Annotated in this window: 197 protein-coding genes and 3 tRNA genes (1 of these 200 cut by a window edge); 88 read left to right on the top strand and 112 right to left on the bottom strand. The window is 49.0% G+C overall.

The features are described from left to right. The 5 genes in view from xerC to lptM are tightly spaced (at most 36 nt apart) and all read right to left on the bottom strand, a layout consistent with a single transcriptional unit that may run on beyond the window. A protein-coding gene (gene xerC, locus K0504_RS02840; RefSeq protein ID WP_220102637.1) for a tyrosine recombinase XerC crosses the window boundary here: on the bottom strand, positions 1-347 show its start. 577 nt of this gene lie to the left of the window's left edge; 347 of the gene's 924 nt are visible here — the first part of the coding sequence; its start codon is at positions 345-347; the stop codon falls past the left edge of the window. Next, positions 340-1,044, bottom strand: a complete 705-nt coding sequence (locus tag K0504_RS02835) for a DUF484 family protein (protein WP_220102636.1) — start codon at positions 1,042-1,044, stop codon at positions 340-342. Before K0504_RS02835 ends, xerC begins: the two co-directional genes overlap by 8 nt. Beyond that, the gene (dapF, locus tag K0504_RS02830) at positions 1,041-1,871 is read right to left on the bottom strand and encodes a diaminopimelate epimerase (protein ID WP_225917922.1); all 831 of its coding nucleotides are present in this window, start codon (positions 1,869-1,871) and stop codon (positions 1,041-1,043) included. The genes K0504_RS02835 and dapF overlap by 4 nt, the downstream gene beginning before the upstream one ends. Positions 1,872-1,907: 36 nt before the next feature. Next, positions 1,908-3,161 (bottom strand): diaminopimelate decarboxylase, encoded by a 1,254-nt coding sequence (lysA, locus tag K0504_RS02825; protein ID WP_220102635.1) that lies wholly within the window; start codon positions 3,159-3,161, stop codon positions 1,908-1,910. Positions 3,162-3,181: 20 nt separating this feature from the next. After that, positions 3,182-3,367 (bottom strand): LPS translocon maturation chaperone LptM, encoded by a 186-nt coding sequence (gene lptM, locus K0504_RS02820; RefSeq protein ID WP_220102634.1) that lies wholly within the window; start codon positions 3,365-3,367, stop codon positions 3,182-3,184. Between the two features lie 86 nt (positions 3,368-3,453). Between lptM and cyaY the strand changes: the two genes are divergently transcribed. After that, positions 3,454-3,768, top strand: a complete 315-nt coding sequence (cyaY, locus tag K0504_RS02815) for an iron donor protein CyaY (protein WP_220102633.1) — start codon at positions 3,454-3,456, stop codon at positions 3,766-3,768. Positions 3,769-3,784: 16 nt separating this feature from the next. On the opposite strand, the gene K0504_RS02810 is transcribed toward cyaY, so the two are convergent. Next, positions 3,785-6,289: a class I adenylate cyclase gene (locus tag K0504_RS02810; protein ID WP_220102632.1), complete on the bottom strand. Its 2,505-nt coding sequence runs from the start codon at positions 6,287-6,289 to the stop codon at positions 3,785-3,787. A 191-nt stretch (positions 6,290-6,480) separates the two neighbouring features. Here K0504_RS02810 and hemC point away from each other — a divergent pair, with 191 nt between their 5' ends. Genes hemC through K0504_RS02790 form a run of 4 tightly spaced genes read left to right on the top strand, consistent with a single transcriptional unit; the run spans position 6,481 to position 10,745 of the window. Beyond that, entirely contained in the window at positions 6,481-7,401 is a 921-nt protein-coding gene (gene hemC / locus K0504_RS02805; protein WP_220102631.1) for a hydroxymethylbilane synthase, read from the top strand. A 7-nt stretch (positions 7,402-7,408) separates the two neighbouring features. Continuing rightward, on the top strand, positions 7,409-8,167 hold the full coding sequence (locus K0504_RS02800) for a uroporphyrinogen-III synthase (RefSeq protein WP_220102630.1): 759 nt from the start codon (positions 7,409-7,411) through the stop codon (positions 8,165-8,167). Further along, on the top strand, positions 8,164-9,579 hold the full coding sequence (locus K0504_RS02795) for a uroporphyrinogen-III C-methyltransferase (RefSeq protein WP_220102629.1): 1,416 nt from the start codon (positions 8,164-8,166) through the stop codon (positions 9,577-9,579). The genes K0504_RS02800 and K0504_RS02795 overlap by 4 nt, the downstream gene beginning before the upstream one ends. Then, positions 9,576-10,745 (top strand): heme biosynthesis HemY N-terminal domain-containing protein, encoded by a 1,170-nt coding sequence (locus K0504_RS02790; protein WP_220102628.1) that lies wholly within the window; start codon positions 9,576-9,578, stop codon positions 10,743-10,745. The genes K0504_RS02795 and K0504_RS02790 overlap by 4 nt, the downstream gene beginning before the upstream one ends. Before the next feature lie 7 nt (positions 10,746-10,752). Here K0504_RS02790 and fre read toward each other — a convergent pair whose 3' ends face one another. The 5 genes from fre to trxA form a co-directional block, all read right to left on the bottom strand. Next, positions 10,753-11,451, bottom strand: coding sequence for an NAD(P)H-flavin reductase (gene fre / locus K0504_RS02785; RefSeq protein ID WP_220102627.1), 699 nt, complete (start codon positions 11,449-11,451; stop codon positions 10,753-10,755). 21 nt (positions 11,452-11,472) lie between these two features. After that, positions 11,473-12,951: a 4-hydroxy-3-polyprenylbenzoate decarboxylase gene (ubiD, locus tag K0504_RS02780; protein ID WP_220102626.1), complete on the bottom strand. Its 1,479-nt coding sequence runs from the start codon at positions 12,949-12,951 to the stop codon at positions 11,473-11,475. Between the two features lie 64 nt (positions 12,952-13,015). Further along, positions 13,016-13,873 (bottom strand): hypothetical protein, encoded by an 858-nt coding sequence (locus tag K0504_RS02775; protein WP_220102625.1) that lies wholly within the window; start codon positions 13,871-13,873, stop codon positions 13,016-13,018. A 178-nt stretch (positions 13,874-14,051) separates the two neighbouring features. After that, on the bottom strand, positions 14,052-15,311 hold the full coding sequence (rho, locus tag K0504_RS02770; protein ID WP_220102624.1) for a transcription termination factor Rho: 1,260 nt from the start codon (positions 15,309-15,311) through the stop codon (positions 14,052-14,054). A 234-nt stretch (positions 15,312-15,545) separates the two neighbouring features. Beyond that, positions 15,546-15,872 (bottom strand): thioredoxin TrxA, encoded by a 327-nt coding sequence (trxA, locus tag K0504_RS02765; protein WP_220102623.1) that lies wholly within the window; start codon positions 15,870-15,872, stop codon positions 15,546-15,548. Positions 15,873-15,991: 119 nt separating this feature from the next. Between trxA and rhlB the strand changes: the two genes are divergently transcribed. Both rhlB and K0504_RS02755 read left to right on the top strand, forming a co-directional pair. Continuing rightward, positions 15,992-17,278 carry an ATP-dependent RNA helicase RhlB gene (rhlB, locus tag K0504_RS02760; protein WP_220102622.1) on the top strand — a complete coding sequence of 429 codons (1,287 nt, stop codon included), beginning with the start codon at positions 15,992-15,994 and terminating at the stop codon, positions 17,276-17,278. Further along, a complete protein-coding gene (locus tag K0504_RS02755) occupies positions 17,238-18,776 on the top strand; it encodes a Ppx/GppA phosphatase family protein (protein ID WP_220102621.1) in 1,539 nt (512 codons plus the stop codon). Before rhlB ends, K0504_RS02755 begins: the two co-directional genes overlap by 41 nt. On the opposite strand, the gene hemB is transcribed toward K0504_RS02755, so the two are convergent. The 9 genes from hemB to ubiE are packed head-to-tail and all read right to left on the bottom strand — an operon-like array spanning position 18,773 to position 26,325. Continuing rightward, complete coding sequence (gene hemB, locus K0504_RS02750; protein WP_220102620.1) at positions 18,773-19,771, bottom strand: porphobilinogen synthase; 999 nt, start codon at positions 19,769-19,771, stop codon at positions 18,773-18,775. The genes K0504_RS02755 and hemB overlap by 4 nt on opposite strands. Beyond that, positions 19,768-21,279 (bottom strand): sensor domain-containing diguanylate cyclase, encoded by a 1,512-nt coding sequence (locus K0504_RS02745; RefSeq protein WP_220102619.1) that lies wholly within the window; start codon positions 21,277-21,279, stop codon positions 19,768-19,770. Before K0504_RS02745 ends, hemB begins: the two co-directional genes overlap by 4 nt. 14 nt (positions 21,280-21,293) lie before the next feature. After that, positions 21,294-21,839: a hypothetical protein gene (locus K0504_RS02740; protein WP_220102618.1), complete on the bottom strand. Its 546-nt coding sequence runs from the start codon at positions 21,837-21,839 to the stop codon at positions 21,294-21,296. After that, positions 21,829-22,599 carry a twin-arginine translocase subunit TatC gene (gene tatC, locus K0504_RS02735; RefSeq protein ID WP_220102617.1) on the bottom strand — a complete coding sequence of 257 codons (771 nt, stop codon included), beginning with the start codon at positions 22,597-22,599 and terminating at the stop codon, positions 21,829-21,831. The genes K0504_RS02740 and tatC overlap by 11 nt, the downstream gene beginning before the upstream one ends. Further along, a complete protein-coding gene (gene tatB, locus K0504_RS02730) occupies positions 22,589-22,963 on the bottom strand; it encodes a Sec-independent protein translocase protein TatB (protein ID WP_220102616.1) in 375 nt (124 codons plus the stop codon). The genes tatC and tatB overlap by 11 nt, the downstream gene beginning before the upstream one ends. 5 nt (positions 22,964-22,968) lie before the next feature. Next, positions 22,969-23,223, bottom strand: a complete 255-nt coding sequence (gene tatA / locus K0504_RS02725; RefSeq protein ID WP_220102615.1) for a twin-arginine translocase TatA/TatE family subunit — start codon at positions 23,221-23,223, stop codon at positions 22,969-22,971. A 55-nt stretch (positions 23,224-23,278) separates the two neighbouring features. Then, positions 23,279-24,922 (bottom strand): ubiquinone biosynthesis regulatory protein kinase UbiB, encoded by a 1,644-nt coding sequence (ubiB, locus tag K0504_RS02720; RefSeq protein WP_220102614.1) that lies wholly within the window; start codon positions 24,920-24,922, stop codon positions 23,279-23,281. Positions 24,923-24,968: 46 nt separating this feature from the next. Continuing rightward, positions 24,969-25,562: a ubiquinone biosynthesis accessory factor UbiJ gene (locus tag K0504_RS02715; protein ID WP_220102613.1), complete on the bottom strand. Its 594-nt coding sequence runs from the start codon at positions 25,560-25,562 to the stop codon at positions 24,969-24,971. A gap of 7 nt (positions 25,563-25,569) precedes the next feature. Beyond that, positions 25,570-26,325 (bottom strand): bifunctional demethylmenaquinone methyltransferase/2-methoxy-6-polyprenyl-1,4-benzoquinol methylase UbiE, encoded by a 756-nt coding sequence (gene ubiE, locus K0504_RS02710; protein ID WP_220102612.1) that lies wholly within the window; start codon positions 26,323-26,325, stop codon positions 25,570-25,572. Between the two features lie 246 nt (positions 26,326-26,571). On the opposite strand from ubiE, the gene bshA reads away from it, so the two are divergent. Beyond that, on the top strand, positions 26,572-27,792 hold the full coding sequence (gene bshA / locus K0504_RS02705) for an N-acetyl-alpha-D-glucosaminyl L-malate synthase BshA (RefSeq protein WP_220102611.1): 1,221 nt from the start codon (positions 26,572-26,574) through the stop codon (positions 27,790-27,792). Between the two features lie 34 nt (positions 27,793-27,826). Then, positions 27,827-30,010, top strand: coding sequence for a cation:dicarboxylate symporter family transporter (locus K0504_RS02700; protein WP_220102610.1), 2,184 nt, complete (start codon positions 27,827-27,829; stop codon positions 30,008-30,010). Positions 30,011-30,092: 82 nt separating this feature from the next. On the opposite strand, the gene K0504_RS02695 is transcribed toward K0504_RS02700, so the two are convergent. Next, positions 30,093-30,377 carry a hypothetical protein gene (locus K0504_RS02695; RefSeq protein ID WP_220102609.1) on the bottom strand — a complete coding sequence of 95 codons (285 nt, stop codon included), beginning with the start codon at positions 30,375-30,377 and terminating at the stop codon, positions 30,093-30,095. A gap of 278 nt (positions 30,378-30,655) precedes the next feature. On the opposite strand from K0504_RS02695, the gene K0504_RS02690 reads away from it, so the two are divergent. After that, positions 30,656-31,432, top strand: a complete 777-nt coding sequence (locus tag K0504_RS02690; RefSeq protein WP_220102608.1) for a MipA/OmpV family protein — start codon at positions 30,656-30,658, stop codon at positions 31,430-31,432. Between the two features lie 72 nt (positions 31,433-31,504). On the opposite strand, the gene K0504_RS02685 is transcribed toward K0504_RS02690, so the two are convergent. Continuing rightward, a complete protein-coding gene (locus tag K0504_RS02685) occupies positions 31,505-32,098 on the bottom strand; it encodes a beta-phosphoglucomutase family hydrolase (RefSeq protein WP_220102607.1) in 594 nt (197 codons plus the stop codon). 183 nt (positions 32,099-32,281) lie between these two features. Between K0504_RS02685 and K0504_RS02680 the strand changes: the two genes are divergently transcribed. Next, the gene (locus K0504_RS02680) at positions 32,282-33,196 is read left to right on the top strand and encodes a DUF3369 domain-containing protein (RefSeq protein ID WP_220102606.1); all 915 of its coding nucleotides are present in this window, start codon (positions 32,282-32,284) and stop codon (positions 33,194-33,196) included. A 7-nt stretch (positions 33,197-33,203) separates the two neighbouring features. Next, the gene (locus K0504_RS02675; protein ID WP_220102605.1) at positions 33,204-34,541 is read left to right on the top strand and encodes a sensor histidine kinase; all 1,338 of its coding nucleotides are present in this window, start codon (positions 33,204-33,206) and stop codon (positions 34,539-34,541) included. Between the two features lie 83 nt (positions 34,542-34,624). Here the strand turns inward: K0504_RS02675 and K0504_RS02670 are convergent. The 3 genes from K0504_RS02670 to K0504_RS02660 form a co-directional block, all read right to left on the bottom strand. Further along, a tRNA-Pro gene (locus K0504_RS02670) sits at positions 34,625-34,701 on the bottom strand. Positions 34,702-34,739: 38 nt separating this feature from the next. Beyond that, positions 34,740-34,815: transfer RNA gene (locus tag K0504_RS02665), tRNA-His, on the bottom strand. Between the two features lie 41 nt (positions 34,816-34,856). After that, positions 34,857-34,933, bottom strand: a tRNA-Arg gene (locus K0504_RS02660). Positions 34,934-35,139: 206 nt separating this feature from the next. On the opposite strand from K0504_RS02660, the gene K0504_RS02655 reads away from it, so the two are divergent. Beyond that, a complete protein-coding gene (locus K0504_RS02655) occupies positions 35,140-35,523 on the top strand; it encodes a c-type cytochrome (RefSeq protein ID WP_220102604.1) in 384 nt (127 codons plus the stop codon). A 69-nt stretch (positions 35,524-35,592) separates the two neighbouring features. Here K0504_RS02655 and rep read toward each other — a convergent pair whose 3' ends face one another. Further along, positions 35,593-37,608: a DNA helicase Rep gene (gene rep, locus K0504_RS02650; RefSeq protein ID WP_220102603.1), complete on the bottom strand. Its 2,016-nt coding sequence runs from the start codon at positions 37,606-37,608 to the stop codon at positions 35,593-35,595. A 187-nt stretch (positions 37,609-37,795) separates the two neighbouring features. Between rep and K0504_RS02645 the strand changes: the two genes are divergently transcribed. After that, positions 37,796-38,914, top strand: a complete 1,119-nt coding sequence (locus K0504_RS02645; protein WP_220102602.1) for an efflux RND transporter periplasmic adaptor subunit — start codon at positions 37,796-37,798, stop codon at positions 38,912-38,914. Between the two features lie 12 nt (positions 38,915-38,926). Then, positions 38,927-41,983, top strand: coding sequence for a multidrug efflux RND transporter permease subunit (locus K0504_RS02640; protein ID WP_220102601.1), 3,057 nt, complete (start codon positions 38,927-38,929; stop codon positions 41,981-41,983). A gap of 68 nt (positions 41,984-42,051) precedes the next feature. Here the strand turns inward: K0504_RS02640 and K0504_RS02635 are convergent, their stop codons facing one another. Beyond that, positions 42,052-42,729, bottom strand: coding sequence for a PEP-CTERM sorting domain-containing protein (locus tag K0504_RS02635; protein WP_220102600.1), 678 nt, complete (start codon positions 42,727-42,729; stop codon positions 42,052-42,054). Positions 42,730-42,929: 200 nt separating this feature from the next. On the opposite strand from K0504_RS02635, the gene ubiK reads away from it, so the two are divergent. Next, positions 42,930-43,184, top strand: a complete 255-nt coding sequence (gene ubiK, locus K0504_RS02630; protein ID WP_220102599.1) for a ubiquinone biosynthesis accessory factor UbiK — start codon at positions 42,930-42,932, stop codon at positions 43,182-43,184. A gap of 27 nt (positions 43,185-43,211) precedes the next feature. Then, a complete protein-coding gene (locus K0504_RS02625; protein WP_220102598.1) occupies positions 43,212-44,072 on the top strand; it encodes a hypothetical protein in 861 nt (286 codons plus the stop codon). An 87-nt stretch (positions 44,073-44,159) separates the two neighbouring features. Here K0504_RS02625 and ilvA read toward each other — a convergent pair whose 3' ends face one another. The 5 genes from ilvA to ilvG form a co-directional block, all read right to left on the bottom strand. Continuing rightward, complete coding sequence (gene ilvA, locus K0504_RS02620) at positions 44,160-45,713, bottom strand: threonine ammonia-lyase, biosynthetic (protein ID WP_220102597.1); 1,554 nt, start codon at positions 45,711-45,713, stop codon at positions 44,160-44,162. Between the two features lie 170 nt (positions 45,714-45,883). Beyond that, the gene (gene ilvD, locus K0504_RS02615; protein ID WP_220102596.1) at positions 45,884-47,728 is read right to left on the bottom strand and encodes a dihydroxy-acid dehydratase; all 1,845 of its coding nucleotides are present in this window, start codon (positions 47,726-47,728) and stop codon (positions 45,884-45,886) included. Between the two features lie 75 nt (positions 47,729-47,803). Further along, positions 47,804-48,730 (bottom strand): branched-chain amino acid transaminase, encoded by a 927-nt coding sequence (locus tag K0504_RS02610; protein WP_220102595.1) that lies wholly within the window; start codon positions 48,728-48,730, stop codon positions 47,804-47,806. A 14-nt stretch (positions 48,731-48,744) separates the two neighbouring features. Continuing rightward, entirely contained in the window at positions 48,745-49,020 is a 276-nt protein-coding gene (gene ilvM, locus K0504_RS02605; RefSeq protein ID WP_220102594.1) for an acetolactate synthase 2 small subunit, read from the bottom strand. Then, a complete protein-coding gene (gene ilvG, locus K0504_RS02600) occupies positions 49,017-50,687 on the bottom strand; it encodes an acetolactate synthase 2 catalytic subunit (protein ID WP_220102593.1) in 1,671 nt (556 codons plus the stop codon). The genes ilvM and ilvG overlap by 4 nt, the downstream gene beginning before the upstream one ends. Positions 50,688-51,268: 581 nt before the next feature. Here ilvG and K0504_RS02595 point away from each other — a divergent pair. Continuing rightward, positions 51,269-51,793: a hypothetical protein gene (locus K0504_RS02595; RefSeq protein ID WP_220102592.1), complete on the top strand. Its 525-nt coding sequence runs from the start codon at positions 51,269-51,271 to the stop codon at positions 51,791-51,793. A 26-nt stretch (positions 51,794-51,819) separates the two neighbouring features. Here K0504_RS02595 and K0504_RS02590 read toward each other — a convergent pair whose 3' ends face one another. Both K0504_RS02590 and K0504_RS02585 read right to left on the bottom strand, forming a co-directional pair. Beyond that, on the bottom strand, positions 51,820-52,929 hold the full coding sequence (locus tag K0504_RS02590) for a C15 family peptidase (RefSeq protein ID WP_220102591.1): 1,110 nt from the start codon (positions 52,927-52,929) through the stop codon (positions 51,820-51,822). An 86-nt stretch (positions 52,930-53,015) separates the two neighbouring features. Further along, positions 53,016-55,175 carry a S46 family peptidase gene (locus K0504_RS02585; protein ID WP_220102590.1) on the bottom strand — a complete coding sequence of 720 codons (2,160 nt, stop codon included), beginning with the start codon at positions 55,173-55,175 and terminating at the stop codon, positions 53,016-53,018. A 312-nt stretch (positions 55,176-55,487) separates the two neighbouring features. Between K0504_RS02585 and K0504_RS02580 the strand changes: the two genes are divergently transcribed. Then, on the top strand, positions 55,488-57,008 hold the full coding sequence (locus tag K0504_RS02580; protein WP_220102589.1) for a YifB family Mg chelatase-like AAA ATPase: 1,521 nt from the start codon (positions 55,488-55,490) through the stop codon (positions 57,006-57,008). Positions 57,009-57,190: 182 nt separating this feature from the next. Further along, positions 57,191-57,568, top strand: coding sequence for a DUF3192 domain-containing protein (locus tag K0504_RS02575; RefSeq protein WP_220102588.1), 378 nt, complete (start codon positions 57,191-57,193; stop codon positions 57,566-57,568). Positions 57,569-57,594: 26 nt separating this feature from the next. Here K0504_RS02575 and K0504_RS02570 read toward each other — a convergent pair whose 3' ends face one another. Next, positions 57,595-58,269: a PilZ domain-containing protein gene (locus K0504_RS02570; protein ID WP_220102587.1), complete on the bottom strand. Its 675-nt coding sequence runs from the start codon at positions 58,267-58,269 to the stop codon at positions 57,595-57,597. A 196-nt stretch (positions 58,270-58,465) separates the two neighbouring features. Here K0504_RS02570 and K0504_RS02565 point away from each other — a divergent pair, with 196 nt between their 5' ends. The 3 genes from K0504_RS02565 (at position 58,466) to K0504_RS02555 (ending at position 60,795) form a co-directional block, all read left to right on the top strand. After that, a complete protein-coding gene (locus K0504_RS02565) occupies positions 58,466-58,900 on the top strand; it encodes a CBS domain-containing protein (RefSeq protein ID WP_220102586.1) in 435 nt (144 codons plus the stop codon). A gap of 89 nt (positions 58,901-58,989) precedes the next feature. After that, positions 58,990-59,889 (top strand): acyltransferase, encoded by a 900-nt coding sequence (locus tag K0504_RS02560; protein WP_404822987.1) that lies wholly within the window; start codon positions 58,990-58,992, stop codon positions 59,887-59,889. 6 nt (positions 59,890-59,895) lie between these two features. Further along, positions 59,896-60,795 carry an acyltransferase gene (locus K0504_RS02555; protein ID WP_220102584.1) on the top strand — a complete coding sequence of 300 codons (900 nt, stop codon included), beginning with the start codon at positions 59,896-59,898 and terminating at the stop codon, positions 60,793-60,795. 1 nt (position 60,796) lies between these two features. On the opposite strand, the gene K0504_RS02550 is transcribed toward K0504_RS02555, so the two are convergent. The 4 genes from K0504_RS02550 to ccoG form a co-directional block, all read right to left on the bottom strand. Further along, positions 60,797-61,267, bottom strand: coding sequence for a DUF523 domain-containing protein (locus tag K0504_RS02550; RefSeq protein WP_220102773.1), 471 nt, complete (start codon positions 61,265-61,267; stop codon positions 60,797-60,799). A 50-nt stretch (positions 61,268-61,317) separates the two neighbouring features. Next, the gene (locus K0504_RS02545) at positions 61,318-61,965 is read right to left on the bottom strand and encodes a thiol:disulfide interchange protein DsbA/DsbL (protein ID WP_220102583.1); all 648 of its coding nucleotides are present in this window, start codon (positions 61,963-61,965) and stop codon (positions 61,318-61,320) included. A 157-nt stretch (positions 61,966-62,122) separates the two neighbouring features. Then, a complete protein-coding gene (locus tag K0504_RS02540; RefSeq protein WP_220102582.1) occupies positions 62,123-63,118 on the bottom strand; it encodes a serine/threonine protein kinase in 996 nt (331 codons plus the stop codon). A gap of 1 nt (position 63,119) precedes the next feature. Next, positions 63,120-64,559, bottom strand: a complete 1,440-nt coding sequence (gene ccoG / locus K0504_RS02535; RefSeq protein ID WP_220102581.1) for a cytochrome c oxidase accessory protein CcoG — start codon at positions 64,557-64,559, stop codon at positions 63,120-63,122. A gap of 137 nt (positions 64,560-64,696) precedes the next feature. On the opposite strand from ccoG, the gene K0504_RS02530 reads away from it, so the two are divergent. Both K0504_RS02530 and K0504_RS02525 read left to right on the top strand, forming a co-directional pair. Beyond that, positions 64,697-65,056, top strand: coding sequence for a hypothetical protein (locus K0504_RS02530; protein WP_220102580.1), 360 nt, complete (start codon positions 64,697-64,699; stop codon positions 65,054-65,056). A gap of 7 nt (positions 65,057-65,063) precedes the next feature. Continuing rightward, positions 65,064-65,330, top strand: coding sequence for a YihD family protein (locus K0504_RS02525; RefSeq protein ID WP_220102579.1), 267 nt, complete (start codon positions 65,064-65,066; stop codon positions 65,328-65,330). A 228-nt stretch (positions 65,331-65,558) separates the two neighbouring features. Here the strand turns inward: K0504_RS02525 and K0504_RS02520 are convergent, their stop codons facing one another. Next, positions 65,559-66,587, bottom strand: coding sequence for a 2-hydroxyacid dehydrogenase (locus K0504_RS02520; RefSeq protein WP_220102578.1), 1,029 nt, complete (start codon positions 66,585-66,587; stop codon positions 65,559-65,561). Positions 66,588-66,705: 118 nt separating this feature from the next. Between K0504_RS02520 and K0504_RS02515 the strand changes: the two genes are divergently transcribed. Continuing rightward, positions 66,706-67,071: a CidA/LrgA family protein gene (locus K0504_RS02515; protein ID WP_220102577.1), complete on the top strand. Its 366-nt coding sequence runs from the start codon at positions 66,706-66,708 to the stop codon at positions 67,069-67,071. Next, positions 67,068-67,754 carry an LrgB family protein gene (locus K0504_RS02510; protein ID WP_220102576.1) on the top strand — a complete coding sequence of 229 codons (687 nt, stop codon included), beginning with the start codon at positions 67,068-67,070 and terminating at the stop codon, positions 67,752-67,754. The genes K0504_RS02515 and K0504_RS02510 overlap by 4 nt, the downstream gene beginning before the upstream one ends. A 14-nt stretch (positions 67,755-67,768) precedes the next feature. Here K0504_RS02510 and K0504_RS02505 read toward each other — a convergent pair whose 3' ends face one another. From K0504_RS02505 to K0504_RS02485, 5 genes are all read right to left on the bottom strand, one after another. Beyond that, a complete protein-coding gene (locus K0504_RS02505) occupies positions 67,769-68,842 on the bottom strand; it encodes an OprO/OprP family phosphate-selective porin (protein ID WP_220102575.1) in 1,074 nt (357 codons plus the stop codon). Next, positions 68,839-69,462 (bottom strand): DUF4956 domain-containing protein, encoded by a 624-nt coding sequence (locus K0504_RS02500; protein WP_220102574.1) that lies wholly within the window; start codon positions 69,460-69,462, stop codon positions 68,839-68,841. Before K0504_RS02500 ends, K0504_RS02505 begins: the two co-directional genes overlap by 4 nt. 2 nt (positions 69,463-69,464) lie before the next feature. Next, on the bottom strand, positions 69,465-70,346 hold the full coding sequence (locus K0504_RS02495; RefSeq protein ID WP_220102573.1) for a polyphosphate polymerase domain-containing protein: 882 nt from the start codon (positions 70,344-70,346) through the stop codon (positions 69,465-69,467). Beyond that, on the bottom strand, positions 70,330-72,891 hold the full coding sequence (locus K0504_RS02490; RefSeq protein WP_220102572.1) for a CotH kinase family protein: 2,562 nt from the start codon (positions 72,889-72,891) through the stop codon (positions 70,330-70,332). The genes K0504_RS02495 and K0504_RS02490 overlap by 17 nt, the downstream gene beginning before the upstream one ends. Positions 72,892-73,182: 291 nt before the next feature. After that, positions 73,183-73,479, bottom strand: a complete 297-nt coding sequence (locus tag K0504_RS02485) for an EF-hand domain-containing protein (protein WP_220102571.1) — start codon at positions 73,477-73,479, stop codon at positions 73,183-73,185. A gap of 317 nt (positions 73,480-73,796) precedes the next feature. On the opposite strand from K0504_RS02485, the gene K0504_RS02480 reads away from it, so the two are divergent. Then, the gene (locus K0504_RS02480) at positions 73,797-74,081 is read left to right on the top strand and encodes a hypothetical protein (RefSeq protein ID WP_220102570.1); all 285 of its coding nucleotides are present in this window, start codon (positions 73,797-73,799) and stop codon (positions 74,079-74,081) included. A gap of 216 nt (positions 74,082-74,297) precedes the next feature. Here the strand turns inward: K0504_RS02480 and K0504_RS02475 are convergent, their stop codons facing one another. Continuing rightward, complete coding sequence (locus K0504_RS02475) at positions 74,298-76,160, bottom strand: acyltransferase family protein (RefSeq protein WP_220102569.1); 1,863 nt, start codon at positions 76,158-76,160, stop codon at positions 74,298-74,300. A gap of 920 nt (positions 76,161-77,080) precedes the next feature. After that, entirely contained in the window at positions 77,081-78,568 is a 1,488-nt protein-coding gene (gene ilvC, locus K0504_RS02470) for a ketol-acid reductoisomerase (RefSeq protein WP_220102568.1), read from the bottom strand. 118 nt (positions 78,569-78,686) lie between these two features. On the opposite strand from ilvC, the gene ilvY reads away from it, so the two are divergent. The 5 genes from ilvY (at position 78,687) to K0504_RS02445 (ending at position 83,483) form a co-directional block, all read left to right on the top strand. Further along, the gene (gene ilvY / locus K0504_RS02465; RefSeq protein ID WP_220102567.1) at positions 78,687-79,571 is read left to right on the top strand and encodes an HTH-type transcriptional activator IlvY; all 885 of its coding nucleotides are present in this window, start codon (positions 78,687-78,689) and stop codon (positions 79,569-79,571) included. Between the two features lie 211 nt (positions 79,572-79,782). Beyond that, the gene (locus tag K0504_RS02460; protein WP_220102566.1) at positions 79,783-81,033 is read left to right on the top strand and encodes a porin family protein; all 1,251 of its coding nucleotides are present in this window, start codon (positions 79,783-79,785) and stop codon (positions 81,031-81,033) included. A 79-nt stretch (positions 81,034-81,112) separates the two neighbouring features. Next, the gene (locus K0504_RS02455; RefSeq protein WP_220102565.1) at positions 81,113-81,577 is read left to right on the top strand and encodes an FMN-binding protein; all 465 of its coding nucleotides are present in this window, start codon (positions 81,113-81,115) and stop codon (positions 81,575-81,577) included. Then, positions 81,555-82,274 (top strand): PepSY-associated TM helix domain-containing protein, encoded by a 720-nt coding sequence (locus tag K0504_RS02450; RefSeq protein WP_220102564.1) that lies wholly within the window; start codon positions 81,555-81,557, stop codon positions 82,272-82,274. The genes K0504_RS02455 and K0504_RS02450 overlap by 23 nt, the downstream gene beginning before the upstream one ends. A 138-nt stretch (positions 82,275-82,412) precedes the next feature. Beyond that, complete coding sequence (locus tag K0504_RS02445; protein ID WP_220102563.1) at positions 82,413-83,483, top strand: sensor domain-containing diguanylate cyclase; 1,071 nt, start codon at positions 82,413-82,415, stop codon at positions 83,481-83,483. 345 nt (positions 83,484-83,828) lie between these two features. On the opposite strand, the gene K0504_RS02440 is transcribed toward K0504_RS02445, so the two are convergent. Continuing rightward, a complete protein-coding gene (locus tag K0504_RS02440; RefSeq protein WP_220102562.1) occupies positions 83,829-84,506 on the bottom strand; it encodes a DUF3313 domain-containing protein in 678 nt (225 codons plus the stop codon). A 295-nt stretch (positions 84,507-84,801) separates the two neighbouring features. Between K0504_RS02440 and K0504_RS02435 the strand changes: the two genes are divergently transcribed. Continuing rightward, positions 84,802-85,713: a glycoside hydrolase family 16 protein gene (locus K0504_RS02435; protein ID WP_220102561.1), complete on the top strand. Its 912-nt coding sequence runs from the start codon at positions 84,802-84,804 to the stop codon at positions 85,711-85,713. Positions 85,714-85,765: 52 nt separating this feature from the next. Here K0504_RS02435 and ggt read toward each other — a convergent pair whose 3' ends face one another. Then, positions 85,766-87,451: a gamma-glutamyltransferase gene (gene ggt, locus K0504_RS02430; protein ID WP_220102560.1), complete on the bottom strand. Its 1,686-nt coding sequence runs from the start codon at positions 87,449-87,451 to the stop codon at positions 85,766-85,768. A 186-nt stretch (positions 87,452-87,637) separates the two neighbouring features. Between ggt and K0504_RS02425 the strand changes: the two genes are divergently transcribed. Next, on the top strand, positions 87,638-89,593 hold the full coding sequence (locus K0504_RS02425) for a PhnD/SsuA/transferrin family substrate-binding protein (protein ID WP_220102559.1): 1,956 nt from the start codon (positions 87,638-87,640) through the stop codon (positions 89,591-89,593). Positions 89,594-89,669: 76 nt separating this feature from the next. Here K0504_RS02425 and pntB read toward each other — a convergent pair whose 3' ends face one another. Both pntB and K0504_RS02415 read right to left on the bottom strand, forming a co-directional pair. After that, positions 89,670-91,121: a Re/Si-specific NAD(P)(+) transhydrogenase subunit beta gene (gene pntB / locus K0504_RS02420; protein WP_220102558.1), complete on the bottom strand. Its 1,452-nt coding sequence runs from the start codon at positions 91,119-91,121 to the stop codon at positions 89,670-89,672. Positions 91,122-91,126: 5 nt separating this feature from the next. After that, the gene (locus tag K0504_RS02415) at positions 91,127-92,671 is read right to left on the bottom strand and encodes a Re/Si-specific NAD(P)(+) transhydrogenase subunit alpha (protein ID WP_220102557.1); all 1,545 of its coding nucleotides are present in this window, start codon (positions 92,669-92,671) and stop codon (positions 91,127-91,129) included. A gap of 608 nt (positions 92,672-93,279) precedes the next feature. On the opposite strand from K0504_RS02415, the gene epd reads away from it, so the two are divergent. The 4 genes from epd to K0504_RS02395 all read left to right on the top strand — a co-directional run bounded on the left by epd (position 93,280) and on the right by K0504_RS02395 (position 97,039). After that, a complete protein-coding gene (epd, locus tag K0504_RS02410) occupies positions 93,280-94,359 on the top strand; it encodes an erythrose-4-phosphate dehydrogenase (protein ID WP_220102556.1) in 1,080 nt (359 codons plus the stop codon). A 163-nt stretch (positions 94,360-94,522) separates the two neighbouring features. After that, positions 94,523-95,584, top strand: a complete 1,062-nt coding sequence (locus tag K0504_RS02405) for an RDD family protein (protein WP_220102555.1) — start codon at positions 94,523-94,525, stop codon at positions 95,582-95,584. A gap of 114 nt (positions 95,585-95,698) precedes the next feature. Then, the gene (locus K0504_RS02400; RefSeq protein WP_220102554.1) at positions 95,699-96,172 is read left to right on the top strand and encodes a hotdog fold domain-containing protein; all 474 of its coding nucleotides are present in this window, start codon (positions 95,699-95,701) and stop codon (positions 96,170-96,172) included. Positions 96,173-96,430: 258 nt separating this feature from the next. After that, positions 96,431-97,039: an acetate uptake transporter gene (locus tag K0504_RS02395; protein ID WP_220102553.1), complete on the top strand. Its 609-nt coding sequence runs from the start codon at positions 96,431-96,433 to the stop codon at positions 97,037-97,039. Positions 97,040-97,136: 97 nt separating this feature from the next. On the opposite strand, the gene K0504_RS02390 is transcribed toward K0504_RS02395, so the two are convergent. Beyond that, the gene (locus K0504_RS02390; protein ID WP_220102552.1) at positions 97,137-98,036 is read right to left on the bottom strand and encodes an aspartoacylase; all 900 of its coding nucleotides are present in this window, start codon (positions 98,034-98,036) and stop codon (positions 97,137-97,139) included. A gap of 72 nt (positions 98,037-98,108) precedes the next feature. Then, positions 98,109-98,924 carry a glucosaminidase domain-containing protein gene (locus tag K0504_RS02385; RefSeq protein WP_220102551.1) on the bottom strand — a complete coding sequence of 272 codons (816 nt, stop codon included), beginning with the start codon at positions 98,922-98,924 and terminating at the stop codon, positions 98,109-98,111. Between the two features lie 238 nt (positions 98,925-99,162). On the opposite strand from K0504_RS02385, the gene K0504_RS02380 reads away from it, so the two are divergent. Next, a complete protein-coding gene (locus K0504_RS02380; RefSeq protein WP_220102550.1) occupies positions 99,163-101,229 on the top strand; it encodes a TonB-dependent receptor in 2,067 nt (688 codons plus the stop codon). Between the two features lie 71 nt (positions 101,230-101,300). On the opposite strand, the gene K0504_RS02375 is transcribed toward K0504_RS02380, so the two are convergent. The 5 genes from K0504_RS02375 to K0504_RS02355 all read right to left on the bottom strand — a co-directional run bounded on the left by K0504_RS02375 (position 101,301) and on the right by K0504_RS02355 (position 107,741). Further along, complete coding sequence (locus K0504_RS02375) at positions 101,301-101,825, bottom strand: response regulator transcription factor (protein ID WP_220102549.1); 525 nt, start codon at positions 101,823-101,825, stop codon at positions 101,301-101,303. After that, on the bottom strand, positions 101,818-103,086 hold the full coding sequence (locus K0504_RS02370; RefSeq protein ID WP_220102548.1) for a histidine kinase: 1,269 nt from the start codon (positions 103,084-103,086) through the stop codon (positions 101,818-101,820). Before K0504_RS02370 ends, K0504_RS02375 begins: the two co-directional genes overlap by 8 nt. 57 nt (positions 103,087-103,143) lie before the next feature. Further along, positions 103,144-103,791: an acyltransferase gene (locus K0504_RS02365; RefSeq protein ID WP_220102772.1), complete on the bottom strand. Its 648-nt coding sequence runs from the start codon at positions 103,789-103,791 to the stop codon at positions 103,144-103,146. Between the two features lie 106 nt (positions 103,792-103,897). After that, complete coding sequence (locus tag K0504_RS02360) at positions 103,898-104,143, bottom strand: hypothetical protein (protein WP_220102547.1); 246 nt, start codon at positions 104,141-104,143, stop codon at positions 103,898-103,900. A gap of 151 nt (positions 104,144-104,294) precedes the next feature. Next, positions 104,295-107,741: a hypothetical protein gene (locus K0504_RS02355; protein WP_220102546.1), complete on the bottom strand. Its 3,447-nt coding sequence runs from the start codon at positions 107,739-107,741 to the stop codon at positions 104,295-104,297. A 443-nt stretch (positions 107,742-108,184) separates the two neighbouring features. Here K0504_RS02355 and K0504_RS02350 point away from each other — a divergent pair, with 443 nt between their 5' ends. The 9 genes from K0504_RS02350 to K0504_RS02310 all read left to right on the top strand — a co-directional run bounded on the left by K0504_RS02350 (position 108,185) and on the right by K0504_RS02310 (position 122,185). Next, a complete protein-coding gene (locus K0504_RS02350) occupies positions 108,185-109,072 on the top strand; it encodes a diguanylate cyclase (protein ID WP_220102545.1) in 888 nt (295 codons plus the stop codon). 411 nt (positions 109,073-109,483) lie between these two features. Further along, a complete protein-coding gene (locus tag K0504_RS02345) occupies positions 109,484-110,350 on the top strand; it encodes a diguanylate cyclase (protein WP_220102544.1) in 867 nt (288 codons plus the stop codon). Between the two features lie 291 nt (positions 110,351-110,641). Then, positions 110,642-112,072, top strand: coding sequence for a glycoside-pentoside-hexuronide (GPH):cation symporter (locus K0504_RS02340; protein ID WP_220102543.1), 1,431 nt, complete (start codon positions 110,642-110,644; stop codon positions 112,070-112,072). Between the two features lie 66 nt (positions 112,073-112,138). Next, positions 112,139-113,143: a LacI family DNA-binding transcriptional regulator gene (locus K0504_RS02335; RefSeq protein ID WP_220102542.1), complete on the top strand. Its 1,005-nt coding sequence runs from the start codon at positions 112,139-112,141 to the stop codon at positions 113,141-113,143. A 524-nt stretch (positions 113,144-113,667) separates the two neighbouring features. Continuing rightward, on the top strand, positions 113,668-116,319 hold the full coding sequence (locus K0504_RS02330) for a glycoside hydrolase family 16 protein (protein WP_220102541.1): 2,652 nt from the start codon (positions 113,668-113,670) through the stop codon (positions 116,317-116,319). Positions 116,320-116,518: 199 nt separating this feature from the next. Continuing rightward, complete coding sequence (locus K0504_RS02325) at positions 116,519-118,519, top strand: ADP-ribosylglycohydrolase family protein (protein WP_220102540.1); 2,001 nt, start codon at positions 116,519-116,521, stop codon at positions 118,517-118,519. A 127-nt stretch (positions 118,520-118,646) separates the two neighbouring features. Next, positions 118,647-119,780 carry a transporter substrate-binding domain-containing protein gene (locus tag K0504_RS02320; RefSeq protein WP_220102539.1) on the top strand — a complete coding sequence of 378 codons (1,134 nt, stop codon included), beginning with the start codon at positions 118,647-118,649 and terminating at the stop codon, positions 119,778-119,780. 140 nt (positions 119,781-119,920) lie between these two features. Then, positions 119,921-120,844, top strand: a complete 924-nt coding sequence (locus K0504_RS02315; protein ID WP_220102538.1) for a transporter — start codon at positions 119,921-119,923, stop codon at positions 120,842-120,844. 84 nt (positions 120,845-120,928) lie between these two features. Beyond that, entirely contained in the window at positions 120,929-122,185 is a 1,257-nt protein-coding gene (locus K0504_RS02310; protein WP_220102537.1) for an alginate lyase family protein, read from the top strand. A gap of 66 nt (positions 122,186-122,251) precedes the next feature. Here K0504_RS02310 and K0504_RS02305 read toward each other — a convergent pair whose 3' ends face one another. Next, entirely contained in the window at positions 122,252-123,955 is a 1,704-nt protein-coding gene (locus tag K0504_RS02305) for a glycoside hydrolase family 30 protein (protein WP_318837915.1), read from the bottom strand. Positions 123,956-124,283: 328 nt separating this feature from the next. Next, the gene (locus K0504_RS02300) at positions 124,284-125,594 is read right to left on the bottom strand and encodes an MFS transporter (RefSeq protein ID WP_225917921.1); all 1,311 of its coding nucleotides are present in this window, start codon (positions 125,592-125,594) and stop codon (positions 124,284-124,286) included. A gap of 381 nt (positions 125,595-125,975) precedes the next feature. Between K0504_RS02300 and K0504_RS02295 the strand changes: the two genes are divergently transcribed. Then, positions 125,976-127,130, top strand: a complete 1,155-nt coding sequence (locus tag K0504_RS02295) for an AraC family transcriptional regulator (RefSeq protein ID WP_220102536.1) — start codon at positions 125,976-125,978, stop codon at positions 127,128-127,130. A 35-nt stretch (positions 127,131-127,165) separates the two neighbouring features. Here K0504_RS02295 and K0504_RS02290 read toward each other — a convergent pair whose 3' ends face one another. The 4 genes from K0504_RS02290 to K0504_RS02275 all read right to left on the bottom strand — a co-directional run bounded on the left by K0504_RS02290 (position 127,166) and on the right by K0504_RS02275 (position 133,076). Further along, positions 127,166-128,260 carry a hypothetical protein gene (locus tag K0504_RS02290; protein ID WP_220102535.1) on the bottom strand — a complete coding sequence of 365 codons (1,095 nt, stop codon included), beginning with the start codon at positions 128,258-128,260 and terminating at the stop codon, positions 127,166-127,168. 121 nt (positions 128,261-128,381) lie between these two features. Next, on the bottom strand, positions 128,382-129,518 hold the full coding sequence (locus K0504_RS02285; RefSeq protein ID WP_220102534.1) for a DUF917 domain-containing protein: 1,137 nt from the start codon (positions 129,516-129,518) through the stop codon (positions 128,382-128,384). Positions 129,519-129,565: 47 nt separating this feature from the next. Next, on the bottom strand, positions 129,566-130,873 hold the full coding sequence (locus tag K0504_RS02280; protein WP_225917920.1) for a cytosine permease: 1,308 nt from the start codon (positions 130,871-130,873) through the stop codon (positions 129,566-129,568). A 49-nt stretch (positions 130,874-130,922) separates the two neighbouring features. Next, on the bottom strand, positions 130,923-133,076 hold the full coding sequence (locus tag K0504_RS02275; RefSeq protein ID WP_318837914.1) for a TonB-dependent receptor: 2,154 nt from the start codon (positions 133,074-133,076) through the stop codon (positions 130,923-130,925). Positions 133,077-133,256: 180 nt separating this feature from the next. Between K0504_RS02275 and K0504_RS02270 the strand changes: the two genes are divergently transcribed. Then, positions 133,257-133,772: an Lrp/AsnC family transcriptional regulator gene (locus K0504_RS02270; RefSeq protein WP_220102533.1), complete on the top strand. Its 516-nt coding sequence runs from the start codon at positions 133,257-133,259 to the stop codon at positions 133,770-133,772. Positions 133,773-133,809: 37 nt separating this feature from the next. Here the strand turns inward: K0504_RS02270 and K0504_RS02265 are convergent, their stop codons facing one another. The 11 genes from K0504_RS02265 to K0504_RS02215 all read right to left on the bottom strand — a co-directional run bounded on the left by K0504_RS02265 (position 133,810) and on the right by K0504_RS02215 (position 146,414). Next, entirely contained in the window at positions 133,810-134,265 is a 456-nt protein-coding gene (locus K0504_RS02265; protein ID WP_220102532.1) for a hypothetical protein, read from the bottom strand. A 287-nt stretch (positions 134,266-134,552) separates the two neighbouring features. Beyond that, the gene (locus K0504_RS02260; RefSeq protein WP_404822985.1) at positions 134,553-136,838 is read right to left on the bottom strand and encodes an alginate lyase family protein; all 2,286 of its coding nucleotides are present in this window, start codon (positions 136,836-136,838) and stop codon (positions 134,553-134,555) included. Between the two features lie 25 nt (positions 136,839-136,863). Then, positions 136,864-137,007, bottom strand: a complete 144-nt coding sequence (locus tag K0504_RS02255) for a hypothetical protein (RefSeq protein WP_220102531.1) — start codon at positions 137,005-137,007, stop codon at positions 136,864-136,866. A 199-nt stretch (positions 137,008-137,206) separates the two neighbouring features. Beyond that, the gene (locus K0504_RS02250) at positions 137,207-137,428 is read right to left on the bottom strand and encodes a hypothetical protein (protein ID WP_220102530.1); all 222 of its coding nucleotides are present in this window, start codon (positions 137,426-137,428) and stop codon (positions 137,207-137,209) included. A 149-nt stretch (positions 137,429-137,577) separates the two neighbouring features. Beyond that, entirely contained in the window at positions 137,578-139,893 is a 2,316-nt protein-coding gene (locus tag K0504_RS02245; RefSeq protein ID WP_220102529.1) for a carbohydrate binding family 9 domain-containing protein, read from the bottom strand. A gap of 321 nt (positions 139,894-140,214) precedes the next feature. After that, positions 140,215-141,639, bottom strand: coding sequence for an ATP-binding protein (locus K0504_RS02240; protein ID WP_220102528.1), 1,425 nt, complete (start codon positions 141,637-141,639; stop codon positions 140,215-140,217). Then, positions 141,633-142,361 (bottom strand): response regulator, encoded by a 729-nt coding sequence (locus tag K0504_RS18535; protein WP_220102527.1) that lies wholly within the window; start codon positions 142,359-142,361, stop codon positions 141,633-141,635. Before K0504_RS18535 ends, K0504_RS02240 begins: the two co-directional genes overlap by 7 nt. A 264-nt stretch (positions 142,362-142,625) precedes the next feature. Continuing rightward, complete coding sequence (locus K0504_RS02230; RefSeq protein WP_220102526.1) at positions 142,626-143,015, bottom strand: hypothetical protein; 390 nt, start codon at positions 143,013-143,015, stop codon at positions 142,626-142,628. A gap of 283 nt (positions 143,016-143,298) precedes the next feature. Further along, entirely contained in the window at positions 143,299-145,134 is a 1,836-nt protein-coding gene (gene glmS / locus K0504_RS02225; protein WP_220102525.1) for a glutamine--fructose-6-phosphate transaminase (isomerizing), read from the bottom strand. A gap of 31 nt (positions 145,135-145,165) precedes the next feature. Then, positions 145,166-145,933 carry a DeoR/GlpR family DNA-binding transcription regulator gene (locus K0504_RS02220; RefSeq protein WP_225917919.1) on the bottom strand — a complete coding sequence of 256 codons (768 nt, stop codon included), beginning with the start codon at positions 145,931-145,933 and terminating at the stop codon, positions 145,166-145,168. Between the two features lie 76 nt (positions 145,934-146,009). Then, positions 146,010-146,414: a hypothetical protein gene (locus tag K0504_RS02215; RefSeq protein WP_220102523.1), complete on the bottom strand. Its 405-nt coding sequence runs from the start codon at positions 146,412-146,414 to the stop codon at positions 146,010-146,012. Between the two features lie 211 nt (positions 146,415-146,625). Between K0504_RS02215 and K0504_RS02210 the strand changes: the two genes are divergently transcribed. Then, complete coding sequence (locus tag K0504_RS02210; protein WP_220102522.1) at positions 146,626-148,452, top strand: ABC transporter ATP-binding protein; 1,827 nt, start codon at positions 146,626-146,628, stop codon at positions 148,450-148,452. Positions 148,453-148,640: 188 nt separating this feature from the next. Here the strand turns inward: K0504_RS02210 and glmU are convergent, their stop codons facing one another. After that, positions 148,641-150,002: a bifunctional UDP-N-acetylglucosamine diphosphorylase/glucosamine-1-phosphate N-acetyltransferase GlmU gene (glmU, locus tag K0504_RS02205; RefSeq protein WP_220102521.1), complete on the bottom strand. Its 1,362-nt coding sequence runs from the start codon at positions 150,000-150,002 to the stop codon at positions 148,641-148,643. 169 nt (positions 150,003-150,171) lie between these two features. Continuing rightward, complete coding sequence (locus K0504_RS02200; RefSeq protein WP_220102520.1) at positions 150,172-151,515, bottom strand: sensor domain-containing diguanylate cyclase; 1,344 nt, start codon at positions 151,513-151,515, stop codon at positions 150,172-150,174. 261 nt (positions 151,516-151,776) lie between these two features. Here K0504_RS02200 and K0504_RS02195 point away from each other — a divergent pair, with 261 nt between their 5' ends. The 3 genes from K0504_RS02195 (at position 151,777) to kduD (ending at position 155,598) form a co-directional block, all read left to right on the top strand. Beyond that, a complete protein-coding gene (locus K0504_RS02195) occupies positions 151,777-154,140 on the top strand; it encodes a M1 family metallopeptidase (RefSeq protein WP_220102766.1) in 2,364 nt (787 codons plus the stop codon). 6 nt (positions 154,141-154,146) lie between these two features. Further along, the gene (locus tag K0504_RS02190) at positions 154,147-154,683 is read left to right on the top strand and encodes a DUF6702 family protein (protein ID WP_220102519.1); all 537 of its coding nucleotides are present in this window, start codon (positions 154,147-154,149) and stop codon (positions 154,681-154,683) included. Positions 154,684-154,836: 153 nt separating this feature from the next. Beyond that, complete coding sequence (gene kduD, locus K0504_RS02185; RefSeq protein WP_220102518.1) at positions 154,837-155,598, top strand: 2-dehydro-3-deoxy-D-gluconate 5-dehydrogenase KduD; 762 nt, start codon at positions 154,837-154,839, stop codon at positions 155,596-155,598. Between the two features lie 161 nt (positions 155,599-155,759). On the opposite strand, the gene K0504_RS02180 is transcribed toward kduD, so the two are convergent. The 20 genes from K0504_RS02180 to mioC form a co-directional block, all read right to left on the bottom strand. Continuing rightward, positions 155,760-157,529: a sensor domain-containing diguanylate cyclase gene (locus K0504_RS02180; RefSeq protein ID WP_220102517.1), complete on the bottom strand. Its 1,770-nt coding sequence runs from the start codon at positions 157,527-157,529 to the stop codon at positions 155,760-155,762. Between the two features lie 308 nt (positions 157,530-157,837). Then, entirely contained in the window at positions 157,838-159,586 is a 1,749-nt protein-coding gene (locus K0504_RS02175) for a sensor domain-containing diguanylate cyclase (RefSeq protein WP_220102516.1), read from the bottom strand. Beyond that, complete coding sequence (locus K0504_RS02170; protein WP_220102515.1) at positions 159,587-159,826, bottom strand: hypothetical protein; 240 nt, start codon at positions 159,824-159,826, stop codon at positions 159,587-159,589. 61 nt (positions 159,827-159,887) lie between these two features. After that, positions 159,888-160,691 (bottom strand): SAM-dependent methyltransferase, encoded by an 804-nt coding sequence (locus K0504_RS02165; protein WP_220102514.1) that lies wholly within the window; start codon positions 160,689-160,691, stop codon positions 159,888-159,890. 91 nt (positions 160,692-160,782) lie between these two features. Further along, positions 160,783-161,298 (bottom strand): GNAT family N-acetyltransferase, encoded by a 516-nt coding sequence (locus K0504_RS02160; RefSeq protein ID WP_220102513.1) that lies wholly within the window; start codon positions 161,296-161,298, stop codon positions 160,783-160,785. 12 nt (positions 161,299-161,310) lie between these two features. Next, positions 161,311-162,597, bottom strand: coding sequence for a pepsin-like aspartic protease (locus tag K0504_RS02155; RefSeq protein WP_220102512.1), 1,287 nt, complete (start codon positions 162,595-162,597; stop codon positions 161,311-161,313). Between the two features lie 233 nt (positions 162,598-162,830). Continuing rightward, on the bottom strand, positions 162,831-163,253 hold the full coding sequence (locus K0504_RS02150; RefSeq protein WP_220102511.1) for a F0F1 ATP synthase subunit epsilon: 423 nt from the start codon (positions 163,251-163,253) through the stop codon (positions 162,831-162,833). Positions 163,254-163,277: 24 nt separating this feature from the next. Beyond that, entirely contained in the window at positions 163,278-164,675 is a 1,398-nt protein-coding gene (atpD, locus tag K0504_RS02145; RefSeq protein ID WP_220102510.1) for a F0F1 ATP synthase subunit beta, read from the bottom strand. A gap of 33 nt (positions 164,676-164,708) precedes the next feature. Further along, entirely contained in the window at positions 164,709-165,569 is an 861-nt protein-coding gene (gene atpG, locus K0504_RS02140) for a F0F1 ATP synthase subunit gamma (protein ID WP_220102509.1), read from the bottom strand. A gap of 41 nt (positions 165,570-165,610) precedes the next feature. Then, a complete protein-coding gene (gene atpA / locus K0504_RS02135) occupies positions 165,611-167,152 on the bottom strand; it encodes a F0F1 ATP synthase subunit alpha (protein ID WP_220102508.1) in 1,542 nt (513 codons plus the stop codon). Positions 167,153-167,167: 15 nt separating this feature from the next. Beyond that, positions 167,168-167,701, bottom strand: a complete 534-nt coding sequence (gene atpH / locus K0504_RS02130; protein ID WP_220102507.1) for a F0F1 ATP synthase subunit delta — start codon at positions 167,699-167,701, stop codon at positions 167,168-167,170. A gap of 14 nt (positions 167,702-167,715) precedes the next feature. Continuing rightward, positions 167,716-168,186, bottom strand: coding sequence for a F0F1 ATP synthase subunit B (atpF, locus tag K0504_RS02125; RefSeq protein ID WP_220102506.1), 471 nt, complete (start codon positions 168,184-168,186; stop codon positions 167,716-167,718). A 69-nt stretch (positions 168,187-168,255) separates the two neighbouring features. After that, positions 168,256-168,489: a F0F1 ATP synthase subunit C gene (atpE, locus tag K0504_RS02120; RefSeq protein WP_220102505.1), complete on the bottom strand. Its 234-nt coding sequence runs from the start codon at positions 168,487-168,489 to the stop codon at positions 168,256-168,258. Between the two features lie 53 nt (positions 168,490-168,542). Continuing rightward, a complete protein-coding gene (gene atpB, locus K0504_RS02115; RefSeq protein WP_220102504.1) occupies positions 168,543-169,385 on the bottom strand; it encodes a F0F1 ATP synthase subunit A in 843 nt (280 codons plus the stop codon). 15 nt (positions 169,386-169,400) lie between these two features. Next, complete coding sequence (locus tag K0504_RS02110; protein ID WP_220102503.1) at positions 169,401-169,769, bottom strand: ATP synthase subunit I; 369 nt, start codon at positions 169,767-169,769, stop codon at positions 169,401-169,403. Between the two features lie 208 nt (positions 169,770-169,977). Continuing rightward, positions 169,978-170,868 carry a ParB/RepB/Spo0J family partition protein gene (locus K0504_RS02105; protein ID WP_220102502.1) on the bottom strand — a complete coding sequence of 297 codons (891 nt, stop codon included), beginning with the start codon at positions 170,866-170,868 and terminating at the stop codon, positions 169,978-169,980. A gap of 20 nt (positions 170,869-170,888) precedes the next feature. Continuing rightward, on the bottom strand, positions 170,889-171,695 hold the full coding sequence (locus tag K0504_RS02100; RefSeq protein WP_220102501.1) for a ParA family protein: 807 nt from the start codon (positions 171,693-171,695) through the stop codon (positions 170,889-170,891). A gap of 18 nt (positions 171,696-171,713) precedes the next feature. Further along, a complete protein-coding gene (gene rsmG, locus K0504_RS02095) occupies positions 171,714-172,340 on the bottom strand; it encodes a 16S rRNA (guanine(527)-N(7))-methyltransferase RsmG (protein ID WP_220102500.1) in 627 nt (208 codons plus the stop codon). Further along, positions 172,341-174,230, bottom strand: coding sequence for a tRNA uridine-5-carboxymethylaminomethyl(34) synthesis enzyme MnmG (gene mnmG, locus K0504_RS02090; protein ID WP_220102499.1), 1,890 nt, complete (start codon positions 174,228-174,230; stop codon positions 172,341-172,343). 335 nt (positions 174,231-174,565) lie between these two features. Beyond that, positions 174,566-175,027 (bottom strand): FMN-binding protein MioC, encoded by a 462-nt coding sequence (gene mioC / locus K0504_RS02085; RefSeq protein WP_220102498.1) that lies wholly within the window; start codon positions 175,025-175,027, stop codon positions 174,566-174,568. Between the two features lie 244 nt (positions 175,028-175,271). Between mioC and K0504_RS02080 the strand changes: the two genes are divergently transcribed. The 3 genes from K0504_RS02080 (at position 175,272) to K0504_RS02070 (ending at position 178,403) form a co-directional block, all read left to right on the top strand. Beyond that, a complete protein-coding gene (locus K0504_RS02080; RefSeq protein ID WP_220102497.1) occupies positions 175,272-176,042 on the top strand; it encodes a DUF481 domain-containing protein in 771 nt (256 codons plus the stop codon). Positions 176,043-176,268: 226 nt separating this feature from the next. Continuing rightward, the gene (locus K0504_RS02075) at positions 176,269-177,318 is read left to right on the top strand and encodes a purine-nucleoside phosphorylase (RefSeq protein ID WP_225917918.1); all 1,050 of its coding nucleotides are present in this window, start codon (positions 176,269-176,271) and stop codon (positions 177,316-177,318) included. Further along, the gene (locus tag K0504_RS02070; protein WP_318837912.1) at positions 177,315-178,403 is read left to right on the top strand and encodes a nucleoside hydrolase; all 1,089 of its coding nucleotides are present in this window, start codon (positions 177,315-177,317) and stop codon (positions 178,401-178,403) included. The genes K0504_RS02075 and K0504_RS02070 overlap by 4 nt, the downstream gene beginning before the upstream one ends. A gap of 68 nt (positions 178,404-178,471) precedes the next feature. On the opposite strand, the gene K0504_RS02065 is transcribed toward K0504_RS02070, so the two are convergent. The 7 genes from K0504_RS02065 to K0504_RS02035 all read right to left on the bottom strand — a co-directional run bounded on the left by K0504_RS02065 (position 178,472) and on the right by K0504_RS02035 (position 186,197). Then, positions 178,472-179,191 carry a hypothetical protein gene (locus K0504_RS02065; RefSeq protein WP_220102495.1) on the bottom strand — a complete coding sequence of 240 codons (720 nt, stop codon included), beginning with the start codon at positions 179,189-179,191 and terminating at the stop codon, positions 178,472-178,474. 268 nt (positions 179,192-179,459) lie between these two features. Beyond that, positions 179,460-180,827 (bottom strand): 8-oxoguanine deaminase, encoded by a 1,368-nt coding sequence (locus tag K0504_RS02060; protein WP_318837911.1) that lies wholly within the window; start codon positions 180,825-180,827, stop codon positions 179,460-179,462. Positions 180,828-180,838: 11 nt separating this feature from the next. Further along, positions 180,839-181,534, bottom strand: coding sequence for a TetR/AcrR family transcriptional regulator (locus K0504_RS02055; protein ID WP_220102494.1), 696 nt, complete (start codon positions 181,532-181,534; stop codon positions 180,839-180,841). Positions 181,535-181,555: 21 nt separating this feature from the next. Further along, positions 181,556-182,626 (bottom strand): BMP family ABC transporter substrate-binding protein, encoded by a 1,071-nt coding sequence (locus K0504_RS02050; protein ID WP_220102493.1) that lies wholly within the window; start codon positions 182,624-182,626, stop codon positions 181,556-181,558. A 37-nt stretch (positions 182,627-182,663) separates the two neighbouring features. Further along, positions 182,664-183,587 (bottom strand): ABC transporter permease, encoded by a 924-nt coding sequence (locus K0504_RS02045; protein ID WP_220102492.1) that lies wholly within the window; start codon positions 183,585-183,587, stop codon positions 182,664-182,666. Beyond that, positions 183,587-184,687, bottom strand: coding sequence for an ABC transporter permease (locus tag K0504_RS02040; protein WP_220102491.1), 1,101 nt, complete (start codon positions 184,685-184,687; stop codon positions 183,587-183,589). Before K0504_RS02040 ends, K0504_RS02045 begins: the two co-directional genes overlap by 1 nt. Further along, the gene (locus tag K0504_RS02035) at positions 184,677-186,197 is read right to left on the bottom strand and encodes an ABC transporter ATP-binding protein (RefSeq protein ID WP_220102490.1); all 1,521 of its coding nucleotides are present in this window, start codon (positions 186,195-186,197) and stop codon (positions 184,677-184,679) included. Before K0504_RS02035 ends, K0504_RS02040 begins: the two co-directional genes overlap by 11 nt. A gap of 225 nt (positions 186,198-186,422) precedes the next feature. Here K0504_RS02035 and xdhA point away from each other — a divergent pair, with 225 nt between their 5' ends. The 11 genes from xdhA to K0504_RS01980 are packed head-to-tail and all read left to right on the top strand — an operon-like array spanning position 186,423 to position 197,618. Continuing rightward, the gene (gene xdhA / locus K0504_RS02030) at positions 186,423-187,868 is read left to right on the top strand and encodes a xanthine dehydrogenase small subunit (protein ID WP_220102489.1); all 1,446 of its coding nucleotides are present in this window, start codon (positions 186,423-186,425) and stop codon (positions 187,866-187,868) included. Beyond that, the gene (gene xdhB, locus K0504_RS02025; RefSeq protein WP_220102488.1) at positions 187,861-190,206 is read left to right on the top strand and encodes a xanthine dehydrogenase molybdopterin binding subunit; all 2,346 of its coding nucleotides are present in this window, start codon (positions 187,861-187,863) and stop codon (positions 190,204-190,206) included. The genes xdhA and xdhB overlap by 8 nt, the downstream gene beginning before the upstream one ends. Continuing rightward, the gene (gene xdhC, locus K0504_RS02020) at positions 190,203-191,054 is read left to right on the top strand and encodes a xanthine dehydrogenase accessory protein XdhC (protein ID WP_220102487.1); all 852 of its coding nucleotides are present in this window, start codon (positions 190,203-190,205) and stop codon (positions 191,052-191,054) included. Before xdhB ends, xdhC begins: the two co-directional genes overlap by 4 nt. Further along, positions 191,045-191,542, top strand: a complete 498-nt coding sequence (gene uraD / locus K0504_RS02015; RefSeq protein WP_220102486.1) for a 2-oxo-4-hydroxy-4-carboxy-5-ureidoimidazoline decarboxylase — start codon at positions 191,045-191,047, stop codon at positions 191,540-191,542. Before xdhC ends, uraD begins: the two co-directional genes overlap by 10 nt. A gap of 21 nt (positions 191,543-191,563) precedes the next feature. Next, positions 191,564-191,902 (top strand): hydroxyisourate hydrolase, encoded by a 339-nt coding sequence (gene uraH / locus K0504_RS02010; protein ID WP_220102485.1) that lies wholly within the window; start codon positions 191,564-191,566, stop codon positions 191,900-191,902. Positions 191,903-191,913: 11 nt separating this feature from the next. After that, positions 191,914-193,251, top strand: coding sequence for a guanine deaminase (guaD, locus tag K0504_RS02005; RefSeq protein ID WP_220102484.1), 1,338 nt, complete (start codon positions 191,914-191,916; stop codon positions 193,249-193,251). Next, the gene (locus K0504_RS02000; protein ID WP_220102483.1) at positions 193,239-194,432 is read left to right on the top strand and encodes a urate hydroxylase PuuD; all 1,194 of its coding nucleotides are present in this window, start codon (positions 193,239-193,241) and stop codon (positions 194,430-194,432) included. Before guaD ends, K0504_RS02000 begins: the two co-directional genes overlap by 13 nt. Positions 194,433-194,435: 3 nt before the next feature. Further along, entirely contained in the window at positions 194,436-195,353 is a 918-nt protein-coding gene (locus K0504_RS01995; protein ID WP_220102482.1) for an isopenicillin N synthase family dioxygenase, read from the top strand. Further along, entirely contained in the window at positions 195,350-195,673 is a 324-nt protein-coding gene (locus K0504_RS01990) for a DUF1330 domain-containing protein (protein ID WP_220102481.1), read from the top strand. The genes K0504_RS01995 and K0504_RS01990 overlap by 4 nt, the downstream gene beginning before the upstream one ends. Further along, a complete protein-coding gene (locus K0504_RS01985) occupies positions 195,673-196,578 on the top strand; it encodes an alpha/beta hydrolase family protein (protein ID WP_220102480.1) in 906 nt (301 codons plus the stop codon). The genes K0504_RS01990 and K0504_RS01985 overlap by 1 nt, the downstream gene beginning before the upstream one ends. A 32-nt stretch (positions 196,579-196,610) precedes the next feature. After that, positions 196,611-197,618: an adenosine deaminase gene (locus K0504_RS01980; protein WP_220102479.1), complete on the top strand. Its 1,008-nt coding sequence runs from the start codon at positions 196,611-196,613 to the stop codon at positions 197,616-197,618. A 49-nt stretch (positions 197,619-197,667) separates the two neighbouring features. On the opposite strand, the gene K0504_RS01975 is transcribed toward K0504_RS01980, so the two are convergent. Further along, on the bottom strand, positions 197,668-198,237 hold the full coding sequence (locus tag K0504_RS01975; RefSeq protein ID WP_220102478.1) for a cupin domain-containing protein: 570 nt from the start codon (positions 198,235-198,237) through the stop codon (positions 197,668-197,670). Positions 198,238-198,243: 6 nt separating this feature from the next. After that, entirely contained in the window at positions 198,244-199,167 is a 924-nt protein-coding gene (gene puuE / locus K0504_RS01970) for an allantoinase PuuE (RefSeq protein WP_220102477.1), read from the bottom strand. Positions 199,168-199,449: 282 nt separating this feature from the next. Here puuE and K0504_RS01965 point away from each other — a divergent pair, with 282 nt between their 5' ends. The 15 genes from K0504_RS01965 to K0504_RS01895 all read left to right on the top strand — a co-directional run bounded on the left by K0504_RS01965 (position 199,450) and on the right by K0504_RS01895 (position 218,233). Next, the gene (locus K0504_RS01965) at positions 199,450-201,009 is read left to right on the top strand and encodes an adenosine deaminase family protein (protein ID WP_318837910.1); all 1,560 of its coding nucleotides are present in this window, start codon (positions 199,450-199,452) and stop codon (positions 201,007-201,009) included. Between the two features lie 253 nt (positions 201,010-201,262). Continuing rightward, positions 201,263-203,707, top strand: coding sequence for a TonB-dependent siderophore receptor (locus tag K0504_RS01960; protein ID WP_225917916.1), 2,445 nt, complete (start codon positions 201,263-201,265; stop codon positions 203,705-203,707). A 60-nt stretch (positions 203,708-203,767) separates the two neighbouring features. After that, a complete protein-coding gene (locus K0504_RS01955; protein WP_220102476.1) occupies positions 203,768-204,523 on the top strand; it encodes a DUF3450 domain-containing protein in 756 nt (251 codons plus the stop codon). 11 nt (positions 204,524-204,534) lie between these two features. Further along, entirely contained in the window at positions 204,535-205,914 is a 1,380-nt protein-coding gene (locus K0504_RS01950) for a MotA/TolQ/ExbB proton channel family protein (RefSeq protein WP_220102475.1), read from the top strand. Positions 205,915-205,929: 15 nt separating this feature from the next. Then, positions 205,930-206,445, top strand: coding sequence for a MotA/TolQ/ExbB proton channel family protein (locus K0504_RS01945; RefSeq protein WP_220102474.1), 516 nt, complete (start codon positions 205,930-205,932; stop codon positions 206,443-206,445). 58 nt (positions 206,446-206,503) lie between these two features. Then, on the top strand, positions 206,504-206,911 hold the full coding sequence (locus tag K0504_RS01940) for an ExbD/TolR family protein (protein ID WP_220102473.1): 408 nt from the start codon (positions 206,504-206,506) through the stop codon (positions 206,909-206,911). Next, a complete protein-coding gene (locus tag K0504_RS01935) occupies positions 206,911-207,543 on the top strand; it encodes an energy transducer TonB (RefSeq protein ID WP_220102472.1) in 633 nt (210 codons plus the stop codon). Before K0504_RS01940 ends, K0504_RS01935 begins: the two co-directional genes overlap by 1 nt. Before the next feature lie 47 nt (positions 207,544-207,590). After that, positions 207,591-208,871 carry a tetratricopeptide repeat protein gene (locus tag K0504_RS01930; protein WP_220102471.1) on the top strand — a complete coding sequence of 427 codons (1,281 nt, stop codon included), beginning with the start codon at positions 207,591-207,593 and terminating at the stop codon, positions 208,869-208,871. A gap of 131 nt (positions 208,872-209,002) precedes the next feature. After that, positions 209,003-210,115: a purine nucleoside permease gene (locus tag K0504_RS01925; RefSeq protein WP_220102470.1), complete on the top strand. Its 1,113-nt coding sequence runs from the start codon at positions 209,003-209,005 to the stop codon at positions 210,113-210,115. A 2-nt stretch (positions 210,116-210,117) separates the two neighbouring features. Continuing rightward, positions 210,118-211,329, top strand: coding sequence for an amidase (locus tag K0504_RS01920; protein ID WP_220102469.1), 1,212 nt, complete (start codon positions 210,118-210,120; stop codon positions 211,327-211,329). Continuing rightward, positions 211,319-212,908, top strand: coding sequence for a gamma-glutamyltransferase family protein (locus tag K0504_RS01915; protein WP_220102468.1), 1,590 nt, complete (start codon positions 211,319-211,321; stop codon positions 212,906-212,908). The genes K0504_RS01920 and K0504_RS01915 overlap by 11 nt, the downstream gene beginning before the upstream one ends. Next, the gene (locus K0504_RS01910) at positions 212,908-213,744 is read left to right on the top strand and encodes a sulfite exporter TauE/SafE family protein (protein WP_220102467.1); all 837 of its coding nucleotides are present in this window, start codon (positions 212,908-212,910) and stop codon (positions 213,742-213,744) included. Before K0504_RS01915 ends, K0504_RS01910 begins: the two co-directional genes overlap by 1 nt. Position 213,745: 1 nt before the next feature. Beyond that, complete coding sequence (locus K0504_RS01905; protein ID WP_220102466.1) at positions 213,746-214,999, top strand: pyridoxal-phosphate-dependent aminotransferase family protein; 1,254 nt, start codon at positions 213,746-213,748, stop codon at positions 214,997-214,999. 8 nt (positions 215,000-215,007) lie between these two features. Further along, positions 215,008-216,267 (top strand): allantoate amidohydrolase, encoded by a 1,260-nt coding sequence (locus tag K0504_RS01900; RefSeq protein ID WP_220102761.1) that lies wholly within the window; start codon positions 215,008-215,010, stop codon positions 216,265-216,267. 22 nt (positions 216,268-216,289) lie between these two features. After that, positions 216,290-218,233 carry a bifunctional 2',3'-cyclic-nucleotide 2'-phosphodiesterase/3'-nucleotidase gene (locus K0504_RS01895; protein ID WP_220102465.1) on the top strand — a complete coding sequence of 648 codons (1,944 nt, stop codon included), beginning with the start codon at positions 216,290-216,292 and terminating at the stop codon, positions 218,231-218,233. 13 nt (positions 218,234-218,246) lie between these two features. Here the strand turns inward: K0504_RS01895 and K0504_RS01890 are convergent, their stop codons facing one another. Continuing rightward, entirely contained in the window at positions 218,247-219,239 is a 993-nt protein-coding gene (locus K0504_RS01890; RefSeq protein WP_220102464.1) for an isopenicillin N synthase family dioxygenase, read from the bottom strand. Positions 219,240-219,629: 390 nt separating this feature from the next. Between K0504_RS01890 and K0504_RS01885 the strand changes: the two genes are divergently transcribed. Further along, positions 219,630-220,139, top strand: a complete 510-nt coding sequence (locus K0504_RS01885) for a DUF2165 family protein (RefSeq protein WP_220102463.1) — start codon at positions 219,630-219,632, stop codon at positions 220,137-220,139. Positions 220,140-220,208: 69 nt separating this feature from the next. Here the strand turns inward: K0504_RS01885 and K0504_RS01880 are convergent, their stop codons facing one another. Together K0504_RS01880 and K0504_RS01875 are read right to left on the bottom strand one after the other, a co-directional pair. Further along, on the bottom strand, positions 220,209-221,618 hold the full coding sequence (locus K0504_RS01880; protein ID WP_220102462.1) for a uracil-xanthine permease family protein: 1,410 nt from the start codon (positions 221,616-221,618) through the stop codon (positions 220,209-220,211). An 83-nt stretch (positions 221,619-221,701) separates the two neighbouring features. Then, on the bottom strand, positions 221,702-224,227 hold the full coding sequence (locus K0504_RS01875; RefSeq protein WP_220102461.1) for a TonB-dependent siderophore receptor: 2,526 nt from the start codon (positions 224,225-224,227) through the stop codon (positions 221,702-221,704). Between the two features lie 383 nt (positions 224,228-224,610). On the opposite strand from K0504_RS01875, the gene K0504_RS01870 reads away from it, so the two are divergent. Continuing rightward, entirely contained in the window at positions 224,611-225,975 is a 1,365-nt protein-coding gene (locus K0504_RS01870) for an amidohydrolase family protein (RefSeq protein WP_220102460.1), read from the top strand. Between the two features lie 284 nt (positions 225,976-226,259). Here K0504_RS01870 and K0504_RS01865 read toward each other — a convergent pair whose 3' ends face one another. The 3 genes from K0504_RS01865 to K0504_RS01855 form a co-directional block, all read right to left on the bottom strand. Next, complete coding sequence (locus tag K0504_RS01865) at positions 226,260-227,078, bottom strand: SIR2 family NAD-dependent protein deacylase (RefSeq protein WP_220102459.1); 819 nt, start codon at positions 227,076-227,078, stop codon at positions 226,260-226,262. A gap of 39 nt (positions 227,079-227,117) precedes the next feature. Continuing rightward, positions 227,118-228,077, bottom strand: coding sequence for a cell division protein FtsZ (gene ftsZ / locus K0504_RS01860; protein ID WP_220102458.1), 960 nt, complete (start codon positions 228,075-228,077; stop codon positions 227,118-227,120). A 64-nt stretch (positions 228,078-228,141) separates the two neighbouring features. Next, positions 228,142-228,537, bottom strand: coding sequence for a hypothetical protein (locus K0504_RS01855; RefSeq protein ID WP_220102457.1), 396 nt, complete (start codon positions 228,535-228,537; stop codon positions 228,142-228,144). A gap of 101 nt (positions 228,538-228,638) precedes the next feature. Here K0504_RS01855 and K0504_RS01850 point away from each other — a divergent pair, with 101 nt between their 5' ends. Both K0504_RS01850 and K0504_RS01845 read left to right on the top strand, forming a co-directional pair. Continuing rightward, positions 228,639-229,517, top strand: coding sequence for a hypothetical protein (locus tag K0504_RS01850; protein WP_220102456.1), 879 nt, complete (start codon positions 228,639-228,641; stop codon positions 229,515-229,517). Positions 229,518-229,601: 84 nt separating this feature from the next. Continuing rightward, the gene (locus K0504_RS01845; RefSeq protein ID WP_220102455.1) at positions 229,602-230,603 is read left to right on the top strand and encodes a helix-turn-helix transcriptional regulator; all 1,002 of its coding nucleotides are present in this window, start codon (positions 229,602-229,604) and stop codon (positions 230,601-230,603) included. Positions 230,604-230,686 lie beyond the last annotated feature (83 nt).

Below are 230,686 nucleotides of genomic sequence, written 5' to 3'. Positions count from 1 at the left end.
TCGAAATTTTTCGGCAGGGGCTTGTTGAGCTTCGGTGTTGTAACACCTTCGGTTGGGTCAACCGCCAGCCATTTTTGCTTTACGAAATAATGGAACGCACTGCGTAAGGTCGACATTTGTTGCGCCAAGGTGCGAGGCTTTTTACCCTGACGATGCTGTGCGCCAAGCCACTGCTCAACATAGCGATTGTCGATATCGGTCAAGGTAAGCAATTGGTTTTCGGCGGCCCACTGACAAAATTTACTTAGCGTGCGGCGGTAACTGTCGAGTGTGCGCGGGCTGTAACGACGCTCCACTTGCAAGTAGTGAAGGAAGTCGTCACAACAATGGCGCAGCGACTCAGCCATTGCGTCGCTCGCGCAATTGCTTGAGCACAGCACTGAGCAAGGTTCGTAATTGGTCGAGCAGCAAAACGTCTAAATTAGGATTAAAGTGGTCCACATCAGCACTACCAAACGCCAACAAAATAGAGCCTTCTTCTAAGGTCATTAACGCAGCGGATTCAACATGCTGATCATCAAACAACAGGGCTTTATCGGCATCGTTGAGGCGACCAAAGTAATATGCGCCGTTTTGTAAGCGGCGGCGCTGCAGCTGTTGCAGCGCTTCGTTATCGACCGGCTTGCGGCGTGGTACCCAATCTTGCTGATCGGCCAATGGCCACATGGTTATGGCACTGAGATTGAGTAATTCCGATAGCACTTGCTGAATCTGCTGATGAATATCATTAATGGATTGGCAAGGCAGTAGCGCGACATAAAGCTGGCAGAAGCTTTGGTAAATGGATTCGTTGTGCTTAGCAACGGTCATCAACGCGGTAATTTCTTCGCGCAGCTGACCATTTTGTTCGCGCAATTTATCAAGCTGGCGATCAACCAGAGAAATGCTGCCTCGTTGGGCGTGAGGTAACCGAACATCGGCCAGCAAATCGCTTTGGCGTTCAAAAAAGGCAGGGTGCGCTTCTAGGTAAGCACGCACCTGAGCATCATCCAATCCAGCATTTGTTTCACACGTCATGGCTTCTTGGCTCGCGTCATTGCTCATAAATTAATGATTCCATCGTATACGTGTTTGGCGGGGCCGGTCATTCGAACCGGGTGTGAATCGCTGTCACAGCGGATCTGTAACGTCCCGCCCGGTAAATCGACTTTGACTCGATTATCAAGCAAACCAAACTTCTGCCCGACGACCACCGCAGCGCATGCGCCGGTGCCACAGGCGAGCGTTTCGCCAACGCCCCGCTCATAAACACGCAAGCGAATATGCCCACGATTCATGATCTGCATAAAGCCCGCATTGACCCCTTGTGGAAATCGCACATGACCTTCAATCGCAGGGCCAAGGGTTTCGAGATCAAGCTTCTTCACGTTATCAACCACAGTGACACAGTGCGGGTTGCCCATGGAGACGGTTCCGACCTCAAACTGTTCGCCATTAACGTCCAAGTGGTAGCGTTCGGCTAATTCAGAGGCGTCAAACGGTACTTCCGCAGGTTGCCAAATGGGCGCGCCCATGTTGACCGACACGTTTCCATCGCGCTCAACTTGCAACAGAATATTACCTTTGGCGGTACTAACACCGATGCGATGTTTGTGGGTCAGGCCTTTGATGCGAACAAAGCGGGCAAAGCAGCGTGCGCCATTGCCACACTGCTCAACTTCCGAGCCATCGGCATTAAAGATGCGGTAGTGAAAATCCATTTCTGGATCGTAGGGCGGCTCAACAATCAGCAACTGATCGAAGCCAACACCAAAATTACGATCGGCCAAACGGCGAATTTGATCGGGGGACAAGTACTGGTTCTGAGTAACGGCATCAACAACCATGAAGTCGTTACCCAGACCGTGCATTTTTGAAAACTCTAACGGCATGAAAGCGGAGGTTCTAATTCAAGCAATCCTGCTAGTTTACGGCAGCACCACCTCTCCTTTCCATAGCTCAGCGAATGTTTCGCGTCGACGGATCTCAATTGTTTCATCATCATCGACCAAAATTTCGGCAGGGCGGGGTCTGGAGTTGTAATTTGATGACATACAAAAACCGTAGGCACCGGCTGATCGCACCGCTAGTAAATCGCCTTCGGCAATGGCCAGTTCACGATTTTTGCCGAGGAAATCGCCCGTTTCACAAACCGGACCAACCACATCATAAACAGCCGTTTCGCGTTGCAGGTTGCGGTCTGTAGCCTCAATAGCTTGATAAGCGCTGTACAATGCAGGGCGAATCAAATCATTCATCGCCGCATCCACAATAGCAAAGTGTTTGGCTTCGGTGGGCTTAAGGAATTCAACCTTGGTTAGCAAGATGCCAGCATTGGCTGCAATGGCTCGGCCTGGTTCAAAAATTAATTTTAAATTGGGGCGATCTTGCAAACGTTGACGCAAAGCTGCGGCATATTCACTTGGCAATGGCGGCTCTTCGCCATCATAAGGCACACCTAGGCCACCACCCACATCCAAGTGTTCAATGACTATGCCTTGCTCAGCGAGCTGATCGATCAGCACCAGTAAGCGTTCCAGCGCTTCGATGAACGGCGCAATTTCAGTGAGCTGAGAACCGATGTGGCAATCCACACCAACAATTTTGAGCTGTGGGTAAGCTGCCGCTTGTTGATAAACCGCAGGCGCTTGCTCAATGGCAATGCCGAATTTGTTTTCTTTTAATCCGGTAGAAATATATGGGTGAGTACCAGCGTCAACATCAGGGTTTACACGCACGGAAATACGAGCGACTTTATTCAAGCGTTCGGCAACCTTGGCAATGCGGTGTAGTTCAGGCTCAGACTCAACGTTGAAGCAACCCACACCGGCTTCCAATGCGTACTCGATCTCTTCAACCGTTTTACCAACGCCAGAGAAAACCACTTTGGCAGGCTCTCCGCCGGCTTCCAGCACACGCGCTAATTCGCCACCTGAGACAATATCAAAACCCGAGCCAAGCTTGGCCAGAATACTCAGAATCGCCAGGTTGGAGTTAGCCTTTACTGCATAACAGACTAAGTGCGGGTGATCACCAGCGGCATCATCAAACGCTTTCCAATGGCGCTCTAAAGTGGCTCGCGAATAAACATAACAAGGGGTGCCGTAAGTGTCTGCAATGGCTGATACCGGAACTTGCTCAGCGAAAAGCTGGCCATTTTCCTGAAAATTGAAATGATCCAAAAAACTAACTCCTCGAAAATCTATCGCGCTGGCTGAGAGGGAGCCGACTCCGCATTGGCCGGTTGAGGCTGTTGCGATTCGCTCTGCGGCAACTGCTCTGGCGCCTCTTCAGGCAAATACAGCGGGCCTTTTTGACCGCAACCGACTAACCCTAGTAGTGCCGTTAACAGGGTAAGAACCGCCAATGACTGCGCTTTATTCAGCATCCGTTTCCACTCTCAGTTGTAGAATTTGTTAAATTGGCCTCTATAATCGCACTCAATTCAACAATTGCAACCGTTGCGGCTTTTCTATGAATGACACTGAATTCCATACCCTGATCGACGACCAACTGAACAGCATTGAAGAACAACTTGATGAATGCGATGCCGACATTGATTACGAAGTTGCAGCTGGCATTTTGACCATCGACTTTGCCAATGGCTCGAAGATCATTATTAACCGCCAAGAGCCAGTCCACCAGCTATGGCTAGCCACACGGACCAACGGCTATCACTTTGATTATGTTGATGGGCACTGGTGTGACGACCGAACCGGCCAACGCTTCCTAGAGATTCTGAACAAGGCTTGTTGCGATCAGTCCGGCGAGACCATCGTTATTAACTAGCTCGCCGGTTAGTCCGCTACAGATTTACCGACTGAGAGACCCGACCAGCGGCACCGTAAGGGAGAATGTGTTTGCTGCCGTTGCGTTCGACGATCTCGTAGAACTGTGGCAAGTTGAAATTGATTTTCTGCTCATCGTCATCATCTGGCTGGCGTTGCTTTGATGATGAGTAAAAGCGATTCACGCTCTGCACCAACTCTTCTTTTGAGCCTTTAAAGTGCTCGTATAGTTCCACTTGGTTGGCTTCATCAACCACATAGATATTGAAACCATCAGCATCATGCTCGAAGAAAAACTGCACTAAGCCTTCACTGGCGTGGTTTTCCACAATGGTTGGCGCCACACTTTCGGTGGTTTCGCTCGCGGCACGATCTCGGCCACCCAATTTGTTGTGCGAAATATGGCGATAGAAATCGACCGGGTTTTCTAATTTGTGCTTGTACACCGAACGGCGTTCAAAGAATAACGCGAAGCGCTCGTCGGCGAGAGTGAACATACGGTAATCGGAGCCAGATCCGGTACGATCGAGTCGCATTGTCATGCTATCCAATAGCACTTGCCGTACCTGCTGACCGATGGCTAGTTCACCTTGATGTGAATAACAGAACACATCACTACGCATCGGAATGTTGGCTTGTTTATGCATTTTGGACGTCAGCATCACCATGCAATCGAGAATGGCCTCATTACCACTGAAATGATAACTGTGTATTTCATTCCAACTGCTCAAATAAAGCATGTCGACGCTTTGCACCAAATTCACCATGTCTTGGCCCGCGCTGAATACGTCGAACGATTCATCGGTGTGCGCCATAGGAATTTTGATGTCAGTCGGTAAGCGTGGGTCTGACAAATTGACAAACAACATCAACTGACGAATTTCACTAGGCTTCGACAGTTCTTCTTTGCGTGTTGGCGCAAACTTCACCGGCATGGCCGAGGCTAGATCGCGAACCATACGGCGAACAGAATCAATGCAAATATGGCTGCCGGGGGCATGTAGGTGAATTTCAGTGGAAGGGTTAATAATGCCATTGAAATATGCCCAAGCGATCAGTCGAGACAAGTGGTCAGCATGTTTTTGGTGCTTGGCGCCGATCATGCTGCTGGCGCGCAATGGGGTTTTATACAAATACCAACCTGCGGCAACTGACCGCCCTTCCGGTACTTGCACTAAGGTAATCACCGGCTCATACAGGCTCGGGGCAATGTTCGGATTGATTAACTCAACCTTACTCGTGGTCATCTCGAATGAGGCATATAGCTTGCGCGATAGAACGCCGATATCTTCCGGGTTAATGGCTTCGCTAATTTGGTTACGACGGGCAAATTCAATCAATTTACGGAAGCCAACCATCAGCGCTTCTAGCACTTCTCGGTAAGCGCGTTTAACGTGCTCAACCTTCCAGCTTTCACGTCGGTCAAGCTCGCTCAGCAAATCGGGATCCCAGTTCCAATCCGCCAAAAGTTGGCGCATCGCCACCACTTGCCAGTTAACTTTTTCAACCGGCTGGCTCAATACCATGCAGGTTTTTAAATAAAAGCAGCGGCGCGCTAAATCTAAACGCAGCAAGTCATTCTGACCACGTAAATACTTACTAACGTGGTCCAATACCAAACGATAGCTATCCAGCCCCATGGGGTCACAACAGCCAGACATCCAACGTTGCTTAAACTCATGACACAACAATCGTGTATTCGGGTATTGGTGAGAATAAGACTCGAGCAGCAATGTTTTTAATACCGCTTTAAACGGCGAATCAATGCCTTTGTAGAGTTGCCATAAAGCGGCGCCAAAGTATTCTTCTGCGGGAACTCGAGCAATGCCGCCTAAGTCGACCCATGCTTTGTGTTCGAGCTGTTCGTCTTCAAATAATGCTGCGACATACTCAGAATATTGCTCTTCGCAATCAACTGGCACTAAAAACCACAGCAAATTACAGCCGGCAAGGCGGACGCACGAACGATAAAATTCATCAAGCAGCAACCAGTTTTGGGTGGAGCCACAGTTGTCTTTGGTGATCACCTGTCGATGGCTGCGAATAAATTGCTCGGGATCGACCAAAAAGAAATTGGCCTCAATACCAAGTTGCGCCGACCAATCGGTAATTTTCTGGCACTTTTGCTCCAGCATCATGCGCTGCTGAGCATTGAGCTGTGAATCGTAAATAACCCAAACGTCTAAATCTGAATCGCAGCATTGGCCCAACGAGGCGGTACTGCCCATGCAGAACACACCGAGGATATCGCCGTCTTCAACCAACTCTGGGCGGAAGTGTTCCCATTCTGCCAGTAATTTTCGATCGCTGGCGGGGAGCTGATAATTTTGAATGCCAGCCGGGCAGCTGCCGCCGACATAGCCGGGTAAATCGGGGTGATTAAAGTGCAGTAGCGGGGCAATGAGGTCGAATACTTTCAAGCCGGGCTTGGTCAGCACCAAGCGAGCACGATTCAGGCGCTGTTGATTCAGCGCTTCGAGCTGAGCGACACGTTGCTCGATGTGAATACCATTGGTATCCATTAACACACCACTCCGCAACGCACGGGTAATATGGTTTTGGCGTGATGATCGGTTAGCAACATAGACGGCAAATACTCTAGGTAAAACGGGATCATGCTAGCAACTTAAACCGGTCAGGTAAACTGCCCGAAAACTTGGGTCTAATCGGAGGCAGTGATAGCATGTCATCATCATGTTAAACGGAAATTTATATGTCCCTTATACGCATTGCCACACGCCAGAGTCCACTCGCACTTTGGCAAGCTGAATACGTTAAAGCGCAACTAAAACACTATCACCCTCAGCTGCAAGTTGAACTCGTACCTATGGTCACCAAGGGCGATAAAATCCTTGATACACCACTGGCCAAAATTGGTGGTAAAGGGCTTTTCATTAAAGAGCTAGAAGTGGCAATGCTAGAAGGCCGAGCCGATATCGCCGTCCATTCCATGAAAGATGTGCCAATGGCGCTGCCCGAGCCATTTTGTTTGCCGATCATTTGCCCACGTGAAAATAGCGCCGATGCATTCGTCAGCAACACGTATGACAGCATAGAAGCATTACCAACCGGCGCAACGGTTGGTACCTCAAGTTTGCGTCGCCAAAGCCAACTCAAAGCCATGCGTCCAGATCTGAACATCACTGACTTACGCGGCAACGTTGGTACTCGCCTCGGTAAACTCGATAACGGTGACTACGACGCCATCATCCTCGCCAGCGCCGGCTTGATTCGTTTAGACATGCCACAACGCATTCGCCAGCACTTACCCCACAGCTTGTGTTTACCAGCCGCAGGTCAAGGTGCCGTTGGCATCGAATGCCGGCACGATGACCAAGCAACGCAAGCATTGTTGGCGCCTCTTCATTGCGACAACACAGCGCTTTGCGTGCGCGCGGAACGCGCCATGAACCGTTATTTAGAAGGGGGCTGCCAAGTGCCTATCGCTGGCCAAGCGCAGCGTCACGGTGACCAACTCACTCTGACGGGCTTAGTCGGCAGCATGGACGGGCAAACCATTTTGCGCTGTGTTCTGACCAGCTCAATTGATGATCCAGAAGCACTTGGCGTACAAGTGGCCGAAAAACTCATTGAGCTAGGTGCTCGCCAGCTGCTCGAAAGCTGTAGTCAGTAAGCTCGCAATGGCGCAATCACCATCAACCGTGTTATTGACCCGCCCGTTGGCGGAAAGCCAGCAATTACAACAATTGCTGGCGGTTGAAGGTATTAATGCCGTATGCCAGCCGTTATTTGAAATCGTACCAGGCCACCAACTGCCACAAGTGGCTGACATGGTCGCTAGCGCCGACATCATCATTGCCGTTAGCAAACATGCCGTACAACAAGCCGGCTCGGTGTTCGATCAGCATTGGCCTGAACGTCCAACTTATATCGCGGTAGGCCCTGCCACCCAAGCCCAGTGGCAACAGCAATCGGTTAATCAGGTTGTTGTTCCTAACCGGCATGATAGCGAAGGGCTATTGGAGCTGCCTCAGCTACAACAAGTGGCTGGCCTGCGCGTTGTTATTTTACGTGGCCAAGCCGGGCGAGAGCTGCTCGCACAGCAACTAACACAACGTCACGCACAAGTTAGTTATTGTGAATGCTATCAACGTCGCGTAATTACTTTAAATTCCAGTCAGTTGGTTCCATACTGGCAACAGCAAAACGTGAACTGCTTAGTTGTGACAAGCGCAGAGCAATTGACACAACTAATTGAGCTTTGCCGAGGCGACCATGAGTCATGGCTATACTCAAGCCGATTGCTCACCGTCAGCAAGCGAATCGCGGCACTAGCCAGCAACGCGGGTTTTAATAAGATTTCAGTTAGTGACGGCGCCAGTAACGCCGCACTTAAAGCAACACTCATGCAGGTGTTGAATAAGGCCAAATCATCATGACAGATCGACAGCAACACACGAGCCCAACTACGGATTCAGACAACAAGCCTGATGATGAACACTTCGTTGCTACGGCGCCGACTGAAGACAGTCCGCATGTCGATACTGAGCCAGCAGAAGCGATTCCCGAGTCGCAACCCAAACATACAGCGACCGACAAACCACGCTCTAATGGCGTTGCGGTTACTGCTTTAGTGCTCAGCTTTTTGTCCGTTATTGTGATTGTGCTTGGGTTATTTGCCATCACCATGGTGTGGCCGAAATGGCAACAAAAGCAGCAACAATTCGATGAGTTCGTGCAAGAATTTAGTCACCGTCAAAAAGCATCATTGACCGTTTACGAGCAGCTCACCACCACCAATCAAAACCAACAGTTATCCCTCGAGCAACTGCAAGGTCAGTTAGCCGATAGCATGCTGGCACAACAACGCCTCCAACAGCGGTTGCAACAGCTCGACGGGCAAAAATCAAATGAATGGCTGCTGGCTGAAGTTGATTATTTGATTCGCCTTGCCACGCGTAAGTTGTGGATGGAGCGTGATGTAAACGGCGCCATCGCATTACTCAAAAGTGCCGATCTACGGGTATCGGAATTGCGCGATCCGCAACTACTCTCACTACGCCGCAGCTTATCGGATGACATGGCAACTCTCGGCGCATTACCCAAAGTCGATATCGATGGCATTGCATTGGTCATCGACGGCCTCATTGGCCAGCTAGAGCGTTTGCCTTTAAACGCGCTGGAGATCCCAGAATCCGTCGGCAGTAGCGTTGAAGCCTCGGTATCAACCGATCCAGCTGACTGGCGAGCAAACCTAATGCGCAGCTGGCAACACTTTGTTGATGGCTTTATCGCGGTGAACCGAAGAGCTGATGGTGCCACGCCCCTGCTACCACCGGATCAACGCTGGTATTTGCGCGCCAATATTCGCCTGAGTCTACAACAGGCGCAATTAGCCGCACTGCGCAATCAGCCACAACTCTTTATCAATGCGATTAACCAGAGTGATGATTGGTTAAGAGAATATTTCGACAATAGCGACAGCGCCGTTCAGTACGTGCGGGAAACCTTAGCAGAGCTGGCGATTTCTCCGGTACAAGTACAGCTGCCCAGCGATTTACATAGCCGTAAGATGATCCGGGATTTGCTGAGTACCAGTAATGGGACCACAACAGCAACAACCGAAGACGCCCCCGCGCCAAGTGCGCAACAAGCACAGGATAGTCAGCCGAACACTGCACCGGATGCGGCCGAACAACCTTCAGCGCCAGCGGCCACTGAGCCTGCAGATAACGTAGAGCTGGAATCAGAATCCATCACCGAGCTCGACAACGCTGCACCTGCCGAGCCAGTTATGGAAGTCGAGCCCGAGCCAACCTTGCCTGATGAGCCGGTCGAGGAAGCGTTATGATTCGAGTGATTGTTTTACTTATCGCGGCAGCTGCCGCCATGGTGCTAGGCCCCGTTGCCAGCGGCAATAAAGGCTATGTTTTATTTGCATTAGGGGAAACCACTGTAGAAATGACGGTGGTGAGTTTCGTAATTAGCCTTATTGGGATTTTCGTGGCAATTTTTGCCACCGAATGGGTCGTCAAAAAGATTCTGCGGATCACCAATCGCTCGGTACTCTGGTTGAGTAATCGTAAACAGCGCCACGCCTTACAACAAACCGCCGATGGTTTTGTCGCAGTTGCCGCGCAAGATTGGAAAAGCGCTGAAAAACTATTGGCGAAAAGCGCCGATCACAGTCATAACCCAGAGCTGAATTACTTAGTAGCAGCTGAAGCGGCTAAAAAACTGGGCCATGATAAACGCAGCCAAAAATACTTTGAACAAGTGGGCGATGCTGGCCGCCATTCGCTTGCTATTGCCATGACCAAAGCCCGTCTGGCGGATAACGAACAAAGTCAACGTGAAGCATTGGGTCTGCTACTGCAGTGGTACCGTCATAACCCTCGCAATGCTTCGCTGTTATCGCAGCTCAGCGAGTTATACCAACAACTTGCCATGTGGCCAGAGTGGCTTGAATTATTACCTGATTTACGCAAACACAGCCAGCTTTCCGAAGCGAAGTTGGCGGCTACTGAAGTCACCGCCTATGGCCATTATTTTGAGCAATTGGCAAGTCAAAAGGGTGCCGAGTCAACCTTGCAATATTGGCAAGGCTTGGCCAAATCAATTCAACAAAACCATCAGATTCTAGCTCGTTTAAGTTATGCATTGCGGCGCCATGGTGGCGGCCCTCAAGCAGCCGACTTATTGTACCCACGCTTGTTAAAAGCATCATCGCAACCACTGCTGAATGAATGGCATCTGCTAACTGTGACCGAACCGGAGCAGAAGCTGCAAGAAGTGAAAAAGAAAGCTAAAGGTGAATCGGCCGAACGAGCCAGTTTGGTAGGCCTGACAGCATTACATGCACGTCATTTTGATGAAGCGGTTGATTACTTGAAAAAGGCCCTGCGCGAAAAGCCTTGTCAGCGAGATTACCTAGCGCTGGCCATGGCGCTTGAGCAAGCAGGTCAAGTTGGCGGCGCTTTGGAAGCCTATCGTCAGGCAATCAGCGCCGCGAATTAATCTGATGCTAATCGATAAACGCGAAGGCATCGGAGAACATGCGCTCGCGTGGCATTTGCTTTTCAAGGAAGGCATCTCGAGCCACACCAACCATTTCAAAACGCCCAGCCATGTAAAGATCGTAGCCAGCTAAGCTATCGAAATCATTCAATACCGCTTGATGCACTTGCCCTGTTTTGCCTTGCCAGTCGGCTGAAGGCTCTTCGACCACGGCATGTACCGTTAACCACTCGTGGCTTTCAGCTAATTGTTGCAGTCGCGACCACTCATATAAATCGGCTTCACAGCGCACACCCCAGTATACGATGAGCGATTCGCTACGCGGCGCATCGATCATGCTCATTAAGATGCTGTTGACGTAAGAAAATCCGGTACCACCAGCCATTAAAATAGTTGGCTCATGACGCTCAGGGTGCCAGTATGCATCGCCACCGGGTAACGACACCGTGACTTGTTCATGTTGCTTTAAATGCTCAATGGCTTGGCCAGCGTAACTGTCGGCTCGGCCTGCTCCGATATGCAATTCCAGCTCAGCGGCATTGCTCGCACTGGCAATAGAAAATGGGCGCTTGTCTTGTTCTGACAAGTGCAGCATCAGGTATTGACCCGGTAAAAACTCAACCGGCTCAACAGGGCTTAACATTGCTCGTTGCACAAAAGGAGTCAACGCTTCAAGGCGGCTGACTGTGCAGGTTACTTGTTTCATTTCTACTCCAGACACGGCAGTTTAGTCACTGCCAGAGGTAATGCCGAGTTCGTCCCAAATATCGTCGACTCGATCTTTTATTTGCTGACTCATGGTAATCGGCTCGCCCCATTCGCGATCCGTTTCACCCGGCCATTTATTGGTTGCGTCCATCCCCATTTTCGAACCCAGCCCCGCCACGGGCGAAGCAAAGTCGAGGTAATCAATGGGCGTATTTTCAATCAGGGTAGTGTCGCGAGCAGGATCCATCCGCGTTGTCATTGCCCAAATCACGTCCTGCCAATTCCGCGCATCAATATCATCATCACAGACAATGACAAACTTGGTGTACATAAACTGGCGCAAGAATGACCAAACGCCCATCATCACACGTTTGGCATGGCCTGCATACTGCTTACGAATGGTCACCACCGCTAAGCGATATGAACAACCTTCCGGCGGCAAGTAGAAGTCAACGATCTCTGGAAATTGCTTTTGCAAGATCGGTACGAAAACTTCGTTCAACGCGACGCCTAGAACGGCTGGCTCATCAGGAGGGCGGCCGGTATAGGTGCTGTGATAAATGGGATTTTTACGCATGGTCATGCGCTGCACGGTAAATACCGGAAACGACTCGACCTCATTGTAATAACCCGTGTGGTCGCCATAAGGGCCTTCCGGAGCGAACTCATCGGGCTCAATGACTCCTTCCAGCACAATTTCAGCACTTGCTGGCACTTCCAAGTCATTGCCAATACAGCGCACTGTTTCTGTCTTATTGCCGCGTAATAAGCCGGCAAATGCATACTCAGACATGGTATCCGGTACGGGTGTTACCGCGCCTAAAATCGTTGCAGGATCAGCGCCGAGTGCGACGGAAACTGGGAATGGTTGCCCAGGATTCTGTTGCTGCCAATCGCGCAAATCAAGCGCGCCACCACGATGGGAAAGCCAACGCATAATGAGTTTGTTTTTAGCCAACAGCTGCTGACGATAAATACCTAAATTCTGGCGATTTGAACGTGGTCCTCGGGTTATGGTTAAGCCCCAAGTTACTAACGGTGCGACATCACCAGGCCAACAGGTCATGACCGGTAAGCGGTTTAAATCAACTTCATCGCCTTCAAGTACAATCTGCTGACAAGGTGCTTTGCCCAACACTTTGGTTGGCATGTTCAGCACCTGCTTGTACATCGGCAGCTTTTGAATCGCGTCTTTAAAACCTTTCGGTGGCTCAGGTTCTTTGAGCGACGCCAGTAATTGGCCCACTTCTTTTAACGCGCCAACCTCAGTACGCCCCATACCAAGGGCTACTCGCTTGGGGGTACCAAACAAGTTGGCCAGCACCGGAATGTCAAAGCCTTTAGGATTTTCAAACAGAAGCGCTGGGCCACCGGCACGCAAGGTGCGATCGGCAATCTCGGTCATTTCGAGATTCGGGTCTATTTCTTGTGAAATGCGTTTGAGTTCACCGAGGGACTCAAGCTGATCGAGAAAATCTCGCAGATCCTTGTATTTCATAATGATCGATTTGAAAAGTTATGTCGCCAGTATAATGGGCCAGCTAGCGCAAGCCCAGCACCAGTTAAGGAAGTTGTGCGGCGAGAGGCTCGAGTAGATAACCGCTTTGCTCAATGGCAACTTTTGCAAAGCGATCGGCTGGGCTATCTAATTGTTGCAACTGCAGTTTACGGTGTAACTCCAATAAAGTTTGCTGGGAGCCATATTTCGCCAATGAAACGGCAGAAATGGCACCAATTTGCTCATCATATAAACCGGCGACCATGAGTGACTGTACGTCCTCATCCGCGCCAAAATTTTGCGCTAAAATCGGCATGGCAACTACCGCTAAATCACGATTTTTAGCTGCTTCTAGTAGTAATTTTTTAGCTGTTGATGGATCAAATATAACGGGAATTTTTGGCAAACTTGGCAAGGTAGCTGAGCGCTCGCCACGGGCCAGCGCATCACTGAGAGCCTCTGCTTGTTGACAGCGCAACACCTTCGCCACCAACACTGTATCTGCTAGAGCTGAAAAGTCAGCCTCTTGGCATGCGCTGAACGCGGCTTGGCTAAGCCAATATAATTGTTTGGTTTCAGGCAGTAGCAACCACTCTGACACATTCGGCACCGCCGTGAGCACTTCAGCTTTGGTGGTGAGTCGCTGCGCCAAATGGGGGATAGTTGGATGACTGACCTCACCCAATTGCCATTGCTCAATCCAATGACGTTCATCGGCGGTTAATTGAGACTGGCGCAGCAATCGTTGCATATGCTGCAGCACGGCCAATTCAATCGCGGTGTTTAATGTATGCGGATAGATTAGATCTGATGGCGTGTAATCAAGCGGTGCGCTTCGAACCTGACCATAGAGTTGCTGGAACGACTCAGAATGAGCGCTGTCGGCATAGCGATCGGCAATGCAACTGGCACTAAATACCATGCAAAGTCCGAGTGCAAATACTCGTGCCGCCTTGGCAACTATCATCAATTACCCGATCTCAAAAATGTGACTCACCAGCAATGGCGTTAACTGGCTCTAAAACCGTACTATTCTGCACTAAAAAAGGCAGCAAAAGCTATAAACTAGCCACCGCTGCCTTCGATATAGCCACAATTTTCTACTTTTTCTTCATCGCTTCGAAGAAATCGTCATTTGTTTTCGTCATCGCTAATTTATCAATGAGGAATTCCATGCCGCTAATTTCATCCATTGGGTGGATGATTTTGCGCAAGATCCACATCTTCTGTAGCTCTTCTGGCGTCGTAAGCAACTCTTCGCGACGGGTACCAGAGCGATTGATATTAATCGCTGGGAAGACGCGTTTTTCTGCGATTTTACGGTCCAAATGCACTTCCATGTTACCTGTGCCTTTGAATTCCTCGTAAATAACTTCATCCATCTTCGAGCCGGTATCGATTAACGCAGTGGCCAAAATGGTCAGGCTGCCGCCTTCTTCGACATTACGTGCCGCACCAAAGAAACGCTTAGGCTTATGCAACGCGTTAGCATCGACACCACCAGTAAGAACTTTACCGGACGAAGGAATGACGGTGTTGTAAGCACGAGCGAGACGAGTAATCGAGTCAAGCAAGATCACAACGTCTTTCTTATGCTCTACCAAACGCTTCGCTTTTGCGATCACCATTTCAGCAACCTGAACGTGACGACTCGCTGGCTCATCAAAGGTCGAGGCAACAACCTCACCTTTAACCAAGCGCTTCATCTCAGTTACTTCTTCCGGACGTTCGTCAATCAGCAACACCATCAATTCACATTCAGGGTGGTTGGCAGCAATGGATTGGGCCAGATTCTGCAAAAGAATGGTTTTACCCGCTTTTGGCGGTGCCACAATCAAACCACGCTGACCTTTACCGGTAGGCGAGGCTAAATCCAATACACGGGCAGTAATGTCTTCCGTTGAACCATTACCGCGCTCCATGCGCATACGTTCATTAGCATGCAACGGTGTTAGGTTTTCAAATAGGATTTTGTTGCGAGAATTTTCCGGACGGTCAAAGTTAACTTCATTAACCTTCAACAATGCGAAATACCGCTCGCCTTCTTTCGGTGGGCGGATTTTACCGGCAATGGTATCGCCGGTACGCAAGTTAAAGCGCCGGATCTGGCTCGGTGATACATAGATATCATCCGGACCAGCAAGGTAAGAGCTGTCGGCGCTACGCAGGAAGCCGAAGCCGTCCTGCAGAATTTCTAACACACCGCTTCCGAAAATATCTTCGCCGCCTTTGGCGTGAGTTTTCAGAATGGTGAAAATAATATCTTGTTTACGTAAGCGGGCTAGATTGTCTAGGCCCTTACTTTCGCCCAGAGCAATTAGCTCTGATACTGGGGTATTTTTTAACTCGGTCAGGTGCATCTTGGGATCTGCTACAGGTCGGTTATATTGGATGGTTTAGTTGCATATATGACGCGACTAATCGCATCACAGAGAAAAGACTTTTTGGAATTTCCCGGCCAAATAGACCGCAAGAAGGGAACTCAGTTAGCTATAAAGTAACACCAAAGAAAAGATTCGTCCAGAAAGAAGACAAAAAGGCCAACGAATAAATATCGGAGGCCTTAATTCAACAACGGTAACCGCAAACTCAGGTTACAGGTTGTCGTTGATAAACTCGACCAACTGGCCTTTTGATAAAGCGCCAACTTTGGTCGCAGCAACGTTGCCGTCTTTAAACAGCAATAATGTTGGGATGCCGCGAATGCCGAATTTAGGTGCCGTATCGGCATTGTCATCGATATTTAATTTGGCGATGGTTAACTTGCCATCAAACTCAGCTGCAACTTCATCCAGAATCGGCGCGATCATCTTACAAGGGCCACACCATTCTGCCCAGAAGTCGACCAACACTGGGCCACTGGCTTTTAATACGTCATTTTCAAAACTGGCATCTGTCACGTGGACAATTTTGTCGCTCATTGATTGCTCCAAATAAGGGTTAGGTCGCACTTGGTTCAGACACTATTAATGGCGACACAATGGATCTATTTCAAGTCATGTTGTTTATATTTGCAAGTTTAACCTGATATGCTTACCTAATGAGCAAAACACACTTAACTGAACAGCGCTTTAGCGAATTTTCGCTGCACCCTCAGGTGCTGAGCGCACTCACCGAAAAAGGGTTCGATTTTTGCACCCCGATTCAGGCTAAAACCTTGCCTTTGGCATTGACCGGTAAAGACGTTGCGGGTCAGGCACAAACAGGCACGGGTAAAACCATTGCGTTTTTAGCCGCGACTTTCCACCACCTGCTAAACAACCCTGCTCGCGATGATCGCCCATCAAATCATCCTCGCGCCGTGATTGTAGCACCAACCCGTGAGTTGGTGATTCAAATTCACAATGACGCCGAGCTGATGGCCAAACACACCGGCATTAAGCTGCAAGTTGTGTATGGCGGCGAGGGCTACGATATTCAACGTCAGCGCCTACAACAAGGCGTCGATGTGCTGGTTGCCACCATGGGCCGCCTCATCGATTACTTCAAACAAGGCGTGATCAGCTTAGATGACGTGCAAGTGGTGGTGCTTGACGAAGCCGACCGCATGTTTGACCTCGGCTTCATTAAAGACATTCGTTACATGATGCGCCGCTTGCCGCCGCCATCAGAACGTTTGAATCTGCTTTACTCGGCCACCCTGTCATACAAAGTGCGTGAATTAGCGTACGAGCACATGAACGAACCGATTCATGTGCAGATTGAGCCAGAGCGTAAAACCGCAGAGAAAATTCAAGAAGAGCTGTTCTATCCATCAAACGAAGACAAGATGACCTTGTTGCTAACCCTGATGGAAGAAGAGTGGCCCGATAAAGCCATTGTGTTTGGTAACACCAAGCATGGTTGTGAAAAAATCTGGGGCGCGTTGGCCGGCGAAGAACATCGCGTAGGCTTGCTGACCGGCGATGTACCGCAACGCAAACGCCTGAAGATTTTGGAGCAATTCACCCAAGGCGAGTTAGATATTTTGGTTGCTACCGATGTTGCTGCCCGTGGTTTGCACATTCCAGCGGTGACCCACGTGTTTAACTACGACTTGCCAGACGATGCCGAAGATTACGTTCACCGAATTGGCCGAACGGGTCGTGCAGGCGCTAGCGGCCATGCGATCAGCTTTGCTTGTGAGCAATACGCGATTAATTTGCCAGCTATTGAGTCCTACATTGCTCATGAAATTCCAGTGACTCAATATGACTCTTCGGCACTACTGACCGATGTGAAGCCACCAAAATATATGCCTCGTACGCGACAAGTAAATCAAAGTGGTCGTAAACGCTCTCGCAATAATGGCGGCAATCGACGCCCACAAGGAAAACCGTCAAATTAAGGCCATGAACACCAGCAACTCTGACTTGTTTGCCGCCATCGACCTTGGCTCAAACAGCTTTCACATGCTGGTCGTTCGCCAAGTTGCCGGTACTATCCAGACCGTTGCCAAAATCAAACGTAAAGTGCGTTTGGCAGCGGGCTTGGATGACCAACTCCAACTCTCCGAAGAAGCAATTAATCGCGGCTTACACTGCTTAAGATTATTCGCAGAACGACTTCGCTTTATTCCTCAAACCAATGTTCGAATCGTTGCCACCGCGACCTTGCGGCTGGCAAAAAATAGCCCTGACTTTGTTACCCAAGCAGAAGCGATCACCGGCCACCATGTTGAAATCATCAGTGGCGAACAAGAAGCACATTTTGTTTATCAAGGCGCCGCGTTTACGTCAGATGGTAGCGATCAGCGCCTTGTCATTGATATTGGCGGTGCAAGCACTGAGCTGATCATTGGTCGCGGCATTGATATTCAACAAGCTGTCAGCCTCAATATGGGATGCGTGCGATTTACTGAGGCATTTTTTGCTGACGGCAAGTTCACCCAAGAGCGGTTCGCCAACGCCATTGCGGAAGCGCAGGCAGTGGTATCGCCACTACTCGATAACTACACAGAATTTGGCTGGCAACAAGCCCTTGGCGCTTCGGGTACGTTACGCGCGATTCAAGAAGTCTTGCTGGCCAACGGCCATGATGATGTCATCAACCTCGAACGGTTGCAGGCACTGCAACAACAAATAATTGCAGCAGGTTCGCTTGAGCAACTCGATATTGTTGGCTTAGCAAATGAGCGCAAGCCGGTATTTGCCGGCGGCCTCGCTATTCTCACTGGCTTGTTTCAAGCGTTAAATATTGAGCAATTGCAAATAGCCGGCGGGGCATTACGCGAAGGCTTAGTATATGGCATGCTTAATGTTCAAGCTGGTGACAATGTACGCCAACGCACGCTCAAGAATTTGGCGCAAAAATATCATCTCGATCGCCAACACGGCAGGCAATGTCGACAAATTGCTTTAGCACTGTGCAAACATTTTGAGGCGAGTTGGTCGATCACTGACGATGGCAAAGCAATGCTCGCTTGCGCCGCACAATTGCACGAAATTGGCTTCACCATTGGTTTCGTTAATGGCCATCAACATGGCGCATACATTCTCAACCACACCAATCAACCGGGCTTTTCCAGTAGTCAGCAAGCCTTGCTAGCAACCTTAATAGGCCACAGCAAAGGCAAGCTCGATTTGGCTCAACTCAAGCCGCTGCAAGGTTATAGCAATGAGCAAGTGATTGCGCTTATTCGAATTTTGCGGTGGGCGATTATTCTTACCAGTCACCGCGCCAATTTGGTGGTGATGCCTCAGCAACTGAACTGCAGTGGTTTAGCTGTAAGCTGGAAAATGCCGAAGGGATGGCGGTTGCAGCACCCGTTGAGTGCTGCTGATTTAACCGAAGAGCGTCACTATCAAGCAAATGCAGGGCTGAGCTTTACGTTTGCAGAGCATTAACCCTGCTTTAGCCAACGCGCCACATCAACCGCAAAATACGTCAAAATTGCATCGGCACCGGCCCGTTTAAATGCCAGCAACGATTCCATCACCACGGCCTTTTCATCAAGCCAGCCATTCTGTGATGCGGCCTTAAGCATGGCGTACTCGCCACTAACCTGATAGACCATTGTGGGGACTTTAAACGTGCTCTTAACGCGGCTAACGATGTCGAGATACGGCATGCCAGGCTTCACCATGACCATGTCTGCGCCTTCTTGTAAGTCGAGTTCGACTTCGTGCAGCGCTTCATCACCGTTGGCAGGATCCATCTGGTAGCTATATTTATTACCGCCTTTTAAGTTGCCGGATGAACCCACAGCATCTCGAAACGGGCCGTAGAAGCTCGACGCATATTTGGCTGAATAGGCCAAGATCTGAGTGTGGATATAACCGGCTTCCTCAAGGGCTTGTCGAATCGCACCGATACGGCCATCCATCATGTCCGATGGAGCAACCACATCAGCGCCCGCTTCAGCATGGCTTAATGCCTGCTTGACTAGGACTTCGACCGTCTCATCATTCAATACATAGCCGGTTTTATCGAGCAACCCGTCTTGGCCATGAATGGTAAACGGGTCAAGAGCTACATCGGTGATCACTCCCAAGTCTGGCTGATGAGCTTTAAGTGCACGCACGGCTCGTTGCGCCAAGCCGTTTGAGTCATAGGCTTGTTCTGCAAATTCGGTTTTAACCGCTGCAGGCGTCACCGGGAACAAGGCTACTGCAGGGATCCCCAACTCAACCAATTCGTCAGCTAGGGCCAGCAGTAAATCAATCGAAATGCGTTCAACGCCGGGCATCGACGGTACCGCTTCTCGCTGTTGTTCACCTTCGAGCACAAACACTGGGTAAATCAGATCCGCGGTAGTTAGCTGGTTTTCTGCCATAAGGCGACGAGAAAAGGTATGTTTTCGCATCCGTCTTGGTCGAGCGAAAGGAAATTGTGCGGTCATGAAGGATCTTCCTGATTGAACAATAATGATGCCTGTGGACTGTCAGAAGGCGCACCCACGTGTTGCCATTTCGCCTGATCACGACCAGCCTCTTTAGCCCGATATAATGCCTGATCGGCCGCATCCAGAATCGCCTTAGGATCCATATCCGACTGCGCTACAGCAACCGAGAGTCCTGCGCTGATGGTTATCGGCAAGGCACCATCGCTGGTAATAAAAGGTGTTTGACGAATTGCCGTGAGGACTTGCTCAATCACTTGCATCGCACCTTCGAGATGAGTGGCAGGCAAAATAAGTGCAAACTCCTCGCCGCCATAACGAGTTAACGCGTCGGTAGGGCGTTTCAGCACTGATTGAATGCGATGCGCCACTTGCCGAATACACTCGTCACCCACGAGGTGACCATAAGTGTCATTCACGCTTTTGAAATGATCGATATCGAGCATGGCAATACCCAGCGGCGTTTGCTCTCGCCGACTACGGCGAAATTCCGCTAAGTAACGTTTATCAAAGTGCTTACGATTTTTAACCCCGGTTAGAAAATCAACGGTGCTTTGCTCTTCGAGTTGGCGGTTGGTCTCTTCCAATTCACGCAATGCAACTTCCAGCTCAAAGGTGCGCTCTTGCACTTTGCTTTCAAGATCTTCAGTGGCGTTTGCTTGTGCTTTTAACGCTTGCTGTTGCAAGCGGTTCGCACGTTCAGCATTTCTTAGCGATTCTTTTTGTGCAGTGAGCTTTTCTTCGCGCGCATCGGCAAAGCTGCCTGCCATCACGAAAGAAATAACCACCACTTCAATAATTAACCCAATGATCAACGGCACATGCACGGCCACATTGGCGTCAAAAATATTTTTATACCGCAGCAGGGTTGTCGAGAAGCCGATGAACAAAGCAAGCCACGCGACGAAATAAAACGAACCGTACCGGACTTTTTTCTTGAGTAGCCAGGCACCACAGGCCACAAGTAATACACTGAGCCCGCAAGCAAGTATCACGAGCAGCCGAATCGCGTACACATGCCACGTAAACAACATAATCACGCCGACTAAAGCGATACTAGCGATGAACACTCGGAGGGCGACTTGCAGCGGTTGACTGCGTGCCATTTGGGCAAGTAATTCTTCGGTGAATGCGGCAATTAACGAGGCTGCGACGATCCCCAGCACGAGAATGATTTGCAGGTTATTCCAAAAAGGAGGTTGCCAGAAAAAGCTACATAAACCGGTCGCCACCGCGGTCATTAGAAAAACGCACAGACCATAAGCGCCATGATAAAAGAAGCTGGCGACTCGGCTATGCCAATAAACAAATAACTTAAATACCGCCATCACTAGCAGCACACCACAAAACAAGCCGTTCACGGCTAATGCTCGCGCTTGATCGCCATAGCTAGTTTCAGTTAAATCCAGAGAAATAATGGATGAGATCTCAACGTTCGCAGCCATCGCCACTGCGGGGAATCCGGCAATGGCAATGCTTATCAAAAACGTCCAAAGAGATCGCAACATAACGTCCTACTGAATTAATCGAGCCGTTTGGCGCGGCTCTTGCGGCTAACACCCGCTTTATTAACATAAAAAGACCCAAGTGCACCCCGTGATACGATGACCGTATCGCCGGTTTTAAGACGTGGCCCTTTTTCTTGTAGCTTCCAGCGCTGCTGATTGTCCAACGTCAACGTCAATTTACCGTAGGGATCTTTACTGACGGCGGTCACTTCAGCACTAATTTCATCCAGCTCTTTTGTTTGCTGCTTAGCAATTTCACGTTCCAAGCCAAACGCCTGTTGAGCAGATGGCTTCGCCGCCACAACGGCAGCTTCCGAGCTAGCAGATATTGATTGTTCCGGCACGTCAGCCACAGGAACGACAGGCTTTGTGTTTGACGTTAAATCCTGACGCTCTGGTGATGCAAATTGCCGTTTTGTAATGCCATCAAAGCAAGCTAAACGTTGCTTATCGTTGCTAACCGAAGAGCACAGCTGCCATTCTGCCTGCCAGTCAACTGCATTGGCAGCGGGAACGCTTATGAGCAAGCACGCAACAAGACCGGTGATATTAGTTTTCACTTTCAGATTGTTCCTTTTTTTCTACTTCTTCATCATCTTCATCTGATTTGCGGGCATAGAAAGATGACATCATCACACCAAGTTCAAACAGCAGCCACATCGGCAGCGCCAACAGCGTTTGAGAAATTACATCTGGCGGCGTTAGTAGCATACCGATAATAAACGCTGAAACAATAACATAGGGGCGTTTAGTGCGGAGAACGGCTGGCGTCGTCATGCCGCTGGCACACATCAAAATGACCGCAATAGGGATCTCAAAGGCCAACCCGAATGCAAACAATATCTTGAGCACAAAATCGAGATAACTCGATATGTCGGTGGCGATGACCACATCTTCTGGTGCCACGCTGGTAAAGAAGCTAAATGCCAGCGGAAATACAATGTAAAACGCAAATGCAATGCCACCGTAAAACAACACCACACTCATGAATAACAAAGGGATCGCCAACCGCCGCTCGTGGCGGTATAAGCCTGGCGCAATAAATCCCCAAACCTGATGCAACACCACCGGCATGGCTAGCGCCATAGCCACCACTAGGGTTAACTTAAACGGTGTAAAGAACGGCGCCGCCACGTTAGTCGCAATCATATTGCTGCCTTCAGGCAACTGGGCGATTAACGGCCCCGCAATCCAATGGTAAAGATCATTAGCAAAATAAACTAAGCTCAAAAAAATCAGAAGGATAGCGATTACTGCTCGCAGCAGTCGGGAACGCAATTCTATGAGGTGAGCAATTAGCGGGATACCGTTATCCGTCATTGCTTTGATCTCGCTTAGTAACGTCTATTGGTGTTGCCTGATTGGTTCGATTCGTCGAAGAAGGGCTGTCATCTTGATAAGGGCGTTGCACGGAAGCTGCCGCATCTTTTAGCTCATCAACCGAGCGTTGTAGATCCGGCGCTAAATCCGCCATGCCTTGTTGTTCGGCCTTTTTCAGGTTTTGCTGCAACTCGTGAATGTGCAGCTCCTGACTAATTTCTTCTTTTACATTGGTGGCCATACTGCGCACGGAACGAACCCAACTGATAACGGTTCGCAGGGCGCCGGGCAAACGCTCCGGCCCAAGCACAATTAAGCCCATCACGGCGATAACGCCAAGTTCCCAGAAACCGATGTCAAACACTATGGTTACTTCTTATGAGTTTTAGACGTTTGATCGCTAAAATCAGCATCCTGACCGTCAATTGGTGGCGTACCCGCACCTTTGTCGGTCAACTGTTCGTTCGTTTCAGTTTCCGCTTTATCGTCGTTGCCAACAGATTCTTTAAATCCTTTAATGGCAGATCCTAAATCGGTACCCAGACCACGTAATTTTTTTGTCCCAAACAGCAAGGCCACAATTACCGCGATAATCAATAGCTGCCAAATGCTGATTCCACCCATGGTGTTAATCCTTTGTTAGACGTAAAAATATGATAAAGAGCGACGCCACACTGGGCTACTTCCGCCAATTAAGCCACCAGCCCCGCAACCAGCAGATTGCCGCAGCCGATGAAACTCCCGTCAGCGCAGGCCAGCCTACACTGTCATGAATTAGGGCCGCAGACAATGCCAGAATACCTGCTGTCATTAGCCAATAGAACGATGTTGCCTGTTGTTGGCGCCAACGTCCCATTTGCGTTGATGCGCGTTGATGCTGCTCAGTAAAACGCTGAACCGCATGCAGTGAGTCATAAATCAGCGCCGGCATTTCTGGTAGTTTCTCACCCCAGAACGGCGCATTTTCCTTGATGTCTCGCCACACTGCTTTAGGGCCAATTTGCAGGGCCATCCAATCTTCCAAAAATGGCTTGGCGGTTTTCCACAAATCCAGTTGCGGGTATAGCTGACGCCCTAACCCTTCAATATACAACAGGGTTTTCTCTAACAACACCAATTGCGGCTGAACTTCCATATTGAAACGGCGCGCCGTATTAAACAAGTTAATCAACACGTGACCAAATGATATTTCTGCCAGCGGCTTCTGAAAGATAGGCTCGCATACGGTACGGATAGCGAACTCAAATTCTTCAACATTGGTATCGGCCGGTACCCAGCCAGACGCGACATGCAGCTCGGCCACTTTCCGATAATCCCGGTTAAAGAATGCCAGAAAATTTTCGGCCAAATAGCGCTTATCATCACGGTTGAGGGTACCCACAATGCCAAAATCAACCCCAATGTACATAGGATCATGCGGGTGCTCGCGCGACACAAAGATATTGCCCGGGTGCATGTCTGCGTGGAAAAATGAATCACGAAACACCTGCGTAAAAAAGACCTCAACACCTCGTTCGGCCAGCTTCTCCATATTGGAGCCTTGGGCTTTCAGGCTGGCAATATCGCTCACTGGGATCCCGTCGATACGCTCCATCACCAAAACATTTTGACGACAAAAATCTGCATAAATTTCGGGAATATAAAGACTGTCAGAACCTTCAAAATTGCGACGCAGCTGAATCCCATTCGCAGCTTCGCGCATTAAATCGAGTTCATCAAACAAGGTTTTTCGATACTCATTAACGACCTCTTTGGGTCGCAAGCGTTTGCCATCGGGTAAAAACTTTTCCGCCAGACCAGCAAACATCGACATGACCGAAATATCCGCGGCAATCACTTTAGCGATGCCTGGGCGAATCACTTTCACCACCACATCACGCTGTTCGCCAGCAATCTGCAATTGCGCGCCATGAACTTGTGCAACGGATGCAGAAGCCAAAGGCTCGGCCTCAAAGCTGCTGAAAATGTTTGCTAACGGCTGACCAAATGCCGCCTCTATTTGTTGTTGCGCTTGTTGCTGGCAAAACGGCGGCACTCGGTCCTGCAATTTTGCAAGCTCTTCGGCATATTCATCGGGCAGCAGATCGCGACGCGTCGACAGCATTTGGCCAAACTTAACGAACACAGGCCCAAGCGCTTCGAGTGCTAAGCGAAAACGAGCAGCATCGGAATCTTGCTTGTTAACGGGGCGAAACCAAAGCACCACAAACCGAGCGTAGCGGATATACCAAGGTAACCAGCTCTCGGGGAATAGTTTATCAAGCCGATATTGCCAAAATATTTTGGTAATTTGATACAAGCGCCAATGTTGTTTGATCAGCATATTGACGGCCCTTTACCAATAAATATTGTGCTTCTGTTACCAGTATTCATGACGTAAGCGCCTTAATGCGTTGGGCTAGTTGCTGGCAACGAGTGTCCAAAGATGCCACCTGGTGAGAGAATTGTCGCAACTCGGCGCTGGCCGGTAACCACTTGATTTCATCTTGTAAATATTCTTCAACATCATGGGTCATCGTTTGCCGGCGCGTATTAGCCCATGCCATCAATTTATTCCCCAAGGTGTTAAGCATATGAGCCGGCACGTCGCCCAACCATTGAGAGAGCCATTCTTCACGATCAAAATGCGTATCACGTAATTCATCGGCAATACGACTGGCCAATTGTAAATCGCCTTCAAGGGTAATCGCACCAGACTTAATTAACTCCGGCAGCAGTGCAGGCGTAGTTAGTCGTTGTAAGTCACTGAAACGCCCAGAGATCCGACATTCAACCGATTGCCCCTGATAGGTTTGTAGGCGCAGGCGGTCACAAACCTCAATCTCGATAGCCAGCGGCAAGTCGGTGCATTCAACGGCTAACACCTTGCCTTTGAAGCTCGCCAGAATAGAGGACATAGGGTGCTGACTCAGATACGCCGCCAGCACCTTGTCAGCTAATGAGATAAACAGCGCTTGCAGCATCACCAACTCAAAACTTATAGCCGCGGTGCAAGGCAACAATGCCGCCGCTTAAATTGAAGTAGCTGACTTCGTCAAAGCCCACGTCACGCATCATTTGCGCTAGAGTGTCTTGGTCGGGGTGCATACGAATGGACTCCGCAAGGTATTGATAGCTCTCACTATCATTGGCAACAAGCTCGCCCATTTTCGGTAATAACTTAAACGAGTAAGTATCGTAAACCTTATTGAGCCAGCCATATTGCGGTTTGGAGAATTCCAGTACTAGTAATCGGCCTCCCGGCTTCAGCACTCGCAACATGGAAGCCAACGCGTTGCTTTTCTCGGTGACATTACGAAGTCCAAAAGCAATGGTGATGACGTCAAAGTAGTTACTAGGAAATGGCAATGCTTCCGCATTTGCTTGTACAAAATCGATATTGCCCACCACGCCACGATCACGCAATTTGGCCTTACCAACTTTCAGCATAGAGGCATTAATATCGGCTAAGACAACCTGGCCAGTGGGGCCAACTCGCTTCGACATCAAGGCGGTGATGTCGCCGGTACCGCCGGCAATGTCCAGCACACGATCGCCTACTTTTACACCGCTGCATTCGCGCGTAAATAGCTTCCAAGCACGGTGAACGCCAAACGACATCAGGTCGTTCATCACATCGTATTTATCCGCTACGGAGTGGAATACATCAGCCACCATCGAAACTTTCTGTTCTTTGTCGACTTGGCGAAATCCAAAATGAGTGGTCGCGGAGCTTGAATCTGTCATAAGAGTGCCTTGTCCATCAGTTGACAGCGATTGTATCGGAACCTCGCCACGGTAGAAAGTATTCAAACTTTCGGGTAATGCTTTTGTCATGCGGCACCGAAACCAATGCCCGTTTGAATTGTCACAATGGTGTCATCCGCACGCGGCAAAGTTGCAATAAGTCGCTTTTGTGCGAACTTTTCAAAACCGTCTATAACTATAAGAATGCTTATAATATCAAACACTTTTTAAATATGGAGATTTGCAGTGACAGGAACTGAGATAAGCCCTCCGGTTAGTGCTGATACGCCTACTCCCCAAGCTTCGCAAGCCGATAAGTCCGAATCATCTTCGACCTTAAAAATTGCATTTGTTTGCAACCCTAAAATGGGTGGTTCGGGGATCATCGCAACTGAATTAGCAATGGCGCTGGCTGAGCGTGGCCATCATGTGTGGCTGCTAGCGGAAAAGCACCCATTCTCTTGGCGCCAAGTCAGCGATACGTTGCACTTCCTTAAGCTGGAGGTTAACGACTATCCGGTATTTGAAAGCGCGCCACACACACTGGCTCTCGCAGGCGGACTGGCCAACTTAGTCGAACAAGAAGGTATTGATGTTGTGCATGCGCACTACGCCGTACCCTATGCTGCGGCGGCAGTTTTTGCCCGACAAATCTGCAAACAGCCGTTTAAACTGATTACCACGCTGCACGGTACTGATGTCGTTAAGTTGGCAGATGATCCGGCCATGCATCGCGTCATCGATACGGTACTTGAGCAAAGCCACCGTGTGATCTGCGTATCCGACGATCTCGCTCAGCAAACTCACCAACGCTTTTCGCTCAAAACATATCCTGATGTTATTGCCAACTTCGTGCCGAAAGGGAAGGTATTTAATGGAACGCGTGAAGACGCACGCAACGTGCTTGGTCTCGATCAGCAAGCCTGTTACTTGGTACACGCGTCAAACTTTCGCAAGATTAAGCGCATTCCTGACATAATTGAGACCTTTGCTCAGGTACGCCAGCAAAAACCATGTCAGCTTATTTTGTTAGGTGAAGGCCCTGAATTTGAACCCGCACAGGCACAAGCCAAGCAGCTTGGCGTGTTCGAAGACATTATTTGGGTTGGAAAAGATCCGGAAATTAATCGCTGGTTTGCAGCCGCCAATGTTAATTTACAGTTGTCCGATTACGAAAGCTTTGGGTTAACGCTGATTGAGAGCATGGTGCAAGGCGTACCAACGGTGGCAAACGATGTTGGCGGGATGCCAGAAGTTGTAGCTGGAACGGGCGAAATCGTCTCGGTGGGTGATACTCAGGCGGCCGCGGCTGCGGTATTAACATTAATGAACCAACAACAAGCAGCGGCTCAAGCTGTGCAACAACGTTGCATTGAAAAAGCCAATAACCATTACACGTCAGACGCAGTATGCCTGGCCCATGAAGTGATTTACGACAGCATACTCAACACCTTAAACGAGTCATAATGCGAACGTAAGCGGGCTGAATTAGGAGGATTCAATGACGGAAAAAAAGAAAGGTTGGCGGCCATCCCTTGCTGCAACCATGATTATAGCCATGGTGCTGGGCATCATCACCGGTATCTTCTTTGGTGAAATGGTGGCGTGGACAGGCGTTGTTGGCAATGCCGTCATCATGCTGATGCAAATGACGATTTACCCTTATATCCTGGTCAGCCTGATCAGTGGCATTGGTAAATTGAACGCAGAGGATGCCAAGTCAATCTTCATCAAAGCCGGCAGTATCATGGCGGCGATTTGGGGCATTGGCTTAATTGTTGTGCTGGTCACCCCAATTACTTTTCCTTCACTCGAATCCGCCAGCTTTTTCAGTACCAGCGAAGTCCAGCCAAAAGCCGAAATTGACTACCTAAAACTATATATTCCCGCCAACCCATTTGAATCGATGGCCAACGGCGCAGTGCCTGCCTTGGTGTTATTTAGTATTGCGCTAGGTGTAGCGCTGATTTCAGTCAAAAATAAAAATAGCATCATCGACTTGGCCAGTACCGCGGCAGAAGGGTTGTCAAAAATCACCCAGTCGGTAGTTAAGATTCTGCCCATTGGCGTATTTGCCATGTCGGCCAATGCCGCAGGCACGATGAGTATTGAAGAACTCGAAAGTCTGCAAGTCTTCATGATCAGCTATTTTGTGCTGTGTATACTGCTGGCGTTTGTGGTGCTGCCATTGATGCTGACCAGTTTCACGCCCTTTAAGTATCGCGATGTATTGACCATGTCTTGGGGCGCCTTAGTAACCGCTTTTTCCACCGGAAACATATTCATTTGTTTACCGGTGATCCAAGAAGAAAGTAAGCGCCTGCTCGAAAAGTACAAATACGATTCAGAAGACGCCAACCGGCTAGTTGATGTGGTGTTGCCCATTGCTTTCACTTTCCCGAACCTTGGCAAGCTCACTATCATTTTATTCATCTTCTTTGCGGGCTGGTTTATTGGCAAACCCGTGGATCTTGCCAGCTATCCCATGGTGGGCATTAGTGGCTTACTCAGCTTGTTCGGTAGTGTGTATGTGGCCGTGCCATTCTTGCTCGAAAGCGTGTTTTTACCTGCCGATCTCAACCAGTTGTTTGTGGTGTCTTCATTTATCACCGGCCGCTTTAATTCGTTAGTGGCTGTGATGAACCTGATGGCCGTCACCCTCCTCTCCGCCGTCATCGTGGTGTATGGCATCAAGCGCCCGAAAGTTGCCGCCCTTAAATTTGTCGCTTTGTCAGTTGTCGCTTCAGTGCTGGTCTTGGCCGGCACTCGGATCATGCTAGAGCAGTTAATCGACGAAGATAAAAACACATCGAGCCTAATTGCCGGCATGCGAATTGAGAATACACTGACCGATCAAACCCATGAAACATCCAGTTGGCAACGGACAGCAAACCCCAACGTCTCAACGGTGGATGATGTGCTCGCGCGCGGCGTACTGCGTATTGGCTACCAACGAGGCAATGTACCTTTCACTTATTTCAACAGTGAGAACAAGCTTGTCGGGCTGGACATTGCGCTTGCTTATCGGCTTGCCGCGGATCTTGGCGTAGATGTCGAATTTGTGCCTTATATGAACGAACACATGGCCGATGACTTAGAGCGCGGTTATTTCGATATTGCTATGTCGGGTGTGGAAGTGGATGCAGAGCTGATGAAGCATGTCGCATTCACCCGACAAGTCATGAAGTTGAATTTAGCCTTGGTCGTGCCCGATCATATGGTTAAGCAATACAGTGATGTTAGCGTGCTAAGAAAAGCCAGCTTAAATATCGCATTTGTGCAGCATGAGGCGATGATTAATCGCGCCACCAAACGATTCCCAAATTTATCGTTCGACGAGTTAGTGCACTACGAGAGCTTTTTCTCACCAGATAAACCTCATGATTATGATGCGTTATTGACGAGTGCCGAAGCCGGTTACGCCTGGAGCTTGTTCTATCCAGACTATGGCGTTGCACTGCTCAAGGATCAAAGTACGGGGCGGTTGTTTTCATTCCCCGTAGCCTTTGCGGTAGCGCGGCGGAATCAAGATTTGCTGAACTACGTCAATAATTGGCTCGACATGGTAAAAGCCTACGGTTTTATCGATCAGCAATATGATTATTGGATCCAGGGTCATGGCGCCACGCCTCAGGAATCGCGTTGGTCGGTGATCAAAGACGTTCTCGGTTGGGTCGAAGGCTAGCGTTTCCAACAGCCAATAAAAAAACCCGCTTTTAGCGGGATTTTTTTGTTCGCCAATGAATGACAAATTCTTCTGGCTGAAATTAAAGAGAGCAGGTTTTTTGCTCTGTTCGATAGCGTGCAATATGGCGGTGGAGCTGATAGCGCTGATAAGCACATCCGCTAAACGCGACGACCACCAATAGGTTGAGTGACAGCCAAGCGACGGAATTAAAGCCCAGCATCCAGTTGCTCGACGTCACCATGGCCATAACAACAAACACTGCGCCCCAAAGCACCACGAATTGGCGAAAGCCCCGCCGGTGCTGGCGCTCGATGGTGGACAAACCAAATTGGTCGACATAGCGGTCAAATGTTGAAGCTTTCATCACTTAGCCTCCGAACAAATCAAATTGAGCATTAACTCTAAACTAACAGCTTCCGTCCGCTGCTGATTTGTTTTCGGTCAATAAACCATCAGACTGGTATGACCAGACAATATTAGAAACTCATTCAATCGCTTGTTTATTAACCATCTTTTGCACGCTAACCAATTAAATTGCTTAGGGATCTGGCAAGTGTCATAAACTCCACCTATTTTATAGCTAGGTCTCGATCCCTCTGGATTCTTTGGACTTCCTATAAATGTTGCAAGGATAGGTACACCATGTATAAAAAAACTATTGCTGCCCTCATTGGCGCGGCGCTCTTACACACTACAGCAAACGCAGCAACAATCTCTGCTAGCCCAGATGCAGTTCCAACAAAACACAAAGAAAGCACACTGGCTGTTGGTTTAGGCTTTGGTTCAACTAGCTCAGCTTATGCTCAATACGATGATGAAAGCACTGCTATTCCGTTAATATTTTTTAACTCGAAGAACTTCTACTTTGAAGGCGTTGAAGGTGGTTACAAAGTTATCGAAAACCGTCAAAGCCGCCTGAGCGTTTTTGTTTCCATGGGCGCTGAAGAATTCGATGCGGGCAACAGTGACATTGATGGTTTGAAAGACCGCGACCGCAGCGTTATGGCCGGTGTTCGTTATCGTTACATGGCCAAGTGGGGTATTGTCGATGCTAAAGTTGCCGGTGACATTTCAGAGGAAAGCGAAGGCACCATTGCTCGTGTTAGCTATGGCTACCCATTCCACATCTCGGAAAAATTCACCATTCTGCCACGCGGTTTCGTTAAGTGGATGAGCAGCGATTATGCCGATTACTACTACGGCGTATCTCCAGACGAATCAGGCTTATCATCCTACGCGCCTGGTAGCTCAATGAAATATGGCGCAGAGTTAATAGCCACTTACCAAATTAACAATAAGTGGAAAGTGTTAGGCGGTGGCCGTGTGTCAATGCTTGACTCAGATTTGGAAGACAGCCCAATGATGGACGATGACATGGAATCGCTCATATTCGCTGGTGTTACTTACAAGTTCTGGTAAACCTAGCTTTCTGAATCTAATAAAAAAGCGCCGCAAGGCGCTTTTTTGTTTTGTCATTCACCGTCAATCAAATCACTCGGGCCAGCGGATCTTTCCAAGATCGACTCGAATACAGTCCATGCCAGCTGCCAAAGCTGCTTGTTCACCAATATCTGTATCTTCGAATACAACACAGCGCGCAGGCGTTACCTGCATCTGTTGCGCGGCGGCTAAGAAGGTTTCAGGGTGAGGTTTGCCGAACGTCACGTCCGATGCCGTCACCAGCGCCAGAAGCTTGTCGAGAACGCCAACTTGGGTCAACACGTCTTCCGCATGGGCGCGAATAGAGCCCGTTCCCACCGCGATTTTTTTATCAGTCAAACTGGTTAATAGCACTTGATAAACATCATTGATGAGTACTGGCGGCTGCTCTAGCTCAGTCCATTGTTGGCGCTTAGTTTCAGCTACTTCTTCACAGTCTAACTGTAGGCCGTAGCGCTGGTTCACATGAGCAGCAATTTTTACCGTAGGCACACCGCCTAACGACATCTGCCATTCTGCATCGAACGGAAATTGGTAAAGCTTAGCTGTCCGCCGCCAAGCCTCCATGTGGCTTGGCATGGAATCGACCAAGGTGCCATCCATATCAAAAATAATGGCATCATACTTTTGCAACGCTTTATTCATGGTTAAATCCATCGCCTTATTCAATAACTTGCTAATTCTACACCAAGATAAGTGCTGACTAAGCTCTCAAAAATCGAATCAAACACCCGTTTCGAGCCAAAATCTATGGCGCGAATCACACGGTATCAATCTACCCTTAATCTATAGTAGGTGTGAATATTCTGATTCAACTTGAGGATGTCTATGGATTGGTTATTGGATGAAGAACCAAAGTGTGAACAACGAGTAGAACGCGAGCCATGGAAGATCGTGATCGTTGATGATGAGCCAGAAGTACACAAAATTACCGAGCTTGCCTTGCGCGATTTTGAATTCGAAAATCGTCCGTTAACGTTTATTAATGCTTATGACGGTCAATCGGCCCGCGAACTTTTTGAGCAGCACGATGATATTGCGTTGGTGCTACTCGATGTGGTGATGGAATCTGACGATGCCGGCCTACGCACCGTCGAATACCTGCGTGATCAACTCCGAAACCATTACACCCGCGTCGTGCTAAGAACCGGCCAGCCGGGTATGGCGCCAGAGCATGAAGTGATCAGCCATTATGACATTGACGGTTATCGCGCTAAAACCGAATTGACTCACGAATCACTCACCCAAACCTTTTACACCACACTGCGGGCTTATCGCGATTTAGTTCGCATGCAACGCTATCAATATGGCCTAGAGGCCGTGATCCGCTCCATTGCGCAATTTAATGAGCTCGATGATTTCTCAACATTCACCCAGTCATTAATGGAGCAAGTTGGTGCGGTACTTAATGCCTACCGTAGCGACTTAGTGATCCAGCCAGCTGAGATTGTCAGCCTCGGCCATCAACAGCAAACGCCTCGATGGAATATTAAAGTTGATAATGGCACTACAGAATCAAACTCAACCCAAGAATTGGCACAACAATCGCTGAAATCGAAACAAAGCATTTTTCAACCTCCGGTGCACGCCTACTATCATCGCTCAGCGCAAGGCACCGAATCGGTATTTGTCATTCAAACCAGTGACACAGTTGAGCCTGAAGGCGAACGCTTACTCGCACTTTTCTCGCAAAACGTCGTCCTAATTCTGGAGCGTTTACTGCGCTCAGAACAACGCAATTAACGGTGTAATGCTCAGCCAAGACATATCGGACATCATTAAAAAGCTTCAATCGAGTTACGGTGAAGCTTTTTTTAATCGGCTAACATTGCAGCTCCATCAAATTATTGGGGCAGACTATACGTTTATTGCTCGCTTAAACGAGCAACACACCGCATCTAAGACCATTAGCCTTGTTGCCAAGGGCAAACTGGCTGATAACTTCGAATACGCGCTCAACGGCACACCTTGCGCCGATGTTTCTAATGACAACGTTTGTGTGTACCAAAACAGCATCTGCCGGCTTTTTCCGCAAGATCAATTGCTCATCGATATGGGTATTGAAGGGTATGTGGGCGCGCCACTGCATGACTCGTCTGGCAACGTTATGGGTTTGGTGGTGGCCTTGTTTGAACACGCAATCAGTGAAACCTCGGCAATCACGTCATTGTTCAGTTTGTTTTCTGGCCGCATTGCAGCTGAAATTGAACGTAATGAGTCGGAAGCCCAATTACGCGCACTCAATCAAAACTTGGAACATAAAGTTGCCCAGCGTACCGCTGAGCTATCAGCCACCTTGGATGAACTTCGTAACAGCCAACAACAAATCATCGAACATGAAAAGCTCGCTTCCCTTGGTCGACTGGTGGCTGGCGTGGCCCATGAAATCAACTCACCCTTGGGGATTGCATTACTGAGTGGCTCAACCATTGAGCAAAAGGTGCTTGAATTAACTTCGGTGGTTAATGAGCAAACGCTGACGCGCGCACAGCTCAACCGGCTGATCGATGACATTCAAACGGCACAGCAGTCATTGCAATTTAATATGCAGCGCGCGGCTGATTTGGTGCAAAATTTTAAACAAGTATCAGCCGAGCAGCACTCCAACCAAAGCGGCAATATTGACTTAGCCAGTTGGATCGCAACGGTTGTTGGTAGTCTCACGCCGTTGATGACCAGTCATGACATCGAGGTAACCTGTCAGGTTCCAGAGACACCAATTGAATTAGAAACCTACCCAGGGCAACTGGCCCAAGTATTAACAAACCTGCTAAGCAATATCGCCATGCATGCTTACCCTAAGAGCCAATCATTTGCTGGCAAAGTAGCCCAGCTTCGCGCTTACACCGAAGCAGATACGCTGTATCTATGTGTCAGTGACCGAGGCATTGGCTTAAACCCCGATATTATCAATCAGGTCTGTGAGCCATTTTTCACTACTGCGCGCGGCAAAGGGGGAACAGGGCTTGGTTTAAGTATTGTTAGCAACTTAGTGAGAAGTTCGCTCGGCGGCACGCTCAACATTACCAGTGAGCTAGGGCAAGGCATGCAGGTACAGATTTCGTTGCCGTTGAAGTTGTCACGATAGAACACGCTTCACCAGCAACATTCGATGTTGTTAACACGCTAAAACGAAAAAACCCCGCTCTTACGAGCGGGGTTTTAGAATGGTGGTCGGTGAAGAGGGATTCGAACCCCCGACCCTCTGGTCCCAAACCAGATGCGCTACCAAACTGCGCTATTCACCGACATGTTGTTGCTGACACTTCTCATCCATTCAAAAGAATGGGGTGGCTGATGGGGATCGAACCCACGACCACCGGAATCACAATCCGGGGCTCTACCAACTGAGCTACAGCCACCGTAGCATGCTTTGCCTTCCGATACAGTCACTGTGTCGGGCTGGCGCGCCCGAGAGGATTCGAACCTCTGACCTTTGCCTCCGGAGGGCAACGCTCTATCCAGCTGAGCTACGGGCGCTCACTGGCTGTCAGCGGAGGCGTATATTACACAGCGAGACTGGGTAGGTCTAGCCCTATTTTAAAAAAAATTTCAGTTGTTGATTGATTGGTTAAATCACATACAACAAAAAACGCGCCATCATTGGTTGGTGGTGACAAAATATCCCGATATAATCCCTTTTCTGTTCACTACAATAATAGTAATAAGCCCGAGGGGATGCTCCCATGAAAACAACCTGGCTACTGGCTGCATTAAGCCTGTCTGTGTCAGCTGCCGCGATAGCCGCGACAGATAAAGAAGCGCAAATCGTTGAACGTATCAAGCCAGTGGGCGATGTCTACTTGGCCGGTGATGAGCCTGTTAATACCGCACCAGCGGGCCCTCGCTCAGGCGATCAAGTCTATAACGCCGTTTGTATTGCTTGTCACAGCGGAGCCATTCCAGGTGCGCCAGTGAAGGGTAACGCCGATGAGTGGGCGCCACGTTTAGAGAAAGGCCTTGATGCCTTGGTCAGTAGCGCTATGAATGGCCTCAATGCCATGCCACCGCAAAGTGCGATGGCTTCCGAAGAAGAAATTCGTGCTGCCATTGAATTTATGAGCAAATAAATTCGTCGCGAGCATAAAAAACGCCGGTTCTATCCGGCGTTTTTTGTATCTGTAAATCAACCGGAGTGGTTAAGATTTATCAGCTAGCATCGCTTTCAGGTTAGCAATATTCGCACGACCAGCTTGTTGGCGCTGTTGTGCAGAGGCTACTTTGCGCGCTTCCCATTCCATGTCGTCTTGCGGTAATTCCAGCAAAAATCGGCTGGGTTCCGGCTTGATGGTTTCGCCATACTGGCGACGCGACTTACACAACGTAAAGGTTAATGCTTGTTGAGCACGTGTAATACCCACATAAGCCAGACGACGCTCTTCTTCGATGTTGTCTTCATCCACACTCGTTTGGTGGGGCAGTAAGCCTTCTTCCATACCAACCATGAACACAAACGGAAACTCCAACCCCTTCGAGGCATGCAAGGTCATCAACTGGACTTGGTCGGCGCCATCTTCTGACTCATTGCGCTCCATCATGTCGCGCAACATTAAGCGGTTCACCACCTCGGTCAACGTCATCGGCTCTTCCAGCTCATCTCCCTCGAGCATTTCGGTGATCCAGCGGTACAGCTCTGATACGTTCTTCATACGCATTTCAGCGGCTTTGGCGCTGGCGGATGTTTCATACAGCCAGTCTTCGTAACCAATGCCACGCACAAGCTCACGAACCACATCAGTCGTCTCAGAACGCTCAACGTTGTCGCTCAATTCCACCATCCAACGCGCAAACTTGTGAATTTCAGCGCCGGGTTTGCCCCCAATTACACTCATCAAATGATCATCGCAGGCAGCATCAAACAAGCTGATTTGTTTTTCGTTGGCGAACAGCCCGAGTTTTTGCAGCGAGGTAGGGCCAATGCCGCGCTTGGGCACATTCACAATACGCAGAAATGAATTGTCGTCGTTAGGATTCACCAGCAGCTTGAGGTAAGCCATCATGTCTTTAATTTCAGCGCGGGAAAAAAACGAGGTGCCGCCAGAGATTTTGTAAGGCACCCGATTACGCATTAACGCGCCTTCAAACACCCGCGATTGGTGATTGCCGCGATACAGTAAGGCGTAATCGCGATAGGACGTTTTGTTAAGAAACTTGTGAGCCATTAATTCGGAGATCACCCGATCGGCTTCGTGCTCTTCATCCGTGGCAAACAGCACTTTGAGTGGCACGCCATAGCCCAATTCACTGAACAGGCGTTTTTCAAAAACGTGCGGGTTGTTTTCAATCAGGATATTGGCCGCTTTCAAAATACGGCTGCTGGATCGGTAATTTTGCTCCAGCTTAATTAACCGCAGCCCTGGAAAATCTTTTTTCAGTAGCTCTAAGTTTTGTGGTCGCGCACCACGCCACGAGTAAATGGATTGGTCATCATCGCCCACCACGGTAAAGCGTGCGCTGTCGCCGACAATTAGCTTCACCAAATCATATTGTGCGGTATTGGTGTCTTGATATTCATCCACCAACAGGTAGCGAATTTTGTCCTGCCAGCGTTGGCGTACTTCTTCATTTTGTTTGAGCAACAGGCACGGCAGCAAAATCAAATCATCAAAATCTAACGCGTTGTATGCCGTCATTTGATCTTGATAGCGCTGATAGAAGGTGGCCATGGTTTGCTCATGATCGCCTTGCGCTTGCTGTAAAGCGAGCTTGGGCGAGACCATTTCATTCTTCCAGTTGGAAATAGTCGAAATGAGCTGGCGGATCAGATCTTTGTCATTATCCCACTCATCTTCAGTCAACGCCGCGATCAAGCCTGTTGCATCATGCTCATCAAACAGTGAGAAATTTTCTTTTAGGCCCAAAATTCGATGTTCGCGGCGAATAATGTTCAAGCCTAAGGTGTGGAAGGTGGACACCATCAGGCCGCGCGCTTCGGCCTTGCCAAGTGTTTGGCCAATCCGCTCACGCATTTCCCGCGCCGCTTTATTAGTAAAGGTCACCGCGGCAATGTGGCGAGCTTTGTGGCCACATTGTTGAATCATGTAAGCAATCTTATTGGTGATCACTCGGGTTTTGCCCGAGCCCGCGCCAGCCAGCACCAAGCAGGGGCCAGATATGTATTCAACCGCGTTTTGCTGGGCGGGGTTAAGTTTCATGCAACAACCTCAATTAATGGTCGCACATTGTAACCCAACACACTCAAACGCACAGCTACCCGCGAAGGGCCTGCGTGTAGATTTATTTTCACCAGCGTTAACAATGATTTAACTATAGTAAATTGGTAATGTCGTTATACTTGCATGTCCTATACTCAAATCGTTCTCAATTGTTGGATTGTTTCCCATGAAAAAGTGGTACGCGTGGATGCTCCTGCTGGTCGTTGTTTTACTCGGCTCAGTCATTGGCTTCAACTTCTTTAAAGCGCACATGATTAGCCAGTATATGGCCAATCGACCACCGCCTAGTTTTCCGGTGACCATCATGACCGTGGCACCACAAGATTATGTGCCGCGTATCAGCGCCTTTGGTTTTATCGAACCTTATCGCGGGGTGACCTTGGCCAGCGAGGAAAACGGCAAAGTTAACAGCATCAACTTTGAGTCGGGCCAACAAGTCAAACAAGATCAAACCTTGGTGCAGCTCGACTTAGATGTTGAACAGGCTAATTTAGAAGCCGCCCTGGGCCGCATGCCAGCCACTGAACGCCAGAAAGACCGGATGATCAAGCTGTTTAAGCAAGGTTCGGTATCCGAAGGCGAGAAAGACTCCGCCGTGGCCGAGTTCTTATCATTGAGAGCAGAAATCGCCTCGCTAAATGCCAGCATCGATCGGCGCACCATTGAAGCGCCTTTCGACGGCGTGGTTGGCTTGCGCAATGTATTTTTGGGCCAATACCTACAGTCCGGCGATGACATTGTCAGGCTCGAAGATATCTCCACCATGCGCATTCGCTTTACCATTGCCCAAACTGATTTATCACGCGTTCATGTAGGCCAAATCATTGAAGTGGGTGTGGATAGTTCCCACGAGACCTTCCAAGGGCAAATTACTGCGATTGAACCTCCGGTCAATTACCAATCCGGTATTGTTCAGGTGCAGGCTGATATTCCAAATGAACACGGCAATCTTCGCTCTGGCATGTTTGCCCGAGTTGCGATTATTTTGCCAACACTGACAGAGCGAATTTTGCTACCGCAAAGCGCCATAAACTTTACCCTATATGGCGAGAGTGTCTTCGTTGTGCAGCGTGGCCAAGATGAGCAAGGTAATGAGCAATTATCGGTTCGCCAAACCACGGTGAAAGTCGTTGAACGTCACGGCGATGTTGCGTTAATCGCCTCAGGCTTAAAACCAGGCGATGAAGTGGTCGTCACTGGTCAGGTTCGCCTTTCCAATGGCAGTCTGGTGCGTTTAGTCGAATCCAACGCACTGCAAATGCCAGCGCAATTACCACGCTTGTAACCGGAGCCTGCCATGCGATTTACCGATACTTTTATTCGTCGGCCAGTTCTGGCAGTTGCCATCAGCCTGCTGCTGGTTTTGCTGGGGCTACAAGCGTTGCGCGGAATGCAATTGCGTGAATACCCTGAAATGACCAATACCGTGGTCACCGTCAGCACCAGCTATTGGGGTGCCAACTCTGATCTAATTCAAGGGTTCATCACTCAGCCATTAGAGCAGGCCATTGCGCAAGCCGATAACGTTGACTTTATGACCAGTCAATCGTCTTTGGGCGCCAGCACCATCACCGCGCAAATGAAGTTAAACACCGATCCCAATGCCGCGTTGGCCGATATTCTGGCGAAAGTGAATTCGGTGCGCTCACAACTACCCAGCGAGGCGGAAGATCCGTCGGTAGATATGTCGACCGGCTCGTCCACCTCGGTCATTTACATTGCCTTCACCAGCCCCGAACTCAACGCCAGCCAAATCAACGACTACCTTGAGCGAGTCATACAACCTCAGCTCTTCACTATTCCCGGCGTCGCCAAAGTGAACTTATACGGCGGTATCAAATTCGCCTTACGGGTTTGGCTTGATCCACAAAAGATGGCAGCGCTCGACTTGACTGCCACCGAAGTGTCGCAGGTGTTGGAAGCCAATAACTTCCAGTCAGCGCCTGGGCAAGCCACTGGCGTATTTAACGTGTTTAATGGAGAGGTGAACTCACAGGTTTCCAGCCCAGATGAATTAGAGCGAATGGTCGTTGCCAGTCGCGAAGGCTCCGTGGTGCGGCTAAGTGACATTGCCACGGTATCTCTGGAGAAAAGCCGCGACAGCTATCGGGCCATCGCCAATGGTAAAAATGCGGTGGTGGTTGCCATCGATCCGACACCAACCGCCAACCCGCTGGATATCACCAAACAAGTACGGATCATGCTACCGGACTTGGCCAACAACTTACCTGACACCATCAATATGAAGGTGCTTTACGACTCCACGCTAGCCATCGAAGAGTCGATTAATGAAGTAATTCATACCATTGTTGAAGCCGGAATTATCGTGTTGGTCGTCATCACGTTATTCCTCGGTAATTTCCGTGCAGTGTTGATCCCGGTGATCACCATTCCACTTTCGCTGATTGGCGTTGCGATGGTGATGTCCGTGTTTGGTTTTTCCATGAACCTGATGACACTGCTCGCCATGGTGCTCGCCATTGGCTTAGTTGTGGATGACGCCATTGTGGTGGTGGAGAATGTTGACCGGCACATAAAAATGGGGAAAAAGCCCTATCAGGCAGCGATTCTGGGTACCCGGGAAATCGCGCTTCCGGTCATTGCCATGACCATCACGTTGGCAGCCGTGTATGCGCCAATTGCGCTAATGGGCGGCATTACCGGCTCGTTATTTAAAGAATTTGCGCTCACCCTAGCAGGCTCCGTGTTTATTTCCGGAGTGGTTGCCCTCACTCTGTCGCCGATGATGTGCTCCCAGTTGCTCAAACCGCATACCAATCCGAGTCGTTTTGAACAAGGTGTTGAATCTGTTTTAGGCGCAGTGAATCGCACCTATGACCGCTGGCTACGCGCGGTGTTAAACCATCGCCAGGTAGTGGTCGTTTTTGCCATACTGGTGTTTGTTAGCTTGCCTTTGATGTTCCGCTTTATTCCTTCAGAACTCGCCCCGAGTGAAGACAAGGGCGGCTTTATGATGATGGGCAAGGCGCCTGCAACGGCCAACCTCGACTACATTCAAAATCATGCGCAAGAAACCGCAGAGCAAGTTGCACAACTCGACGCAGTCGATTCATGGCTGGCTTTTTCAGGTGTGCCACAGTCCAATATGGCCATGGGCATTCTCAATCTAAAAACTTGGTCACAACGCGACGACTCTCAGCATGAAGTGATTGCCAAAACCTCAGCGATGATTACTAATTCGGCAGGTTTGGCGTTTTCTGCTTTTTCATTCCCAGAATTGCCCGGTGCTTCGAGTGGTCTGCCCGTGCAAATGGTCATTTCCACCCCCAATAGTTTCGAGAGCCTATTTGAAGTTGCCAACTCCATTTACGAACAAGTAAAAGTCAGCCCCTTGTTCGTCTATTCAGAAATGGATTTGTCTTACGATTCAGCCACCATGCGTATTCAAATTGACCGCGATAAAGCGGGCGCCTATGGCATTACCATGCAGGATATTGGTTTGACGCTGTCAACCATGATGAGTGATGGCTACATCAACCGTGTTGACCTCAGTGGCCGTGGTTATGAGGTGATCACACAAGTACCACGCGAGCTGCGGTTAACACCTGAATCTGCTGCCAACTATTATGTTCGCGCCAGCAATGGCCAAGCGGTGCCACTTGGCGAGTTAATTACCATTAGCGTAAAAGGGCAGCCGCGCTCATTACCGCATTTCAACCAACTTAACAGCGCCACCATTGGTGGTGTAGCGATGCCTGGTACGTCAATGGGCGATGTCGTCAACTACCTTGACCAACTCGCTGCCGAGCAGCTCCCTAAAGGCTATCAATACGATTATTTGGGAGAATCTCGCCAGTATGTCGAAGAAGGCTCAGCTCTCTACGAAACGTTCTTGTTAGCTCTTGCCATTATCTTTTTGGTGTTGGCCAGTCAGTTCGAAAGCTTGCGCGATCCTTTGGTGATTTTGGTGTCGGTACCACTGGCCATATGTGGTGCGCTCATTGCCATGGCATGGGGCCTGAGCACCATGAATATCTACGCCCAAATTGGCTTAGTGACACTAATTGGACTCATTACTAAACACGGAATTTTGATTTGTGAAGTCGCTAAAGAAGCGCAATTGCAGCATGGTAAAAACCGAACCGAATCGGTCATTGAAGCAGCCAGTATTCGTTTGCGGGCAATTTTAATGACTACCTTGTCGATGGTTGCCGGTTTAATCCCGCTGTTAATGGCATCTGGCGCAGGCGCAATTAGCCGGTTTAGCATTGGTCTGGTTATTGTCGCAGGCCTCACCATCGGCACCGTATTCACCTTGTTTGTCTTGCCGGTGATCTACACGCTGTTAGCCTCGGAGCATAAACCACTCGCGCCACTGCCTGACGAGAGTTAAACGCCGCGATCAAAAAAGGCCTGATGAGTGTCCTCATCAGGCCTTTTTCAACAATTTATCTATTGCAATTAACGACGCTTAGCAACTCGTAAAGCTAGCAAGCCAAGACCCATTAGCAAGATTGAGCTTGGTAGTGGAATTTGCTCATATTGGATGGTAAGAGACCAGTCATAAACAAGGCCCTCTGAGAGCTTGCCAATCATCGGCTCAACATCATCTCCACCTACGAGAACATCCGTAATAGAGAGCGTCCAGTCTCCGGTCATGGCACTACCGTCAAAATTTTCTAGCAGTTCGGTTGGGCTGTACGCTCCTGTAAAACCGTACGTATCTTCTGCGGCATGGCCTGCAGCATCATCAAATTCAAAAGTGACAGGGCCAGAGGTAGCCCCCGGCCCACAGCAATCGTCAGGGAAATTTTCTTCGTCTACCCAAGCTCTGGACAGAAGGATAATTGGGTCAACAGAGCTATCAGGCCCTGTTAGCATGAAAATCAGATCTCCAACCCAATCATGCGCAAAAGTGACGCTCACCGTAACATTGGTGATAATCCCAATATCATCGACATTGATTTGGGTTGATGCCGTTTTATCCGCGAGCTCACCAGCATGCCCTAAGTCGTACGCTACACCACCTTGGTCACTGTAACTATAGGTTTCTTCAATAAACCCTGCCAACGCAGTCGTGGCGAACAGGCTAGGAAGTATCGCTAATGCGATAAATAGGCCTTTCATTTTACGTAACATAATGCTGCTACCTCCGTTACTACTTCTGATGGATTCTATTCAAGAATCGAACCAAAACAGTAAAAATTATTTGAATCAAGTGGTTACCAAGAGGCAGCCATCCAGCTAGTTAACTAATGGTACACCTTTGTAAAAGTTTATGACACCTATCGTTGCGCTTTTCAAGGCGTTACAATGGCTTACTCATAAAGGAGGTTGCCATGATTAACCCATCGAAACTTGAAGAAATTGCTCGTCAGATTGCTGACTCCGTGCCACAAGGCGTTAAACAATTTGCCGGAGACGTGGAGCAACAGGCCAAAACCGTACTCCAGGCTCAGCTAAGTAAGCTGGACTTAGTGACCCGCGAAGAGTTTGACGTACAAAACCGCGTGCTATTAAAAACCCGTGAAAAATTAGAGCAACTTGAAGCTACAGTCGCTGAACTGGAGGCTACACTTAAAGCCAAAGACTAATTCTTCCGCCGGCGATAAGGATGCGCTATGAAGTGGCTTGCGGACAATGCCCGCTTTACCTTGCTGTACAAACATTTGGCCAGTCGAGCTGACGACTCGCCAACCGCAATACCAAGCCCCTGGGAAACTCAACTTGAGACAGAGCTGGGGCAAATTACGCAAAGTCCTTGGCGCAAGCTGTCTGGGCGTCAAAAAATGCTCGCGTTAAGCGCCAATCTCCCCGATTTTGGTAAAAATGGACTGCAACCACGTCACTGGTTCAAAGCACTACGTTTTATGCAACGAAGTCCGGCTCGCTTTGGCCATGTAGTGATTCTGGCGATCCTTTTGTTGGGCATCACGGTGATCCATACCGACTATTTACTACTTGAAGTCAGTCGTCAGTTTCAACATGAAAACCAACCCATGCCTTTGGTCAGCAGTTGGTTAATGAAGCACGGCATGCTGGTTGCCTACGGCATCATGGCGCTAGTGCTGCTGTTCAGTTTGAATGTCAAGCTCCAGTACCGCTCATTGGTCAGCGGCTTTGAGCAACTCAACCCCCGATCTCGCTGGCTAGGCCATGCCAGTTTTTTGCACCTAAATATTGCTATCACGCTGTTTTTACTGACCAAATTAACTCTGAAACAACTGGAAAACTATTGGGAACAAAATGCCTACAAGCGAATGAAAGCTGTTATTCAACCTCATCAGTTATCGTTTATGGGGCAAGATCTGGATTGCGCAGAGTTGCTCCTGCACCAGCACATCGAAAATGCCATGCATGCCAGTAGTCGACGTCAAAAAGTATTTGCCTATATGAGTTACCTCATGATGGCCGCTTGGCTATGCACGCTTATGTTTGGTATATCACAGGCTTTTTTAGATTGGGGCAAATTGGGGATTTGACGTTCCTTTTAAATCTGTCACGCCAATTTAAGTAAACCACATAAAAAAGCGCACAATGAGTGCGCTCCGATAAAGTATCTCGTAGGGCTACTTCAAGAATGCCTGATAAGCTGGGTTATCGGTTTCATCGTGCCACTCATATCCTACCTGGTCGAGGAACTGATGGAATGATGCTTCATCGGCATCGGGCACTTCAAAGCCGGCAAACACGCGACCGTAGGCAGCACCATGGTTACGATAGTGAAATAGGGTAATGTTCCACTGCTCGCCTAAGGTATTGAGGAACTTGAGCAATGCTCCCGGATGCTCAGGAAACTCAAATCCGAGCAGTTTTTCTGGCACATTGCGATGAGGATGCCCGCCGACCATGTAGCGAATGTGCAACTTTGCTAATTCATTATTGGTTAAGTCGATGGTGGCATAGCCTTGCGAGTCCAGATCTGCGATAAGCGTTTGCCGAGCGGCTTCATCATCGACTTTCACACCAACAAAAATGTTGGCGCTTTGGTTATCGGCAAAACGATAATTAAATTCTGTAATGCCTCGACCCGATAAGGTTTCGCAAAACTGGCGGAAGCTACCTTTGCGCTCAGGGATTGTCACGGCCAACACCGCTTCTTTACCTTCGCCCAACTCAGTGCGTTCAGACACGTAACGCAAGGTATGGAAGTTGAGATTGGCGCCACTCAAAATGGCTGCCATTTGCTGCTCTGCAACATCATGTTGCTGGGCATATTTTTTCAGGCCTGCAAGTGACAATGCTCCTGCTGGCTCCGCAATGGCGCGCATGTCGTCAAACACGTCTTTAATCGCAGCGCAGATCTCATCCGTAGACACAGTGATCACGTCATCTAAATGTTGGTAGCAAACACGGAAGGTTTCCGCGCCAATGCGTTTCACCGCAACGCCGTCAGCAAACAAACCAACGCTGTCTAAATCTGAAGGCTTACCGTGCTTCCAAGCTTCGGCTAGACAAGCGGAGTCTTCAGCTTCTACACCAATCAGCGTGATGTCCGGGCGCAATTGCTTGAGATAAACAGCAACACCGGCCGCCAAACCGCCGCCGCCCACGGGCAAAAACACCACATCAAGCTGCTGTGATTGCTGCAACATTTCCATGCCACACGTGCCTTGGCCGGCAATCACATCACAGTCATCAAACGGCGGGATCAGGGTCATGCCTTCTTCGGCAGACAAGCGGCGAGACTCTGCACTGGCAACATCGAAGTTGTCACCATACTGGACCACGTTGCCACCTAATTGGCGCACCGAATCAACTTTAATATCGGGCGTCGTCGTTGGCATCACAATGGTGGCATCGATTCCCAGCTTAGCAGCAGACATCGCCACGCCCTGAGCATGATTACCGGCTGACGCTGCCACAACGCCCCGAGCTTTTTGCTCTTCGCTTAAGCTAAGCAGCTTGTTATAAGCGCCACGCAATTTAAACGAATGGACCGGCTGCAAATCTTCACGTTTGAGTAGTACCTCACAACCTAAGCGGGTAGAGAGCTTTTTCATGTGCTGCAGCGGTGTGACTTCGGCTAGGTCATAAATCGGCGCCAGCAAAATCTTCCGCAGGTATTCTGCGTCAGTAGGTTGCTCGGGCTGAAGATCAACGACGTGCTGCTGTTGGGACATGATAATTCTCTCAGGTTACTCAGGGGTTGAAGCTGGGGTGTTGCCACCACTCGCTAGCGGCAAACGGTGCGCCGTTCGCACTACATTAAAAATGTGCGAACGAGCGTAGCGTTTAAATAAAGCCAGCATTCATGTCGAACAAAGCGGCATGAATGGTGAGTGCGCTTGCCTTAGAGCTTACTCAAATCGCGCACTGCGCCTTTGTCGGCGCTGGTTGCCAGCATCGCATAGGCTTTCAGCGCGGCGCTGACTTTACGTTCACGGCCAATCGGTTTCCACGGCGTATCGCTTGCTTCCATTGCCGCGCGGCGTGACGCCAATTCGTCATCAGAAACATCTAGCTCGATGGTGCGACTCGGAATATCAATGGCAATCACATCGCCAGTTTCAACCAAGCCAATAATGCCGCCAGATGCTGCTTCTGGGCTGACGTGACCAATCGAGAGGCCTGACGTACCACCAGAGAAACGACCATCGGTCAGCAGGGCACATTTCTTACCCAGGCCCATCGACTTGAGATAGCTCGTTGGGTACAGCATTTCTTGCATACCCGGGCCACCTTTTGGCCCTTCGTAGCGGATCACTACGACTTCACCAGCTTTCACTTCACCGCCAAGAATGCCTGCTACGGCATCGTCCTGCGATTCATAAACACGCGCCGGGCCTTTGTGCAGCAAGTTTTCTTCTTCAACACCGGCAGTTTTTACAATGCAGCCATTCTCAGCAATGTTGCCGGAAAGAACTGCCAGCCCACCTTCTTTCGAAAATGCATTTTCGAGCGAACGAATACAGCCTTCAGCACGGTCATCATCGAGCGTGTCCCAGCGACAATCTTGCGAGAACGCTTTGGTAGTGCGAATACCAGCTGGGCCAGCTCGGAACATGGTTTTCACGTCTTCATTATCCGTCACCATGATGTCGTATTCGGTGAGTGTTTGAATCATGGTCTGACCCAACACGTTTTTGACATCAGTGTTCAGCAAACGGGCGCGCGCTAGCTCGCCTAAAATGCCAATCACGCCACCGGCACGGTGCACATCTTCCATGTGGTATTTGTTGGTGGATGGTGCCACTTTACACAGTTGCGGAACCTTGCGACTCATGGCGTCAATATCATCCATGGTGAAGTCGACTTCGGCTTCTTGCGCCGCCGCAATTAAGTGCAGCACAGTGTTTGAGGAGCCCCCCATGGCGATATCCAACGCCACAGCATTTTCAAAGGCAGCACGGCTGGCAATTGAGCGTGGCAACGCCATTTCATCGTCTTGCTGGTAGTAACGCTTACACAATTCAACGATGCGCTCACCGGCTTTTAAGAACAACTGTTCACGATCGGCGTGAGTCGCTAGCAAGGAGCCATTACCCGGCTGCGATAAACCCAACGCTTCGGTCAAACAGTTCATCGAATTGGCGGTAAACATGCCAGAGCATGAACCACAAGTTGGACACGCCGAGCGCTCCACTTGTTCAGTTTGTTCATCAGAGATCGTGGGATCGGCAGCTTGTACCATGGCATCGACCAAATCGAGTTTGATGATTTGATCCGACAGCTTGGTTTTACCGGCTTCCATCGGGCCGCCAGATACGAAAATCACCGGAATATTCAGGCGCAATGACGCCATCAACATACCTGGGGTGATCTTGTCGCAGTTGGAAATACACACCATGGCATCGGCACAGTGAGCGTTCACCATGTATTCAACTGAGTCTGCAATCAGCTCACGCGAAGGCAATGAATAGAGCATACCGCCATGACCCATGGCAATGCCATCATCTACCGCGATGGTGTTGAATTCTTTGGCAACACCGCCGGCTTCTTCAATGGCACCAGCAACCAATTGCCCCATATCCTTCAGGTGCACATGGCCTGGTACGAATTGGGTAAATGAATTCACTACCGCAACAATTGGCTTGCCAAAGTCTTCTTCTTTGGTGCCAGTAGCGCGCCACAAAGCGCGGGCACCGGCCATGTTACGGCCTTCGGTTGTTGTTGCTGAACGCAATGGTTTAGGCATACGTCCTCCAAATCTCGTCTTATTCTGAACAACAGACCCGGCAAGTGCCGGGTCTGAAAATTAGCTTGCTGATGATTACGCGTTAACGTAATCCAACCAGCCCCACTTATCTTCGGTTTCACCACTGAATAGGCCGAAGTACATTTTTTGTATTTGTTCGGTGATTGGCCCGCGTTTGCCTTCGCCTACCTGAATACCATCAACAGAACGAATCGGCACAACTTCCGCCGCAGTACCACACATGAAGATTTCATCTGCCAAGTACAGTGCTTCGCGCGCTATTGACTCTTCACGCACTTCGTAACCAAGTTCACGGGCAAGAATGGTTAACGTGTCGCGAGTGATTCCAGGCAAGATGCCGGCCGTGGTTGGCGGCGTGTACAGCACGTTATTGCGAACAATAAAGATGTTCTCACCAGAGCCTTCAGAGATCTGGCCGTGAATATCCAAAGCAATACCTTCGGCGTAGCCATGACGGCCAGCTTCACCGGCAATCAACTGCGATGACAAGTAATTACCACCAGCTTTTGCACCAGTCGGCATGGTATTGGCGGCAAGACGATTCCAGCTAGAAACGCCCACATCAACGCCAGCTTCGAGGCTACCTTCGCCCAAGTAACTGCCCCACTCAAACGCCGCAATAACCACATCGGCTTTGGCGTCAGGGTTGGCACGTAGGCCTAATCCAATATCACCTAAGAAGGCAGCAGGGCGGATGTAGGCGTTTTTCAGATCGTTTCGGCGGATAAGCTCACGGGTTGACTCCATGATCTCGTCAGCACTGTGATTAATGTTGATACGGTAAATTTTGGCCGAATCAAACAGGCGCTTAGTGTGCTCTGGGTGGCGGAATACAGCAGGCCCTTTTGGCGTGTTGTAAGCGCGCACGCCTTCAAAGACTGACGACCCATAATGAATAGCGTGACTCAGAACGTGTACCTGGGCATTTTCCCAAGGCATGATCTCACCGTTGAACCAGATAAATTCAGCTTTTGCAGCCATGTTCAATACTTCCTTTAAGCACTAATACGTAGTGGATTCGTTTCAGCAGACGTAATTTCAACAGAGGAAACGTCCACCAGTTTAGAGAGTTGGTTTTGCAGCAGAACCACGGGTTTGTCGCTAGCAACTGTCACCGACAAAGCAATGCGTTCGTCCTCCTGACTCGATTCGACGGCCATTCTACACAACCGATAGCCCCGATGGCGAATCACACGTAGCAATCGTTCAACAGTGGCTGGGCGGTCTTGCGCTTCAATACTAATGGTGTGTTGCTGCGCTTGGCTGATCATTCTGCTGTCTCCATCATTTGTTGGTTGGCGGCACCAGGAGGAACCAGTGGCCATACATTCTCTTCAGCATCAATTCGCACATGCAGCAAGTAGCTGCCTGTGCTGTTGACTAAATCCGACAGTCCTTGCTCGATTTCGTCATCGCGAGTAATGGTGCGGCCGGCAATGCCAAAGGCACTGGCCAGAGTCACAAACTCCGGGTTGTCCGACAAAATAGTTTCGCTAAAGCGACCTTCAAAGAACAACTGCTGCCATTGGCGCACCATGCCAAGACGTTCGTTATCGAGTAACAAGATCTTGACCGGCAATCCATAACGGCGAATCGTGCCGAGCTCCTGCACGTTCATCATAAAAGAACCGTCGCCGGTGACATTCACCACACATGCATTGGGGCGCGAATACTGCGCACCGATAGCGGCGGGCAAACCAAATCCCATGGTGCCTAAGCCGCCAGAGCTTAAGTGGTTATAAGGTTGGGTAAATGACATATGCTGCGCCACCCACATCTGATGCTGGCCCACATCACAAGCCACCACGGAGTCTTCTGGCAGCTGATCAGACAGTTGTTTGAGTAACTTGGGCGCATAAATGCTTTCGCCGGGCTTGTCATAGCGCCACTGATGATTGGTTTTCTCGGTGACAGCACGCTGCTGCCAGGCCGTTAAGTCAGCGCCCGATTGCTCCGCCAGTTTTTCGCCAAGGCGCTTCAGCCCATCGGTCAGATCGCCCAACAAACCAACATGGGCGTGCCGTAATTTGCCAATCTCGCAGTGATCGATATCGAAATGGACAACGCTCGCATTCGGCGCAAAGGTATCGAGCTTACCGGTCACCCGATCATCAAAACGAGCTCCGGCAACAATCAATAAATCGCTCTCTTGCACCATGAGGTTGGCCGCTTTGGTTCCATGCATCCCCACCATACCCAGATGAAGATCGCGGCTGTCTTCGAGAGTGCCGATCCCCTTTAACGTCACAATACTGGGTATGCCGGCTTGGTCCGCAAAGTTACGTAGTTCGGCAACCGCTGCAGGGCCAGCCATACCCACACCGCCGCCAACATAAAGTATCGGCTGCGTGGCATTGCGAATAAGCTCTACGGCTTGCTCAAGCGCCACCTCTTCTATGAGCTCGGCAGGCTCCGCTTCGGCCGAAGCTGGGCCGCCGAGTAACGAGGCCACTTGAATGTCTTTTGGAATATCAACCAAGACGGGTCCAGGGCGGCCGCTCTTGGCAAGTACAAAGGCTTCTTCCAATGTCGCTTGTAGCTCGCTGGCATCTTCAACCAAGAATGAATGCTTGGTAACACTCAATGACAAGCCGAGTACATCCACTTCCTGAAATGCATCGGTACCAATCAACGGGCTGGCAACTTGGCCAGTAATAGCCACCACAGGTACCGAATCGAGCATGGCATCAGCTAGCCCAGTAATTAGGTTTGTAGCACCAGGGCCCGATGTAGCAAGGCAAACACCAACATCATTGCAGGCACGGGCAAAGCCGACTGCAGCTAATGCAGCGCCTTGCTCATTGCGACATAGGATATGGTCAACATCACCGCGATGAATTGCATCATACACGGGCATAATGGCTCCGCCGGGGTAACCAAATATGGTTTTCACCCCAAGATTGGCCAGTGTTTGAACCACTAAATCTGCGCCTGTCATCTTGTTGTTCCTTGCAGTTTCAATTCCCGCGCGACTCGGCTCGGAAAAAGAAAAACCCCCGAGCTTTGCAGCGCGGGGGTTTGTCATTCAGCTTGATGTCGTAAGCTAACGAGTCCCCCGCGCGCTGGTAATCACCACCACGACAATGCGAATTAGCACTAGAGACATTAGTTTACGAGTCATCATTCAATTCTTATCGGCTCAAAGCCTTCACTATTAACGCGCTGCACAGGTGTAATCTGTGATTTACAACGCTTGCATTGGTTAATTCAAACACAGGCTTGCCTTTGGTGCAAATTTTTTGTTGGCAAATTTAATTGTGACCTTTGTCTATTTGACGAATGAGAATTAATTACCAAACTTGATGAACCGAATATCAAACGAGAACCGCTCGTCAGCCCTTGTTACACCTGCATTGTTAACCGGCTGTTAATAAAGATCTTTTATTGTTAAACCGTGAAAAAGAATGATGTTGATCATGTTGGTGACTTAACCATCGCTTAGGGTTGGCCGTAATTTTATTCGCTGTATTGAGTGCCAATATCGAGGTGCTCCGATCGGCCAAGAAGGGAGAGCATCACGTGAGTCAGTTTGCATTAATCCAAGTTGGTTATATTGGCCTGTTCGCGTTCATGTTGCTGGTCGGAGGGCGGGTGGCACTCGCTTATATCAAAGCAGATAAGCCACCAGAGAACAGTGCCTTGCTGGTTGCCATGCTATTTGGTCTTGCTATTACCGCGGCTGCGAGCGGTTATGTGATTGTTGATCGCGCGGTAACGCACAATCAAACCATCGCCAAAACAGCCCACACCATTCAGCAAGAGCTTGAGCGTGCCCGCGACGAGCGCAATGACGTGATTCAAACCCTTCACAAAGCGCGCGAGCAGGCCTTGTTCGCGAGTAGCTACGCGGGCAACTCTATTGATCAGCAAAATACCCAATACCAGCGAGCGCAACAGCTCACCGAGATGATTGAGTTAGAGGAAGTTCGTTACCAATCAGAATTACAGCGCATTTCCGAAGCGTTTGCTGCTGGCACCGACAACAACGAACACACCTTAGCGCAATTAAAAGATGTACCGCGTGTCTCAACCAACGGCATTTAATGGCGCCAGCTAGGTGTGCTCAGCAACTACAGTTCGGTAGCCGCTTTTTCTAGCATGGCTGTTATCTGATCAACAATGGCCTGTTCTTGCTGCTTGTCGTAGCCTGCAATCCGTGGCGTGTGAATATGCCCCACAGCGATATTGGCATTGAACAAATCTCGCATTCGAACCGTTCGGTAACTAATTTCATTGGACAGGTAGCCTCCGCCGCCGCCCTGCACCGCCACATGTTCAGATAATTGCGCCAAACTCGATGCATCGAACGTTCCGCTTAGGGTTTCTACTTCACGGTTATCGTTTATCTGATATGGCCCTTGCGCTTGTTGCATGGCAGCGACGGGTAGTGAAAACTCTACAAATTCAGGCCCAACCATTGCCCCATGATGCAGCGGTGGCAACAACGGGGTGTCATTGGAAGCGCCGGTAAAAACATTTAAATTATCAGGTGCTTTTGCGCTCCGGCGCTTACCTGGGAAACGCTCTAAATCAAAATCTTTTCGACCCATTGACACAGTTACCAGCATGTCGATTCGGCGCTGTTGTAAATAGGGCTGAACTAACGTTTCAATCATGCCTTGATCGAAGTCGGCAAACCGCACTGGAATCAGCACCGTTTCAATGTGGAGAACGCCATTAGGCGTGACCAGTTGTTTACCATCCAGTTGCAACGCCGCTAACCCCGAGGGGTTGCTTTGAGCAATGTTTCGATCAAGAAAAAACGGATCAAATCCGGTGAGCAACACACGTTTACCCACATCTGAAATTTGAACTTGTTCAATCCCTCGGCTGACTTGTTCAAACTGATCGAGCAATACGTTCTTGTCTGGCTCGGCCAATGGGAGCTGGCGAATTTTCTGTTTGGCAGCAAGACGGAACCAATACAAGGGGCGATCGTCAGCTTGCTGCAACGCCACTTGTTTGCCAATTTCCCAGCCTGCAGCCGCAATTTGAATTAATTCTTCATCACTGATCCCAGCCTTGATTTGACTAAGCTGAGCGGAAAATGGCGCAAGCACTGTTGGCATCGCGGCCACAGCGCGATCAACGCGTCCCTCTTCAACATCGGCTAAAGCCGAAGTCGATAACAACAAACTGCTCATACAGAGGGTGAGGCCAGTGGCCCAGGATTTGATCATCGTCAGTACGTCCTATGAAAAAATCATCAATAAACAATGCGAAAACAAAAAGCGCGCCCAAAGGCGCGCTCATGATGGTCAGTCGCTTAATAAGCGATGCTCATTTCATCGAGCAAATTATCTGCGCCATCAAGGTGTTTCATCGCCCATAACATGTAACGCGTATCAACATGAATTGAACGGTTGCGGGTTTCATCAAAGTCCCAGTCACCAATAATGGAATCCGTGGTGCCATCGAACAACAGACCAATCAACTCACCTTTACTGTTAAAGGTTGGCGAGCCAGAGTTACCGCCTGTGGTATCGACTGTCGATAGGTAGTTCACCGGTACCGATTGCAACTGACTATCAACAAACTTGCCATAGTCTCTATCTTTGATGAGTTGCAACTGCTTGGTTGGCGCATTAAATGGCCATATCCCCGTTTCTTTCTCAACAATGCCTTCCACTTTGGTAAACGGCGTGTAGTACATGCCATCACGTGGCTCCACACCTTTTACTGAGCCGTAAGAAATGCGCAGACTTGAGTTAGCATCGGCGTAAATTGGCTTACCTTGCTCTTTGGCGTAAGCGATCAATGCTTGCATGTAGCGAGGGCGCCATTTTTGCAATTCACCACTGTGGGCTTTTTCTTCTTTTTCCATCGCCATATTGGTTTCATACATGGCTTTAGCGAAGTCCAACATGGCATCGTCGGTTTTCTCTAAGGTTGCCAAATCGGCATCCATCCAAGCCAAACGAGTGGCTTCATCACCCACTTTGGTACTGCTGTACATGGCGTCTAACTTGGCCATTACCGCTTTCTCGTTCCAGCCACCGGCTAAGTCAAAATAGGTGTCTAACGCGGCAACACGCTGAGATTTTGGTAATTCGGCATACACTTTAAGCATGTAAGCGAAGATCGCTTTATCAACCTCGGCATCATAACGACGGCTCAAACGCTTCAGGCCTTCGCCAAACCGTGTCATATCGCGTTCTTGATAGCCTGGTTCGCGGGTAGCGTCTGGCTTTTCTTGCTCATGGGCAAGGCGTAGCAAGCGCTGAGCATAATAAGGCGCAGAGGCATAACGCATGTAACCCAAGACAGTGTCGCGCTCAGACATGGCTTGTGAATCTTCAACCAGCTCCGCAAGAGCGGCAACTGACTCACCATAGTTTGCCTGACGCTTCTTGCTAGCTTTCATCCAGCCACTCAATTCTGCTTCGAGTGTTTCTTTACGTTGCTGAAAGTCGCTTTTGGCATAAATGTCGATCATCGACTGGTAGTTCTTGGCGTAGTTATCCAAGCCTGCCAAAGTGCTTTCATAGCGAATACGCGCATCGGAGCCTTCCGGTGCTGTGGTTTTGATGATGTCCATCAAATCTTCGCGCAGCGCTTTCGCTTGTGGGTAGAACTTATTGAAGGTGTGCTTTACTTCATCGGCGGTACGATAGCGATTGGTGCGGCCTGGGTAGCCTGCCACCATCACAAAATCATCCTCATCCAAATCTTTGGCGGATACGGTTAAGTGACTAATCGGCTCGTAAGGCACGTTATCTTTGCTGTAGTCGGCTGGCTTACCATCTTTGCCAACATAGGCTCGGTAGAACGAGTAATCACCGGTGTGACGTGGCCACATCCAGTTATCAATGCTGCCACCAAACTTACCTACCGACAGCGCTGGCGCATGCACTAAACGCACATCGCGAATGGCCAACTTCTTCACCAAATAGTATTCCAAACCATGGTGGAAGCTCTGTACGCTACAATGATAGCCCTCGGCTTCTTCACACTGAGCAACCAGTGCTTTGCGGTTGTCTTCAATTTGCTGATAGCGCGCGGCTCCTTCGGTGTTGGCTGCAATGTCGCCAACTACATCATCGGTAACATTGGTGACCGACTCAGTAATGTAAACCCGCGATCCCGGTGCTGCAGGTAATTCTTCGCTGTAGTTTTTTGCCAAAAATCCATCTTGTAAGTAGTTGGCTTCCGGCGTTGAATTGAATTGAATTGAACCGTAAGCACAGTGGTGATTGGTGACCACCAAGCCTTTTGGCGAAATAAATGATGCCGTGCAGCCACCTAAGCTGATCACTGCATTCATTGGGAATTTATCGAGGCTGCTTAAACTGTTGGGGTCTAACTCTAAGCCTTTGGCTTGCAATTGCGCCGCTATTTGCGGCATTTGATGCGGCTGCCACATTCCTTCGTCAGCTTGTGCTGCCAAAGCGGCCATTGCACTTGCTGCAATCAGTAAACGTTTCATATAGATATAGTTCTCTTGACGGTCGGTAGTTTTATATTGTTGTTGTATTACGCACGTGGACAATAGCGGTCGGAAATCGCCGCCACGGCAAACCGAAATAGTGCCATCGGTTATGCTTGCTTGCCAAACTAGAAACAAGGTTTTATGTAAATAAACGTTAACCACTTTTGCTGTAGCGCAAGCTTTCAGCAACTGATTCGCAAATTGGCCAAGCCGCACTAAGCTGATATTAAGTGCCAGCTGCCCTCATGGATTGAAAAGCAGACTGGCAAAATAGGCATAACCCCATGAATTCCAAGGAAGGAAATCATTATGCAGCTTGCTGTTATTCATAGCCGTGCGGTGGTTGGCATGGACTCTCCCGAAGTGACCGTCGAAGTCCACCTGAGCGCGGGATTGCCGAGTTTTAGCATCGTCGGCTTACCCGAAACATCCGTAAAAGAAGCCAAAGAGCGAGTGCGCAGCGCACTGCTCAATGCTGGATTTGATTTTCCTGCTCGTCGAATTGTTGTTAATTTAGCGCCGGCCGATCTACCAAAAGAAGGCGGTCGATTCGACTTGCCCATTGCCATTGGCATTTTGGCGGCATCAGAGCAGTGTCAATCAGACAAATTATCGCAGGTCGAACTAGCCGGCGAGCTCGCCCTATCTGGCGAATTGCGCCCGGTTCAAGGCGTGATACCTGCGGTTATTGCTTCGCAGCAAGCAAATCGCCAACTCATGTTACCCGAAACCAATGGCGCAGAGGCTGCATTGATAGAGGCCAGTCACTGCGTGACGGCTCGCCACTTATTGGCGGTGACCTCATGGCTTAATGGCCAAAGTGAATTGGCGCTAGCGCTACCCGCCAAACTCAACAAACAACCGCTGCAACACGCCGATATGCAAGACGTGATCGGACAACAGCAAGCCAAACGCGCACTCACCATCGCAGCGGCGGGGCGTCATCACTTGTTGTTCTATGGCCCTCCAGGCACAGGCAAAACAATGCTAGCTAGCCGCTTACCCGGTATTTTGCCCACCATGAGCGTTCAGGAAGCGTTGGCTAGCGCCACCGTGTACTCCATTAGTCATCAGGGATTTAATGCCAGCAATTGGCGGCAACGACCATTTCGAGCTCCCCATCATTCATCCAGCGCGGTGGCATTAGTCGGAGGCGGATCTCAGCCTCGGCCGGGCGAAATATCATTAGCTCATCACGGCGTATTATTTCTTGATGAATTACCTGAGTTTGATCGCAAAGTGCTAGACATGTTGCGGCAGCCATTGGAGTCCGGCCAGATCACCATCTCTCGTGCGGCTCGCCAGCTTGATTTTCCGGCACAATTTCAACTCATTGCGGCTATGAATCCCAGCCCTTGTGGCAATTGGGGTAATCCACATGTTGGCTGTCGTTCAACGCCCGATGAAATTCGTCGCTATCTCAATAAATTATCGGGTCCATTGCTCGACCGCTTTGATATGTCATTGGAAGTTCCAGCACTGCCCGCTGACAAACTGCACCAGCAGCAAAGCGATGGCGAATCATCAGCAACAATCCGGCAGCGCGTTGAGCTTGCTCGCCTGAAGCAGTTACAACGACAGGGGTGCACCAATGCACAGTTAAGCAGTAGCCAGCTCCACCAATTCTGTTTGCTGAGCCCCGACAATCTCACTTTGCTGCAGCGTATCGTGCAACAATTTGGGCTGTCGGCACGCGCTCATCAACGGATTATAAAAGTGGCAAGAACCATCGCCGATCTTGATGGTAGTGATTCAATCGCACAAACTCATTTGACCGAAGCCGTCAGCTATCGGGCCGTCGAGCGGCTCATGCAACAATTAGCTAACTAGCTATTTTTTAAACAGGTTAAAATCACACATGATTAGTGAATATGACCACATCAACAACAGCACCGAAGGCCACAAAAACCATAACTCAATGTAAAATAACGACTTTAAAAGTTGGCACAAGAATCGCTATAACAAATTCGTTACTTTATTGGTTAGTCATAAATATAAAAAGGATTCATGCAATGAAACGTACCGTCATAGCAATTGCAGCAGGGTTAATCGCCATCAACACACTCGCTGGCTGCGTTGTTGCAGTAGGCAACGACGACTGGGATCACAGCTCAGACTGGCAGGACAAACAACAACACAATCGTGGCGAGATCGCCAATTTAGACCTGGGCATCAATTACGATCAGGTGCTAACGATCATGGGAACGCCGGATTTCACCGAGCGTTTAACCGTTGCCGATAAGGATTACCAAATCCTTTACTATCAGACCAATAGTAAAAAGAGCGACGGTAAAGTCACTAAAAGTGAATGCACACCGCTGTTGTTTACCGATAAAAAGTTAACCGGCTGGGGCGACACTGCGCTGCAACAGTTAACGCCAAGCTCATAACACCACGCACAACAAAGGCTGGCCAGCTAGTAGTTGGCCAGCATCACTTCGGTTAAACCGGCCCGCAATTCTGGGCTCATCTCGTCAAACTGTACCCCATGCAAAAGTTGCCCCTTAGCATCCGACGATGCATTGCGGACAAATCCCGGCAGGGATAAGTGAGAATATTCACCTTTGAAGCGCACATGAATGGGCGAGCCATCTGGAATTTGTTCTTGCAGGAAGGTGCCAATGCGGCAACCTTTGCTGGAAAGATCATTAATCTCACCCATCGCCAGCTTTTCACCATTGTCACCAAATTCGATGTAGCAACCGAATTTCACGCGAATCCGCTTTTGCTCTCGCATATTGGCGGCTTCAATGGTTTGTGGAAATTTTACCGTTAACCATTTTTTCGGCACTTTGGTGGATACACCGAGCGATGAACGGAAGGCCAGTACCTGGCATTGACCTATTTCATTCACCAGTCTCAAGACCACCGGTTGACCGGCGACAATGCAATGTTTGGCGTCGGCCCAGTTTTGATCCGTGCCGTACTTAAGGATCAAGACATTAGGTACATCAATGCCAACCAAGCGGGTACGCAATCGGTAAATATGGCTTCCTGCCAGCACTTCAATTTCAAGCGGCGTATTAATAGGGCAAGCGAGCAATGCTTCGGAGATTTTACTGCTATCGTCGTGAACTGCTTTTTGAATCATAATCCGTTATGTTTTTAATTTATCCGCTGACAATCTATCAAAATTGCGGGCGCCGAGCCATGCCCGTAACGCTTCCTTGTAAGCGCTAACAATTTCGACATGTTAACTTGTTGGCGAGTCTCATAATTTACAAACATGTGCGGTCAGGCTAAAGTGAGCAAACGGCCTCTAGGCCTTTGTTCAGAAAGGATGAAGCATGGCGATCGATCGCATCATGAACCGAAAATTGGTGTCTGTTGAGTTGGATGACAACTTAGGCACTGTCAAAGAGATTTTTGATAATGCTCACTTCCATCATCTGTTGGTAATAGAAGATGGTCATCTCGAAGGTGTGCTATCGGATCGTGATTTATTGCTGGCCATTAGCCCCAATATTGGTACACGAGCCGAAACGCCAAAAGACCGGCAAGCGTTAAAACGGCCGGTGCATCAAATCATGACTCGCGATCCACTCACATTGCGTAGTGATGCCAGCATTTTTGAAGCCATTCGTTTATTCAATCGCAATCCCATTTCATGCCTCCCTATTGTCAATGAAGAGCGCCAACCTGTGGGTATCGTCACTTGGCGTGACATCTTAAAAGCGATTGAACAAGATCTGCTGAAAAAGATGGCCAGCGCGAAATCTTAATCAGCGCCATATTTTTCATACAGATCCGGCCTGACAGCTGCTGTTCGTTGGGTTAAAATCGGCGGCAAATTTTTAGGGATAATACCATGCTGTCTTTTCTTCCAGGTTTTGTTCGCGGTGTACTCAGCATGCTGGGTTACATCATCAACACCATTGTTTGGTTTATTCCTATCATGCTGCTGGCGGTTATCAAATTGATTATCCCGCTGGCCGGCTGGCGCCGCCTACTCAGCCCCGCCCTAGATTGGTGTGCCGCATCATGGATTCGCATTAATACCCTGCTTCAAAAGCTATTTTTAAAATTCGAGATGCAGCTAGATAATGAAGCTGAACTCAGCACAAAAACACGCTATTTAGTCATCGCCAATCATCAAAGTTGGGTCGACATTCTCGTGCTCCAGCGCGCACTTAACGGTCGCATTCCGTTTTTGAAATTCTTTTTGAAAAAGGAACTACTATACGTCCCCCTGCTAGGCCTCGTTTGGTGGGCGCTAGATTTCCCATTCATGCAGCGTTATTCGAAAAGCTTTATCAAAAAGAATCCGCATTTAGCCGGTAAAGATCTTGAGACCACGCGCAAAGCTTGTGAAAAATTTAAGGCGTTGCCGGTTAGTATCATGAATTTTGTCGAAGGCACCCGCATTACGCCAGCGAAGCACTCTCGGCAGAAATCGCCCTATCAACATTTGCTCAAGCCAAAGGCCGGTGGCATCGCTTTTGTGTTATCCAGCATGGGCGATCAATTGCAATCGATTCTCGATGTCACGATTAGTTACGACGCAGAACGACCGCCCACGATGTGGGAATTTTGCTGCGGCAAATTAGAGAAATGTTCGGTCCATGTTCGTGCCATTGCCATTGATGATGATTTCAAAGGTGACTACACCGGCGATTCTGCGCAACGCGTTATCTTCCAGCGCCGAATGAATGAGATCTGGGCAGAGAAAGATCAGCGCCTTAGCCAGCTCGCTTCTAACAAATTGAATTAGTACGCCATGCTTCACCGCTTACCCGTTACTTTAAAGGCACCAGTCATCATTCTGCTGATGACCATCAACTTGGCGTTTACCGGCAGTATTATCACGATCATGGGGTTGTTCAAGCTAGTGCCTATCAGCCCGCTTCAGCACCTGTGGACGGCTGTCAGCCACCTCATGTATCGGCTGTTCATTGTGGTTAATCGCACCATCATCCAACTCACCAGCAACACCACTTGGTCCATTAGCTACTCGCAACCTTTGCAGCAACAAAGCTGGAATCTGGTGTTAAGCAATCATCGTAGCTGGTTAGATATTGTGGTGTTGATGCAGGTCTTGGGGCACCGATTGCCGCCACCTAAGTTTTTCCTCAAGCATGAACTCATTTGGGTCCCATTCATCGGGATTGCCTCTTGGGCGTTAGATATGCCATTCATTCGCCGCTACTCCCATTCATTTTTGAAGAAAAACCCGCATTTGAAAGGCAAAGATATTGAAAGCACTCGTCGCAGTTGTGCCAAGTTCAAAACCACCCCAACCACCATCGTAAACTTTGTAGAAGGGACGCGGCTAACTACCGTCAAGCGCCAGCGGCAACGCTCGCCTTATCAGCACTTACTGAAGCCGAAAGCTGGCGGCATCGCCTTTACCCTCGCAGCCATGGGCGAACAGTTTGAGAACATTATTGATGTGACCTTGAATTACCCAGGTATCGACGACGATCAACCGGCTTTTAAACGCGTTCTTACTGGTCAACTCAGTGCCGTTCAAGTGGATATCAACGTCACCCCAGTCGATGAGCAGCTGATTGGTAATTACTTTGACGACAAGGCGTTTCGAATCAGCTTTCAGCAGCGCTTGAACGAGCGCTGGCAAGCCAAAGATGAGATGCTATCTAGCTGGCAAGCAACCGACTAAATCAGCCGCCAGTTTCTAGCGCGGCGAGGCGGCTTTGTAATACCTGCAACTGATGTTCATTAAATACTTCGATTCCTGCCTGCTGCAATAATCGGGCAGTGATACCTGCGCCTTCAATCAGTTGGCCGGTGAAGGTTCCATCATAAATGTATTGATTGCCGCAAGATGGGCTGTTGGCTTTAAGAATCGCAAATTTGATCTGGTACTTGGTGGCTAATGCCAACGCCTGTTGCGCACCTTCGGTAAATTCAGACGACACATCGGCACCCTGCTCGGTGAAGACTCGACCATCGGCTTGTTGTTCTGCTTTTGCCCTAGGAACCGGCAAACCACCGGCAACCTCCGGGCAAACACTAATCAACCGCCCTTGAGCTAACCACTCACACCAAATAGCGTCATCAATAGCTTTACTGAGCCCATCGTAACGCACGGCCTGCCCCATCAAGCACCCGCTGACTAGAATTTTTTCCATCATTGGTACGTTAATGTTCACCATCAAAAAAGGCCCCGAAGGGCCTTCCGTTAATCTTTTTTGGTGACTAGGTAATTCACCAAATCAACATAATCTTTCGTAAAGTTCGTCGACTCAGACAAACCGCTTGGGTTGACCTTGTATTTGCCGTTCACAATCACCGATGGGGTGCTACGAATGCCATACTTCTTGGTTTGCTGCGCCATGCGCGCCACCATCGAATTCACGGGGAAGCTGTTATAGGCGGCATCAAAGTCTTTAGCCGTAACACCTGCATCTGCAAAGGCGTCGCGCAAATCATCAATGGATTGAATTTGGCGACCTTCAAAGAAGTGGCGCTTATAAATTTGTTCACTGACCGGTTCAACGACTTTCAACGCCTGCGCCACCGCAAAGCCACGGCTCACAATTTTGCCTGTTTCTGGGTAACGCTTGCGGGTTGAACGGTCAACGTAATACAAGAAGTCAACGTGAGCACGTTTTAATTCGGTGCCTTTTAGCCCCTGCTCCAACGCTTTTACGATGGGCTCAAACTTGTAACAGTGGCCACAGTAATAACTAAAAAATTCAACCACTTCGGGCTCGGAAGTAGGTTGGCCAGGTAGCACATCGTAATGCTTCCCTTCTTCATAATTAGCTGCCGATGCTGCCATTGGCAGTGCCAGCAAGGCAAACAATGCAATGAGGTACTTTTTCATAATAATTCTCAGTGTTAGCAGATATTCTGTAGACATTCGTGGCTCAGAGACTACCACAGCTAAGATGATGATCAACGGCCTTAAACACTTCGTAACAATCCGAAGCTAACCTAAAGTTAACAAGCAATTGGCTAACTTTAGCCCTTCAATTTGTCTTTTAGGCTCCCGGCCGTAAGCTCAATGCCGGCTCTGCCAATGCAGACAATTGCTCTTTCATTGCCAACACCTGATCTTCCCAGTAGCGCGTGGTATTAAACCAAGTAAAAGAACGTGGAAATGCCGGATCGCACCAGCGCTGGGTTAACCACGCCATGTAATGGATCATCCGCAAGCCACGCAGCGGTTCAATCAACGCAAATTGGCGGTGATCGAATGGTCGGAACATTTCATAGCCTTCAACCAATGCATCAAGCTGCGCCAGTTGCTGCTCTCGAGGGCCACTCAGAAACATCCATAAGTCCTGAATGGCGGGCCCATTGCGGCTATCATCCAAGTCGACAAAATTAACGACTTCATCGCGAATAAGAATGTTGCCCAAGTGCGCATCGCCATGAAGGCGCAATTGCGGCAGTTTCGTCATGGCCTCAACGTGAGGCGCTACGGCGCCAGCTAAATGCTCAAGGGTAGGATAAAACGCTGGGTGCAAGTGACTTGGAATTTCAGCTTGCTCAGTCAACACCGCCATAGCTTGCTGCAACATGTCGGGGTTAATACTCAAGCGATGTTCAAACAGTTGTTGATCACCAATTTCATGGATTCGACCAAGCTGCTGGCCAATTCGTTCAAGGCCATCAAAATCATCACTATCAAAGGTGCGGCCACCAACCGATGGAAACACCGTAAACCAATAGCCTTGCCAGGGTAACAAGCTCTTGCCATCAAACTGCAACGGCGCAACTACCGGCACATCGGCCGCAGCAAGTTGCAAAGCAAAGTCATGCTCTTCTTGAATTTGTGCCAATGACCACCGGCCTGGCCGATAAAACTTAATCACATAGCGCTGACCATCATCGGCCAGTAATTGGTAGACCCTGTTTTCATAGCTGTTCAGGGCCAGTAATCCAGATTGTGCATAAATCCCAACGGACTCAATTGCATCAAGAATGGTGTCGGGACTTAGCCCCGCAAAATCGAATGTCGCTGTTTCCGTCATATCAACGGCCTTTGATGAAGCGGCTTTCTTGAGTCACTTGACGCCCCTCATCATCCGTTAATACAAATTCAAGATCGGTAATGGGCTGCTTCAGCAAATAGGGGTCAATCGCCAGCGATACCGGCACACTAAAGACTTCCCCCGGCTCAACGATAACCTGCGTTTCGCCGTTCCACTCTAGACCGTCAATGCCATCAACGGCCAATTGGTAACTGCGCACGACTTGAGACTTATTCAAGACCTTGAGGGTATAAACATTTTCCATCAGGCCATAATCATTGAGGCGTGACAGCATATTGCGATCTCGAATCACATCCAGTTTGAGAGGCTGACGCGTTGCCACTGTGGCAACTAGGGCTGACATCATGATCAGCAAAATCACGCCATAACCGAGCAATTTAGGCCGCATAATGTTGGTTTTACCGCCCTCCAACTGGCGCTCGGTGGTGTAGCTAATCAAACCTTTTTCATAACCCATGCGATCCATGGTTTGATCACACACATCGACACAGGCACCGCAGTTAATACACTCGTATTGCAAGCCATCACGAATATCAATGCCCGTTGGGCACACTTGCACACACAGCACACAGTCAATGCAATCTCCCAGCCCCAATTCCTTGGGATCTTTCTTGCGAGGGCGCGGGCCACGTGATTCGCCACGTTTGGCATCGTAGCTAACGGTAAAGGTATCTCGATCGAACATCACGGACTGGAATCGAGCATATGGGCACATATGCAAACAGACAATTTCGCGCATCCAGCCAGCATTGCCATAAGTTGCCAGCATGAAGAAAAACGTCCAGAAATAAGGCCAGAACGTTAGGTCACCGGTGAAAAATCCAAAGAAGGCTTCATGACTCCCCCAAAAGTAAGCCACGAAGGTTAGTGCCGTAATTAAAGACACCAACAACCAACACCCATGCTTGGCTGTTTTGCGCCAGAACTTATTGAAGCTCCACGGCAACTCATCCAAGCGAATACGTTTGTTGCGAGGCCCTTCTAATTTTTCTTCAAACCAGATAAACAAGAAGGTCCATACCGTTTGAGGGCACCAATAGCCGCACCAAACTCGCCCGAGGAACGTGGTAAAAAAGAACAAGGCAAACGCGGCGATAATGAACACGAAAGCCAGCAGCATAAGGTCTTGCGGCCAGATCGTCAGGCCGAACAAGTGAAACTGGCGGTTAGAAAAGTCGAGAAAAACCGCCTGCCGGCCATCAATATGTAGCCAAGGCAGGAGCATAAAAGAGAGCATCATGACCCAGTTCATTCGGCTGCGGAGTGTTTGAAAAACACCCTCTGCCGCACGGACATAAATCTGTCGGCGCCCTTTTTTCTTATCGTTTTTATTGTCTCGGCGCGGTGCTGGCCGCTTTTTGTGGTCTGTTGGGTCGATGTGTTTTACCGGAATTTTTTGCTCTGAATTCGATTCAGACATGGTCTTTTCCTGATTCTGGCTTTTGCCTGCTGGTCAGCGCCTGACAAGCACAGCATAATAATTAGAGTTATGAACGCAGCAATTTGCGATTATATGCGCTCTTGCTGAAATACCCTATGCGCGGGCACTAGGAACCAATGAAAAAAATAGTGTTATTCATGGTTGTTATCGTTATTTTGATGATTGCCGCCAAAAACGACAATCTAATTCAAGCTTTGGGCGAGAAACCACAGCAAATATTGTTGCTCATCAAGCGCCATGTTGCAGGCGTAACCGAGTACGAGCAGCAAGCGTTTCTCAGCGAACTTAACAAACGTCAATTGCGTTTGTCGTTGCGCGAAACTAACTATGTTAATAACGTGAGTAAGACCAGCGGCGATCTGCTCATGTTTATCAATCGTCATTGTGACAAATCCGGTGGTCATTTGGTATTGAATGACCAACACCTTGCAGCTGTTTGCAAAACAGCCAAACAAACCGTTTTATTGGATGATTAATATGGCCATGACCCAACATAAAATTGAAGAGTTTCTGGATTTACTGCGCGACCACTGGCTGAAAAATCAAGATCAGAATCTAACCCAACTGCTGCAGAAACTGGCCGACGCGGCTGGCTGCGAGCAGCCTCTCGCGGATATTGCCGACGACACCTTATTCTATCAATTGAAAATGGGTGAAACCGAAAAAAGTGAAATGATTCCAGGTATAGCCAAAGACTGCGAAGAAGATTTTAAAACGGCGTTGCTCAAAGCCCGAGGCGTGATTGAATAACAATCAGGCAAACAACGCGCCGCAACCAACTAATTATCGAATTTAACTGGCGCTGCGGCTAAAAAATATTGTATACAATAGACTGCCGCGTAAGGCGGGCAGCAAACTGCAAACTACCAAAATGAATCGATCTGGAACACCAGACGCTCAACAGCAAGGATACACTTGCTGCGCAGTTAGGAATAGGCTCACTCAGGTGAGCCTATTTTTTTGCCTGAACGAAGGGAATTAGCTGTTGTCGATCACTTGCGAGGTAACCTGGTTGTCGTTTTGCCGGTTTTCGGCAAATGCCACGGCATTCGCTAACGTCGTGTCAGCAATATTTTGCAAGGCTTCTTCGGTGAGAAATGCCTGATGGCCGGTGAAAATGACGTTGTGACAAGCCGACAAACGCCGGAACACATCGTCCTGAATCACTTCCGCTGACAAATCTTCAAAAAACAAGCTCTTCTCGTGCTCATAGACGTCCAGTGCCAAGCCACCTAAGGTGCCATTTTTCAGCGCTTCTAAGCAGCTTTGAGTATCCACCAGCTTGCCGCGACTCGTGTTAATTAGCAGCGTACCTTTTTGCATTTGGCTAAAGGCCGAACGACCGATCATATAAGTATTCTCCGCCACTAAAGGGCAGTGCAGCGTAATAATATTGGACTCACGCAATAACGTACTTAGGTTGACATATTCGACCCCCAGCGCTTTGGCAGCATCGCTTGGGTAGGGATCAACGGCTAATAATCGGCAGCCAAACCCCTTTAAAATGCGCAGCGCCGCCAAACCAATTTTACCTGTACCTATCACGCCAGCAGTTTTACCGAAGATGTTGATGCCGGTTAGCCCTTCCAATGAAAAATTGGCATCGCGCGTCCGTTGATAGGCTTTGTGAATACGTCGGTTCAACGTCATCATTAATGCAATGGCATGTTCCGCTACTGCTTCTGGCGAATAAGCCGGTACGCGGTACACCTGGATACCCAGCCGTTCAGCCGCATCTAAATCAATGTTGTTGAAACCAGCACAACGCATTAGTACCAGTTTAATTCCGACCACGGCCAATGCTTCTAAGGTGGCCGCACTTAAATCATCATTCACAAACGCACAAACGGCATCGAACCCTTGCGCTAGGCTAGCGGTTTTCGCATCTAATCCGGTCTCGAAGTATTCCAGTTCAATATGCTGAGAGCCATTGCTGGTCTGCGCGTGGTTGCGCTGTTCAAAGCTGAACCTGTCGTACCGCTTGGCACTGAAAAGACAAATTTTCATGATTAACCTCACCGATGATTAACGCTATAAATAACACGGTTACTGTCTTAAAATTAATTCTGTCTACGATACTCAAGCCTATGCGGTGCAACTGCAACCATTTCGGAGCTCTAATTCTTTGATTCTTCAAATCTGGCAACTGCTTACGGGCCTGCTCATTATTCTGGCCATGTTGTGGCTCGGCACGGCAATCAGCCAGTTGACGGGTGATGTGATGCCCGGCTCCATTATCGGCATGGTACTGCTAGCGCTGTCGCTGCAATTGCGCATCGTACGATTGCATTGGGTGGAGCACGCCGCCAATCAGTTTATTCGCTGGATGTCGTTACTTTTTGTGCCCATTGGCGTGGGTTTAGTTGAGCAATTAGCGGTACTGCAGATGGCCTTATTGGCAATCTTAGCCACCTGCATTGGCGCTACGCTCATACTCATGGCTTTGGTTGGCTGGGGCGTGCAGTGGCGTAATAACGGCGAGCAGTCATGAATTGGATTTATCTACCGCTAACCATTGCGATCTACGTATGCGCACAGCACCTGCAGCGGCGTTTTAACACACCGTTGCTAAACCCTGTTCTGGTGTCACTGGCGGCATTGGTGGCATTGCTGCTGATGGCCGATATTGACTACGGCGATTACAACCAGTACGCCAGTATATTGACCGAACTTTTGCAGCCGGCAGTGGTTGCCCTTGGCGTACCGCTTTATCTGCAAATGCACCGCATCAAACAAGAATTACCGCAGATTTTGCTGGCGGTATTCGCCGCTGCGGTGCTGGCGATTGGCTCAACAACCCTGTTGGCCTTGATGCTCGGAGCAGGACAAGAGATTGCCGCTTCGTTGGCGCCAAAGTCCGTCACTACGCCAATCGCGGTATTGATTTCTGAGCAGACCGGAGGCTTGCCATCCATTACGGCGATTGCCGTGATTATTACCGGGCTAGTGGGATCAGTGGTAGGCATACCTTGGATGCAGGCGTTGAACATTCATAACCCTAAGGCGCAGGGGATTGCGATGGGCGCGGCATGCCATGCACTGGGCACGGCACGGATCATTGAGCAAGGCGAGCAACAGGGCGCTTACTCGGCACTCTCGTTGGTATTAAGTGCCATCTTTAGCGCCTTGCTGTGCCCGTTGTTAGTGCCGCTACTCACTAACTTAATTCGTTAAGCCAACAATAACGGTTAGAAGCGGTATTGCACGCGTAGCGCAACCGCGCCATCAGAGCCAAATGCCTCGCCATCTTCTTCATGCTTGGCATAGATGTAGTTGAGCATCACTTTGAAATCATTGGTCACGTGGTAATTCACCCCCACCGACCAGGTGCGCGCTTTACGATCTTCTTCCACCAACCGAAATTGGCTATAACGCGCGGTGAGTTCCCAATCGTGATCGGCTTCGATACTAGCCAACTTACCATTCTTATAGCGGCGATTTTTTTGGGTCAGCATGTAGCCCATTTGGTAGTAGCCACCCTCGTAGCGGTATGTGCCTAGGCTGTCATCATCAACATCAGCCTGTTGCCATTCCGCCATCGCCACCAAACCTTTGTATTGACCCATGAGTTCAAGGCTGTTGAGCGACATGTCTTCAGCTTGCAGCGTTTCGCCTTCGAGCAGTGAATCGCTGGTATTCACCTCAAGGGTTTCGTTAATACGAAACTCATCGCTATGCATGCTTCGTTCACTAAAAGCGCTACCAACATGGAAGAAGTTGTCGTCATCATCCTGCAATGCCCAACTCAAGCGACCCGTCACCGCATTGCTGCGTTCACTGTTGTCATCTTGAAAGTAACCCAACTGCCAAAAGAATTGACTGACTTCGCCCTCGGCAAGAACACCATTGGTCCGGCCTGGGGCGAGAGCCTCAGTTACCATACTGCGTTCAATCATTAAGGTATTGCGAGAGCTTGTAGTCTTCTCTAAACCAAACGGTTCTTTTTGCTTACCAACAGTAAGATTGAGCCAGTCGAATCCTTTGTATTTAAGGTAAGCGTCTTTAATTTCAACCTCGTCTCCTTCGCTGACATCCACTTGTATTTTGGTTTGCCAGTCGGCGGCCAGATCCCCCTTAAGCCACAAACGCGCACGCCGAATTTCAATATCGTCATCCGAGCCGGTGCCATTTTCGGTGAACAGATCGGCATAGCTATCATAATCAGCCATGACACTGCCCCCCAATTTGAGATCGACATCATCTGCGGCATGTGTGGCACTAGCGACCAGTAACATCAATGGGGCCAAAGCGATGAGTTTCATGATGAACGCTCCACTTTGCTATGCAACGGCGCGACATCGGCAGGGCTATCATCAACCGGAATGTACTGAACCGTTAGCTCGGCGGTGTCTTTGAGAAAATCAATGTGATTTACCGATACGCTGGAGATATCAAGGCCTGTGCGTTCGCGCAGATCTTGCAGCAACTTGGCGCGGTTTTGCGGCTTGATGTTATCAATGCGTTCATAGGAAATATGCTGCGTTTGATAGCGCCCCTGAAAAAAGCGGGTATCGACCATAAAGGCAATCACACACAGAGCAACATTTACCGCAAAGACATGCAGTAGCGGCATCCGGCTGACCGCGGTCAACAACGCAATCGCCGTAACCAAAAATAAATAGGTCATGCCTTTAATGGAGATGGTTTCGGTGCGATAGCGCAACATGGTAAACACCGCAAACAAGCCGAAAGCGAACTCCATTGACATATCAACACGGTGTAGCACACGGGTAATGACAAAAATGCCCACACCAAACAAGACAAAAGAGCCTGCCACCGTGGCATTTTTGTTGATGCGATAATAACAGCCGTAACACAGCATACAGATTGAGGCGCAATTCACCGCAAAGCGAAATATCAGCTCAAACGTCAATTCAGTCATGTTCAGTAACTCCGGGATTCAGAAAAAGGCAGACGGCCGGTCAATTGGTTTAATTTCATCAAGGTGGGCTTAAAGCGGTTGTACTTCACTTGTGTTGGATGCGTCAGAGCGCAGCCGATGCAATATTTGCTAAATGAAATGGGGCTGTAATTAAGCGCCGACATCAACTGATAAAACGGCGACAATTTGGAGCGCTTCGATTGCTTCAATTCAGCAATGAAAAAGCCCGGTAATTCGATGCGTTCGCTGTTCTCTGCCGCCTGATACCAAAGCTCAAAGTCCAACGTTAGCCGCTCTGGAATGGCCTCGTTAGCCAGCGCAATGCGGCGATAACCACCCACTTGCGCCAGTTGCAGGTTGCTATAGTTGGTGCCCAATTGGCGTTGAATAAAGCTTTCGCAATCGAATTGTGATTGCCAATTGTCACCACACGCCACCCTACTTTTGATCGTTCGGCGCTGGTTATTTTTGAACTTCACTTCCAAGAATTGGGTGTTGGTATCAAGGTAGGTGCGCTGGCGCACCTTATAGCGATTGAGCTTGCCATTGTGATGATCTTGATAGAATCGCATCTGCGCGGTATCAAAATACTGGTTGTAATAGCTCGATGTGCGATTGCCGTTAATTTCCAGCGCACTGTAGTGATTTCGGCAATGCACCAACAACTGCGGTAGCAGTGCCAGTGGCAATACAAATTTTGAATCAACCCGGTCCTGAAGATTGGCCTTATTCAAATCAGCCAAACCATGGCTGTCGAATAAAGCCAAGTTATCGGCTATGGCCTGTTCAATGTCTGGCGTTAAGGTTGATCCCATCACTTGTCCTCTAATTCCGTGGTTGATGTGCATGGTGTATTCGCCTTTCAAATCAATCACAGTAGCCATTGCCATTGCCCGACGAAGGCGCCGTACCCTGCAATTGCTCGGTCATGTTGTCGATTCGGTAGCTCATGAAGCTGGTTAAGCCATAGAAGCCATAGGAAGTAGATGTCAGATTAAGTTCGAACGCATCGGCGCCATAAAAACCAGATGGGTCATTTTCAACATGCTCTCGAATCAGATCCGCCAACAAATCAACTCGGCTGGCAAAGTCACTGTCGGCGAGCGGCCCATCAATCAGCTCCCACAAATAGCTATGGTATTGCGCCAGATAGCTATCGTTGGCCACGATATGAGCAATAAGCGGGCGGTCTTCTAGATCACCACTGGTCGGCTCATCGATGTACAGTTCGCGAATGTCTTCGTTGCCACACCCCATAGAGAACGTGCCGAATGACTCGTTGAGATCCCATGGTAAGAAACTGAATACGCCATCAGATTCATAGATGTAATAGTTGTGCGCGAGCGATCCTTGATAGCTATCGAGGTTGGAAAGCGACACGCTCACCGCTAAGTAGCGAAGCACGCTATCAACATCCGTGGTGGCTAAGTCGGCGTTATCGAGATCGCTAACAAAGTCGATGAAGGCACCTTGATCGGAGCTATCTTCGTTGCTTTGCAGGTTGATTTCGGAATAGCTACTGATGTCATCGTCAATCCACACCAAGTCACTTCCGGTGCCGTCTGGTTTGTATAAATCGCCGTTTTCATTGTCGAAATGCTTTTCAACAAACTCGCCATCAATCACTTCGACCATCAGGTAAAAGCCAAACAACTCGTCATTGATATAGAGATTTACATAGCTATATTCCGGCGCATCTACACCCATTTCACGCAGTAAGTCATAAGCAATGGCTTCACGCATGTAGGAAGGATCGTTGTAGGAATTGTTCAGTACGAACTTCTTCAGACCAAAGAATTTCTGGCCATCAACGTACTCATTGATGTCGATTTTAAAGCTATAGCGATCACTAGTAGAGCGTGCCACGGCCGACAAGCTCGAGTTCCCTTTGGTCCGTATGGCCACGTCTTCCAAGCTAATGCCATCAAAACTTAGGTCGGCAGGGTGGTATTCTTCATCTTCGGGGTTATCTAAAATGTCATCCCAATCGTCGTCATCAATATCAATATAGATACTGCGTACCACACTAGGATCGAACGCCGTTGCCTGCTCATTGGCTGCCTCCCAAGTCGGATAGAGTAAATTGGCATCTGAGCTATCCGTGCTGACCAAGCCGTAGCTAAAACCTTCCACCACATCGGAAGCATCCCACGCCAAATAATCAACGGTCTCATCATCAAGTAAGAGACTTAGCGAATCGCTGTTGCCGAGTTTGAAAGGCACAGAATCAGCACTGATCTCACTATCCGTGGCATAAATCACCACATAGTCACCTGGCGCTAGCGTAATGGCAGGCAGATCCGAAGGTTCATCGTCTTCGCTATCGTCAATGACTTGGTAGTCGCTTAAGTCGATATTGGCGCTGCTCAGGTTAATCAATTCAAACCAGTCGTCACCGCTATCGTCAGCATTAGCGACCACTTCACTGATCATCAGCCCATCAAGACTGGCCTTAATATTGGTGGCTTCTAGGGTTGGCGCGAGGGTAAAAGTAGCGTCACTGCCGTCTGGGTAACGGCCAAAGCTGGCACCAATGAGGGCATCACCTTTGCTCCAGCTCAACTCATCAACTAAATCATCACCCTGATATAGTCGTAAGCTATCGCTGGCTCCAAGTTTAAAGGCAACCGTATCAACCTCGCTCAGCGCTTCATCAGTGGCGTAAATTCGGTAGTACTGGCCGGTGGTTAAAGTCACATCCGGCAGATCAACCAAGGTATCGGTTTCGTCGGTAATACTGTAGTCAGATAAATCAACGGGGCCCGCAACAACATACAACTCAAACCAGTCTTCACCGCCATCGGCGTCTTTAGCGACCACTTCATTGAGCCGAACCGGCGCATCATGGTTCGTCAAAAGGTCATCGGGAATGGTACTTACTGGATCGGATGTTTGTTCGTTTGCTGCGCCGGGCGTTGGCGTTAAGGTGTCTGCGTTATCACCGCCGTCGGTGGTTAAGCCATAACTGTAACCTTCTGGCGCATCACCATCGTCCCAGTCCAGCTCCGAAACTGTGTCGCCATTGCTATCGAGCAGTGATACGGCATCATCGCTACCTAATTTAAAGGTCACGTAATAGCCGTCAACCGAATCAACGTCATCTTCGTCAATCGCTTCAATCACGATGAACTCACCTGTTGCCAAGATCACATCCGGCAAGCTTTGCGGATCGCGATCAGCGTTATCGTCAACGAGGCTGTAATCGCTAAGGTCAATCGGCCCTTCAACGGCGTAAATTTCAATCCAGTCGTTGCCACCATCAGCAGGATCAGCAACAACTTCGTTTACCACTATGCTGACCGATGTTTCCGGCGTGTCATCGCTCGGCTCTTCGCTATAGTCCGTGTCGCTACTACCGGAACCACCACAGCTGAGTAATGCCAGCCAGCTAAAAAATATAACTACAAATTCCTTTGTTTCTTTGCGCATCGCAGTGCCCCCACCATTTCTAGAAGTAAGTTCATGCTAAAAAACAAATGCGCAAAAACCGTGCAGAAAGCGCGAACTACACGTGGAATATGACGAAAAGGTTACATAGAGGTTATGGCAGCAAGCCGTACTTCAAATGGATAAGCATTACCGGGCAATAAGCTGGGGCGAAAAAAAATCACGAATGGTGGTGGTAAGAAACGCCTCAGATAGAGGCGGTGACAAAGCCGAAACGGGATGGACTAAGGGGGAGGGTGTTTAACAGCTCTGCCACCTAAACAATTAGTAGTACTAGCGACGCTCTCCTCGCTCACCTCTTTCTGGCGGCTCATGGTTGGTCACTTCATCTTCAGACAAAATGCCATCGCCATCGGCATCCATGTGACCAAAGATCATGTCATGATCATTGTTCGGTACTTCGCTAGAAAGGAATTCTTCATAACTCACTGAGCCATCTCCATCGAGATCAAGTTCAGCGAAGCTTGGTGGCGTTGGACGCTCACCTCGTTCAGGGCGGTTTGCATTCGCTTGTGCAGCGACGGACAAGCACAAGGCAAGACCTAGGGCATATTGGGATAGTCGGGACATTGTCGCCTCCAAGGTTGATGTTGACGCTACTCATCCTACTGCAGCAGTTTGCAAAAACTGTGGAGACATTGAGGAATCGGCAAAATATCAGGCACCTCTACGTCAACAAACAACCATCTCTTTGTTTTTATTGAAAAATGAACAAATAGCGGTTTTCTAAAATGTTAAAAACAGCCACTTTATGTGACGCGCATCACGTTTTTTGTTGACTAATTATGTGATAGAGGTCACAATTCGTTTCAAGTTGATGGCCGCAAGGCTCTCAAACCAACAATCGAATACTTTATTTTTAAACGATTAATACGCTGAGGTTAATTATGAAAACTGTTGCTGCTGTTGTTGCTACTTTCGCTTTGTTCGCTGCGCCTACTTTTGCTTCACCTTCTGTGAAGTTTGTTGCTGCCAACGACAATATTGAAACTCAAGTCTGTGTTGCTGCTGCCACACAAGGCCTGCAAGTTGCTGAAGAAATTGGTAAAGAAAAGGGTTTGAGCAAATACGAAACTCGTGCTCTGGTGTGTAATGGCCGTACCATTGCTTCTTTCTCTCGCAAGCATCAGCCAAGCGCTGACGTTGCCAGCATTAAGTCTTACACCCTGTAAGCAACGCTTTTAAAAACGCTCAGCTTAATGCCGGCTCCCCCAACCAGCCGGCATTAGCCGAACGCGTTTGTTCCTTGGCCGGACGTAAAATATTCGCCAGCTCAAAACTTCCCATTCGTGTTATCGCCTACCAATGAGCCATGCTTTCATCGCTCAATAATTCAGCACTTCATCTTAATTTGGCGCTACATTGCTTTTCTGACAAGCCTGCCCGCACTAGGACTCCTTGCCCGTACCGAAAATTGCCAGTTGCTGTAATACATACAGCGCGCCATCGTGTGTTAAATGGCCATAATCAAATTGCATTGGGGAATTGTTAACCAAGGTTGTGCAACTCATCGGCGTTTGACACATTTGATCTAGAATCGACACATAAGTCGCATTGGTGTTTTTAGTGGTTAACTTCAGCTCCTGATCCGCTTGCTGAATTTTCTGATAGTTATTAAATGAAGCGACTTCTTCTTTAGACACTCGCGCTAAAATCCTTGGCAAGTCATCTCGGTATTCAAGCACAGGCCCAAACACAATGACTTTGTCAGCATGCAGGGCAATTCGCTCCACGGTAACACCGAGATAATCAGCATCTTCTTCAGTCCATCGGCCAGCTAAAATCACCACATCAAATTGTTCGTTGACGATAAGATCGTCATAGGCCCACTTCACTAAATCAGTACAGCGCGTTTCGCCCTTATATTGAACGGTTGGTTTACAGCCACTGGCCGTTACCTGAGAGATGCTATATTCGCTGGACACCAACTCATTTAAAGCCGAATACCAGTGAGCAGCGTGGCTATCGCCAATCAGCAACAAGCTTTGCTTACTTGACGATTTTTCTAAGCAGGTATCTTTATTGAACAGCTCGGCACTGTTGTGCTCCTTGGTTAGAAAACATTCGCCTAAACGAAATCCTTCCTCTCCGTAATTTAAATAATCGGCGTAATTCAACTGGTCTTCTGAATAGAGGCTTTCTTTCCAATTTTTGAGGGGCACAATACTCACAGAGACCAATGCGCACACCGTGATAGATGTTTGGATAGGCAGCCAAGGTCTAGCTCGAAAACACATTTTTCGGGTGGGCTCTTCAACAAGATGGTAAGTGACCGACGCCAGCCCCACTGAAATAACCAAAATCCAAAGACGATCCAGCAAGCTCAGATCAACACCATAGATGAGCGAAAATAAGACAAAAACAGGCCAATGCCATAGGTAGAGCGAATAAGAAATGTCGCCAACATAACGCATCGGCGCAATAGAAAGGGCGCGGTGGGTCCAGTCGCCGGCACGGCAAGCATAAAGGATCATTGCCGTTGCAAAAGTCGGTAATAGTGCGTTAACGCCAGGAAAGGACATCTGCTCTTTGTCGTAAAAAACAAAGCAAACCAGTAAGGCTAACAGCCCGGTAGCCGTAATAGATTCACGCACCCATGCCTGCTTGGGCGGCGACACTTGGTTCATCGCAATGAATCCACCGACGATAAACTGCCAAAAGCGGAATTGGCTACCAAAAAAGACAAACGACTCATTGGTCGACAGAAACCATTCGCTGAGGGCAAAACTCGCCAAGGCCATGGCGCCTAAGGCATAGAACATCCAGCGCTTTAAAAACTTGTAGAGAAGAACAATAACTATTGGAAATATAATATAAAACTGCTCTTCTACTGATAACGACCAAGTGTGAAGAAGGGCAGATGAATGAAGTGGAAAATCAAAGTAACCTGTTTGGCTATAAAACCAAAAATTAGAGACATATAATAAAGAAGATAATAAAGAGCTAATGTAATTGTCAAAGTCAGCGTAGCCGAGTACTTTGGCACAAAGTATCGCTGTCGGAACTAAAACAAATAAATAGGCAGGCATTAATCGCTGAACACGTCGGCGATAGAAGTCTAAAAAACTAAATTTCCCCTGAATCAGATCCCGATAAATAAATCCAATAATTAAATAACCGGATATTACGAAGAAGGCATCAACCCCAACGAAGCCGCCAGGCAAGTAGTGTGGCGTCACGTGATACAGCACCACGCTGATCACAGCCAAAGCTCTTAAGCCTTGAATTTCTGCACGAAAAAAAGAACTCATATAACTATCTTCCTTGAAGTTTGGCCGCAAAAATAACAGGCAAGTAATGCCTATTAATTCCAGCTTGTTCTTTTTATTATTGGCTATCCGAGCACAGGGAGAAAATGAAATTCAGAATGAATCTCATTAAAAACAATACTATTAAAAACAATGATGTCAAGCGGACCAAACAAAACAGACAATCACAAAACTAATGAAGCAACACCTAATACAGCATCACTTAAATAAGCAGATCTTATAAAAGGTTGATTGCAATTATTAATATTAACCAGGCCACGACAAGATAATTATTACAAAGCCAAGCCAGCATAATAATTTATGAATGAATTTAATTTATTTATATCACCGTATTCAATCGAACCATAGTCAATTAATCTCATTGTTATTCATCGTGTTACAACGAATACCCGCGGAAAAATAAACCAACTTTTCATTTTTTTGTCGCGCAGACACTGCCCGCTAAACGAACGGCAAGTAAGTTGATTATGCCGCGGATATGCCTTGTCAAAGCGCCGGCTAACCTCCACGACAGCTCATTTTCACCAAACAACATAAGCCTTTGACCGGCGCTCTTACTGCAGGGTTTGGGCGCATGGATTTGTTGAAACTCGCTGGATAGCGTTAGAGACTTTGCGCCAATTGCAATTGGATTTTTACGCAACGGGCTGAGGGGGTACGAAGAGTATCTCGAGTAGCTTTAACGCTAATACCGGTTGGTGCTTTTTCGAAGTTGGGCGAGGCGAACGCCGCTCTGAATAGGTAAGTGTTTTTTGCATCAGTGACTAGGAAAGTTCAAGGCAAATATTTGAAGCAATACCGAGAGTATTGCGAGCGAGCTTAACGAAGCACAACGCACGAAAAAGGCAAAAAAAAGCCCAACACAAGGTTGGGCAACATACTACAAACTACCGACAGTCAGGTCACTGAGAAACTTCTACAATCCGTTTCATGTCGGTCATGTACCCGCGTAGGGTCTTACCGACAATCTCGATAGGGTGGTTGCGAACGGCTTCGTTAACTTCAGCCAAGCGCATGTTGTCCACACTATTGCTCTCAAATTCAATCCCTTTACCAATGACTTCAGTCGTCAGGTTAGGCATGAGTTTTTCACGCAGCAATGGCACGGCAGCGTGTGAGAACAGATAGTTGCCATATTCGGCAGTATCTGAAATCACCACGTTCATTTCGTACAATTTGCGGCGAGCAATGGTGTTTGCAATAAGCGGGGTTTCGTGGAGCGACTCATAATAAGCCGACTCTTCAATGATGCCCGCGTCTACCATGGTTTCGAAGGCTAGCTCTACGCCTGCTTTGATCATGGCAACCAGCAAGATACCTTTATCGAAGAACTCTTGTTCGTTGATTTCAGCATCACATTCTGGTGCTTTTTCAAAGCTGGTTTCGGCTGTTTCTTCACGCCATTTCAGCAAGTTAGCATCATCGTTTGCCCAGTCTTCCATCATGGTGCCAGAGAATTCACCGGCAATAATGTCGTCCATGTGCTTTTGGAATAATGGGGCGAGTAATTCCTTTAACTCTTCAGCCAAGTCATAAGCTTTCACTTTGGCTGGGTTGCTCAGGCGGTCCATCATCAAGCTGATGCCACCAATCTTGAGCGCTTCTGTAACAGTTTCCCAACCGTACTGAATCAGTTTTGCGGCGTAGGCTGAGTCCATGCCGTCGGCAACCATTTTCTCGTGACCGAGAATTGCGCCGGTTTGCAGCATGCCACACAGAATTGTTTGCTCGCCCATCAAGTCAGACTTAACTTCTGCCACGAATGAAGACGACAATACGCCAGCACGGTCACCGCCAGTAGCAGACGCCCAAGCTTTAGCAATATCGTAGCCAATACCTTGTGGGTCATTTTCTGGGTGAACCGCAATCAACGTAGGGACACCAAAGCCACGCTTGTACTCTTCGCGTACTTCAGAGCCTGGACACTTAGGTGCAACCATCACAACCGTCAGGTCATCACGGATTTGCATGCCCTCTTCAACGATGTTGAAACCATGGGAATAACCCAAGATTGCGCCTTGCTTCATCAGCGGCATAACTGTTTCAACAACATTGGTGTGTTGCTTATCTGGCGTCAGGTTGCACACCAAATCCGCAGTTGGGATCAATTCTTGGTACGTACCAACGGTGAAACCGTTGTCAGTGGCTTGCTGCCACGATGCGCGCTTTTCTTTAATGGCAGCTTCACGCAGGGCGTAGCTAACATCTAAGCCAGAGTCACGCATGTTCAGACCTTGGTTAAGGCCTTGAGCGCCACAACCAACAATCACGACTTTTTTACCTTTGAGGACGTTGCAGCCGTCTGCAAATTCGTCACGTTTCATGAAGCGACACACGCCAAGCTGAGCAAGTTGCTGTCTCAGGTTTAGGGTGTTGAAGTAGTTCGCCATGGTAATTATTTCCTCAATTTCGACGGTGCCATTCTAGAGATATCTTATGATTTCGTAAAATGACATATTTTCAATACTGTGTTTCAATATATGAAATGATTCATTTAGGAGCATGAACTTGGACATCCGTTCACTCAGAATGTTCTGCCACTTGGCAACCAGTCTTCATTTTGGCCATACCAGCAGCGCCATGCACGTCAGCGCGCCTACTTTAAGTCGAACCATTCAGCGATTGGAAGAAGAAGTAGGAGAAGCCTTGTTTAGTCGTGACAACCGTCGCGTTCAGCTCACCGATGCTGGACAAAAATTCCTATTATTTGCGCAACGGGTACTCCATGACTGGCAAGATTTAGAGCAGCACCTTTCGGCCGGTCACGAGGCGCTCAGTGGTCAAATCCATATTTATTGTTCGGTGACCGCAAGCTATTCCTTTTTGTATGAGTTGCTCAACGATTTTCGTCACCAGCATCCGGCCGTCGATATCAAGCTCAGTACTGGCGATCCGGCGGACGCACTGGATTGGGTGCGCGATGGCAATGCCGATATTTCCATCACGGCCAAGCCCGATAAACTTTCCTCGAGCCTGATGTTCCAGAAATTGGGTGATGCACCATTGCAAATGGTTGGCCCAGTGGTGCCATGCCAGGTCAGTCAGCAGATCGCCACCCATGATATTGATTGGCAAGCCCTACCATACATCCTACCAGAACGTGGCTTGGCCCGAACGCGGCTGGACAAATGGTGCAAGTCTCAAGGCTTCAAACCACGCGTTCACGCCGAGGTGTCCGGTCATGAAGCCATCGTCTCCATGGTTGCGCTGGGATTAGGCGTAGGGCCCGTGCCGTTGGCGGTGTTGCGCGGCAGCCCTCTGAAAAACAATATTCGGGTGCTTGATCTGCCAAAACCATTTGGGCCATTTGAGGTTGGCCTTTGTAGTAGTAAACGTGCCCTGCAAGATCCAAAAGTGGCTGCCTTTTGGGCAATTGCCCAGCAACCCAGATAAGACGTAGATTTAAGTTCAGCGCATAATTTGCGCTGAACCCAACAACAAATACAGTTAGCGCACCTTGATTTAAATCAATTAACACTAATAGCAACCATTCTTATTTACATTTCTTTACATAGCTTTCATAATTCACCACACACAAATATTGAGGCCACCCCTGATGTTGGCCCAAAACACACTTTAGCCCTACGAAAATGGAGATTCGCCCATGCGTTTCACAATCAAACCAGTTGCTATGGCATTAACTATGGCGCTGTCAGCGACTGCAGCAGCAGCCGACAAAGAGCCTTCTGTTGCCGAGTTGATGGAGATGATCAAAGCCCAACAGGCAATGATCGAAAAGCAAAACCAAATGATTGAGCAACTTTCTGAAAAAGTTGACAAAGTTGAAGTTGAAACCGTTGCTAACACGCAAGCGGTTGAAGCTACTGTTGAAGCCATTGAAACGGCGTCTACAGGTGAAGGAACCGCATGGGATCGCATTAGCTTTGGCGGTTATGGCGAACTGCATTACAACAACTTAGACGGTAGCGGCGGCGCTAGCGATAAGAAAGAAATCGACTTCCACCGCTTCGTACTATTCACCGGTTACGAATTCACCGACAACCTACGTTTCTTCTCAGAGTTGGAATTAGAGCACTCATTATCTGGCGACGACAAACCAGGTGAAGTTGAGCTAGAGCAAGCCTACATCGAGTACGACTTTAACGAAAACTACTCCGCTAAAACCGGTTTGTTCCTGTTGCCAATCGGCTTATTAAATGAGACTCATGAGCCGCCAACGTTCTACGGCGTAGAGCGCAACAATGTTGAGAAAAACATTATTCCAACCACTTGGTGGGAAGCCGGTGCCGGCGTTACCGGTAAGTATGACAATGGCATTAGCTGGGGCAGTTATGTTCACTCTGGTCTAAAAACCTCTGCCGATAGCAGCTACAAGATCCGTAGCGGTCGTCAAAAAGTTGCTGAGGCGAGTGCCGAAGATTTGGCCTACACCGCAAACATCAAGTATTCAGGCGTTCCGGGCCTAGAGTTAGGCGCGGCAGTTCAATACCAAGGTGACGTGACCCAAGGCGAAGATCCAGATGCCGGTAGCGCAACCCTGATTGAAGTTCACGGTACCTACCAATACGAGCAATTCGGTCTGCGTACCCTCGTTGCAATATGGGACCTTGATGGTTCAGGCCCTAAAGCCATCGGTGCAGATGAGCAATACGGTTTCTACGTTGAGCCAAGCTGGCGCTTCAATGACTCGTTCGGCGTATTCGCTCGCTACAGCGAGTGGGATAACCAAGCCGGTGACGACAATGACAGCGAAAGCGAATACGCCCAATATGACTTTGGTGTGAACTGGTGGCTCCACCCACAAGTGGTCATCAAAGCGGACTACCAAATTCAAGATAATGAAAGTGGTAAAGAGCAAGATGGCGTTAACCTAGGCATGGGTTACCACTTCTAATCCTGCTATGAAACAGTCATTGATTCTGATTTACCTGCTGTTATGTGTTGCTCCGTTGGCGAACGCCAAGGGGCAGTATATGAGCGAGTCAGCGTTTTTGACGCAAGCATTTGGCGAGTCGGTACCGGCTCGCCAAATGCTTTGGCTTCGTGGCCAGTTAAAAAAAGACGTGATTAAATTGCTGGGCCATTCCTACGGCAAAATTCGCCTGTACTACTGGCATCATGGCACCACCACCAGCTGGATCTTGGAACAAATAGGCAAAGAAAAGCCCATCACGGCAGGCTTTGTCGTTGATCAGCAACGCATCGTGCAAACACATGTATTGGAATTTCGCGAATCGCGTGGCTGGGAAATCAAGCGCCCGGCTTTCACTCAACAATTTGAATTTATTGAACTGACCGATAATAATCGGCTGTCTAAACACATAGACGGCATCACCGGAGCAACCCTTTCGGTTAATGCCATGAACCGCATGGCGAAACTAGCGCTGCGGCTCGATCAAGAGGTTCAGCTCACCCTTGCGCAACGGCAAACTCACTAATCGTTTTTTCGTAACCTGGCATCGCCGGGTTGGCCTATTTGTCGCATTGCTAGCCCTGATCCTTTGTGTCACAGGCGTACTGCTGCAACACACCGAACGCTTTAAGCTTGATCGCACTTACCTAACCGCACCTTGGCTTTTAAATTGGTACAACTACCCCGAGCCCCGTGTTGACGCCATTCAGCTTAGTCAGCAACAAGTGCGGCAAATTGACGACCAAATTCTACTGGCGCAAACCATTGTGGGTCAGAGCAAAGGCCAGCTTTGGGGCGCAGCCGAAACCTCTGAGACCGTGCTCATCGCCAGTGGCCATGTGTTGATTTGGCTAACCCTCGATGGCGAAATCATTGATGTGATGCCCACGCCCATCGCCGAAGCGTCATCCACCCTGGCGAGAACCGGTGAGCAATTTCAAATCTGGACACCAAACGGCTGGCTCATTGCCGATCCAGAGCTAAGCAACTGGCAAGCCGGGCCTGATCCTGGAGAATTGCCCTTGGCCGTTGAACCTTCGGATTTTCGCCAAGCCGCACTTCCGCCGGAGCTGAGTGTGGGTGTTAGTCTGGAGCGGTTATTACTCGATCTTCATAGCGGCAGATTATTTGGTTTTATCGGCGTATTGCTCATGGATTTAGCGTCCATTGGGCTGGTCTTGCTCGCCATCTCGGGCTGCTGGTTATGGCTCCGTCGCCGCTAAATAAAAACTGTTGGCTCCTTCGCTAATTCGCAATGAAATCAGACAAGATCAGTGAAGTAGCCACAACTTTACGCAATTAAGCCTTCATCGCACTCCACCAACGTCTACGCTAGGTTTGTTACGATATTGGAGTTCTCTATGCTGTCACCATCCAGTAGCGAGGCGGTGATCCGTCGGCTCTATCAAATCACACAGGATTATAAGCAAGGGTTTGATCATCAAATCACTGAGTTAATCCGAATGGGTCTGACCCGATTCAACCTCGATATTGGCATCTTGTCGCACATTGAAGGCAAACATTATGTAATCGATCACTGTGTGGTGCCAGACGGGTTAGAACTGCACCAAGGTGACAAATTTAATTTCGATTCCACCTACTGCGCCATCACCTGTAAAGCCAAGGCCCCCGTTGCTATCGAACACATGGGGGAAGATGATCGCTACGCGTCCCATCCTGCCTACCAAGAATTTGGCCTTGAATCCTATATTGGTATTCCCATCTGCTTTGAAGATGAAGTGTATGGCACTCTAAACTTTTCCAGTGCGATCCCATATTCACGTAAGTTTGCCGATGTTGATATTGATGCCCTGCAGTTAATGGCGTCATGGATTGAAGTCGAGTTGATCCGCCGCAAGCAAGAGCAGCAACTCGAAGATCTCAACCGCAAACTTAAGTTTCAGGCCTATTACGACAGCCTCACCAACATTCCCAACCGCCGCGGTATGTTCCAGCACATGATGAAAGAGCTTAAGCGGCTTAACCGTTCAAATAGCAAAGGCTCACTCTCACTGCTGGATATCGATTTTTTCAAAAAAGTGAACGACACCTACGGCCATTCCGTGGGCGATGCGGTGCTCAAAGAGGTCGCCACCAAAATCTCTGACGCATTGCGTGAATATGATTATGTTGCTCGCTTAGGCGGCGAAGAATTTGTAATTTGGTTCCCCGATGCCGATGACTCGGCCAACCTCGAAGCCTGCCGCCGTATCATGGAAAGCATTGGCACCATTGAGCAATTACCAGAGCCGTTGACGGTCTCCATCGGTAGCTGCCAACTGGACTGCAAAAACTGCAATACGATCGATGCCGCCGAGGTGCTGGCCGAATTATTGGAAAAAGCCGACCAAGCCTTGTATCACGCCAAAGCGGCTGGCCGAAACCGGCTGGTTCGCTACGAAGACATTGTTGAAACTCAAAACGAATATTAGTTGCCTTGCCCGCCAGAGCGCGGCTCAACAAAAACCCCCGTTAATACCGATCGAGTGAAGCCGGGCTCGCGTACTAATTGATGCAAGTATTAGAATCCCTTGCGTTAAAATACTGGAACACGAATACCGCTTGGGCTTGAAATGAATGGGTAAGCGACTTTGTCATTCAGCAGGATAACGTTGGAGCAAAGCCGTCGTAACGCCCCTTGCAAAAGGTTCGCTTGAGCGCCCCGAGACGTCGGGGAAACTTGTTCAGGTATCTCGTAAATGGCGAGATGAGCTGGCAATAACGCATAAAAAAAGCAGCTCCAAACGCTGCTTTTTTTATTCGAATTTCCGCGCTATTTAATGCAAGTCGCGGCCAATCCCTTCAATCATTTCTTGATTCCACTTGTCGATGACAGGCTTGACCATATCAAAATTAAGAACGGCTTCATCGTCATCCACTTCCTTACCAATACCAACCAGCACGGTTGAGCTGAGCAATTCGCCACTGACTGAATCAATCACTTCTCCTTCAACCGTTAAGTGAGCCGCGAGGTTGTCTAAATTGCCCGTTGCAGCCGATGCGACAAACGCAATAGGCAGGTACTGTAATGCCGTTAGCCCTTGATCATCAATCGACGCACCCGTGATGGCTAAGCGCAAACGCACCACGCCAGGGCCTGGTTTATCCACCAGCTTGCCGGTACTAGCCGCTGATTCTCGTATGCTTTCGTTGGTGTAATTCAGTACCTCGGCCAGCACTTCACTTGTGACTTTTTCCGATGTCATGGGGGCAGGGAAATACACGATCGGATCAATCATCAGCGCCGTATGATTACCACTGGCCATTGCATCACTAACCCAACGCGTCTTGAGTAGATCGTCATCGCCTGTTGGGATTTCAACTTGCCTATCGTAGTTGCTCAAAAAGCCGCTGTGTTTGGCTTCGTCGGTCTCAGCGGTTGAGCCACAACCCGCCAAAACCGCAATCAGGCTCAGGCCAACAATCCCTTTGATACCCTTCAACCACTTATTCATAGTGTTTCCCCTTTACTGATCAATGAATTAGGCACGTCACCCAATGTTAGTGATTTGATGCGAATGATTGATTTAAGTTCCACAGCATTTGATTTTAATCGGGAGCGCCTCGCTGGCTATTTGTTATTGATGCAGCCGGCAGATCAGATCTGCCTCGCAAATTAATGAATTGTTAATTTAAAGCCCTAGCTAAATCTTGATAAGCTAGCAATGTAAGCCCTTACATAAACATAAATACTGGGGTTACAGCGAATAGCTCGGTATAACAACTAGCCCACGAACAAGAAGAGACATCATGAAACCACACTTCATAGCCAGCTCTGCGGCGGTGATTGCAATAACCGGTTTAACCGCCTGTTCTCCAGCCGACTCTACCTCTCAACCTGAAGCCTACGCTGGCTATACAGGTCAATACGATAATTTCACCTTGGTTATGGATGAGCGTTTCGATGGCTTCGATTCAGCCTTATGGGAACGTGGCGATGGCGCAGTAGGCCATGAAGCCGACTGCCGCTTTCAGCCACAAGGCGTTGAAATCAATAACGGTGTAATGGCGCTAACCGTTCGTAAAGAACCTATTGCTGAAGGGTTTTCAAACGATCATCAGTTGCAAAAACGCGCTTACGATTACAGCTGCGGCGAAATCCGCACCGTTGAAAAAATCAAATACGGTCGCATTGAAGCGCGCTTTAAAACCCCAACAACTCCCACGACAGGCTTTATTTCGTCACTGTTTACCTACGATCGTGATGATGGGCAGTGGCGCGAAATCGATATTGAATTGGAAGGCGGCCGCCCCGGTTCAATGCAATCCAACTTAATCTTTGCCGATGGTGCAACCGACCCTGATTTTGGCTGGAGTCAAACGCGCGCATGGGGCGCTTGGGAAAGTCTTCATCCAATGACCAAGGCCACCAACGAATGGACCGTTTACGCCATTGAGTGGACGCCAGACTATATGGCGTGGTTCATGGATGGTGTGGAGGTTCGCCGGCTGACCAACAGCGATTTAGACAACCAACCCTATAAAGCACCTCAAGTGAATAAAACTTGGGTGCCAGAAACGGAAACGAAAATCATGATGAATTTTTGGATCCCTACGCCGCAAGTAGGCCCTCATTTTGGTGGCGAGACCTCTGGCAACCAATATCCGATGACCGCGGAATATGACTGGTTCCGCTACTACGCATACACACCACAGAGTTAACGTTTCAGATTTCCCTGGATTAGGAGCGCATAGCGCTCCTTTTTTTCACCAATTAATAGCCCGCAGCTTGCCCGTCTTTTCGGCTTTCCGATGCGCCGTAATACACACCGCTATTAGGGTCGCGCAAGATTGCTTGATAGCCACCGAACGAGCCTGAATTTTGCTGCAACGTATGCCCTCGTTTGAGCAACTGCCGGCGTGTCATAAAGCTAAAACCTTCTTCTAAACTGAGCACGCCACCATCAAGCATTTGCTGGCCGGTCGGCTGGCTTGAGCCGGTATGGAGAATACGCGGCGCATCGCCTGCTTCTTGCAGATTCATGCCAAAATCCACCAGATTAATCACGATTTGCGCATGAGCCTGTGGCTGTGTTGCTCCGCCCATGACGCCAAAGCTAACCCAAGGTTTGTCTTCTTTGGTAATGAATGCCGGAATAATGGTGTGGAATGGCCGTTTGCCCGGCTCGTAAACATTAAAATGGCCGGCTTCTAACGAAAACAATTCGCCCCGATCTTGCAGCATAAAGCCAAGCTCACCGGGTACCATGCCCGAGCCCATACCGCGGTAATTGCTTTGGATTAACGACACCATATTACCGTGCTTATCGGCCGTCGTTAGGTAAATAGTATCGCCATGCACAATACCCGCATCCACGCGTTTGCTGGCTTTGTTCATATCAATCAAAGCGCGACGCTTATTGGCGTAATTTTTGGAAATCAGTTGCTGAACGGGGATGGTATTAAAGTCCGTATCGGCGTAATACTTCGCACGATCTGCAAACGCCAACTTTTTCGCTTCAACAAAAGCGTGAACATAATCAGGCGAATCAAAGCCCATGGCTTGAATGTCATAACCTTCCAAAACATTCAGTATTTGCAGCGCGGCAATCCCCTGACCATTGGGTGGCAACTCCCACACGTCATAGCCGCGGTAATTCGTCGACACAGGCTCAACCCATTCGGAACGGTGTGATGCTAAGTCGTCATAACTTAAAAAGCCGCCATTGGCTTTCATATAAGCGGCAATGTCTTTTGCGATTTGGCCTTTGTAGAACGCATCTCGACCGCCTTTCGCGATCGCTTTGTAGGTATTGGCAAGGCGCGGATTGGCAAAAATGTCGCCCTTGCTGGGGATCTTGCCATTAGGCATGTAGGTTTCAGTAAATCCCGGAAATTGGCTTAATTTAGGCGCACTCCGCCCTAAGTAATAACCAATCAGTTCAGTAACAGGAAAGCCTTGTTCGGCATAACCAATCGCCGGTTGCAGTAGCTGTGCCATCGGCAGTTGACCGAATTTACCGTGCAATTCGAACCAGCCGTCCACTGCACCGGGTACAGAGACGGGCAGCGGTCCATGGGATGGAATTTTAGTCATCCCATTATCAATGAAATAATCGCGAGTTAGCGATTTTGGCGATCGACCTGAAGCATTGAGGCCATAAAGCTTTTTGCTTTTGGCATCCCAAACAATGGCGTATAAATCACCTCCAACACCGCAGCCCGTTGGCTCAACCAACCCCAACATGGCGTTGGCAGCAATCGCAGCATCAATGGCATTGCCGCCTTGTTTCAGTACATCTAGTGCCACTTGCGTAGCGAGCGGTTGACTGGTGGCAGCCATGCCGTTGCTTGCAATCACTTCCGAGCGGCTCGCGAAGTCATGGCCGGTCACTCGGTCGTAACTCCAAACGTGGCCCGTTAGCAACATTGCCGATATCCCAATAAGCCAGCTTTTCATCGTTTCAACTCCCTTACTTGATCCGGCCACCAGCTTACGATGCAGCCACATGAATATCACCTGTTTGGTCAATTAAATCAGCACATTGCTTAAAAGGAGTGGTACCACGGCTTTTTCCATACAAGATTTGCCATCTCGACTGAACCCGTTAGGCTTAAGTACGGAAAAACAAATAAAAGCAGAACCATGGCAGCAGTGAGCTCACGTTGGACACAACGAATTGGCATAGCAATGTGCATGCTCGTCATGTTTTTGGCTCAACCCGTCATTGCAGAAGAGTTGGTACGCATTGGGGTGATTGCCAAGCGCGGCCATGAAATTACACTAGAACGTTGGCAACCAACCGCCGACTACTTAACCGGTCAGATCCCCGGTTATGTGTTTGAAATTCTCCCCCTCACGTTTGATCAAGTCCCTAATGCCGTGGAAGCTGGCAACGTGCAGTTTATTCTGGTCAACGCTTCAATGTACGTGCAGCTCGAGCACGACTATGGCATTAGCCGGATTGCCACCTTAAAAAACAAAAAAGCAGGTAAAGTCTTTTCGACGTTCGGCAGCGTTATTTTTAGCCATGCTGACAAATTACAGCTCACCAACATTAGTCAGCTCCGCAACCAACACGTCGCGGCGGTGGATAAAGCCTCCCTCGGCGGCTGGCACATGGCAATGAAAGAAATGCTAGATGCCGGTATCGACCCGCATACCGATTTGGCTTCAGTCAGCTTTGAAGGCACCCATGACAATGTGGTTCAAGCCGTTCTTAATGGCCGCGCTAGCATTGGTATAGTCCGTACCGATCTGCTTGAGAAAATGGCAGCAGAAGGCAAAATCTCACTGGCGAACATCAGCGTGCTACCGCCACCACAAGAGCAATTAAACCAATTTCCGTTTTTACTGAGTACCGCCCTTTATCCCGAGTGGCCCTTTTCCAAAGTGTCTTACACATCAAGTGCACTGGCAGAACAAGTTGCTGCCGCCTTGTTGCTGATGCCAACCAGTGGCCCAACTCAAGCCGCCGACATTGCCGGCTGGACGGTACCGTCTCAATATCGTGTGGTACGGGAGCTACTACAAACTTTGCGGTTGCCCCCTTACGATAATTACGATGAGATACGCCCAAGCCAAATCATTGAGCAATATACCTATACCGTCCTCACGATCGCGTTGATCTTGTTTGGCATGGCCGCCATGTTGATTCGACAACATCGCCTGACCCACTCATTAACCCAAACCCAAATCAAATTAGCGGATTATTCGCACCGCTTGAGTTTGGCTACTCAGGCAGGAAAATTTGGTATTTGGGAGTGGTACAGCAGCAGTCACTCATTAGTTTGGGATGGCCGTATGCATCAATTGTTCGCGCTCAAAGAAGATGTCAGCCAATCACTGTATCAAGTCTGGTTCGATCGCATTCATCCCGATGATCGGGCGCAAATTGAACATGCCCTGCTGGCGGCGAATGAACAACAAAGCAATATGGAGCTGGAATACCGCATCGTGTTGCCCAATGAGCAGGTTAGGGTGATCAAAAGCGCCTGTATCGTTGAACCAGCCACCACCCAAACTGAAAGCTACATGGTTGGCGTCAGCTGGGATATCACCGATTCCAAACAGTTGGAGCAAGAAGCCACGCAGTTGGCGGTCGTCGACAAGCTGACGGGTTGCAAAACTCAGTTAGGTTTTTTGCCGTGGGCCACGGCCGAGTTTGAACGAAGCCAGCGTTACAAAACCGGCTTTTCAATTTTGATGATCGATATCGACGATTTCAAAATATTTAACGACAAGATGGGCATAACTTTTGGTGATCGGGCGCTTGCGGCATTGGCCGATAGAATTCAAAAAACACTGCGCTCAACCGACTACTTATGCCGCTGGGGAGATGACCAATTTTCAGCGCTGTTACTGCATACCAAAGCCGAGTCGGCACAAGTAACCGCGCAGCGGCTGTGCAGTCAATTGCAATCAACGTCCATCGAATTAAATCATGTCAAAGCAACTTACACCGTCAGCATTGGTGTTGCTGAGCGATCACCCACCGACCAAGCCGTTACCGATACGTTAGAGCGTGCTGAGCAGGCCTTGCAACAAGCACAAGCGTTGGCGCCCAGCAAAGTTGTATTAGCCAAGGGAAGCATCGCGTAAGCACTTCAAGCCCTAGCATTTAGCCAATAAAAAAGCCGCTCGATGAGCGGCTTTTTGCTTTATCACAAAGTGCGAGTTACAGCGCCTTGTTGATGTTATCAACCGATGCTTTGGCATCGCCAAACAACATCCATGAGTTCTCTTTAAAGAACAATGGATTTTGGACACCCGCGTAACCTGTATTCATTGAACGCTTGAACACAATCACTTCTTTGGCATTCCAAACTTCCAATACCGGCATGCCAGCAATTGGGCTATTTGGATCATCTAGCGCAGCAGGGTTGACCGTATCATTCGCGCCAATCACAAGTACCACATCAGTTTCTGGGAAATCATCATTGATTTCATCCATTTCCAACACAATGTCATACGGCACTTTCGCTTCGGCTAACAGCACGTTCATGTGGCCTGGCAAACGACCCGCAACTGGGTGAATACCGAAGCGAACTTCAACGCCAGCATTACGCAGTTTCTGAGTAATTTCAGCAACTGGGTATTGAGCTTGCGCAACCGCCATACCGTAGCCAGGAGTGATGATCACGGAGCTGGCATTTTTCAATGTTTCAGCCACGTCTTCAGCTGTAGTTTCTTTGTGTTCACCTTGCTCTTCGCTGCTACCAGCACTAGAGCCATCGGTACCAAAACCACCCGCAATTACGCTAATGAACGAACGGTTCATGGCCTTACACATGATGTAAGACAGAATCGCACCGGATGAACCAACCAACGCACCGGTCACAATCAACAGATCGTTACTGAGCATGAAGCCTGCGGCCGCAGCTGCCCAACCAGAGTAAGAGTTCAACATCGACACAACAACCGGCATATCGGCACCACCGATCGATGCCACCAAGTGCCAACCGAAAGCAAAGGCAATCAGCGTCATGACGATCAATGGCCAAGTCTCGCCGCCTTGCTGTACGAAGTGGATCATCAGCACGGTTGAGGCCACAACAGCCAGTAAGTTCAGTTTGTGCTTGAATGGAATATTCAGCGGCGTAGAGGACATAACGCCACGCAATTTACCAAAGGCCACAATAGAGCCGGTGAAGGTAATGGCACCAATGAACACACCTAAGAAGACTTCCGTCAAATGGATGTTTTGCATGGCACTGTTCACAGGCTCTACTTTACCGCCCAAGGCCATTGCCAACTCATTAACACTAGCAAGTGCTTCTTTGGCAGCGGCTGCCGCTTCGTGATGTTCGAAGTAGCTGTTAAAGCCAACCAACACCGCAGCTAAACCCACAAAGCTGTGCAAAATAGCTACTAACTCAGGCATTTGCGTCATTTCGACTTTTAATGCCAAGCGAATACCAATGATGGCGCCAATTACCATTGCCACAATAATGTAGCCAACACCGCTGACTTTCGGGTCGAGAATGGTGGCGATGAGCGCAATGGTCATACCGGCAACGCCGTACCAGTTACCTGCTTTGGCAGATTCCTGCTTTGACAGACCAGCTAATGACAAAATGAACATCAGGGCAGAAACAATGTATGCCGCAGTTACTAATCCTTGAGACATGCTGCTTACTCCCCTTTACTGAACATTTTCAACATCCGGTGGGTGACGGTAAAGCCCCCGAAGATGTTAATTGCGGCAATTAACACGGCAATAAATGCCAGTATCATGATGAGTGGACTGTCGATGCCGACCTGTACCAAAGCACCGACAATGATGATGCCGGAAATCGCATTGGTCACACTCATAAGCGGCGTGTGCAAGGCGTGGGTCACGTTCCAAACGACGTAGTAACCAACCACACAGGCCAATACAAATACAGTGAAGTGCGCCAAGAACTCAGGCGGCGCAACGCTGCCAACCCAACCAAAAGCAGCAATGCCAGCAGCAGCCAGCGCAGGCTTGAGCCACGGCTTTTTCGGTGCTTCTGGTTCTTTTGCAACAGGCTCTGGTGCTGGCTCAGCTTTAGGTGCTGCACTCACTTGAATTGGTGGTGGTGGGAAGGTGACTTCGCCATCTTTCACCGAAGTAACACCACGGATCACCACATCTTCGAAATCGATGTTGATGTTGCCGTCTTTCTCTTTACACAGCAGCTTGAGCAAGTTGACCAAGTTGGTGCCGTAAAGCTGGCTCGACTGACCAGGTAAGCGCGATGGCAAATCCGTGTAACCAATAATGGTCACATCTTCTTTCACCACGACTTGCTCAGGCTCGGTTAACTCACAGTTACCACCAGTAGCAGCCGCCAAGTCAACAATCACGCTGCCCGGCTTCATCAGCTGAACCATGTCTTCTAAGATCAACTTAGGTGCAGGCTTGCCTGGGATCAGCGCCGTAGTGATGATGATGTCGACGTCTTTGGCTTGCTCACGGAACAATGCCATTTCTGCAGCGATGAATTCCTCTGACATGACTTTGGCATAGCCATCGCCGGAGCCAGCTTCTTCTTCAAACTCCAATTCAAGGAATTCAGCACCCATTGAATTAATTTGTTCTTTTACTTCTGGGCGAGTGTCGAATGCTCGAACTTCAGCGCCCAAGCTGCCCGCTGCACCAATCGCAGCTAAACCAGCAACACCAGCACCAATTACCAAAACTTTGGCTGGTGGAACTTTACCGGCAGCAGTAATTTGCCCCGTAAAGAAACGACCAAAATGATGGGCCGATTCAACCACCGCGCGGTAACCGGCGATGTTAGCCATTGAACTCAGTGCATCCAGCGATTGGGCACGAGAGATCCGCGGCACCATGTCCATGGCCATGGTATTAATTTTCTTGTCGGCAAGCAGTTTCAGCAACGCTTCATTCTGTGCTGGCCAAATAAAGCTGATCAGCAATGCGCCTTCTTTTAGTTGGTCGGCTTCATGACCATCGTCGGTCGCGATAGGACCGTTCACTTTTAGTACGATGTCACTTTGCCAAGCTGCAGCGCGGTCAACGACTTTAGCGCCCGCTTGTTCATACGCCTCATTGCTATGACTTGAGGCGAGTCCCGCATCTGCTTCAACGACCACATCAAAGCCCAGCTTGAGCAGCTGACCTATGCTTGTGGGCGTGGCGGCAACGCGCTTCTCATTAAGAGCGATTTCCTTTGGAATCCCGATTTGCATGAGATGGTTCCTAATTATGCTTATACTCTGTCGTTCCTCTGTGCAAGGAACGAGGGCGAGGTGCGAAAAACAGGCGTTCTTTATCAGCCATTTACACAAGTAAAAGATTGACCAAGAACAACCCCTAGTGGCTTTTTACTGCATTCGTCTTCTTGTTAGACCTGTTCAGCAATAAAGGCGTTGCTGATCAGCTCTCCATTATAGTTGCTTTGACTGGCGAGTTTTTGTTCAAAACTCACAGTAACGAGTTCGTTGTAATGCCTTTTTACAGTTTGCGAAGTTTACTACGCGTGGGACCTTGTTGCTGCTCAAACCAGGTGTGATTGAACAAAGTTTAAGCAGGCGAAATAGGTACGTCACTGTCGCCCCATCAAAGCAAGGCAGCATCATACCGACAAACAGAAAATATATGCAAAAAAAGTGACTATTTAATCATAAATATTTTTTGGTCACTTTTTATAAAAACAACAAATACAATAAAAACAGCTAGATAATAAAATTTCTCACATTCACGTTCTAGTCAATTTTATTTGCCGCTTGCTGCGCCAGCTAGCCATGTTACAGTGACCTTCTGCTTTTTGTTGTTCATCGCTATAGAGTGCGCGTGCATGTCGATTCAGTTTCCCAGCTTAGAAAAACCTCTTCGTATCGCCATTAATGGGTTTGGCCGGATCGGTCGTAGCGCTTTTCGCGCCCTATATGAGTCGGGGCTACGCGATTACATGCAACTGGTTGCCATCAATGAGCTGGCAACGCCGGAAGCCATTCGTCACCTCACTCAATATGACACCACCCATGGCCGCTTTTACTTGCCGGTGAGCATTGGCGAAGGCGTACTTTGGGTAGAGGAAGATGCCATTGCATTGACCCATGAAGCCGACCCAACCCAATTACCTTGGGAAGAACTGCAAGTCGATATTGTATTGGAATGCACCGGCGTAATGAGTAGCCGCGAAGATGCTCAAAAGCACATTGAAGCTGGCGCCCAGAAAGTTATTTTCAGCCATCCGGCCGATGCCGATGTGGATGCCACGATTGTGTTTGGCGTCAATCAACACGAACTCAAACCTGAGCACCAAATCGTGTCGAATGCCTCGTGCACTACAAACTGCTGCGTACCCGTTCTCAGCGTTATTGATGAAGTGTTTGGCATTGAGCGCGGCGCTATTACCACCATTCATTCGATGATGCATGATCAAGTCGTCATTGACGCCTACCACCATGATTTACGGCGAACACGCGCCGCCAGCCAATCAATTATTCCGGTAGACACCAAACTAGCCCGCGGGATTGAGCGGATCTTACCGCACCTCGAAAACAAGTTTGAGGCCATTGCCGTGCGGGTGCCCACCACCAATGTGACCGCCATGGATATTTCTCTAACGCTTTCAACGCGCGTTGATGTGGCCAGTGTGAATGCCATCCTGCAGCAAGCTTCTGAAGAGCGCTTTATCGGCATCATGGACTTCACCGAAGATCCAGTTGTGTCGGCAGACTTTAATCACGATGAGCATTCAGTGATTGTTGATGGTAGCCAAACCCGCGTTTCTGATGGCCACTTGGTGAAACTATTACTCTGGTGCGATAACGAGTGGGGCTATGCCAACCGCATGCTGGATACTTGTTTGGCGTTAGCCACCATTACTGCCAATGCCGACTCTGAGCGCGATAATCCACCACCGGTGTAATCCATTTCGCAGCAAAACGGCAAACCTCGCTAACCTCACGTTGCATCTTAACCTGTTGGTGAGACAGGCCGTTTATTGCCAAAAAGTTAGTATCGATCAAGTCGCATCGGCAACAAGCTCGCCATGATGGCCAGTTGGTGGATGCAACTGGAGTTGACCAAGGATGGCATTAAGTACCGCAGACGGAAGCGAAACACGATCTAAAATCACCCCTTATGCGTTTCGCATCGCCCCGCAATTACTGAACCTGCCACTCGCCCGACCTTGGCGCCGCGGCATGGCCATGTTGATTGACCTGTGTTTCATTGGCGCCGCCGCCACCTTTTTAGATGCCGAATGGGCACTGCCGATTTTCGCCACCCTTTGGCTTATCAAACAATCCTTACACGGCTTCAAAAAGCGTTTCGCGCTGGTCGCGACACTTATTGTGATTGTGGTGCTCGCGATACTATTCGATGAGTCAGAAATTGCCCCCAGCAACCAACAAATGACCGATATAGCAACAGTTGTCGGCCACCTGCCAGAGTTGATTGCGCTGGAGCAATGCACAGACACGGCTTGCGCCCAAACGCAGGCAGTCAAACTACAACAGTCGCTGGCACAATCAGAACTCTCGCCCATCGTGCAATACCACATGCTCAAAGAGTCATTGAATGAGTCGGTACTTCCGGCGTCTGAGATCCCTGCTATTTTGGGCCCTGAGCCCGAGCAAACAGCTGCCGTAGAAACAAACCAAGCACAACAACTTGCTGCAGAGCTAGACCCGCAATCCGTCGATGCCGATCCACAGCTTGTCGCCCTCGATGACGATAACGACGACGAGATGAGCGCAATAGAAATTGACGACGCCAGCAACTGCGCGGAAGCAATATCACCCATGGCGCTACTACGCGGCACACTCAAAGATTTAGGCTTAGGCTTTAGCTGGGCGATCCTTTACTTCTCAATTCTCACCAGTTGGTTTAACGGGCAAACCATTGGCAAACGATTGATGCGAATTAGAGTATTGCGCCTCGACGGCCAAAAGTTAACGATGTGGGGTTGCTTTGGGCGCTACGGTGGCTATATCGCTGGGCTGGCGACCGGACTGCTGGGCTTCTTACAAATTTATTGGGATCCAAACCGCCAAGCCATTCAAGATAAGATTTCTACAACAGCCGTGGTCTATCGCTCACGTAAGCCAATCACCATGCCGCAAACAACCCCTAACGATGAGCAACACTAACGCACAAATCCAAACCCTAACCCACAGCACAGAATCAACACGAAGCGGAAAACACTGCTTGCTAATCGATTCCAGCTCCGATTAAGTTAAATAACAACTGGTCGGAGGTGTTGAATGTCAGACAATTACGTGCTTAAGATTTATCAAAAATTTAACAGATTACCATTGGGTCAATGGCTGTTTAGTCGCTATGCCGCAAGGCGCGCGCCGTACTTCAAAACCATTCATCCGCTCATCACGCATTTATCAGCGAATCACTGCGAATGCCTGATCAAAAAACGTAAGTCTGTGACCAATCATATTGGCACTGTGCATGTCATTGCTATCTGCAATGGATTAGAGATGGCGATGGGGTTCATGGCTGAAGCATCCATTCCGAAACACTTACGCTGGATCCCAAAAGGCATGCAGGTCAACTACACGGCTAAAGCGGCGACGGATGTCACTTGTCGGGTTAATATTTCACCTGAATTATGGCAACCAGGCGACATGCAGGTGCCAGTAGAAGCCGCCGACACCTCAGGCCAAGTGGTGGTCGCTGGGGTCATCACCTTGTGGGTCAGCGCTAAAAATAAGCCCAACCATTGATCGCTATTTTCAGCGTTCCATTTATCCTCACCAAGGTGCTCACTTGTGCTCTGTTGGGCCAATCTAATTTGAAAAAATCCATACGCAACAAGTGACTCAGGCCCGCTCGAAATGCCGGCTTATTTAAAAAAATAAAATAACTAAAATCTGAAGTCTTGCTGCACACGGCCATTTATTTTAGCTCTCAAACCTTTATGAACGTTGTTACATTGCGCGCCAGAAACATGACCAAGCTCACACTTTTTCTAAGGCATTCAAATGACGTCTCATTACGCAAATCCTGCACCACTGGGCTTAATGGCCTTTGGCATGACAACGGTGCTTCTCAATATTCATAATGCTGGTTTTTTTCCTCTTAACGCGTCCATTATGGCGATGGGCCTGTTCTACGGCGGCCTAGCTCAAGTGATCGCTGGCATTCTCGAATATAAGAAAAACAATACCTTCGGTGTGACAGCGTTCGTCTCTTACGGTTTTTTCTGGATTACTTTAGTGGGGCTTTGGGTGTTGCCTAAAATGGGCATGGCGGAAGCCACGTCACCTGCATTCATGGGGTGGTTTCTGGCGGCTTGGGGCACCTTTACCGGGCTGATGTTTGTTGGCACGCTGAAATTTAACCGCGTGAAGCAGTTTATTTTTGCCAGCCTTACCGTGCTGTTCTTTTTGTTGGCTATACACAACTGGACAGGTTCAGAGTTGATTGGTCACATTGCCGGCTGGGAAGGCATTGTCTGCGGCTTAAGTGCCATTTACTTAGCCATGGCGTCGGTTATCAATGAAGTGCATGGCAAAGTCATGTTGCCGGTTGGCGAGCCAAAGTCCAATGCAGTGGTCGATTTTAAACCCGATATGGCCGAAGCCGCTTAGTCGGTATCTGACACAAGCCGAACTCACTAACAATTGAGGGAGCCACGCGGCTCCCTCAATGAGATTAGTAAACGTATTCGCTTATGCAGTTCGCCCGTTAATCTTTGCTCGTTACATCAATGACGATTTTCTCGTGGAAAGACATCGCCAGATTATTGTCGTAGTAAGCCGCTTCGTTAATGAAGCCAGGGTAAACCGTTTGCTCACCGTCAAAGGTCACCACACTGCCATCAAAGCATTGGAAGATCGGGTCGCCCGGATGCAGTGGTTTAAAGTCCCCGTCTTGCACGTGCTCATGCACCATGCCCAAACGATTGCCCAACGCATCAACAGGTAAAGTGATGCACTCGGTGTAGCGGAAAGCATCAACCGTTTCAGGCAACTCCGGCAGCTGTTCAGTATTCCATAACTCCAAAAAGTCGAGAATGTGTTGAGTCATCTGATGACTCTGCTGATACACATCGTCGCGCAATACAGCTTGTGGCACTGGCCCAACTTCCACAATGACGCCAAACTTGCCGATGGTGGCCAGCATGTTGTGTTCGTCACGCGGCAAATGGTCTTGATCGCGAATCACGATCACCTCTGGCATTTTCACCGTGATGTACGCCGCAAGCTTGCGATAGATTTCACCCTGCTGCAGTAACAACAACGTTGCACCCATGTTTGATGTGGTGGTGTGCAAATCAATCACAAAGTCAGTACGCGGATCAGACTTAGGACCAAGCTGCTGATTAATCGCCTTAGCCCGGCTTTGCTCGTAACTGGTGAGCTCAGGATTAGTCAAATCGGCTTGAGTAAATTGACGGTTTAAATCATGGTCACAATAGCGTCGATTTTCATCGTGAGCGCGCGGGTTGGCAAAGACCAACTCGGTGTCAAAGCTAGGGCGAGTACCATATTGCTTGTTCTGCATGTATTGGCGGTACAGGTAAACCCCTGTGAATTCATTACCGTGAGTGCCGCCAACCACAGCGACCCGTTCAATTTTACTCATGTCTATTCAACTCGATTCTGCTTTTTTCTTGGTTCATCAATCTAGCACTGAAATCGGGAAGACCCAACCCGATTAATCGGCCGATGGCGAGCTAATTGCCGTGATCGGAAATTCAAGCCAGCTCGGATTCTGCCGCATCATTTTCTGGACTTCATCAACATACGCTTGGCCACGCTCGGAATAACGGCTCAAGCCCAATGCCATCGCTTGTGGATCCAGTCCTTGATCACTCCGCTGCAGGCGCACCTCGGCATAAGCTTGGTGGCTGTTAATATTCTCAATATAAGCCTCAATGGCTTCCGCTGGTGCATCAAACACCGCAACTTCATGAGTAGCGCCCGCATTGCGAAACTTAGGGATCAGCCCACAGCCAGCTTCAAAACACCAATGACCAAACAGGTTGTTGCCTTCTCGGGCAAAGCGCGACGTGCCCCAACCGGATTCCTTGGCCCCTTGAGCAACAGCTAAAGCAACAGGCACAGCATTAATCCGTAGTGCTAATTCATCAGCTAAAACCGCGCTCGGTTGGCAATCAGCCTCGACTCGATACAGTTCACACAGCCCCGCTAGCCACTGACGTTCAGCTTTGCTGAGCTTGCGCTCAAGTTGCGCAACGGCCAAAGCGCTTTCTCGTACCATCAACACATGAGCATTGACTTGCTGAATAAGTGGCACCAAATAGTCGGTGAAAATTTCTTTACGAACCGGCCCAGCAGGGTATTCCAAAAACTCCGGCAAACTTTCTTCCGAAAACTCGAGTTCGTATGCCACCAAGGCGAAGTCTGACTCGCCCCGTTGAACATCGAGCTGTGCCCACCAAAGCAACAACACCAAAACGGCCAAACAACTTACCGCAACACGCGTTAAATAACGGTTTGAAACAGACAAAAGGCAACTCCAGCATCCCAGCCCATAGTTAGGCAGCCACCTTAGGAGGCCGCCGGAATCAACACAAGACAAATGTTTCGTTATTGTGAATATCGCAATACTTCTGCCAACCAACTTTCAACGCGATTGCCCCTGCGACATATTGTCGCAGCTTGCCAAATAGTCATTGAGCCTCAGCCGTTACTTACCTATGTTGCCCAACAAGTTGATAACAAAAATAAAATTATAGGAGTCACGATTGACTTCCCGCACCTGCCTGTTAGCCACTTTGGCTGCCCTACCAACTGCTGCTCTGTCAGCAACGCCTGATCACATTGAAATCATTGGTACCCAAGACCACAACCAGATCACCGTCGAATTACCAACAGGCTACCAACAACCCGACCCTGGCGAGTTGGTGAAACGATTACCGGGCGCCAATATCAACCGAAACGGCCCACTCACACCAATCGCACAATATCGCGGGCTATATGGCGATCGCGTTGCGGTCACTATTGATGGCGTCGGCGTCATCGGCACAGGCCCCAACTCAATGGACTCGCCACTCAGCTACGTGCCAATGATCTTATTACAAGATATTGAGCAGCATCGCGGAGTGACACCGGTTGATACAGCCATTGAAAGTTTGGGTGGGGCATTTGCCGTTAACCTACGGCCAATACCTGCGGAAATAGGCGAACAATTCGTCACGTCCGCCGAAGTGTCGTTGGGGTACCAAGACAATGGTGAGCAATATCGCGCAGCCATCGTGGTGGAATCCGGCAACCGCGATCATGGCGTGCAATTGTTTTACGACTGGCAACAGGCGACTGATCATCTGGAGTCGGGCAACGGCAATTCGATCGAGCCAACTGAATTCGACAAATGGGTCGCAGGAGCCAAATATCAGTACAACCTGCAATCGGGCCACATTCAAGTATGGGGGCAGCGTTTCGATACCGGTTTATCCGGCACCCCCGCATTGCCAATGGATATTCTTTATATCGACACCGATCGCGCAGGCATCACCAGCCAAGTTGACTGGCGAGAGTGGCAAGCCCACATGCAACTGAGTTACAGCGATGGTGAACACCTGATGGACAACTTCACCATGCGCAACAATGGCGAGCTGTCCGGTCGTATGCGACAAAACCTTGCGAATTCTGATGACTGGCAATGGTCAGCCAAAGCGAAGCGGAACTTGAATAACCAAACGTTGGAATTTGGCAGTAATGGTCTGCGCGCCCATCACGATGCAACCATTACCGATCCAACAAACGCTATGTTCGTGATCACCAACTTCAATGCCATTGATGACGATAAAACCAGTTTCTACGCAAGTTGGTCACAAGCTGCGCCAGAGCACCAGTTATCAGCAGATGTACGGGCGACCTATGTGGCGTCAGATGCTGGCGAAGTGACCCATTCAATGGCGGGTAATTCGGCCATGATCGCCATGCTGGTCGACAATTTTAATAACGCCAAACGCGATCAAGACGACTGGTTAATCGATACTACATTGGCCGGCCACTGGCAGCCTGCAGCGCACTGGTCTTATAGCCTTTCGCTCGGCCACAAGCAGCGCGCACCGAGCTACCAAGAGCGTTATTTATGGTTTCCACTCGAAGCGACGGCCGGCTTGGCTGATGGCCGCACTTATATTGGCGATCCGAATCTAGATGCCGAGCGAGCTTGGCAACTGGATATTGGCGGTCGCTGGCAGTCGTCCTCGCTCCAAATAGAGCCGCACCTGTTCTATCAGCGAATTGATGATTACATTCAAGGCACGCCGCTGCCAGACGATGGCTCTTATGCCGCAGCGAATATGGTCGCCACCATGATGACCGGCAATTCGCCCTTGCTGTTTAGCAATGTTGAAGCCGAGCTATACGGTGGTGATCTGTTACTAAGCTGGCAATGGCATGACAGTTGGACTTGGACTTCTACTGCCAGTTACGTACGCGGAAAACGCCGCGATATTGACGACAACTTATACCGCGTAGCCCCGCCAAACTGGCGCAATCAAATCAGTTACCAGTGGTATGACTGGCAGGTTGCAGCGAATTGGTTGCTCGTGGCTGAGCAAGACAAGATCTCGACCACCAATAGCGAGCAGAAAACCGCAGGTTATGGCTTGGTCGATCTGACATTAAAAACTGAGTTGAATGTTGGCGCCTTCCATCTTGGCGTCAACAACGTGTTTGACAAGCAATATGCCGATCATCTGGGTGGTTACAACCGGGTCATGGCCACCGCGCAGCAAACCGGCGAGCGTTTAAGTCAGACTGGCCGTGCCATTTGGGCCAAGTTAACGATTGTCTTGTAGCGCTGAGCGCAAACTGTCTCACTCAGGCCCGCTGCTTCCCCCCTTGATAGCAGCTTTTGGCTTCCGCCCCGTTATTGTTTAACGGGGCGTTTTTGTAATTTACGCTGTAAGGTTCGGCGGTGCATATTCATCGCCCGTGCTGCTGCCGACACATTGCCTTGGTGCAATGCCAAAACGCGTTGAATGTGCTCCCATTCGGCCCGTTCTGGCGACATCAGCTCATCTTCTGTCAGCTCCGGCGCTTTAATTTGGCCACTTAACGCCGCGAGCAGCGCCGCCGTATCTGCTGGTTTCGGTAAGTAATCATCAGCACCTAACTTCATTGCCTGCACAGCCGATGCCACGCTGGCATACCCGGTTAACAAGACGATGCGGGCTTGCGGTACTAGGTGGCGCAGATCCGGTAATAAGGTTAGGCCACTGTCATCGCCAAGTTTCATATCGAGCAAAAGGTGACTCGGCTTATGTTGCTGCGCCATGCCCAGCGCAGTCGCAGCACAGTGAGCCACTTGGCAATCAAATTGATGACGAGATAATCGTCGCTGCAACAGCGATGCAAAGGTGACATCATCATCAACGATCAATAGCTTAGCCATCACTCACCTCCGCCAGCGGCAAGTTGATGGAGACGGCCATCATGAGTTCTTCTTCCTGTGGCTCATTCTGAGAGCCATCCGCACTCACGGTTAAGGTGCCGCCGAAGCGTTCGATGACGCTACGACTTAGCATCAGCGCCATCCCAAAACCATGAGCCGACGATACCAGTTGTTCACCAGCCTGCTGCAATTGATGACGATCGCCAGCAAACGGATTTTTAATCTGCAACTGCCAGTAGCGGCGTCCATCATCCTGGGTGAGTATGCTGTCGCTCATTTCAACACCTGCACTACTTAGCTCGGCACAGGCGCCGGCCGCATTCTGCATAATGTTTAATAACGCCGGTAATAAGCTGTTATCCGCTTCAATGATTGAGTCTGCGACAGCGCAATGGCTTTGCCAGTTGACCTCCGGCCACATTAAGCGACAACGCTCAATCAATTGATTTGCCAAATCAGCAACGGCGAGTTGTTTTACTTTTTGCTGACGCAATTCTGCGGCTAACTGCCGCAAACTAGCTAAACTTTGCTGACATTGTTCAAGTGGCTTTGACATTGCTTGAACATCAGGGTTATTCGGATCTTGTTCAGTCAATTCTTCCTGCAATAAACCAAGCGTGGCAATCGGCGTTGCCATATCATGAACCGTTTGCGCGGCAGCGGTTCCCATTGCTAGCAGCTGCTGCTGACGCAGCGCAGCTAATTGTTGTTGTGCCAGCTGAGCATCACGCTGGCGTAACTCTCGGGCAATGGCCGCAACAACAAACACCACCACCAATGCAGACAGTAAGAAATTCACCCACATGCCTACAAAGTGGCTTTGCATGTCATGAATGTGATGGATTTCCAGCGGTAACCAAAACACCATACTGGAATAGCCCGCAATGGCAGCAACCAAGACCACCATGACTTGCCAACCCGTTAACATCACGCCAGCCAACGCAATGGGCAACAATAGCGCCGAAACATAAGCGTTGGTGGCACCGCCCGTGGCATAGAGCAGGCAACTGAGTAAGGTGACATCAAGCACCAAATGGAAAGTTAGCGTGGCTGGGGTTATCGGTAAGCGAAGACGGGGTGCTAACACTGAAATAATTTGCTGAAGCAGTTGCCCCAACAATGCAAACCAACAAAGCCACGGTAGCGGCTCACCATCGGCCCATACAATAAGTAGTAACACTTCCACGGTTAGGAGTGACCAGCGGAGTTGAGTCAGCCTTAGCCAATGACGCATTGCCGTTATAGCGGGTGTTACAGTCAAATTGATAATCTCTTGTTTTTAAATATACAGAATGTAAGTAAGTATTCACTGGAGCGCTTATTTATCGCGCCGATCACCAATAATCCGAGCCGGGTTACCCGCCACTATGGCGTAGTCTGGCACGTCCTTGGTCACCACACTTCCCATGCCAATTACCGCATGATCACCAATGGTTACACCATCCACGATACCGACACCGGCACCCACCCAAACATCACAACCAATTGAAATTCCTTGGCTGGTTACTGGCTGTTGCCAAACCGCACGATCAGGCGCCATACCATGATTGAAGCCGTAAATTTTGACCGAATTGGCAATACGAGTGTCATCGCCAATACGCACTCCAGCGGCACCACCATCGAGGCTACAGCCGTGATTGATACTTACCCGCGCACCTAACTCAATCGGGCCATGTAGAAAGCTGTCTGCGGCAATCATGCAACCATTACCGATCCGGATAGTGCGACCTGGTTCAGCAAATAGTTGGGCCGAGTCAGCAATAAAACATTGTTCACCGAGCTGCACGGTTTCAAGTGCCTGTAAGCGCTGCTGTAGTTGTTGTTGCCAAGGTTTTGCCCAGATTAACTGTTTCGGTTTGAGGGAATAATATAACCAAGGCATCCAGTTTAGGCGCTGCTTGTGCTGGTCGATATAGTCGTCCGCCGATGGTTGCCAGGACGGCAGCTGTTGGTCTGACTTAGGCATGTCATTTGGCATTTGCGGCGAAGGAGAGTCAGTCACGATGGTCATCCGCGGTTGGCATACAGTTAGTTCACTAAAGCGCTATTTAATCGCAACCACCAAAGAAAGGCTACCGATCCACCGAGTTGCGGTGCTTATGCTGATCGTTATGCATCATGAGTAGCAACGTAATAAAAAGTTTGGATGGGATCAGTAGCAATAAACCAGCGCCAATGATCAAAGCAATGATGCGAACGCCGTGCACACCTTCGGTACGTAAATCGGTAAAGATGATTAAGCTAATGCCAACCAATATAAAGGCTAGACCGCACCACATGAGCACCGCCATCAGCCGTTTCCAGTGTGCGATTGTCATCTCGTTGGTTACCTTTGTTTTGGTTGCATTTAACCGTGCAGTCAGTATGAGATGAAGTCGTTTTGAACTTGCTGATATGAATCATTGAAAGCAAAAAAAAGGGCGCCGGTGAGGGCGCCCAGAGAATAGCAACCAAGGGGGGTTGGAGGGATCAACTATTCAAAAATGCTTTTGGCAGAGCTAAATCAATTTGTGAAATAGCTTTGTCGCGAGCAAACAGGTGCTGGCTAATTTCAGCATTCAGCACCAAACCAGTAAACGATTCGGTACGGCCATCAGCCCAGTGCAGGGTAATTACCGCATCGGCAGCGTCAATCGCTTGATAACGCAACGGCACTTGGCAGAAGGTAAATGCTAGAGAGTCAGCAGGAACCGCAACTTGTTGCCAGTCGCCATGCAAATCGAGGTAACGTAACTCGGTTGCTTCACGGGTAAATTCAACCGGACGCAATAAGCTCGGTTCAAAGCGGATTTCACCGTCCCAGATACGCAGACCTAGTTCACCCCAGCGGGTCAACACTTCTTCTTTCACCTGTCCGGTCATACCTGGCTGCTGAGCACCCAAGTGTGATGGCGTGTGAGAATAAGGGTCGCAAGGGAATGAACCATATTCTTCAGGCGTTTTGTTGAAGCCAATACCTTCACGTACGCGGTAGTAGTAATCACGCAGCGCTGCCAGCGTGTTGCTGTCGGCGCCTTGAGCAATAGCGCTGAAGTAGTTTTCTTGAACAGCCAATAACAACTTAGACACCATGTGCCAGTAGATGCTGCCCAAACCTTCGTAACCAAACATGGTGCCTGAGCGGCCAGTAAAGGCTTTGTGGTTAAATACCGACTCATATAGGTCGAGTACCGCCAGCTCGGATTGCGCCACTTCATCACCGTAATCAGCAACCAATGTGGCTAATTCTGTGAGCAAGTCGCCAGCATTGTGGAACTCAGCGTTGAAGCGCAAGTCGCCTTGCACGTCACGTTCAATAATTCGGCTGTCTTGCTTATCGAGCATGGTGTTCAACAACGGCACCGCGCGCGTGTCTACTTCTGATACTCGGTTTTTGCCGAGGAAGCTTGGCAAGTCGCGGTCCGGATACAACATGAATGTTTTCTGATCGGCGCGCCACATTTCACTGGCAAACAGTGAGTCCAAAACTTTGACGGTATCTTGTGGGCTAATAACGCCAGCACTTAACGCTGCAACCTGACCTTCAAGCATTGGGTATAAGTAGTCGACACTGGCTTTTTCAGGTACCACGTCGAGTAAGTTATATGCTTCGTACAAACCGTCTTGACGAACGTTTTGAGCAATCGAGTGATCCACAAAAATCTGCGCATTGTCGAGCATGGTCAATACCGTATCGACAGATTGCTCAGTGCTTGCCGCAAAGCCTTGTTGGTAAACCACATCGCGATAAGCACAAGCCGCTTCGCCAAGGTCACGCAGCAGCTGCCAGCGGAATTCATCCGTTGTACGGCTATCGTTTAGTTGCGGGGCATATTTGGCAAAAACCGCTGCCGTATCGGCAAGCCACTTAGCGACTTCCGTTGAAAGTGCGTAGCTAGCCACATCATTTTCTTTCAGCATGCGCTGCATGAAACTGATGTAACGGCGCATGTAGTACATGGTGACCATCGACAAGCCTTGACCAACCAAGGCGTTGTTGGCGTCATTCCACTCAGGGCGCTGGCTATTCAGCCAAATGCCACCGTCAACGACTAAGTTGCTCAGCTTGCTAAGCAGCGGCACCAGCAGTTTTTCAAACAAGTTAACCTGGTAAACCTCACCATCTTTGGTCAGAACCAGCTTACCGTCAGAGCCCATGTCAGCAACGCGCTGATCGATAACTTTGGCTTTGTCATGATCAAAATCTACGGTGTTTTTAAAGTCGGCTACTAACGCATTAAACGGCTTAATGGTGTACGGCACGTTGGCATAACAGAACAACGGTTGCTGCAGTAATTTCTGTAGTTGCGCAGGGTGGAATTGCTGCGAAGCTTCGAGCAACTTCAGCAAGTAAATGATCTGGTGGTCGCCCCAGTAGCCAATGTTGCTCCATGGATCATCAGGCTCATCTAGTTCCCAATCAATACCATCTTTGGTAATACGGTAAGGGTTGTAGCCATCGATGGTGGACGCATTCACAAACTTAGCGATGACGTTTTCGATGAAGTCCGGATAGCTTACCGCCAACGCTTCCCAGTTTTGGAAAATGTCGCGCCAGTTGCCCTGATAAGACAACAAACGGTTGCCAGCATCATCGGTCAATTTGATCTCAAAGTGGTTCCAAGGGCGGCTTGGATCACCATGGCGACGGCCAAAGGTAATTGGCAAATACTCGTAACATAAGCGCTCGAGTTGTGGGTCGTCCTGATCCATAACGGCTTTGTGCAGCTCTTGATATGACAAGACTTCAGGCAAACCGTTAAGGAAGTTTTGGTGGCGCTGCCAAACGGGCTTATTCAAGACCGACAAGGTGGCGGCAAAATCGTCACGCGGGACTTGATATTGATCGTTGAAGATACCGCCACGCATTACGTTGAAGAGCACGTTAGCGTAGTGGTGGGCACTAACATTTTCTTCCGCAGTGGTTTGGAAACCATCAGCTTGTGCCATTAAGCGCGCTAACTCATCTGAGTTGGCGGCAACCGATGCGGCAATGGCTTTTGGCAGCTCGTTGTTATCAACTAAGTCTTGGCGCGTCGCAACAACATCCGACTGAGATTGGCTAACGTCGGCAACGAGCATCCAGCTCTGCTCGGTATTACCGGCTAACTTCATGCGAGTGGTAAGCAAGTACGCGCCTGGCTCGGCGCGCATCAGGCGTTCAGCACTAACGTCGCGGCCCATGCGGAATGCTTCAAGCTGACGCGTCGAAAGCAATACGCTGGCCTGCGGCAGACCCAAGCTAAAGACACCGGTGGCCTTGAGTGATTCGCTTGGTTCTGCCCGATCGGAAATTGCTGCGTACAATGCAAAAACGGCATGGTTAGTGGTGGCATCTAACTCATTCCATTTGTATGCATCGACCAAGCAGCTTGCTTCAGTCTGAGTTTTACGTGGCACAGCCCAAGGCAACAGGTTAGTGACGCCGTCGAGCAGTTTTATGTCGTGGGTTGCTTCAGTTAGGTTTTCTAAATAGCTTTGGCGAACAAAGCCATATTCTTCACTGGTGCTCCAGCTATAGCTGAAACGTAAGCCCAGTTCGTGGTTGGTTTCGCTGAATACTAATTTGCTACCCAGCAGATTTTTATAAAGTGTGCGGGTTACTTCAGGGCTGGTTGGGCCTTGCTCTACAAATGGCTGCCATAAGACTGGGCCATTGTCTGTGCTGACCCAAAACAACGACTTGCTGCCGGTTTTATGGGCATTCGCGTGAATTTTATCAACCGACTCGTACGGAAACAGCGCATTTTCTGGCTGCATGCGACCTGCTGTCAGCGCGCCGGTGGACGAGATGAACAACCAGTGATCGCTGCTAGATACCAGGCTAATAAAAAACGGCGGCATTTGATCGTAATCTTTAATGGCGTAGAAACGCTCACCTTGAATGGTTACGAACCCGCTTTCGCCAACGTCGGCGGCAAAGTGTGTTTGTGTCATGTTAATCATCCCAAGAGACCTAGATTGTTTGCTCACTGGTTCTAATTGTTAGATGTATTCTTGATGAACCATGTAAGCGCTTTCAGGAATTTTCATAGCAATTGGCTCACAATGCAAGAGGGAAATAGTTAACGATCAACAAAAATGAGAACTGTAACCGCCAAACCAAACCCTTAAGAGCAACACAAAAAACACCTAACGCACTGTTAAAAAACAAATTAATAATCCGAAAGGAGCGCCCAAAATCAGCCATCCCATTAATAAAGCCACAGCGTACAAGTTGTTTAAATTGTGAGCTAACCGATAAATTTACCGACCATTTTCTAATTCTCACCGGCGAACTGTTTACATTGAGCCAAGTAAACGCTTACATAAAAAACAAATTACAAAAAACCTAAGGACGGGTTACGCCACCACCACTCACAATGTGAAGGTAAGTTATTGTGAATATTATAAAATTTAAAAACAAAACCGCAAAAATGGCCGCTTTATTGCTACTCATGTTAGTTGCGCCCATCGCCACCGCCAAATTGACCGTTAATTATTACAAACCCAATAATGCGAACGATCGCTACCCCGTCGATCTGGTTTCTTTTCTGCTGACCAAAGCGAATGAATCTTACGAATTAAAGCCAATTTCATCGGAAAATCTAACCGAACAACGGCTAATTGCCGATGTTCAATCGGGCCGAGTTTCATTTATTTCAATGGCAACCAATGAGCGCTTAAATCGAGAGCTCAATGCGATTCAATATCCTATGTATCGCGGGCTGCTTGGGCATCGAGTTTTCATCATTCGAGACGGCGATCAAAACCGCTTCGATGGCATTCAGTCTGTTGCGGAGTTGAATCGCTTAACAGGCGGCCAAGGGCGCTTTTGGGCTGATACCGAAGTATTAAAAAGTGCCGGTTTGAAAGTTGAGACACCGGTTAAATACAATAGCTTGTTTTACATGCTTGAAGGTGGTCGCTTTGACTACTTTCCTCGGGCAATCCACGAGCCGCTGAATGAAATTACCGCCCGCCCTGAATTAGGGCTAACCATTGAAGAAAACCTATTGCTGGTTTACCCAATGCCAATGCTTTTATATACCTCGCGCCAAAATCAACAGTTATCTCTGGCGCTTGAAAAAGGTTTTGAAAGCGCTGTCGCCGATGGCAGTTTTGCACAATGGTTTGTTGAGCACCCAGCCATTAAAGAAGTGCTGTCAAAAATTCAGCTGAACAACCGCACGGTATTACGACTGGAAAACCCACACCTGCCGACCGGAACGCCTGTTGATCGTAAAGAGCTGTGGCTCGACATCTCTCAACTCGGCCAAGCAAGCTAACAAGCCGACACAAACAAAGCCCCTTCAATAGCGCTGATTTGGTAAACCTAAATCAGCGCTTTGCTGTTCTGCAAGCTATCTCACAAATCCTACCAAACCTGCCATTTGAACTGTGATCAGGAAGAATTCGCCGCGCCAATGAAAACGTTATCATTGGCACTACATTAATTCTATTCGCATAGGAGATCTACCTAATTGGCGTCGACTGATGTTTATCGAAAACCGGTAAGCAACACCTCACGCTTATTAACGTCATGTTGAAAACATCGTGAACTTTAATTTTGAGTCGGCCGGTTCATTGCTGTGGTTTGATCTGAAAAGTAGGTCACTAAAGGAAACGCAACACAACGCCGCCACAGCCCCCGACCCAAAGCCCACATTCTAATAAAGCGGTATATAACAATGAAAAAAATGAATACATCCATAATGGCAGCGCTGGGGGCGCTATTACTGTCATTATCAGCCAATGCATCCTTGGCTGTCCGTTACTATCAACCCTTGAATCCCAAGGATCACTACCCCATCGATTTGGTTGAGTTTCTGCTGCAAAAAGCAGCCGTGGACTACCAGCTATTTCCGATTCAAGCGTCGGACTCCACCGAAATGCGGCAGATCGCAGATTTAAACGCTGGTCATATTAGTTTTGCCACTCTGGCGACCAACAAGCGGTTAAATCAGGCCCTTCACCCAATTCAATATCCTATCTTCCGGGGGTTATTGGGTTATCGTGTTTTTATCATCCGCAAAGGTGAACAAGCACGCTTCGATCAAGTGTCGAGCCTACAACAACTATCACAATTTGTTGCTGGCCAAGGGCGCTTTTGGGCTGACACACAGGTATTAAAGAGTGCCGGCTTACCATTAGAAACGCCGGTCAAATATGAAGGTCTCTTTCACATGCTTGACGGTGGCCGATTCGACTATTTTCCACGCGCCATTCATGAACCCATTTCTGAGCTTTCAGCGCGGCCACAGCTGAACCTGGCAATTGAAAACAACATTTTGCTGATCTATCCGCAACCCATGATGTTTTATACCTCAAAAGCAAATAAGGCATTGTCGCAAGCCATTGAGCATGGGTTTGAGGCCGCCATACAAGATGGCAGTTTTGCACAATGGTTTGTTGACCATCCGATGATTCAAGAAGTGCTGTCCAAGATCGATCTTGAGCAACGTACCGTCATTCGGATTGATAACCCGCACCTACCAGCAGGAACGCCCGTCCAACGGTCGGAATTATGGCTTGATATTGCCCAGCTGAGAAATCAGCCTAGCTAATAAAAACCACCTTATTTCTGCCCCTCCGCGCCAGCAGGGACGCTGCGCTTTTAGATTTTTGTGACGCTAAATCAAGTTTTGTAACGGTATCATCACCGATCCTTGATCTTCTACTTTCAAGCTCATAACCTCCATGTAAGCGCTTTCTTGGTTCAAAAGGAATGACCCTGAAGGTGCGCGAATTAATCGCACGCAAAACACAATAGAATTGTAGCGCTGCCACCATGCGCGCTTAGCCATAACAAATGCAGTCGTGCAAACCACACACAAATCACCAATAGGGCTAGCTTCATGCTGAAAACCAGAGAAAAAGTTGCTTACGGTTTAGGCGATACCGCCAGTAACATCATTTTTGCCACCGTGATGTCGTTCATTACGTACTTCTATACCGATGTCTTTGGCATTTCAGCTGCTGTTGTCGGCACCATGTTTTTGGTCGTACGTATTATTGATGCCGTAACCGATCCCCTAATGGGCGCGTTCGCCGATAAAACCGAAACCCGCTGGGGCCGCTATCGCCCCTACTTAGTTTGGCTGGCTCTGCCGTTCGCAATCATCAGCGTACTCGCATTTACTACTCCGGATTTATCACCAACCAACAAAATCATTTATGCCTACTTTACGTACATCTTGTTGATGCTGGCTTATACCGCAATCAATATTCCGTACTCAGCGCTGGGTGGCGTACTGACCGGCGATCCAAAAGAGCGGGTATCAGTCCAAAGCTATCGTTTTGTTTGCGGCATGATTGGTGGCTTGATCGTGACGGCACTAACGTTACCACTGGTTGAATATTTTGGTGCCGGCGACGAAGCCAAGGGCTACCAATACACCATGGCTGCCATGAGCGTGGTTGGTATTGTGCTATTTCTACTGTGCTTTGCGGGCACGAAAGAGCGCGTTGAACCACCGGCCGATCAAAAACTCAACTTCAAAACATCAATGCGCTCGCTGTGGCAGAACGATCAATGGCGCATTCTATGTGTGGCCGCGGTCCTGTTATTAACCGGCATGGTGATTCGCGGCACGCTGGCTATTTATTACGTTAATAATTATTTAGACGTCAGCTCCGTCTTTCATTACCTCGACAACGGTCTGGTAAAATTCTTCATTGGTGATGGTTATACCGGCCTAAGCGACAGTGAAACCCGCACCAAATTACTGCCTGTATTGGTCACCGTATTTCTGACAATCGGTATGTTTGGCAATATTATCGGCAGCTTCGTTGCCCAACACTTGGCCAATCATGTTGATAAGGTGAAGGCCTATATTGGCCTCCAGTTCATTGCCGCAATTATCTGCTTGGCGAGCTTTTTCGTTGCCCCAGAGCAAGTCGAAACAGCGATTTTCATGAACTTCATCTATTGCTTCTTCTTACAAATGGCAACGCCATTATTGTGGGCGAAGATGGCTGACGCCATTGATTACGGCCACTATAAGACTGGCATCCGCATCACTGGCTTAGTTTACTCAACGGTCGTGTTCTTCATTAAGTTAGGCTTGGCGCTGGGCGGCGCAATTGCGGCTTGGTTGCTGGCTTACTACAACTACGATGCCGACCTGACGCAACAAAGCGCCATTACAGTAGACGGTATTCTATTTACCTTTACTATTTGGCCTGCCGTGTCCTGTCTGTTGGTGGCGTTCGTAATGCGCTGGTACAAACTCAACAATGTGAAAGTTGAAGAAGTACACCAAGAGCTCAAAGCACGCGCGTGTTAAAACTGAGCGCCACATCATGTAAGATGTGGCGCTGTTGCTAAAACTGCTTTAACCAATGGATTGACCATGGCCACTATTTACGAAGTTTCAAAACTTGCAGGTGTATCTCTTGCGACTGTTTCTCGGGTAATGAACCAAAACGCCTACGTGACAGATGAAACCAAAAAGAAAGTCTTGGATGCCATGAAGGAGCTGGATTACCGCCCTAATTCAGCCGCTCAATCCTTGGCGCTCAATCGCAGTGACAGCGTGGGCGTGTTAGTTGCTGAATTGGACGGCCCTTTCTATGGCCCTGTGATGTCTGGCGTTGAGTCCGAGTTACGTAAAGCAGGCAAGCACGTCATTGTGGCCGCAGGCCACGATGAAGAAGAAACCGAAAAAGAGGGCGTAGAGTTTCTTATAGGCCGCGGTTGTGATGCGCTTATTTTGTTAGCGGAAACATTATCCAATGAATACCTCGTTGAGTTAGCCAAAGGCTCCACCCCATTTGTCATGCTCAACCGCACCACGCCTGGCTTAGAGTCTCAATGTATTAGCCTCGACAACCACTTAGGCGGTTACATGGCGTCCAAGCTATTGGTCGATCAAGGCCACCGTGAAATAGCTTATATCTCGGGTCCTCTGTGGAAGCACGATGCTGAAGATCGCTATGCAGGCCACAAACAGGCACTCGAAGAAGCCGGTTTAACGCAAGATCCAGAATTACTGTTCGAGTCTGATTATCGAGAAGCAGGTGGTAGCAGCGGTTTATTACACCTAATTAATTCCGGTAAAAAATTCACCGCACTGGCTTGCGCCAACGATGAAATGGCTTCGGGCGCCATGATGAGTGCAGCTCAGAAAGGCTTGTCGATCCCCCAAGATTTGTCCATTGTCGGGTTTGATAATGTTCACTACGCTCGATTACTGACGCCATCGCTAACAACGGTCGAGTTCCCCATTCACGAAATGGGTAAAATGGCCGCGCGCTGGGTATTAAAAAATGCCTATGGCAAGAAGAAGCTTTCCTACAACAACTACTTTTCTCCCAAACTTATACAACGCCACTCCAGCAAAGCAATTAGCAGTTAACCGTTAGCTGATATCAGCCGTTCTGATATCGGCCTTTCACCGTACCAATGTTGATTAACGAGTCTGTTATTGTTGCCTGAGACGCCACTCAATCGGCCTGCCGAGCAATGTAAGCGCTTTCTCTTTTTCCTTATATCAGTCAATGCCAATCTATATGTTGGCAACCAACGCATTGAATGATGCCCCGACCACAAGCAGCCTCCAGTAATTATCGGCCAATGAGCCAGTTACCGGTGCTAAAGGCCTTACTTTCTGTTGCTCAGTTTTCGCTTATTGGCAGATGACAGAAAAATGACGAGCGACTGACATAGCCATGTAAGCGCTTACGTGAGTTAGATCTCAAATGTGCAAATACAACTGAGATCCAGATCGTACAAAAGTCGTTCGTCCCGTGATTCTTGAGCCATTTGCTGAAAAACTCATGGTAAGCGCTTACATAAATATTACTTAATGACAACATTTAGTCATCAGCAGCGCGAAACACAAAGCTAATAAAGCGTTAAAAAAATCACACGGAGAAACGGATGAAAACCATTCATTTATTACCGCTAGCCATCGCGGTATCAGTCGGTTTATCTGGTTGTAGTGACGACGACGTCACCTCAAAACCAGCAGAGATTCCGATGACAGAGCCAGGCGGATGGACGCTGGCATGGCAAGACGAATTCGACGGTAGCAGCATTGACACCATGTATTGGGAGCATGAAGTTAACTGTGACGGTGGCGGCAACAATGAACGCCAATGTTACACCGCAGATGAAGCCAACTCTTATATCGAAGATGGTGTGCTGAAACTTGTTGCGTTACCAGCAGACGGCTTAGACAGCGGCAAAGAATATACTTCTGCGCGCCTACGCACCAAAGGCATGGTGGACTTCACTTACGGCCGCGTTGAGATTCGTGCTAAAGCACCTACCGGCCAGGGTTCATTCCCAGCCGCTTGGATGTTACCGACTGACAACGTTTATGGTACTTGGCCATTGTCCGGCGAAATCGACATCCTTGAATTTGTTAACACCGGCGTACCTCTTGATGATGGCGGTGTAAACTCAAATATTTACGGCACCCTACACTACGGCTCTCCCTGGCCAAATAATGCGCACTCAGGTTCGAGCTATTTGCTCCCTGATGACGCCTCTCCAGCAGACGATTTCCACGTTTACGCTATTGAGTGGGAAGAAGGTGAAATTCGTTGGTATGTGGACGACGTTCACTACGCCACCCAATTAAAATCTGAAGTTACCTACGACACATCCGGTAATGCTGATGGTCTAGACCACAAAGGCTGGTATACCGAAGTTGATGGAGAAGTTGTATGGGATACACGCCCATTCGATCAAGACTTCCACATTCTTATAAACTTCGCTGTAGGCGGTGATTGGGCAGAAAACACTGACTTAGGCGGCGTTGATGAAACAGCGTTCCACGCCGACAACGCATACGAAATTGATTACGTGCGCGTCTACAAGTGTGAAACAGCCGCTCTTGATGGATCGGGTTGTGCCACGGTCGACTTCGGTTACCACTACTCAATTGACGAAGGCGGCACATTGGTTGAAGGCGAAGCGCCAACGCCAATCCCACCATCAAGCGGTGTAGCAGAAAACCTCACCATCTTTGAAGATGAAGAGTTAGCGGCATGGCCAGCTTGGGTGAGCGATGCAGCCACCACCGATCCAGAAATTGTTGAAGATGAAGATGCTGACTATGGCACAGCCGTACAAATGACCTTTGGCGGTGCTGGCATGGTTGCGGGCTTTAACACCCGTGAAGCCGATGAGCCAGAACTTTACGATGCGTCTCCAATGGAAAGCTCCGGCAAGTTTGAATTTGACCTCAAGCTTGTTTCGGCACCAATTGCTGGTGACGTTGACTGGTATGTCAAAATTGAACAAAACAGTGGTTCAGAAAGCGTTGGTACTGCAGCGGACATGGTTATCGATGCCCCAACACTCGATACCTGGACTCACTATGAAATTAACCTGTCAGACCTCACTGCTAAAGGTTTAGAGCTAAACGGTATTGACGTGGTGATGGTGTTCCCAGCATGGGGCGAAGCAGCAGGCACCGTGTACCGCATCGACAACGTTGAGTTCACTGGCGCAGAAAATGCCGGCGATGATCCAGGCGGCGAACTTGTTCTGCTTGATGAAAATGGGCCCGCAGAAGGTTTGATTCGCAGTGGTTGGGATGAAGCAGACGGCGGTGATATTGCCTCAATTAGTGACGAAGGTGTTTGGTCTTACGTTGCCAGTGGTGGTGGTAACAACTACCTAGAAGTTGAAGATGGCTCTTGGGACTATAGCGACTATCTAACTTGGGATTTGATTTTCGATATGAAAGTCAATGCCATTGGCGATGGCGATAGCGTTTACGTTAAATTCGATAGTGGCTGGCCAAATGTTAGTGACATGACGCTAGCAGAAGCAGGCTATACCTTAAGCGCCGATGGCGAATGGGCCACCTACACAATCAGCGTGAGTGAACTGTTCGACAACGGTAACGACTTCGATAACGGCTCTGCCGACCCTACCAACATTGCCAATGCCATCGTATTTGAAGGTTCAGGCTCTGATGTCTCCATTGAAATGCGCAACATCCGCTTATACAAAGAAGGCACCAGTACAGGTGACGACGATGATAGCGGCAGCGACGACAGCGCAGTTGATGCAGACCCAATGGACATTAGCGCGGCTGATTTGTTGATATTCGATGATAGCTTCTTAGCCGATTGGCCTGCATGGGACTGTTGCTTAGGCACAACACCAGCCTTGGTAAATGACGCAACGCGTGGTGATGTTGTTCAGTACGAAATCGTTGGTAACGGCCAAACAGTAGTTGGTTTCTACGGTCGTGATACAGCAGCGGCATTCGATGCTAGCGGCCTGCCTGACAGTGCCAAGCTGGTTTGGGATATGAAGCTAGTTACGCCTGCTGACGCTGGCGATGTTAGCTGGTTGCTAAAGGTAGAAACTGGAAGTGACGCTAACTACTACCAAGGCAGTATCGATGCACCAACCTCTGCTTGGACTAACTATGAAGTCTCTCTGGGTACACTACGTGCCAGCGGCGTTAACTTTGACGACAGCGCCATTGATATCTTCATGTTCTTCCCAGCATGGGGCACAGGTACTGGTGCGGTATTCCAAGTGGATAACGTAGCTATTATCCAGTAATAACGATTCCCCCAATCGACATTTGAAGTATGTTAGCGGCTCTCTTGGGAGCCGCTTTTTTATGATTAGCACGAATGATTAATCCGTTATCTCAACCACAGCTTGCCACCACCAAGCCAACTAAAATAACAATCTCATAATTATCGTCTGCGCTTAGCCTGCTCTAATGTAAGGGTAACGCCACCAAAGGAATGTTGTGATGTATCACTGGCGAACACTCCGCTTCTCTGTGCTGGCCATTGTCGGCCTATTTATCATCGCGGCGCTCACACCATCGAGCCATGCCGCCCCAAAGCCCCTTAAGCGGTTATCGGTTGCCGAGTATCAAGACAAGGTGTACGCCGCTTGGCTCGGCCAAATCATCGGCAACATCTATGGTTTGAGCTATGAATTTCGCTTTATCGATCAACCCGGCCCAGACCAGTTTCCATACGGCTTCGGCCCGTCACTAGAGAAAGTAAAACAGGTCAATGGCGCCTTTTCCGATGACGACACCGACATTGAATACATGTACTTGCTGCAAATGGAGCAACATGGCTTCGAGCCAACGTATCGTCAGCTCGCCAAGGCCTGGCAACACCATGTTCGTGACAAAGTCTGGGTCGCTAACCGCAATGCATTAACGCTAATGCATGCAGGCTATTCGCCACCGCTCACTGGCAGCAAGCGTTACAACCCCAACTGGTTTCAAATAGATCCGCAACTGGTCAACGAAATTTGGGCCGTCACCGCCCCCGGCATGCTGAGTTACGCTACGGGCAAGTCGGCGTGGGCAGCTCGCATCACCAATGATGATTTTGGCATTGAGCCCACCGTACACTATGCCGCCATGTACGCCGTGGCGTTTTTTGAGTCCGATATTGCGACGCTGATTGATATTGGCACTGCCGCATTACCGCCCGAGAGCCGCTTCGGTAAAACCGTTGAGCACATGAAAGCCCTATACCGCCAATATCCAGATGACTGGCAAACCGCTCGTCAAGCCATGGCCAAACACTACTTTAAGGAATTTGACTACAACCGCGGCGCTTGGACTGTGGTAGATGCCAACCTCAACGGTGCCTGCGCTATTTTAGCGCTGCTCTATGGCCAGGGTGACTTTCAGCGCACTCTCGACATTGCCAGCGGCCTTGGCTTTGACGCCGATAACCAGGCCGCGACCATGAGCGGTTTGCTGGCCATCATTGGTGGCACAGAAGCCCTTCCCAACAATTTGCTATACCCACTTGGCCAAGACGTCTGGGAGCAACCATTTAACGATCGCTATATCAATGTCAGCCGTTACGATTTACCGGATGCATCGCTGCGCGATATTGCCAAACGCACGGCAGAGCAAGGAGAGCAGGTGATCATCAATGGTGGTGGCAAGCGGGTTGCTGATCCAGCCGGCGATTACTACTTAATTGCGCCAGATGCGGCTTTTCACGCGCCTTTAGAGCTCCCGTCCGCACCAACGTTAAACGGCCAACTACAACAGCCATTTGAGTTTGATATTTACCCGCTCCCGACACCAGCTGGCACATCTTTCCAACTCGTTGCTGGCGATTTGCCGCAAGGGCTGACCTTGCATCAGCACCAAATTAGCGGCATGCCAACGCAAATGGGAGAGTTTCCGATCACCATTGCACTGGTTCGCAATCCAACACAGCAGCAAGCGCTCGACCAACCAAGTGAGCGCGTTGAGCAGGACTATTTCATTCGAGTGTACGGTACCGACTTGGCTCAGTCTGCCAGCGCAGTTCTTACCAACAAAGATCTAACCCCACAGCAAGCCGAGCTGTTACGGCAACCCACCAATGCGCCGCACACGCTCTACAACCAGCGTAACGATAGTCTGCCGAAAATTGATTATTACGGCTATCGCTGGGCGCAGCCTCAAACAATCGATACGTTAATTTTCAACCCGGGTAACCCGCAGGAGTTTGGCGGTTGGCTGCTGTCGTTAGACGTGCAATACCTCGATGAAAATGTGCAGTGGCAAACCATTCCGTCGCTAGTCATGACGCCACCGATGAATTTTGACAACAGTCAGTGGCTCAAAGGCAGCTTCATTGAACATACCATCGAATTTTCGCCAGTTACCACCACGGCTATTCGCATTATTGGCTACGCTGGTGGCATTGAGCCCGACGCTTTTAACGAATCACCCAAGCGGTATTATTCAGCCGCACATCAACTTAAAGTTTATCGCGCTCAATAGCACAACCTCTGATTAATACGGACTTGAAAATAGTCTCAAGTCCGTCATCAAAACCCTCTATAATCCAGCTATCTATCGCTCAGTTCATCAGGCAACTGAGATCAAGTGAAGCAAAAGGAGATGCCACGTGTTGTCTAAAACACTGAAACGAATTGCGAGTCAATTATTCACATTGGCGGGCTTACTGTTAGCCAGCCAGTTTCCCGCTTTGGCGTTTACTTCTGCCCCCGAAGAAACACCGACGCCAGCACCAGCCATTACCAGTGGCCAAACCATCAAGGTAGCCACCCGCCATGCGCCGCCATTCAGCATCAAAACAGATGCTGGCTGGCAGGGGATCACCATTGAGCTGGTAAAGCGCGTTGCCACTAATAGCAATGTAACGGTGGAATTTGAAGAAATGAGCATCGAGCAAATGCTCGCAGCATCAAAGACCAACGAAGTACATGCCGCTGCCGCGGCGCTAACCATTACCGCCGAGCGGGAAAGGGATGTCGATTTCACGCACCCGTACCTCACGTCCGGTTTAGGTATTGCCGTAGCCCAAAGTGAGCAAGTCAGTATGCTTTCCGCAATGAAGCGCTTTTTCTCTGGCGATTTCCTCAAAGCGGTAGGCGCCTTACTGTTGGTGCTGAGTGTGATTGGTATTTTGGTGTGGCTGGCTGAGCGCGGCCGCAACGAGCAGTTTTCGGAGAAGCCGGTGCGTGGTATTGGCGCCGGTCTCTGGTGGTCAGCCGTGACCATGACGACCGTTGGTTATGGCGACAAAGCCCCGCAAACCACCGGCGGCCGATTTATCGCGTTAATTTGGATGTTCGCTAGCATCATCATTATTTCTGGTTTCACCGCCGCCATTGCCACTTCGTTAACGGTCAATCAACTTGGGCAATCCATCGCCGGCCTCGATGACTTGTACAATAAACGCGTATTGACCGTTGCCCAAAGCACCAGTGCCGATCTGCTTACTGAAAAGCTGATTCGTCACAAAACAGTTGCGTCGGTTGAAGAAGCTTTAGCGCTATTAGCCAAAGGCGAAACGGCTGCTGTGGTTTACGATCTGCCTATTTTGCAGTACATGGCTGCCAACCAATTCAACGAAGATGTGCGTGTACTGCCAAATATCTTGGTGCGACAAGATTACGGTATTGCGTTACCACCGGGCACCACTGCTCGTGAAAGTATTAACCAAGAAATACTCACCGTGATTGCTGAGCCAGAGTGGAACAACGTGCTTGAGGGCTACTTGGGCAGAACACAATAGAACGGACGAGCGGCCTTTGCCACAGTATGTGCAAAGGCCGCTCCTTAGCTGCTTTTAGCCGCGCAGCCCCTTCAGTGCCGCTTTTTTATCATCCTCAATTAGGTTAGCTTTAAACATAACCAAGGATAAATCAGCTTGTTATGGACAAAATGAACTGCGCTAGAAATCTACTTGTTGGCCTAAGCTGCCTACTAATCACGGCCATCAGCTTTGCCGAAGAGCTAACGCCTCGGCGCTGGTCACACCTACCCATCGATACCCACGTGGCCGGTTTTGGCTACGCCCACACCGAAGCGGATATTGCTTTTGATCCCGTGTTACAAGCCGAAGATGTGACCGCAGATGTGGACACTTGGGTTGGTGTCTACATGCACTCGTTTAGTTTATTCGAGCGAAGTGTTCGAGTTGGTATTGCCCAAGGCTACCAAAAAGGCCGCTGGAAAGGGTTACTTGAAGGCGAGCCCGCCCGAGCCGATCGGCAAGGGTTAACCGATACTGTGGTGCGTTTTTCCATCAACTTATATGGTGCTCCACCATTAGCAGGCAAGGCGTACCGGAGTTATCGCATGGCGGCTGATAATGAGCTGATTGTCGGCGCAGGCATGTCGGTGCAATTACCTACCGGCGATTACATGGACGACAAGTTGATCAACCTCGGTTCAAACCGCTATACCTTCCGCCCGCAGTTTGGCGCAGTGTACAAAATGGGCCATTGGTCGATTGAAGGCACAGTGGTTGGCGCTTTTTATACCGACAACGACGACTTCTGGAATGACAATAAGCTGGAGCAAGATCCGCTATATTCGCTGCGTGGCCACCTCATTTATGACTTTAGCCCCGGCAAATGGGTCAGCTTTAGTGCGCTCCATAATTACGGTGGGCGCTCTACCATCAATGGCGAACAAAAAGACGACGAAAAGCAAAATTCCATCTGGGCACTCAGCGGCGGTCACCCGTTATCCAAAACCTGGGGCATAAAGTTTGCCTACATTCATAGTCACAACCACAAAGACACCGGCGTCGAGCCTGATAGTTTGGTGGTTGCCTTGTCGACCTTCTGGTAAGCCCCAAGGTTTACCAGCAGCACGGTAAACCACGGCGCTTTGGTGTATAACCTCAAAACATAAAAATCGCCAAAGGAAAGAGCCATGAAACGCTATATTGCGGGGGCGACATTGCTGGTGCTGCTGTCCGGCTGCACCATACAGAGCGCTCCCCAAACTGACATTGACTCAGTAGCCCAATCAGTACCGCAATTAGACGCCAACGCCTCAACTTCCATCGATTTCGTTAGCCTTGATCGCGCCACATTGGCTTATCACAAGGCGCAGTTATCAGAGACCGTTCCAGCACTGATGCAGCTCATCAAAACGGCCAACAAAGCACTGCAAAAACCCATTGATCCGGTCACCAATAAAACGCTGCTGCCAGCCAGCGGCGATATTCACGACTATTTCAGCTTTGGTACCTATTGGTGGCCAAACCCTGACACCGACAACGGGCTGCCTTATGTCAATCGTGATGGCCAAACCAACCCAGCCACACGCACGGCAGCCACCGACAAGCGTCGCTTCGTTCGATTTGGTAAAGACGTAACGGCATTAGCACTGGCATATTATTTCACTAACAACACCCAATACGCCGAAAAAGCGCGCCAACTCCTCAATGCATGGCACGTTGATCCAGCGACACGGATGAACCCTAACCTGCGGCATGCGCAAGCGATTCCTGGACGAGTTGACGGGCGGGGCGTTGGTCTCATCGACAGCCGCTTTTTGATCGGTGTGATGGACAGTGTTGAATTGCTTAAATCCGTGCTGACGCCCAATGAGCATCAAGCCATTGTGAGCTGGTATCGCGAATTAACCGGCTGGATGCTCAGCAGTGATAACGGCTACGACGAAGAAAAGGCTCGCAACAACCATGGCACTTGGTATGACGCACAGATTGTTGCTTTGCTCATGTTTATTGGCGAATACGATCAAGCAAAAATGCGAATTGAATCCCGAACCAAAGCACGCGTTCGCAGCCAATTTGATAGCGATGGCGCACAGCCACTGGAATTGAAACGCACCCGCCCTTGGCACTACAGCAATTTCAATTTGCAAGCCTATAGCAAGTTAGCCGTGATGGCCGATAAGCTCGGCGTCGACTTATGGGGCTACCATGACAATCAAGCATCGCTACAGCAAGGCTATCGGTTTATCGCAGAATATGTGGTTGCGCCCGAACGTTGGCCGCTAGAGGAGGTTCGTGGATTCGATACACAAATTGCCTACAGCAACCTGCTTTACGCCAGCAAAGCCTATGATGATCCACTGTTTGAAAATGCGTTAGCGCAACTTCGCCATCACGCCAAATCCAACCGCGATGTTCACAACTTACTGGTTTTGAATTCGCACTAACGCCCCCCAAAAAAAAGCCCGGCTGTTGGGGAGCCGGGCAATATCTAGCAGTACATCACACAGACATTAAAGTTGAACACGAACCGTTTGAACGGCATTGGCATCAATGGTGATTTGTGCGGTTTGTGCACCAATCTCTAGAACATAATCCACTGACTGCTTGGTCGTGTTAAGCAGTTGTACGGTCAGCACATTATCTTCCGATAAGGTTGCACTGGTGTGCAGCGAATCATCACCCAAGTCACCGCGGTCGATGCTGGTTTGAACCGCTACGTCGCCAGGGCGAATGGTGCGGCTAAATTGGCTCAACACGTGGAATACTGGTGTGTAGTAAATCTCGCCGGTATTGGTATCAATCATGATGGGCGCACCACAGAAGTTACCCACATGGTTTGGGCCACCGTTGTGATCAAGGGCGATGTTCCAATCGACCCAGCCTTCCATCCAATGATCGAGGCTCACAATAATGTTGCGCGCATAACGATGCACTGGCGTATAAATTGGGTGATCTTCCGCATTCGGCGCCCATTCAGCGCTATAAGCCCAGTCTGTGGCCGTGGCATTCCACCAAAATTCGTCATTGGCGAACCAGCCGCTTTCTTGGAAGTTTTCTGGATCAGACACACCGTTTGGCGCTGGTTTACCGAGGTCATCAATCGTCGCTTCAGTATTGATGATGCCGTAGCCTGGGAACTTGGTAGCCACTCGCTCCAACGCATCTTCATAAACTTTGTAGGTGCTGCTGTACCAATGAACAGCCGTTCCATAGACATATTGCGCGGTTTCTTCATCACCCAAGATGGTGTCGGTCCAATCTTCTAGGTGGTCACGGTTCTGATCGTAAATCAGCACGTTGATATCTTTGTACGCACTTGCTTTGAGCGTTGGACCGAGGTGATCTTTAATAAAGTCACGCTGTGTCTCAGGGGTAAAGTGCATGCTTTCCCACTGACCACTGTTACCTGCCGGCTCATTGACTGGCGTTAGTCCCCAGATATCAACACCTGCCGCTTTATAAGCGTCGAGGTATTTGACGATGTAGTCGACATAAGTGCCAACGTATTCTGGCTTCAGTTCACCACCAGTGCCTTCATAACCATTCTCTGGCGTGGGACGAATATAGAACGTCTCAATGTCTTTCATCCAAGCCGGAGCACTCCAAGCAGATGAAATAATCCGTAAGTCGGATTCATCTTGGTTAGCTTTAATGGCAAGGGCTTCTTGAATCATCGGCAGCACATCAAAGGTTTCATCTTTGATATTCGGATATTTTGCTTTGCTGAAGCCGTTTTTGTCTTCCTCAATGGAGAAGTGCTTTAGCGTCACATCACCTTCAACATCGGCGTAAGACCATTGGCCTTCCACAGAGAAGTCGGTTGCGCCAATAGGCGTTCGAGTTAACGAGAAGTTTGCACCTTCAGCGCCATAAACATTTTGCATCACCTCGGCTCGAACATCTGGTTCAAGGTGGGCGAGTACAAACGCTGATGACTCAGTGAATGATGAGCCAATACCAACAATGGTTTGCTTACGAACAGCAGGATCAATGGTGATCACAGCCGCTGCTTGTTTTGCTGATAAATCGAAACTCACGTTCGGGCGTAGTGCTTGTACATCGCCAGCTTCGTTGGTCACGATAATTTGGCTGGTGGCACTAATGCCATAATCGGTTTCGGCAACTGATGCGGTTTGATTGCAAGCTGTTAAGAAGCCTATGGCCAATGTCGCAGATACGGCAGCGACAAGTTTTTTGGGAGCAACTGTAATCACGATTCGTCCTCGGATTGGGTGACATTATCAATGTGGGTTGCTGCACATACTGCCCACGCCCGAATCTACTGTAGTCTGATTCCAAGACTGGCACTCAAATCTTGCCCCAAATAGAGTTCGACTACTCGTCGCCAACTCGAACAACCCTTTACTGGCGCAGGGTACAGGGCTAAATAGCAAACTCTGAGTTCGTGATCTCGATCGCTAACAACCACACAAACCAACGTCTAAATACACCTACATTGCGGCCAATTGATTACGTTTCAGGCATAAAAAAAGCGCCAGAGATTAGCTCCGACGCCTTAAATAGCTCAACTGCAATACCAAGCTAGTTGGGTTTTAGCGGTTCGATTTTAGGACACAGAATCCAAATCGCTGCCATGGCAGTAACCGCCAAGCCGGCACCGAGCACAAACGCTGCAGAAAACTTACCGCCAGCAGTAATAATTGGAATCAAGAAGGTCACGCCAGCAGCAGCGAATTTAGCCGCCATGCCCGCGAATCCCGCCAGGGTCCCAACTGTTTTACCACCAAACAAATCTGCCGGCAGGGTTTGCACACTACTAATCGCAATTTGGAATCCAAACAGCACCCCTGCCATGGTAATCACCGCAGCCATAGGCGACGCCGGATTAGACAGCGCCAGCAAGCAGACCAGCATAATCAGGCTACCGCCAGTAATCACCAGTTTGCGCACCGCATTCACGCTCCATTCGCGCTTCATTAAGCTTTGCGACAGCAAGCCGCCGAACAACGCACCTGCGATTGCACCAACAAACGGAATCCAGCCTAAGCGCGCAATTTCACCCACATCCATGCCAAAGCTAGAGCTCAAGTAAATGGGGATCCAAACAACGAACAACCACCAAATCGGATCAATCGCTGCCGAAGCAATAATCACGCCCCAGCTTTCTTTGCGACGCAGCAGTTTGCAGGTGCTTGGGTTATAAGGCTCTTCTTTCACTTGGTCGGATGCATCATCAGGCTTATCGCTTGGACGTTGCCCAGACAAAATAAACTCACGCTCTTCGTCAGTGATCCAAGGGTGCTTTTCTGGTGGCGCTTTTACCAACACCAACCACGGCACCAACCATAAGAAGCCGAGTAAACCGACCACAACAAAAATGGCTTGCCAACTCATCACCAGCGCTAAATAGCCAATGATAGGAATCGACACCAAGCCGCCGAGAGAGGCGCCAGCATTGAAGATACCCTGCGCCAACGCTCGCTGTTTAGCAGGGAACCATTCGGCATTACCTTTCGCCGCACCGGGCCAGTTGCCCGCCTCCGCAGCGCCGAGAATAATCCGAAGAATACTGAAGGACATCACGCCACGAGCAAACGCATGCAAAATGGTCGCTAACGACCAAAATCCAATGGAAAGCGCAAAACCAATCCGGGTACCTACCCAGTCAAAAATTTTGCCGAAAAGCGCCTGTCCGAACGCGTATGCCAGAATAAAAATAGTGCTAATCAGACCATAAATTTGGTTGGTCTCATCGACTGTTTTATCTGGGTATATATCTGCTGCAATTGTTGGCCATAAGACCGCCAGTGTCTGTCTGTCGATGTAGTTAATGACTGCCGCAATAGCAACCAAACTGACGACCCACCAACGTAGTCCTTTCATTTTCTTCATTTACCAAATTCACCATTCGTTAACGTGTTTACAAATTGGGTTAAATTTAACCAACCAAACTTGAATGCAAGCTGAACACCCGATTCCCAGCCGCAAGCCAACCACTGCTTTTTGTAGACTCGATTGCACATTGGCAGCAAAAGGTGACGGGCGAACGGACGTTGCGTATCGCAACATCGCTTACGATTCGAAGAAGGGCTTAGATCGACTCACTGAGGTGAAATTCAAACTGGTCAGATTACTGGTAGAAAGGGCCGTGATTAGAACCGTTTAAGATCCCGCTTTGTTTTTAATTTTTGGAATGCATGTTGAACATCAAGTAACATCAAACACTCACAATAATGATAAGCCACACGCGCCACCAAACCCGCATTCAACTACATGAATAAAATTCTATTTAACTTGCACGATCTGACGCTCGCCATGACCGCGTTATTGTGTGCATTATTGGCATTCTTGTTCCTCATTGCGCAAAAACAAAAACACACAAGTTCACCACTGTTAGCCAGCTTTCTGCTCGCTCACACGTTTATTGCCTTACACGAATTGACTTACTACGGTGAGCAGTTTCGCTACACCATTCTCGATATCTCGCCCAATCTATTTTTTATTGGCAGCTTCGGCTATTGCGTTGATGCGGCACTGCTGTATTTGTTCGCCAAGACCGTCATGTATCAGAACTTCCGCATTAGCAAAGCCCAGCTGAGCCACCTGCTACCGCTGGTACTCTTCGCGGGATACATGCTGGCGGTTTATTACTTGCAAAACGCCGACAGTAAACAACTGGCTATTCGTCAATACAGCCTCACCACCAGCTGGCATTACATTGCATCCGATCTGATCATCAAACTGGTGCGAGTTGCCTATGTGATTGCGTGCTTACGATTGATCGGTCACTACCATGATCAGCAAAAAGAAAGCCGAGCCGATCTTTCAACCGTTGCATTAACTTGGCTAAGAACCTTGGTGATTGGCTTTGTGGTGGTGATGGCTGGCGACGCCTTGCTAGCCAGTATTAAGGTGATCGGTTTGTATACGCCGATGGAAATTGCCTTGCTGAGCGATATTGGCGTCACTATTTATCACTTAACGTTTTTACTGCTGCTGGCCCTGTTGACCTATACCATTGCCCGCTTGCCGCTCGTCGAGCAGGTCCAACTAAAAAGTCAGCCCCAGCCGCAAGAATCCAGCAGTTACAAAGCCGATCACGTTGAACGCATTGAACTGCACATGCGCCAACATAAGCCATATTTGGATTCAGAGATCACCATTGATGCGCTAGCCGCGGCATTAGCAATCAGCCCCAAAGTGCTGTCGGTGACGCTGAATCATCACTTTCAAAAGAACTTCTACGAATTTATTAATTGCTATCGTATTGAGGATGCCAAGCAAGCGCTCATCGAGCAGCCAGGCAAAACCATTACGGATATCTTCTACGAGGTAGGCTTTAACAGTAAGTCGGTGTTTTACACCTTTTTCAAAAAAAGCGAAGGCATGACACCTTCGGCTTACCGCAAGCAACACGCCAGCCAATAACGGCTGGCACAGGCACACTGTTGATAGCGCTGCAGCTAGGTTTCTCTGCGCGCTTCGGAGCCTAGCTCAGGAGAAATGCTGCGCTGCTGAGTAGGAAAAATGCCTATCACCATGACGCCTCTATCGACGATATCTTGCCCTGCAATACTTTTCGGCCGTGCCGATAAAATCACGCGAGCAGCGATGGGCGTTAAGCGGTGTGCACAATGCTGATTCAAACTTGGCTTGGCCAGTAAATTAGCAACTTGCGATGCTCGGTCAGATGCCAGCTGGATGTTTTTCGACACGCTATTCGATGCATAGCGCTTGCTGTCATGACTGCCAATTAAAATGACCTCTGTTACCCCGTGCTGCTGCAATAACGTTGCTGCTTGGCACGTTTGCTTATGAAGCTTTTGCAAGGTTGCTTGTTGGCATAAATCGTTGGCGGCAGCGCTTGTTGATTGATCTGGGACCAACCGAAAACAATCAACATCAAAGGGCCCAATCTCAATTTTGGGATCATAAAACTGGCCGCCGTTTTGAACAATGATTTGTGGCTGGCTTGTCTCATGTGGCGCCTCTAATACTAGCTCCACATGGGGCGTACTAGACGACGCAAAGTCATTCGCAAAATAGAAGCGCAAAATATAAGGTGATGCCAGCGAGAAGAGCGCAATAATGAGGCCAACCGCAGTTGTTGACATGGCAAACCAATCTCGGCTTTTGCCTTTGTCTGTTCCGGTGACAGCGTTTGTCGCCAACGACGAAGTCGAGGGCTTAATGCGAATATCATCATCTCGGCGCGATCGGTTGCGAGCAACCACAAACAGTAACACCGCCAAAGCAATCGCCGTAAAGTAGCCGGTCGTTGGTAACTGCATCGCCACCGGCGGGGAAGGCCGAGTCAATATATCGACCACAACAACCAATCCTACAATCAACAGCAGTACCAACACAGCAAAAGCAAGCCACGGCAAAACGTACCGCCAACGATGACTCTGGCTCCAACTTGGAGTAGTAGGCGGCGTGGTGATGGCTGGGCTAGCCGATTCGGTTTTGTTTAAGCACTCTTCCAACGCAGTTAACTTGGACGATAGTTCGCCCAAGCCGGATTGACGCATCCATAAGCGCTGCTTGAAGCTTGGCATGACCCCCTCCTTGAGCGGCATGACGACCAATAGAAATAATCACTATAGTCGAACATCACCGCGGCATTGATGAGCACGGCGCGCCCTAAGGCAGCGCCATCATGCCGAGTGGCTAACCGATTTAGTCGTTAGTAACCGGGGAGGAAACACGAAAGTGGCGCGCTACCGCTGGCTGATACGCTTGCGTCAGACCAACATAACGTGGCCCAAATGCCTGCAGGCCTTTTTCCGTGGTGAATTCTTTTGGAGCTGGCAGCACCACAATAGCGAGATTGGCGCCCATGGTGACATTGGGGTTGGTTACCGGCTGACCGCTATCAACATCAAGGCAGCAAATCAGATCGGGAATGGTGACATCAACTTCACCGTTCAGTCGCGCCACTAAATTCTCATTCTTTACTTCAATTTGATAACGACTACCCGCGAAATCATCGGTACCGGCAATGCCAATAGACCCGATGGTAAAACCGTCCTCGGTGGCAAATTCAAAGTTACAAACCTCGCCGCGAAACGCCACATAGCCACCGCCATGTTGCGCAACTTGAGTAGCCACATCCAACCCTTGTTCGCGCGCTAACCGGTAAGCTTGCCCCACCTCAAGCGCCATGGAGATGGAGCCCTTGATCACTGCATCTTTTACCTGCTCAATCGGCATGGCGTGATCAATGGCAGCAATATCATTGCGGCTGACCATCGACAGCGCCCGTACTACTTGTTCAGCACGCTGGTCATCGACGATATTTTCCAACACAAAACACTCGCCAAATTCATTGGCGGTCACCACTGGCGCGGCAGGTAGGCCATTAAAGTAGTAAGTGGAGTGCGTAATTTCTGGCACGGCTCGGCCCGCTGGGTCGGCATCAATGATGTACCCGTCAGCCATCGCCGCCACGTAAAACGAAATGGCCGTATTCGAGCCTCCTAATTCACAACAGATGGTGCCGTAAAACTGCTCACCGGTGTAATCCAGTAATCGCTTGTAAGCCGTCATGATGGCTGGCTCACCGCTTTGCGGTAAGCGACGGTAAGCCTGCTCTTGCTCATCGCTCATGGACGACAGCGCTCCCAGCATATACGGCGTACAAATCATGCTGCCTGCAGGCACTTCATCAACCGACACCAATTTGAATGTTTTGCCAGCCGCCAAGGCTTTGTTGATGTAGTCAAAGCCCTCATCCAGTTCACCGCCGCCGCCAGTGCCTAAAATGGCACAGCCGTACAAAATGTCGGTCAAGTCAGCTTTCGTTAATATTCTCATGACTTATCTCTTTTACTCGTTCGCCACCATTCGGCAGCGAGGCTTATCTATGTTGGGTGTTTAAAGGCCGGTGAGGGCATGATCTGCCGCAACAGCCAATAGGCAGGTGTAGTAACTAGCAGCGCATCACACGCTTCAATGCCCGTCAGCCAAATGTGCCCTTGATTCGATAGCAGTGAGGCGCCAATTCCCAGCCCCCACGCCATCAGCGCAGGCCAGTTCATTGCTGGACTTTGGTGTAACTCGTCTAGCTGGTAGCGTCGCTGCTTACGGATCACAAAGAAATCGACCACGTAAATTGCGGCAACAGGGGTAAACACCACCGATAAGCCAAATAGGAAGTCGGTAAATCGGTCTAGCAGATTGAACGAGGCAAACAAGGTACCCAGCACGCCAGCCACCACAATGATCTTCCATTCACGTAAACGCGTGTTAATGGCGTTTAAACCAAGGCCAACGCTGTATAGGTTAACCACGTTGGTGACCCAGCTCGACACAATCAATAAAAAGAACGCCACACCACCCAAACCAAGCGTGAGCATGACAGTTAACACATCACTATCGCTTACGGCCAAGCCGGCCAACGCAGACGCGATATAAACAAACGAACTTAAGCCAAGAAAAGGCAGAAACGATGCAACAGCCGTGTCGCGGGTATTTTTGGCAAAGCGCGTGAAGTCGGGCATCAGCACCACGCTAACAATGAAACTACCCACCACGATCGAAACGGCTTCCCCAAAACCAAGAGAGTGCTGCACCGGGGCAGCTACCGCGCCATCAGCCTGAAAATTGAGGCTTTGCACCAGCATGTAAACCACCACCAGCGCCAACAAAGGCACAAACAAGTTGGCGACCTTTTCAATCAACTTGAAGCCCCAAATGGTGGTGAGGGTGATGACCACACCGAGAATGATTTCGAGTGTCATGATGGATGGAGAGGCATCAAACAACCGCAGACTCAGCTGCTGACTAACGTCACTAAACAAGTCGATATTGACGCCGTACCAGCCGAGTAGGGCAACCACAAACAACAAACTGATCAGGTTAGAACCATAGCGGCCGAACACAAACTTCATGGTCATGCAGGAGGCAAACCGGTTGTGCATGCCAACCAGCCCCGTCACAAACCCTAAGACCGAGAGCAAGAGCCCGCCCACTAAAAAGGCATACAGGCTTTGCTCAAAACCGAGCGCCGTACCCAGCTCAAGGCCGGTGATCAAGCCTGGCACAGCAAACGCCAAGCCACCGTTGATCATGCCAATTCCCACACCGCCTATGGTCTGGTGCTCTGGCACCGGCGTGGTGGCGTAGTCCTCAAACAATTCATCAAGCGATTTAACGTTATTGTTTTGCAAAGCCAATCCTATGCGTTGTGCTTATCCATAACGGGCCAAGCCGCGGCCATTAGAAGTTGTACACCACTTCCACACCGTAACTACGTGGTTTGTTCGGTTGGCGAGCCAATTCAGTCACACCATCGCCGTACAAGAAGATATCCTCTATACCACGCTCATCGGTGAGGTTGTCAATGTACACCTGCACCAGCCACTCATCCGAACGCAACCCAACACCAGCATTCACAAAGGTGTAGGTGGATGATTCAACGCTTGGCATTTCGATGTCGTAGTACTTTGGGCCCTCGACTTGCACATCGGCGCGCGAGATCAACGACCAGCCCGCGTTCAACTCATAGTGATGATTCACCGATGCCGAGTAGTTATATTCAGGAACCCACACCTGTGACTCACCTTCTAACTCAGGTCGATCGTTAAAGCGTTTAATTTCCGAATCAACGATGCCCGCTCCGAAGCGAAAGTCGAGGTTTTCGGTGGCTTGCAGCGCCATTTCAAGCTCTAAACCGCGTGTTTCAACATCATCAATGGCGAGGTTTTCAAGGGTAAACGTATCAACATTGAACTGAGTGATTTGAGCATCCGACTGATCAATCGCAAACAAGGCACCATTGACCGTTAACCGATCATCCAGCCAAGTGGACTTAAAGCCCGCTTCATAGCTGTCAGACACTTCTTTCTCAAAGGTACGGCTAATGCCTTCGGCTGGCTCATTGAAGCCACCACTGCGGAACCCTTTGGAATAACCGGTATACAACAACAAGTCATCGCTTAGCTGGTAAGCCAACGACACTTTAGGCTGCCACTGGCTGTAATCTTCGTCAGCAAAGGTATCTTGTTTGTAGTTTGGATCGTACGACTCACGCGAATCGTGGTCGTAGCGCAATGCCGCAGTCAGCTCCAATTGTTGGGTAATGTCATAGTTAATCTGACCGGCAATCGCCCAAGCTTCCGAGCTGTTTTTGTCGGCAATAGTCAGGTAAATCAGATCATCACTAAAGTCTTTGCGAGTCAGCGGCACATCGCCCAGCAAGTCGTCAAAGAAGTTGATGGTGTTGTCGCGCTCTTTATCCTGATAAAACGCTGACACGGCCCAGCGCAAGCTTTCATCATCATACGAGGTGAAGCGGGTTTCTACAGTAACGGATTCAACGTCAAACAAGCCTTCGGTGCCAAACGGCGCGCGCAGCAAGTAACCGTCGTCATCAAATTCAACAGTGGGATCAGCGGAGTAATCACCATCATAAAAATGTTCATTTTCAGAGTTGCTGTAAGCCGTAATGACTTCTAACGTGCCTAGCTCATAATCTTGCGATAACTTGGCACTCACTTCGTACACATCGCGCTCATCAAGGTTTCTGATGTTTTGCGACACATCGATGTTGAAGTTTTCTTTGGTGTCTTCAGTAACACCCTGATAGTAAGCAAAACCGGCTTCACTGGTGGTATAGCGGCCACGCAATGCAAGGCTTGTGCTTTCAAATAGGTCGAATTGCAGCTGCCCAAACGTTGACTGCTCATCAAGGTGATCAGCCTCTTCATCAAGGAATTTGTTGTCGATCAGGCCATCGGTGTTTTTGGTGTAACCACCCACGCGGAAAAATGCCGTGTCGGCGTCGTTCAGTGAACCTGACACCACACCATTCAATTCATAACTACTGCCATTGCCAACCGAGCCTTTGATTTTGCCTTCAAGCGCTTCGGTTGGGTGTTGCGTGGTCACAATCACCGCGCCACCAACGGCCCCGCGGCCATACAACGCGCCCTGTGCTCCGCGCATGACTTCAATACGCTCAATATCAACGAGGTCTTGGTTAATGAATTCTAAATCGGGGGCTGTCACACCATCGACCACAAACGCCAATGGCGGATCGCCAACCTGTGGTGTAATAAGGCCGCGAACGGTGATACGAGCAAGCCCAGGGCGGAAATTGTCCAACGCACTGAGGTTTGGTGTGAGGTTAGCAAAATCACGAAAGTTGCTAATGCGCGCACTCTCAATCAAGTCGGCATCAAACACCGTGACTGAGTCGGGTACACTTTGCAGTGTTTCAGTGCGGCCGCGAGCTGTAACGGTAATGCGTTCCACATCAACTTCGGTTTCGGTGGCAATCGCGTCACTGGCATAAGCAGGCAAAGATAACGACAGGCTAACGGCGCAAGCTAGGATAGATTTTGAAAAATTGGCAACTAAGGTAGTCTTCACACTCAGGCCCTCCATGGGCGTATGATATGGCAGCAATTCACCTACCTATTCTTGAACATGCGTCACAAAAAAATATTTCGTATTGGCTCTGAGCGGCGAAAAATAATTACTGCCTTTGTGTGCCAACCACTAAAAATTTGCTAATTCGATGTTACTGAGCGATTAACTGAAGGCCTTCAAATGAAAAAGAGCATCAAAATTGATAGCTACAACAAGAAGATACTGGCCACACTTCACCTGCAGGCGGATCTCACAAACAATGAATTGGCCGAAATAGTAAACCTGTCACCCAGCGCGTGCTTCCAACGCGTCAAAGCACTGAAAGAGGCGGGTTACTTCAGAACCTTTCATGCGGATGTCAATCTTGAGCAGATATGTGAACACGTGATGGCGTATTTAGAATTTACCCTAGAGCGCAACACCGCTCAGGTATGCCGCGACTTTGCCGCCGCCATTGAAGGAATACCAGAAATCATGGATTGCATGCAGGTCAGCGGCGATGTCGACTTCATGTCATTGTGCTGCTTTTCCAGTGTGAAAAAGTTAAATGACACCTGTGATGCATTGAGTGACAACCCAGCGCTACACATTAAGCACATTCGTACCCGGCTGGTGCTACAGCGCGCCAAGTGGTTTTTGGGCTATCCACTTGAGCATCTAAAATGGTTGGATGATGTTCAGCAAGATGAGAGTTGATGTCGCCCCTACTGACGACATCAACACCATGCACTCGTTAGCTGGCAGCCGCCAGTTCGGGTACCGGCGGTTTTGATGAAAAGGGCACCGGAGAAGGCAATACCGCCGGTTCAATCAGGGCCAGCACCTGGGCTTCGGTCATCACTTTTTCACCAAGAAATGTGTGCATCACACTGTTCAGCGTTCGCGCAATCAAATGGCGCTCTGGCGAGCGAGTAATTTGGTGTTTTAGTTCCGCTAAGATGGTTTGCTTCGCTTCGTAAGCAACCCCACCAAATAAATCATATTTGGCGCCTGCAAACTCTAAAAACACGTAGCTGGCCACCAAGTTTTTGTGCGCACGGCTTAATGACTTTAACGAGTCAGCAATACACAACACAATGTCTATTTCGGAGTAGACAATGTCACGCGCCATGTTCGCTGGCAATCCTGCTTGCTGCAGTTTTTGATTCACGCCTGCAACGCTTGAAACCTTCCTGAAAAATAAAATCATAATGATTGTCCACCTGTTGTTTTGTTGCATGACAACAGTGTGCTCAAGTCAGCTTGAACAGATGCTGAATGGCCGAGCAACAGCGTATCAACATAACAGCAATAGATTGCAGCAATGGTTGGGGGTTAGGCGGAGTGCGATAGGGCGGCGATGCGCTTCGCCTGAGTGGTTCATCAGCCATTTATGCCGGTAGCAGCGCAAATTGACTTTATATAAGCCAATAAAAAGCGGAACTTGAAATACTCAAGTTCCGCTTTTTTGTTCGTTTGCTAGTCACTCAAATTCGGTTAAGAACCCAAGTAGTAAGCACCTTTCCACTTATACGTTTTGCCACCAGCTTTAAGCTTGTGCTTTTTGCTGGTTGACGCATCACTGTTGGCAAGGATGAAGACAATGCTGCGATCATCAACCGTGGTAATTTTCACTGCGGTGTAATCATCATCACTTTGCAATACATCCAGCGCATTGATGCTGCTGTTGGCATTGAGCGACAGCTCTGTCACTGGGCTGTATGCACCATGCGGCTCAATCACCGAAGCAAAGGTGGTGTCTTTGGACTTGTCACGGCGAATCATGATGCCCGCGTCGCGGCGCAGGTTGAACAGCGGATCATTGGCGCCAATGCGAGTGAACATAACCTGATCAGCTTTGTCGGCCGATGAAGTTAAGGTGTAGTACTTCGCTTCATTGATCCAAGTGAACTGCCAGCTATCGCTTTTCAGTGGTTTGCTGACACCTTCAACCCACAAGTGTTGGTAGCCATTCTTATCACCCAGCGCCGCTAGTTTTTCTGGCTGCTCATAGTCAAAAGTGGTTTCCAATACTTGGCCATTGAAGTAGAACGGCAAGTCATATTGGTTGCGTTTGCTGCCATCAATGCGAACGATGTCGAGCAAGAATGGTTTTTCAAAGCCCTCATCTTTAATCACAGCCATGGTGCGGTGTAGCTTGGTGCCAGGGTAGGCATTGACTTCCGTTGCACTGACGACTTGTACGGCATCATTGTTCGACTCGTAGAAGTAAAGGTCGGAGTGATGCTGGCTACCTGTCGCATAGTCACCACCGAAGTGAGACGTTTCATTCTGCGTAACCGTGTTGTGAGCAATAGTTTGCTTCGCCCAGCTCGCATTTTCAGGGAGGTAGTTACCGCCGCCTTTTTTCTCGATGTTCACAAAGCGCGACAGGCCATAGTCCTGTGCCACTTCATCACCACCTTCAAACAATGAATAAGACAGCTTGTCATAGTGGCCGTGGCTCAAACCTTGCGCTGAATACTTGAAGACCAGCTCCAGATCAGAGTCACCGTAGCGCACAACCGCAACGCCACCTTGGTCACCATTCGGGCCATCGCCATAGTTCACAGACGGCTTCACGTAAGGCTTGGCTTTACCGGCTTCAATCGCTTTAGCAACGGCTAAGCCTGATTGGTCCAGCAAAACAGTGCCTTGGTCGGCAGCGATACTGAGCAAAGTTGGGTCTTGATCACCGTAGTAGTATGCCGTGTTAACAGCAGTGACAAGCTCTTTAGCCATTAATGACATGCCTTTTTGGCCGTCATTCAGAGCGAAGAACTCACCTTTTTTATCAGACAAGTTGAGTAGCGCGTAAACGCCTTTGATCAACACATCATCTTTATGCTGTAACACGCCAACATCTGGGCGGCTGTTTTCCATTCCCAAAGCAAACACCAAGAATGGATACATGGCATAACGCTGATAATAAGGGCCTTCAGTGAAGTAACCGCTTGGCGAGAATGGGTCTTCTAAGTTAGCGAGGAAGCCTGCTTTTTGGCCTTCAACCTTTAAGAAGCCACCATCGTCATCTTTGGTACCAAACTCAATGCCGTCATCATCTAAACCATAGAGCGCACGCTCAAGTAGTTCATCGTCATCCATGACCAAAGCAATCATACCGACAGCTGCATTGCCCCACGTACTGTGGTTGTGAATGCGGTTAAAGAACTGCGGGTTGCCAGTTGAAATGAAATCAGCAAATGGGCGGAATAAGTTGTCTTCTAGGGTTTTACGCTCAGCGGCAGTGAGGTAGTCATAGATAGTGTCGTAGGCCTGCGCCATGTACACCAACCAGTTACTGTCATTCAGACACTGCCAGAAGATTTTGCCACGGGCATAAGAACGAGGCTTCGGGTGAACCGGTAAATCCAAGTACATGGCTTCGTATTGAAACAGCATGTCTTTGACGTATTTGGCGTACTTTTCATCTTGTAAAATTTGATAAAGCGTACCGGCTTTTTGAGCCATCACGAAGTTGAGCTTGTGACGCTCATGGGTATATCCGCCGGAATAATCCTTTGGAATCGGCGTATCAATACCCAACGCAATTTCGGCGTCTACTTGCGCTTGAACTTGTTTCACTGCGTTATCAAACACGGGCAGTTTGCCAAGATTAGCGCGAATATCTTTCACACCTTGTTTGGTCAAAATAAGACTAGGATGTTCTTTGGCCTGAAGCGAAGGCGCAATAAAGAAAGAACAAATCATTAATGCAGCGACTAGCGAACGTCCAAACTGACGAATCCCGCTATAGCGCATGAAACTATTATTATTTTTCATTCTCAAACCAATGATTAATGATGAATTAATGTTGCCACTGATGATCTAGCAGCGTTGCTTGATCGCTTTCGAACTTTACCTGTTTACGTTCTTCTGTGCCATCTGCGAGCACTATATAGAACTCGTAAATCACAATACCTGTACGCTGATCACTTTCGATGATGCGCATAGGTAAAAACGTTGGAGGTGCCTTGCTGTAACGCTTGGACCACCGCAGGCGGGCATTGTTCAAGGATTAAATCCCGCTGAACTGCCTTCACCTGCCACCGACCAGCTTTCAAAAGCAGGTCGAATTCTACTTCACAGCCACCATCTTTGGTGCCTTCGAGATCAATATAGGGGCGACCGTGTTTGTACTCTATTTCCGCCTAAGTAAACTGAAAATCAGCTTCACTGTTCAATACGGCAACTAATGTCTGCTGCGGCATATCCGCCTGCACTAACACAAGCTTTTGATTCAAGCTCGCGCCCACTTGCAGGCTTTCTTCTGGCTGCTCAGGCAGTTGTTCTGGCTGCCGAGGGTGGTCACAGCCTAACAGTATGAACGCCGCGGCTCCGTATAACAGGTGAATGCTGATTTTAACGGCCATTCTCATTCCTTTTTGTTACCTAAATAGGTCACCTGCGAGACCTTTTCGAGAATAAAGAAGATGCCTCCGGCAATCTTCCTTTGACGTTGGCTGCCACTTGCAGCTCAACGGAATAAAAAGTGGGTCAGCATGTGCGCTGACCCAAACCGCTATAGTTGAAAGGCGTAGCTTAATTTCATGAAGACTGATCGCTCTTCTTGAACAAGGTCATCTACCTCTTCATCTTCATAGCGCGCATCGGTATAGCCGATGTAGCAAAGGGTTTTGGGATTTGGTTCGTATGCATAAATGAGCTGGGTATAAATATTCTTTTCTTTGCGCAGCACTTCATCTTCATACAAACTTTTGTCTTTGTTAATCACCGTGCCTTTAAGTACCAAGCGCAATGAGTGGGCGAGGTCGAACTGAACATTTACACGGACATCTGCTTTGGCCACATTGAATAGCTCGCCACCAGCCACATCCATGGTGCGATATTCCATATCCGCTTTTGCAGACACATGGGAGCCAATGCGCCAATCAAGGCCAAATTCATAGCGCTCTTCATCAGAAGGTTGGCTGTTGGCTTTATCAATGGTGTCGCCAATTTCAATGTTGCTCCACACACTCAGATCTTTGTAAGGTTCAATTTTGGTGTACAGGCTATAGAACGTCTCGTCGTACATTTTGCCGTTCCAAAAGGTGTCACGACCTTTTACGCCCAGCTCAACTTCCAGCCGCTTAGGGCCATCAACGTAAAAGTAAAGTTCCGATTCTTCTTCAAGCTTTTGACCATCTTGTTGGGTGCTTTTATCCCAATCGCCTCGCACACCCCATTCAGTCCAAGGGCTGCCAGATTCGCCAAACCATTTATGCTTGCCACCAAAGGCAATTTTTTCATAACCAACTTGGCTGATGTCGCCCAAGTCAGCACGAAAGTCTTCGTCATAATCGGAATAGAACACGAACACATCGTACAAAGGCTGAATGTACTGATAGCGGGCATTAAACGCGCCACCTGTTTCTTCGTCTTCCAAGATTCGAGAATCCTGAATGCAATCGGGGTGGTAAGGGTTGAAGATACAATCCTGACCATCGTCATCGGTCAGGTCATCTTCGCGAATACTGTCAGGGTTGCTGGTGTCAGAGAACGCGGCTTGGTAAGTCAGCTTATGTTCTTTCGACGGCTGATAAGTGCCATCAATCGAGCCAAGGGTGTTTTTATAGTCGCCCGCTTCGCGCTGGGTAAACAGCACACCAACGTTGCTTTGTTCGCCCACATCAAGGCGGTAACGGCCAATGGCAACTTTAGATTCCTCATCTAACTCAACCTCTTCATCACCCTGACTGCTTGGCAAGATAATGTGCGTTTCTTCATCGTCGGCAATGAGCACACCATAGTTATGCACCGAAAGCTTACCGGTAAACTTCAGGCCATAACCCGGCGACGCAATTTGACGCGTGTGAACCAGATTCATGCGAGAGGTCTTAAAGTTATCGCTGCCTTCTAAAAAGAAGTCGCGCTTTTCAGGGAAGCTGGGCGAAAACGAACTGTTGATGCTGAGCTTGTCAGTGTCGGCCGCCACTTGAGAGAAGTCTGGGTTGATCGTCAGGTTCAATACATTGTCTTGGGTGATGGCCCAACGCACATCCAATCCCGGCTCAATATCAACGTCACCGCTGTCTTTGTCATCAAAGTAATTGGGCAGATCATCGCTTTCGATCAGCTCACGAGAATTGGTTTGGCTGGTCACAACCGATGGCGTGATTTCTAGCGTGCTAGTGGCACTGATTTTTTCAAAGCCATGATATTTGGGGATCTGACACAAGAAGCAGTTATCGCCGCGTTCTTTGGGCGCCGATGAGTATTTGTTCTGGCTGCCACGTGGTCTGAAACGCAAAAACTCAATGCCCCAAATCATGGCCTCATCCGTTTCTGGAAAGCGAAGCTCTGAAAATGGAATGGCAAACTCAACCGTGTAACCGTGCTCGTGAATACGGCCAGCGCCACTCCAAATGGCATCCCAAGAGCGGTCTAACTTGTCACGAATTTGGTCTTTGATGCGGTCTTCCTGCACCCCTAGCGGGTTGAGGAAAAACTCATAGGCGCTGCGCTGATCGTTAAAGGTATCAATGATGATACCAACGCGATCATCCGATTTAGTGGTATCGCGGCTGCGATAAATAGCGCGGATTTGTTCTGGGTCTGGGTCATGCGCTTCCACTGCAACATACAAAGCCTCGCCGTCTTGGTACATGTAGGCAATGGTATTGATAGGCGATGTAACGTTATCAGCCGGATAGTATTCATTATCAACAACGACTTTGGTGGCTGATTGCCAAACGGCTTCATCAATCACGCCATCAATAACGGGTTTCACTGGCGCACTGTGCATTTGTTTGAGTGACAGCGCAGTATTAGCCTGAGCTACAGATAGCTGTAAGCAAAATGCCAGCAACATAATTAGCGGAGTAATTAACTTCATATCCAACGCCCAGAGAGTTTTATAGTTCGCATTCGTCCAACGCAACATCACGCTAGACTCAAGTCCCCAACTCATTCGCAATCACAGCAGCATCAATGAAAGGGGATTAGTGGGTTAATAACGCGGCCAATACAGCTGCGCGCTTTAACGCCTTTTGTTGTCATTAAAACTATCACCAGAGCTGGCTAATTTAGAGGCAAACTTTGTATTCATTTGTCGCAACACCGTGTTAACACGCGACAAAAAACTTTTGAATAGAAGCAACAAAAAACCGCCAAGAAAAAATCCTAAGCGGTTGTTTTAAAAGTTTTTAAGGTGGGGTTATCCGATTTTTTTGGGTAACTCTATGGTGACCATAAATCCTTCTTCAGAATGACTAAAATGTAACTGGCCTGCATGGTCATCGGTAATGCTGCGAACAATCGCCAGGCCCAAACCAGAGCCACCGGTGTTGCTGTTGCGGGAGGATTCAAGCCGCACGAAAGGCTCTAGCACTCGCTCGTATTGATCGGGCGGAATACCCGCGCCGTTATCGAGCACGTTAATCCGGTAACTTGAGCGCGTTTCGGTAATGGAAACCTGTGCTTGCTGGCCATAATTGATCGCATTTTGGATCAGGTTATCGAGCGCTCGCTTGAGGGCGTGCTGCTGGCCTTTGATTACCGCTTTGCTCGGCGGATCTGCCAGCTCAATGTGTTCGACAGGCAAACCTGTTTCGGCTAAATCGTCACAACAAGCATCCACCAGCGCATGGAGATCGAGCGCTACGAAATCTTCATCGGAATTGGTCTCACGAACAAAGTTCAAGCTGTCATCAGCGGTAGCTTTCAGTGTATCGAGATTCTCTATCAGCTTGGTTTTATCGTCACTGTCCGGCAAAAAGTCTAACCGCAATCGCATGGATGTAATTGGCGTTCGTAAATCGTGAGAAATGGCCGCGAGCAATTGCGTTCGATTGGTTACAAAACGACTAATCCGCAACTGCATTTGGTTATATTCTTTAATCAGCTCTCGAATATCAGCCGCGCCTTGTTCTTCCACCAGCGTAGGCGTCAGATTATGACCACTGCGTTGCACCGCCCGCTGTAACCTACGAATAGGTCGCAGTAATGAGCGCGAGGCATAAATGATCACGCCAATACTCACCAACAAGGTCAACAAGTCGGTAAACCAGTAGTACCACTGAGAAGTAGGGGACGCGCCATACAAGTTCAGGCTAAGGTTCAGCCAGCCAATATGGGGCAGCTCGATACTAGCAATGACTTCTGAGTAACAAGGGTGGCTCGACTGCGTGTAGTGGCCTAGCGGTGGCACCAAAATATCAGGCAACCCACCTTGCCCTTTACACATTGCCAGGTTAGCAACAGCCCCCACAAACAGGCGAATCTCATCGGGCCGGTGAGGCAGTCCGTCAAGTGCCACCCGCAGCTCTTGCGCTTGTTCTGGTTGGGTATACTGTCGTTCAACAAAGGGTTCGCTCGCCAACACATAACGCTCGCGCCCAAGGTTGAGCGAACTTAAATATGTTTGGCGCTGATCGGCAGGCAAACGGCTCATAAAGTCAGCTGCAGTTGTAATACGCTCAAAACTCACATCAATACGCTGCTGATTGAGCATGTTGTCACGAATTCTGAGCTGCGTGCTGACGTTAATCACCTGCGCCACCACAGCAGCAAAAACCAACAGTAAAATCAGCTGAGTCTGAACCCGCATTTTACGCCAAGGCTGAACGAGTAACGTTAGCATTGTGGCTGTTCCTTCACATCAGCATTAAAGCTATAGCCACCGCCCCATTGGGTGCAGATAAGCTCTGGATTTTTGGGGTCATGTTCAATTTTGCGGCGCAACCGGCTAATGCAATTATCAATGCTACGATCAAATGCCTTGGCCGCACGACCTTGGGTTAGATCGAGCAATTGGTCACGGCTTAAGATCACTCTTGGCCGCTGTAAAAAAGCCAGTAACATGCGGTATTCACTGGTAGATAACGGCACCGACAACCCATCGTCATGAAGTAATGTTTTCTGATCGCTATTGAGCTGCCATTTGGCAAACTGATACAACATCGCCTGCAGGCTCTGTTGCTGCTCTGGCGGTGGAGCAAAGGTACGGCGAAGGATGGCGTTAACGCGGGCTAATAACTCTTTCGGCTCAAAGGGTTTAGTAAGGTAGTCATCAGCACCAACTTCCAATCCAGTGATGCGATCAGTCCCTTCTGCCAACGCACTCAACAGTAATACTGGCGTCTGGCTATTTTCCGAGAGATAACGGCACAGGCTAAGGCCGTCTTCGCCCGGCATCATGATATCTAACACCACTAAATCAATAGCCGAATTTTTGAGCGCAACGCGCGCTTGCTCAGCATCTTCAGCTAGGGTCACGCGATAATTAGCCCACTTCAAATGGCGGCCAATTAAGTCGCGAATATCTTGATTATCATCCACCACTAAGATGTGTCGGTTTTGCACCTCGCACCACTCCTATCTGGGATTTTCCAATACCGCTAATGTTTCAAATAGGTTAAAGATCCAGTATACCGAGTCCAAAACTCAAGCTGACGATAGTTTTGTATCAAATTGTCGTAATGAGCAGAAAAGGCTTAACGGGAAGGGGGTTGGTGCCATGGGCGATCTATTTCAAGAAACCATGCTCACCGCTAGGCAATAAAAAAAAGCCCTTGATCAAGCCTGCCCATCTGGCGCGACTCAGGCATGTTAGAGAACGAGTATGACTTACTTTTTCGCAGCTTCTTGGGCGACTTTATCCAAGTCCACCATTTCACCCTTCACCGATATAGCTTCAGACGCGACGGCGGCAGCGACTCCAACAGTAACAGCTTGCTTTTGCAGCTCCTTGCCCTCCGCTTCGCCGGCTAACCAGCCATCACGGTAGTCTTTATTGTTGGAAAATTTTTGTTCATCACGAACGTAATGGTCCCAATGATTTCCTGCTTCTTTAATCCCCGAGTGGCGGCCATCATGAAAGCCCAAAATATAATCATGCGACGCGCCTTTTGAAGTCAGCTCACTGTCTGTCGTTCCGCAAGCTATTAAGCTAAAAGCTATCAGTACAATGCAGACTATACGCATATCAACACTCTCCCAGACGGTCACTCGAAACATCAAGGTTAGTCCAAGTTAGCGACCATTGCTTAGAGCCTGACGCCTAATTCGATGTTCAGCCAAAGACATGGCCTAACAGTGGTGATTGAGTGATAACAAAGCGCCTGTTAGTTGTGTTTATATTCAACAAAAAAGCCCACCTCCGAAGAAGTGGGCTATTCGTCAAAATCAGGCTTGCCAAGCCACATACGCGTTACGTGAGCGACTTGGCAATAAAGGTGACCCGTTTAGTTTCCAACATTATTTAGCTCGAACAATAATAGAAACCGAGTGCTAACCCTGCTTATTCCACAGTCACTGATTTGGCTAAGTTACGAGGCTGATCCACGTCGGTGCCTTTAATGACCGCCACGTGATAACTCAATAATTGCAGCGGCACGGTGTAGACGATTGGCGCCACCAACACATCACAGTGCGGCACTTGAATCACGCGCATGGTGTCATCACTTTCAAAGCCAGCGTCTTTGTCGGCAAACACATACATGATGCCGCCACGAGCGCGCACTTCTTCCACATTCGATTTGAGTTTCTCAAGCAGCTCATTGTTAGGTGCCACTACGATAACTGGCATTTCAGCATCGATTAGTGCCAATGGACCATGTTTCAACTCACCTGCCGCATAAGCTTCAGCGTGAATGTAGGAGATCTCTTTAAGCTTGAGCGCCCCTTCCATAGCAATGGGTGACTGATCACCACGGCCAAGGAACAAGCTGTGGTTTTTGTCGGTAAACTCTTCGGCCAACTCTTCAATATTGCTGTCGAGCGATAATGACTGTTCGAGCTTGGCCGGCAACGCTTGTAAGGCACTGACAATGGCGGTTTCGTTTGCTTCACCTTGCGGTGTTTTGTTACGCCCAATCGCCGCGACCAGTAGCAATAAGCCAACCAATTGCACCGTAAATGCCTTGGTTGAAGCCACACCAATTTCTGCACCAGCTTCCATCATGTAGGCCATGTCTGATTCACGAACAAGCGACGAACCCGGCACGTTACAAATGGTTAAACTGCTCATGTAGCCTTGGTCTTTAGCCAGCCGCAGGGCGGCGAGGGTATCGGCGGTTTCACCCGACTGTGAGATGGTGACCAGCAAGGAGTTAGGGCGTACGAAGGATTTGCGATAACGGTACTCAGAGGCAATTTCTACGTTGCACGAAACACCGGCATGTTCTTCAAACCAATAGCGCGCTGTTAAGCCAGCGTGATAGCTGGTGCCGCAGGCAATAATTTGTACATGTTCCACTTTTTCGAGCAATACGCCAGCCGCTTCGCCAAAGGCTTTATCGACCACTTTACCGCCGCTGATGCGGCCATCGAGTGTGCGCTGAATTGCGGTTGGTTGCTCGTAGATTTCCTTCATCATGTAATGACGGAATTCGCCTTTATCAGCCGCATCATGACGGACTTCTGATTCACGCGCAGCGCGCTCAACCGGTTTACCATCAACATCAAGTACGGTTAGTGTGCGGCGGGTAATTTCAGCAACATCACCTTCTTCTAAGAACGAGAAGCGGCGAGTAACGGGCAGTAGTGCCAACTGATCGGACGCAACGAACATTTCACCTAAACCGTGGCCAATCACCAGCGGGCTGCCTGAACGCGCTACCACCATGCGATCGGGCTGACCTTTATCAATGGCAACCATGCCGTAGGCACCATCAAGTAACCCAGACACTTTTTGCACAGTGGCTAATAATGAATCGTGGTTTTTCAGTTCACGATGAATCAGGTGAACGATCACTTCGGTGTCGGTATCTGAAGAAAACTCATACCCTTGCGCTTGCAGTTCGGTGCGAAGTTCAGCGTGGTTTTCAATGATGCCATTGTGAACTACGGCAATCGTTTCATGTGAAACATGGGGGTGAGCATTGCGTTCTGATGGCTCGCCGTGAGTAGCCCAACGGGTGTGCGCAATGCCTGTGCCGCCACTTAATGGCTCAGCATCAACTAAGTCCATGAGGCTTTGAACCTTGCCTAAACTGCGCGTTCGCTTCAGGTTACCCGCTTGATCAACCACAGCAACACCGGCTGAGTCATAACCGCGGTATTCCAGTTTTTGCAGACCCGCCAATAGGATTTCTGCCACATCTCGCTGTGCTACCGCACCAACAATGCCACACATGTGATTCTCCGATAGTCGTTTTCAATACAAATTAATTGAGGTCGGCGCACAATACCGTTACCCCATGATGTTCTATTGCTGCCTTTTGTTCAGGCGTTATTTCTTGGTCCGTGACAACATATGAGATTTGCTGCCACGGCAATTCCAAATTCGGGATTTTGCGACCAATTTTATTGGACTCAGCCACCACAACCACCTGTCGTGCCACGTCGGCCATCACCTGGCTCAAGCCCGTTAACTCATTGAAAGTAACGGTGCCGCGCGATAAATCTAAGCCATCGGCGCCAATAAATAGCCAGTCAAAATCATAGGCGCGCAAGACTTGTTCAGCCACCGCTCCTTGAAAAGACTCCGATTGGGGGTCCCAAGTTCCCCCTGTCATTAATAAAGTCGGTTCGTGTTCAAGTTCGCGCAAGGCATTGGCCACTCGAATAGCGTTGGTCATCACCACTAAGCCGCGCTTGCTAGAAAGCTCCGGGATCATGGCGCTGGTGGTTGTGCCGCTATCGATAATAATGCGCTGATGCTCACCAATTAATGCAGCGGCGGCTCGTGCCACTAAAACCTTTCGGTTCGAAACATTTTGTTCTAATGGTTCGGTCACAATCTCTTGCGGGATTGGAACGGCACCGCCATAGCGGCGTAACAACAAACCGCTGGATTCAAGCATAGCTAAATCTTTACGGATTGTTACTTCGCTGGTTTGGTGCTGGTTCGCTAGCTGCTCAACACTTACTTCACCGGTTTGGTTGAGTTGCTGAACAATCTGGTGTCGACGCTGTCGCGTGTTACGTTTCAAAACAAAACCTTTCAAATCGAAACTTGCGGTATTTAATCAGAGCAATGCTCAAACCTCAAGCAAAAAAGTATGTTTTTTATCCAGCGGATTGCTGGTGGGTTGATGACAGTTCTAGCCATGCGAGGGCGGCCGCTTCGTCTTTAAAGTAGTCGCGCTTAATTTGCGGAACATGTTGCCAAAGAGGCTCTAATAGAAAGCGGCCATAACGCCAATTATTAGCACAACAGTACGCGACCTTTTCGATGCCCATTGCAGCCATTGCGCTATGCATTTCTTCAACATCAAGATAAGCATCGGGAATCACAATCGCGGAATCACGAATATCGGTAAGCACTAATTTAGGTAACACGTCGACCTGTGCCAGTTTTGTTCGTAATTCCTGCCGGAGCAACGCAACACCTTCACAGTTAAACGCATCGTGCAGTGTCAGATGAATAAGCTCCGCTGTTACATTGATATGCCATTGGCCATGGGGACGCATGATTCGCATTCCTTGTAATTAATCTAGCTGAACGACATGCCCATCGAGCCTGCGGTGGGGTCAGCCATATCATCATACAAGGCTTATGGTTTGGTGAAACCGAGTTGTACAGCAATGACGGGCTAGGTCACGGATTTCAACCCTGCCTTGAGCTGCTTTTGATATCATACGCACTTGTTTCGACTGAGAGTCTGTCATCAGGTGTTTTCCCATGCTGCGATTTTTTGAGCGTTTGATTGAGCCCTTTCCACTGCAAGCGCCAACAACACCACCATCTGGCCTGTGGCAATTTTGCCGATTTTACACCCGTGGCGCCGGACGCTTTCTTATCGTTATGGGGCTGTTCACTACGTTCATCGCCATTATCGAAGCCAGCTTATTTGGTTTAGTTGGCGCGTTAGTTGATTGGCTAGCCAACTCCGAGCCACAGCAGTTAATTGCTGATCATGGTGTGACCTTAATGATCGTGGGTGCCTTGGTTGCCATTGGTATTCCGCTCATCGAGTTTGCCGGCGCAGCCATTAAGCACCAGACGCTGCTGGGTAATTATCCAATGCGTATACGCTGGCTTGCACACAACTATTTACTACAACAAAGCATTGAATTTTATCAGAATGATTTAGCTGGCAGGCTTTCTACTAAGGTGATGCAAACCGCCCTGGCGGTGCGTGAAACCGTGATGAAATTGATGGACGTGTTGCTGTACGTCACCGTCTATTTCTTCTCCGTGGTGGGCTTATTAGCCAGTGCCGATGTTCGCTTAGCATTGCCGTTACTCGCTTGGTTGCTGGCGTACATCTGTGTGTTGCGCTATTTCCTGCCGCGACTCAAACGTATTAGCGCCGCTCAAGCTGACGCGCGCGCCACCATGACCGGCGCTGTTGTTGATAGCTACACCAACATTCATACGGTTAAATTATTCTCCCATGCCCAGCGCGAATCGGATTATGCCAAGGGCACCATGAGGCAGTTTCTATCCACCGTGTATCCGCAAATGCGCATGGTCACCCACCTTGATTTTGCCGTGGCACTTATTAACTACTCCATGTTGGTAATTATTGCCGGTGTTGCCATTTATTTATGGTCACTTGGCAGCATTACGACCGGCGCTATTGCCGTCGCGTTGGCATTATCGCTACGGCTACACGGGATGTCGGTGTGGATCATGTGGGAAGTGAGTTCGTTGTTTGAAAACATTGGTACCGTGCAAGACGGCATCAATACGCTGTCGCAGCCAGTATCCATACAAGATCAAGCCGACGCCAAACCACTGCAAGTCTCGGCGGGTAAAATCGAGTTTAAAAACCTCCACTTTAGCTACGGCGAAAAAACCATTTTCAACGATTTGAATTTGACCATTCAGCCGGGCGAAAAAATTGGATTAGTCGGCCGCTCAGGCGCGGGTAAGTCAACACTGGTCAACTTACTACTGCGTTTTTATGACCCAACCTCCGGCAAAATTTGTGTCGATGATCAACCGATTCAGTCAGTGCAACAAGACAGCTTGCGCCAACACATTGGCATGGTCACGCAAGATACTTCGCTGCTGCACCGCTCGGTGCGCGAAAATATTTTGTTTGGCCGCCCCGATGCCAGCGAACAAGATTTGGTCAAAGCAGCACAGCGCGCAGAAGCCGATGAGTTTATTGCTACGTTAAGCGACAACCATGGCCGCACAGGTTACGACGCCATGGTTGGCGAGCGGGGAGTTAAGCTTTCTGGTGGCCAACGCCAGCGGATTGCGATCGCTCGAGTGCTACTCAAAGACGCGCCAGTACTGGTGTTGGACGAAGCCACTTCAGCGCTGGATTCAGAAGTTGAAATGGCTATTCAGCGCAGCCTCAATGAATTAATGGCAGGCAAAACAGTGATTGCCATTGCTCACCGTTTGTCGACTATTGCCGCCCTTGATCGTCTTATTGTGCTCGATGAAGGCCGCATCATCGAGCAGGGCAGCCACCAAGAATTGCTCGCCAAGAACGGCACTTACGCTCGCCTTTGGCAGCATCAGTCGGGTGGTTTTTTGGGAGTAGAGTAGGTAACGGTTAGGTTGAAGTAACGAAGTATGAGTGGATATAGCTCACCAGCATTCACCCTTCGACAAGCTCTGGGCGAACGCTTTTGATAAATAAGTGCATAAATCTAAGCCTCATTTAGGCTTAGCTTAAGCCTCCGTTCGTACCGAGGCTCTTAAAGTACGAACAGAAGGCGATGCCAACACTCGGTTTATTTTTTAACTGGGCGTTGCCAGTTTTCAATGCTGCGAGCACGTGCCCTAGTGATTACTAACTCACCTGCTTTCACGTTAGTGGTAACGGTTGTTCCAGCGCCGACGGTTGCCCCTTTGCCAATAGTAACCGGAGCCACCAACTGCGAGTCTGAACCTACAAACACGTCATCTTCAATCACGGTTTTGTGTTTATTCGCCCCATCGTAGTTGCACGTGATGGTGCCAGCGCCAATGTTAACGCCTTTGCCTATTTCACTATCACCGAGGTAAGTCAGGTGGTTGGCTTTAGAGCCATTACCCAAGTAGGTATTCTTCATTTCAACAAAATTGCCAACATGAGCATCATCGGCCAATACAGCCCCTGGGCGCAGGCGCGCAAAAGGGCCTACCGTGCATTGAGCGCCAACCTGTGCAGATTCAATAATGGAGTTCGGGCGAATCACGCTATCTTCACCAACAGAACAATTGGTGAGCACACTATTGGCACCAATTTTCACGCCATCGGCCAACGTCACTTTGCCTTCAAAAACAACGTTCACATCGATTTCAACGTCTTGGCCAACGGTCAGCTCACCGCGCACATCAATCCGAGCCGGATCGCGCAGTAATGCGCCGGCACGCATCAGGCGTTCGGCCTGTAAACGCTGATATTCGCGTTCTAAGCTGGCGAGCTGAACTTTGTCGTTAACACCTTCAACTTCCGCTTCGGTGGCTGGGTGTGCCGCAACAATACTACGGCCTTCTGACGCAGCCATCGCAATAATGTCCGTGAGGTAATACTCGCCTTGGGCATTGTTGTTATCTAAGTTGCTTAACCAGCGTTTTAAGTTAGCAGCATCGGCGCACAAAATACCGGTGTTACATTCATTAATTTCAAGCTGCTCTGGCGACGCATCTTTTTGTTCAATAATGCCAACCACTTGGTTGCTGTCATCACGAATAATACGGCCGTAGCCCATTGGATTTGCCAGTTTCACCGTCAATAAGCCAATGCCACCTTCTGGCTGAGAAGCCACCAGCGCGTTAAGCGTTTCTGTACTGGTAAGCGGTACATCGCCATACAGGATCAATACTTTGTCATCATTATTAATAGCTGGCAGAGCTTGATCAACAGCATGGCCCGTGCCCAACTGTTGCGCTTGCTCGGCCCATTGTAAGTCGCGAGCCGCCAGCGATTGTTTAACTAAATCGCCGCCATGGCCGTACACCAAATGAATGTTTTCTGCGCCAACTTCACTGGCAGCATCGATGACATGCTCTACTAGCGATTGGTGGGCGAGGGTGTGCAGTACTTTAGGAAGACGGGAGCGCATGCGGGTGCCTTTGCCGGCAGCCAAAATGACAACACTCAAAGCCATGGGAAAATCCTTGTTTGTTCAGTTTGCAACTGATGGGAATGGGATATCTGAAAAATGGTAATGCATCGGGGCAAGTATGCAAACTTTAAATGGTTTTGCTATTGCAAAATCAGGGCGTTAGCAAACATTACCAGTAACTTAAACTAACTTACCCCAGCGACTTAACATACTAGAGCGTTAACTCGTTGTGCTGTACTTGGTTACGGCCACCGTTCTTGGCTCGATACAAGGCTACATCGGCATGTTTGAGTAACATTTCAGTCCGCTCATTAGCCGGTAGAGCCTCCAGCGCTTCAAGCTGCTCAGCCGAGGCAAAGGTGGTGCCTATACTGATCGTCAATTCAGGCAGATTCTCTGGCATGCCGTTTTCTACGGTCACCCGATAACGCTCGGCAATCGGCGCAATGTGGTGACTCTTGGAGTTGGGTAACACCACAACAAACTCTTCACCACCTAGCCGTGCCACCATATCCAGGCCACGGGTGTTAAGCCCGAGGATCTCGGCAACTTCCATCAAAACCTTATCGCCAACATCATGGCCAAACGTGTCGTTAACATGCTTGAAATGATCGATATCGAGCATCAATACGCCTAAACCACCGTCCATTGATTCGAGCGACTTCAACAGGCCTTTCATCTCAGCAAAAAACGCTCGGCGGTTATTCAGGCCGGTTAGGTTGTCGGTGTGCGCTTGATGGCGCAGCCGTTGGGTTGTTTGCTGTAATGCTTCATTGCGGAACTCAAGCTGTTGCTGCACCAGCTTGTATTCAGTGACATCTTGGAACACGCCGAACAAAGCCACTGGATCACCTTCAGAGTTAACTTCGGTATCACCTTTACTGCGCACGTAGCGCACTTCTTCTCGGCTGTTGATAATGCGTAGCTCAAACTCAAAACTTTGGCGCTGTGCAATCGCTTCTTCAATGTACGCTTTTACTTTGTCGCGGTCGTCAGGGTGATAAAAATCAACGGCATCATCAAGGCTTGGCTGGTAATCACGCGGGTCAACATCATGGATGCGGTAAACCTGCTCAGACCAACTCACCTTATTGCTAATCAGATCAACGCTCCAATAGCCAATACCAGCCATTTGTTCACTCATGGTCAGCATGTGCATGCGTTCACGAGACTGAGCTTCCGCCGCAACCCGATCGGACATGTCGCGGATCACCCCCACAAACATGTGTTGTTGCTCAATCTGCTGCTTGGAAATTGCAATTTCGATGGGAAACAAAGAACCGTCATGACGCTTTGCTAACACCTGCCGGTTGCGGCCAACGTTACGAATTGTGCTGCCATGATTCAGCATCATGTTGTCATGGTGATCAGCAATAGACTTTGGCATCAGCTCTTTGACATCAATACCCATCAACTTACCGGCTTGATAACCAAACATGTTATGAGCTGCCTCGTTGGCAAACTCAATATGGCTATCGGTGCGCACAACAATCACGCTGTCGATCAGCATGTTAAATGTCGCTAACGGTGATGCGCCTACTTCAATGTCTGTCATCTTCAATCTTTTGCCACTTATGGTCAGGCCACTGCTGTTTTTTGTTAAAAAGTGTGTCGTTAGCTGGCTAAACGGCTCTATTGTGCACTTTTTAGCCAGCTGAGCACAGACCCCAGGCTGACATAAATACAGCGAGTCTGTAATATGTTTGCTCGAATATTGTATACAAATAATTAAAAACGGTCCGTTAGAGTCCGTTCTATCATTTACACATTGTCAGGGTAAGAGCTCGTGAAAAAATTATCTGTTTTGCTAGCAAGCATGCTCTTCGTGCTTGTAAGCGCTCCCACATCGGCCAAAGAGTGGCCCAAAAATCAGCCGGAAGATAAATTCCGTCAGTTAGAAGAAATTCTACCAACCCCCAACAGCTATCGCACTGGTTCAGGCGCTCCAGGTCATGCCTACTGGCAGCAACAAGCTGACTATCATATTCAGGTCAAATTAGACGATGATAAGCAGCGCATTGAAGGCCAAGAGCGCATCACCTACACCAACAATAGTCCAGATACCTTAAGTTATCTGTGGGTGCAGCTTGATCAAAATCGCTTTCGTTCTGATTCCGATTATAACGTAGCGATGCCAGGGGTAACGCGCTATGAAGTTAAACCGCGTGACGCTGGTGACAAAATCTCACTAAAAGATTTCCGAGGCCGTGTTGCTCGTCAAGAATTTGAAGGCGGCTACACCATTACCCAAGTTGCCGACGGCGCTGGTAACTCACTGCCTCACATCATCAACAAAACCATGATGCGTATCGACTTACCTGCCGCACTGCAGCCGGGTGATCAAACCCAATTGCAAATCGGTTGGGCACACAACATTGTGGAAGCCAAAAAACACGGTGGCCGCGGTGGCTACGAATACTTTGAGCGCGATGGCAACTACCTGTACGAAGTTGCCCAGTGGTTCCCTCGCATGGCGGTTTACGATGACGTCAACGGCTGGCAGAACAAGCAGTTCTTGGGTCGCGGTGAATTCGCACTGGAATTTGGTGACTACACGGTAGAAATCAACGTACCGGCCGACCACATTGTGGCTTCTACCGGTGAGCTGCAAAATGCAGACGACGTGCTAACCGCCGCGCAAAAAACGCGCTTAGCCGAAGCGCAAGGCGCCAACACACAAGTAATGATTGTGACCGAGCAAGAAGCGCTGGCGAACGAGAAAACCAAAGCAACCGACCGCAAAACTTGGATCTTCAAAGCCGACAACGTGCGTGACTTTGCGTGGGCGTCATCGCGTAAATTCCTTTGGGATGCAATGACGGTTAAAAGTGGCGAGCAAGACGTTTGGGCTATGTCTTACTATCCAGAAGAAGGCTTGCCGCTATGGCCAACCTATTCCACTCAGTCAATTGTTCACACCATTGAGCAATACAACAAGTACGCCTTTGACTACCCGTATCCGGTTGCCATTTCGGTAAACGGCCCAGTAGGTGGTATGGAATACCCAATGATCACCTTCAATGGCCCACGGCCAGAAATTGAAGAAGATGATCGCACCAAGCGGACTTATTCACGCCGTACCAAATACGGACTAATTTCGGTGATCATTCACGAAATTGGACACATTTACTTCCCAATGATCGTGAACTCCGACGAACGCCAGTGGACTTGGATGGACGAAGGGTTAAACACCTATCTACAATTCTTGGCCGAGCAAGCTTGGGAAGAAAACTACCCGAGCCGCCGCGGTGAGCCACGCAAAATCATTGATTACATGGCATCGCCAAACCAAGTCCCCATCATGACCAACTCAGAAAGTATCCTGCAGTTCGGTAACAATGCCTATGGCAAGCCTGCTACCGCGCTTAACATCCTGCGCGAAACCATTATGGGCCGTGAGCTGTTTGACCACGCATTCCGCGAATACGGCAAGCGTTGGAAGTTTAAGCGCCCAATGCCAGCAGACTTTTTCCGCACCATTGAAGATGCCTCAGCGGTTGATTTGGACTGGTTCTGGCGCGGCTGGTTCTACAGCACCGATCACGTTGATATCAGCATCGACAGTGTACGTGTCATGTCGCCTGACACACTTATCCCAGAAGTTGAGCAGCCATTCAAACGTGCACAACACGAAGCCGAACCAACCTCTATTACCGTCATTCGCAATGAAGGGATGGAGCGTCGCGTTGAGCAGTTCCCAGAGCTAAAAGACTTCTACAACGACAACGATGAGTTCACTGTCACGAATACCGACATCAACAAATACACCAAAGCCAAAAAGAAATTTGAAGATTGGGAAGAAGAAGTACGCAACAGCCACGGCTTTGCTTACGTCGTCGATTTTTCCAACATTGGCGGTTTGGTGATGCCATTAATCTTGCAGTTGGACTACCAAGACGGCAGCTCAGAGCTGGTTCATATCCCTGCAGAGATCTGGCGTTCAAACCCAAAGAAAACCTCCAAGTTGCTATGGCGGGACAAAAAGCTGGCGAGCGTGACGTTAGATCCACATTGGCAAACCGCCGACGTCGATCTGGCTAACAATCACTTCCCACGCCAAATTTTACCGTCGCGTTTAGAGCTGTATAAGGCGAAAAAACGCAAAAATCTGATGAAGGAAGCGCAAGCCGAACTCAAAGGTGATAGCGACGACGAAGCAACAGAAACAGAAGGCAAGTAAGTGCACATGCCACAATTGTTTAAACGGGCACTAGCAGCAACCTTATTGCTGCTAGTGGGGTGTAGTGCCGTATCGGCGCACACTTACCACGCCATTCGCACCACCATTAGTCAGAATGAAAATTCAGGTACGGTGGAGATTGTGCACCGTGCATTTGCCGCCGATGTCAGCGCGTTGCTAGCCGCCGAGCAAAACAAAGCCGTGGAAATCAGCGACAGCAATGATCATCAACAATGGTTACAAAGCTACTGGAACCGTTACTTTGCGCTGCTTGATAGCAATAAAAAAGACCTCCCTTTAAGCTGGGTTGGTGTTGAGGTAGACGACCATTACGTGTGGGTTTATCAGGAATATCAAGGCAACGTGAAAACGCTGATGGAAGCGCAACTTCATAACGGCTTGTTGATGGGTAAATTTGACCACCAGATCAACACGGTGGACGTAAAGCTCGACAGCCACAAAGCAGCGCTGGTGTTTACCGAAACGAATCTACGCCAGCCGCTGCTAGCTCCACCAGCGCAGAGCAGCCACCACCACCATTAAGCACAGCTCTCGTAACATGATGACAGGCCGAGCAATATGCTCGGCCTGATTGTTTCTAGCCAAATCTGCAATAGTCGTATCAAGTCATATGCCTTTATCAGCATCTTCGGCATACTGCCTTTTATCGGATGTTTGGCTTAAATAGGTACCACCATGTCCCAACAACTATTTGATTTGAGTGGCCAAGTCGCCATGGTGACCGGTTGCAGCACAGGCTTGGGGCAGGCAATGGCCATAGCCTTGGCGCAAGCTGGTTGCAACATCGTTGCGATAGGAGTTTCTGATCCCAAAGAAACGGTAACCGCTATAGAACAGGCCGGTCAGCGTTGCCATGTGATTCATGCGGATCTGGCACAGGTGAATGATATGGCCAAACTGGTATCAGAAGCGGTAGAAGCGTTTGGTCAGCTCAATATTTTAGTGAACAACGCAGGTATTATTCGCCGCGCCGATGCGGTTGATTTTACCGAAGCCGATTGGGATGCCGTGATGGACGTGAATATCAAATCACTATTTCTGCTTTCGCAAGCCGCCGCGAAGCACTGGATTGGTCAACACAGCAAGGGAAAAATCATCAACATCGCCTCCATGCTGTCGTTTCAAGGTGGCATTCGGGTTCCGTCCTACACCGCCTCTAAAAGTGGTGTACTGGGCCTAACTCGCGCACTGGCCAACGAATGGGCAAAATACAACATTAACGTGAACGCCATTGCGCCCGGTTATATGGCCACAAATAATACCGCCGCGCTGCAAGCAGACGTTCAACGCAACCAAGAGATTCTAGCGCGCATTCCGGCCGAACGTTGGGGTCAACCGGCCGACTTAGCAGGCCCTGTGGTGTTTCTTGCCTCGGCGGCATCCGATTACATGCATGGCCACACCATGGCCGTTGATGGCGGCTGGCTAGCTCGCTAGCCCTGTTCGAGAGCCACCCTTCGACAAGCTCTGGGCGAACGCATCATTCCGTTTGTACTGAGATATCGAAGGAAGAAGTCTAATTCAGTTCGTACTGAGGCTTTCGAAGCATGCACGGGTAACTTGAAAAAAGAAAAGAGTAGCGACAATAACCAGCTAGTTTAAGTAACAGGCGAGCCGTCTGGGCGGAGTAGAGCGGTTTCTTCTGCGCCCGGATCGTAAAGAGAAACCGTATTACGGCCGCTCGACTTAGCGCAATACAAGGCTTCATCGGCATCGGCTAACATTCGGCCTAGTTTATAGCCCGATAGTTGGTTATCACTCACGCCAAAACTCGCGCGAATAGTAAAATTGTAACCCGACGGTTTGGTGTCGATCTGCTCAATGGCAACACGACACTTCTCTGCCACATCCATGGCCACATCGCAGTCACAACCTAACAGCAGAATACAAAATTCTTCGCCGCCAATACGGGCAAACACATCATTGTGGCGCGCCACTTGTTGGCAAGCTTCCGCTACCTGTTTCAGCGCCCAATCACCGCAGGCATGACCATAAGTGTCATTTATTTTTTTGAACAAATCCAAGTCGAACAGCACCATACTCACAGCTTGCTTACTGTCCTGAGCGTACTCCAACGCCGTACCGGCCAATTGCGTAAAGTGACCTCGGTTAAATACTCCGGTTAGTGCATCGTATTCCGCCAACTGCTTTAAGCGTGTGTGATTGCGGCGGGTTCGATACATAAACATGCAAAGCACCAACAAGGCAAAACACAGCAGCGAAATAAACAGGCGGTCATTTTCAACATTTGCAGCAAGTAATTTTTCTTTGGTTTCCAGCAACTCGTTCTGGCTGCTAAGCAGCATAATCTCATTTTCTTTTTCGGTGATTTGCTGCTGTGCCAGTTGGTAAGCCATCAGCTTGGATGTGACATTATTCAAGTAGCTATGGCGCAGCTCTGCGTGTTTGTCCATTAACTCAATGGCAGCATTCAAGTCGCCCTCGGCGCGGCGAATATCCGCAAGTAACTGATAAGCACTCGACAAACGTGCTTTATTCACATCCACAATATCAAAATCGGTTAAGCGGCTAAGCAAGGCAACTGCTTGATTTTTTTGTTCTAATTGCCAGTAGGCATTAGCTAACACGTAGTTGGCATCAATAATCAATGGCGGGTAGTCAGCAGCTTCAAATTCAGCTATTTTTGGTTGGAGTATCGCCACCACCATATCTAAGGCCCCATCAACCAAGTGACGCTCAGCCCGCACAGCTGTTGCAAAAGCTGACAGCATCGGGAAACCACTACACTCAGCTTTGGAGTCAGTTAATAAGGTATTTGGTGAAAGTGGAAGATTTAGCTTGTTCAACGCATCAATCATCAAAATGGTTGCAACACAGCGCCGGCGGGTATTGTCAGCCAAGCCAAACAACTCTGTAGCATGAGTTAAGCCCAGCTTATATTGCTCAATTTGGTTATAGAAAATAGCCTTTACAGCTAAAGCATTTTGATAATCTTCAGACGTTTTCTCAGCGCCAGCAATCAGCTGGGTGAGTACATCTATTGTTTCCAGTCCCTTTAACCAATTACCTCTAGCGCTGTACACGTTTACAAGCGTGTTGGTTACCAACACCTTCAAGTCATGGGGAATGGGCTGCTCGAACAATGGTTCTAAAGTGACTTCTGCGCCGTCAAAGTTACCTTGTAATGCTTCGGAGTAGCCTTGGAAAAACGTGAGGTAATACGTTTCAGTTGAGGAAAGAGAGCGGGCTTCAAGCTCGGTAATGACTATCGCCATGCGAGCGGGATCTTCGGAGCGAACTTGTAAGCCTTGTGCGATAAGCTCATTTGTTGGTATTTGCTCCTCGGCTTTTACGCCGCTACAAAGCACCAACCAACCTATGCAGATGTAGCTAAAAAATCGCACCATTCAATGAGTCTTATCGTAAATTCTACCGCTCAGGGCATTAACCATGTTGCCCTGCCATTCTGTACAAACTACCAACAAAACTAAGGGAAAGGAACAAATTGCATACAAACTACGAGGTTTTCTTGGCGCTTGCCAAAAATCCAACAGTCAGACTAATTAGATAAGTTGAAGAAATCACCAAGGTGTCGCAAACAAAAGAACAACCACCTCCTCGTTCACACAGTGGCTCTAGCGGAGTGGTCGAGGTGAGTCGGCATAAGAAAGTGTTCATGTTTCGAGAGCTTAGACACTAACGTTCAAATAGTAATTTAACTAACAAGTGAGCCGTCTGGGCGGAGTAGGGCGGTTTGTTCAGCGCCCGGATCATAAAGATAAACTGTATTGCGACCGCTGGACTTAGCACAATACAGGGCTTCGTCGGCATCAGCCAAAATGCGGTCTAAATTGTAACCTGAGAGTTGATTGTCACTCACGCCAAAACTGCCGCTGACTTTAAAATCAAAACCGGACTTTTTGGTGTCAATGCCGTAAATAGCACGGCGGCATTTTTCAGCAACGTCTAATGCTGTATGGCTGTCGCAGCCAAGTAGCAAGAAGCAGAATTCTTCTCCGCCAACCCGAGCAAACACATCGTTTTTACGGGTTAATTCCTGACATACGCCAGCAACCTGTTTTAACACCCAGTCACCACAGGCGTGGCCATAGGTATCATTTACTTTCTTAAATAAATCGAGGTCAAATAGCACTACAGCCACTGACTTCTTGCTGTCTTGAGAAAATTGCAGAGCACTTTTGGCTAGTTGGGTAAAGTGACCACGGTTATGAACACCAGTTAAGGCATCAAATTCGGCAAGCTGGCGCAAACGTTGTTGATTGCGGTGCGAGCGGAAAACGTAAAGGCAAAGCAGAATTAACACCAAAGATAACAATAAAATAAGCAATCGATTATTTTCAGTCTCTGCCGCAAGCAACAGTTTATTGGCAGCAAGTAGCTTAATTTCATTATCTTTTTCAATGCTATGTTGCTGCGCTAACTGGAATGCTAAACGCTTTGCCGTTACGTCATTAAGGTATTGTTCACGAAGCTTTACGTGACGTTGCATCAGTTCGAAGGCGTTACCCAATTGACCTTGGGAGTAACGAATCTTGGCCAATAGTAATAAGACGTCTGCCAATTTAGCTTTATTGGAGTTGGCAACGTCCATTGCTAAGAGCTGCTCTAGTAGCTGCTCTGCTTTAGCTACCAGCCCTTGTTGCCAATAAGCCTTCGCCAAGGCATAGAAACCATTGAGAATAAGTGGTGGATACTTTGTTTGGTTAAAAAAAGTTACTCTGGATTCGAGTAAAGCTATCACGTCCGAATGTTTTGATTCGAGTAAGTGGCGTTCAGCCATGTAAGTAGCAGTAAAAGCTTCGAGTACTTTGTATGATTGGCATGCTTCGAAAGCGCTAGCCGGAATAGTTGAATCGGGAAGAGGTTTGTTTAACCGGTTAGAGGACTCAATAATCAAGTTAGCCGCAGCGCAGGTCTGCCTATCGCCACTAGCGATAGAAAACAACTCCAATGCTGAGGCCAAACCAAGCTCAAATTGCTCGATTTGGTTGTAAAAAACGCCTTTTACAGCAAGGGCATTTTGGTAAAGGTTCGAGCTTTTATTCAGCTCTTGCATATGCAAGGTCAGCACTTGAGTGGATGCCAAACCTTTCGACCAGTTACCTTGAGCCGCATTCACATTGACTAAAAGAGTTGTCGATAAAACCCGAACCTCAGCAACAACTGAGGTTTCCAGTAGCCCCTCAATAACTTTACCTGAGTTTTTGAAGCTACCCTGGGCTGCTAACAAGTAGCCTTCAAGGTAAGTAAGGTACTCCTGCTCTTCTCGGGATAAATCTCTAGATTTGAGTACCTGAACGATTTCTGTAAGCCTGCCCTTGCTTGATGAGCGTAAACTGACCGCTTCATCAATAAGTTGAGACGAGTCAGTCTGTTCAGCGGAGTAACCTACTCCGCTGAATATAAAAAACATGCAAAAACAAAAGATGTATTGTTTCAGCATTTATTCTTCTTTCGCGTCACTTTCTTCGCTGCCATCATCATCCTCTGCAGGTATTAGCATACAAACAGTATCTGGGCATACATCCAATTGGCGCTCAAGCGCCGTTACATTTTTATTAACTAAGGCATTTTTAAGCTCGACAGATAATTCTGATTGCGCAATGGCCGCATCAAAGGCTTCGGCATTGTTTAATGAAGAGTCGGCGCCCATTTTTTCGAGCAGTTCAATAACAGCTGACATAAGTTTCCCTCTACAAAAAGTCGTGTTAATCATCTATCAACACGGGTTATAAAAATGGTTGCTAAGCCGAGCATGGTGCTAATTGAGCTTGCTCATCTAAGCGTCTAATTTGCTCAAGTAATTGCTGATTTTTCTCCATTGGCTTTGCCGGCGGAATCACCAAGGTGGTGTGTTGGTGGAGTTCGGCATTTGGCAAGTCAGCCAGCGCAATGTGCTCTGCTCGAACCATATCAATAGGCAGCACAGCCGCTTCATACAAAATCACTTGATGATCGCTTGGGTAGTCATTGGCTAGCAAGCCAACCAACAGAGCAAGCTTGTTTTTGTCGGAATTAAATTTGCCAAGTGTTTTGTCACCAGCCACGCCAATTTGCCACAAAATCAAATAAGCCGATGGATCAAGTCTGCGTTTATAAAACATAAACTGGCTGGCTTCGTATTGCTGGCAACCAAACTTACCCGGATCGATTCCTAAATCCGCCACTAAGCAATCTTCAGCTGAAATTCCCGGCTCCATATAAGCCTCGAAACCTTCTAACTTGGCTTGCTGAATAGATTTGTGTGGGGCTAAGGCAAACACGCCAGGGTGACCGTAAAAAGCGCCAACTACATTTTTGCCAGCTCTCACTTCCGCTAACATGGCTTCAACCATTTCGTTATAGGTGATATTGCGATTTTTCCCTTCGGCGTAATACATCTGCAAGCTGCGCACATCTGGATGCATTTCTTTTAGCCAAAGCTCTACAATGCCGTCGGATACGCCTGAAAAAACCACATCGGCCTGTTCAATATGACTGCGACTAATAGGGCTAATGTGGGCCCCAAGCTTCATACCAATACCAACACAAACAAGACTGCCTGACATGGTGTGCTCTCCGTATTTTAACTGCGTTAACTTAACAAGATAATGACAACTGGCAAAGTATATTTGACCATTAATTAGTCACTTGCCGGATCTACCACTTGGATTCGTTCATTTGGTAGCACTGCATTGAGGATTCACCCTTTTCCTTCTGAGCTGCTTCCTGCTCAACAAAACCTAATTTTTTGAGAAAACGCTTGGTAGCCAAGTTGCTGATTTTAAATTCCGCATCAATAGCTTTGAGACTTAATTTACCGAAACCATAATCCATTACTGCAGCCATCACTTCCTCCGGATATAGTCGGCCGTTGGCGCTGGGAAGTAACATTAGGCCGATATGGGCTTGCTTTTTTGCAGCACAAATTTGATACAAACCGATGATGCCAATAGAGTTTTGCGATGATTTTTCAATAATCACCCAGGTAATGATTTTACCCGACTGACAAGCTTGCAAGGTTTTATTAAATAGCTTGTCACACCCTTCCTCATCCAACGGAGGGGCAATGTTTCGCATCACTTTGTCATTACCGTAGAGCTGCTGAAACACATTCAGATGCGACTCATCTAGTGGGATTAGACGCAAGCGCTCGCTCGCTAATTCGTTAGTCATAAACAGCTTCGGTCATTTTTGTTGAGCAAAACGAATCACACCTAGCTCATGCTCGGCACGATCAAATACCACGTAGTAATCATTTAATAGCGGCAAGCCGATTAAGCTTTGGTTGGGCCAATTCGGCAACTGACTAATTATTTTAAACACTGCTTTGCCCGGCGTTGGGCTGTTGATTTGCCAGTAATCACTTGGCTTGCAGGTAAGCCGCTGATCACCGTGCTCGGCGCTGGCAAAGTAAAAATGTAGATCGGGCCATTTGCTTAAATCTAACTTGCTGGCATCAATACCTGTTGCCATAAATTGCATGTCTTTAAACGGCGCTATCAGCTCAGCAAATTCTGCGGAAATGGCGTTAAGGCTTTGCTCAAGATGTTGGAACAAGTCATTGGTTAGGGCCAAAACTGAGCAGCCGGTATCAACAATGGCGTTGGTAAAGTAGTTGTGCTCATGGGCTTTATCAATTGGTGCCGCTGCTATTGGTTCACCATCACCAACCTGAAATTTGGTCAGTACCACGTTGTAGTAGCAGTCGTGCATCACATCAATGGTTTTAAAGTCGCCCTGATATAGTTCTGAGTGCTCTTCGCCCCCGCCGAGTACCAAATAGCCTTGGTTGAGCGGATCGGCTTTTAGCGCTTCATCATCGGCTTTTTCGCAAGTTACATGAATGCTGGATCGCTTGCTGTAAAACGACCATTTGTTGGCAGTAAGGCCGAGCTCTTCAATCTGAGTAAAGTAAGGGATTAGATCTTGCTCGGGCTGCTGCCAGAGGAATTTTTTGAACTGTTTTAAGTCATCACTATTGAAGTGAGCATTGCCCAGCTCAACACATTCTGGGGTACCAAATGGCCACGGGTAAGTGTGGGGCGGTTGTACTTGATGTTGCTCAATGTAGTGGGCTAAGTCATAGCTTTTGTTGAGGTGGCGATAGGCCAAACCTAGAATGCCATTTCCTTTGCCAAAGGTAGCGTGTTGTTCTTTGTTAGAGATAAGCGCTACGTGGCATTCGGGTAAGGTAATGGCGTCTTCTGCGTGCTCTACGGTTACTTGAGTTTTGATAACCGGGCCGTCCCAGCCACCTACGCCATAGGTGACTTCTTGTGCCAGCGTAGTGGCCTCTAACAAGGAGTCTTGCGCGGCATGGTACGACTGGTGGTCAAGCACTAGGGTAGAGCTGCCGCTGTCGAGCAACAAGTTGACCGGGCTTTTCTCGCTGCCAATGTGGAATGTGGCGGTGTAATCACCACTGGCGTAGACGTTGGTAATTGGCAGCTTGATAGTTTTGGCGCTGGTCATGATGGGTGATGCCTTTGCTTTGTTTTTGAATTAGCTGGTTTTTATCCTACTTGGAGGCGAGGGGAGAAGCTAGTTTCGTGTTTGTTGTTCTGATTAGGATGGACAAATTTAGCAGTAGAGGTTGGTTTGTTCATCCTTCGACAAACTCAGGACGAACGGCAAGACTAAATATGAGCAGACAACAGATACAAAAAAGGCTCCCGAAGGAGCCTTTTTTCATACCTGAGCTGGTATTAACCAAAACGTTGCTTGGTGTATTCCACCACGCGTAGCTGAGCAATTGCTTTTGAAAGCTCTTGCGCGGCTTTTGCGTAATCAAAGTCAGCACTTTGATCGGCAATTTGCGCTTCTGCGCGACGTTTTGCTTCGGCCGCTTCGGCCGCATCAATGTCAGTGGCTCGAATAGCAACATCAGCCAAAACGGTGACGCTACCTGGTTGAACCTCAAGCATTCCGCCGGAGAGGTACATAACTTCCTCTTCGCCGTGCTGCTTAACAATGCGAACCATGCCAGGCTTAAGCTGTGTTAGTAGTGGGGCGTGACCGGCATTAATTCCCAATTCACCTTCACTACCAGCAACTTGCAGGCTCTCAACGCGGCCACTGAAAATTTCGCTTTCAGCGCTAACCACATCGAGGTGTACCGTCATAGCCATAGCTTGCTCCTAATGGTCGTATGCTTAAACGTTTTGCGCTTTCTCAACCGCTTCGTCGATGCTACCAACCATGTAGAAAGCCTGCTCTGGCAAGTGATCATACTCACCAGCCAAAATGCCTTTAAAGCCATGGATAGTATCTTTCAAGCTTACGTATTTACCAGGCGAGCCGGTGAATACTTCAGCTACGAAGAATGGTTGTGATAAGAAACGCTGAACTTTACGAGCGCGGGCTACGATCAACTTATCTTCTTCAGATAATTCGTCCATACCCAGAATCGCAATAATGTCTTTTAGCTCTTTATAACGCTGTAGCTGAGACTGTACGTCACGGGCTACTTCGTAGTGCTCTTGCCCAATTACCAATGGATCTAACTGACGAGAGGTAGAATCCAGTGGGTCAATCGCAGGGTAAATACCCAGAGCAGCAATATCACGGCTCAGTACAACCGTTGCATCCAAGTGAGCAAAGGTGGTTGCTGGAGACGGGTCAGTCAAGTCATCCGCTGGTACGTATACCGCCTGGATCGAGGTAATCGAACCAGTTTTAGTTGAAGTAATACGTTCCTGAAGAACACCCATCTCTTCGGCCAGAGTAGGCTGGTAACCTACCGCCGATGGCATACGACCCAACAGTGCAGATACCTCAGTACCAGCTAGGGTGTAACGATAGATGTTATCAACGAACAGCAGTACGTCACGGCCTTCGTCACGGAATTTCTCAGCCATTGTTAGGCCAGTCAATGCAACGCGCAAACGGTTACCCGGTGGCTCGTTCATCTGACCATATACCATGGCTACTTTTGACTCTTCTGGCTTCTCAATGTTAACAACGCCAGCTTCCTGCATTTCGTGGTAGAAGTCGTTACCCTCACGAGTGCGCTCACCTACACCAGCGAACACTGATAAACCAGAGTGTTGCAGGGCGATGTTGTTAATCAGCTCCATCATGTTTACGGTTTTACCAACACCGGCACCACCGAACAGACCAACTTTACCACCCTTAGCGAACGGACATACGAGGTCAATAACCTTAATGCCTGTTTCGAGTAGCTCAGTTGAGCTTGATTGATCTTCATAGCTTGGCGCTTCACGGTGAATTACATAACGCTCGTCTTCACCGATTGGGCCACATTCGTCAATAGGCGTACCCAAGACGTTCATGATACGGCCGAGGGTCGCGGTACCTACTGGTACTTTGATGCCTTCGCCGGTATTAACTACTTCTTCGCCACGGCGAAGACCTTCAGAAGCACCCATGGCGATGGTACGAACAACGCCGCCACCCAGCTGCTGCTGAACTTCCAATACCAGATCCACTCTAGTCACAGTTAACGCATCGTATACCTGTGGCACGGCCTCTTGTGGGAACTCTACGTCCACAACGGCGCCGATAATCTGGACGATTTTACCGTTACTCATTGTATTTCCTCTGAATCTCGTTTGATTCTCTACCTACACGGCAGCCGCACCGGAGACGATCTCGGTCAACTCTTGGGTAATACTAGCCTGACGGGCTTTGTTGTACACCAGCGTTAAGTCGTCAATTAGGTTGCCTGCGTTATCAGTAGCGGCTTTCATCGCTACCATTCGTGCGGCCTGTTCACATGCCAGGTTTTCTACCACGCCTTGATACACCTGTGATTCGGTGTAGCGTACCAATAACTGATCGAGCAGTTCTTTGGCATCTGGCTCGTAGATGTAATCCCAACGATGCTTCAAATCGTCGTCATCTGACTTAGGTAGAGGCAGCAACTGATCAATGGTCGGATCCTGCTTCATCGTGTTCACAAACTTGTTGCTTACCACGTAGAGGCGGTCAATTTCACCATTATCGTATTTCTCCAGCATCACCTTCACAGTACCAATTAGGTCCTGTACCGATGGGCTGTCGCCCAGGCCGGAAGCTTGTGCAATTACGTTACCGCCTAAGCTGTTGAAAAACGCAGTTGCTTTGCTGCCGATCAGTGCCATGTCGACTTCAACGTCTTTGTCTTGCCAAGCTTTCATGTCATTGATGACTGACTTGAACAAGTTGATGTTGAGGCCGCCACATAAGCCACGGTCTGTAGAAATGATAATGTAGCCGACACGCTTGGCTTCACGCTCTTCCAAATAGGAATGGCGATACTCCAAACTACCAAGCGCAATATGACCAATCACTTTGCGCATATTTTCGGCATATGGTCGAGATGCAGCCATTTGATCCTGCGCTCTGCGCATTTTACTGGCTGCGACCATTTCCATCGCGCTGGTGATCTTCTGAGTGTTTTTTACACTCGCGATCTTCGTTTTAATCTCTTTTGCGCCGGACATCTTCTACTCCAAACTTGGAAGTGGACCTTGCGGTCCGCTTCTTAATAGGTTTGTGTTGCGACGAACTTATCGAGCGCTTCTTTCAAAGAGGCGGCGATGTCGTCGTTGTAGTTGCCCGATTCGTTGATGGTATTCATCAACTCACCGTACTCACTGCTTACGAACGAGTGTAGAGAGGCTTCAAAATCGTTGATTTTGGCCAGTTCTACGTTGTCCAGGTAGTTGTTCTCTGCAGCATACAGAGTCACAGCCATTTGAGCAGTGGACAGTGGCGCATATTGAGCCTGCTTCATCAGTTCGGTAACACGTTGACCGTGCTCCAACTGACGACGAGTCGCGTCATCAAGGTCAGATGCGAACTGGGCAAATGCCTGTACTTCGCGGTACTGAGCCAGTGCGGTACGGATACCACCACCGAGCTTCTTGATGATTTTGGTCTGAGCAGCACCACCAACACGAGATACCGAAATACCTGGGTTCACAGCAGGACGTAAGCCGGCGTTGAACATGTCAGATTCTAGGAAGATCTGACCATCGGTAATCGAAATTACGTTGGTTGGTACGAATGCAGATACGTCACCAGCTTGGGTTTCAATGATTGGTAGGGCGGTCAAAGAACCGGTTTTACCTTTCACTTCACCTTTGGTGAATTTCTCTACGTAGTCAGCGTTAACGCGAGCAGCACGCTCAAGCAAACGGGAGTGGAGGTAGAATACGTCACCTGGGAATGCTTCACGGCCTGGTGGGCGTTTCAGCAACAGTGAGATTTGACGATATGCAACGGCCTGCTTAGACAGGTCATCGTAGATGATCAATGAATCTTCACCGCGGTCACGGAAGTATTCACCCATGGCACAACCAGAGTATGGTGCCAAGTATTGCAACGCAGCCGCTTCAGAAGCAGAGGCAACAACAACAATGGTGTTATCCAATGCGCCGTGTTCTTCTAGCTTACGTACAACGTTAGCAATGGTTGATGCTTTCTGGCCAATCGCTACATATACGCTGAAAATACCAGAGTTTTTCTGGTTGATTACAGCATCAATAGCAATGGCAGTTTTACCGGTTTGACGGTCACCAATGATCAGCTCACGCTGGCCACGGCCGATTGGGATCATCGAGTCAATTGCGGTAATACCTGTTTCTACCGGCTGAGATACTGATTGACGTTCAATTACGCCCGGTGCAATCACTTCAACTGGCGAGAAGCCGTCGTTATCAATTGGGCCTTTACCATCAATTGGCTCACCCAAGGTGTTAACAACACGACCTAACAGGCCACGACCCACTGGAACTTCCAGAATACGGCCGGTGGATTTAACTTTTACGCCTTCGGCCAGATCCGCATAAGGACCCATTACAACCGCACCAACCGAGTCACGCTCAAGGTTCAGTGCAATTGCATAACGATTGCCAGGCAATTCAATCATTTCGCCCTGCATGACATCAGCAAGGCCATGAATACGGATAATACCGTCGGAAACTGAAACGATAGTACCTTCGTTTCGAGCTTCACTTACTACATCGAACTTCTCAATACGTTGTTTGATTAGTTCACTGATTTCTGTGGAATTCAGTTGCATGCTCTAATTCCCCGATTAGGATTGCAGCGCTTCTGCCATGCGCTCCAGTTTGCCACGCACTGTATTATCAATGACCAGGTCGTCGACCTTGATGATCATGCCGCCGACTAACTCGGCGTCTACAGTGCAGTGGAGACGAACGTCACGCGATAAGCGTTTGGTCATCGCTTCAATAACTTGCTTCTGTTGAGCATCGGTCAATTCAGCAGCAGATGTGACATGCACGTCCGCTTGTTTTTGATGCTCGGTCACCAGTTGCACGTACATCGATTGAACTTCCGGCAACGCTGCCAGACGACCATTCTCAGCCATTACCTTCAACAGGTTTTGACCTTGTTCATCAACTTCGTCACCACACACCTGAATGAACAGATCGGCAATGCGCTCAGGCGCTTCACCGCTTGCCAGAATCTTGGCAACTGTTTCATTCTTGGCGACTTCTGCCGCAAAGGACAGCATGGTGGACCATTTGTCTAACGTCTTGTGCTCAACAGCGTAATCAAACGCCGCTTTCGCATACGGACGGGCGACAGTTGTCAATTCAGACATTCGTCAACCCTCCGTTAAAGTTCAGACGCCAGTTTGTCCAAGATGTCGCTATGGGCGGCAGGATCGATGGAACGTTCCAAGATTTTCTCGGCGCCGGCAATTGCCAGAGCAGAAACTTGTGTACGCAGCTCTTCACGAGCGCGGTTACGTTCTGACTCGATTTCAGCTTGGGCTTGAGCGATAATTTTTTCACGCTCAGCTTGGGCTTCAACTTTCGCTTCATCAACGATCTGGTTCTTGCGCTTGTTTGCCTGTTCAACAATTTCGCTTGCTTCTGATTTAGCCTGCTTGAGTTGATCCTTTGCTTTCACATCGGCCAATTCAAGACGCTTCTCAGCTTTTTCTGCATCCGCGAGACCGTCAGCAATTTTCTTCTGACGTTCTTCAATGGCAGCCATTAATGGCGGCCAAACAAACTTCATACAGAACCAAACGAAAATCAAAAAGGCAATGGTTTGGCCGATAAGGGTAGCATTAATACTCACGACCGCTCCTCCTTCGTTGGTTCTATCCGCTGGTTAATATCTAAGTAGAAAAACAATGTTTTTCAAATATTAAAGAGCGAACAGCATGTATAGACCGATACCTACACCGATCATGGTTACAGCGTCCAACAGACCCGCAACAATGAACATTTGTACTTGTAGTTTAGGCGCCAGTTCAGGTTGACGGGCAGAGCTTTCCAGGAATTTGCCACCCAGCAAACCAAAGCCGATACCAGTACCTAAGGCACCGAAACCGATCAGCAGAGCTACGGCGATAAATTTAAGACCCAGTACAGTTTCCATTGGTGTCTCCAATCAAATGGTTGTTATGTGTGAAAATGAAAATTACTTATAAATTAATGGTCTTCACTGGCCATGCTTAAATAAACAATGGTCAGCATCATGAAGATAAAGGCCTGCAACGTAATCACCAGAATGTGGAAGATGGCCCAGCCAAGCTGTAACACACCTGCCAAGCCGCCAAGCAAAACGCCAGCGCCATACATCAGGGCAATTAGGATGAAGATCAATTCACCTGCATACATGTTGCCGAACAGACGTAAGGCAAGCGATACAGGCTTAGCGATCAGGGTGACACTTTCCAGCAACAAGTTGACTGGAATGAATAACGCCTGAACGAATTTGTTTGGAGAGCTAAACGGGTGCAGTGTTAGCTCTTTCACTAATCCTGTTACACCTTTCACTTTGACGGTGTAGAACAAGATTAGGAAGAATACGCTGAAGCCCAGCGCAAAGGTAATATTCAAGTCTGTTGGCGGCACAACCTTCATGTAAGGAATACCAGCCATCATTGCCACTTCAGGGATCCAATCAACTGGGATCAAATCCATCAAGTTCATCAAAAATACCCAGACGAAAATCGTCAGCGCCAATGGCGCAATGAGTCGACTACGACCGTGGAAGGTATCTTTGACGCTTTGATCAACGAACTCAACGATCATTTCAACAAAGCATTGGAATTTGCCAGGAACGCCGGTATCGGCTTTTTTGGCAACGGAGCGGAAAAGGAACAGGAAAACAACACCAAGAACAGCAGACCAGAACAGCGAGTCAACATTAAATGTCCAGAAGCCTGAACAGTGTCCGTCAACCATGTTCTCTGCAGAGCAATACTGCAAATTCGTTAGGTGGTGCTTGATGTACCCTGCAGAAGTCAGAGTTTCACCTGAGGCAGCCATAAATCATCCCGATTTCTATCTAGTTTTCAAAAATAAAGGACCTAGCCAAACCGGTACCATGGTTACAGTGAATGCAACCAATACCCATTCTGCGTAGGGCCTAAATAGTAGCAGCGTGACAACTAAAATCACCACACTGGATATTATTTTTATTGCTTCGCCAAGATAAAAAGCCCGCACAGTGGCCTGGGCCATCCGCGCGCCTGAAAAAGCAAAAGCAAGATAAACGAACAAGGCGTAAGGAATCAAGGCTGCTAGACAACCCAAACCAACGGCTATTGCCAATTGGACTCCAAACACCAGAGCCAGAAGCGTCATTGCGACTGCTACTACCACTTGCGCTCGTAACAATTTTTTTGCCAGATTTAATCCAGCAATCTGCATCTGAAGCTTTGCATGCTTCGGAGCAGACCGACCTTCTCGTAAAAGCACGAAGCTAAACATTGACCTGCATCAACTATTACAACAAAGCTGGCGGATTCTATGTCTTTCCGCAGCCAAAAAGCAACCAGTTAACATCGCATTTAAGAGGCGATACATATCGTTAACAACTGGTGCACAAAGAAACAACAAAAACATTCGCGCCATAACCTTAGTTTATTCGTCCCAAAATGCCATCTAGCTCGTCCAAACTAGTGTAATTTATGACCAATTTACCTTTACCTTTGGTATTACAACTAATCGCAACACTGGCACCTAAGCGTTCACTTAATGCATTTTGTAACGCTTCAACATTTGGATCGATGGCTTTTGCCGCGGCTGGTTTGGCTGGAGTTAGCAACTTTTTAACAAGTTTTTCGGTTTCTCGGACCGAAAGACCTTTGGCCGTCACTGTGCGTGCAGCATCAACCTGAACATCGCCCTCTAAGGCTAACAGAGCGCGTGCATGGCCCATATCTAGGTCACCATGTTCAAGCATGGTTTTAACGGGCTCTAGCAGGCTGTTAAGACGCAATAAATTGGTGACTGTGGTACGAGACTTACCCACCGCTTCAGCAACTTGCTGATGGGTCAATTCAAATTCATTCATCAGCCGGTTAAGTGCAATGGCTTCTTCCATCGCATTGAGATCTTCGCGCTGAATATTTTCGATGAGAGCAATCGCTACTGCCGCATTGTCGGCCACTTCTTTGACCAAGCAGGGAACAACGTCTAGGCCCGCTTGCTGGGCCGCGCGCCAACGTCGTTCACCGGCGATAATTTCATAGTTTTCTGGGCTGATAGGGCGAACGACAATTGGTTGGATGATGCCTTGTGCTTGGATGGAGCTCGCTAACTCCTCCAGCGCTTCAGCAGACATGTCTTTTCGAGGCTGATACTTACCCGGCTGTAATAATTCGATAGGCAGCTTTTTCAATTCATTAGCCGATTCAGACACGTTCACTTCTGATTCGTTTGCTTCTAAGGATTTATCGCGGGCAGCCTGACTGTTGGACAGCAGTGCTTCCAGCCCCATTCCTAAGCCTCGTTTTTTAGCAGACATGAATTGCAGCTTCTCCTTGGTTAAGCGGCTGTTTCGTTGTTTGGTGAGTCATCTTCCGATGGTTGCTCAGCTCGGCGTAAAATTTCACCAGCCAATGCCAAATAAGCTTTTGAGCCCGTAGAACCTTTATCGTAATACATCACAGGGGCTCCAAAACTAGGCGCCTCGGCAAGACGAACATTACGCGGGATCACCGTGCGGTAAACCTTGTCACCAAAGTGTGATCGCAACTGATCGGACACATCGTTGGCCAGTCGATTACGCGGATCGAACATGGTCCGCAAAATACCTTCGACATGTAGGTTTGGATTAACGACCGACACCAATTGGTTGATGGTTTCGAGCAATGCTGTAAGGCCTTCTAAGGCGTAATACTCACATTGCATTGGCACTAGTACGGAATCAGCGGCCGACATGGCATTGACTGTCAGTAAGTTCAATGACGGCGGGCAGTCGATGAATACGTATTGGTAATGATCCATGCACGATTTAAGCGAATTACGAAGACGCACTTCGCGGGCAAACACTTCCATGAGTTTGATTTCAGCGGCGGTAACATCCGCATTGGCTGCAATCAAATCATAGCCACCGGCAGTTTCTTTAATCGCCACTTCTTGAAGCGGCTTTTCGTCCACCAGCAACTCATAAGCGGTGTGCTCAACATCGTACTTGTCGACACCGCTGCCCATGGTGGCATTACCTTGCGGATCGAGGTCGATTAACAACACTTTTCGTTTAGTTGCAGCCATGGAAGCTGCCAGATTAACGGCTGTGGTTGTTTTACCCACGCCACCTTTCTGATTGGCAATTGCGATTACCTTGCCCACGGGTACTCCGGCTTTGGATTAAGTGGATGATTGCTCAATAACGATTAAATGACGCTCTTCCGGGAGCTGAAAAACATCCAGCTGATGACTGGCTGAAAGCGAAAATTTTTCAGGCAATTCAGCAAGTTCTTCAGTAGGGTATTGACCCTTCATGGCCAAAAATTGAGTTCCCAGATGACCGCACCAGCCGAGCATATCATTGATTGAGGCAAACGCGCGACTGACAATTGCATCGAAAGGTTGCGAAGGCTCAAAGCTTTCAACTCGACTTTGAACTGGCTCAATATTTGTGAGTTTCAGCAAGTGGCGAACTTGGGTCATAAACCGAACGCGCTTACCCAGGCTATCGAGCAAAGTGAAGTTGGCATTGGGTAGGGCAATTGCCAATGGGATACCCGGCAGGCCTGGGCCGGTGCCAACGTCAATGTAATTGCCATTTGGATCGAGGTGCGGAGCAAGCGCTAAGCTATCAAGAATGTGACGAATCATCATGTCGTTCGGATCACGCACAGACGTCAAATTATAAGCTTTGTTCCACTTGTTTAGCTGCTCAACGTAGCCTATTAGCTGATTTTGCTGTTCATCAGATAGTTCAAGCTGTTGATAGGCAAGACCTTGTTTTAGCAGTTTGGCGAGTTGACTCATTTACGCAGATTTCCTTAGCAATCCCATTTTTTTCAGATGAACTAACAACACACTAATCGCCGCCGGTGTGATGCCAGAGATCCGTGAAGCTTGACCAACGCTTTGCGGTTTGGTGTCGTTCAGTTTAGCCACCACTTCGTTGGAAAGGCCCGGTACTTGAGCAAAGTCGAGATCGGTTGGTAGCAAGGTTTGCTCATGACGTTTTTGTTTTGCGATTTCATCGAGCTGACGCTCAATGTAACCGGCGTATTTGATTTGAACTTCAACCTGTTCGGCCGCTTCGGCATCGTCGATCCCGGGGCCAATTCCGTCTATCGACATCAGCGATTGGTAAGTCATTTCGGGGCGACGTAACAGCGTTTCTAGGCTGTGCTCGCGGCTTAATGGCGTTTTCAATAACGGATTAAGTGCCTCAGCAGCTTGATGATTTGGGTGCACCCAGTTGTCTTTCAAACGCTGTTTTTCAAGCTCAACAGCATCTCGTTTTTCACAGAAACGTTGCCAGCGTGCATCATCAACCAAGCCAAGTGCTCGACCTTGCTCGGTTAAACGGCTATCGGCGTTGTCTTCGCGCAACAGCAGTCGGTATTCAGCTCTGCTGGTAAACATGCGGTAAGGCTCTTTGGTACCCAAAGTTGCCAGATCATCGATCAGTACACCAAGGTAAGCCTGATCCCGTGTGGGTGACCAAGGATCAAGATCCGCAGCTTGGCGAGCAGCGTTAAGACCAGCAATCAAGCCCTGCGCTCCAGCTTCTTCATAGCCTGTGGTGCCGTTGATTTGGCCAGCTAGGAACAAACCCTGAATGACTTTGCTTTCCAGTGATGCTTTCAGATCGCGAGGATCAAAAAAGTCATATTCAATGGCATAACCAGGCCGTGTGATATGGGCTTGTTCAAACCCTTTCATCGAACGAACCAGGCTCACCTGAACGTCAAACGGCAAGCTTGTTGAAATGCCATTTGGATAGAGTTCATGGGTAGTTAGGCCTTCCGGTTCAACAAAAATTTGGTGAGAATTTTTATCGGCAAAGCGCGTTACTTTGTCTTCGATCGACGGACAATAACGCGGGCCAACACCTTCAATCACGCCAGTAAACATGGGGCTGCGATCGAGGCCAGCACGAATGATGTCATGGGTTTGAGCGTTGGTATGCGTGATGTAACACGGGATCTGCCGCGGATGCATTGAACCATTGCCCATGAACGAAAATACCGGCGTTGGAGTGTCGCCAGGTTGTGGCTGCATCACTGAAAAATCAACGGTTCGGGCATCAATCCGTGGTGGTGTTCCAGTTTTAAGACGATCGATTCGCAGTGGTAATTCACGTAACCGGTGCGCCAATGCGATCGCAGGCGGATCGCCAGCACGGCCACCCGAATAATTTTCTAAGCCAATGTGGATCTGACCGGCAAGGAAGGTTCCAGTGGTAAGCACCACGGTGGATGCGCTTAGCCGCAGTCCCATTTGGGTGACAACGCCTTTGACCTGATAGCCTTCAACGATCAAATCATCACAAGCTTGTTGGAATACTTGAAGATTTGGCTGATTTTCAATGATTTCTCGAATTGCAGCTCGGTAGAGTACGCGATCGGCTTGCGCTCGAGTGGCGCGAACAGCTGGCCCTTTGCTGGCATTTAGCGTCCGAAATTGAATACCGGCGCGATCGGTTGCCAACGCCATGGCGCCGCCTAAGGCATCAATTTCTTTTACCAAATGGCCTTTGCCAATGCCACCAATGGCTGGATTACAAGACATCTGGCCAAGCGTTTCAATGTTGTGCGTCAGCAGCAACGTATTACGGCCTGTGCGAGCAGCCGCTAATGCGGCTTCTGTTCCCGCATGACCACCGCCGATGACGATGACATCAAAATGTTGGGCGAGATCCATGAATCAATCCTCTAGTAAAACGTAGCCGGGTATTTTAACTGCGAACTGTCAGAAGAGAAAGCAAAGGATCAGATTAGATCGTTTGGTCGATCCTTAATGATCTTTAAGAAGATCTTTATATAATCTTATTTTTATTACTATTAAGGAACCAGATCTTTGTGGGTAACTAACTTTTTATATTATTAATCAATAAGTAATAAGCTTTGAAATTTGTGATCTAACTGGGATCTAGCCTTGTGTATCCAGTGATCAAAAGAGTGGGTTATCCACAGGTGAACGAGTGAACGATCTTATCCAGTGAATAACCAAGATAGAAACAATGGATATTAATGGGGTTATCCACAGTTTAATTTGTCTGAATTTTGTTCGATCCAAGACTTTAACCACTGTTGAGCTGGCTCTTCGGGTAAATCATTGGCTTGAACATCAATATATAAAGGCTCACCAAGTCGGTTGGCTTGGCATTGTTGGAGCAGTTGATCGAGGGTTTTGGCGGCCTGATTAAAGGTGTCGTAACTGGTATCACCAATTCCAATAACACCGTAGTGCAATGAACTTAAATCCGGTTGCTGGCGTAATAACTCAGCCAGCGGTTCAATATTGTCGGGTAAATCGCCGGCACCATGTGTTGATGTGCAGATCAGCCAAATATCATTGAGATCATAATCAGCTAGATCATTAAATTCAGAGTGCACTGTGCTGTCGAGGTTGGCGAGTTTCAAATCATCGGCCAAACAGTCGGCTACGTATTCAGAACCACCGAGCATTGTGCCGACCATGATGTTAATTTTTGTCATTTTGATTCGTTATTGTGGAAGTTAATTGGAATGACGCGTTGGCATCTTTGTATGCATTTAGGCGTCATGTTGAGCGCTAACTTTACTATATTCTCAAAAAATCTCGTCAAGCCAATGAAAATAAGCATTGAGCCGCGCTGTGTCTGTTGTTTTAATAGCGCCATAACAACTTGCTGGTTTGCGCGAACTGTTGCAGCGGTTCGCCTCAGTTTTATTTTTCAGTGCTCTTCCACAAGGAGAAGGTATGTCTCTTATTCACAAAAGTTTAATCGCAAGCGCGTTGCTCGGCGCTTCATTTGCTGCTCAAGCGATCACCCCAATTGATACTTCAAGTACCCCAAACGAAGGCTTTAGCGGCACCGTTGGTTTGGGCTTGAGTGGTGAGTCGGGCAGCAAAGACGAACAAGAATACTCAGTTAGCCTGCTGGGCCGCCATGTTGCTGGCGAACGCACTGCCTTACTGATTGTTAATTACAACTATGGCGAAACCGACGACAAAAAAGATGAAGATGATTTGTTTGTTCACGGTCGCTGGATCAAAAACAACTTTTTCAGCGAGCGTTTCGACTGGGAAAACTTCGTTCAATACGAATATGACAAATTTGACGACTTAAACAGCCGTAAGCTTGCAGGTACTGGTGTTCGTTGGCGCTTTGCGAGTGAAACAGAAACAGGTTTGCTGAATACCACATTTGGTGTTGGCGGTTTTGTTGAAGAAGAAGAGTCAGAAAGCACTGGTGAAACTGAGTCTAACTGGCGTGGTAATTTCTACGGTAAATGGGTTTGGAATCGTAAAGGTGATTTCCCATTCGAACTGTATGGCCGCATGTATTTGCAACCAGTATTAGATGATTTGGGTGATCTCCGTGCCACCGCCAACGGTGGTATTAAGTTTGGTTTAACGGAAGCCATGTCACTTAGCTTTGATGCTGAAGTTGAATATGACTCTGAACCTTTTGAAGAAGCAGAAAAAACCAACACAGAATACGGCGTGAAGCTGAGCTACGCGTTCTAAGTCAGTTTGCTGTGTACTAATGAAAGCCACCTTACTAAAGGTGGCTTTTTTATTTGTCGGCACGACTTCCCTTTGACCCATCCCGTTACTTGTTCTTTATCAATGGCTGTTCCTGCGCTGAGTTTTCAGCCAACAGTCGCTGCATACTTCTAAAAAAATAACCGATTGGCCAATATTTTGCATTTCTGATCCGTGAAGCGTTTTCTTATGGGTTATGGAGTACAACATGAAGTTGCAAACAATGTCAGCCACCCTTGCTCTGACGTTTGGATTGGTAATGCAGACTCAAGCTGCTGAAAAAATTGAAATTAAAGCCGTTGTCGTATCGATGTTTGAAAGCGGCGAGCTGACAGGCGATCGCGCAGGCGAATATCAACTTTGGATTGAACGCGGAAAAATTGACCAGCCCATTGATTTCCCTATGGGGCAGCATCCTCTGCACATTAATGATGCTGGTGTATTAGCAATGTGCACTGGTGGTGGTGTTACCAATGCCACAGCATCAATTATGGCGCTTGGCATGGATCCAAGATTCGATTTATCAAAAGCTTATTGGTTAATTGCAGGTATTGGCGGCGGCGATCCGGAAGATGTATCGCTGGGAACCGGCGTTTGGGCCAAGCATGTGGTTGATGGTGATTTACTGTATGAAATTGATGGCCGTGAAATTCCTAAAGATTGGGAATATGGCTTGATCCCACTGGGTGCGTACGAACCTAATCAAGAAGCCACGGGTTGGACGGTTGATACCATTCACTTTGGTTTGAATGAAGCCATGGTGGATTGGGCGTATGAGTTAACCAAAGATTATTCGGTGACCGATACCAAGGCAATTTCCGAATTTAGAGCCATGTACAACGGCTACCCCAATGCTCAGAAAAAACCGTTCGTCACTATTGGTGACACCATAGGCTCAAGTACCTATTGGCACGGTGAATTACTCAATAATTGGGCAAACGATTGGATGCAACTTCATGCGGGTAAAGAGTCATCCTTTATGACCACCAACATGGAAGATAACGGCACTCTTACAGCATTGCATCGTTTGGACAGAACCGGACTGGTGGATGCCGAACGTGTTTTAGTGTTGCGAACCGTCAGCAACTACTCGATGCCGCCTAAAGGTAAAACAGCAGCATGGTCTACCACCGCTGATTACCCGGATGATGGCTTTCCTGCCATTGAAGCCGCCTATGAAATGGGCTCGGTCGTGCTTGATGCCTTGTTAGCTGACTGGCAAACCTATCAGGATACCTTGCCTGGAGCTAAGCAGTGAAGTTGCTGTTTATCGTTGTAACGGTGCTGTGGAGCACCGTTAGTTTTGCCAAGCCGGTGATCTTTGATAACGACATGGCCATTGATGACTGGGCTGCCTTGCTGTACTTGCTGCAACACCCAGACGCAGACGTTAAAGCCATTACCATTTCTTCCAGTGGTGAAAGTCGTTGTCAGCCCGGTTTGCGCAATACGGCAGCATTAATTGATTTGATTGCCGATGCACCGAGCGAATTACCTTTTGCCTGTGGCGATGCTTATCCATTGGATGGTTATGCAGTTTTTCCTGAGCCTTGGCGCGTCGATTCCGACACTTTATCGGGAGTAGAGATTCCAGCCAGTACGCGAGTGGCGAGTCCATTACATGCTGCTGAATTAATTCATCAGACGTTGCAGGAACAAACGCAGCTGACCACGCTGATTGCTACCGGTCCGCTGACTAATATTGCGCAGTGGTTAGCCCAATATCCTGAAGACAAAGCCAAAGTAGACAAACTGGTGATCATGGGCGGCAACGTTCACGAGAAAGGCAACATCATTGTGCCTAATTTCACCGATGGCCACCCTAATAAGCAGGCTGAATGGAATATATTCGTTGATCCGCTGGCAGCTGATCTGGTGCTGCAGTCTGGCCTTGCCATTGAGTTGGTTGGCTTAGATGTGACTAATTCCGTTAGGGTCACCGAATCCGTTGCGGCAGAATTTAAACAGCAGGTTAAGACGCCTGCGAGTCAATTCTGGGATAGGGTACTGGATAAAAATGATTGGTTTATTGCATCCGGTGAGTATTACTTTTGGGATACCTTAGCCGTGCTCATTGCTGTTAACCCATTGCTGTGTGAAGGCGAACAGTTAGCACTGCAGGTTGGCCACCAAGTTACCGACCAGCCTTACCTAGCGACATCGGATTTATCTATGCCAACGACCCGCTGGGATGGTCGCCCGCGCCAGCATCTGGATGCTGCTACGGCAGGCGTGATGATGAAAGCTTCTGCTGAGGCAGGTTTGCACCCCATAAAAGTGTGTTTTAACACGCAACCCAAGCGTATCTTTAGCGAATTTAATCAAACGCTTAATCGATCATAATGTTGTTACTGATATAAAAAAGCCCGCTGAATGCGGGCTTTTTTATGATTCGTTGCTGTGGGGATTGTTTACACCATGCCGGCCTGTTGCAGCATCACTGTTAAACGTTTAACGAAGGCATCAACACCCTGCTGTGCCGCGGCATCTATGGTATCTGGTGCTAGTTTGGATGGATCATCAGCGAGCTCAATGGTGTTTAAATTGATTTGCTGGTACGACTCAAGTGCAGAAATAGCCACGGCTTTGCCAGCGGAGGCATCATAAATTCTGGCGTCAACACTACTTAATACTGCCGCATTACAATGGCCAAAATTGCAGTAGCTGTACAAGCCTAAGCCGGCAACGTAATCGTTGGATTTGGGGTCAACCGCTACCTTTTTTGGATAAATTGCAATGACATAATCAAGCTGATTGGCGCTTGCCATAGTGTTCAACTCTGACGCCACATCGGCCTCAAATGCCATGTCAGCTGACAAATAGGTAAATAGATTGCTGCGCTCAGCCATGAGGGTTGAAGTTGGGCTGAGTGCGACGGCTTGATGATTTGCTTGCTCAAGTAATTGGCTAACCGCATCACCCAGTTGCTGCTGATAATTGTGTTCGGTGGGTTGTGCTTTGGCAAAGTCAAAAAATGCCAGACTGCCGTGATGAATGTGGGTTGGTGCTTCGTCGACAAGAACGACCACACCAACTTTAGCTGAGCCTTGTTGGCTTAGCGGTGGTGTTGTTTGGGTTGAACTGCAAGCGCCCAACATGGCTGTTGCAGCCAATATAAGTAGGTGTTTCATGTCATATCTCCAGCGATAGTGCTTGTTATTATTGAGTGACTGCCGAACCGCACAGTCGCGGTGCGGTTGCACGTAACCTGACCATTGAGACAGCATTTATTGGTGCGGTAGTAATGGCTTGCGTTAACAATGCTGGTTATTTAGTTGAAAATGCTCAGGTTCATTAACGTTATTGCAACGGTTATGCCTGATTGCTGGATGACAGAATGGGGGAGCCCGAAAATAAATCAGCTTAGCCTTACGCTGACGTAAGTAAGCAAACTTTTGTTTATTGGGCTTTTTGTAATAACTGTTGTGCCACCAAATGATGGGCTACGCGTAATGCTTCCAAGTCGAGTTGGCAGCACTGACCGTGTAACACCTGCCATTGGCCTGCAACCATGACATGTTCGGCTTTATGGGAACCACATAAAAGCAAGGCTGCAACAGGGTCGCCAGCGCCAGAAAAACGCGCCTCATCGAGGCCAAATAAGGCTAAGTCGGCTTGCTGGCCGACCGCGATGCTGCCTAGTTTCGGCCGATGTAACAAGGATGCACCACCGGCCGTTGCCATTTGCAATGCATCATGGTGACTAAAATTAGCGGCGCCGTATTTCAGTTTGCCTAACAACATGGCCTGACGCGCTTCTTGAATTAGGTTTGAGCCATCATTGGATGCTGAACCATCAACCCCTAAACCAACATGAGCACCGGCGGCTGTTAATTCTTGCGTTGGACAAATGCCGGAAGCCAGCACCATATTGGATGATGGGCAATGACTGATGCCGACTTGAGCATCACCCAAGCGCTTGATTTCATCCGCATTGAAATGAATGCCGTGGGCCAGCCACGTTTGCTGGTGAAGCCAGCCGACCGACTCAAGATAATCTAGCGGCCGTAGACCAAATTGGCGTAAGCAAAATTGGTTTTCATCTTCGGTTTCAGCCAAGTGGGTATGAAGCAAAACCTGTTGCTGCGCCGCCAATCGGGCGGTTTGTTTCATCAGCTCAGGTGTGACCGAAAATGGTGAGCAGGGTGCCAATGCGATTTGGCACAGGGCGTCGTCACTTGGATCATGAAATTGACCAATGAGCCGTTCACTTTCAGCCAATATTTGATCGTCTGTTTGCACCACACTATCTGGTGGTAAACCACCAGCAGAACGCCCGAGACTCATAGAGCCACGAGTTAGAACCACGCGCGCACCGGTCGTTTTAGCCGCAGCAACTTGTATATCGGTGGCATTTGCTAATGACTTGCTGAATATATAGTGATGATCAACCGCCGTGGTACAACCCGACAATAACAACTCTGCCAATGCTAATTGAGTCGATAGATAAATTGCCTGTTCATCTAAGTTGGCCCAAATGGGGTAGAGGGTTTGCAACCACGGAAACAGTTCTTTGTTTAATGCGGCAGGGACGGCTCGGGTCAGGGTTTGATAAAAGTGATGATGGCAATTTATAAGGCCCGGTAATAATACGACAGAAGAGGCGTCAAATTGCTTGCTATAGCTGAGTTTAGGCTCTTGACCTGCACCTACTAGCTCGACAATTGTGTTGCCTTCAATCAAGGCGCCATTGCTGGCGTCTTGATCGTTACCTGTCCAGCAGGCGAGAGGCTGTTTTATCCATAATCGATTGCTATCCGTTGCCACTGTCGAACTCTCTATTGGTCTGCTTTAGCGGGTAGTTGCAAGCCACAACCTCGTAGAATCATGCCGCTTAGGAAGTCGGCAATACCATCAATCATATCTTGCTCATATTCGGCGCGATTCATAATGGTCAAGATTTGGACATCAAAATCGGCATAGTGTTGGGTTGATGACCAAATCAGAAAGATGAGATGAACCGGATCGACCGGCTCCATTCGCCCTTGCTCAATCCAAGCATTGAAAACATGGGTTTTATCGCGAACCCATTGGCGTAAATCAGTACGCAAATACTCTTTTAAATGAGGCGCACCCTGAATAATTTCCATCGCAAACAGCTTTGATGAACGCGGATGGGTATAGGACATCTCGACTTTTCTGCGGATGAAGGCATCCAGCACCACAGCCGGATCATCATCTTCAGTAATTGAGTTGAGAAAATCATTCCACAGCGAGATCAGGTTATCGAGCACTGCTACATACAGATTCGATTTGCTCTTGAAGTAATAGTGAACATTCGCCTTGGGAATGCCCGCTCTATCTGCAATCGCTTGAATGCTTGCGCCTTTGTAGCCGTTTTGCACGAACTCTTCAGCTGCTGCGGTAATAATATTATTGAGATTTCTGTCCCGAATTTTGCCGGGCTTGTACTTCCCCGTCGGTGTTTCCGACGGGTCAAAATCCTGTTTAGTTTGCAATTTTGTTGGCGACATAGCAGATATACTCACCTTTATTTATTGAGGGATCTTTCCTTCGATTCCTTGGACATACCAGTTGAACTTCAACAATTCGGCATCACTCATTTGTGAACCCTCTGGCACCATGATGCTATTGAGTTGATTGTATATTGGCCCTTGAAAAACATTGCGATCGCCGGCAACGATTTGTGACTTATGCTGCTCCACCAGGGCAACAATTTCGTCGGGGACATCGCTATGAATTGGCGCAATATCGTTAGCGCCTTGTTTAAGGCCGTGCCAAACCGAAGTTGGTTTCCAGCTACCATCAAGAACGGCCTGAATTTTATCGCGGTACATGTTATGCCAATGCTGCATCGCAGAGGTCAGATGAGCGTTAGGACCGTACACGCTCATATCCGAATTAAACCCTGTTGCATATTTACCGTTGGCTTCAGCGGCTTGAATAATCGCCGGAGAATCGGTGTGCATGGCCAATACATCAGCCCCTTGTAGCATCAAGCTTTCTGCCGCTTCTCGTTCGCGCGCTGGATCATGCCAGGTGTTGACCCAAATGACTTTCATGGTGATATCGGGGTTGGTCTGTTGGGCGCCAAGCATGTAGGCGTTGATGCCACGCACCACTTCGGGAATAGGGAAAGCGCCAACAAATCCTAGTACATCGGTTTTAGACATAGCACCGGCTACCATACCCGCAAGGTATCGAGCTTCGTGATCGCGAGTCATGTAGTTACCCACATTCTTCGCCATCTTATAACCGGTGGCGTGTTCAAAGGTTACTTTGGGAAAGCGTTTTGCTGCCTTAATAGTCGGGTTCATGTAACCAAATGACGTGGTGAAAATCAGGTCATAGCCTGACTTTGCCATTTTACGGATAACCCGCTCTGAATCGGCGCCTTCGGCAACGCCTTCAACAAACGCAGTTTCTATTTGATCGCCAAATTCTTCACTGACAATTTGCCGTGCCTGTTCATGCATATAAGTCCAGCCTGCATCGCCCACGGGTGATACATAAACAAAACCGACTTTTAGCGGATCTGCAGATGATGATGCGCTAAAGAGTATTGCTAGGATTGCCAGTAATGGGCTAAATCGGATACGTCTCATGGATTGTTCCTTGTAATGATTAATAGCACTCAGGCTGTTATCTCGATGGTGAAAATGGTCGACCAAGGGAGCGCGGTGCGTCACCGATCCCTTGCTTACGGCGCATCATGATCACCAGCACAATAATGGTTACTAGATACGGCAACATGCCGAGTAGGTTTGGACTAATGTCATAGCCATAGCCTTGTAGAAGCAGGTGTAAAATACTGGCAAAGCCAAACAGCCAAGCTCCAAGCAATACTCGCTGGGTGCGCCAGCTGGCGAAGACCACAAGCGCGAGCGCAATCCAGCCTCTACCTGCAGCAATACCTTCTGACCACATTGGGGTATAAGAAAGTGATAAATAGGCGCCAGCTAGCCCCGCCATCGCGCCGCCAAATAGCACTGCAAGATAACGAATTTTGATGACCGGATAGCCCAGCGCATGGGCGGCTTGAGGGTTTTCTCCAACGGCTCGAATAATCAAACCAAGGCGAGTAGAGCGCATGATCCACCATAATCCTGCGAATAAACCGAAGCTTAGGTACACCAACAAATCTTGGGCAAATAGCGCTTTTCCTACTAACGGAATATTGCTGAGTAAGGGAATCGCAATAGGGCTTAACCCCGTGATTGATTGGCCCACATAGTCGGCGCCAATGAATGCACTAAGGCCAGTTCCAAAGATAGTCAGCGCTAATCCGGTTGCCACTTGGTTGGCCATTAGTGACAACGCAATGAAGGCAAACAAAACCGACACCAACATACCGGCAAATGCCCCAGCCAAAACGCCCCAGCCCATGCTGCCTGTGACGTAAGCGGCAATAAAAGCCAGCGCCGCACCCACCAGTACCATGCCTTCTTGTCCCAAGTTGAGCACACCAGCACGTTCAGACATCATGGCGCCCAGCGCGACTAACAACAGTGGTGTTGCTGTTCGCACGGTGGCGAACAACACGTTATCGATAAAAGCGATATCCATTAGGAAACTACCTGTTTAGAGCGACGCGAGGAAAAAGAGGGAATAGCCGAGTTGGGCAACACTAATCGATAGTGAATCAATAAATCGCAAGCTAACAGGAAGAACAACAACATCCCCTGAAACAAGCCAACAATGCTTTTTGGCATTCCTTGCTCAATTTGCACCATTTCGCCACCCACATAAGTTAAGCCGAGTAAGAAGCTGGCAATCAAGATGCCAACAGGGTGCATTCGGCCCATAAACACCACAATAATGGCGGCGTAGCCGTAGCCTAAATTGAGCGTTGGAATGAGCTGACCTACAGGCCCATTCACTTCTGACACCGCGGCGACCCCAGCCATTGCGCCACTGAACAGGAGCAACATCCAAATCAATAATTTGCTGTTGTAACCCACAAAATTGGCAGCTCTGGCACTCTCACCTAACACGCGAATCTGAAAACCGAATAGGGTTTTGCTGAGCACAAACCAAACCACGGCCAACATAAATAAGGCAATGTAAATGGCTACGGTGACTCGGTAGTCTTCAGACAGTAACGGCAACAAGGTTTGGTCGGTAAACAATGCCGATTCAGGAAAGTTGTAACCATCAGGATCTTTAAGCGGCCCATGAACGCCCCACAACAATAAATTGAGGGCGATGTAGTTGAGCATGATGGTGGTCAGGATTTCGCTGGCACCAAAATGAGTTTTCAGCAACGCAGCAACGCCTGCCCATGCCATGCCCGCCAGCGCGCCAGACAGAATAATGACTGGCAATACCCAGAATCCTTCTGCTTGCAATAGTTGCAACGACACATAGCCAGAAATTAAAGCGGCAAAAATGAATTGGCCCTCGGCGCCGATGTTCCATACCTTGCCCTTAAAGCACAGCATTAAACCGATCGCACAAAGAAGAAGCGGGGTGACTTTAACCAGTAGCTCAGAAACGCCATACCAGTCGCTGATTGGGTTAATAAAGTAGTTATATAAACTCAGCCCGGCGGGGTGGCCCAATAGTTTAAACAGCGCTGCGCCGGTAAGCAGTGTTAATACCAAAGCCAGTACCGGAGACATCAGTACCATGGTGCGCGATGGCTGCAGTCGTTTTTCAATGCGCATGGCTGGTCTCCTTGCTGTCAAACTGGCCCGCCATCCATTGGCCGAGTTGTTCTAGTGACACTTCATCTTTGGCAATGACCGGTGATAGTTGACCGGCACACAGTGCTCCCAGTCGGTCGGCTAATAAATAAAGTTCATCAAGATCTTCGCTCAACACCAAAATGGCGGCGCCTTGATCGCGTAACGCAATGAGTTGCTGATGAATGAGGTTGGCGGCACCAACGTCTACCCCCCAAGTTGGGTGGAAACAAATGAGCACTTGCGGCGCTTGTTCTATTTCTCGGCCTAGAATGAATTTCTGCAAGTTGCCGCCCGACAGACTATCGGCTTGCTCGTGTTCGCCGGTGGTTTTCACTTTATAGCGCTGAATGATTTGTTTGGTGCGCTGACTGACCGCTTGCCAGTTAATCAAACCGCCCTTGGTGCCGTGGGTGATACTCGCGGTCAACAAGTTGTTCTCGGTCAGGTTCATGGTGCCAACGGCGCCGCGGCCAATGCGATCGGCTGGCACGACTGCCATGCCAAGGCGGCGACGTTGTTGGACTGACAAAGGCGTAATGCTCTGGCCCGACAGTGTCATTTGGCCTGCGTTTGCGGCGATTTCACCGTTGAGCAGATCGACTAATTCGTCTTGACCATTGCCGGCAACACCAGCAAGGCCAACAATTTCACCACGGTGTAAGTTGAGGTTGATATCTCGGAGGTGAATGGCAAATAGATCGTTTGGTGCCACCTCTATTTGCTTGAGTTGCAGTAATAAGTCGGCTGTTTTGCCGCCAGTAAATGTTTCGGTGAGGGTTAGTTCATCACCCAGCATCAACCGCGCCATATCAGCTGGTGATGTTTCACGGGGAACACAGCTTCCAGTCACTTTACCTGCCCGTAAAACTGTTGCTCGATCGCATAGGGCATTCACTTCATGAAGCTTGTGTGAAATAAACAGAATGCTGCAGCCTTTGCTTGCTAGCTGTTTGAGCACTTGGATCAGGTGATCGGCTTCGGCCGGTGTCAGCACCGCCGTTGGTTCATCAAGTATGAGCAGCTTAATGTCTTGAATAAGGCAGCGAATGATTTCCACCCGTTGCTGTTCGCCCACCGACAAACTACCAACTTTTCTATCGGGATTAATCGCTAAACCATATTCTTGCGCCACCGCTTCAATATGCTGCCGTAAGGCGGCCATGCTGCTGACTTCTGACGGCTCTAAATATAAAGCGATGTTTTCGGTGACAGTAAGGGTTTCAAACAAGGAGAAGTGTTGAAACACCATACCCATGCCTAGTTGACGCGCATGGGCAGGCCCTTTGATTTCTACTTCTTTGTTATTCCACATCATTTGACCATCGTCTGGCTTCACAACGCCATAGATCATCTTCATCAAGGTACTTTTGCCTGCGCCATTTTCGCCAAGAATGGCGTGAATTTCGCCTGGCTCTACTTTCAAACTGACGGCGTCGTTGGCTACACACCCCGGATATCTTTTACTCAGACCTAATAGCTCTAACCGCATCTCTCTTCCATAAAATAAACCTGACTAAGTAGACAGGCGGTTCAACGATAAGAGTTGAAAAGGCAATTTGTGTGCCAGATGATTTTGAAAATGAGACTAATTCCAATTTTTATAAATATTGTCTAGTTGGCCAAACTTTTGCTTTAGCTCTACATCAATGGAGAGGAAATAGTGGTTCGAAGCAGTCGACCAATTGCGTCTGACTGATATCGAGAAGGAGATTAAATGGCCCTCTATGTCAACGATCAAGCTATCGATATAAGCCAACTACCGGCAGATACCAGTTTGTTACAGCTGTTGCGACAACAGCAGCTCACAGGGACTAAAGAAGGTTGTGCTTCAGGCGATTGTGGTGCCTGTACCGTGATGGTGATTGATGGCTGCCATAAAACGCCCAATGTAAAAGCAATTAACAGCTGTATTTGCCCTGTTTCTAGCCTACAAAATCAACAAGTTGTGACGGTTGAAGGTTTATCTCAAGGCCCTGCGTCTGAGCTCCACCCAACACAGCAGGCCATGGTTGAGTGTCATGGCTCTCAATGCGGATTTTGTACACCAGGTTTTGTGATGAGTATTGCGGCGCTCAAGGCTAAGCGGCCGGATCTGGCAAGCGCACCGCTAGAACAACAGCGCCAAGCGGTATTGGATGCTATTTCTGGAAATCTGTGCCGTTGCACTGGCTACCGACCTATCGTAGCGGCTGGCTGTCAATCGCTAGAAAAACCTGCCCAACCGTTCAACTTTGTGCACGGTAACGACTCAAGTGCACCGTGTTCGAGCACAACCTCGGTTCAGAAAGCTGACCAAACTTACCTTCAACCAAACAGTGAAGTGGCGTTACAACAAGCAATGACAAACTATCCATCAGCGCGACTCATCGCTGGTGGTACCGACCTAATGTTGGAGGTCACTCAGCAATTTCAGCCTATCGAGCAATTAATTGACATTAGCCAAGTGGCGGAGCTAACTCAGACCACCTTTGGCGATGACACCATCTTGATTGGGGCTGCAGTAACGTATACCGAATTAGAACAGCAATTTGCCGAACTCGCACCCGAGTTTGTGGCGTTGTTGCATCGGCTTGGTTCGCGCCAGATCCGCAACAGAGGCACGCTTGGCGGTAATATTTGTAATGCCAGCCCAATTGCCGATACACCGCCGGTGTTGTTGGCGCTGAACGCTCAATTACATCTGGTTAATGCTGCAGGGCAACGCCGCCAATTGCCGTTATCTGAGTTTTATTTGGGCTACAAACAAACCGCAATGGCCGCTGACGAGTATTTAGCCGCCATTGAAGTTCGTCGAGCCGCATTAAACCAACCAATCCGACTCTATAAAGTAAGCAAGCGCTATGAAGACGATATTTCAGCGGTCATGGCGGCGTTTAGTTTAACCCCTGAAGGCCAGCTAACGATTGCCTTTGGCGGTATGGCGGCAACGCCTATACGAGCGGTGATCACTGAGAAATCGTTACAACTTGGCGCTGATGGTCAATTTGATCCGAGTATGGTGACAGCAGCGACGGTGACGTTAGCCAATGAGTTTTCGCCATTGAGCGATGTTCGTGCCTCTGCTGATTATCGTACCCAGGTAGCGGCTAATTTGTTGAAAAAGGCCTGTTTAGAATTGTGTCAGCCAGCGTTAGCCATAGGAGTGTTTGCCCATGCGTAAACTGGTTGAAACTGAGGCGGATCGCCCATTCAAATCAACCGGCGTTGGTCATTCATTGCAACATGAATCGGCCATCAAGCACGTAACCGGTCGCGCGCAATATATAGATGACTTGCCGCAATCACCGCAGTTGCTCCACGTCGCGACTGGCAAATCAAGCCAGCCGTACGCCAAGCTTACCAAAGTGAACCTTGATGCCGTCAGGAAAGCGCCCGGCGTTGTTGATGTCATTGTTCAGCAAGACATACCGGGTGAGGTTGATGTTGGCCCTGTTTATGGCGGTGATCCGCTTCTGGCTGGTGACACCGTGATTTTTGTGGGCCAACCCATTTTTGCTGTGGCAGCAACCAGTTTTGAAGCGGCTCAGCGCGCTGTGCGCTTGGCTGATATTGACTACCAACCGCTATCACCCGTGTTAACCATTGATGATGCATTAGCAGCGGAGAGTTTTGTATTGCCGCCGCACCAACACCTGCAGGGCGACCCCGACCAAGCCATTGCTAGCGCGCCACATCAAATTAAGGGTGAGATATATGTTCGTGGGCAAGAGCACTTCTATTTAGAAGGGCAGATTAGCCAAGCTTGGCCCAACGAAGATGGTGGCATTCATGTCATCAGCTCAACCCAACATCCAACGGAAATTCAAAAGCTCGTTGCGGAAGTGCTCGATTTACCGCTGCACGAAGTGGTTGCCGAAGTACGACGCATGGGCGGCGGCTTTGGTGGTAAAGAAAGTCAGGCTGCGCCGCTGGCTTGTATGGCCGCATTGTTTGCTATTCGTCAGCAACGACCTGTGCGATACCGTATGCCGCGCCAAGATGACATGGTGCAAACCGGCAAGCGACATGATTTTAAAAACAGTTGGTCTGCTGGTTTTGATGATGCCGGCCGCCTGTTAGGCGTTGATATGTTGTTGGCTGGCAAATGCGGCTGCTCACCGGATTTGTCAGAGGGCATTGTCGATCGAGCGATGTTTCATGCCAGCAATGCCTATTCGTTTAATAGTGCCCGAGTTGTTGGCGTACGCTGTAAAACTAATACCGTCTCGAATACCGCATTTCGTGGTTTTGGTGGGCCCAAGGGTATGATGGCAGCGGAAACATTGATGGATGATATTGCTCGCGCCTTGGCCAAAGATCCGCTCGATGTGCGGCTGACGAACTTATACCAGCCGGGGCAGGACATGACCCCATATGGCCAGCAAGTGACACAACATGTGCTGCCGGATTTAATGCGAAAGTTGGCAGACGATGCCGACTACCGCACTCGGCGGGCATCGATTACTGAATTTAATCGCAGCAGTCAGTTTGTAAAAAAAGGCTTAGCATTAACGCCGGTTCAATTTGGTATTTCGTTTACTGCCAAGCATCTCAATCAGGCTGGCGCATTGCTGACCATTTATACCGATGGCACCATGCTCATTAGTCATGGTGGGACCGAGATGGGGCAAGGTCTTTATACCAAGATCCAGCAAATTGTTGCGACGGCCTTTGATGTTCCGGCCGCTATGGTCAAAGTCAGTTCAACGCGCACTGATAAGGTGCCCAACACGTCACCAACCGCCGCCTCTTCTGGTACCGATCTCAATGGTATGGCGGCACTCGATGCCTGCAATCAAATCAAGAAACGGTTGGCAAAATTTGCTGCTGAGCATTTCAATATTGCCGATTATGAACTCAATTATGACAAGGGTTATGTTCATGCCGGTGGCAACAAACTGGCGTTTAATGAGTTTGTTCAACTCGCTTATATGAATCGAATTTCGCTTGCAGCCAGCGGGTTTTATCGCACGCCTAAAATTCATTACGACAAAGCAACAGGCTCCGGCCAACCATTTTTTTATTACGCCAATGGCGCCGCGGCTGCCGAAGTCAGTATTGATGTGCTGACCGGGGAATATAAGGTCGAGCGCATCGACATCCTTCATGACGTTGGTAAATCGTTAAACCCAGCCATTGATATTGGTCAGATTGAAGGCGGTTTTGTGCAGGGTATGGGATGGCTAACGACCGAAGAGTTGCTGTGGGATGACAATGGTCATTTGATGTCCAACAGCCCCGCTAACTACAAAATCCCCACGGCTTTTGATGTGCCCTATGAATTTAATGTGGCGCTTTATCAACAAGCGAACCAAGCAGAAACGATACACCTGTCAAAAGCGGTAGGCGAGCCACCGCTCATGCTCGGTATTGCCGTTTGGTCAGCCTTGCGCGATGCCGTTGCCAGTACCACCAACTATCAACACAGCCCCAGACTCGATACGCCGGCAACACCGGAGCGCGTGTTCTGGGCATTGCAAGATTGTGCCGCCTTCAATCGCCAACAGGAGACGCCATGAACAAACTCAATTGGTCACAAGCCATCGTGGCCTGTCAGCAAGCAGGCCGCGGTTATGTAATTGCTACTTTGATTGATACGCAAGGTTCAACCCCACGCGACGGTGGCAGCAAAATGGTGATTGATGGCGACCATAGCTACGACACCTTAGGTGGTGGTCAGTTAGAATTTTTGGTGATTCAGCAGGCGCGCGAATTGCTTAGCAGCAATCGCCATTGCCAATTGGTAAAACCCATACCACTAGCCGCAGAGGCGGCTCAATGTTGCGGTGGCAATGTTGTGGTGATGCTCGAATGCTTTGCGGCGGTAGATTGGCAAATAAATTTGTTTGGCGCTGGCCACGTTTGTCAGGCGCTGAGCAAAATATTGGCAGAGCTTCCTTGTCAGGTGCGTATCATCGACAACCGGCAGGAGTTTGATCATGGCCTTTACCCGCCAAACTGCGAGTTTATTCATAGTGATGATCCGGTAAGTGCTATTGCTACGCTGCCAAGCCATAGCTGGAACATCATTTTTACCCACGATCATCAGCTCGACTACCAACTCTGTTGCGAGTTACTGGGCCAACAACACTGGGCATTTATTGGTTTGATTGGCTCCAAAACCAAAGCTCAGCGATTTCGTCAGCGATTAGGCGCTGATGGCATGGATGATACTGCGCTGACTTGCCCTATCGGTTTGTCAGCGGTGCGCGGAAAAAGACCGATGGAAGTGGCAGTGTCGATAGCGGCTCAGTTGCAAAGCCTGTATTACCAAGCGCAACCGCGCCACCACCGCGATACCACTTCATGGCGCGATATTCGCAAACTGATCCAAGTTCCAACCAACAAGGAATCAACATGCGCCTGAGTCAGTTCAATAATCTTTCCCATGCCCAAGCATTACAGAGCCTACAAGAATGCTGTCATTGCTATCAGTGGGCTGTTGCTGTTGCCAATATGCGACCCTTTTCGTCGCTCAAAAAACTTATTGAGCAGGCCGCAGAGCTTTGGCAAATGGCCGACGAGGCACAAATTTTGGAAGCTTTTTCTGGTCATGCTCGAATTGGTGATATTGAGCTGCTGCGCTCAAAATTTGCCGGTAAAGCAGGCGAGGAGCAAGGCCAGGTGTTGGCAGCTGACGAGGCGGTGTTACAGCGGCTTCAGCAGTTGAATGATGAGTATTTTGAACGCAATGGTTTTATTTTCATCGTTTGCGCTAGCGGTAAGTCGGCCCAGCAAATGCTGACGTTGTTGCAGGCTCGAATTCACAACAGCCGAGATGCAGAGATTCAAAATGGTGCGCGCGAACAGGGCGAAATCACCAAATTACGATTACGCAATTTAATTACAGATTAACGACATAACGAGAAGAACGAGATGACTAAATCCGCTATCACCACGCATGTTCTAGACACTGAGCAGGGTTGCCCGGCCAGTGGCATTGCAGTGTCACTTTACCGTAGCCATGAGTCGGTGCCGATAGCCGAAGGGATGACCGATCAAGATGGTCGCATCATAGTGTGGCCACAATCTTTTGCCTTACAACAAGGCGAATACCGACTTTGTTTTGAACTGAGTGCTTGGTTTGAGCAGCAACAGCGCAGCGGTTTTTACCCGCGTGCCACCATCGACTTCATCGTCACCGATACCGCAAGCCATTATCACGTGCCCTTACTACTGAGTGGCCATGGCTATAGCACCTATCGCGGCAGTTAAGCGGAGTGACTATGACATCCAACTGCAATGCTTTTAGAGCACGGATCTTACATTTTACCGATATTCCAAACCCTAGCGATGGCACTGGTTTTGAGTACTTCGAGGACGGCGTGCTGGTGGTTGAACAAGGCCGTATTCGTTCGCTAGATAGTGCCGCTAACATGGCCGCTCAGGGGTTTGATTTAAGCCAATGCCAGCACTTTCCTGATCATTTGTTGATGCCCGGCTTCATTGATAGCCATATTCATTCGCCGCAGACCGACGTGATTGTATCGTACGGCGAACAGTTACTCGACTGGCTGAACAAGTTCACTTTTCCCAATGAATTGAAGTTTTCTTGCTTTCAACACAGTGAACAAAAGGCCAGCGAATTTCTCGATATTCTGCTGGAAAACGGCACCACCAGCGCCATGGTTTTTACCACCGTATTTGCTCAGTCCACCGACGCGTTATTCAAAACCGCGCAGCAGCGCAATATGCGGATGATGGCAGGTAAAGTCATGATGGATCGCAATGCACCCGAAGGGCTTTGCGATACCCCAGAGCAAAGTGAGCGCGAGTGCCGTGCATTAATTGAAAAATGGCACAAAGTGGGGCGCATGCGGTATGCCTTAACGCCGCGATTTGCGCCCACCAGTAGCCCCGAACAACTTGCGGTGGCGGGTCGTTTATACCGCGATTACCCAGGCTTGTATCTGCAAACCCATTTATCCGAGAACATCAAAGAAGTGGCTTGGATAAAGGAGCTATTTCCGCAGGCTAAAGATTACCTTGATGTTTATGACCAATACGGTTTGCTTGGCACCCGTAGCGTCTTTGCCCACGGCATTCATCTTAGCGATCGGGAAGTATCTCGGCTGGCAGAAACCGGATCAGGCATCGCATTTTGCCCTACCTCAAACTTGTTTATCGGCAGTGGCTTAATGGACATGGCCCGACTAGAGGATGCGGGTATTCCCATTAGCGTTGCTACCGATGTTGGTGGCGGCACCAGCTTTTCATTGCTCAGAACCTTGGCCGAAGCCTACAAGGTGTTGCAGCTTCAAGAGCAAAACCTAAATCCACTCAAAGGGCTTTACATGGCGACGTTGGGCAATGCGCGATCGCTCATGCTCGATGGTTACATTGGCAACTTTGAAACCAATAAGGAAGCCGACTTTGTGTTACTTAATTTAACGCCAAATCGACTTCAAAAAGCGCGTCAGGCAGTGGCCTCCAGCCTAGAAGATACGCTATTCGCACTGATGATGTTGGGTGATGAAATGAATGTTGATCGCACCTACATCATGGGCAAGTTGGCGTTTCAGCGTCACGGCCATAACCAAGGAGAAATGCAATGGATGCGCTAATCATTGAATGGCTGAATCTTGCCATGCGCTGGTTTCATGTGGTGGCAGGCATTGCTTGGATTGGTGCCTCTTTTTACTTTATTTGGCTTGATCTCAGCTTACGCACACCGCCTCAATGGAAGCTCGATCAAGGCGTCAAAGGCGACTTGTGGGCCATTCATGGTGGCGGCATTTATGAAGTGGCCAAGTATCAGTTGAGACCAACCACCATGCCCGGCACGCTCCATTGGTTTAAATGGGAGGCATACAGCACCTGGTTAAGCGGCACCGGCTTGATGATTTTGTTGTATTACGTGCAGGCGCAGAGCTATTTGGTGGGCCCTGACCGTTGGCTGGCCGATCCGGTTGTGGCTGTAGTGGCCAGTATTGGCTTTATCACCGTTGGCCAGTTGCTTTATGAAGGCTTATTACGAACTGCACTGGTTAAACGCGGGCTGCTATTTGCGGCGGCGTTAATTGTACTGTTAACGCTTGCCAGTTGGCTGGCGCATCAGCTTTTTGCGGCGCGAGCCGCTTACTTGCATGTTGGCGCGCTAATGGCCACCTGGATGGCTGGCAACGTTTTTTGGGGCATTATTCCCGCACAGAAAAAATTCATTGCGGCAGTCGAGGCCGAGCAACAGCCCGATGCCAGCATTGCTGCGTTTGCCAAGTTGCGCTCAACGCACAACAACTACCTGACCTTGCCCGTTATCTTTTGCATGATCAGTAATCATTACCCGTTCTTATATGGCCATCCGTTAGGTTGGTTGGCATTAATTGCGGTGGCCGGTTGTCTGGCTTGGGGGCGTCATTTCTTTAACCTGAAACACCAAGGTATTAAACGGCCGGCTATTTTGTTTAGCGCGGCTGCTGGCGTCATTGTGGTTGCTGTGGCGATGCAGCTCAGCACAGCGGCTCGTTCGTCGTCGCAAGCCAATGTGGCCGCCATTGATGATTCGCAAGTGGCACATATAGTCACGCAGCACTGTGCCAATTGCCATGCTGCCACACCGACGCAACCGGGCTTTACTGCTGCGCCGGGTGGAATTTTACTGACCTCACCAACTGAATTGGCGTTGACCGCTGTGCGGGCAACGCCTGCATTGCAGTCGGGCTATATGCCACTGGGTAACTTTAGCGGCATGACAACCGATGAGCGCGATGTGCTCATTGCTTGGTTGCAGCAACAAGGACGTTAAGCCATGACTATCCCTGTGATTGATTTTTCTGGCTTTGATAGCGCCGATGTTAGAGCGTTAAAACGCCTTGCCGAGCAGGTTGATAGAGCCTTATCGAATACCGGTTTTATGATGATCACTGGGCTGGGGCTGGCAAAGCGCGCAGAGGCTGATGCTTTTGCTTCGGCCAAGCAGTTTTTTGCTAACCCAGAAGCTGTTAAAAATAGTTGTCGATACGAAGGCAGCGGAGCCAATTTTGGCTATCAACAGCTGCTAGGCGAACACCTTGATCCCACGGCGCCGGCTGATCTGAAAGAAGCCTTTACCATGCGCAACGCCTTGCACCAATACAACCACTGGCCAGATGTCGAGTTTCGCAACCATGCGCAAAGCTTTTACCAACAATGCCTCTTTGGTGCGCAAAAAGTTCTGACGGTTATGGCGTTAGCATTAGATTTGCCGGGTGATTACTTTAATCATCGCCATTTAGGTGAAAACATTACCCTGAGGTACCTTCATTATCCTGCGGGGCAGCAACCCACCAGCGACCATCAGCTAGGAGCAGGTGCGCATACTGATTACGGCACCATTACTTTGTTATTTCAGCACGGCGTCAGCGGCCTGCAAGTGCTCGACAGTCGCGAGACTTGGGTGGATGTGCCGTGTGTTGATGATGCCATTGTGATTAACACTGGCGACTTAATGCACCGTTGGAGCAATGGTAAATATCGCTCCACATTACACCGCGTCAAACCGGCGCGAGCCGATCAAGCCCGTTACGCGATAGCGTTTTTTGTCGATCCTGATTCCGATGTGACGATTGAGGCGTTACCAGCTTGCGTCAGCACCACACATCCGGCTCAATTTCCGCCAACAACCGCAGGGCAACATATTCAGGACAAGATTCAAGCCTCACTCGATGCTGGGAAGGCGTATTCATGAGTGCTTATGTGGTGGTGGATGTTGCGATCGACAACCGTGAAAAATACCAGCAATACGTGCAACAAATTACACCAACGGTGGCAGCGTGTGGTGGTCGATATTTGGCGTGCGATGCAGACATTCAAGTGCTCAGCGGTGACTGGCAACCCAATCGTTTGGTGATGATGGAATTTCCCGATAAAGCAACAGCGGAGCATTGGGCGACGTGTCGCGAATATGCCCCCATTCATGCGCTGCGCAACCGGTATGCGAAAGCCAACATGGTTATTATTGATGGCCAAGTAGATATCAACGTCACGTCAACGCAAGAGGCAGAATAATGAAGCCAGCATGGTTTAAATACGCGATGAACGCAGCACTACTGATTCTTTGGGTTGGTGTGTTCACTAAGTTCGCCGTGGCCGACGAACGGCAAATTTTGCTTGATAACGGCACCTATCAGATCCCGGTCATTGTGAATACGCCTGCCACCAAAGGGCCAGCACCTTTGGTGCTCATGCTGCACGGTACGGCGGGACAAAAAAATGAAGTGGGTAACTTATACCAACGATTAGCTGAACGGTTGGCAGCGCAAGGCATTGCCAGTGCTCGCTTTGATTTCGCGGGCACTGGCGACAGCCCCGTCGACTATCGCTACTACACGCTAACGAGTGCCGTTGGCGATGCACAAACTGTGTTGCGATATTGTCTAGATTTAACTGCTATCGATGGCGAACGTGTGGGCGTGGTTGGTTTTAGTCAGGGCGGTTTGATTGCGCAATTATTGGTGACCGATCCCGCAACGCCATCGGCAATTAAGGTGTTGGCGGGCTGGTCGAGTATGACTGGTAATGGCGTCAGCTCGTTTGCTGATTTTTACCAAACGTATTATCCCGAAGCCAAGCGCAACGGTGTTGCCAGTGTTAAATTTGAATGGCGCGATGCACCACTGAACTTCAGTCGTCAGTGGTTTGAAGAACTTGCCGCTAATACCAGCTTTGACCGCATGCGCGACTACCAAGGCCAACTGCTACTCATTGCTGGTGGCGCCGATGACGTCGTTACGCCGCAACATTCAGTCGCGCTGCAACAAGCGGCGACCAATGCCAAAACTGAACTGCATATTGTTGAGGGAGCGAATCACTTGTTTAACGTGATTGGCGCTGGCGACAGCCTCAACCCAGATCAAACGAAAGCCGAACAACTACTGCAATTAACGCAAGACTGGTTTCAACGCCAGTTGTAGCCATCCATCGCCGCAAACCAAGGAGCGGGGCAATGACAGACTTAATACAGCAGCTACCGAAAGCAGAACTTCATGTCCATTTAGAGGGCACCTTTGAGCCAGAACACATATATCAAATGGCGCAACGGAACAGCATCGACCTGGGCTATGAAAGCCCTCAGGCGATTGTTGAAGCGTATGACTTTCATGATTTGCCCTCGTTTCTCAGTTTTTACTATGCGGCCATGAATGCTCTGCAAACTGAGCAAGACTTCTACGATTTAACCTATGCCTATTTCGAAAAAGTAGCCGCTGAAAATGTGGTTTATGTTGAGCCATTTTTTGACCCACAGGGCCATACGTCGAGAGGGGTTGCGTTTGATACGGTGATCCGCGGGATTCATCGAGCGCAGCTCGATGCTGAGAAACAATTAGGGGTGCAGTCGAATCTCATCATGTGTTTCTTGCGCGATATGTCTGCCGACAGTGCGCTAGAGCATTTGCAGATGGCGCTCCCCTATAAAGACTGGATCATTGGGGTGGGGTTAGACTCCGATGAAAAAGATAATCCGCCGAGTAAGTTTGCTGAGGTGTTCGAGCGGGCTCGAGCTGCGGGGTTCAAGCTCACCATGCATTGCGATGTGAACCAAAAAGACATTGTTGAACACATGCATGAAACCCTTGATTTGATTGCCGTTGACCGAATCGATCACGGCATTAATAGCCTCGATGACCCGGCACTGATCCACAAAATTAAGTCACTTGGGCTCGGCTTAACGGTTTGTCCAGTATCGAATCATTTCGTGGTGCAAAGTTATACCACCTCGGAAATTCGAGCCATGTTGAAGCATGGCCTGAAGGTCACCATTAACTCCGATGATCCAGCCTACTTTGGTGCTTATTTGAATGACAACTTTCGCGCTCTAGTGAATGAAGCGGCTTTCAGCTCGGCTGAGATTGCAACGCTGGTCAAAAATGCTTTTGAGGTGAGTTGGTTGAGTGATGCTGAGAAAACCAGCTATCTGAATCAGGTTGATGGTTGCCTGAAGACCACGCCGTAGCCTGTTGAGGCAATGATCGAATGCTGCCGCCCGTTTGGGCGGCAGTTCATTATTGGTGCTTGCTGAAACGCTTTATCAATTGCTGGTGTTGCGGGAATTCCGCGTTTAACAGCGCCTCGTTGGCAAGGGTCATGTCCTCAAAATCGAAGCCGGGGCTAACCGCTTCACTAATCAGCCCATAACCATGCTCTCCTGCCAGCAGCTCTGAAGACTTCCAAATGCCACCTTTGACCGTTAATTGCAGCTGTTGGCCGGCGGCCAAATCAGTGGCCATTACCACCTGCTTCACTTGGCCGTCAGGCATGATAAGCGTGTAGCGAATCGGATCGCCTGCTTGATAAAAGTGGAGAATGTCGGAGCGGTTTTTGTGGAAATGTCCCACCGGTGCATCGGCCGTTAACAAATAAAATATCGAGGTTAATAAGTACCGTTCACCGTGGTTGGTCTCAAGTTGTTGGCGATGATCGGCTTGATAAGTCCGGCGAAAATAACCGCCTTCAACATGTGCTTCAAGTTGCAGTCCATCAATAATCTGCTGGGTGGTCAATTGGGGCTGTGCCGCTGCTGTGATGGTCAGTGTGGTCAGCAACACGCCGGCAAACTTAGTTAATGCGGTCATGGTTTGTTACTCCGGCGCATGATGCTCATGCCAATGTTTGGCAATATCGACTCGCTTACAAATCCAGACATCAGGATGGGCCATGACATGCTGGATAAATCGCTCTAACGCTTGAATACGGGCCGGCCGACCGATGATTCGGCAATGGAGGCCGATGTTCATCATTTTGGGCGCAGACGATCCTTCCGCATACAACGCATCGAAACTGTCTTTTAGGTAGGTGTAAAACTGATCACCACAATTAAAGCCTTGCGGGGCTGCAAACCGCATGTCGTTGGTATCTAAGGTATAGGGAATGATCAGGTGGGGCTTTTCAAACTGTTGACTCCAATAGGGCAAATCATCGGCATAACTATCGGAGTCATATAAAAAGCCGCCTTGCTCTACCACTAACTTGCGGGTGTTGGGGCTGTCGCGACCGGTGTACCAGCCTAATGGTCGCGAGCCTGTCACTTGGGTGTGAATCTCAATGGCTTTTTCAATGTGCTCGCGCTCCATTTCGGGCGGCATAAATTGATGATCAATCCAACGATAACCGTGGCTGGCAATTTCCCAGTCGGCCTTCAGCATGGCTTCAACAACGTCTGGATTGCGGGCTAATGCCATGGCTACGCCGTATACGGTGACAGGTAAATTGTAACGACGAAATAATCGATACAAGCGCCAGAACCCAGCTCTAGAGCCATATTCATAGAGACTTTCCATACTCATATGGCGAGCAGCATAGGATTTGGCGCCGATGATTTCGGACAGAAACGTTTCTGATCCTTCATCACCGTGCAACACATTGTTTTCAGCACCTTCTTCGTAATTCAATACAAACTGAACAGCAATGCGAGCTCGGCCTGGCCAGTTGGCGCAAGGTGGGTGCTCCCCGTAACCAACCATGTCGCGAGGATAATCTGGCTCAAAAACATCTGGGCGGCTCATTCAAACTCCATTTCAGTCATTATTTTAATGGCGGCATGTCACTTCAATAATTTGCTGTGGAATGCCGTTCTTGTGCAGACCAGCTAGGCAAATTTATGCAGCGCTCAGACTTACCTGTTCAATATTTATGCCATCGGCCAATGTTGTGGCTGGCTCGCAGATCAAGCCAGCAGGCCGCATCAAATAAGAGCAATTATCATTGCTACGCACCAAAAGAATCCATTTCTGAACCAAATGGTCAGTTTATTGATGGCTAATTTACGGGGCTTACGAGGGAGATGTGTGACTGGTATCACTATTGCATTGGTTGCCAGCAGCAATGACCAGTCGAACTCATTTTCGATCAATGGCAATGCACCGGTTGTACGAAGCAAAGGAGCTTATATGTCGGCAATCAAAGCCTTTCGAGGCTTGAAGCTAGTGACCTTGGTCATGGGTGTGTGGCACGGTGGCCTAATGGCTGCGCCGGACACGCATTGGTTTGAGCAGTTCAAGGCTGAAGCATCAGACGCTGACTTGTACACGTTTCTTTATGCCATGCCCAAAGGCGGTGACTTACACCACCATATTACTGGTACAGCGCTGTCTGAATGGTGGTATGAACTCGCCCTTAAACAACGAGAGCATGGTTATCGCTACTACACCAAAGTCACCATAAATAACTGCAACGGCTATGGTGGCAACGAATTTAGCTTCAGCCCTTACCTTCTCCATTTTCATAATGTTCTTGAGTCGAGCTATAACAAGCTTTCGGACTGCGAAAAGTCTGAATACAAACGACTGGAACAACTCAACGCAGTCGAAAAGCAAGCCTGGCTAAACAGCATTCGACTGGATGCCGCCCACGAAGGCCGCGACGAATTCTTTCAAACCCATTGGCAACGCCTCGATGAACTGATGAGAAGCCCTTATCTCATTGCCGATATTCTGGTCAAAAACATGCAAGCGTTCGGTGCAGAAGGGCTGATTTACATGGAGTCCATGATGGGCGCATCGGGTTACACCGATCCGAACGGAAAACCGATATCGCCCGACACCGTAGCGGATATCTACCGCGATAGGCTGCAGCAGCCAGATGCCAAAGCGACCGGCGTAACCGTTCGAATGCAGGAGTCTATCTTGCGGTTTGCTGGCAATGCCGAGGACCAATTACGCCACTATTTCGATTTTGTCAGCCGCAACAACGATCTTTATCTTGCAGTCAATATGGTGGGGCGTGAAGACAATGACAAAGGCCACCCACTGCGCTTCAAAGACACCTTAAGAGAGCTTCGTCGTCACTACAATAATGTGAAGCTGTCTATTCATGCTGGCGAAGTGGATGAACCCAATTTCCATATTCGCGACACGCTATTGCTAGGCGCTGACCGCATCGGTCATGGCGTAAACCTCATTGACGATGATGAACTGTTACGGCAACTCAGGTATGGCCCATACCTTATTGAAATTAATCTAATTTCAAATCTGTTGCTGGAATATATCGAACGCTACGATCAACATCCTTTCCCTGAATACCTTCGCCTCGGGGTGCCTGTTGCTCTGTCCACCGACGACCGAGGCATGTGGGACTCCAACATCACCGATGAGTTTTTTGTCGCGGTAAAAGAATTCAATTTGAGCTGGGACGAATTAAAGCAACTGAGCCACAACTCGCTGGCCTACAGCTTTATCGATGCGGATAGCAAAGCCCGCTTGGTTGAGCGCCTTAATCAACGGCTTGCTGATTTTGAGAATGCCGTTGAGGACAATCAAAAGGCTGCATTAAAGGATGTAAAACCAGTTAGTTACAGCTTTATCTGTAAGCAATATCAGTTGTGTCAGTTTGGCTCAGCCTCGCGCTGAGCACTGACATGGTTGATCGCTCTGACTCAAAAAGGTGCGTTGGGCCCTACTGTTGTCGGAATAAAACAATAATTAATCTTCTGGGCAGAATTACACAAAACAATAAAAACTTGTTAAATAAGAAATAAATTATATTTAACCGCCAATTACTAACCATTTGGACATGAATTGGCACAGCGATTGCTGAACTCCCTTGGCAAAACAAAAATATTTTTAACATTGAGACTAATTTGCATTATTGGAGAGCACACAGATGTTGGATTACAAACCATTTCGGTTGACCAAGCTCGCCTTGCTTGTGGGGCTAAGTTGCGCATCACCTATGACAGTATTAGCAGAGGAAGCTGAAGAAGCGGCTGCGACTGAAGAAGTGGTGGAATTGGAAACCTATACTGCCGAAGGGCAGGTTGAAGACACCATGGGCATTATGCCTACCGAGCCAGTTAAGTCTGTGTTTGGCTTTGGTAAAACGATTCTTGAAACTCCACGTGGCGTGACATCAGTTAGCTCTGACATGCTCGAGGCATACAACATTACAGACATCGATGATTTGGTGCTGGTATCTCCCGGTGCCTTTACCCAATCATTCTTCGGTGTTGCGGGTTCACTCGACGTACGTGGTACTCCTGGAGAAGTGTACTTTCGTGGCGTGCGTCGGGTGAATAACCCCGGTAACTACCCAACCCCAATTGGTGCAACGGATCGAATTGATATTGTTCGTGGTCCAGCGTCACCGATTTACGGGCCATCTAAAATTGGTGGTTACCTCAACTTCCAGCCCAAGTCGGCACGTGCTGAAACTGGTCAGTACTTGGATAAACCAACTGGCGGCATGTCTTACACCACCGGCAGCTGGGATAAAAGCATTCTGACTGCCGAAGTGGGCGGCCCTGCTGAAGCGTTTGGTAAAAGCTTGGGTTACTACGTTTATGCAGAAGTAGAAAACTCCGACAGCTACTACCAAAACTCCACCACCGACAACACAATTTTCCAAGCCTCATTCAATATGGATCTGACCGATTCTACGCGTATTGAATTTGGTGGTATGCACCATGATTTTGATGGTAATCAGGTTGCCGGTTGGAACCGTGTCACCCAAGACTTGATTGACCACGGCACCTACATCACAGGTTCAGCTCAATCGATTGATACCGACGGTGATGGCTACAACTCAACAGCAGAATTCCTCGACTGGCAGTCTCAGTTCTCAGACACGTCAAACAACTTCTGGGTACCAGCCTCAACCGGTACCGACGAAGCCATGGATCCGCTTTGGGCGTTGGAAGATGTTGGTACTGCCAAACTGAGTGGTGATCAGGTACTGGTTTCGCCAGAAGATGTACTGGAAACCGAAGTGAATACCTTGTACTTCGATATCATCCACGAATTTGATAACGGCATGACCTTAACCAACAAGTTGTTCTTTGAAGACTTAGAAAACTTGAATGAAAATGCCTATGGTTTCTCGCAGTTTGCAGACACTTATGTCGTTGAAGACCAGTTGATTTTGGCGCTTGAAGCCGAGCACACAGATTGGTTGAGCGGTGCTTATCAGGTATCTCCAAGTATTCGCTACACCGACTTTAAACACGGTGATGACTTCTTCTTCGAATACTTTGATCGCCGCGATTTAACCGGACCTTCAACAGCACTTGATCGCAAGTTACTGTCAACAGTATCGGATGAAGGCTATTCCAGTTATACCGTTGGTGATTACACCGATTACGGTGTGGCTTTCTTAGCTGATTTCTCTATTTACGAAAACCTCAATGTATTGGTTGGTGCCCGCTACGACTACGTTGATATGTCTAGCACCGAGAAAGTCAGCAAGACTGCTTTTGCCTCACCAGATGATCCAGATTCCAAAGCATCGGACTCGGATGATGGTGTATCTTGGACCTTGAGTGTTTCTTACAACACACCTTGGGGCTTTACCCCTTATGCAACTGTGTCAGAGCAAACCACCATCATCATGGGGCAGGGCTCTGAAATTTCAGTGGGCAACATTGAAAGCGGTAATGCGTTGGCCGATTCCGAGCTGACCGAAGTGGGTGTTAAGAGCAGCTTGTTAGACGACCGTTTGTATATGTCTGCCGCTTACTTTAAGCAAGAGCGCACCAGCGTAAACGCACAGGATTTGGTAAGTAACAACACCACTGAAAGTGAAGGTTACGAGTTTGAAGCACGTTTCCTTGCGACCGAGAATTTGACCTTTACGGCCGCTATGACCCACATCGAAGTAACTAACTTAACCGCGCAGGAAGGCGGAGTTCAGTTTGGTTTCCAAGGTGCTGAAGACATGACGGGTATCTCGGATCCATCGCTGTTCTATGGCTATGTGATGCAAGGTTTAACGTTGGTTAGCAATAGCGATGATGCTAAGAAAGCTGGTATTCCGGAAAACATGTACAGCTTAACCGCTGCATATGACTTCCAGAATGGCTTCCGCACCACGGCTAGTGCAGTACACGCAGATTCAACCTACTCGGGCTTTTCTAAGTCAGTGAAGCTGCCGTCGTACACGGTATTGAATGCTGGTGTTAGCTATTCAACCGATGACTGGACCATGCGTGTTCAGGCTAAAAACTTGACCGATGAAACCTACTTCCGCTCGAACTTCCCTGATTTGTTCGGTAGCACGGTTGTATTGCCTGAGTTACCGCGTCACTGGGTAGCAACAGCCTCATATAAATTCTAATCATTTAACTACGTGAGAAGCGGAGCCCGGCAACGGGCTCCGCGCAACAGAGGTTTTACTATGTTTTTTCGTAAGCCCCTAAGTCTGGCCCTGCTCAGTTCATTGACTTTAGCCTTTTCAGTTCAAGCCATCGATAACAGCTTGGAAAAGCAGGAAGCCATTGATAAAAGCGCTGCTGCCAGCCAAACCAGAATTGACTCGATGGTCGAGCAGACCTCTAGTGATTTACAAAACTATCGAATTGCCTCCCAGCGATTGGAAAGTTTAACCATCTACAACCAACAGATGGCCAAGCTGATTTCATCACAAGAGGACGAAATTGGCAGTATTTCTGGCCAGATTGCGGAAATCGACAACATCGAAACTGGCGCATTGCCGCTGATGTTGAAGATGACCGATACCTTGGGGCAACTGCTGGAAGCCGATGTGCCGTTTTTGACAGACGAGCGCGAAGAGCGACTGGAAAATTTACGCGCCCTGATTGACCGCGCAGATGTTACTGCAGGTGAAAAATATCGTCGCATCATGGAAGCCTATCAAGTTGAAATGGAGTATGGCCGAACCATTGAAGCCTACCGCGGTGTTTTGGCTACATCGGGTGAGCCTAAGACCGTTGATTTCCTTCGCTTGGGTCGAGTTGGCTTGTACTACCAAACATTAGACGGCAACGTCAGCGGCCGCTGGAATAGCAACCTCAAAGCGTGGGAATTACTGGACAGCACTTACCGCACCAGTATTCGCGATGGCCTCCGCATGGCCCGCAAACAAACCCCACCTGAATTACTTACCCTGCCGGTTAATAGCCCTGCCAGCTAAGGAGTCTTAACGTGAAATTTATCTCTTCTAACTGCGCAAAATTCAGCAGTATGAGCCTTGTGGCCTTATGCCTAGGCTTTTCTGCCGCGAGTCAGGCCGATCCACTCCAAGATCTATACCTGCAGGTAAGCAAAGAAGTGAGTGCAGAAGCTGCACATAACAGCGAACGCGAGAAAAAATTTAAGGCCGCCGCTAGCGAGCAAAAATCCATGCTTGCGGCTGTCGAAGCAGAATTAGCTGCGCAAGAAAAGCTGCGTGAAGACATGCAATTAACGTTCGATCAGAATGAAACAAAGCTGTCTGAGTTAAGCACACAATTAGATCGCCGTACCGGTAACTTAGGTGAGCTATTTGGGGTGTTCCGCCAAATGGCGGGTGATACAGAAAAGCTACTGTTTGATTCGTTAATTAGTATTGAATACCCCGACCGCAAAGCCGATATCGAAGCGCTAGCGGCAACCAAAGAAGTACCAACCATTGCCCAAATGCAGCAATTGTGGGCCACCATGTTGCAGGAAATCACCGAGTCAGCTGGTGTGACCCGGTTTACTACTGAAGTGGTGAAGCCGAGTGGCGAAGCCTATGACGCTGAGGTGACTCGCGTTGGTACGTTCAACATCATCAGTGATGATAAATACCTCAACTTCTCTTCGGACACTCAACAATTAGTAGAACTCGCGCGCCAGCCTGCCAGTAGTTTACGCAGCACCGCTGCTGACTTAAGTGCAGCAAGTGGCACGGGCTCTGTTGGTTTCGGTGTTGACCCTTCGCGCGGTGCTTTACTCGGCCTATTGGTGCAATCACCGAGCTTGGTTGAGCGTGTGCAACAGGGTAAATCAGTGGGCTACGCCATCATTGCTGTTGGTATTTTTGGCTTGCTGGTGGTGATTGAACGGATGCTTAAACTTGCCGCTATTTCCAAGCGTATGCGCAAGCAGCTGAAAACAATGGATCACCCGTCTGACGACAATCCATTGGGCCGAATGTTGTTGGCTTACTATGAAAACAAGCACCTTCAAGATCTTGATGTTATTGGTAAAAAGCTTGAGGAAGTGGTGTTTAAAGACTTGGCAGAATTCCGTAAAGGGCTGGCAACGGTAAAAGTTTTGGCTGCCATTGCGCCGCTGATGGGTCTGTTGGGTACGGTAACCGGCATGATTGGCACGTTCCAGGCCATTACCTTGTTTGGTACTGGTGATCCGAAATTAATGGCTGGCGGTATTTCTCAGGCATTGATCACAACCGTTGAGGGTTTGTGTGTGGCCATTCCGTTATTGCTGGCTAGCACTATTCTCAGCAGTCGCGCACAACAACTCAGTAAAGAGGTTGGTGAGCAGGCAACTGGCATGGTGGCTCAAAAAGCCGTCGAAATAGCCAGCGCCAAAGCCTAACCACCGGAGCGCAGTATGGATATTAACTCCTACTTACTCGACTTCCTGAACACTGGCGGCAATGTCCTTTGGGCCATCCTAGCCGTCACGATCTGGTTGTGGTTTTTGATCTTCGAACGCTACTGGTTTTTTCTTCGTGAGTATCAACCGCAGTTAAAAACCAATGTCGGTGTATGGCAGCAACGAGACGACAAATCATCTTGGATTGCCGTGCAACACCGCAAACAGCTGTTGTCGCAACTGGACTGCATGATGCTCCGCAATTTAAAGCTGATTGTCGGCCTCATTGCGCTGTTACCGATGCTCGGCTTATTGGGCACGGTAACCGGCATGATTCAAGTGTTTGAAGTAATGGCTTTCTTGGGTTCAGGTAACCCCAGAGCCATGGCCAATGGCGTTAGTGCTGCCACTATTCCAACCATGGCCGGCATGGTGATTTCGCTGCTAGCGATTCCCTTTGCTACTGAACTAGATCGTCGTTATCGCCGCAAAAAACGCGAAGCGGCATCATCAATGCCAACGTACAGCTGATGGCGCTTATTAAAGCGAGAGGCGCGTTGGCGCCGCCATCAGCACAAGGTGAACGAGTATGAATGACAATTCATTTTTTATGAACCAAGAAGAAGAGAGTCAGATTGATTTGACGCCAATGCTGGACGTGGTGTTCATCATGCTGATTTTCTTTATCGTGACCTCAACTTTCGTTAAAGAGTCTGGCGTTGATGTGACCCGGCCCGAAGCAGAAACGGCTGTGGTTACAGAGTCCAATAGCATTCAAATTGGCATTACTTCAGCCAATCAGGTGTTCATGGACAAGCGTCAGATTGATAAGCGCGCGATTCGCGCCAACGTTGAGAAGTCACTGGCAGAGAACCCTGGCGCCGCGGTCATCATCGTCGCCGATCAGGACTCTAACACTAGCACCTTGATTGAAGTTATGGATCAAGCTCGACTGGCCGGGGCGACCTCGGTATCGGTGGCGTCGGAGGATAAATAATGGCGGTTAAGTATTTCGGCAGTTTAGTCGCCGCTACCATTTTTGGCTTGGCGACCTTTGTTGGCATGCAATTCCTGATTGCCAATGATGGCTTGTTCAAAAAGCCGGATCGCAGCAATACCTACTTGAACTTTGTTCGGGTCGATCCGGCCAATGACGACGTCAATACCAAAGACCGCCGTTTGCCCGATCCGCCACCGCCACCGGAAACGCCGCCAGATGCACCGGATATGAGTCAGCAGTTCACTAATGTGAATGCCAATTTGAGTATGAATATGCCCAAAATTGGCGTGCCGATGAATAAAGGCTCAGGGGCATTTCTTGGCTCGTTGCAAGCGGGTAACGGAATGGCTGGGTTTGACACCGATGTGATTCCAATTGTTCGCGTTCCGCCGGCTTATCCGAAAGCAGCCAAGTCAGCCAAGCTTGAAGGACATGTCACCATGGCTGTCACTATTCGTCCAGATGGCACCGTGGCTGACGTTGAAGTGCTTGAGGAAAATCCGCCTCGACTCTTTACTAAAGCTGCCGTGAGAGCAATGAAGCGCTGGAAATTCAGACCCAAGATTGTCAATGGTAAACCGACTGCGCAACGGGCGCGACAGACCATTGAATTCAAACTTGGAAAGTAAACAATGACGCGAGCAATCGTTGTGCTCGCGCTAGTTAGGACACCGTTATGATGGTTCGAACACAGTTACATCAGGTGATCTCGCGTGCAACGCGGCGCATAGCCATGCCGGTGTTGCTCGCAGGCTTTATTGCGTCAGCCCCAGCGTGGGGGGCCGCTAACTCAGTGAGTCCTGGTACCTACAAAGAACTGACATCGATTCAGGAACAAATTGGCAATAACCAAGTCGATGAAGCCAATAAAGCTTTGTTAGAACTCCATGCTGAAGTCGCTGAAGATTCATTAGATGAAGCCTTGGTTTTACAAATGCTGGGCTATACCGAAATGTCCCGCAATAACTACCCGGAAGCCGTTGATTATTTGCGCCGTTCGCTCGCACTCAACAAGTTGCCGGAAAAAGTAAAGTACAACGTGGGCTACATGGTGGCGCAGCTCTATGCCGCGCAGGAAAAGTTTGATGACGCGTTAACGTTCGCCGCGGAGTGGTTTAAGACGTTAGAGCAGCCAACGCCCGATCAATACATTTTTATGGCCAACATTTTTGCTCAAACGGGCAACTACAAAGATGCCATTCCTTATGTTGAGCAAGCAATTGCCAAGGCGCCCAAAGTTAAAGAAAGCTGGTATCAATTGCTAATCGCCAGCCATTTCGAGTTAAAGCAATACAAGGCTGCTACCAAGGCGCTAACCGATGCCATTTCCCATTGGCCAGAGAAAGCCAGTTATTGGGAGCAGCTCGCTAGTGTGTATGTGGTGCTGGGCAACGAGAAACGAGCGCTCGCCACCTTGCAACTTGCTTGGAAACAGCAAGTGCTCACCAAAGAAACATCCGTTAAGTCGATGATTCAATTGGCTGTTTCCAGAGGAACGCCAGAGCATGGCGCGCGTTTGCTGCAAAGTGCAATCGATAAAGAGGTACTGCCTGCCGACGAGATGTATTTAGATTTGCTGGCGAATGCCTGGGTTGCCGCGCGTGAGCAAGAGCCGGCCATTGAGGCATTTGCATTGTTGGCCAATACCAGCAAAAAAGGCGACCCCTTTATGCAAATTGCCAACCTCCATATTGAGAAAGCGGAATGGTCGCAAGCAGAGTCTGCGCTTAATCGAGCTCTGGATTATAAAGTCGATGAGCCCGGTAAAGCTTGGTTACTACTCGGCATTGCGCTAACCGAACAAAAGAAATTTGGTAGTGGTATGGATGCGTTTAGAAAGGCTCGTGCGTTTAAAGACTCAGCCCGCCAAGCCAAAAGCTGGCTTAAATATGCTGGCGATTTACAGCGCCAACATAACTGGATAACCCGCAACCAAAATGACACCGACGCGTCATAGAGCGCTTGGTTTCCATAACAATAAAGTCGGCCAACGGCCGGCTCAAATGACCGCATAGACGGTCGTTTAATCATTCGCCAAGCCACAAAGTATGGCTTGGCATTTAGATTTGCTGAGAGAAGGATTCCACCATGAAGGTTTCGTTGAAGGCGCTGTTGCGCCTGTCATTCAGCGCCGTTGCCGCTGCCTTAATTACTGCTTGCAGCCCCGAACCAACCGGCACTCAAACACCATCGCAAGTGGCAGAAGAACAACCCATCGAAGTGAAGTTTGTCATCGTCACCATGTTCGAAATTGGTGAAGATAGCGGCGATAAAGCTGGCGAATTTCAACTCTGGAAAGAGCGCCAAAAGCTCGATACGCGCTTTGAATTCAAGCATTCCCATCATGATTTATTCATGAATGAAGAGACCGGCGTGTTAGCCATGGTCACAGGGATCGGTACCTCGCATTCTGCTGGTGCCGCCATGGCGCTGGGTTTAGATCCGCGTTTCGATTTCTCTAAAGCGTATTGGCTGGTCGCTGGTATTGCTGGTATTGATCCGGCTGATGCGTCGATTGGTTCGGCGGCATGGGCTGAGTATTTAGTTGATGGTGATTTAGCGCACGAAATTGATGCCCGCGAGATCCCTGAAGGTTGGAGCACGGGTTACTTCGCTCGTCATACGTCCATGCCCAATGATCCGAACAAGCCGAAGTCGGCTGGTGAAGTGTTTCAGCTTAACGGCGAGCTAACCGAGTGGGCGTATCAGCTTACCAAAGATATGGAACTACCTGACTTTGAAGGGTTAGAAGCCACGCGGTCACTTTATACTGAGCACCCCAATGCCCAGAAAAAACCGTTTGTTTTAAAGGGCGATCAGCTGGCGGGTATGACGTTTTGGCATGGTGAGTTATTGAACGACTGGGCCAATGAATGGGTGGATTACTGGAGTGATGGTAAAGGCGAATTCGTGACTTCGGCGATGGAAGATACAGGTACCTTTATGTCGCTCAGCTTCCTGCACAACATTGGCAAAGTTGATAAAAACCGCGTGATGGTGCTGCGTACGGGGAGTAACTACACGGTACCGCCTCCGGGTGTGACAGCGGTTGATAATCTATTAATGGAAAACGAAGGGTATGCCGGTCTCGATGCGTCGTTGGAATCTGCTTATTTGGTGGGTACCAAAGTCATGGACACCATTTTGGCTGACTGGGATAAGTATTCCGAGCAAATACCTAGCGAACAAGCGAGTCAGTAATTATGGGTTCATGCTCTGATTTAGCTGTGTTCAGCTGGTTAAATCCAGAGTCGGTAAGCGCCACAAGTGGCCCGTTATCAGGCCTGAGGCTTGGCGTAAAAGACTTGTTTGATATTGCCGGCGTCAGCACCACTGCCGGTAATCCTGACTGGGGGCTGAGCCACCCAACTCCTGACGTTACATCCCCTGTGGTGACAGCACTTATGGAAGCGGGGGCTAGCTTAAAAGGCAAAACCCAAACCGATGAACTGGCTTATAGTTTGAATGGTCAGAATCATCATTTCGGCACGCCGCTGAACCCGGTTGCCAATGATCGCCTGCCTGGCGGCTCTAGTTCTGGCTCTGCGGTCGCAACCGCAGCCCAACAAGTCGATATTGGCTTAGGAACCGATACTGGTGGCTCGATTCGTGTACCCGCCAGCTACAACGGCTTATTTGGCATTAGAACCAGTCACGGTGCTATTTCGACGGCCAATATGGTGCCACTGGCGCCTCGCTTCGACACGGTCGGTTGGTTGTGCCGCGATGCGTCAACCTTATATCAAGTGGGTCAGGTTTTACTGGCCGAAACGCCGATCTATCAGCCGCAATCGCTAAATATCACCGTGTTAGAGCCGATCATGGATGGCCAGCCGTTGTGGACTAAGGCACATCAATCGTCACTTGATGCGCTCATGCCGGCCACCCATCAACAGCATGTTCCGCTCGAAGGAGATTGGCTCAACGGTGCCAGTAATTGTTTTCGGGTATTGCAGGGGCGTGATATTTGGCGCACCCACGGCGATTGGGTTAGCAAAATTAAACCAACCTTTGCTGCCGATATTGCGCAACGGTTTGATTGGGCTGCGAGCCTCACCGAGCAGGATCAACAGCAAGCTGAAATTCATCTGCGCGCCTATCGCAAAGTGATTCTTGATTGGTTTCGTCACAGCGAAGTGCTGGTATTGCCAACAACACCAGGCCCTGCACCATTGCTTAACGCCAGCGCAGATTACCTGAGCCGCTATCGCAATCAACTGATGGGGCTAACGGCCATCGCAGGCTTAGCTGGATTACCGCAAGTACATTTACCGTTGCTAACAATAGATGGTGCCCCCGCGGGGATTTCTCTAATTGGTCGCAGCGGCATGGATCTGGCGTTACTGGCGCTGGTTGCCAAACTCTGTGAAAAATTACCCACCCACAACAATAAAGGAGGCAGTCATGGCCCATGATATTGCCTTTACCGCACCTCACCATGGTGCGACCGAAATTGGTCTGAACGTTCTCAAACAAGGCGGCAATGCCGTTGATGCTATGGTCGCAGCCGCGGCCGCCATCTCTGTGTTATATCCGCACATGAATAGCTTGGCTGGTGACGGGTTTTGGCTTATCCAACGGCCCGGCGAAGCGCCAAGAGCCATTGATGCCAGTGGCTGTAGTGCCAAGCTGGCAACTATTGACTGGTACCAACAACGCAATTACAGCCAAATCCCCGGTCGAGGCGCTCCGGCAGCATTGACGGTCGGAGGCACGCTGGATGGTTGGCGTGTTGCTCGCGAGATCATGGCCGAAACTAATACCGTTCAGCCACTAACAGAGCTACTCGCTCCGGCAGCAAAGCTCGCCCGCGAAGGCATTCGCGTTACCAATAGTTTGGCGGCGGCCAGCCGTAAAGTTGAGTACGATATGGCTGCCCAGCTCGACTACAAAAAGCTGTTTATGCCACTCAAGCAGCCTTTGATTGCCGGTCAACTTTTTACCAATAGCGCATTAGCTGAAACGTTAGACACCATCGCGAGTAAGGGCACGGATACCTTTTACCGCGGTGAATTGGCCGTTCATATTGCAGCCGCGCTCGAGCAACAGGGGAGCCCGATTCGCTACAGTGACTTGGCCAATTATGTTGCTAGCGAAGTGACGCCGCTTTCTACCTCGATTAGCCAAGGCACCTTGTACAATTTGCCGGCACCATCGCAAGGACTAGCTTCGCTACTGATCTTGGCGATCTACGATGCCATTTATCAAACTGATTGGGACCAAACTGCGCGGATTCACGGCTTGCTAGAAGCGACTAAGCAAGCGTTTTTAGTTCGCGATGCCGAGGTGACTGACCCCAGCCGTGTTAGTGAGCGCTGGCCGTCATTGCTGACCGATCAACATATTCAAACTTTGGCGAGCAATATCAGTGACATCGCCATGCCGTGGCCGCACGTTGCTGAGCCCGGCGATACCGTGTGGATGGGCTGTACCGATGCACAAGGCACTATGGTGAGTTTTATTCAAAGCGTGTATTGGGAGTTTGGTTCTGGGGTGGTGATCCCCGGCACCGGTCTGGTGTGGAATAACCGCGGTGCGAGTTTTAGTTTGGCGCCCGACGATGTTAATGCTCTAGGCCCAGGTTTAAAGCCATTTCATACCCTTAATCCTGCCATGGCTGAACTGAAAGATGGCCGCCGCATTAGCTACGGCACCATGGGCGGCGAAGGCCAACCGCAAACTCAAGCGGCGTTACTGAGCCGTTATTTATACGATGACTTAAATATTCAACAAGCTATTGCTCAAGATCGCTGGCTGCTAGGCAGAACGTGGGGCGATACCGACCACGACCTGAAAATGGAACAAGGGCTTTATGATCAACAAGCGGCCAAGTTAACGCAGTTGGGCCATGAGATTCGACCCGTACCAAGTTGCAATGAATTGATGGGGCATGCTGGTGCCATTGTTCGCCATGCAAATGGGCAGTTAGAAGCTGCATCCGATCCACGTAGCGATGGCGCGGGCTTGGTGGACTCTATCGAGGAGACTGGTTAATGGAAGGTAATGTTTCGCAATTAATCAGCGATTGGCTGCCGATAGCTGCCGCCATGGTTGGCACAGGTGTTGTGGCTGGCCTATTGGCTGGTTTATTGGGCGTTGGTGGCGGCATTGTTATTGTGCCGGTTTTTTACTTCGTTTTACTGTCAATTGATGTGCCTGCAGCGAGTGCCATGTTGGTTGCTACTGGTACCTCGCTTCTGGTGATCATTCCCACCAGTATTTCGTCTATTCGGGCGCACCACAAACGGGGCAATGTCGACTGGGCGCTCATTAAGCGCTGGGCGCCGGTGATGGTTATTGGTGTTATTGCTGGTAGCCAAACCGCGTTAGTGATTGATGGTGTCATGGTCAGTAGTGTGTTTGGGGTGATTGCCATTTTGGTCGCCCTCAATATGTTATTCCGCGCTAAGTCGCCGCCATTGGCGCAACAACTGCCGGGTACCGCAGGGCAGGGCGTGATGGCCGGGGGGATTGGTTTCTTTTCGGTGATGATTGGTATTGGTGGCGGCACACTTGGTGTACCCACGTTGACGTCTTGTAATTACCCCTCCCATCGCGCTGTTGGCACCGCTGCTGTTTTCGGTTTGCTGATTAGCTTACCTGGCGCAACCACCATGCTGTTAGCGCCAACGCCGGTCAGCGCCCCTGCGGGCATGCTGGGCTTGGTTAACCTACCCGCTGCTGCGGCCATTATTCCATTAACTGTATTGCTTGCGCCGGTTGGAGCTTGGATTGGCAGCAAGCTTGATGCTGTCTTACTGAAAAAGTTATTTGCTGTGTTTTTGTGTGTCAGCGGTGGTCGCATGCTGATACAAGTGTTTGGAGCCTGATATGTCTGACCCATTTGCCGTTGCCGCACAGTTACTGCAACCCTTTTCGCCGCCGCCTCGTTTGTTAATGGGGCCGGGCCCCATCACCGTTGATCCTCGCGTATTACGCGCAATGTCGGCGCAGTTGGTGGGGCAATATGATCCAGCCATGACTCAGTGCATGAACGACACCATGGCGCTGTACCGCGGCGTGTTCCAAACTCAAAATCAGTGGACCATGTTGGTTGATGGCACCTCGCGTGCCGGTATTGAAGCGGTGCTGGTGTCGTTATTGGAGCCGGGTGAAAAAGTGCTGGTGCCTATTTTTGGTCGCTTCGGTCATTTGTTATGTGAAATTGCTGAGCGATGCGGTGCCGAAGTTCACCGTATTGAAGTCGAGTGGGGTCAAGTTTTCAGCCCTGAGCAAATCGAACAAGCGATTAAGCAAGTGCAGCCGAAAGTGCTTGCGGTGGTACAGGGCGACACCTCAACCACCATGCTACAACCGCTGGACGAACTTGGCGCGATTTGCCAGCGTCACGGCGTACTGATGTATTCCGATGCCACCGCTTCGATAGGCGGCAATCCGTTTAAATCGGACGAATGGGGCTTGGATGCTGTTTCTGTGGGTCTGCAGAAGTGCTTGTGCGGCCCATCTGGCAGTGCCCCCGTTACTCTGAGTGAACAAGCTGTCGACACGATTCGCCGACGTAAACACGTTGAAGCCGGTATTCGTGCTGCGCACCATGTTGATGGCAGTGGTCAGCGTATTCGTTCCAACTATTTTGATTTAGGGATGATCATGGATTATTGGGGTGACGAGCGCCTCAATCACCACACTGAAGCGACAATCATGCTCTATGGCGCTCGCGAATGTGCTCGTATTTTATTGGAAGAAGGTATCGATAACGCCATTGAACGCCACCAACTTCATGGCCAAGCCATGGCTGCTGGCGCGATTGGCCTGAATTTGAAGTTATTTGGCGATCAGCGCCATAAGATGACCAATGTTGTTGGCGTTTATATTCCTGAAGCAGTCGATGGTGAAGCGGTTCGCCATGCCATGCTGCATGATTTTGGCGTTGAGATTGGTACCTCGTTTGGCCCGCTACACGGCAAGATCTGGCGCATCGGCACCATGGGCTACAACGCCCGCAAAGATGCGGTGTTACAAACCTTAACGGCGCTTGAAGCTGTGCTACGCCTGCAAGGACATGATCTCCCGCCTAATGGCGGTGTGGCTGCGGCCCTTGAGGTTTATCAAGGGGCTGACTAATGACTGAGATGCAAACTAGTGTAGCCATCGATAGTCACGCGATGGCCGAACAAATCATGGCCTGGTGTGACGAGCTAGCTAGCATTAGTGCAGAATCTGAAGGCATTCACCGGTTTTACCTGACACCAGAACACCATGCTTGCAACGAGCGAGTCGCTACGTGGATGCGCCAAGCGACGATGACAACCCACGTTGATCAGGCTGGTAATTTAATCGGTCGCTATGCCAGCAACCAAGCTGATGCTAAGACGCTAATCATCGGCTCGCACCTCGATACCATTCCCAATGCTGGCCGTTATGACGGCATCTTGGGCGTGTTGTTACCCATTGCGGTAATTGACCTGTTGCAGCGACAAGGCATTCAGTTGCCATTTCATATTGATGTGATTGGCTTTGGTGATGAAGAAGGAATTCGATTTGGTGCGACCCTACTTGGTAGCCGAGCTGTCGCTGGCACATGGGATAACAACTGGTGGTCGTTAAACGATCGAGCGGATACCTCATTAGCGCAAGCATTTGACCAGTTTGGATTAGATCCTGATGCGATTACTCAAGCGGCCTATGCTGCCGAGCAATTGCTGGGTTACCTCGAAGTACACATCGAACAAGGGCCAGTGCTTGAGCAACAAGGATTGCCCGTTGGCATTGTCTCGGCAATAGCCGGAGCCCGCCGTTTTCAAATTGACATCGAAGGCCAAGCTGGGCATGCCGGCACCGTGCCCATGACCATGCGGCAAGATGCTTTGTTGGGCGCTAGTGAAGCGGCGTTATTGATTGAACAAACGGCGCAAAAATTTGGCGTTGTTGCCACTGTCGGTCAGCTGACTTGTGGCCCGGGCGCGGTCAATGTTATTCCGGGCAATGTGCGCTTTTCTTTGGACATTCGAAGTGTTGATGACGCTGTTCGTGATGAAGCCATTGGTCACCTACAACAGCAGCTAGAGAAGATTTGTCATCAACGTCGTTTAACCTGTCAGTGGCATCAAATTCATCAGGCGCCCGCCGTAAAATGTGCGCCTTGGTGGCTTGAATTGCAACAACAAACCATGGCGTCGCTCGCGCTGAAACCATTGGTACTGATGAGTGGTGCAGGGCACGACGCCATGGCGTTTGCCGACATGACAGATATTGCCATGTACTTTGTGCGCTGTAAGGGCGGCATTAGCCATCACCCGGATGAATCCATCACTTCTGCTGATGTGGCGGTTGCCTTTGATACCTTGCTAGAAACCTTGCTGCAACTCGGCCAACAAACTCAAGCGAACTAACCTGTTCAATCGGAGATTCACCATGGCGCATTTTCGCCGCTCTATTTTTCTGCTTCTCGCTGCATCGTTACTGTCACCTGTTGGCAGTGCGGATGAGCCGGTCTCAATTGAATTGAGAATTTTGGAAACGACGGACATTCACATGCATTTGGTTGATTACGATTATTATCGTGATGAGCCGAGTGTCAGCATCGGCTTTTCTCGTGTCGCCAGCCTGATTCATCAGGCCCGAGATGAAGTGGTCAACTCGGTACTAGTTGATAACGGCGATTTGATTCAAGGTGCGCCACTGGGCGATTACGTGGCTTACGAAAACGGCTTGCCTGAAAGCACGATTCATCCGGTGTACCGGATCATGAATCAGCTCGGTTATACGGTGGCGAATTTAGGCAATCATGAATTTAATTTTGGTTTGCCGTTTTTGCAGCAGTCGTTAGCGGGCGCTAACTTTCCTTATGTCTCGGCCAACGTTTATCGTGATGATGGTGACGATGACCCTAGCAACAATCAGCATTACATTGACCCCTACATCATTGTTACCACAGAGCTGATGGCTTCCGATGGTAACGCTTACCCCGTCAACATCGGTTATATCGGCTTTACTCCGCCGCAAATTACCTTCTGGGATATGGATCACCTGCAAGGCAAGATCATCGCCAAAGACATTGTTGAAACGGCGCGCCAACTGGTGCCTGAAATGAAGGCGAAAGGCGCAGACATTGTGGTGGCTATTCCGCATAGCGGATTATATGACACGCCACGCAAAGGCATGGATGAAAATGCTACTTACCACCTCGCGCAAGTGGCGGGTATCGATGCCATTTTATTTGGTCATTCGCACCGAGTGTTTCCGGGTGATCCGGAAATTGCCGCTTATCCTGGGGTAGATAATCAGGCCGGTACCGTGTTTGGCGTACCGGCAGTGATGCCGGGCTTTTGGGGCAGCCACCTCGGGTTGGTTGATTTAACCCTGCAGCAACAAAATGGTCGCTGGCAGCGGGTAGCGGGCCACACTAGCGTGCGTGCGATTGCTGAGCGCGTCGATGGTCGTTTTCAGCCATTGGTTGAGGCGGATGCGTCAATCAACAAATTGGTTCAGCCTGAACATCAGGCAACGCTTAACTACATGCGCCAAAAGGTGGGGCAAACCTCTGTTCGTATTCACAGCTACTTTGCTCTGGCTGCTGATGATCCGTCAGTGCAACTCGTTAATAATGCCCAGCGCTGGTATGCCCAGCGAGCAATTCGCGCCACTGAATTTGATGGCCTGCCGGTATTGTCTGCCGCCGCACCATTTAAAAGTGGCGGCAGAGCCGGCCCTGATTACTACACCGATATTGCCGTTGGCGATGTGGCGTTAATCCACCTAAAAGATTTGTATGTTTACCCCAATGATTTGAAGGTGGTGAAACTCAACGGTGCTGAAGTGTTGGATTGGCTGGAGCGTTCTGCCGGTCAGTTTTATCAAATAGATCCGCAACAATCAGCGCCGCAGCAACTCGTTAATCGCGCGTTTCCTAGTTACAACTTCGATGTCATCGATGGCATTGAGTATGAAATTGATATCACCCAGCCAAGTCGTTATGACGTTGAGGGCGCGCTCATCAATCCAAGCGCCAACCGCATCGTCAATGCTCGCTTTAACGGCAAGCCACTCGATCACACGCAGTGGTTTTTGGTCGTTACCAATAACTATCGCGCGGGTGGCGGCGGCCAGTTTCCGAACATGGACGGTTCGCGCACGGTGATTCACGCGCCCGATAAAAACCGCGCCGTGGTGGCGCAGTATTTGGCGTCAGCGCAATTTGACGCGTCGATTGATCAAAACTGGCAGTTTGCTAACAACCTTGGCAAGGCGAACGTGATTTTCCAAACGTCGCCAGTTGCCAAAGCGTTAGCTCCTAAAAACCTGTTGCCGGTGGCACATGCCAGCGGTGCTCAGGCGGAGTTTCGGTTGCAGCCTTAGCGGCAACCGAGCGTTACTTTTTATTGGCGAAGTTCGCCTGTATGCGCTGCTGTAGGTAATCATCAGCGCTAATGGCTGGGTACTTGCCCAGCGGCCCTTGAATCATTACATCTTTATTGGCTTGGCAGAAAAATGCGATGGAATATCGCGCGCCTTGGTATTCCTTCGGCGTTGGCATGCGGACTCGGTGCAGGGTCGACTTGAGTTGATCGTCGCTCCAGCGCATCAGCATGTCGCCGATGTTGCATGTCACCAAGCCGGTTTGTGGCTCCACCGGCGTCCATTGTTGCGAGCTAGCTTCTTTGCCGGGACAAACTTGTAGGCCATGTTGGCCGCTTTGCTGAAACAACAGGGTCAAGCAATCAAAGTCAGTATGCGCTCCTGCGCGCCAATGGCTTTCATCCACCGCAACAGGGCCATTGGTCGCGTAATAATGTAAGAGCCTAAGGGTTGACTGATAACTTGGCTGATCGGGTTGGTGAGCCTGTGCAAAAAAGTTGCTGGCAAAGCCAAGTTTGTCGGCAAAGCAAGACAACACCTTCATGCCCAGTTGCCAGCAGCTGGCTTCAAATTCCAACATGTCGGATTCAAATGCAGGCAGTGCTTGCTGGGGCCATAGGCCCGTCATTCTCGGCCGAGTAATTTGATACGACTCTTTTTGATCCGCCGTGCCGGTTGATGGTCGAACTTGCGCCATCGATTCCCAGCCAGCATTGGTGCCTGGTCGCAGCGGCAATTGCTGCTTGTCCGCTGAGGGCAATGCGAAAAATGATTCGGCATCAGTGAATGCCTGCTCAATGCGATTTAGTGCAATGCCATGGTTGCTCAGTTGGAAAAAGCCACATTCGGTGGCGGCTAACCAGAGTTGCTCGGTGATGACCGATTTGCGGTTATCAAAGTCGGTTAAATCGATGACTGGAATGGCACGTTGTTGGTTTTCTTCGCCAAGCGCACCGAGGGTTGATTCCAGTTGTAGCTCTTGCAGATTGTGTGGGGATGTTGTCATTACGATTGCTCCTAGTCGTGCTGAAAGTACCCATTTCCTGGCCTTTCATCAGGAGCAATGACCCGACGCCAATAGCTGGTGCCTGACTGCTTCTACCCCAATCGCCTGTGTCGTTCAATCAGGCTCATTGTTACTAGCAAAAAGCGGGCACATTTTTAGTGTGTTCGGAGAGCCAATACCAGTCAGCTCTGGCGTACGAGTATGCGTTGGTGGCTAGCGCCAAATTAGCTCAGCAGCACTGACATTGTGCTCAAAATGTTGTCTTTTGGGTCAACTAACTGCCCAGTCGGGCGGCAGCATCGGGCAACTAGCATGGCGCTTGAATTGCATTGAACTGGCTTTCGAAAGAATCACAAATTGCACATAAAACAGAAGGGAACAGGTTAAAGCATGCAAACAATAAAACTGACTCGATGGTGCAAAATTAGCTTAGTGGCGGCAGTGGCTGGATTTGCTTGGCTGGTGGCTTACAACAATGTGGTGGACTACGGGTCTAATTTCGCTTTTGTGCAGCACGTGCTGACCATGGATACCACCTTTGAGGGCAATCAGCTGACCGGTCGCGCCATTACAAATCCAACTCTGCATCATGCTGCTTATGCTCTGATCATTGTGGCTGAAGCGGCGGTTGGTTTGTTGTGCTCAGTTGGTGCCGTTTTATTGTGGCGCCAACTGAATGCAACTAATGGTGAATTTAATGCTGCCAAAGGAGTAGCAACATGCGGTTTGGTGCTTGGCATTTTGCTGTGGTTTGGTGGCTTTATGACGGTTGGCGCTGAGTGGTTTTTAATGTGGCAATCACAAATTTGGAATGGTCAGCAACCGGCGTTTCGGTTTGCGATGGTGTTGTTTGCATGCCTGTTGTTTTTGCATCAACAAGAGCCGCAGTCAGAGCCATAAAACATGCCAAACCAAGCGGGTGATTTGGCATGTATGGCTGACTGCTCTTACCAAGGTTGCTCGTTGCTTCTAGTTGGCCGCTGCCGGCTGGATCCGCTTTGACTCATCAATGGGAATAACCAGCTCGAGCACCGCGGCAACGAGCGTTCCGCCGGCTACTGGGAAGCCGAGCAACATGATGAGCGTTTGCGGCAGCTCTGGTAGCCAGGCCGGCACCAGCGTTAAAGCAAAGCCGCACAGGGTTGCCAAGGCGACGATTTGCCAAGAGCGAGTCGGAAACGGCGAACCGCGAATAATCCGAATGCCCGATAGGCCGACCAAGGCAAACATAAGGCCTGTCGCGCCAAACAACAGTCCGGCAGGCATGGTTTGAAAGATGCCGCCAAAGACCGGAAAGCACCCCATAACAATCAACAACGCCGCAATCACTTTGCCGATGTGGCGGCTAGCTACGCCGGTTAACTGAATGACACCATTGTTTTGGCTGAAGGTGGTATTTGGAAAGGTATTAAACACCGACGCCAATAATGAATTAAAGCCATCGCCGAGGACGCCATTTTTTATTCGGCGCCAGTATTTGGGGCCGCGAATGGGTTGGCTTGATAAGCTGGACGTGGCGGTTAAATCGCCCACTGATTCCGTTGCCGTAACCAAATATATTGGCAGCAGCGTAAAGAATATGGCCCAATCAAAGCCAATTGGGTATTGCAGTGGCTGAGGGTAGAAGTAGCTCGGTAACTCGTTAAATATGGAAAAATTGACCTGCCCTAACAGTAGCGCAGCCAGATAACAAATACCTAACCCTATGCTGATGGAGCTTAATCGAAGCCATGCGCTCTTGCGGGTGGCAAACCAGCAGATCAGCCCTACAACCGCAACTGCCAAACCAATCACCAGATAACCCGCTTCACCGTTGGCAATACTTTGTTGGTAGGCTCGCTCTAAATTTTGGCCGGTTTTCATCACCAAGGTAATGCCCAACAAGATCACCGCAGTTCCTGCAACGGTTGAGGTGATCACGCGTTGCAGCGATTGCAGAAATTGACTCAGTATCATGACCACAATGGCGCCGGCGCCAGCGGAGCCAAAAATAATGCCCAGCAATTCTTCATTGGAAACCGTGCCGCGCAATTCTGAGGACGCAAAAATAAGCGGGCCAATAAACGAAAAGCTGGTGCCTTGAATGGCCAATAGGCCGGAGCCAATAGGGCCAATAGGGCGAACCTGAATGAGCGTCGCAAGCCCTGATACCACTAATGAACAGCTGATCATATAGCTTGTCTCTGCGGCGGAAAGGCCCATGCCGTTAGCGATGATGAGCGGTGCTGTGATAATGCTGACGAAAATAGCCAGCAGGTGTTGAACTGCGGCTAATGATTTGCGAGACCAGGGTGGGTTGTCATCCAGACCATAAATGATTCGGGAGCCGGTGGTATGTTTGGCGTCCCCTCCAAGTGATTGCATCAAATTGCGAAACATCACGTGCTCCAAGATTTTCTTATAATGGTGATTACACAGGTAAGCAAAAAAAGAGCCGGTTTCGAAAAACCGGCTCCAGAGGGTTAGAACTTATAACCAAAGGTAGCTGAAAAGGTTCGCCCCTCAGATGGTTTAACCACTACGGAGTCAAACAAGTCGGCTGAGGTGTAGTAGTCCTCATCCAGTAAGTTGTTGACGCTTAGTAGCAGCTCGTAACGGTCGGTAATGTAACCGGCGGAAGACGTCCACACCGAATAGCTCGGTAGTTCAACGGTCTTAAAGATATCGGTGTAGGTACTGTCGACCCAGCTGAAACCTAAACTACCGGTGACTCGGCCATCGCCTAACTCTTGCACATAGTTGGCATAAAGGCTGGCGGTATTGTCAGGTAACCCGCCGCGATCGACTTCTGCGCCAGCTCCAAGAAAGGTTGAGCGAGAGCCAGCAAAACGACCGCCGTAAACTTCCCAAGCTTCCAAGCCATTTTGTTCGGCAAAATCAGCACCATTCAACACGGCCAATGCGCCATCACTGACTTCGGTGGTTTCAATGTGGGTTGCCGTTGCGGTCACAGACCAGTTATCGGTGACTACGGCGCGTGCTTCAAATTCAACACCGTCGGAATAGACCGCAACTAAGGCAGCGGTTTGGCCATCTCGGTAGGTTTTTTCCTGATCGAAGTAGGCTAATGCGGTAAAGAGGCGGCCATCAAAGCCTGAATACTTGATACCAGCTTCAAATAACTCGGATTCTTGTAGCCATTCGCCGCTGTCGACAGTGGCAGAAATAACCCCGCCGAGCTGGTTGGTACTTAGCGAATTCGATTCGGCGTAGGTGATATATGGCACCAGCCCAATGTCTGAGTTGTACGACAGGCTGACGTTGTAGCTAATGGCGCTGTCGGTATCGCTCTTCACATCGGGTTTGTTGTCACCGTCGGCATCGACAATCAGCGCGCCCACTAAGTCGCGCGCCTCTTCATAGGCTTCAATGTCGTAGTAATCGTAACGGGCGCCCAGTAATAGACTGAACTGGCCGATAGTAATATCCGATAGCATGAACAAGCCTGAGTTGATGTTTTCCGATACTTGCTCTTCGTTGAAGTTACGGCGCAAGGTGCCGTCATCTAAGTAGGGATCAGACACGGCCCAGTCAAAGCGATCGTCCGGGGTTGGCCCAACCGTTAAGTCGCGAAGATCAAAGGTTTCGTCGTACCACGCATGGTTTAAATCCAGATCATCTTTACGAACGCTGACGCCAACAATGTTCTCGGTTGTAATGCCGTTGAATTCGTACTCAAACGTCAAGCTTGAGCGCAGTTCATAAACTTTGGCGTCAGGATAAGCTGCGGTGAAGCCCCAACTTTGGAATTTTTCATGATCCATATAGTCCATGAAAAATTGGTTTTTCCACGTCATGCCATTATCAAATTCGGTGATGAAGTCGAGATATAAGGTCAGTACATCGGAATCGGCATAATCAATGGAGTCGATGAAGATGGTTTCGTGGCCAATTTTAGCGGTGCCAACGGTCTCTTCTTGTAACCCATAAGCTGGGCCGAAACACGTTAGCGGGGAGCCGTTGTAACTAAAGCTTGCGCCATCGCCTGGAATACACCAAGTGTTAACATTCGAGAAGGACGCATTCGGTGCGCCATTGGTAATGCCGTCTTGGATGAAGCCGGATTCTTGCGGCAATAATCGATCGGCACCAATCGGGTTGTCACTATTGCGAACTGGTGGCGCTCCTGTGATGTATATGCCGTGATCGATCAAATCTTGAGTCACGCGGTTCCAACCGGGCACCTGAATGTGATCGGAGCTTTGCCACTGAAAACCAAACTCCATGGTGGTGCTATCTGCCAAGTCATAATCTACCGCCACCTGAACCATTTTACTGGTTGGTGAATACACATCGTAAAACGAATCAGACTTTTCATATTCAGCAAACGCATACACGCCGCCTTGGCGCCCCGCTAAGGTGAACGGCATACCGCCTTCCGCAGAAATGATTTTTTGATCGTAGCTGCCCACAGTTACATCGACTCGGCCGGTTGGGCTTTCGATGTATTTCGCGGTGTCACTTCGAGCTGATTTTGGGATGTAGTTTAGCTGGCCACCCACACTACCGGTGCCATATAAGGGGGACACAGGCCCACGTAAAATCTCAAGTTTGCTGGCGCCACGAATATTGGTTTTGAATGCACCAGGGTTTTCAATGCGACGAAATCCGCGGAAAAAGTTATCGGCGGGTTCGCCTCGTAAATCCATTGCCCCCTGAATACCAAAAAATGAACTGGTAAATGCGCCAGGTGTCATGCGAACCAAGTCATCAACGCTACGCAAACCGTAATTTTTGGCTAGTTCCGCGGTCACTTCAGAGACTGATCGCGGTGTTTCCAGTAATGGTTTGCTGAAGCCAAATGCGCCTTCAGAAGGCTCAGTGGGCAGCACCGAAAAATCGTCGGTAACATCTTCAACCACATAATCGTCCAGCTCAGCAACGTCCCCTTGTTCCTGCGCTAATGTCGACGCCATGGGTAGAAACGCAAGCCCAACGAGAGCTGCTTTAATGGCGTTGGCCAGTTTCTTTTTTGGATAATTAGTCATTCACAGTCCCCTAGTTGTTTAAAACTCTCCAAGGGCGGCGGAGCAAATCTTATGCCTAAAAAATGAGCATGTGAGGCGGTTTCACGTGAAACCCGCGAATTTAGTGACTCACAAAGCTGTTCAATTAGTCAGTTAATTAATTGAGAATAATTTGCGTTGTCACTTTTTGTTAACATTTGGTGCATGTATCCGTTATTGGGCTTGGTTATAGGGATAGGGCAATCACTTCAACTGACCGGCAGCGAAGCTGTGTTGGCTGCTCATCTTTTTAGTTGACCGTTAAGGCAGGAATTTGGCGCTTTGTCGGGATAATTTATTGAGAGGGGATAGGCGGCCTAGTTTTTGCTCTGACATTAGTCACGTTGAGTTGGAGTGGCATATCTGTGAAAGCAATTCATATCAGTAACATTCAGTACCTTGTTGATGGCTCAGGAAGTCCTGCGGTGAGCAATGCTGTGGGCGTCAACATGCGTATCGTCGATGGCGTTATCGAAGCGGTCGGTGAATCGGTGTTAGCTAAACCCGGTGATGAGCATATTGATGCAACCGGGCTTGTCATGTATCCGGGATGGGTGAATACCCACCATCATTTGTTCCAGTCGGTACTCAAAGGACTATCTATTGGGATTAATGAGCGCTTATTTGGCTGGCTCAATCATGTCACCTTTCCTCGCGTTGGCCGAGTTACTGAGCAAGCGCTCAGAGCAGGCGTTCGCTTAGGATTAGCAGAATTGCTATTGAGTGGCACCACCACCTGTGCCGATCATCATTATATTTATCATCAAGCGCTTGATCCGCTTATGGCTGATCTGCTGTTCGAGGAAGCGGATCAGCTCGGTATGCGATTGGTATTGTGTCGCGGTGGCCAACTTAAAGAACACGTCAATCGCCAGTATCCCAGCCGCACCAAACCTGAAACCATGGCTCAGTATCAAGATGATATTAAGCGCCTCACTGAGCATTACCATCAGCCCCAAGGGGATGCCATGCGGCGTATTGTGGTGGCCCCGAACACGCCGACGTTTTCGATGACGCCCGATGAACTTGCTAGCTTGGCGGATTTCTCGCGTAGCTTAGGGTTACGGATGCATTCGCACTTGTCTGAAACGGAAAATTACGTTGAGTTTTGCCAGCAAACACATGGTTGTTTGCCGGTGGAGTTTGTTGCTCGCCATGGCTGGCTTGGTGATGATGTTTGGTTTGCTCACATGGTGCATGTTGCCGAAGCTGAATTTGAGTTATTGGGCGAAACGAAAACGGGTATTGCTCATTGCCCAGCATCTAACGGCCGTCTCGGTAGCGGTATTGCGCCAATTTGGCCGATGCAACAGGCCGGAGCAACAATCTCGATTGGTGTTGATGGAGCCGCCTCCAATGAGCAGGCCAGCATGTTGGCCGAGCTACGGTTGGCCTGGTTGATGCAGCGCGCCGTAACACGGCGACCCGACCAAATTACCATTGAGCAGGTCATTCATTGGGGAAGCGCGGGCGGCGCAAAAGTGTTGGGGCTGGACAGCATTGGCACCTTAGCGCCAGGAATGGCTGCTGACTTGGCGCTGTACCGGCTCGACCAACTTAGCAATATTGGCCTCCATGAACCTGTTTATGGGCCAATCGCTTGTGGCCAAGCAACGCCGGCACTTGTGATGTGCCAAGGGCGGGTGGTGGTGAAAGATGGCCAGATCCCCAATCTCGACTTGGCGCAATTAAAGCGCATGGCCGCCGACGCCGTGGCATTACTGGCCTAGCGATTTAAGTGGCGCGGCGGAGTTGTGTTCGCTTTGACAGGCAGTCTAAAGCGGCGCTTGTTTTAATGGGGCTGCCGCTCGATCGTTGCTATTGAAAAACTATTTACCGATACAGAAAGTGAAGGTGCCCACAGACAGTGGCTTTCAGCTTACCTTGGCGCCCGATTGGGGCCCAAATCGTAAAAATGGATGATTTTCGAGGCCAAGGTTTAGTTAGATTTTAGCCTACAACTTACAGCAACGAATTGTCGCTAAGCAAATACAAGGCAGGCTCGCAGTATTAGCTATTCGATGATCTCATTAATATTAATCAACGCCTCTAACGCCCCCGATTTTAGTGCTAACCCGTGGGGTGGGACATCCGTATCTTTGGGGTTAATGCGAATTAGCTTCGCGTTAGTCAAGCTATCACTCAAACGGCGTACAGTTGGTACAGCATTTCCAGCACCAATCTCGATAACAACAAGGCTTTTCTGCTGAGCTTTGGCGAGCCAAACTTCAAATCGCTCCTGCTGCTCTTCACTTCTGTCTTCTACCCAGTACGGATCATCAAACATCAATATATTAGGCCTAGCTGGGCCGCAGCAGCTGGGGCAATAAGGTATATCGCCATCTACGGCCATTTGCTCTTTGCGTCGAGTGAAGTTCAGTTCCCCTGCAGGCCAAATATCAGACTGGCATTCGCTTGCACATTGCAGGTGATGAATAGAGCCGTGGCATTCGTAAGTGCGACTGGGAGCAAAGCCTGCTTTTTGAAACTGGCCATCGACATTGCTCGTATAAATGAAGTAGTTGTCACCCATGCGAGCTGCCCACTGCTTAAGAATTTGGAACCCTTTGTGGGGTAGAGTATCTCTATAAAGCGCCAGCCGATGACCGTAAAACCACCACAATTGTCGCGCTCTATATGGAAACACCGCTCCGTTTGCTAACGCTTCAAAGTCAAATTTTAGTTGTTTTGCCTGAGGGTAAGCGCCCCAAAAGCCGTCTTTACTTCTGAAGTCCGGCAAGCCTGAATCCACTCCCATTCCTGCTCCCGCAGCAATCAAAATTGCATCTGCTTGGCTAACGATAGCGGCGGCTTGCTCAAATAGTGTTGGCATTTACGGATCTCTTCTTCCGATAAACAATTGGTCACGACTTCAGTCATAAGGAATGCCTGTGGCGAAAATCATTATTTCAAAATCGTGTGATAATTCAGCCTGCAAAGATAAACCAACGATGACCATTGCGTTCGGGTTAAGGCTAGCTTGAATGCTTTCTCCGATTTGGTGATAGTCACCCAGCTCAATGGTTTCTCTTGCCGTAATATGTACGATTGCGCCATTGGCTTTGGTTAGGTCTGCCTCTTCCAATAGTGGAGCATACAATATGTCGGCAATTGCATCTTCTATCGTATCCGAGGTATCTAGCTTCCTTACCCCCATTACTGCCTTGCCTGGTTGATTGAAAAGCACTTTAAAGTCACTCATATCGATATTAATCATGCCCGTTCCAGACAGCATGGTGGTCAGGGCTTTTAAGCTATCGACGAGCAATTGATTGCTATGGTCAAACGCGTCAACCAAGCGAAACTCACCGCCAAGTACTTTCGCCAGTCGATCATTAGGAAGTACGATCACAGCTTTGCAGTATTGCTGCAGCTTTAATATTCCCTCTTCGGCATATCTCGCTTTTTGTTGGCCTTCAAAGTTAAATGGTTTGGTCACTATGGCTATTACCGGAATAGCGAGAGACTGAGCTACACGTGCTACCTCTGGAGAGGCACCTGTTCCCGTTCCTCCACCCATTCCGGCAGTGAGAAATATAATTTCAGTTGATTTCAGAGCATTTAAGATGTCGTTTTCTGATTCTTTGGCTGCTGATCGACCTACATCAGGTTTTGCTCCAGCGCCGAGTCCTGATGTTAAAGATGGTCCTATTTGAACCGCGTTATCATAACGGTCAGAGCGAAGTGAGCGCTGATCTGTGTTGATAGCTACCAGTTGGACTTGCTCTTTCGGGCCCTCTTTATAGATACGTTGTAATGTGCTGCAACCGCACCCTCCTACGCCAACGACAGCGATTGATTGTGTTGAATTATTTGTTTGATACTCCGTCATTGTTATGTCCTGCCAGTGATTTCTCTGGGTAATGTAATTAGCTGTGCGACAGCTGGTGTCGGCTCTAAGACCTTTGCTTTTTAGTCAGACTTTTTACTTTCTCTAATGCTTGTAGGCATAGATTAGGTGCTGAGTTGGTACCTTGTTTCTTACAGACAAATTGGCGTATATGAGCATTTGCAATTTTTCTGGCCATGCCATCTTTTTGGTAACTAACCGGGTGACATTGATGCTTTTGGTAATAGATCTTGGAGTATTCGCTAATGGCAATACTGCGGTGCTCCTTATTGAGCAACAATAGGCAGCAAATAATCCAAATCGAATCATGTGTTTGAATATGAGCTACTGATACTGTCTCTAAGCTGCCAAAGTGATGCTTAGGAAGCCAGTGAGGGTGAGTACGCTTCCCTTGTCTGCTGTACCAGTTAGCCACTTTGAGCATGGTTTGTTCGTCAAACATAAGTCCTCCTTAGTTGAAAAAGGAGGCTAAACCGGCATGCCGACATGCCTTGTCGCCCTGGCGTTTACGCTGCATTTAAGGGTCAACAAAAGGACAAACCAATGCTGCCAACGACTATTGAAAACTATCGATCTGCTGGGACCAACAAAGAACGAACTGTTCAAATGATGTTGGCCGCAGCGCCAGACTTACGAATCAGAATTCGTCTAGCTGCAAACGAATTTCTTCATGAGGATATTCAGTTGGTTCTGGTTGATGATGAGTCTGAGCAAGTCAGGCATAGTCTTGCTAAGAATTGCCATATTTGTCGTGAAGTTCAGGTGATTCTGAGCCACGAAGGCTCACTAACTATCCGGCTCGCCTTAGCGACCAACAAAGGGCTGGTTGATGATGTAAAGCAGATACTGCGTGAAGATTCCGACTTGGCTGTGCAACAACAAATCATTTGTCAGAGCCAACTAGATGATGAACTCGTGAAGGATGTTTTACGCTCGAACGATTATGAGATTCGCGAGTCATTAGCGATTCGAAAAGGCATATCGAGCAGTACGCAACTAAAGCTAGCTCAGGATAAAGCGTGGGAGGTCAGGAAGGCACTAGCGTCTAATGAAGAGCTGCAGGAAGAGGCAATGGTTAAGTTAGCCCATGACCATGATCCAGATGTATGCAGCGCTCTGCTGGATCGTAGTGATTTATCGCACCAAGCATTGAAAGCACTATTGCAGAATACATCCTTCATTCGGCATAAGACCAATTCCTATTATTCCGTAAGGATGGACGGTGCTCCCAAATTAGATAACTATCTCGTATCGTTTGGGGAGGGCGATTCAGAGAGCGTTAATTTGAAGTTATCGGTGAGCTTCCCAAATGGCAGTCAACAATCCGTTACTCTGGCGTTTCATGCCAATAACCATGAATATCAAATAGATAATGCAATTCAATTAATTGGTTGGCTAAGTCGTTCAGGTAGCAAGAGGTAAGTGAGAGCATGGCGACACTATTTGTCGCTTTAGTTAGTTATCATCTACTAAGTGACAAAAACTTACCTTGGGAATACAGGCGTTATGTCCAAAAGCACAACCCTTCGTCACCTGATGATGTTGAAGATTCTGCCGAAGTACCCATCGTTTATTCTGGTGAAAGACCTTCAATCCGAGCTACAAGAAGAGGGCTTTTCGGTTGATCTTCGAACTGTCCAAAGAGATTTGAGATCGATGCAAGATCTTATGGGGCTTGATTGCTGTGATAGTCCTGAGGGGTATAAATGGCGTTATGCCAGAGTAAATACTGAGATGCTGCCAAATATGCGCCCTAGCGAGGCTTTATTGCTCGTAATTGCCGAAGAGTTTCTAACAAGAGTGCTGCCATTAGAGTCTCTCAGAATGTTAGAACCACGGCTACAAAAGGCAAAAACAACGTTAGACAAGGATAAAAATTTAGGAAAATGGCGTAACAAATTAAAGGTAATTAGTGGGGAACTTGAGTTGATTCCCAACTCAACAGATGAGGACATACGCAGCACAATCTACGAATGCATTTTAAAAGACGAAAAAATTACCATCACTTACCGAAAACGCGTAAACCACGAACCCTTGGAGTATCTTTTAAACCCTCAAGGTTTGATAGTAAGAGACCATAATCAGTATTTGATCGCTACCAAGTCAGAAGCTCTGGGCCAACAAAGAACATTTTTGTTGGAAAAAATAATATCAGCAGAAAGAACATATCAACCAGTTGATGATGGGTGCCAATACTCCTTCGATGACGCGATCAATCGAAACCCTACCGGTTACATGCTGAAGGATGAGTTAATCAAGGTATGCCTCCGGGCAAAGTGGGTTCCAGCAAGATTACTATCAAACAATAAACTGAGTTCAGATCAGACAGAGAAACAGTTGGAGGGCGGTTGGATTGAAGTTTATGCAACAACACATTTGACATACGACTTAATAGGTTGGATTTGCCGATTCGCCGAAGCAATAGAAGTTGTGCAGCCCAAAGAGCTAAGAGAGCAAGTTTATCGGCGGTTAGTCAGTGGAATAGAGCTAAATAAACCAATTGAATGACCATACGGCGTTGTTGCCTAAATCGATTGAACTATTGGAGCAGGCTTTGATCTGATCGTCTGAACTTACAGATGGGACAGGTC

It is taken from the genome of Neiella holothuriorum (assembly GCF_019457915.1).
Classification (GTDB): Bacteria; Pseudomonadota; Gammaproteobacteria; order Enterobacterales; family Neiellaceae; genus Neiella; species Neiella holothuriorum.
Note: the sequence above shows the minus strand (reverse complement) of the source record. Positions and strands in the feature narration are given on the sequence as shown.

What these genes read in the sequence shown, in the direction of transcription:
- K0504_RS02835 (WP_220102636.1), bottom strand. Translation starts at nt 1,044, where the DNA reads ATGAGCAATGACGCGAGCCAAGAAGCCATGACGTGTGAAACAAATGCT.
- dapF (WP_225917922.1), bottom strand. Translation starts at nt 1,871, where the DNA reads ATGCCGTTAGAGTTTTCAAAAATGCACGGTCTGGGTAACGACTTCATG.
- lptM (WP_220102634.1), bottom strand. Translation starts at nt 3,367, where the DNA reads ATGCTGAATAAAGCGCAGTCATTGGCGGTTCTTACCCTGTTAACGGCA.
- cyaY (WP_220102633.1), top strand. Translation starts at nt 3,454, where the DNA reads ATGAATGACACTGAATTCCATACCCTGATCGACGACCAACTGAACAGC.
- K0504_RS02810 (WP_220102632.1), bottom strand. Translation starts at nt 6,289, where the DNA reads ATGGATACCAATGGTATTCACATCGAGCAACGTGTCGCTCAGCTCGAA.
- hemC (WP_220102631.1), top strand. Translation starts at nt 6,481, where the DNA reads ATGTCCCTTATACGCATTGCCACACGCCAGAGTCCACTCGCACTTTGG.
- K0504_RS02800 (WP_220102630.1), top strand. Translation starts at nt 7,409, where the DNA reads ATGGCGCAATCACCATCAACCGTGTTATTGACCCGCCCGTTGGCGGAA.
- K0504_RS02795 (WP_220102629.1), top strand. Translation starts at nt 8,164, where the DNA reads ATGACAGATCGACAGCAACACACGAGCCCAACTACGGATTCAGACAAC.
- K0504_RS02790 (WP_220102628.1), top strand. Translation starts at nt 9,576, where the DNA reads ATGATTCGAGTGATTGTTTTACTTATCGCGGCAGCTGCCGCCATGGTG.
- fre (WP_220102627.1), bottom strand. Translation starts at nt 11,451, where the DNA reads ATGAAACAAGTAACCTGCACAGTCAGCCGCCTTGAAGCGTTGACTCCT.
- ubiD (WP_220102626.1), bottom strand. Translation starts at nt 12,951, where the DNA reads ATGAAATACAAGGATCTGCGAGATTTTCTCGATCAGCTTGAGTCCCTC.
- K0504_RS02775 (WP_220102625.1), bottom strand. Translation starts at nt 13,873, where the DNA reads ATGGTATTTAGTGCCAGTTGCATTGCCGATCGCTATGCCGACAGCGCT.
- rho (WP_220102624.1), bottom strand. Translation starts at nt 15,311, where the DNA reads ATGCACCTGACCGAGTTAAAAAATACCCCAGTATCAGAGCTAATTGCT.
- trxA (WP_220102623.1), bottom strand. Translation starts at nt 15,872, where the DNA reads ATGAGCGACAAAATTGTCCACGTGACAGATGCCAGTTTTGAAAATGAC.
- rhlB (WP_220102622.1), top strand. Translation starts at nt 15,992, where the DNA reads ATGAGCAAAACACACTTAACTGAACAGCGCTTTAGCGAATTTTCGCTG.
- K0504_RS02755 (WP_220102621.1), top strand. Translation starts at nt 17,238, where the DNA reads ATGGCGGCAATCGACGCCCACAAGGAAAACCGTCAAATTAAGGCCATG.
- hemB (WP_220102620.1), bottom strand. Translation starts at nt 19,771, where the DNA reads ATGACCGCACAATTTCCTTTCGCTCGACCAAGACGGATGCGAAAACAT.
- K0504_RS02745 (WP_220102619.1), bottom strand. Translation starts at nt 21,279, where the DNA reads ATGTTGCGATCTCTTTGGACGTTTTTGATAAGCATTGCCATTGCCGGA.
- tatC (WP_220102617.1), bottom strand. Translation starts at nt 22,599, where the DNA reads ATGACGGATAACGGTATCCCGCTAATTGCTCACCTCATAGAATTGCGT.
- tatA (WP_220102615.1), bottom strand. Translation starts at nt 23,223, where the DNA reads ATGGGTGGAATCAGCATTTGGCAGCTATTGATTATCGCGGTAATTGTG.
- ubiB (WP_220102614.1), bottom strand. Translation starts at nt 24,922, where the DNA reads ATGCTGATCAAACAACATTGGCGCTTGTATCAAATTACCAAAATATTT.
- K0504_RS02715 (WP_220102613.1), bottom strand. Translation starts at nt 25,562, where the DNA reads ATGCTGCAAGCGCTGTTTATCTCATTAGCTGACAAGGTGCTGGCGGCG.
- ubiE (WP_220102612.1), bottom strand. Translation starts at nt 26,325, where the DNA reads ATGACAGATTCAAGCTCCGCGACCACTCATTTTGGATTTCGCCAAGTC.
- K0504_RS02700 (WP_220102610.1), top strand. Translation starts at nt 27,827, where the DNA reads ATGACGGAAAAAAAGAAAGGTTGGCGGCCATCCCTTGCTGCAACCATG.
- K0504_RS02695 (WP_220102609.1), bottom strand. Translation starts at nt 30,377, where the DNA reads ATGAAAGCTTCAACATTTGACCGCTATGTCGACCAATTTGGTTTGTCC.
- K0504_RS02690 (WP_220102608.1), top strand. Translation starts at nt 30,656, where the DNA reads ATGTATAAAAAAACTATTGCTGCCCTCATTGGCGCGGCGCTCTTACAC.
- K0504_RS02685 (WP_220102607.1), bottom strand. Translation starts at nt 32,098, where the DNA reads ATGAATAAAGCGTTGCAAAAGTATGATGCCATTATTTTTGATATGGAT.
- K0504_RS02680 (WP_220102606.1), top strand. Translation starts at nt 32,282, where the DNA reads ATGGATTGGTTATTGGATGAAGAACCAAAGTGTGAACAACGAGTAGAA.
- K0504_RS02675 (WP_220102605.1), top strand. Translation starts at nt 33,204, where the DNA reads ATGCTCAGCCAAGACATATCGGACATCATTAAAAAGCTTCAATCGAGT.
- K0504_RS02655 (WP_220102604.1), top strand. Translation starts at nt 35,140, where the DNA reads ATGAAAACAACCTGGCTACTGGCTGCATTAAGCCTGTCTGTGTCAGCT.
- rep (WP_220102603.1), bottom strand. Translation starts at nt 37,608, where the DNA reads ATGAAACTTAACCCCGCCCAGCAAAACGCGGTTGAATACATATCTGGC.
- K0504_RS02645 (WP_220102602.1), top strand. Translation starts at nt 37,796, where the DNA reads ATGAAAAAGTGGTACGCGTGGATGCTCCTGCTGGTCGTTGTTTTACTC.
- K0504_RS02640 (WP_220102601.1), top strand. Translation starts at nt 38,927, where the DNA reads ATGCGATTTACCGATACTTTTATTCGTCGGCCAGTTCTGGCAGTTGCC.
- K0504_RS02635 (WP_220102600.1), bottom strand. Translation starts at nt 42,729, where the DNA reads ATGTTACGTAAAATGAAAGGCCTATTTATCGCATTAGCGATACTTCCT.
- ubiK (WP_220102599.1), top strand. Translation starts at nt 42,930, where the DNA reads ATGATTAACCCATCGAAACTTGAAGAAATTGCTCGTCAGATTGCTGAC.
- K0504_RS02625 (WP_220102598.1), top strand. Translation starts at nt 43,212, where the DNA reads ATGAAGTGGCTTGCGGACAATGCCCGCTTTACCTTGCTGTACAAACAT.
- ilvA (WP_220102597.1), bottom strand. Translation starts at nt 45,713, where the DNA reads ATGTCCCAACAGCAGCACGTCGTTGATCTTCAGCCCGAGCAACCTACT.
- ilvD (WP_220102596.1), bottom strand. Translation starts at nt 47,728, where the DNA reads ATGCCTAAACCATTGCGTTCAGCAACAACAACCGAAGGCCGTAACATG.
- K0504_RS02610 (WP_220102595.1), bottom strand. Translation starts at nt 48,730, where the DNA reads ATGGCTGCAAAAGCTGAATTTATCTGGTTCAACGGTGAGATCATGCCT.
- ilvM (WP_220102594.1), bottom strand. Translation starts at nt 49,020, where the DNA reads ATGATCAGCCAAGCGCAGCAACACACCATTAGTATTGAAGCGCAAGAC.
- ilvG (WP_220102593.1), bottom strand. Translation starts at nt 50,687, where the DNA reads ATGACAGGCGCAGATTTAGTGGTTCAAACACTGGCCAATCTTGGGGTG.
- K0504_RS02590 (WP_220102591.1), bottom strand. Translation starts at nt 52,929, where the DNA reads ATGATCAAATCCTGGGCCACTGGCCTCACCCTCTGTATGAGCAGTTTG.
- K0504_RS02585 (WP_220102590.1), bottom strand. Translation starts at nt 55,175, where the DNA reads ATGAAACGTTTACTGATTGCAGCAAGTGCAATGGCCGCTTTGGCAGCA.
- K0504_RS02580 (WP_220102589.1), top strand. Translation starts at nt 55,488, where the DNA reads ATGCAGCTTGCTGTTATTCATAGCCGTGCGGTGGTTGGCATGGACTCT.
- K0504_RS02575 (WP_220102588.1), top strand. Translation starts at nt 57,191, where the DNA reads ATGAAACGTACCGTCATAGCAATTGCAGCAGGGTTAATCGCCATCAAC.
- K0504_RS02570 (WP_220102587.1), bottom strand. Translation starts at nt 58,269, where the DNA reads ATGATTCAAAAAGCAGTTCACGACGATAGCAGTAAAATCTCCGAAGCA.
- K0504_RS02565 (WP_220102586.1), top strand. Translation starts at nt 58,466, where the DNA reads ATGGCGATCGATCGCATCATGAACCGAAAATTGGTGTCTGTTGAGTTG.
- K0504_RS02555 (WP_220102584.1), top strand. Translation starts at nt 59,896, where the DNA reads ATGCTTCACCGCTTACCCGTTACTTTAAAGGCACCAGTCATCATTCTG.
- K0504_RS02550 (WP_220102773.1), bottom strand. Translation starts at nt 61,267, where the DNA reads ATGGAAAAAATTCTAGTCAGCGGGTGCTTGATGGGGCAGGCCGTGCGT.
- K0504_RS02545 (WP_220102583.1), bottom strand. Translation starts at nt 61,965, where the DNA reads ATGAAAAAGTACCTCATTGCATTGTTTGCCTTGCTGGCACTGCCAATG.
- K0504_RS02540 (WP_220102582.1), bottom strand. Translation starts at nt 63,118, where the DNA reads ATGACGGAAACAGCGACATTCGATTTTGCGGGGCTAAGTCCCGACACC.
- ccoG (WP_220102581.1), bottom strand. Translation starts at nt 64,559, where the DNA reads ATGTCTGAATCGAATTCAGAGCAAAAAATTCCGGTAAAACACATCGAC.
- K0504_RS02530 (WP_220102580.1), top strand. Translation starts at nt 64,697, where the DNA reads ATGAAAAAAATAGTGTTATTCATGGTTGTTATCGTTATTTTGATGATT.
- K0504_RS02525 (WP_220102579.1), top strand. Translation starts at nt 65,064, where the DNA reads ATGACCCAACATAAAATTGAAGAGTTTCTGGATTTACTGCGCGACCAC.
- K0504_RS02520 (WP_220102578.1), bottom strand. Translation starts at nt 66,587, where the DNA reads ATGAAAATTTGTCTTTTCAGTGCCAAGCGGTACGACAGGTTCAGCTTT.
- K0504_RS02510 (WP_220102576.1), top strand. Translation starts at nt 67,068, where the DNA reads ATGAATTGGATTTATCTACCGCTAACCATTGCGATCTACGTATGCGCA.
- K0504_RS02505 (WP_220102575.1), bottom strand. Translation starts at nt 68,842, where the DNA reads ATGAAACTCATCGCTTTGGCCCCATTGATGTTACTGGTCGCTAGTGCC.
- K0504_RS02500 (WP_220102574.1), bottom strand. Translation starts at nt 69,462, where the DNA reads ATGACTGAATTGACGTTTGAGCTGATATTTCGCTTTGCGGTGAATTGC.
- K0504_RS02495 (WP_220102573.1), bottom strand. Translation starts at nt 70,346, where the DNA reads ATGGCTACTGTGATTGATTTGAAAGGCGAATACACCATGCACATCAAC.
- K0504_RS02490 (WP_220102572.1), bottom strand. Translation starts at nt 72,891, where the DNA reads ATGCGCAAAGAAACAAAGGAATTTGTAGTTATATTTTTTAGCTGGCTG.
- K0504_RS02485 (WP_220102571.1), bottom strand. Translation starts at nt 73,479, where the DNA reads ATGTCCCGACTATCCCAATATGCCCTAGGTCTTGCCTTGTGCTTGTCC.
- K0504_RS02480 (WP_220102570.1), top strand. Translation starts at nt 73,797, where the DNA reads ATGAAAACTGTTGCTGCTGTTGTTGCTACTTTCGCTTTGTTCGCTGCG.
- K0504_RS02475 (WP_220102569.1), bottom strand. Translation starts at nt 76,160, where the DNA reads ATGAGTTCTTTTTTTCGTGCAGAAATTCAAGGCTTAAGAGCTTTGGCT.
- ilvC (WP_220102568.1), bottom strand. Translation starts at nt 78,568, where the DNA reads ATGGCGAACTACTTCAACACCCTAAACCTGAGACAGCAACTTGCTCAG.
- K0504_RS02460 (WP_220102566.1), top strand. Translation starts at nt 79,783, where the DNA reads ATGCGTTTCACAATCAAACCAGTTGCTATGGCATTAACTATGGCGCTG.
- K0504_RS02455 (WP_220102565.1), top strand. Translation starts at nt 81,113, where the DNA reads ATGAGCGAGTCAGCGTTTTTGACGCAAGCATTTGGCGAGTCGGTACCG.
- K0504_RS02445 (WP_220102563.1), top strand. Translation starts at nt 82,413, where the DNA reads ATGCTGTCACCATCCAGTAGCGAGGCGGTGATCCGTCGGCTCTATCAA.
- K0504_RS02440 (WP_220102562.1), bottom strand. Translation starts at nt 84,506, where the DNA reads ATGAATAAGTGGTTGAAGGGTATCAAAGGGATTGTTGGCCTGAGCCTG.
- K0504_RS02435 (WP_220102561.1), top strand. Translation starts at nt 84,802, where the DNA reads ATGAAACCACACTTCATAGCCAGCTCTGCGGCGGTGATTGCAATAACC.
- ggt (WP_220102560.1), bottom strand. Translation starts at nt 87,451, where the DNA reads ATGAAAAGCTGGCTTATTGGGATATCGGCAATGTTGCTAACGGGCCAC.
- K0504_RS02425 (WP_220102559.1), top strand. Translation starts at nt 87,638, where the DNA reads ATGGCAGCAGTGAGCTCACGTTGGACACAACGAATTGGCATAGCAATG.
- pntB (WP_220102558.1), bottom strand. Translation starts at nt 91,121, where the DNA reads ATGTCTCAAGGATTAGTAACTGCGGCATACATTGTTTCTGCCCTGATG.
- K0504_RS02415 (WP_220102557.1), bottom strand. Translation starts at nt 92,671, where the DNA reads ATGCAAATCGGGATTCCAAAGGAAATCGCTCTTAATGAGAAGCGCGTT.
- epd (WP_220102556.1), top strand. Translation starts at nt 93,280, where the DNA reads ATGTCGATTCAGTTTCCCAGCTTAGAAAAACCTCTTCGTATCGCCATT.
- K0504_RS02405 (WP_220102555.1), top strand. Translation starts at nt 94,523, where the DNA reads ATGGCATTAAGTACCGCAGACGGAAGCGAAACACGATCTAAAATCACC.
- K0504_RS02400 (WP_220102554.1), top strand. Translation starts at nt 95,699, where the DNA reads ATGTCAGACAATTACGTGCTTAAGATTTATCAAAAATTTAACAGATTA.
- K0504_RS02395 (WP_220102553.1), top strand. Translation starts at nt 96,431, where the DNA reads ATGACGTCTCATTACGCAAATCCTGCACCACTGGGCTTAATGGCCTTT.
- K0504_RS02390 (WP_220102552.1), bottom strand. Translation starts at nt 98,036, where the DNA reads ATGAGTAAAATTGAACGGGTCGCTGTGGTTGGCGGCACTCACGGTAAT.
- K0504_RS02375 (WP_220102549.1), bottom strand. Translation starts at nt 101,825, where the DNA reads ATGGCTAAGCTATTGATCGTTGATGATGATGTCACCTTTGCATCGCTG.
- K0504_RS02365 (WP_220102772.1), bottom strand. Translation starts at nt 103,791, where the DNA reads ATGCCTAAGTCAGACCAACAGCTGCCGTCCTGGCAACCATCGGCGGAC.
- K0504_RS02360 (WP_220102547.1), bottom strand. Translation starts at nt 104,143, where the DNA reads ATGACAATCGCACACTGGAAACGGCTGATGGCGGTGCTCATGTGGTGC.
- K0504_RS02355 (WP_220102546.1), bottom strand. Translation starts at nt 107,741, where the DNA reads ATGACACAAACACACTTTGCCGCCGACGTTGGCGAAAGCGGGTTCGTA.
- K0504_RS02345 (WP_220102544.1), top strand. Translation starts at nt 109,484, where the DNA reads ATGAATACATCCATAATGGCAGCGCTGGGGGCGCTATTACTGTCATTA.
- K0504_RS02340 (WP_220102543.1), top strand. Translation starts at nt 110,642, where the DNA reads ATGCTGAAAACCAGAGAAAAAGTTGCTTACGGTTTAGGCGATACCGCC.
- K0504_RS02335 (WP_220102542.1), top strand. Translation starts at nt 112,139, where the DNA reads ATGGCCACTATTTACGAAGTTTCAAAACTTGCAGGTGTATCTCTTGCG.
- K0504_RS02330 (WP_220102541.1), top strand. Translation starts at nt 113,668, where the DNA reads ATGAAAACCATTCATTTATTACCGCTAGCCATCGCGGTATCAGTCGGT.
- K0504_RS02325 (WP_220102540.1), top strand. Translation starts at nt 116,519, where the DNA reads ATGTATCACTGGCGAACACTCCGCTTCTCTGTGCTGGCCATTGTCGGC.
- K0504_RS02315 (WP_220102538.1), top strand. Translation starts at nt 119,921, where the DNA reads ATGGACAAAATGAACTGCGCTAGAAATCTACTTGTTGGCCTAAGCTGC.
- K0504_RS02310 (WP_220102537.1), top strand. Translation starts at nt 120,929, where the DNA reads ATGAAACGCTATATTGCGGGGGCGACATTGCTGGTGCTGCTGTCCGGC.
- K0504_RS02300 (WP_225917921.1), bottom strand. Translation starts at nt 125,594, where the DNA reads ATGAAGAAAATGAAAGGACTACGTTGGTGGGTCGTCAGTTTGGTTGCT.
- K0504_RS02295 (WP_220102536.1), top strand. Translation starts at nt 125,976, where the DNA reads ATGAATAAAATTCTATTTAACTTGCACGATCTGACGCTCGCCATGACC.
- K0504_RS02290 (WP_220102535.1), bottom strand. Translation starts at nt 128,260, where the DNA reads ATGCCAAGCTTCAAGCAGCGCTTATGGATGCGTCAATCCGGCTTGGGC.
- K0504_RS02285 (WP_220102534.1), bottom strand. Translation starts at nt 129,518, where the DNA reads ATGAGAATATTAACGAAAGCTGACTTGACCGACATTTTGTACGGCTGT.
- K0504_RS02270 (WP_220102533.1), top strand. Translation starts at nt 133,257, where the DNA reads ATGAAAAAGAGCATCAAAATTGATAGCTACAACAAGAAGATACTGGCC.
- K0504_RS02265 (WP_220102532.1), bottom strand. Translation starts at nt 134,265, where the DNA reads ATGATTTTATTTTTCAGGAAGGTTTCAAGCGTTGCAGGCGTGAATCAA.
- K0504_RS02260 (WP_404822985.1), bottom strand. Translation starts at nt 136,838, where the DNA reads ATGAAAAATAATAATAGTTTCATGCGCTATAGCGGGATTCGTCAGTTT.
- K0504_RS02255 (WP_220102531.1), bottom strand. Translation starts at nt 137,007, where the DNA reads ATGCGCATCATCGAAAGTGATCAGCGTACAGGTATTGTGATTTACGAG.
- K0504_RS02250 (WP_220102530.1), bottom strand. Translation starts at nt 137,428, where the DNA reads ATGGCCGTTAAAATCAGCATTCACCTGTTATACGGAGCCGCGGCGTTC.
- K0504_RS02245 (WP_220102529.1), bottom strand. Translation starts at nt 139,893, where the DNA reads ATGAAGTTAATTACTCCGCTAATTATGTTGCTGGCATTTTGCTTACAG.
- K0504_RS02240 (WP_220102528.1), bottom strand. Translation starts at nt 141,639, where the DNA reads ATGCTAACGTTACTCGTTCAGCCTTGGCGTAAAATGCGGGTTCAGACT.
- K0504_RS02230 (WP_220102526.1), bottom strand. Translation starts at nt 143,015, where the DNA reads ATGTTTCGAGTGACCGTCTGGGAGAGTGTTGATATGCGTATAGTCTGC.
- glmS (WP_220102525.1), bottom strand. Translation starts at nt 145,134, where the DNA reads ATGTGTGGCATTGTTGGTGCGGTAGCACAGCGAGATGTGGCAGAAATC.
- K0504_RS02215 (WP_220102523.1), bottom strand. Translation starts at nt 146,414, where the DNA reads ATGCGTCCCCATGGCCAATGGCATATCAATGTAACAGCGGAGCTTATT.
- K0504_RS02210 (WP_220102522.1), top strand. Translation starts at nt 146,626, where the DNA reads ATGCTGCGATTTTTTGAGCGTTTGATTGAGCCCTTTCCACTGCAAGCG.
- glmU (WP_220102521.1), bottom strand. Translation starts at nt 150,002, where the DNA reads ATGGCTTTGAGTGTTGTCATTTTGGCTGCCGGCAAAGGCACCCGCATG.
- K0504_RS02200 (WP_220102520.1), bottom strand. Translation starts at nt 151,515, where the DNA reads ATGACAGACATTGAAGTAGGCGCATCACCGTTAGCGACATTTAACATG.
- K0504_RS02195 (WP_220102766.1), top strand. Translation starts at nt 151,777, where the DNA reads ATGCTCTTCGTGCTTGTAAGCGCTCCCACATCGGCCAAAGAGTGGCCC.
- K0504_RS02190 (WP_220102519.1), top strand. Translation starts at nt 154,147, where the DNA reads ATGCCACAATTGTTTAAACGGGCACTAGCAGCAACCTTATTGCTGCTA.
- kduD (WP_220102518.1), top strand. Translation starts at nt 154,837, where the DNA reads ATGTCCCAACAACTATTTGATTTGAGTGGCCAAGTCGCCATGGTGACC.
- K0504_RS02180 (WP_220102517.1), bottom strand. Translation starts at nt 157,529, where the DNA reads ATGGTGCGATTTTTTAGCTACATCTGCATAGGTTGGTTGGTGCTTTGT.
- K0504_RS02175 (WP_220102516.1), bottom strand. Translation starts at nt 159,586, where the DNA reads ATGCTGAAACAATACATCTTTTGTTTTTGCATGTTTTTTATATTCAGC.
- K0504_RS02170 (WP_220102515.1), bottom strand. Translation starts at nt 159,826, where the DNA reads ATGTCAGCTGTTATTGAACTGCTCGAAAAAATGGGCGCCGACTCTTCA.
- K0504_RS02165 (WP_220102514.1), bottom strand. Translation starts at nt 160,691, where the DNA reads ATGTCAGGCAGTCTTGTTTGTGTTGGTATTGGTATGAAGCTTGGGGCC.
- K0504_RS02160 (WP_220102513.1), bottom strand. Translation starts at nt 161,298, where the DNA reads ATGACTAACGAATTAGCGAGCGAGCGCTTGCGTCTAATCCCACTAGAT.
- K0504_RS02155 (WP_220102512.1), bottom strand. Translation starts at nt 162,597, where the DNA reads ATGACCAGCGCCAAAACTATCAAGCTGCCAATTACCAACGTCTACGCC.
- K0504_RS02150 (WP_220102511.1), bottom strand. Translation starts at nt 163,253, where the DNA reads ATGGCTATGACGGTACACCTCGATGTGGTTAGCGCTGAAAGCGAAATT.
- atpD (WP_220102510.1), bottom strand. Translation starts at nt 164,675, where the DNA reads ATGAGTAACGGTAAAATCGTCCAGATTATCGGCGCCGTTGTGGACGTA.
- atpG (WP_220102509.1), bottom strand. Translation starts at nt 165,569, where the DNA reads ATGTCCGGCGCAAAAGAGATTAAAACGAAGATCGCGAGTGTAAAAAAC.
- atpA (WP_220102508.1), bottom strand. Translation starts at nt 167,152, where the DNA reads ATGCAACTGAATTCCACAGAAATCAGTGAACTAATCAAACAACGTATT.
- atpH (WP_220102507.1), bottom strand. Translation starts at nt 167,701, where the DNA reads ATGTCTGAATTGACAACTGTCGCCCGTCCGTATGCGAAAGCGGCGTTT.
- atpE (WP_220102505.1), bottom strand. Translation starts at nt 168,489, where the DNA reads ATGGAAACTGTACTGGGTCTTAAATTTATCGCCGTAGCTCTGCTGATC.
- atpB (WP_220102504.1), bottom strand. Translation starts at nt 169,385, where the DNA reads ATGGCTGCCTCAGGTGAAACTCTGACTTCTGCAGGGTACATCAAGCAC.
- K0504_RS02110 (WP_220102503.1), bottom strand. Translation starts at nt 169,769, where the DNA reads ATGCAGATTGCTGGATTAAATCTGGCAAAAAAATTGTTACGAGCGCAA.
- K0504_RS02105 (WP_220102502.1), bottom strand. Translation starts at nt 170,868, where the DNA reads ATGTCTGCTAAAAAACGAGGCTTAGGAATGGGGCTGGAAGCACTGCTG.
- rsmG (WP_220102500.1), bottom strand. Translation starts at nt 172,340, where the DNA reads ATGAGTCAACTCGCCAAACTGCTAAAACAAGGTCTTGCCTATCAACAG.
- mnmG (WP_220102499.1), bottom strand. Translation starts at nt 174,230, where the DNA reads ATGGATCTCGCCCAACATTTTGATGTCATCGTCATCGGCGGTGGTCAT.
- mioC (WP_220102498.1), bottom strand. Translation starts at nt 175,027, where the DNA reads ATGACAAAAATTAACATCATGGTCGGCACAATGCTCGGTGGTTCTGAA.
- K0504_RS02080 (WP_220102497.1), top strand. Translation starts at nt 175,272, where the DNA reads ATGTCTCTTATTCACAAAAGTTTAATCGCAAGCGCGTTGCTCGGCGCT.
- K0504_RS02075 (WP_225917918.1), top strand. Translation starts at nt 176,269, where the DNA reads ATGAAGTTGCAAACAATGTCAGCCACCCTTGCTCTGACGTTTGGATTG.
- K0504_RS02065 (WP_220102495.1), bottom strand. Translation starts at nt 179,191, where the DNA reads ATGAAACACCTACTTATATTGGCTGCAACAGCCATGTTGGGCGCTTGC.
- K0504_RS02055 (WP_220102494.1), bottom strand. Translation starts at nt 181,534, where the DNA reads ATGTCGCCAACAAAATTGCAAACTAAACAGGATTTTGACCCGTCGGAA.
- K0504_RS02050 (WP_220102493.1), bottom strand. Translation starts at nt 182,626, where the DNA reads ATGAGACGTATCCGATTTAGCCCATTACTGGCAATCCTAGCAATACTC.
- K0504_RS02045 (WP_220102492.1), bottom strand. Translation starts at nt 183,587, where the DNA reads ATGGATATCGCTTTTATCGATAACGTGTTGTTCGCCACCGTGCGAACA.
- K0504_RS02040 (WP_220102491.1), bottom strand. Translation starts at nt 184,687, where the DNA reads ATGCGCATTGAAAAACGACTGCAGCCATCGCGCACCATGGTACTGATG.
- K0504_RS02035 (WP_220102490.1), bottom strand. Translation starts at nt 186,197, where the DNA reads ATGCGGTTAGAGCTATTAGGTCTGAGTAAAAGATATCCGGGGTGTGTA.
- xdhA (WP_220102489.1), top strand. Translation starts at nt 186,423, where the DNA reads ATGGCCCTCTATGTCAACGATCAAGCTATCGATATAAGCCAACTACCG.
- xdhB (WP_220102488.1), top strand. Translation starts at nt 187,861, where the DNA reads ATGCGTAAACTGGTTGAAACTGAGGCGGATCGCCCATTCAAATCAACC.
- xdhC (WP_220102487.1), top strand. Translation starts at nt 190,203, where the DNA reads ATGAACAAACTCAATTGGTCACAAGCCATCGTGGCCTGTCAGCAAGCA.
- uraD (WP_220102486.1), top strand. Translation starts at nt 191,045, where the DNA reads ATGCGCCTGAGTCAGTTCAATAATCTTTCCCATGCCCAAGCATTACAG.
- uraH (WP_220102485.1), top strand. Translation starts at nt 191,564, where the DNA reads ATGACTAAATCCGCTATCACCACGCATGTTCTAGACACTGAGCAGGGT.
- guaD (WP_220102484.1), top strand. Translation starts at nt 191,914, where the DNA reads ATGACATCCAACTGCAATGCTTTTAGAGCACGGATCTTACATTTTACC.
- K0504_RS02000 (WP_220102483.1), top strand. Translation starts at nt 193,239, where the DNA reads ATGGATGCGCTAATCATTGAATGGCTGAATCTTGCCATGCGCTGGTTT.
- K0504_RS01995 (WP_220102482.1), top strand. Translation starts at nt 194,436, where the DNA reads ATGACTATCCCTGTGATTGATTTTTCTGGCTTTGATAGCGCCGATGTT.
- K0504_RS01990 (WP_220102481.1), top strand. Translation starts at nt 195,350, where the DNA reads ATGAGTGCTTATGTGGTGGTGGATGTTGCGATCGACAACCGTGAAAAA.
- K0504_RS01985 (WP_220102480.1), top strand. Translation starts at nt 195,673, where the DNA reads ATGAAGCCAGCATGGTTTAAATACGCGATGAACGCAGCACTACTGATT.
- K0504_RS01980 (WP_220102479.1), top strand. Translation starts at nt 196,611, where the DNA reads ATGACAGACTTAATACAGCAGCTACCGAAAGCAGAACTTCATGTCCAT.
- K0504_RS01975 (WP_220102478.1), bottom strand. Translation starts at nt 198,237, where the DNA reads ATGACCGCATTAACTAAGTTTGCCGGCGTGTTGCTGACCACACTGACC.
- puuE (WP_220102477.1), bottom strand. Translation starts at nt 199,167, where the DNA reads ATGAGCCGCCCAGATGTTTTTGAGCCAGATTATCCTCGCGACATGGTT.
- K0504_RS01960 (WP_225917916.1), top strand. Translation starts at nt 201,263, where the DNA reads ATGTTGGATTACAAACCATTTCGGTTGACCAAGCTCGCCTTGCTTGTG.
- K0504_RS01955 (WP_220102476.1), top strand. Translation starts at nt 203,768, where the DNA reads ATGTTTTTTCGTAAGCCCCTAAGTCTGGCCCTGCTCAGTTCATTGACT.
- K0504_RS01945 (WP_220102474.1), top strand. Translation starts at nt 205,930, where the DNA reads ATGGATATTAACTCCTACTTACTCGACTTCCTGAACACTGGCGGCAAT.
- K0504_RS01940 (WP_220102473.1), top strand. Translation starts at nt 206,504, where the DNA reads ATGAATGACAATTCATTTTTTATGAACCAAGAAGAAGAGAGTCAGATT.
- K0504_RS01935 (WP_220102472.1), top strand. Translation starts at nt 206,911, where the DNA reads ATGGCGGTTAAGTATTTCGGCAGTTTAGTCGCCGCTACCATTTTTGGC.
- K0504_RS01930 (WP_220102471.1), top strand. Translation starts at nt 207,591, where the DNA reads ATGATGGTTCGAACACAGTTACATCAGGTGATCTCGCGTGCAACGCGG.
- K0504_RS01925 (WP_220102470.1), top strand. Translation starts at nt 209,003, where the DNA reads ATGAAGGTTTCGTTGAAGGCGCTGTTGCGCCTGTCATTCAGCGCCGTT.
- K0504_RS01920 (WP_220102469.1), top strand. Translation starts at nt 210,118, where the DNA reads ATGGGTTCATGCTCTGATTTAGCTGTGTTCAGCTGGTTAAATCCAGAG.
- K0504_RS01915 (WP_220102468.1), top strand. Translation starts at nt 211,319, where the DNA reads ATGGCCCATGATATTGCCTTTACCGCACCTCACCATGGTGCGACCGAA.
- K0504_RS01910 (WP_220102467.1), top strand. Translation starts at nt 212,908, where the DNA reads ATGGAAGGTAATGTTTCGCAATTAATCAGCGATTGGCTGCCGATAGCT.
- K0504_RS01905 (WP_220102466.1), top strand. Translation starts at nt 213,746, where the DNA reads ATGTCTGACCCATTTGCCGTTGCCGCACAGTTACTGCAACCCTTTTCG.
- K0504_RS01900 (WP_220102761.1), top strand. Translation starts at nt 215,008, where the DNA reads ATGCAAACTAGTGTAGCCATCGATAGTCACGCGATGGCCGAACAAATC.
- K0504_RS01895 (WP_220102465.1), top strand. Translation starts at nt 216,290, where the DNA reads ATGGCGCATTTTCGCCGCTCTATTTTTCTGCTTCTCGCTGCATCGTTA.
- K0504_RS01890 (WP_220102464.1), bottom strand. Translation starts at nt 219,239, where the DNA reads ATGACAACATCCCCACACAATCTGCAAGAGCTACAACTGGAATCAACC.
- K0504_RS01885 (WP_220102463.1), top strand. Translation starts at nt 219,630, where the DNA reads ATGCAAACAATAAAACTGACTCGATGGTGCAAAATTAGCTTAGTGGCG.
- K0504_RS01880 (WP_220102462.1), bottom strand. Translation starts at nt 221,618, where the DNA reads ATGTTTCGCAATTTGATGCAATCACTTGGAGGGGACGCCAAACATACC.
- K0504_RS01875 (WP_220102461.1), bottom strand. Translation starts at nt 224,227, where the DNA reads ATGACTAATTATCCAAAAAAGAAACTGGCCAACGCCATTAAAGCAGCT.
- K0504_RS01865 (WP_220102459.1), bottom strand. Translation starts at nt 227,078, where the DNA reads ATGCCAACACTATTTGAGCAAGCCGCCGCTATCGTTAGCCAAGCAGAT.
- ftsZ (WP_220102458.1), bottom strand. Translation starts at nt 228,077, where the DNA reads ATGACGGAGTATCAAACAAATAATTCAACACAATCAATCGCTGTCGTT.
- K0504_RS01855 (WP_220102457.1), bottom strand. Translation starts at nt 228,537, where the DNA reads ATGTTTGACGAACAAACCATGCTCAAAGTGGCTAACTGGTACAGCAGA.
- K0504_RS01850 (WP_220102456.1), top strand. Translation starts at nt 228,639, where the DNA reads ATGCTGCCAACGACTATTGAAAACTATCGATCTGCTGGGACCAACAAA.
- K0504_RS01845 (WP_220102455.1), top strand. Translation starts at nt 229,602, where the DNA reads ATGTCCAAAAGCACAACCCTTCGTCACCTGATGATGTTGAAGATTCTG.